The organism is Actinacidiphila polyblastidii (assembly GCF_036353415.1).
Classification (GTDB): Bacteria; Actinomycetota; Actinomycetes; order Streptomycetales; family Streptomycetaceae; genus Actinacidiphila; species Actinacidiphila polyblastidii.
Genome location: NZ_JAZEWV010000005.1, coordinates 115,344 through 343,861, shown reverse-complemented (window position 1 = coordinate 343,861; position 228,518 = coordinate 115,344). Strand labels below are relative to the sequence as shown.

General features: G+C 73.6%; 177 protein-coding genes, 5 tRNA genes, 1 other RNA gene and 7 pseudogenes (1 of these 190 only partly in view). 102 read left to right on the top strand and 88 right to left on the bottom strand.

Annotated features, from left to right (window positions below; translation table 11 throughout):
- Positions 1-92: 92 nt before the first annotated feature.
- A complete protein-coding gene (locus V2S66_RS09820) occupies positions 93-1,532 on the bottom strand; it encodes a glycerophosphoryl diester phosphodiesterase membrane domain-containing protein (RefSeq protein WP_330794159.1) in 1,440 nt (479 codons plus the stop codon).
- A gap of 102 nt (positions 1,533-1,634) precedes the next feature.
- On the opposite strand from V2S66_RS09820, the gene mtnA reads away from it, so the two are divergent.
- The 7 genes from mtnA (at position 1,635) to V2S66_RS09785 (ending at position 10,189) form a co-directional block, all read left to right on the top strand.
- Positions 1,635-2,699: an S-methyl-5-thioribose-1-phosphate isomerase gene (gene mtnA, locus V2S66_RS09815; RefSeq protein WP_330794158.1), complete on the top strand. Its 1,065-nt coding sequence runs from the start codon at positions 1,635-1,637 to the stop codon at positions 2,697-2,699.
- Positions 2,700-2,936: 237 nt separating this feature from the next.
- On the top strand, positions 2,937-3,626 hold the full coding sequence (mtrA, locus tag V2S66_RS09810) for an MtrAB system response regulator MtrA (RefSeq protein ID WP_330794157.1): 690 nt from the start codon (positions 2,937-2,939) through the stop codon (positions 3,624-3,626).
- Positions 3,627-5,609, top strand: coding sequence for an MtrAB system histidine kinase MtrB (mtrB, locus tag V2S66_RS09805; protein ID WP_330794156.1), 1,983 nt, complete (start codon positions 3,627-3,629; stop codon positions 5,607-5,609).
- Positions 5,609-7,471, top strand: coding sequence for an LpqB family beta-propeller domain-containing protein (locus V2S66_RS09800; RefSeq protein WP_330794155.1), 1,863 nt, complete (start codon positions 5,609-5,611; stop codon positions 7,469-7,471). The genes mtrB and V2S66_RS09800 overlap by 1 nt, the downstream gene beginning before the upstream one ends.
- A gap of 149 nt (positions 7,472-7,620) precedes the next feature.
- Positions 7,621-8,310, top strand: a complete 690-nt coding sequence (locus tag V2S66_RS09795; RefSeq protein WP_330794154.1) for a ComF family protein — start codon at positions 7,621-7,623, stop codon at positions 8,308-8,310.
- 307 nt (positions 8,311-8,617) lie between these two features.
- Positions 8,618-9,307 (top strand): ribosome hibernation-promoting factor, HPF/YfiA family, encoded by a 690-nt coding sequence (gene hpf, locus V2S66_RS09790; RefSeq protein ID WP_330794153.1) that lies wholly within the window; start codon positions 8,618-8,620, stop codon positions 9,305-9,307.
- 183 nt (positions 9,308-9,490) lie between these two features.
- Positions 9,491-10,189 (top strand): response regulator transcription factor, encoded by a 699-nt coding sequence (locus V2S66_RS09785; protein WP_330794192.1) that lies wholly within the window; start codon positions 9,491-9,493, stop codon positions 10,187-10,189.
- Positions 10,190-10,228: 39 nt separating this feature from the next.
- Here V2S66_RS09785 and V2S66_RS09780 read toward each other — a convergent pair whose 3' ends face one another.
- Positions 10,229-11,401 (bottom strand): winged helix-turn-helix domain-containing protein, encoded by a 1,173-nt coding sequence (locus V2S66_RS09780; RefSeq protein ID WP_330794152.1) that lies wholly within the window; start codon positions 11,399-11,401, stop codon positions 10,229-10,231.
- Between the two features lie 55 nt (positions 11,402-11,456).
- Positions 11,457-12,044, bottom strand: coding sequence for a GNAT family N-acetyltransferase (locus V2S66_RS09775; protein WP_330794151.1), 588 nt, complete (start codon positions 12,042-12,044; stop codon positions 11,457-11,459).
- Between the two features lie 178 nt (positions 12,045-12,222).
- On the opposite strand from V2S66_RS09775, the gene secA reads away from it, so the two are divergent.
- Positions 12,223-15,021, top strand: coding sequence for a preprotein translocase subunit SecA (secA, locus tag V2S66_RS09770; protein WP_330794150.1), 2,799 nt, complete (start codon positions 12,223-12,225; stop codon positions 15,019-15,021).
- 130 nt (positions 15,022-15,151) lie between these two features.
- Here the strand turns inward: secA and V2S66_RS09765 are convergent, their stop codons facing one another.
- Positions 15,152-15,622, bottom strand: coding sequence for an Rv3235 family protein (locus V2S66_RS09765; protein WP_330794149.1), 471 nt, complete (start codon positions 15,620-15,622; stop codon positions 15,152-15,154).
- 140 nt (positions 15,623-15,762) lie between these two features.
- Between V2S66_RS09765 and V2S66_RS09760 the strand changes: the two genes are divergently transcribed.
- The 3 genes from V2S66_RS09760 (at position 15,763) to V2S66_RS09750 (ending at position 22,272) form a co-directional block, all read left to right on the top strand.
- Complete coding sequence (locus V2S66_RS09760; RefSeq protein ID WP_330794148.1) at positions 15,763-16,269, top strand: DUF6912 family protein; 507 nt, start codon at positions 15,763-15,765, stop codon at positions 16,267-16,269.
- A 121-nt stretch (positions 16,270-16,390) separates the two neighbouring features.
- The gene (locus V2S66_RS09755) at positions 16,391-17,044 is read left to right on the top strand and encodes an HAD family hydrolase (RefSeq protein WP_330794147.1); all 654 of its coding nucleotides are present in this window, start codon (positions 16,391-16,393) and stop codon (positions 17,042-17,044) included.
- A 263-nt stretch (positions 17,045-17,307) separates the two neighbouring features.
- Positions 17,308-22,272 carry an NAD-glutamate dehydrogenase gene (locus V2S66_RS09750; RefSeq protein WP_330794146.1) on the top strand — a complete coding sequence of 1,655 codons (4,965 nt, stop codon included), beginning with the start codon at positions 17,308-17,310 and terminating at the stop codon, positions 22,270-22,272.
- Between the two features lie 42 nt (positions 22,273-22,314).
- On the opposite strand, the gene V2S66_RS09745 is transcribed toward V2S66_RS09750, so the two are convergent.
- The 7 genes from V2S66_RS09745 to V2S66_RS09715 form a co-directional block, all read right to left on the bottom strand.
- A complete protein-coding gene (locus tag V2S66_RS09745; protein ID WP_330794145.1) occupies positions 22,315-24,303 on the bottom strand; it encodes a serine/threonine-protein kinase in 1,989 nt (662 codons plus the stop codon).
- A 48-nt stretch (positions 24,304-24,351) separates the two neighbouring features.
- Entirely contained in the window at positions 24,352-25,947 is a 1,596-nt protein-coding gene (locus tag V2S66_RS09740) for a hypothetical protein (RefSeq protein WP_330794144.1), read from the bottom strand.
- Complete coding sequence (locus V2S66_RS09735) at positions 25,944-27,803, bottom strand: hypothetical protein (RefSeq protein ID WP_330794143.1); 1,860 nt, start codon at positions 27,801-27,803, stop codon at positions 25,944-25,946. The genes V2S66_RS09740 and V2S66_RS09735 overlap by 4 nt, the downstream gene beginning before the upstream one ends.
- A gap of 210 nt (positions 27,804-28,013) precedes the next feature.
- Positions 28,014-28,979: a carbohydrate ABC transporter permease gene (locus V2S66_RS09730; protein WP_330794142.1), complete on the bottom strand. Its 966-nt coding sequence runs from the start codon at positions 28,977-28,979 to the stop codon at positions 28,014-28,016.
- On the bottom strand, positions 28,976-30,361 hold the full coding sequence (locus V2S66_RS09725; RefSeq protein WP_413966343.1) for a carbohydrate ABC transporter permease: 1,386 nt from the start codon (positions 30,359-30,361) through the stop codon (positions 28,976-28,978). Before V2S66_RS09725 ends, V2S66_RS09730 begins: the two co-directional genes overlap by 4 nt.
- Before the next feature lie 6 nt (positions 30,362-30,367).
- Complete coding sequence (locus tag V2S66_RS09720) at positions 30,368-31,786, bottom strand: ABC transporter substrate-binding protein (RefSeq protein WP_330794141.1); 1,419 nt, start codon at positions 31,784-31,786, stop codon at positions 30,368-30,370.
- Positions 31,787-32,132: 346 nt separating this feature from the next.
- Positions 32,133-35,459: an FtsK/SpoIIIE domain-containing protein gene (locus V2S66_RS09715; RefSeq protein WP_330794140.1), complete on the bottom strand. Its 3,327-nt coding sequence runs from the start codon at positions 35,457-35,459 to the stop codon at positions 32,133-32,135.
- A 710-nt stretch (positions 35,460-36,169) separates the two neighbouring features.
- Here V2S66_RS09715 and V2S66_RS09710 point away from each other — a divergent pair.
- The 4 genes and pseudogenes from V2S66_RS09710 (at position 36,170) to V2S66_RS09695 (ending at position 43,456) form a co-directional block, all read left to right on the top strand.
- Positions 36,170-37,945: a serine/threonine-protein kinase gene (locus V2S66_RS09710; protein ID WP_330794139.1), complete on the top strand. Its 1,776-nt coding sequence runs from the start codon at positions 36,170-36,172 to the stop codon at positions 37,943-37,945.
- Positions 37,946-38,319: 374 nt separating this feature from the next.
- Positions 38,320-39,621 (top strand): annotated as a pseudogene (locus V2S66_RS09705) (serine/threonine-protein kinase); the annotation flags it as partial.
- A gap of 1,768 nt (positions 39,622-41,389) precedes the next feature.
- On the top strand, positions 41,390-42,508 hold the full coding sequence (gene prfB, locus V2S66_RS09700; protein ID WP_330794138.1) for a peptide chain release factor 2: 1,119 nt from the start codon (positions 41,390-41,392) through the stop codon (positions 42,506-42,508).
- A gap of 276 nt (positions 42,509-42,784) precedes the next feature.
- Positions 42,785-43,456, top strand: a complete 672-nt coding sequence (locus V2S66_RS09695) for a hypothetical protein (protein ID WP_330794137.1) — start codon at positions 42,785-42,787, stop codon at positions 43,454-43,456.
- Between the two features lie 120 nt (positions 43,457-43,576).
- On the opposite strand, the gene V2S66_RS09690 is transcribed toward V2S66_RS09695, so the two are convergent.
- On the bottom strand, positions 43,577-43,768 hold the full coding sequence (locus V2S66_RS09690) for a hypothetical protein (protein WP_330794136.1): 192 nt from the start codon (positions 43,766-43,768) through the stop codon (positions 43,577-43,579).
- A 271-nt stretch (positions 43,769-44,039) separates the two neighbouring features.
- Between V2S66_RS09690 and ftsE the strand changes: the two genes are divergently transcribed.
- The 5 genes from ftsE (at position 44,040) to ssrA (ending at position 48,180) form a co-directional block, all read left to right on the top strand.
- Positions 44,040-44,729: a cell division ATP-binding protein FtsE gene (ftsE, locus tag V2S66_RS09685; protein WP_330794135.1), complete on the top strand. Its 690-nt coding sequence runs from the start codon at positions 44,040-44,042 to the stop codon at positions 44,727-44,729.
- A 61-nt stretch (positions 44,730-44,790) separates the two neighbouring features.
- Positions 44,791-45,708, top strand: coding sequence for a permease-like cell division protein FtsX (ftsX, locus tag V2S66_RS09680; RefSeq protein WP_330794134.1), 918 nt, complete (start codon positions 44,791-44,793; stop codon positions 45,706-45,708).
- A 117-nt stretch (positions 45,709-45,825) separates the two neighbouring features.
- Complete coding sequence (locus V2S66_RS09675; RefSeq protein WP_413966342.1) at positions 45,826-47,154, top strand: S41 family peptidase; 1,329 nt, start codon at positions 45,826-45,828, stop codon at positions 47,152-47,154.
- Between the two features lie 18 nt (positions 47,155-47,172).
- Positions 47,173-47,652 (top strand): SsrA-binding protein SmpB, encoded by a 480-nt coding sequence (gene smpB / locus V2S66_RS09670; protein ID WP_330794132.1) that lies wholly within the window; start codon positions 47,173-47,175, stop codon positions 47,650-47,652.
- A 139-nt stretch (positions 47,653-47,791) separates the two neighbouring features.
- Positions 47,792-48,180: a transfer-messenger RNA gene (ssrA, locus tag V2S66_RS09665) on the top strand.
- 74 nt (positions 48,181-48,254) lie between these two features.
- On the opposite strand, the gene V2S66_RS09660 is transcribed toward ssrA, so the two are convergent.
- From V2S66_RS09660 to V2S66_RS09645, 4 genes are all read right to left on the bottom strand, one after another.
- Positions 48,255-51,656, bottom strand: coding sequence for a leucine-rich repeat domain-containing protein (locus V2S66_RS09660; RefSeq protein ID WP_330794131.1), 3,402 nt, complete (start codon positions 51,654-51,656; stop codon positions 48,255-48,257).
- Between the two features lie 173 nt (positions 51,657-51,829).
- On the bottom strand, positions 51,830-52,999 hold the full coding sequence (locus V2S66_RS09655) for a uroporphyrinogen-III synthase (protein ID WP_330794130.1): 1,170 nt from the start codon (positions 52,997-52,999) through the stop codon (positions 51,830-51,832).
- 163 nt (positions 53,000-53,162) lie between these two features.
- The gene (locus tag V2S66_RS09650) at positions 53,163-54,551 is read right to left on the bottom strand and encodes a nitrate/nitrite transporter (protein WP_330794129.1); all 1,389 of its coding nucleotides are present in this window, start codon (positions 54,549-54,551) and stop codon (positions 53,163-53,165) included.
- A gap of 269 nt (positions 54,552-54,820) precedes the next feature.
- Positions 54,821-55,318: an ATP-binding protein gene (locus V2S66_RS09645; RefSeq protein ID WP_330794128.1), complete on the bottom strand. Its 498-nt coding sequence runs from the start codon at positions 55,316-55,318 to the stop codon at positions 54,821-54,823.
- 198 nt (positions 55,319-55,516) lie between these two features.
- Here V2S66_RS09645 and V2S66_RS09640 point away from each other — a divergent pair, with 198 nt between their 5' ends.
- The 6 genes from V2S66_RS09640 (at position 55,517) to V2S66_RS09615 (ending at position 62,637) form a co-directional block, all read left to right on the top strand.
- Positions 55,517-56,365 (top strand): helix-turn-helix domain-containing protein, encoded by an 849-nt coding sequence (locus tag V2S66_RS09640; RefSeq protein WP_330794127.1) that lies wholly within the window; start codon positions 55,517-55,519, stop codon positions 56,363-56,365.
- On the top strand, positions 56,344-56,733 hold the full coding sequence (locus tag V2S66_RS09635; protein ID WP_330794126.1) for a DUF397 domain-containing protein: 390 nt from the start codon (positions 56,344-56,346) through the stop codon (positions 56,731-56,733). Before V2S66_RS09640 ends, V2S66_RS09635 begins: the two co-directional genes overlap by 22 nt.
- Positions 56,734-56,746: 13 nt before the next feature.
- On the top strand, positions 56,747-57,298 hold the full coding sequence (locus V2S66_RS09630) for a CGNR zinc finger domain-containing protein (RefSeq protein ID WP_330794125.1): 552 nt from the start codon (positions 56,747-56,749) through the stop codon (positions 57,296-57,298).
- Positions 57,299-57,910: 612 nt separating this feature from the next.
- The gene (locus tag V2S66_RS09625; protein WP_330794124.1) at positions 57,911-60,169 is read left to right on the top strand and encodes a HelD family protein; all 2,259 of its coding nucleotides are present in this window, start codon (positions 57,911-57,913) and stop codon (positions 60,167-60,169) included.
- A 449-nt stretch (positions 60,170-60,618) separates the two neighbouring features.
- The gene (locus V2S66_RS09620; RefSeq protein ID WP_330794123.1) at positions 60,619-62,073 is read left to right on the top strand and encodes an NAD-dependent malic enzyme; all 1,455 of its coding nucleotides are present in this window, start codon (positions 60,619-60,621) and stop codon (positions 62,071-62,073) included.
- A 282-nt stretch (positions 62,074-62,355) separates the two neighbouring features.
- The gene (locus V2S66_RS09615) at positions 62,356-62,637 is read left to right on the top strand and encodes an HU family DNA-binding protein (protein WP_033176253.1); all 282 of its coding nucleotides are present in this window, start codon (positions 62,356-62,358) and stop codon (positions 62,635-62,637) included.
- Between the two features lie 125 nt (positions 62,638-62,762).
- Here V2S66_RS09615 and murA read toward each other — a convergent pair whose 3' ends face one another.
- A complete protein-coding gene (gene murA, locus V2S66_RS09610) occupies positions 62,763-64,112 on the bottom strand; it encodes a UDP-N-acetylglucosamine 1-carboxyvinyltransferase (protein ID WP_330794122.1) in 1,350 nt (449 codons plus the stop codon).
- Positions 64,113-64,281: 169 nt separating this feature from the next.
- On the opposite strand from murA, the gene V2S66_RS09605 reads away from it, so the two are divergent.
- The 7 genes from V2S66_RS09605 to V2S66_RS09575 all read left to right on the top strand — a co-directional run bounded on the left by V2S66_RS09605 (position 64,282) and on the right by V2S66_RS09575 (position 73,559).
- Entirely contained in the window at positions 64,282-64,860 is a 579-nt protein-coding gene (locus V2S66_RS09605; protein WP_330794121.1) for a YqgE/AlgH family protein, read from the top strand.
- Between the two features lie 11 nt (positions 64,861-64,871).
- Positions 64,872-65,171, top strand: coding sequence for a DUF3039 domain-containing protein (locus V2S66_RS09600; protein ID WP_330794120.1), 300 nt, complete (start codon positions 64,872-64,874; stop codon positions 65,169-65,171).
- A gap of 34 nt (positions 65,172-65,205) precedes the next feature.
- Positions 65,206-66,474, top strand: coding sequence for a tetratricopeptide repeat protein (locus V2S66_RS09595; protein WP_330794119.1), 1,269 nt, complete (start codon positions 65,206-65,208; stop codon positions 66,472-66,474).
- 106 nt (positions 66,475-66,580) lie between these two features.
- Entirely contained in the window at positions 66,581-68,221 is a 1,641-nt protein-coding gene (locus V2S66_RS09590; protein WP_330794118.1) for a beta-N-acetylhexosaminidase, read from the top strand.
- 265 nt (positions 68,222-68,486) lie between these two features.
- A complete protein-coding gene (locus tag V2S66_RS09585) occupies positions 68,487-69,359 on the top strand; it encodes an FAD binding domain-containing protein (protein WP_330794117.1) in 873 nt (290 codons plus the stop codon).
- Positions 69,356-71,164, top strand: coding sequence for a 2Fe-2S iron-sulfur cluster-binding protein (locus V2S66_RS09580; protein ID WP_330794116.1), 1,809 nt, complete (start codon positions 69,356-69,358; stop codon positions 71,162-71,164). The genes V2S66_RS09585 and V2S66_RS09580 overlap by 4 nt, the downstream gene beginning before the upstream one ends.
- A gap of 88 nt (positions 71,165-71,252) precedes the next feature.
- Positions 71,253-73,559, top strand: coding sequence for a xanthine dehydrogenase family protein molybdopterin-binding subunit (locus V2S66_RS09575; RefSeq protein ID WP_330794115.1), 2,307 nt, complete (start codon positions 71,253-71,255; stop codon positions 73,557-73,559).
- Between the two features lie 451 nt (positions 73,560-74,010).
- Here V2S66_RS09575 and V2S66_RS09570 read toward each other — a convergent pair whose 3' ends face one another.
- From V2S66_RS09570 to V2S66_RS09560, 3 genes are all read right to left on the bottom strand, one after another.
- Positions 74,011-74,781 (bottom strand): isocitrate lyase/PEP mutase family protein, encoded by a 771-nt coding sequence (locus tag V2S66_RS09570; RefSeq protein WP_330794114.1) that lies wholly within the window; start codon positions 74,779-74,781, stop codon positions 74,011-74,013.
- A 108-nt stretch (positions 74,782-74,889) separates the two neighbouring features.
- Positions 74,890-75,438 (bottom strand): AAA family ATPase, encoded by a 549-nt coding sequence (locus V2S66_RS09565; RefSeq protein WP_330794113.1) that lies wholly within the window; start codon positions 75,436-75,438, stop codon positions 74,890-74,892.
- Positions 75,439-76,921: 1,483 nt separating this feature from the next.
- Positions 76,922-77,428 (bottom strand): nucleoside deaminase, encoded by a 507-nt coding sequence (locus V2S66_RS09560; protein ID WP_330794112.1) that lies wholly within the window; start codon positions 77,426-77,428, stop codon positions 76,922-76,924.
- 89 nt (positions 77,429-77,517) lie between these two features.
- On the opposite strand from V2S66_RS09560, the pseudogene V2S66_RS09555 reads away from it, so the two are divergent.
- The 3 pseudogenes from V2S66_RS09555 to V2S66_RS09545 form a co-directional block, all read left to right on the top strand.
- A pseudogene (locus V2S66_RS09555) lies at positions 77,518-77,948 on the top strand (DUF3987 domain-containing protein); the annotation flags it as partial.
- A gap of 312 nt (positions 77,949-78,260) precedes the next feature.
- Positions 78,261-78,516 (top strand): annotated as a pseudogene (locus V2S66_RS09550) (excisionase family DNA-binding protein).
- Between the two features lie 85 nt (positions 78,517-78,601).
- Positions 78,602-79,877, top strand: a pseudogene (locus V2S66_RS09545) (tyrosine-type recombinase/integrase).
- A 78-nt stretch (positions 79,878-79,955) separates the two neighbouring features.
- Here V2S66_RS09545 and V2S66_RS09540 read toward each other — a convergent pair.
- Positions 79,956-80,030, bottom strand: a tRNA-Cys gene (locus tag V2S66_RS09540).
- A gap of 275 nt (positions 80,031-80,305) precedes the next feature.
- Here V2S66_RS09540 and V2S66_RS09535 point away from each other — a divergent pair.
- The 4 genes from V2S66_RS09535 to V2S66_RS09520 all read left to right on the top strand — a co-directional run bounded on the left by V2S66_RS09535 (position 80,306) and on the right by V2S66_RS09520 (position 85,829).
- Positions 80,306-81,769 carry an MFS transporter gene (locus tag V2S66_RS09535; RefSeq protein ID WP_330794190.1) on the top strand — a complete coding sequence of 488 codons (1,464 nt, stop codon included), beginning with the start codon at positions 80,306-80,308 and terminating at the stop codon, positions 81,767-81,769.
- Positions 81,770-81,925: 156 nt separating this feature from the next.
- A complete protein-coding gene (locus tag V2S66_RS09530) occupies positions 81,926-83,719 on the top strand; it encodes a DEAD/DEAH box helicase (RefSeq protein WP_330794110.1) in 1,794 nt (597 codons plus the stop codon).
- A gap of 368 nt (positions 83,720-84,087) precedes the next feature.
- On the top strand, positions 84,088-84,957 hold the full coding sequence (locus V2S66_RS09525) for an IclR family transcriptional regulator (RefSeq protein ID WP_330794109.1): 870 nt from the start codon (positions 84,088-84,090) through the stop codon (positions 84,955-84,957).
- A gap of 56 nt (positions 84,958-85,013) precedes the next feature.
- Entirely contained in the window at positions 85,014-85,829 is an 816-nt protein-coding gene (locus tag V2S66_RS09520) for a S16 family serine protease (RefSeq protein WP_330794108.1), read from the top strand.
- A gap of 543 nt (positions 85,830-86,372) precedes the next feature.
- On the opposite strand, the gene V2S66_RS09515 is transcribed toward V2S66_RS09520, so the two are convergent.
- From V2S66_RS09515 to V2S66_RS09505, 3 genes are all read right to left on the bottom strand, one after another.
- Positions 86,373-87,719, bottom strand: coding sequence for an MFS transporter (locus tag V2S66_RS09515; RefSeq protein ID WP_330794107.1), 1,347 nt, complete (start codon positions 87,717-87,719; stop codon positions 86,373-86,375).
- 78 nt (positions 87,720-87,797) lie between these two features.
- The gene (locus tag V2S66_RS09510) at positions 87,798-88,454 is read right to left on the bottom strand and encodes an ArsR/SmtB family transcription factor (protein WP_330794106.1); all 657 of its coding nucleotides are present in this window, start codon (positions 88,452-88,454) and stop codon (positions 87,798-87,800) included.
- Between the two features lie 140 nt (positions 88,455-88,594).
- The gene (locus V2S66_RS09505; protein WP_330794105.1) at positions 88,595-89,065 is read right to left on the bottom strand and encodes an Lrp/AsnC family transcriptional regulator; all 471 of its coding nucleotides are present in this window, start codon (positions 89,063-89,065) and stop codon (positions 88,595-88,597) included.
- A gap of 123 nt (positions 89,066-89,188) precedes the next feature.
- Between V2S66_RS09505 and hppD the strand changes: the two genes are divergently transcribed.
- Both hppD and V2S66_RS09495 read left to right on the top strand, forming a co-directional pair.
- Positions 89,189-90,322, top strand: a complete 1,134-nt coding sequence (gene hppD / locus V2S66_RS09500; RefSeq protein WP_330794104.1) for a 4-hydroxyphenylpyruvate dioxygenase — start codon at positions 89,189-89,191, stop codon at positions 90,320-90,322.
- 70 nt (positions 90,323-90,392) lie between these two features.
- Positions 90,393-91,766: an FAD-binding oxidoreductase gene (locus V2S66_RS09495; RefSeq protein WP_330794103.1), complete on the top strand. Its 1,374-nt coding sequence runs from the start codon at positions 90,393-90,395 to the stop codon at positions 91,764-91,766.
- Between the two features lie 60 nt (positions 91,767-91,826).
- Here the strand turns inward: V2S66_RS09495 and V2S66_RS09490 are convergent, their stop codons facing one another.
- Positions 91,827-92,315 carry an SsgA family sporulation/cell division regulator gene (locus V2S66_RS09490; RefSeq protein ID WP_330794102.1) on the bottom strand — a complete coding sequence of 163 codons (489 nt, stop codon included), beginning with the start codon at positions 92,313-92,315 and terminating at the stop codon, positions 91,827-91,829.
- Positions 92,316-92,583: 268 nt separating this feature from the next.
- On the opposite strand from V2S66_RS09490, the gene V2S66_RS09485 reads away from it, so the two are divergent.
- From V2S66_RS09485 to V2S66_RS09475, 3 genes are all read left to right on the top strand, one after another.
- On the top strand, positions 92,584-93,837 hold the full coding sequence (locus V2S66_RS09485; protein WP_330794101.1) for an RDD family protein: 1,254 nt from the start codon (positions 92,584-92,586) through the stop codon (positions 93,835-93,837).
- A gap of 75 nt (positions 93,838-93,912) precedes the next feature.
- The gene (locus V2S66_RS09480) at positions 93,913-94,716 is read left to right on the top strand and encodes an RDD family protein (protein WP_330794100.1); all 804 of its coding nucleotides are present in this window, start codon (positions 93,913-93,915) and stop codon (positions 94,714-94,716) included.
- A 75-nt stretch (positions 94,717-94,791) separates the two neighbouring features.
- Positions 94,792-95,265 carry an RDD family protein gene (locus tag V2S66_RS09475; protein WP_330794099.1) on the top strand — a complete coding sequence of 158 codons (474 nt, stop codon included), beginning with the start codon at positions 94,792-94,794 and terminating at the stop codon, positions 95,263-95,265.
- 1 nt (position 95,266) lies between these two features.
- Here the strand turns inward: V2S66_RS09475 and V2S66_RS09470 are convergent, their stop codons facing one another.
- Complete coding sequence (locus V2S66_RS09470) at positions 95,267-95,545, bottom strand: hypothetical protein (protein WP_330794098.1); 279 nt, start codon at positions 95,543-95,545, stop codon at positions 95,267-95,269.
- 360 nt (positions 95,546-95,905) lie between these two features.
- Here V2S66_RS09470 and V2S66_RS09465 point away from each other — a divergent pair, with 360 nt between their 5' ends.
- Together V2S66_RS09465 and V2S66_RS09460 are read left to right on the top strand one after the other, a co-directional pair.
- Positions 95,906-98,320: an immune inhibitor A domain-containing protein gene (locus V2S66_RS09465; protein ID WP_330794097.1), complete on the top strand. Its 2,415-nt coding sequence runs from the start codon at positions 95,906-95,908 to the stop codon at positions 98,318-98,320.
- A 115-nt stretch (positions 98,321-98,435) separates the two neighbouring features.
- Positions 98,436-98,768: a hypothetical protein gene (locus tag V2S66_RS09460; protein ID WP_330794096.1), complete on the top strand. Its 333-nt coding sequence runs from the start codon at positions 98,436-98,438 to the stop codon at positions 98,766-98,768.
- A 19-nt stretch (positions 98,769-98,787) separates the two neighbouring features.
- Here the strand turns inward: V2S66_RS09460 and V2S66_RS09455 are convergent, their stop codons facing one another.
- The gene (locus tag V2S66_RS09455) at positions 98,788-99,381 is read right to left on the bottom strand and encodes an isochorismatase family protein (RefSeq protein ID WP_330794095.1); all 594 of its coding nucleotides are present in this window, start codon (positions 99,379-99,381) and stop codon (positions 98,788-98,790) included.
- Positions 99,382-99,524: 143 nt separating this feature from the next.
- The gene (locus tag V2S66_RS09450) at positions 99,525-100,859 is read right to left on the bottom strand and encodes a nicotinate phosphoribosyltransferase (protein WP_330794094.1); all 1,335 of its coding nucleotides are present in this window, start codon (positions 100,857-100,859) and stop codon (positions 99,525-99,527) included.
- A gap of 89 nt (positions 100,860-100,948) precedes the next feature.
- Between V2S66_RS09450 and clpS the strand changes: the two genes are divergently transcribed.
- The 8 genes from clpS (at position 100,949) to V2S66_RS09410 (ending at position 106,356) form a co-directional block, all read left to right on the top strand.
- Positions 100,949-101,260 (top strand): ATP-dependent Clp protease adapter ClpS, encoded by a 312-nt coding sequence (clpS, locus tag V2S66_RS09445; protein WP_330794093.1) that lies wholly within the window; start codon positions 100,949-100,951, stop codon positions 101,258-101,260.
- Entirely contained in the window at positions 101,260-101,823 is a 564-nt protein-coding gene (locus V2S66_RS09440) for a DUF2017 domain-containing protein (RefSeq protein WP_330794092.1), read from the top strand. The genes clpS and V2S66_RS09440 overlap by 1 nt, the downstream gene beginning before the upstream one ends.
- 87 nt (positions 101,824-101,910) lie before the next feature.
- On the top strand, positions 101,911-103,443 hold the full coding sequence (locus V2S66_RS09435) for an amino acid permease (RefSeq protein WP_413966341.1): 1,533 nt from the start codon (positions 101,911-101,913) through the stop codon (positions 103,441-103,443).
- A gap of 27 nt (positions 103,444-103,470) precedes the next feature.
- Positions 103,471-103,881, top strand: a complete 411-nt coding sequence (locus tag V2S66_RS09430; protein ID WP_330794091.1) for a M67 family metallopeptidase — start codon at positions 103,471-103,473, stop codon at positions 103,879-103,881.
- A 59-nt stretch (positions 103,882-103,940) separates the two neighbouring features.
- Positions 103,941-104,045 carry a putative leader peptide gene (locus tag V2S66_RS09425; RefSeq protein WP_330794090.1) on the top strand — a complete coding sequence of 35 codons (105 nt, stop codon included), beginning with the start codon at positions 103,941-103,943 and terminating at the stop codon, positions 104,043-104,045.
- A gap of 110 nt (positions 104,046-104,155) precedes the next feature.
- Positions 104,156-104,434: a MoaD/ThiS family protein gene (locus V2S66_RS09420; protein WP_330794089.1), complete on the top strand. Its 279-nt coding sequence runs from the start codon at positions 104,156-104,158 to the stop codon at positions 104,432-104,434.
- On the top strand, positions 104,434-105,384 hold the full coding sequence (locus V2S66_RS09415) for a PLP-dependent cysteine synthase family protein (protein ID WP_330794088.1): 951 nt from the start codon (positions 104,434-104,436) through the stop codon (positions 105,382-105,384). The genes V2S66_RS09420 and V2S66_RS09415 overlap by 1 nt, the downstream gene beginning before the upstream one ends.
- Before the next feature lie 219 nt (positions 105,385-105,603).
- Complete coding sequence (locus V2S66_RS09410) at positions 105,604-106,356, top strand: MBL fold metallo-hydrolase (RefSeq protein WP_330794087.1); 753 nt, start codon at positions 105,604-105,606, stop codon at positions 106,354-106,356.
- Between the two features lie 36 nt (positions 106,357-106,392).
- Here V2S66_RS09410 and V2S66_RS09405 read toward each other — a convergent pair whose 3' ends face one another.
- Both V2S66_RS09405 and V2S66_RS09400 read right to left on the bottom strand, forming a co-directional pair.
- Positions 106,393-107,703, bottom strand: a complete 1,311-nt coding sequence (locus V2S66_RS09405; protein ID WP_330794086.1) for a PTS transporter subunit EIIC — start codon at positions 107,701-107,703, stop codon at positions 106,393-106,395.
- A gap of 115 nt (positions 107,704-107,818) precedes the next feature.
- A complete protein-coding gene (locus V2S66_RS09400) occupies positions 107,819-109,135 on the bottom strand; it encodes a PTS transporter subunit EIIC (protein ID WP_330794085.1) in 1,317 nt (438 codons plus the stop codon).
- A 182-nt stretch (positions 109,136-109,317) separates the two neighbouring features.
- Here V2S66_RS09400 and V2S66_RS09395 point away from each other — a divergent pair, with 182 nt between their 5' ends.
- Positions 109,318-109,578, top strand: coding sequence for a PTS glucose/sucrose transporter subunit IIB (locus V2S66_RS09395; RefSeq protein WP_330794084.1), 261 nt, complete (start codon positions 109,318-109,320; stop codon positions 109,576-109,578).
- A gap of 98 nt (positions 109,579-109,676) precedes the next feature.
- Entirely contained in the window at positions 109,677-110,399 is a 723-nt protein-coding gene (gene rph / locus V2S66_RS09390) for a ribonuclease PH (protein ID WP_330794083.1), read from the top strand.
- 28 nt (positions 110,400-110,427) lie between these two features.
- On the opposite strand, the gene V2S66_RS09385 is transcribed toward rph, so the two are convergent.
- Genes V2S66_RS09385 through V2S66_RS09375 form a run of 3 tightly spaced genes read right to left on the bottom strand, consistent with a single transcriptional unit; the run spans position 110,428 to position 113,077 of the window.
- Positions 110,428-111,390 carry an ABC transporter ATP-binding protein gene (locus V2S66_RS09385; RefSeq protein ID WP_330794082.1) on the bottom strand — a complete coding sequence of 321 codons (963 nt, stop codon included), beginning with the start codon at positions 111,388-111,390 and terminating at the stop codon, positions 110,428-110,430.
- A gap of 3 nt (positions 111,391-111,393) precedes the next feature.
- Entirely contained in the window at positions 111,394-112,281 is an 888-nt protein-coding gene (locus V2S66_RS09380) for an ABC transporter permease (RefSeq protein WP_413966340.1), read from the bottom strand.
- Positions 112,274-113,077, bottom strand: a complete 804-nt coding sequence (locus tag V2S66_RS09375) for an ABC transporter permease (RefSeq protein WP_330794081.1) — start codon at positions 113,075-113,077, stop codon at positions 112,274-112,276. The genes V2S66_RS09380 and V2S66_RS09375 overlap by 8 nt, the downstream gene beginning before the upstream one ends.
- 301 nt (positions 113,078-113,378) lie before the next feature.
- Between V2S66_RS09375 and V2S66_RS09370 the strand changes: the two genes are divergently transcribed.
- Positions 113,379-115,649 (top strand): transglycosylase domain-containing protein, encoded by a 2,271-nt coding sequence (locus tag V2S66_RS09370; protein WP_330794080.1) that lies wholly within the window; start codon positions 113,379-113,381, stop codon positions 115,647-115,649.
- Positions 115,650-115,682: 33 nt separating this feature from the next.
- On the opposite strand, the gene V2S66_RS09365 is transcribed toward V2S66_RS09370, so the two are convergent.
- Together V2S66_RS09365 and V2S66_RS09360 are read right to left on the bottom strand one after the other, a co-directional pair.
- Positions 115,683-116,537: a fumarylacetoacetate hydrolase family protein gene (locus V2S66_RS09365; protein WP_330794079.1), complete on the bottom strand. Its 855-nt coding sequence runs from the start codon at positions 116,535-116,537 to the stop codon at positions 115,683-115,685.
- 218 nt (positions 116,538-116,755) lie between these two features.
- Complete coding sequence (locus V2S66_RS09360; RefSeq protein ID WP_330794078.1) at positions 116,756-118,138, bottom strand: DUF445 domain-containing protein; 1,383 nt, start codon at positions 118,136-118,138, stop codon at positions 116,756-116,758.
- 93 nt (positions 118,139-118,231) lie between these two features.
- Between V2S66_RS09360 and V2S66_RS09355 the strand changes: the two genes are divergently transcribed.
- The gene (locus tag V2S66_RS09355; protein ID WP_330794077.1) at positions 118,232-119,365 is read left to right on the top strand and encodes an aminotransferase class V-fold PLP-dependent enzyme; all 1,134 of its coding nucleotides are present in this window, start codon (positions 118,232-118,234) and stop codon (positions 119,363-119,365) included.
- Between the two features lie 58 nt (positions 119,366-119,423).
- On the top strand, positions 119,424-120,044 hold the full coding sequence (rdgB, locus tag V2S66_RS09350) for an RdgB/HAM1 family non-canonical purine NTP pyrophosphatase (RefSeq protein WP_330794076.1): 621 nt from the start codon (positions 119,424-119,426) through the stop codon (positions 120,042-120,044).
- 58 nt (positions 120,045-120,102) lie between these two features.
- Here rdgB and V2S66_RS09345 read toward each other — a convergent pair.
- The 3 genes from V2S66_RS09345 to bcp form a co-directional block, all read right to left on the bottom strand.
- Positions 120,103-120,186, bottom strand: a tRNA-Leu gene (locus V2S66_RS09345).
- Positions 120,163-120,939, bottom strand: coding sequence for an HNH endonuclease (locus V2S66_RS09340; protein WP_330794075.1), 777 nt, complete (start codon positions 120,937-120,939; stop codon positions 120,163-120,165). The genes V2S66_RS09345 and V2S66_RS09340 overlap by 24 nt, the downstream gene beginning before the upstream one ends.
- A gap of 56 nt (positions 120,940-120,995) precedes the next feature.
- Positions 120,996-121,463, bottom strand: coding sequence for a thioredoxin-dependent thiol peroxidase (gene bcp, locus V2S66_RS09335; RefSeq protein ID WP_330794074.1), 468 nt, complete (start codon positions 121,461-121,463; stop codon positions 120,996-120,998).
- Between the two features lie 100 nt (positions 121,464-121,563).
- Between bcp and V2S66_RS09330 the strand changes: the two genes are divergently transcribed.
- Positions 121,564-121,890 (top strand): DUF3618 domain-containing protein, encoded by a 327-nt coding sequence (locus V2S66_RS09330; RefSeq protein WP_330794073.1) that lies wholly within the window; start codon positions 121,564-121,566, stop codon positions 121,888-121,890.
- Between the two features lie 49 nt (positions 121,891-121,939).
- A complete protein-coding gene (locus tag V2S66_RS09325) occupies positions 121,940-122,242 on the top strand; it encodes a GroES family chaperonin (RefSeq protein ID WP_330794187.1) in 303 nt (100 codons plus the stop codon).
- A gap of 89 nt (positions 122,243-122,331) precedes the next feature.
- Here the strand turns inward: V2S66_RS09325 and V2S66_RS09320 are convergent, their stop codons facing one another.
- A complete protein-coding gene (locus V2S66_RS09320; protein WP_330794186.1) occupies positions 122,332-122,805 on the bottom strand; it encodes a heme-degrading domain-containing protein in 474 nt (157 codons plus the stop codon).
- Between the two features lie 107 nt (positions 122,806-122,912).
- Positions 122,913-124,013 carry a Gfo/Idh/MocA family oxidoreductase gene (locus V2S66_RS09315; protein WP_330794072.1) on the bottom strand — a complete coding sequence of 367 codons (1,101 nt, stop codon included), beginning with the start codon at positions 124,011-124,013 and terminating at the stop codon, positions 122,913-122,915.
- A gap of 55 nt (positions 124,014-124,068) precedes the next feature.
- Here V2S66_RS09315 and V2S66_RS09310 point away from each other — a divergent pair, with 55 nt between their 5' ends.
- From V2S66_RS09310 to V2S66_RS09285, 6 genes are all read left to right on the top strand, one after another.
- Positions 124,069-125,232: an ROK family transcriptional regulator gene (locus tag V2S66_RS09310; protein WP_330794071.1), complete on the top strand. Its 1,164-nt coding sequence runs from the start codon at positions 124,069-124,071 to the stop codon at positions 125,230-125,232.
- A 94-nt stretch (positions 125,233-125,326) separates the two neighbouring features.
- Complete coding sequence (locus V2S66_RS09305) at positions 125,327-126,106, top strand: HAD-IIA family hydrolase (protein ID WP_330794070.1); 780 nt, start codon at positions 125,327-125,329, stop codon at positions 126,104-126,106.
- Positions 126,107-126,251: 145 nt separating this feature from the next.
- Positions 126,252-127,103 (top strand): hypothetical protein, encoded by an 852-nt coding sequence (locus tag V2S66_RS09300; protein WP_330794069.1) that lies wholly within the window; start codon positions 126,252-126,254, stop codon positions 127,101-127,103.
- A 5-nt stretch (positions 127,104-127,108) separates the two neighbouring features.
- Positions 127,109-127,780, top strand: coding sequence for a class F sortase (locus V2S66_RS09295; protein ID WP_330794068.1), 672 nt, complete (start codon positions 127,109-127,111; stop codon positions 127,778-127,780).
- A 66-nt stretch (positions 127,781-127,846) separates the two neighbouring features.
- Complete coding sequence (locus V2S66_RS09290) at positions 127,847-128,434, top strand: Uma2 family endonuclease (RefSeq protein WP_413966339.1); 588 nt, start codon at positions 127,847-127,849, stop codon at positions 128,432-128,434.
- 98 nt (positions 128,435-128,532) lie between these two features.
- Positions 128,533-131,523, top strand: coding sequence for an FAD-binding and (Fe-S)-binding domain-containing protein (locus tag V2S66_RS09285; protein ID WP_330794067.1), 2,991 nt, complete (start codon positions 128,533-128,535; stop codon positions 131,521-131,523).
- 33 nt (positions 131,524-131,556) lie between these two features.
- On the opposite strand, the gene V2S66_RS09280 is transcribed toward V2S66_RS09285, so the two are convergent.
- Complete coding sequence (locus V2S66_RS09280; protein WP_330794066.1) at positions 131,557-132,693, bottom strand: PP2C family protein-serine/threonine phosphatase; 1,137 nt, start codon at positions 132,691-132,693, stop codon at positions 131,557-131,559.
- A 232-nt stretch (positions 132,694-132,925) separates the two neighbouring features.
- Here V2S66_RS09280 and V2S66_RS09275 point away from each other — a divergent pair, with 232 nt between their 5' ends.
- The 3 genes from V2S66_RS09275 (at position 132,926) to V2S66_RS09265 (ending at position 135,463) form a co-directional block, all read left to right on the top strand.
- Positions 132,926-134,335, top strand: a complete 1,410-nt coding sequence (locus V2S66_RS09275; protein ID WP_330794065.1) for a M1 family metallopeptidase — start codon at positions 132,926-132,928, stop codon at positions 134,333-134,335.
- Positions 134,336-134,517: 182 nt separating this feature from the next.
- The gene (locus V2S66_RS09270) at positions 134,518-135,354 is read left to right on the top strand and encodes a pentapeptide repeat-containing protein (protein WP_330794184.1); all 837 of its coding nucleotides are present in this window, start codon (positions 134,518-134,520) and stop codon (positions 135,352-135,354) included.
- A gap of 35 nt (positions 135,355-135,389) precedes the next feature.
- Positions 135,390-135,463 (top strand) — tRNA-Lys (locus tag V2S66_RS09265).
- A 76-nt stretch (positions 135,464-135,539) separates the two neighbouring features.
- Here V2S66_RS09265 and V2S66_RS09260 read toward each other — a convergent pair.
- Complete coding sequence (locus V2S66_RS09260; RefSeq protein ID WP_330794064.1) at positions 135,540-136,295, bottom strand: IclR family transcriptional regulator; 756 nt, start codon at positions 136,293-136,295, stop codon at positions 135,540-135,542.
- Positions 136,296-136,671: 376 nt separating this feature from the next.
- On the opposite strand from V2S66_RS09260, the gene V2S66_RS09255 reads away from it, so the two are divergent.
- Both V2S66_RS09255 and V2S66_RS09250 read left to right on the top strand, forming a co-directional pair.
- A complete protein-coding gene (locus V2S66_RS09255) occupies positions 136,672-137,814 on the top strand; it encodes an LLM class flavin-dependent oxidoreductase (protein ID WP_330794063.1) in 1,143 nt (380 codons plus the stop codon).
- A gap of 274 nt (positions 137,815-138,088) precedes the next feature.
- Positions 138,089-139,912: a glycosyl hydrolase family 18 protein gene (locus V2S66_RS09250; protein WP_330794062.1), complete on the top strand. Its 1,824-nt coding sequence runs from the start codon at positions 138,089-138,091 to the stop codon at positions 139,910-139,912.
- A 90-nt stretch (positions 139,913-140,002) separates the two neighbouring features.
- Here the strand turns inward: V2S66_RS09250 and V2S66_RS09245 are convergent, their stop codons facing one another.
- Entirely contained in the window at positions 140,003-141,787 is a 1,785-nt protein-coding gene (locus V2S66_RS09245; protein ID WP_330794061.1) for a putative bifunctional diguanylate cyclase/phosphodiesterase, read from the bottom strand.
- A 309-nt stretch (positions 141,788-142,096) separates the two neighbouring features.
- On the opposite strand from V2S66_RS09245, the gene V2S66_RS09240 reads away from it, so the two are divergent.
- Together V2S66_RS09240 and V2S66_RS09235 are read left to right on the top strand one after the other, a co-directional pair.
- A complete protein-coding gene (locus V2S66_RS09240; protein ID WP_413966338.1) occupies positions 142,097-143,368 on the top strand; it encodes a M6 family metalloprotease domain-containing protein in 1,272 nt (423 codons plus the stop codon).
- A gap of 5 nt (positions 143,369-143,373) precedes the next feature.
- The gene (locus V2S66_RS09235; protein WP_330794060.1) at positions 143,374-144,612 is read left to right on the top strand and encodes a M6 family metalloprotease domain-containing protein; all 1,239 of its coding nucleotides are present in this window, start codon (positions 143,374-143,376) and stop codon (positions 144,610-144,612) included.
- Between the two features lie 31 nt (positions 144,613-144,643).
- Here the strand turns inward: V2S66_RS09235 and V2S66_RS09230 are convergent, their stop codons facing one another.
- The 9 genes and pseudogenes from V2S66_RS09230 to V2S66_RS09190 form a co-directional block, all read right to left on the bottom strand.
- Positions 144,644-145,072 (bottom strand): OsmC family peroxiredoxin, encoded by a 429-nt coding sequence (locus V2S66_RS09230; RefSeq protein WP_330794059.1) that lies wholly within the window; start codon positions 145,070-145,072, stop codon positions 144,644-144,646.
- A 107-nt stretch (positions 145,073-145,179) separates the two neighbouring features.
- On the bottom strand, positions 145,180-147,570 hold the full coding sequence (locus V2S66_RS09225; protein WP_330794058.1) for a phosphatidylglycerol lysyltransferase domain-containing protein: 2,391 nt from the start codon (positions 147,568-147,570) through the stop codon (positions 145,180-145,182).
- 86 nt (positions 147,571-147,656) lie between these two features.
- Positions 147,657-147,730, bottom strand: a tRNA-Lys gene (locus V2S66_RS09220).
- A 55-nt stretch (positions 147,731-147,785) separates the two neighbouring features.
- A complete protein-coding gene (locus V2S66_RS09215; RefSeq protein WP_330794057.1) occupies positions 147,786-148,370 on the bottom strand; it encodes a bifunctional DNA primase/polymerase in 585 nt (194 codons plus the stop codon).
- Positions 148,371-148,479: 109 nt separating this feature from the next.
- Positions 148,480-148,857 carry a hypothetical protein gene (locus V2S66_RS09210; protein WP_330794056.1) on the bottom strand — a complete coding sequence of 126 codons (378 nt, stop codon included), beginning with the start codon at positions 148,855-148,857 and terminating at the stop codon, positions 148,480-148,482.
- A 149-nt stretch (positions 148,858-149,006) separates the two neighbouring features.
- Positions 149,007-150,380 carry an AAA family ATPase gene (locus V2S66_RS09205; RefSeq protein ID WP_413966348.1) on the bottom strand — a complete coding sequence of 458 codons (1,374 nt, stop codon included), beginning with the start codon at positions 150,378-150,380 and terminating at the stop codon, positions 149,007-149,009.
- Between the two features lie 8 nt (positions 150,381-150,388).
- Positions 150,389-152,083: a hypothetical protein gene (locus tag V2S66_RS09200; RefSeq protein WP_330794054.1), complete on the bottom strand. Its 1,695-nt coding sequence runs from the start codon at positions 152,081-152,083 to the stop codon at positions 150,389-150,391.
- A gap of 317 nt (positions 152,084-152,400) precedes the next feature.
- A pseudogene (locus V2S66_RS09195) lies at positions 152,401-153,489 on the bottom strand (hypothetical protein); the annotation flags it as partial.
- 39 nt (positions 153,490-153,528) lie between these two features.
- A complete protein-coding gene (locus tag V2S66_RS09190; RefSeq protein WP_330794053.1) occupies positions 153,529-154,710 on the bottom strand; it encodes a phosphatase PAP2 family protein in 1,182 nt (393 codons plus the stop codon).
- Between the two features lie 284 nt (positions 154,711-154,994).
- On the opposite strand from V2S66_RS09190, the gene V2S66_RS09185 reads away from it, so the two are divergent.
- From V2S66_RS09185 to V2S66_RS09170, 4 genes are all read left to right on the top strand, one after another.
- Positions 154,995-155,675: a TetR/AcrR family transcriptional regulator gene (locus V2S66_RS09185; RefSeq protein ID WP_330794052.1), complete on the top strand. Its 681-nt coding sequence runs from the start codon at positions 154,995-154,997 to the stop codon at positions 155,673-155,675.
- A 51-nt stretch (positions 155,676-155,726) separates the two neighbouring features.
- Positions 155,727-156,320, top strand: a complete 594-nt coding sequence (locus V2S66_RS09180) for a histidine phosphatase family protein (protein ID WP_330794051.1) — start codon at positions 155,727-155,729, stop codon at positions 156,318-156,320.
- A 223-nt stretch (positions 156,321-156,543) separates the two neighbouring features.
- On the top strand, positions 156,544-156,954 hold the full coding sequence (locus V2S66_RS09175) for a hypothetical protein (protein WP_330794182.1): 411 nt from the start codon (positions 156,544-156,546) through the stop codon (positions 156,952-156,954).
- Positions 156,955-157,011: 57 nt separating this feature from the next.
- Entirely contained in the window at positions 157,012-157,869 is an 858-nt protein-coding gene (locus V2S66_RS09170) for a spermidine synthase (RefSeq protein ID WP_330794050.1), read from the top strand.
- Here the strand turns inward: V2S66_RS09170 and V2S66_RS09165 are convergent.
- Complete coding sequence (locus V2S66_RS09165) at positions 157,866-158,396, bottom strand: RodZ family helix-turn-helix domain-containing protein (RefSeq protein WP_330794049.1); 531 nt, start codon at positions 158,394-158,396, stop codon at positions 157,866-157,868. The two genes, V2S66_RS09170 and V2S66_RS09165, sit on opposite strands and share 4 nt — an antisense overlap.
- Positions 158,397-158,918: 522 nt before the next feature.
- On the opposite strand from V2S66_RS09165, the gene V2S66_RS09160 reads away from it, so the two are divergent.
- The 4 genes from V2S66_RS09160 (at position 158,919) to V2S66_RS09145 (ending at position 163,478) form a co-directional block, all read left to right on the top strand.
- Positions 158,919-159,611: a response regulator transcription factor gene (locus tag V2S66_RS09160; protein WP_330794048.1), complete on the top strand. Its 693-nt coding sequence runs from the start codon at positions 158,919-158,921 to the stop codon at positions 159,609-159,611.
- Between the two features lie 35 nt (positions 159,612-159,646).
- Complete coding sequence (locus V2S66_RS09155) at positions 159,647-160,993, top strand: sensor histidine kinase (protein WP_330794181.1); 1,347 nt, start codon at positions 159,647-159,649, stop codon at positions 160,991-160,993.
- 195 nt (positions 160,994-161,188) lie between these two features.
- Positions 161,189-162,238: a right-handed parallel beta-helix repeat-containing protein gene (locus V2S66_RS09150; RefSeq protein ID WP_330794047.1), complete on the top strand. Its 1,050-nt coding sequence runs from the start codon at positions 161,189-161,191 to the stop codon at positions 162,236-162,238.
- Positions 162,239-162,377: 139 nt separating this feature from the next.
- Positions 162,378-163,478, top strand: a complete 1,101-nt coding sequence (locus V2S66_RS09145; RefSeq protein ID WP_413966337.1) for a methyltransferase — start codon at positions 162,378-162,380, stop codon at positions 163,476-163,478.
- 106 nt (positions 163,479-163,584) lie between these two features.
- Here the strand turns inward: V2S66_RS09145 and V2S66_RS09140 are convergent, their stop codons facing one another.
- The 7 genes from V2S66_RS09140 to V2S66_RS09110 form a co-directional block, all read right to left on the bottom strand.
- Complete coding sequence (locus tag V2S66_RS09140; protein WP_330794046.1) at positions 163,585-163,908, bottom strand: TcmI family type II polyketide cyclase; 324 nt, start codon at positions 163,906-163,908, stop codon at positions 163,585-163,587.
- Between the two features lie 5 nt (positions 163,909-163,913).
- The gene (locus tag V2S66_RS09135; RefSeq protein ID WP_330794045.1) at positions 163,914-164,387 is read right to left on the bottom strand and encodes an SRPBCC family protein; all 474 of its coding nucleotides are present in this window, start codon (positions 164,385-164,387) and stop codon (positions 163,914-163,916) included.
- 33 nt (positions 164,388-164,420) lie between these two features.
- A complete protein-coding gene (locus V2S66_RS09130; protein WP_330794044.1) occupies positions 164,421-164,678 on the bottom strand; it encodes an acyl carrier protein in 258 nt (85 codons plus the stop codon).
- Positions 164,679-164,755: 77 nt separating this feature from the next.
- A complete protein-coding gene (locus tag V2S66_RS09125; protein WP_330794043.1) occupies positions 164,756-166,045 on the bottom strand; it encodes a beta-ketoacyl synthase N-terminal-like domain-containing protein in 1,290 nt (429 codons plus the stop codon).
- Entirely contained in the window at positions 166,042-167,310 is a 1,269-nt protein-coding gene (locus V2S66_RS09120; RefSeq protein WP_330794042.1) for a beta-ketoacyl-[acyl-carrier-protein] synthase family protein, read from the bottom strand. The genes V2S66_RS09125 and V2S66_RS09120 overlap by 4 nt, the downstream gene beginning before the upstream one ends.
- Complete coding sequence (locus V2S66_RS09115; protein ID WP_330794041.1) at positions 167,307-167,756, bottom strand: cupin domain-containing protein; 450 nt, start codon at positions 167,754-167,756, stop codon at positions 167,307-167,309. Before V2S66_RS09115 ends, V2S66_RS09120 begins: the two co-directional genes overlap by 4 nt.
- 59 nt (positions 167,757-167,815) lie before the next feature.
- Positions 167,816-168,886 (bottom strand): SchA/CurD-like domain-containing protein, encoded by a 1,071-nt coding sequence (locus tag V2S66_RS09110; protein ID WP_330794179.1) that lies wholly within the window; start codon positions 168,884-168,886, stop codon positions 167,816-167,818.
- A gap of 261 nt (positions 168,887-169,147) precedes the next feature.
- Here V2S66_RS09110 and V2S66_RS09105 point away from each other — a divergent pair, with 261 nt between their 5' ends.
- Positions 169,148-171,019 (top strand): FAD-dependent oxidoreductase, encoded by a 1,872-nt coding sequence (locus V2S66_RS09105; RefSeq protein WP_330794040.1) that lies wholly within the window; start codon positions 169,148-169,150, stop codon positions 171,017-171,019.
- A gap of 107 nt (positions 171,020-171,126) precedes the next feature.
- Here the strand turns inward: V2S66_RS09105 and V2S66_RS09100 are convergent, their stop codons facing one another.
- The gene (locus V2S66_RS09100; protein ID WP_330794039.1) at positions 171,127-172,359 is read right to left on the bottom strand and encodes a multicopper oxidase domain-containing protein; all 1,233 of its coding nucleotides are present in this window, start codon (positions 172,357-172,359) and stop codon (positions 171,127-171,129) included.
- A 366-nt stretch (positions 172,360-172,725) separates the two neighbouring features.
- Here V2S66_RS09100 and V2S66_RS09095 point away from each other — a divergent pair, with 366 nt between their 5' ends.
- From V2S66_RS09095 to V2S66_RS09085, 3 genes are all read left to right on the top strand, one after another.
- Positions 172,726-173,109: a hypothetical protein gene (locus tag V2S66_RS09095; protein WP_330794038.1), complete on the top strand. Its 384-nt coding sequence runs from the start codon at positions 172,726-172,728 to the stop codon at positions 173,107-173,109.
- 203 nt (positions 173,110-173,312) lie between these two features.
- Positions 173,313-174,035, top strand: coding sequence for a class F sortase (locus V2S66_RS09090; RefSeq protein ID WP_330794037.1), 723 nt, complete (start codon positions 173,313-173,315; stop codon positions 174,033-174,035).
- A 159-nt stretch (positions 174,036-174,194) separates the two neighbouring features.
- Positions 174,195-175,664 carry a glycoside hydrolase family 18 protein gene (locus V2S66_RS09085; protein WP_330794036.1) on the top strand — a complete coding sequence of 490 codons (1,470 nt, stop codon included), beginning with the start codon at positions 174,195-174,197 and terminating at the stop codon, positions 175,662-175,664.
- Between the two features lie 106 nt (positions 175,665-175,770).
- On the opposite strand, the gene V2S66_RS09080 is transcribed toward V2S66_RS09085, so the two are convergent.
- The 4 genes from V2S66_RS09080 to V2S66_RS09065 all read right to left on the bottom strand — a co-directional run bounded on the left by V2S66_RS09080 (position 175,771) and on the right by V2S66_RS09065 (position 180,733).
- Positions 175,771-177,246, bottom strand: a complete 1,476-nt coding sequence (locus tag V2S66_RS09080) for a GH1 family beta-glucosidase (RefSeq protein ID WP_330794035.1) — start codon at positions 177,244-177,246, stop codon at positions 175,771-175,773.
- Between the two features lie 93 nt (positions 177,247-177,339).
- Complete coding sequence (locus tag V2S66_RS09075; RefSeq protein ID WP_330794034.1) at positions 177,340-178,260, bottom strand: carbohydrate ABC transporter permease; 921 nt, start codon at positions 178,258-178,260, stop codon at positions 177,340-177,342.
- Positions 178,261-178,263: 3 nt separating this feature from the next.
- The gene (locus tag V2S66_RS09070; RefSeq protein ID WP_330794033.1) at positions 178,264-179,274 is read right to left on the bottom strand and encodes a carbohydrate ABC transporter permease; all 1,011 of its coding nucleotides are present in this window, start codon (positions 179,272-179,274) and stop codon (positions 178,264-178,266) included.
- 97 nt (positions 179,275-179,371) lie between these two features.
- Entirely contained in the window at positions 179,372-180,733 is a 1,362-nt protein-coding gene (locus V2S66_RS09065) for an ABC transporter substrate-binding protein (protein ID WP_330794032.1), read from the bottom strand.
- A 322-nt stretch (positions 180,734-181,055) separates the two neighbouring features.
- On the opposite strand from V2S66_RS09065, the gene V2S66_RS09060 reads away from it, so the two are divergent.
- From V2S66_RS09060 to V2S66_RS09050, 3 genes are all read left to right on the top strand, one after another.
- The gene (locus tag V2S66_RS09060) at positions 181,056-182,078 is read left to right on the top strand and encodes a LacI family DNA-binding transcriptional regulator (RefSeq protein ID WP_330794178.1); all 1,023 of its coding nucleotides are present in this window, start codon (positions 181,056-181,058) and stop codon (positions 182,076-182,078) included.
- A gap of 149 nt (positions 182,079-182,227) precedes the next feature.
- On the top strand, positions 182,228-182,866 hold the full coding sequence (locus tag V2S66_RS09055; protein ID WP_330794031.1) for a tetratricopeptide repeat protein: 639 nt from the start codon (positions 182,228-182,230) through the stop codon (positions 182,864-182,866).
- Between the two features lie 74 nt (positions 182,867-182,940).
- The gene (locus V2S66_RS09050; RefSeq protein ID WP_330794030.1) at positions 182,941-183,888 is read left to right on the top strand and encodes an acyltransferase domain-containing protein; all 948 of its coding nucleotides are present in this window, start codon (positions 182,941-182,943) and stop codon (positions 183,886-183,888) included.
- Between the two features lie 143 nt (positions 183,889-184,031).
- Here V2S66_RS09050 and V2S66_RS09045 read toward each other — a convergent pair whose 3' ends face one another.
- The 3 genes from V2S66_RS09045 to V2S66_RS09035 all read right to left on the bottom strand — a co-directional run bounded on the left by V2S66_RS09045 (position 184,032) and on the right by V2S66_RS09035 (position 189,735).
- The gene (locus V2S66_RS09045) at positions 184,032-185,849 is read right to left on the bottom strand and encodes a discoidin domain-containing protein (protein WP_330794029.1); all 1,818 of its coding nucleotides are present in this window, start codon (positions 185,847-185,849) and stop codon (positions 184,032-184,034) included.
- A 231-nt stretch (positions 185,850-186,080) separates the two neighbouring features.
- A complete protein-coding gene (locus V2S66_RS09040) occupies positions 186,081-186,593 on the bottom strand; it encodes a DinB family protein (protein WP_330794028.1) in 513 nt (170 codons plus the stop codon).
- A 214-nt stretch (positions 186,594-186,807) separates the two neighbouring features.
- Complete coding sequence (locus V2S66_RS09035; RefSeq protein ID WP_330794027.1) at positions 186,808-189,735, bottom strand: glycoside hydrolase family 48 protein; 2,928 nt, start codon at positions 189,733-189,735, stop codon at positions 186,808-186,810.
- A gap of 275 nt (positions 189,736-190,010) precedes the next feature.
- Here V2S66_RS09035 and V2S66_RS09030 point away from each other — a divergent pair, with 275 nt between their 5' ends.
- Together V2S66_RS09030 and V2S66_RS09025 are read left to right on the top strand one after the other, a co-directional pair.
- Positions 190,011-191,513, top strand: a complete 1,503-nt coding sequence (locus V2S66_RS09030; RefSeq protein WP_413966347.1) for a cellulose binding domain-containing protein — start codon at positions 190,011-190,013, stop codon at positions 191,511-191,513.
- Between the two features lie 153 nt (positions 191,514-191,666).
- Positions 191,667-192,515 (top strand): hypothetical protein, encoded by an 849-nt coding sequence (locus V2S66_RS09025; protein WP_330794025.1) that lies wholly within the window; start codon positions 191,667-191,669, stop codon positions 192,513-192,515.
- A gap of 52 nt (positions 192,516-192,567) precedes the next feature.
- Here V2S66_RS09025 and V2S66_RS09020 read toward each other — a convergent pair.
- From V2S66_RS09020 to V2S66_RS09010, 3 genes are all read right to left on the bottom strand, one after another.
- Positions 192,568-192,643: transfer RNA gene (locus V2S66_RS09020), tRNA-His, on the bottom strand.
- A 143-nt stretch (positions 192,644-192,786) separates the two neighbouring features.
- Complete coding sequence (gene orn, locus V2S66_RS09015) at positions 192,787-193,392, bottom strand: oligoribonuclease (protein ID WP_330794024.1); 606 nt, start codon at positions 193,390-193,392, stop codon at positions 192,787-192,789.
- A 21-nt stretch (positions 193,393-193,413) separates the two neighbouring features.
- Positions 193,414-194,715, bottom strand: coding sequence for a GlxA family transcriptional regulator (locus V2S66_RS09010; protein ID WP_330794177.1), 1,302 nt, complete (start codon positions 194,713-194,715; stop codon positions 193,414-193,416).
- An 803-nt stretch (positions 194,716-195,518) separates the two neighbouring features.
- Here V2S66_RS09010 and V2S66_RS09005 point away from each other — a divergent pair.
- Entirely contained in the window at positions 195,519-196,058 is a 540-nt protein-coding gene (locus V2S66_RS09005) for a universal stress protein (RefSeq protein ID WP_330794023.1), read from the top strand.
- A gap of 108 nt (positions 196,059-196,166) precedes the next feature.
- Here the strand turns inward: V2S66_RS09005 and glmS are convergent, their stop codons facing one another.
- Positions 196,167-197,981, bottom strand: coding sequence for a glutamine--fructose-6-phosphate transaminase (isomerizing) (gene glmS / locus V2S66_RS09000; RefSeq protein WP_330794022.1), 1,815 nt, complete (start codon positions 197,979-197,981; stop codon positions 196,167-196,169).
- A gap of 148 nt (positions 197,982-198,129) precedes the next feature.
- A complete protein-coding gene (locus V2S66_RS08995; RefSeq protein ID WP_330794021.1) occupies positions 198,130-198,405 on the bottom strand; it encodes a hypothetical protein in 276 nt (91 codons plus the stop codon).
- A gap of 247 nt (positions 198,406-198,652) precedes the next feature.
- Between V2S66_RS08995 and V2S66_RS08990 the strand changes: the two genes are divergently transcribed.
- The gene (locus tag V2S66_RS08990) at positions 198,653-200,293 is read left to right on the top strand and encodes a beta-N-acetylhexosaminidase (protein WP_413966346.1); all 1,641 of its coding nucleotides are present in this window, start codon (positions 198,653-198,655) and stop codon (positions 200,291-200,293) included.
- Here V2S66_RS08990 and V2S66_RS08985 read toward each other — a convergent pair.
- The 8 genes from V2S66_RS08985 to V2S66_RS08950 form a co-directional block, all read right to left on the bottom strand.
- Entirely contained in the window at positions 200,257-202,209 is a 1,953-nt protein-coding gene (locus tag V2S66_RS08985; protein ID WP_330794020.1) for an IucA/IucC family protein, read from the bottom strand. The genes V2S66_RS08990 and V2S66_RS08985 overlap by 37 nt on opposite strands.
- Positions 202,206-202,793, bottom strand: coding sequence for a GNAT family N-acetyltransferase (locus V2S66_RS08980; RefSeq protein ID WP_330794019.1), 588 nt, complete (start codon positions 202,791-202,793; stop codon positions 202,206-202,208). Before V2S66_RS08980 ends, V2S66_RS08985 begins: the two co-directional genes overlap by 4 nt.
- Complete coding sequence (locus V2S66_RS08975) at positions 202,790-204,034, bottom strand: lysine N(6)-hydroxylase/L-ornithine N(5)-oxygenase family protein (protein WP_413966345.1); 1,245 nt, start codon at positions 204,032-204,034, stop codon at positions 202,790-202,792. The genes V2S66_RS08980 and V2S66_RS08975 overlap by 4 nt, the downstream gene beginning before the upstream one ends.
- A gap of 106 nt (positions 204,035-204,140) precedes the next feature.
- Positions 204,141-205,667: a pyridoxal phosphate-dependent decarboxylase family protein gene (locus V2S66_RS08970; RefSeq protein ID WP_330794017.1), complete on the bottom strand. Its 1,527-nt coding sequence runs from the start codon at positions 205,665-205,667 to the stop codon at positions 204,141-204,143.
- A 122-nt stretch (positions 205,668-205,789) separates the two neighbouring features.
- Positions 205,790-206,956 (bottom strand): acyl-CoA dehydrogenase family protein, encoded by a 1,167-nt coding sequence (locus V2S66_RS08965; protein WP_330794016.1) that lies wholly within the window; start codon positions 206,954-206,956, stop codon positions 205,790-205,792.
- A 2-nt stretch (positions 206,957-206,958) separates the two neighbouring features.
- Positions 206,959-207,927, bottom strand: a complete 969-nt coding sequence (locus V2S66_RS08960) for a hydroxymethylglutaryl-CoA lyase (RefSeq protein WP_330794175.1) — start codon at positions 207,925-207,927, stop codon at positions 206,959-206,961.
- Between the two features lie 80 nt (positions 207,928-208,007).
- Complete coding sequence (locus tag V2S66_RS08955) at positions 208,008-210,050, bottom strand: acetyl/propionyl/methylcrotonyl-CoA carboxylase subunit alpha (protein ID WP_330794174.1); 2,043 nt, start codon at positions 210,048-210,050, stop codon at positions 208,008-208,010.
- Positions 210,051-210,087: 37 nt separating this feature from the next.
- A complete protein-coding gene (locus tag V2S66_RS08950; RefSeq protein ID WP_330794015.1) occupies positions 210,088-211,716 on the bottom strand; it encodes a carboxyl transferase domain-containing protein in 1,629 nt (542 codons plus the stop codon).
- Positions 211,717-211,800: 84 nt separating this feature from the next.
- On the opposite strand from V2S66_RS08950, the gene V2S66_RS08945 reads away from it, so the two are divergent.
- The 3 genes from V2S66_RS08945 to V2S66_RS08935 all read left to right on the top strand — a co-directional run bounded on the left by V2S66_RS08945 (position 211,801) and on the right by V2S66_RS08935 (position 214,595).
- On the top strand, positions 211,801-212,421 hold the full coding sequence (locus V2S66_RS08945) for an SACE_7040 family transcriptional regulator (RefSeq protein WP_330794014.1): 621 nt from the start codon (positions 211,801-211,803) through the stop codon (positions 212,419-212,421).
- Between the two features lie 51 nt (positions 212,422-212,472).
- The gene (locus V2S66_RS08940; protein WP_330794013.1) at positions 212,473-213,630 is read left to right on the top strand and encodes an acyl-CoA dehydrogenase family protein; all 1,158 of its coding nucleotides are present in this window, start codon (positions 212,473-212,475) and stop codon (positions 213,628-213,630) included.
- A gap of 71 nt (positions 213,631-213,701) precedes the next feature.
- A complete protein-coding gene (locus V2S66_RS08935) occupies positions 213,702-214,595 on the top strand; it encodes an acyl-CoA thioesterase (protein ID WP_330794012.1) in 894 nt (297 codons plus the stop codon).
- A 54-nt stretch (positions 214,596-214,649) separates the two neighbouring features.
- Here the strand turns inward: V2S66_RS08935 and V2S66_RS08930 are convergent, their stop codons facing one another.
- Positions 214,650-215,546 (bottom strand): phosphatase, encoded by an 897-nt coding sequence (locus V2S66_RS08930; RefSeq protein ID WP_330794011.1) that lies wholly within the window; start codon positions 215,544-215,546, stop codon positions 214,650-214,652.
- 158 nt (positions 215,547-215,704) lie between these two features.
- Here V2S66_RS08930 and speB point away from each other — a divergent pair, with 158 nt between their 5' ends.
- Positions 215,705-216,664, top strand: coding sequence for an agmatinase (gene speB / locus V2S66_RS08925; RefSeq protein WP_330794010.1), 960 nt, complete (start codon positions 215,705-215,707; stop codon positions 216,662-216,664).
- Between the two features lie 165 nt (positions 216,665-216,829).
- Entirely contained in the window at positions 216,830-220,648 is a 3,819-nt protein-coding gene (locus V2S66_RS08920) for an ABC transporter ATP-binding protein (RefSeq protein WP_330794009.1), read from the top strand.
- Between the two features lie 54 nt (positions 220,649-220,702).
- On the opposite strand, the gene V2S66_RS08915 is transcribed toward V2S66_RS08920, so the two are convergent.
- The 6 genes and pseudogenes from V2S66_RS08915 to V2S66_RS08890 all read right to left on the bottom strand — a co-directional run bounded on the left by V2S66_RS08915 (position 220,703) and on the right by V2S66_RS08890 (position 225,392).
- Entirely contained in the window at positions 220,703-221,260 is a 558-nt protein-coding gene (locus V2S66_RS08915; protein ID WP_330794008.1) for a hypothetical protein, read from the bottom strand.
- Between the two features lie 64 nt (positions 221,261-221,324).
- Positions 221,325-222,189 (bottom strand): annotated as a pseudogene (locus V2S66_RS08910) (LysR substrate-binding domain-containing protein).
- 73 nt (positions 222,190-222,262) lie between these two features.
- On the bottom strand, positions 222,263-223,060 hold the full coding sequence (locus V2S66_RS08905) for a sugar phosphate isomerase/epimerase family protein (RefSeq protein ID WP_330794007.1): 798 nt from the start codon (positions 223,058-223,060) through the stop codon (positions 222,263-222,265).
- A 43-nt stretch (positions 223,061-223,103) separates the two neighbouring features.
- On the bottom strand, positions 223,104-223,814 hold the full coding sequence (locus V2S66_RS08900) for a vWA domain-containing protein (RefSeq protein ID WP_330794006.1): 711 nt from the start codon (positions 223,812-223,814) through the stop codon (positions 223,104-223,106).
- A gap of 55 nt (positions 223,815-223,869) precedes the next feature.
- Positions 223,870-224,256 (bottom strand): annotated as a pseudogene (locus tag V2S66_RS08895) (GNAT family N-acetyltransferase); the annotation flags it as partial.
- Positions 224,257-224,303: 47 nt separating this feature from the next.
- Positions 224,304-225,392 (bottom strand): LacI family DNA-binding transcriptional regulator, encoded by a 1,089-nt coding sequence (locus V2S66_RS08890; RefSeq protein WP_330794005.1) that lies wholly within the window; start codon positions 225,390-225,392, stop codon positions 224,304-224,306.
- Positions 225,393-225,676: 284 nt separating this feature from the next.
- Here V2S66_RS08890 and V2S66_RS08885 point away from each other — a divergent pair, with 284 nt between their 5' ends.
- The 3 genes in view from V2S66_RS08885 to V2S66_RS08875 are tightly spaced (each overlapping or abutting the next) and all read left to right on the top strand, a layout consistent with a single transcriptional unit that may run on beyond the window.
- Entirely contained in the window at positions 225,677-226,828 is a 1,152-nt protein-coding gene (locus V2S66_RS08885) for a Gfo/Idh/MocA family protein (RefSeq protein ID WP_330794004.1), read from the top strand.
- Positions 226,825-227,979, top strand: coding sequence for a dihydrodipicolinate synthase family protein (locus V2S66_RS08880; RefSeq protein ID WP_330794003.1), 1,155 nt, complete (start codon positions 226,825-226,827; stop codon positions 227,977-227,979). Before V2S66_RS08885 ends, V2S66_RS08880 begins: the two co-directional genes overlap by 4 nt.
- Positions 227,976-228,518, top strand: partial view of a sugar phosphate isomerase/epimerase family protein gene (locus V2S66_RS08875; RefSeq protein ID WP_330794002.1) — the 5' portion only. 303 nt of this gene lie beyond the right edge of the window; 543 of the gene's 846 nt are visible here — the first part of the coding sequence; the start codon lies at positions 227,976-227,978; the stop codon falls past the right edge of the window. Before V2S66_RS08880 ends, V2S66_RS08875 begins: the two co-directional genes overlap by 4 nt.

Here is a 228,518-nt window from a genome sequence, read left to right as displayed (position 1 = left end):
TGAGAGCCCCGGCTCCGAGTTTCGACTCGGAGCCGGGGCTTTTCTGTGTTTCCGTTTACCGCGGTTGCCGTTCCTTCGTCACCGCGCTTCCGTCACTGCGCCCCGGCCTGCGTCGCTGCCGCCTGCGGCTGCTGCTCCTGGGCCGCCCGGATCAGTTCGAGGTCCAGGGACTCACGACGGATGCGCTGGTCCATGTAGAGCAGCGTGGTGACGCCGGCGCTGATCGGCAGGGTGAGGGCCGCACCGATGACGCCGCCGATGGCGACGAAGATGAGATAGCCCCAACTCGTCGCGTTGTCCGTGCTGAAGAGGTTCGTCACGCTGTCGCCGGTGACCGTGGCCCCGACGAGGGTGAACGGCAGCTCGATGATCGAGGACACGATGACTACGAGGATCACCGAGACGATCTGCACGCCGGCGACCCGCCACCACGAGCCCCGTACGAGCTTCATGGACCGCTTCATCGCCGCCACGATGCCCTGCTTCTCCAGCATCAGCGCAGGTGAGGCCAGGCTCCACAGGACTCCGAGCCACAGGGCCACCACGCTGCCGCCGAGCACGCCGAGGGTGGCGAGCGCGAGCCCGCCGTCGTCCGAGCCGGCGAGTGCGACCAGGCCGCCGGGCAGGGCGCAGACGGCGACCACGAGGGCGATCAGCAGCGGGGTGAGGAGCGTCAGGCCGAGCAGGCGCGGGAGTTGGGGCCTGGCCGCGCTCCACGCCTCGGAAGCGCTGACGGCGCGGCCGAGCACCGCACGGCTGACCACGACGGTCAGCATCGACGTCGCGATGATGGTGCCGACCATGGTGACGAGCAGGCTGAGCCCGGAGGCCGCCATGGAGCCGCCGATGGCATGCATGAAGTCGCCGGCGGTCGGGTGGGGGTTGTCCTGCAGGTCGTCCAGGCTGCTGGTGTCGACGAACTGGTGCTGGAAGATCGCGCCGGCCGTCTGCGTGACGAGGCCGACCCCCAGGGTGGTGCCGATGACCGCGCGCCAGTTGCGGCGGAGGTTGGCGATGGCGCCGTCCAGGATCTCGCCGATGCCGAGAGGCCGCAGCGGGATGATGCCCGGCTTGGGCGCGGCCGGCACCTGCCGGCCCCATCCCGCGCCGGTCGGCTGCTGCCATCCGCCGCCTGCCGCGGGACCCCAGCGGGGCCCGCCGTACGGGGGCTGCTGCCCGGTCTCGGGGGAGGGGGGCTGTCCCTGGTGCGGCACCTGGCCACCGGGCGGCTGCGTCCGCGGCGGAGCCCAGCGTCCCCAGCCCTCGACGGGCGGGGGCTGCTGCTGGGCCCAGCCGGCCTGTCCCGCGGCCACGTTCTGCGGGGCTTCGACGGCTGCGGCTTCCTCCGACGGAGTGGCCGCGTCGGAAGAAGGACCGGCAGAAGAGGGACCGGCAGAAGAAGGACCGGCATCGGAGGCGGGACGGGCGTCCTGCGCGGGACCGGCGTCGTGTGCGTCGACGGTGGGGCTGTCGCCGTCGTCCGGCTCGGGCGAGTCGGAGGATCCGGGCGTCGGGCCCGGAATGTTGGTCATGGAAGGCTGCCCCTTCATATGGCTCGTGCTGTCGGTGCGGTACTGGCGGCCCATCGTGTCACGGGCTGCCGTCAACCGGCCCTGGCAGGGCAGACTGAGGGAATGGGTGATCACGACACACGACCGGAGAACACCGTCATCCCCACCGTGCGATGGGAGGAGCCGCCTGACGGGCCCGTCCTCGTCCTGCTGGACCAGACCAGGCTGCCGCACGAAGAGGTCGAGTTGCGCTGCACCGACGTGCAGGCGCTCGTCGGGGCGATACGTTCCCTCGCCGTCCGTGGCGCGCCGGTGCTGGGGGTGGCGGGCGCGTACGGTGTGGCGCTGGCCGCGGCCCGCGGCTATGACGTGGAGGATGCGGTGGACCTCCTCGCCAACGCCCGGCCGACGGCGGTGAATCTGGCCTACGGCGTCGAACGCGCCGCGGCGGCGTACCGCGGGGCCGGGCAGGACGAGGGTCCCGCGGCGGCGCTCGCCGAGGCCCGCGCGGTGCACGCGGAGGACGCGGCGGCGAGCACGGCGATGGCGGCGCACGGGGAGCGGCTGCTCGCCGAGCTGGTCTCGGGCGGCGGCTACCGGATTCTGACGCACTGCAACACCGGCGCCCTGGTGTCGGGTGGTGAGGGCACGGCGCTGGGCGTGGTGCTGGCCACCCATCGTTCGGGTGAACTGCGGCGGTTGTGGGTGGACGAGACGCGACCGCTGTTGCAGGGCTCGCGGTTGACGGCGTATGAGGCTGCGCGCGCGGGAATGCCGTACACACTGCTCGCGGACAGCGCGGCGGGTTCGCTGTTCGCCGCGGGCGAGGTCGACGCGGTGCTCGTCGGCGCGGACCGGATCGCGGCGGACGGCTCGACGGCGAACAAGGTGGGGAGCTATCCGCTGGCGGTGCTGGCGCACCACCACCAGGTGCCGTTCGTGGTCGTCGCGCCGACCACGACGGTGGACCTGGAGACGCCCGACGGCGCGTCCATCGAGATCGAGCAGCGGCCCGGCAGCGAGGTCACCGATCTCGCGCCCACGCCGTTGGGCACCCAGGCGTACAACCCCGCTTTCGACGTCACGCCGGCCGCTCTGATCACGGCGATCGTCACCGAGAACGGCGTGATCTCGCCGGTGACCGCCGATCGGCTGGCGGCGGTGTGCGCGAAGCGTACCGGGGTATGACAGACAGTGACGGAGGGTGACGGCCGCTGTGTCCCGCGGGCCGTACGGGTGCCGTACGGCCGCGGACCAGTCCATACTGGCCGCATGATCTAGGGTCGCGGCCGTACGACAGCGCGACATCGACGCCTGATGTGCGAGGGCGACGGATGCCGCTGGACATCCATGGACAACCATGGACATCGGCCCTGGCCCGTGACCTCCATCACCGTTGGTCACGGGAACCGATACGTAAATGAGATGATGGTCGGTATGAAGGGACGTGTCCTGGTCGTCGACGACGACAACGCGCTGTCAGAGATGCTCGGCATCGTGCTGCGCGGAGAGGGTTTTGAGCCGTCGTTCTGCGCGGACGGTGACAAGGCGCTGGCCGCTTTCCGGGAGACCAAGCCCGATCTGGTGCTCCTGGACCTGATGCTGCCCGGACGGGACGGCATCGACGTGTGCCGCCAGATCCGGGCCGAGTCGGGCGTGCCGATCGTCATGCTCACGGCGAAGAGCGACACGGTGGACGTGGTGGTGGGCCTGGAGTCGGGCGCCGACGACTACGTGATCAAGCCGTTCAAGCCGAAGGAGCTGGTGGCGCGGGTCCGGGCACGGCTGCGCCGCGCCGAGGAGCCGACGCCCGAGCAGCTGACGATCGGCGATCTCGTGATCGACGTCGCCGGCCACTCGGTGAAGCGGGAGGGCCAGCCGATCGCGCTGACTCCGCTGGAGTTCGACCTGCTGGTGGCGCTGGCCCGCAAGCCGTGGCAGGTGTTCACCCGCGAGGTGCTGCTGGAGCAGGTGTGGGGCTACCGCCATGCCGCCGACACCCGCCTGGTCAACGTGCACGTGCAGCGGCTGCGGTCGAAGGTCGAGCAGGACCCGGAGCGTCCCGAGATCGTGGTCACGGTCCGCGGCGTGGGGTACAAGGCAGGACCGGGCTAGATGTGCGCGTCGTACGAGCGGGAACGCCTGGAGAGCCGGCTGGCGGACCCCATGCGGGGGCTGCTTCCGGTGATTCGCTCGTGCGTGCGCTGGGCCAGGCGACCGGTGCAGCCCGCGGTGCGGCTGTGGCGGCGGAACATCCAGCTGCGCGTGGTGGCCTTCACGCTGCTGATGTCCGTGGGCGTCGTGCTGCTGCTGGGCTTCGTCGTCATCGGGCAGGTCAAGAACGGCCTGCTGGACGCGAAGGAGAAGGCGGCGACCAACCAGGCGGCCGGCGGCTTCTCCATCGCCGAGCGGATGGCCGACGAGAGCCAGTCGCGGGACGCGTCGGCCGCCGGCAGCCCGGTGAAGCCGATCAACTCCAGTGAGTGGCTGAACCAGCTGGTCCAGCAACTGGCCAGTGGCGGCAACGGCGTCTACTGGATCGCCACGCTCAGCCCGGCCGGCGGAGAGGACATGCCTCCGCTCGGCCAGGGCACCGGCAGCGCCCGCGGATCGCGTGGTTCCGGCAGCATCCTGCCGGACGAGAGCATCCCCGACTCGCTCAGCGGCACCGTCGAGACGCACGCCGGCGCGTACAAGGAGTACACGCTCGCCAGGACGAACGACGGCAGTCCGCCGCGGCCGTCGCTGGCCGTCGGCAAGCGGATGTACGACGCCAACGGGGACGCGTACGAGCTCTACTACCTCTTCCCGTTCGACCAGGAGGAGAAGACCCTCGGGCTGGTCAAGGGGACGCTGGCCACCGCGGGGATATTCGTCGTGGTGCTGCTCGGCGCGATCGCCTGGCTGGTCACCCGGCAGGTGGTGACGCCGGTGCGGATGGCCGCGGGGATCGCCGAGCGGCTGGCCGCGGGGCGGCTCCAGGAGCGGATGCAGGTCACCGGCGAGGACGACATCGCCCGCCTCGGCGAGTCCTTCAACAAGATGGCGCAGAACCTCCAGGTCAAGATCCAGCAGTTGGAGGACCTGTCGCGGATGCAGCGCAGGTTCGTCTCCGACGTGTCGCACGAGCTGCGCACCCCGCTGACGACGGTGCGGATGGCCGCCGACGTGATCCACGACGCGCGGGTCGACTTCGATCCGATCACCGCGCGGTCGGCGGAGCTGCTGCAGAACCAGCTGGACCGTTTCGAGTCGCTGCTCTCCGATCTGCTGGAGATCAGCAGGTTCGACGCGGGCGCCGCCGATCTGGCCGCCGAGCCGATAGACCTGCGCGACGTCGTGCACCGGGTGGTGGACGCCGCCGAGCCGCTTGCGGAGAACAAGGGCAGCCGGGTGATCGTCCGCGGTGACGCGCAGCCGGTGATAGCCGAGGCCGACGGCCGCCGGGTGGAGCGGGTGCTGCGCAACCTGGTGGTCAACGCGATCGAGCACGGTGAGGGCCGCGACGTGGTGGTGCAGCTGGCGACGGCCGGCGGCGCGGTGGCCGTCGCGGTGCGCGACTACGGCGTCGGGCTCAAGCCGGGCGAGGCCACCCGGGTCTTCAACCGGTTCTGGCGTGCCGACCCGGCGCGGGCGCGCACCACCGGCGGCACCGGCCTGGGTCTGTCCATCGCGGTGGAGGACGCCCGGCTGCACGGCGGCTGGCTGCAGGCGTGGGGCGAGCCGGGCGGCGGTTCGCAGTTCCGGATGACGCTGCCGCGGACCGCGGGCGACGCGCTGCGCGGTTCGCCGATACCGCTGGAGCCTGACGACTCGCGGCGCAACCGCGGGCTGAGGTCCTCCGGGCTGCCGGCCAGGTCCGGCGCCGCCGGGCAGCCCGCGGTGCCGGAGCCGCGCAGCGGCGCGGCCGACGGCGCGGGCCCCGCGGCGGTCGCCGGCCCCAACGGGCACATACGTGAGACGGCGGGACGGACCGGCCGGCTGCCGGCCATACCGCCGATGCCCGCCCGGCCGCCGACGGCGGACCCGGCGGCGCTGCCGGGGAGCGGCGCGCGCGTGGTGGGGCACAGGGAAGCAGCGCGGAAGGACGAGTTCTGATGCGGTGGACGGGGGGCCGTGGGCGGGTGCTGCGCCGGAGCCTGCTGCCGGTGTGCGCGGCGGCGCTGCTGGCCGGCTGCGCGTCCATGCCGAGCAGCGGCGAGGTGCGCAAGGTCGGCGACGGGCAGCGCGCCGACGCCGACACCCAGGTGCGGGTCGTCCCGGTCGCGCCGCACTCCGGCGAGAGCGCCATGGAGATCGTCTACGGCTTCCTGGAGGCGACCACCGGCAGCGAGCCGGACTTCGCCACCGCGAAGAAGTACCTCACCAAGGAGACCGGGAAGAGCTGGGACCCGACCCGGAGCATCGCGGTCTACTCGGTCGACAAGCTGGTCCCCGACCAGGACGACAACACCAGCCGCAAAGACGGCTTCGCCGTGATGACCCTCTCCGGCACGATGACCGCGCGGGTGGACGCCAAGCATGCCTACGAGCCGGACCAGCGCCCCTTCAGCACCACGTTCCGGCTGGTCAGGCAGGGCAGCCAGTGGCGGATCGACGGCCTGGAGAACGGTCTGGTGATGTCCGCCGCGGACTTCCAGCGGGTCTACCACTCGGTCAACATGTACTACTTCGCCAAGCTCGGCCCGAAGGCGCCGGGCCGTTCCGGCGGCGGCGCCGAGGACGCGCTCGTCGCGGACCCGGTGTACCTGCGCAACCAGAACGACTCGCTGGGGTCGACGGTGGCCACCCTGCTGGGCGGCCCCAGCGCCTGGCTGGACGACGTGGTCACCACCGCGGCGCCCTCGGGAGCGGCGCTGGACACCGAGGGCGCCGACCAGGGTGTAAGCCTGGACGACTCGCAGCATCTGAAGGTGCGGCTGGACAAGCGGTCCGCGCAGCGGCTGCACGGCGGCGAGTGCACCCGGCTGGCCGCGCAGCTGTTCGCCACCGTGCAGGCGCAGGCGTCGGCGAAGCTGGCACTGGCCGAGGTGGAGCGCCCGGACGGTACGGCGATCTGCTCGCTGTCCGGCGACAGCCCGCAGGTCCACCAGCCGGGCAACCTGGTCGGATCGGCGCCGCAGCCGTACTTCGTCAGCGCGGACAACCAGCACCGGCTGATGCAGCTGGATCCGGGTGACGGGAAGAGCACGTCGCTGTCGGCGTCGCCGGTGGCGGGACCCTTCGGCGGCAGCAAGGCCGACCTGGACTCGGTGGCCGTCCGGCGGGACGAGTCGATGGCGGCGGGCGTGCGCGACAACGGGCACGACCTGGTCGTGGGTCCGCTCGTCACCGGCGACACCTTCCAGCCGCCGGTGGTCGTCAGCACGGGCGCCGGCCCCGGCGACGGACTGAGCCCGCCGAGCTGGGACGGCCTCGGCGACCTGTGGATCGCGGACCGCAACCCCGTCGCCCCCAAGCTGATGGTCCTGCCCGACGGGCACGGTCCGTACGTGACGGTGGCGACACCCGTCATGGACGGGCGGGTGGAGGCGCTGCGGGTGTCCTCCGACGGTGTGCGGGTGGCACTGCTGGTGCGTCAGGGCGACGACCTGGCGCTGGAGCTGGGCCTGGTCCAGCGCACCGGCAGCCTCGACCACCCGGCCTTCGCCCTGACGGGCCTGCGCCGGCTGAGCGTGCCGGGAGAGAACGTCGCGTCGGTGTCGTGGGCCGGGCCGAGCCGGCTGGTGGCGCTGGACAGCAAGACCGCTGGGGTCCAGAAGACCGAGTACATGAACACCGACGGCTCCGTCATCACGGCGTTGCAGGGCGGCGTCGGCGAGGCGGCGTCGGTGGCCGCGTCGGAGGATTCCGGCCAGCCGCTGCTGGCCTCGTACAAGGACAGCGTCTACGTGCTGTCGGCGGACGGCGACTGGCGGCAGATCAAGCCGAAGGGCGTCAGCCCCGCCTATCCGGGCTGATCCGGCCCGGGTCCGAAGCTGATCCGGCGCGGGTCCCCGGCAGCTCCGGCCGGAGGCTGAACCTGCTCGTCGGTGGCGGGTCCGCGGGTTGTCCACAGACCCGAAGGGCTGACTGGCGGCGGTGGGCCGCGGGCCCGCACAGTGGACTCATGCGGGGCTGGTGGCAGGAGATCACCGGGCTGGTGCTGCCGGTGGACTGCGCGGGCTGCGGGCGTCCGCGGACCGAACTGTGCGAGCGGTGCCGTTGCCGGCTGGGCGGGGCGGCCACCGCGCGGCGGGTGCGGCCGTCGCCCGAGCCGTCCGGGCTGCCCCCGGTCTGGGCGGCGGGGACGTACGAGGACGAGGTGCGGGCCGTGCTGCTGGCGCACAAGGAGCGGGGTGCGCTGGGGCTCGCCGCGCCGCTCGGCGCCGCCCTGGCGGGGGCGGTGCTGGCGGCGGTCCTGAGCGGGGCCGGGGTCAGGCCGGTACTGCTCGTGCCGGTGCCCTCGGCCCGGCGTACGGTCGCGCAGCGCGGGCACGACCCCACCGCGCGGATCGCCCGGGCGGCGGCCAGGGAGCTGCGGCGCCGCGGGCTGCCCGCGAGGACCGTGCCGGCGCTGCGGCAGCGGCGTCCGGTCGCCGACCAGTCCGGGCTGACCGCGGCCCGGCGGCTGGCCAACCTGGCGGGGGCGGTCGCGGCCGCGCCGGGGCAGGCGGCGCTGCTGGCGCTCGCGCCGGTGGTGCTGGTGGACGACCTCATGACCACCGGGGCGTCACTGACCGTGTCGGCTCAGGCCGTGGCTGTCGCCGGAGGGCAGGTGGCGGGGGCGGCGGTGGTGGCCGCGCCACGCGATGCCTGAGTTCTGCCTGAACACGCATTACCGCAGGTAGCACGGGCGTGGATTCACCCGAACAGCGCTAGCGCGCCGTTGGGGATGCCGACTTCCACACTCCGGGACTATGTTCGGGGGAGAGGGAAGCGAACACCTGGGGTGTTGATCTTCCCAGTGGGGCAGAAGGAGGTGAAAGCCGCGGCTTCGTGGCCCCCGGAAGCCCCGGGCGGGCGAAGCGGCAGCCAACGCAGCGCCGGACGGGACTGGCACCCGTCCTGGCCTCAGGAAAGGGATCACCTCTGGTCGAAGAGGTGGTCCGGGAACGGAGTTCTGCGTGGACATCGTCGTCAAGGGCCGCAAGACCGAGGTGCCCGAGCGGTTCCGCAAGCATGTGGCCGAGAAGCTGGACAAGATCCAGAAGCTCGACGGCAAGGTGATCAGCCTCGACGTCGAGGTGTCCAAGGAGCTCAACCCCCGGCAGGCGGACCGTTGCGACCGGGTGGAGATCACGCTGAACACGCGGGGACCGGTGGTGCGTGCCGAAGCCGCAGCCGCCGACCCGTACGCCGCCCTGGACGTGGCGGTCACCAAGCTGGAGGCCCGTCTGCGCAAGGCGGCCAGCAAGCGGCACACCCGCCGCGGGAACGGCAGGACGCCCGCGGCAGAGGTCGGCACGACCGTGCCGGACGCCGCGCGGCTCAACGGCGACGGGGTGCTGATCGCCGACGAGGCCACGGACGGCGTGCCCACCACCAGGTTCGGCCCGCTGGAGGTGCGCGGTGAGGGACCGCTGGTGGTCAGGGAGAAGACGCACGCCGCCTCGCCGATGGCGCTCGACCAGGCGCTCTACGAGATGGAGCTGGTCGGCCACGACTTCTACCTGTTCGTCGACAGCGAGACCAAGCAGCCCAGCGTGGTGTACCGACGGCACGGCTACGACTACGGCGTCATCCATCTGAACGCGGACGAGAGCGGGGCGGGGGCGCCGGCCGGAGCCGGCGGCGCGCTCAACCACGAAGTCTGACCGCGCTCCGCGCCACCGCGCGCCTGCCGCGCGGTGGCGCGCGCACGCAGCAACTCCGGTGCCCCCGGGTCGTCCTGGGGGCACCGGAGTGCTCGGACGTGAAATGCTGGACCGGGGGCCAACTCTGGTCCGAGGGGGAGGGATCTGATGCCGGACTTCGAGCACGGGGGCACCGGCGAGCGCATGGCCGCCTACGGCGAACGGCCCGATCCTGCGGTTGCGGAACCCATCAGGGTGCTGGTGGTCGACGACCACGCGCTGTTCCGCAGGGGTCTGGAGATCGTGCTGGCCACCGAGGAGGACATCGAGGTCGTCGGCGAGGCGGGGGACGGCGCGGAAGCGGTCGAGAAGGCCGCGGACCTGCTGCCCGACATCGTGCTGATGGACGTGCGCATGCCGCGCCGCGGCGGTATCGAGGCGTGCACCTCGATCAAGGAGGTGGCTCCCAGCGCCAAGATCATCATGTTGACGATAAGCGACGAGGAAGCCGACCTCTACGAGGCGATCAAGGCCGGCGCGACGGGATACCTGCTCAAGGAGATCTCCACCGACGAGGTGGCGACCGCGATCCGTGCGGTGGCCGACGGCCAGTCGCAGATCAGCCCGTCGATGGCGTCGAAGCTGCTGACCGAGTTCAAGTCGATGATCCAGCGCACCGACGAGCGACGGCTGCTGCCCGCGCCCAAGCTCACCGACCGGGAGCTGGAGGTGCTGAAGCTCGTCGCCACTGGTCTGAACAACAGGGACATCGCCAAAGAGCTGTTCATCAGCGAGAACACCGTGAAGAACCACGTGCGCAACATCCTGGAGAAGCTTCAGCTGCACTCCAGGATGGAGGCCGTGGTCTACGCGATGCGCGAGAAGATCCTGGAGATCCGCTAGCCGCTGGCCGCCCGGCCGTCGGCCGCCTGCTGCTGGGCGTCAGCGCTTGAGCGCCATGACCAGCGGCTCCCGCAGCGTCTCGGGCAGCACCCGCTCGACGCGGGCCTCCCCGCAGCCGACCCAGCCGGCCGCTTCGGTGATCGCGTCGGCGGCGGGCTGCACCGCCTTGGGGCCGTCCAGCGACACCTGCCGTGCCACCAGGGTGCTTCCCTCGCGCGCCGGGTCCACCCGGCCGACCAGCCTGCCGCCGGCCAGCAGCGGCATGGCGAAGTAGCCGTGGACGCGCTTGGACTTGGGGGTGTACGCCTCCAGCCGGTGGGTGAAGCCGAAGATCCGCTCGGTGCGCGGGCGGTCCCAGACCAGTGAGTCGAAGGGCGACAGCAAAGTGGTGCGGTGCCGCCCGCGCGGCTCGCTCGCCAGCGCCGCCGGGTCCGCCCACGCGGGCTTCGCCCAGCCCTCGACCTCCACCGGGACCAGGCCGGTGCCGTCGATCACCGCGGCGACCTGCTCGCCCTTGAGCCGGTGGTAGTCCGCCAGGTCGGCCCTGGTGGCCACGCCCATGGCGGCGCCCGCCTGGGCGACCAGCCGGCGCATGCACTCGGCGTCCTCGATGTCGTCGTGCAGCAGGGCGTCCGGCACGGCGCGCTCGGCGAGGTCGTACACCCGCTTCCAGCCGCGGCGCTCGGTGCAGACGACCTGGCCGGTGTCCAGCAGCCACTCGACCGCGATCTTGGTCTCGGACCAGTCCCACCACGGTCCGCCGTTCTTCGCGCCGCCCAGCTGGGTGGAGGTCTGCGGTCCCTGCGAGGTGAGCTGGTCGAGGACCGCGGCGCAGGATCTGCCGGCGTCCGCGAGGCGGTGCCAGCGGTGGCCGCGGGCCCGCATGGCGCGCCGCCGGAAGGCGAAGTGCGGCCACTCCTCGACGGGCAGGATGCAGGCGGCGTGCGACCAGTACTCGAAGGCGTGGTTCTCGGTCCAGTAGGCGCGCTCCACCGCGTCCCTGCCGACCGCGCCGAGCCGGGCGTACGGGATCAGCTCGTGCGACCTGGCCAGCACCGAGATGGTGTCGAGCTGCACCGCGCCCAGCGAGCGCAGCACCCCGCGGGTCCCCGCCTGCCGGTCCGGGGCGCCCAGGAAACCCTGGGCGCGCAGGGCGAGCCTGCGGGCCTCGTCGGCGGAGAGCGAGAGCTGGGGCGGCGGCGCGGTCGTCATGGCGCTCAGCCTAGGACCGGCCACTGACAAGCGGCGGCGGTCCTCGGGGAGGGCCTCAGCGCGGGTAGGGGAGGTAGGCGGTCGCCGCGGCGCGGTCCCGGTCCGAGGGCAGCAGCGAGCCGCTCCACGCGTCCCGCCGGGTCCCCTCGTGGACGATCCTGGAGCGGATGGTGCCCTCCATCACGAAGCCGACCTTCAGCGCCACCGCGCGCGAGCCCTCGTTCCCGGCCTCCGCGTACCACTCCAGGCGCTCCACGCCGAGGGAGTCGAAGGCCCAGTCGCACACCGCGCGGGCCGCCTCCGTGGTGTACCCCCTGCCGCGCTGCTCCTTGACCGTCCAGTAGCCGAGTTCGGCCTGGTGGTCGGGGGCGGCCAGGTGCGCCAGGCGGAGCAGGCCCATGGTGCCGGTGAGCGTGCCGCCGGCCCGGGTGAAGACGCCGAAGTTGTAGACGCTGTCGTCGCGCCAGCCCTCGGGGCACGTCCGCGCGACGAACGACTCCGCGTGCTCGCGGCTGTACGGTGACGGGACGCTCGTCCAGCGCGGTATGTCCGGATCCTGACAGGCCGCGTGCACGGCCCCGGCATCCGATGGCCGCAGCGGACGCAGGTGCAGGCGGTCGGTGCTGAGGGTGATCGGCTCCATCTGCCGAGTATCGCGGGGCACCTTGCGCGGTGGAAAACCGTTTTGCTGATGCCGGGCCTCCCGGCCCCCTGGTCTCCTCGCTTACGATGGCCGTTGCAGCCGGGACGAGACAGATCAGGAACCCCGCTGTGCCAGCGCGGGAGCCGCGCAAGGCCCGACCGGCAAGGAGCCAGCCTACGTGTCCGTCATCAGCAAGATCATGCGTGCAGGTGAAGGCAAGATCCTGCGCAAGCTGCACCGCATCGCGGACCAGGTCAATTCCATCGAAGAGGACTTCGTCAGCCTTTCCGATGCCGAGCTGAGGGCCCTCACGGACGAGTACAAGGAGCGGCACGCGGAGGGCGAGTCGCTCGACGACCTGCTGCCCGAGGCGTTCGCCACCGTACGCGAGGCCGCCAAGCGCGTCCTCGGCCAGCGCCACTACGACGTGCAGATCATGGGCGGCGCGGCCCTGCACCTGGGATTCGTCGCCGAGATGCGCACCGGCGAGGGCAAGACCCTGGTCGGCACCCTGCCCGCGTACCTCAACGCGATCTCCGGCAAGGGCGTGCACCTCATCACGGTGAACGACTACCTGGCCGAGCGCGACTCCGAGTGGATGGGCCGGGTGCACCGCTTCCTCGGCCTCGAAGTCGGCTGCATCCTGGCGAACATGTCGCCGGCCGAGCGCCGCGCGCAGTACGCCTGCGACATCACGTACGGCACCAACAACGAGTTCGGCTTCGACTACCTGCGCGACAACATGGCCTGGTCGAAGGACGAACTGGTCCAGCGCGGCCACAACTTCGCGATCGTCGACGAGGTCGACTCGATCCTCGTCGACGAGGCGCGCACCCCGCTGATCATCTCGGGCCCGGCGGACCAGGCCACCAAGTGGTACGGCGACTTCGCCCGGCTGGTGAAGCGGCTCACCCGCGGCGAGGCCAGCAGCCTGGGCAAGGAGGAGACCGGCGACTACGACGTCGACGAGAAGAAGCGCACGGTCGCCATCCACGAGCCCGGCGTCTCCAAGGTCGAGGACTGGCTGGGCATCGACAACCTCTACGAGTCGGTGAACACCCCGCTGGTCGGCTACCTGAACAACGCGATCAAGGCCAAGGAGCTGTACAAGAACGACAAGGACTACGTCGTCATGGACGGCGAAGTCATGATCGTCGACGAGCACACCGGCCGTATCCTCGCCGGCCGCCGCTACAACGAGGGCATGCACCAGGCGATCGAGGCGAAGGAAGGGGTGGACATCAAGGACGAGAACCAGACGCTCGCCACCATCACCCTCCAGAACTTCTTCCGCCTGTACGACAAGCTCTCCGGCATGACCGGTACGGCGATGACCGAGGCCGCGGAGTTCCACCAGATCTACAAGCTCGGCGTGGTGCCGATCCCGACCAACCGGCCGCTGGCCCGGATGGACAAGCCGGACCTGATCTACCGCACCGAGGAGGCGAAGTTCGCGGCCGTGGTCGAGGACATCGTCGAGAAGCACGAGAAGGGCCAGCCGGTCCTGGTCGGCACCGTTTCGGTGGAGAAGTCCGAGTACCTCTCGGCGCAGCTGTCCAAGCGCGGCGTCCCGCACGAGGTGCTCAACGCCAAGCAGCACGACCGTGAGGCGTCGATCGTCGCGCAGGCCGGCCGCAAGGGCGCTGTCACGGTGGCCACCAACATGGCCGGCCGCGGCACCGACATCAAGCTCGGCGGCAACCCCGACGACCTCGCCGAGGCCGAGCTGCGGCAGCGCGGACTCGACCCGCTCGAGCACGTGGAGGAGTGGGCCGCGGCGCTCCCGGAGGCGCTGGAGCGCGCCGAGGCGGCGGTGAAGGCAGAGCACGAGGAGGTCAAGGACCTCGGCGGCCTGTACGTGCTGGGCACCGAGCGCCACGAGTCCCGCCGGATCGACAACCAGCTGCGCGGCCGCTCCGGCCGTCAGGGCGACCCCGGCGAGTCCCGCTTCTACCTCTCCCTCGGCGACGACCTGATGCGGCTGTTCAAGGCGCAGATGGTCGAGCGCGTGATGTCGATGGCCAACGTGCCGGACGACGTCCCGATCGAGAACAAGATGGTCACCCGCGCGATCGCCTCGGCCCAGTCGCAGGTCGAGCAGCAGAACTTCGAGATCCGCAAGAACGTCCTGAAGTACGACGAGGTGCTCAACCGGCAGCGCGAGGTCATCTACGGCGAGCGCCGCCGCGTCCTGGAGGGCGAGGACCTGCAGGAGCAGGTGCAGCACTTCATGAACGACACCATCGACGCGTACATTGACGCCGAGACCCGCGAGGGCTTCGCGGAGGACTGGGACCTGGACCGGCTGTGGGGCGCCTTCAAGCAGCTCTACCCGGTGAAGGTCACCGTCGAGGAGCTGGAGGAGGCGGCGGGCGACCGGGCCGGCATCACCGCCGAGTTCATCGCCGAGTCCGTCAAGGACGACATCCAGGAGCAGTACGCGGCGCGCGAGGAGCAGCTCAGCGAGGAGATCATGCGCGAGCTGGAGCGGCGCGTGGTGCTCTCGGTGCTGGACCGCAAGTGGCGTGAGCACCTCTACGAGATGGACTACCTGCAGGAGGGCATCGGCCTGCGGGCGATGGCGCAGCGCGACCCGCTGGTGGAGTACCAGCGTGAGGGCTACGACATGTTCACCGCCATGATGGACGGCATCAAGGAGGAGTCCGTCGGCTACCTGTTCAACCTGGAGGTCCAGGTCGAGCAGCAGGTCGAGGAGGTCCCGGTGGCGGCGCAGACCGACATCCAGGACGCCCCGCCGTCGCTGGTCAAGCAGCCCGAGATCCGCGCCAAGGGCCTGGAGGCCCCCAAGCGCGCCGACCGGCTGCACTTCTCCGCGCCGACGGTGGACGGCGAGGGCGGCGTCGTCGAGGGCGACTTCGCGGGCGCCGCGGTGGACGGCGGCGGCGCCGACGACGACGGTACGACCCGCGCCGAGCGGCGCAAGGCCGCCAAGGGCGGACGCCGCCGCAAGAAGTAGCCGCGGCAGCGGCGGACGCGCACGATCACCGGCTCGGGGCCGGGCCTTCACGGTCCGGCCCCGAGCCGTCGCGCGTCCCGGGCGCCAGAACCGGTGCACGCGCGGTGGCCGGCGGCGCGCGGCCGCCCGCTCACCGCGCCGCGACCTGGGTGCATCGCCAGCGCTCCCGGCCGTAGCCGGGCCCGGACTCCTCGTCGCCGGGCTCCAGGCGGAAGGCCAGCGCCCGGAACACGTCGTGGTCCAGGGCGACCACGGCGGTCACCTCCAGCGCCCCGCCCGCGGTGCGGAAGTAGCGGCAGCGGTACACGTAAGGGGTACGGCCCCGGGCGCGGGCCCGCCAGTCGGTGCGGGCGGCCTGCAGCTCCCAGAGCCGCTGGTACGCCTCGTCCCTGACCCGGCCGGCCAGGCAGGTCAGCGGCTGCCGGCCGGTGAGCACGTCGAGCAGCCGTCCGGCGAACCAGACGTGCGGCGGCAGCGGGCGCACCGCGGGCCGCAGGGCGGCTCCCGGGCGGGCGGCTGGGCGGCGGGTGTCGCGGCGGCCGGGCGGCGCGGTGCCGCTTCCGGGACGGCGGGCTGAGACGGTCTGCGTCGGTGTCCGCATGAAAACCCCCAAAGATCGTTACCGGTTGGTAAGGCCGGTTGTAGGGGGCTCGGGGCGGCGCGGGCAAGCGGTCGCGCCGCCGTGGCGCGGTCCGCCGGGATTCACCTATCAAGGTGGTCCTACGCCGTATGCTTCACGCCATGCGCGTCTACATCCCCACCACCCTCACCGGGCTCGCCGACGCCCACAAGGCCGGTGAGCTGGGCCCCGTCCCGCCGGACGCCTTCGCGGTGACGCCGGGCCTGCGCGAGTGGTACGTCTCGGACGACATCGAGGAGTTGGAGTACGCGGCGCTGACCCGGGCCGCCCAGGCGTCGCTTCGGCTGCTGGCGGTGGACCCGGACGCGCCGCGCCGCCGCGTCGTCGTCGCCGTCGAGGTGGCCGAGACGGCCGTGCGCTTCGACCCGGACCGCGGTCTCGACCCCTCGGCGCTGGGCGCGGTGCGGCTGACCCGGCCGGTGCCGTTCTCGGAGGCCGCGGCGGTGCACGTCGACGCCGACGACGCGCAGGCCGACGTGAGCGCCGCGGCCGCCGCGCTGGGCGCGGCCGACACCGGCGACGACGACGCGCAGTTCACGGTCGACGGCGCCGAGGACCACGAGCTGCTCTGGTACGCGACGCAGGAGATCCCCAACCTGATCGGCTGACCGGCCCACGGGTCGGCCGTCCGGCCCGCTGACCAACCCCGCTGACCGGCGGGTTGGCGGACGGCGGAGTTTTCCACAGGCCGCAATCGCCCTGTCGCCGTCCGCCGGTACCGTTCCTGATGTGAACGCGCATCTGGTGTGGGACTGGAACGGCACCCTCTTCCACGACATCGACGCGGTGATCGAGGCCACGAACGCCTCGTTCGCCGAACTCGGGCTGCCCCCGATCACTCTCGACCGGTACCGCGAGCTGTACTGCGTGCCGGTGCCCCGCTTCTACGAGCGGCTCATCGGCCGGCTGCCCACCGGCGCCGAGTGGGAGGTCATGGACGCCACCTTCCACCGGCACTACTGGACGCTTGCCGAGCGCTGCGGCCTGGCGGAAGGCGCCGCCGAACTGCTGGCCGCGCGTAGCTCCGCCGGACTCGGCCAGTCGCTGTGCTCGCTCGCGCCGCACGACCAGCTCGTCGGAATCGTCGGCGTCCACGGCATCACCCGCCACTTCCAGCGGGTGGACGGCCGCGTCGACTCCTCGACCGAGGGCAAGGCCCACCAGATGGCCCGGCACCTCGACGCCCTCGGCATCGCCGACCGCAGCCGCGTCGTGGTGATCGGGGACGCGCTGGACGACGCCGCGGCGGCCACCCACGTGGGTGCTCATGCCGTGCTGTACACCGGAGGTTCGCACAGTCGTGCGGTACTCGCCGCCGCGGGGGTGCCGGTCGCTGAGACCCTGGCGGAGGCCGTTGAACAGGCAGAACGCATAGCCGGCTGAGACCGGGGGCCGGTTTCTGTCCAATCGGGCCAAACCTGAGTGGTGCATTTGTACGAAGGCGGCGCATGACAGGCACCCGGGCATCAGCGATAGCCTTGCTTGCGTGATCACCACTGATCCGCACAGCGGGGGCCGATTCGCGCTTATGGGCTCGAGCGACCCCTTTTCCGGCATAGCGTCGTCCCGTAGCGGAAACCCCGCGTCACGGTACGTCGTGCCATCACCCGACGTCACGCAATGGCGCGCGACAGGAGTCAGAGAAGATGCAGACCAAGCTGGACGAAGCCAAGGCCGAGCTGCTGGAACGGGCAGCCCGGGTCGGTGAGAACAGCCCGGCGGGGGGACTACCCGGTCAGGGCCTCGACGCAGAGGCGCTGACGGCGTTTCTCCAGCGTTACTACCTGCACAGCGCACCCGAGGACCTGGTGGACCGCGACCCGGTCGACGTCTTCGGCTCCGCACTCTCGCACTACCGGCTGGCGGAGTCCCGCCCGCAGGGCACGGCCAACGTCCGGGTGCACACCCCGACCGTCGAGGAGAACGGGTGGCAGTGCAGCCACACCGTGGTGGAGGTCGTCACCGACGACATGCCCTTCCTCGTGGACTCGGTCACCAACGCCCTCACCCAGGCGAACCGCGCGATCCACGTCGTCGTCCACCCGCAGTTCCGGGCGCGCAGGGACGTGACGGGCAAGCTGCTCGAGGTCGTCGGCCCGGCGTCCGGCGGCACCGAGGACGAGCCCCCGGCGCACGAGGTGCTCGTCGAGTCCTGGATCCACGTCGAGATCGACCGGGAGAGCGACCGCGCCGACCTCAAGGAGATCGCCGCCGACCTGCGCCGGGTGCTCTCCGACGTCCGGGAGTCCGTCGAGGACTGGACGAAGATGCGGCAGGCCGCGCTCTCCATCGCCGACGAACTGACCGCCACCCCGCCGCCGGTCCCCCAGCAGGAGTCCGTCGAGGCCGTCGAGCTGATGCGCTGGCTGGCCGGCGACCACTTCACCTTCCTCGGGTACCGCGAGTACGAGCTCACCACCGAGAGCGCCGCCGAGGGCGAGGAGGACGTGCTGGTCGCGATCCCGGGCACCGGCCTCGGCATCCTGCGCTCCGACCCGGTGCACCCGCAGGCCGACAGCACCCACCCCGGGCACCACGGCAACCCCAACTCCCCGTCGTTCAGCCGCCTTCCGGCCGACGCCAGGGCCAAGGCGCGCGAGCACAAGCTGCTCATCCTCACCAAGGCCAACAGCCGCTCGACCGTGCACCGCCCCTCGTACCTGGACTACGTCGGCGTCAAGAAGTTCGACGCCGAGGGCAACGTGATCGGCGAGCGCCGCATCCTGGGGCTCTTCTCCTCCGCCGCGTACACCGAGTCGATCCGCCGGGTGCCGGTGATCCGCCGCAAGGTCGAGGAGGTGCTGGACGGCGCCGGGTTCTCACCCGACAGCCACGACGGCCGCGACCTGATGCAGATCCTGGAGACCTACCCGCGCGACGAGCTCTTCCAGACGCCCACCGACGAGCTGCGGTCCATCGTCACCAGCGTGCTGTACCTGCAGGAGCGCCGCAGGCTGCGGCTGTTCCTGCGGCAGGACGAGTACGGCCGGTACTACTCCGCGCTGGTCTACCTGCCGCGCGACCGCTACACCACCGCGGTGCGGCTGCGGCTGACGCACATCCTCCAGGAGGAACTCGGCGGCCTCAACGCCGACTTCACCGCGTGGAACACCGAGTCGGTGCTCTCCAGGCTGCACTTCGTGATCCGGGTCGACTCCGGCACCCGGCTGCCGCAGCTCACCGACGCCGACGTCGAGCGGATCGAGAACCGGCTCGCCGAGGCCACCCGGTCCTGGGCCGACGGCTTCGCCGAGGCGCTCACCTTCGAATGCGGCGAGGAGCGGGCGGCCGAGCTGGCCCGCCGCTACGCCCAGGCGTTCCCCGACGGGTACCGCGCGGACTTCTCCCCGCGGGCGGCGGTCGCCGACCTCCAGCACATCGAGAGCCTCGGCCCGGACGACTTCACCCTCAGCCTGTACGAGCCGGTCGGCGCCGCCCCCGAGGAGCGCCGCTTCAAGATCTACCGCACCGGCGCGCCCGTCTCGCTGTCCGCGGTGCTGCCGGTGCTCCAGCGGCTCGGCGTCGAGGTCGTCGACGAGCGCCCGTACGAGCTGCGCCGCACCGACAACTCCCGGGCCTGGGTCTACGACTTCGGGCTGCGGCTGGACCCGGCGCTCGGCGATCTCGGGGACGACGCCCGCGAGCGCTTCCAGGATGCCTTCGCCGCGACGTGGACCGACCGGGCGGAGAACGACGGCTTCAACTCCCTGGTGCTGAGGGCCGGCCTGGACTGGCGGCAGGCGATGGTGCTGCGCGCCTACGCCAAGTACCTGCGGCAGGCGGGCTCGACCTTCAGCCAGGACTACATGGAGGACACCCTCCGCACCAACGTCCACACCACCCGGCTGCTGGTCAACCTCTTCCAGGCGCGGCTCTCCCCCGACCACCAGAAGGCCGGCAGCGAACTGACCGACGGCCTCATGGAGGAGCTGGACGGCGCCCTCGACCAGGTCGCCAGCCTCGACGAGGACCGCATCCTCAGGTCGTTCCTCACCCTGATCAAGGCGACCCTGCGCACCAACTTCTTCCAGCGCGACTCCGCAGGCGAACCGCACACCTACCTGTCGATGAAGTTCGACCCGCAGGCCATCCCGGACCTGCCGGCGCCGCGCCCGGCGTTCGAGATCTGGGTGTACTCGCCTCGGGTCGAGGGCGTGCACCTGCGCTTCGGCAAGGTGGCCCGCGGCGGTCTGCGCTGGTCCGACCGCCGGGAGGACTTCCGCACCGAGGTGCTCGGCCTGGTCAAGGCGCAGATGGTGAAGAACACCGTCATCGTGCCGGTCGGCGCCAAGGGCGGCTTCGTCGGCAAGCGGCTGCCCGACCCGGCCGCGGACCGCGACGCCTGGCTGGCCGAGGGCATCGCCTCGTACAAGACCTTCATCTCCGGTCTGCTCGACATCACCGACAACCTGGTGGCCGGTGAGGTGGTGCCGCCCAAGGGTGTCGTCCGGCACGACGAGGACGACACGTACCTGGTGGTGGCGGCCGACAAGGGCACCGCGTCCTTCTCCGACATCGCCAACGAGGTCGCGGTCTCCTACGGCTTCTGGCTGGGCGACGCCTTCGCCTCCGGCGGCTCGGTGGGCTACGACCACAAGAAGATGGCCATCACCTCCTCCGGCGCCTGGGAGTCGGTGAAGCGGCACTTCCGGGAGATGGGCCACAACACCCAGGAAGAGGACTTCACCGTCGTCGGCATCGGCGACATGTCCGGTGACGTGTTCGGCAACGGCATGCTGCTGTCCGAGCACATCCGGCTGGTCGCGGCCTTCGACCACCGGCACATCTTCATCGACCCCAAGCCCGACGCGGCGACCTCCTACGCCGAGCGGCGCCGGGTCTTCGAGCTGCCGCGCTCCTCCTGGGCGGACTACGACACCTCGGCGATCTCGTCGGGCGGCGGCGTCTTCCCGCGCACCGCCAAGGCCATCCCGCTCAACCAGCAGATCCGCAGCGTGCTCGGCATCGAGACCACCGCGCCGAAGATCACCCCCGCCGAGCTGATGAAGGCGATCCTGCAGGCCCCCGTCGACCTGCTGTGGAACGGCGGCATCGGCACCTACGTCAAGGCGTCGACCGAGTCGCACGCCGACGTCGGCGACAAGGCCAACGACGCGATCCGGATCGACGGTGCGCACCTGCGCGTCAAGGTCGTCGGCGAGGGCGGCAACCTGGGCTTCACCCAGCTCGGCCGGATCGAGTTCGCCCGCTCGGGCGGCCCCGAGGGCGAGGGCGGCCACATCAACACCGACGCCATCGACAACAGCGCCGGCGTGGACGCCTCCGACCACGAGGTCAACATCAAGATCCTGCTCAACAGCGTGGTGGCCGAGGGCGACCTGACGGTCAAGCAGCGCAACACCCTGCTGGCCGGCATGACCCACGAGGTCGGCGACCTGGTGCTGCGCAACAACTACGCGCAGAACGTCGCCCTGGCCAACAGCATGGCCCAGAGCGACAGCCTGCTCCACGCCCACCAGCGCTTCATCCGGCGCCTGGTGCGCGACGGCAGGCTGGACCGGCAGCTGGAGTTCCTGCCCTCGGACCGGCAGATCCGGGAGCGCGCCGCGGCGGGACAGGGCCTGACCCAGCCGGAGATGGCGGTGATCCTCGCCTACGCCAAGATCACCGTCGCCGACGAGCTGATCGCCACCGACCTGCCCGACGACCTGTATCTGCGCGGGCTGCTGCACGCGTACTTCCCGGTCCCCCTGCGCGAGCGGTTCGCCCCGCAGATCGACGCGCACGCGCTGCGCCGCGAGATCATCACCACCGTGCTGGTCAACGACACCGTCAACAGCGGCGGCACCACCTTCCTGCACCGCTTCCGGGAGGAGATCGGCGCGACCACCGAGGAGATCGTCCGGGCGCACACCGCGGCCCGTGCGATCTTCCACCTGGGGACGCTCTGGGACGAGGTGGAGTCGCTCGACAACATCGTCGCCGCCGACGTGCAGACCCGCATCCGGCTGCACGCACGGCGGCTGGTGGAGCGCGGCACCCGCTGGCTGCTCAACAACCGGCTGCAGCCGCTGCAGATCGCCGAGACCATCGACTTCTTCGCCGACGGGGTCGCGACGGTCTGGGCCCAGCTGCCGAAGCTGCTGCGCGGCGCCGATCTGGAGTGGTACGAGACCCTGCACACCGAGCTGACCGGCGCGGGAGTGCCCGAGGAGCTGGCCGTGCGCGTCGCGGGCTTCTCCTCGGCCTTCCCGGCGCTGGACATCGTCGAGGTGGCCGACCGGACGAAGAAGACGCCGCTGGAGGTCGCCGAGGTCTACTTCGACCTGGCCGACCGGCTGCAGATCACCCAGCTGCTCGACCGGATCATCCTGCTGCCGCGCGACGACCGCTGGCAGTCGATGGCGCGCGCGGCGATCCGCGAGGACCTCTTCGCGGCGCACGCCGCCCTCACCGCCGACGTGCTGGGCGCCGGAGCTGAGGAGGCCACGCCGGAGGAGCGGTACCAGGCGTGGGAGGAGCAGAACGCCGGGCTGATCGGCCGGGCCCGCACCACGCTGGAGGAGATCCAGGGCGCGGAGGAGTTCGACCTCGCGAGCCTGTCGGTGGCGATGCGGACCTTCCGCACGCTGCTGCGCCAGCACCGCTGAGCACCCGGCCCTGGGTCCCTGCGGGCCCAGGGCCGGTCCGCGTCAGCCGGAGCCCGGCGACCGGGACTGCCCGTCGGGCATCTTCCACACCGTCAGCAGGGTGGTGTAGCCGGGCATGGTGTCGGTGGTCCCGGAGTCGTCCGAGGGGGTCTCGTCGGTGATCTGCAGCATGGCGAGGTTGCCGTCGGAGGTCACCGTGCACAGCACCGAGCCCTTGGTGAAGTACGTGTCGGCGTCCAGGTCCTTCTTCGAGATATCGCTGGGCAGCGCGTCGGCGCCGACGCCGTCGCGGCACTGCTGGTAGGTCGGGCCGGCCGACTTCCCGAAGGTGGTCAGGAAGCGCATGCCGCCGTCGGCCCAGGTCTGGTACTCGATCTCGAAGTGCTCGGTGTCGCCGATGGTTCCGTTGGGGTCGACGGTGGCCTGGTCCAGATCGACGTGCGTCCCGGTGCTGTAGGCGGGGGAGCGGATCACGAACCGGCGGCTGTCGACGAGCAGTTGCGGCTGCTGGACGGCGGGCTGCGTGGTGGGTTCGCCGGTCGGCCCCTGGCTCCCGACGCCCGACGCCGCCGCGGAGGCGGAGGTCGTGCCGGTACCCGGTGCGCCGGTGTGCGTGCCGGGGCTGCCGCCGTCGGCGGCCTGGTCGCCGCCGCGCTGCCGGGCGAAGGCGTACGTCAGCGTCACCGCCAGCACGAGCGCGATCACCATGCCGCCGACGGTCAGCACCTTGCGGGTCCGCCCGCCGCCCGGCCCGCCGGGGGCGCCGGGGCCGCCCGGCCCGTCCTGCGCAGGGAACCCGCTCCCGTATCCGCCGGTCCCGGCGCCCGCGCCGCCCGGCATTCCGAACCCCGCGCCGGCGGCGGCGGCCGGGCCCGCAGGGCCGGTCCCGCCCCCGTACCCGTGCGCGCCGGTGTAGGCGCTGCCGCCGTACGCGCTCGGGGGCGCGGCCGGCCGCTGCGGGACACCGGGCGGCGCGCCCGCCGGCGGGTCCGGAACGGTCACCGGCGCCATCGCGTCCGGCGGACGCTGCGCGGCGGCCTCGCGCCGTACGATCTCCGCCGCCACGGGCTCGGGCAGCCACCCCGCGAAGTCGCGCAGCGGCCGCCCGGCGGCGCTCTCGCACAGCTGGGCCAGTTCGGCGGGCGCGGGACGGGCCGCGGGGTCCGCGACCAGGCAGCGTTCCAGCAGCGGGCGGAGCGCGTCCGGGTAGCCGGACAGGTCGGGCGGCCTGATCGCGGTGTTGGCGATCTTCGCGGCGAGCGTGATCGCGCCCGCCTCCCCGTACGGGTGGCGTCCGGTGGCGGCCACCGCGGCTATCAGGCCGAGCGAGAAGACGTCGGTGGCGGGCGTCAGGTCGAGGCCGTTGGCGTGCTCGGGCGACATGAACTGGGGGGTGCCGATCAGGCCGCCGCTGCGGGTGATCTGGGTGGACTCGGCGGCGCGCGCGATGCCGAAGTCGATCACCCAGGGGCCGTGGGCGGAGAGCAGCACGTTGCTCGGCTTGAGGTCGCGGTGGATCACCCCGGCGGCGTGCACCGAGCGCAGCGCCTCGGCCGCGCAGCCCACCAGTTGCAGCACGGCGGGCAGCGGCAGGACGCCGTGGCGCGCCAGCGTCTCGTCGAGCGGCAGCCCCGGCACGTACGTGGTGGCGAGCCACGGCTGGTCGCCGGTGGTGTCGTGGTCGACGACGGGCACCACGTGGTAGCCCTGGACCCGCCGCGCCGCGACGACCTCCTGCTGGAACCGCCGCCGGAACTCCTCGTCCCGGGCGAACTCCCGCCGGATCACCTTCAGCGCGACCGGCTGGCCGCCGCGGGTGTGCGACAGGTAGACGGTGCCCATGCCGCCCTCGCCGATCCGGGCGAGCAGCCGGTAGCCGGCCTGCTCGCGCGGGTCCTGCACCTCCAGCGGCTGCAGCGGACCGGACGCGTCGTGGCTGGCGTACTGGCTGGCGATGTCGGCACCCCCCGGTAGACGAACGGGCCACGATGCTACCCGCCGGCCGTGGACCGCCGCCGGTACGGTCTCCAACTCGGCACGCAATCAGGCCGGTTCCGTGACAGACCCGCCGCCGGTGCGTCAGCCGCCCCCACTGCCGCCGCCGTCGGCGGCGTCGAGCCGGATCAGCCGCTCGTGCGACGGCACGTCCCAGGCGACGAGCGTGCCCTGGTACGGGATGTGCTCGTCCTGGCCGAGCAGCAGCCAGCGGGCGCCCCAGCGGTGGGCGATGTCGCGGCGCACCGGGTCGGGCGTGGCGGAGTCCAGGTACGCGAAGAGGTCGCCGAAGCGTCGGTCGCGCTCGGCGGGCGGGGTCGAGGGGTCGGGCCAGGTGGGGGCGACCAGCCGGATGCCGTAGGCGGGCAGCACGTGGCTCGCCTGGTAGCTGTCGGTCAGCACCACGTCGCCCTGGTGGGTGCGCGCGACCACCCACCGGTAGTCGTGCCAGCGCACCGGATGGCCCAGGTCGACCGGCAGCAGCCGGCGCGGCACCACCGCGCCGATCTGGGCGGCCAGCCCGCAGCACAGCGCGGCCGCGGCCAGCGGCGCCAGCACCCGGCGCAGCCGCGTCCACCGGGGGAGTTCGGCCAGCTCGACGGCGAGTGCGAACTGCGGCGGCACCAGCAGCAGCGCGAACACCCGGCCGTAGGTGTAGTGCCCGCTCAGCCAGCCGTAGCCGGCGATCGCGCAGTCCGCGGCGAACATCAGCACCAGCGGGTCGCGCGCGCCCCACCGCCCGCCGGCCCGCGCCCGCCACACCAGCGCGGGCAGCCCCACGGCGGCCAGCCCGTACCACCGCAGCGGCTGCTGGTAGAGGGTGCGGTGCACCGCGTCCAGGGTGGCGTCGCCGGCCAGCGTCCAGACGTCGAAGTAGGGCCAGGCGGCCGCCGCGCCGGCCGCGGCCGCGGCGGTCACCGCCCACCCCGCGCCGATGTGCCACGACCACGTCCGCTGCCGCGCCGCCACCGTGGCCAGCGCGCCGACGGCTGCCGCGAGCGCGGTGATCGGGTGGATCAGCAGCAGCACCCCGCCGGCCGCGCCGAGCGCGGCGTGCGCCCCCCACCGCCGGGCGGCGCGCGGCCCGGCAGGCGTCGTCACGAGCCGGTCGGTCCACGCCCACAGCAGGAACGTCAGTCCCACCGCGAAGGCGCTCGGGTAGGACGCGCCGCGGGTCAGCGACCACACCCCGCAGAAGCCGCTCCACTCCGTGCCGCGCACGCCCCACAGCAGCGAGAAGGCCGCCAGCGCGTAGACCGGCGCGAGCGCCCGCGCGCTCAGCGTCCTCGCGTACGCGCCCACCCCGGCCACCAGCACCGCCACGTTCAGGGCTCCGCACCAGCGCAGCGCCACCCACCCGGCCACCCCGCTCGCCTTCGCGAGCAGCCCGAGCCCCACGATGTACGGCGAGTAGTACGGGCTGCCCGTCCCCGGCGCGGCCAGCAGCGGGTTCGCGGGATGCCGCCAGTCCTCCCTGACCTGCTCGACGGCCGCGGCGTGCTGCCCGAAGTCGGAGGCGGGCGGGGTGTGCCGCAGGACCACCGAGAGCACCAGCCAGTAGGCGGCGCCGACCAGCAGGTACGGGCCCGGCCGCCGTGCACGCGCGGCGGCCGCGCGCCCGAGACCGGCGGCGGAGCCCGCGGGACCCGCGGTGCGCGCCGGTGGCCCGGTGGCGGTCACCGCCCGCACAGCACCCGCTCGGCCCGCAGGGGGTCGTCGGGATAGCGGAAGGCGGTGCGGGACCAGGCGCCGGCCAGGTTGTGCCAGAACCGCGCCGGGGTCAGCGGGGCCCGCACGGAGGACTGCAGGTCGGCGAGCGGACCGCAGTTCAGGGCGGCGCGGGCGGCGCGGACCCGGGCGGCGTCGAGACCGGCAGGGACGGGCGTGCCGGGGTCGGTGTAGTCGGCGACGATCCACGCGGGGTCGATCGGCTTCTCGTGGCCGGCGCGCGCGTCGGTGCGCGCGGCCGCCCTGGCCTGGTGGGCGACGAGCGGGTAGGCCAGGCCCAGCGGGTCGACGGAGTCGCCGTCCAGCGGGGTGACGATGCCGTTGTAGCCGAGCAGGTCGTAGGAGCCGGCGACGGTCGCGCCGAACCGGTGGGCCAGCGGCAGCCGGACGAACCGGCCGCCGCCGGCCGGGGTCGGCAGCAGCAGCACCGGCGGGCCCGCGGCGAGCGCGGCGCGCACCGCGGCCCGCAGCGGTTTGGCGCGCAGCGCGTGCACCTCCTGGGAGTCGGGGTGCGAGGAGCGCGTGTAGACCTGGTAGTCGGTCTGCTCGTCCAGGATCAGGTACGGGTTGCCGCTGGAGGCCGGGGGCCGCCACAGCAGCGCGCACGCCACGCTCCACACCGCGAGCGCGACGACCGCGGCGAGCGCCACCGGGGCCGCGGGCCTCGCGCGGGCCGCGCGCCGCGCGCGATCCGGGACGGTCAGCGGCACCGCGCACAGCGGCAGCACGAGCAGGAACAGTCCGGGCAGCAGCAGCCGGCCGTGCATGAAGTCGCCGCCCACCCGGCACACGTACAGCCACGACAGCAGCCCGGCGACCGGCGGGGCGAGCAGTTCCGGGCGCAGCGCCCGGCGCAGGGCCCGCCGCGGCGCGCAGGCGGCGAGCGCGGCCACCGCCAGCAGCGGCAGCCACAGCCGGTAGGGGCCGGCGAAGTTGCCGAAGTACGCCAGGCCGCGGGTCCACACCGCGTCCGACGCCTCCTTGGTCAGCGCGGGCAGCGGTACGAGCACGCCGTAGTAGCCGGCCCGGAAGACCTCGTACGCGGCGGGCAGCGCGACCGCCGTGCCGAGCAGCGCGAGCGAGCGGGCCGCACCGGGCCGCAGCATCCACCACAGCGCGCCGAGGAAGACCGCGCCGACCACCGCGAGATCCGGCCGCACCAGCGGCCCGAGCCCCAGGACGAACGCGGTGGCGTACACCCTGCGCGGCCGGTCCGCGGCGTCACGCGCGGCGACCAGGCACCACCACGACAGGCCGATCCACCCGGTGGACAGGCCGTTCTCCAGCCCGGAGGACGCGTAGTCCCAGTCGGCCTTGACCGCGAGCAGCACGAGCATGCCGAGCGGCAGCAGCGGGGCGCCGGTCAGCGGGCGGACGGCCCGGCGGGCGGCGGCCACGGCGAGCGCGTACCCGGCGCCGGTGAGCAGCACGCCGAGCACCACCGCGACGAGCGCCGGGTCCCGGCCGGTGGCGTACGTGGTGGCCGCGACCAGCCACTGCCACAGCGTGCCGGTGGAGGCCTCGGCGCGTTCGCCGACGTTGAAGAGGGGGCCGTGGCCGGCCAGGATCTGCCGGACGGTGCGGGTGTAGATCATGCCGTCGTCGCCGACCCACCGGTGCTGCCAGCCCATCGCCACGGCGATCAGCGCGGGCACGCCCGCGATGCCGGCCTCGCGGGCCCGCCGGCCCGTCAGCGCCGAGCGGAGGCGGTCCGTCCGCCCGGTCCTGCCGGACCCGCCCGTCCCGCCGGTCGCCCGCGGTGGCGGCCGCCGGGCCCCCGGGGCCGGAGCCAGCTCGTGCGAGGTCATGGCGGAACTCCCGACTCCCGGCGGCACACATCGGTCCATCAGGATCAGCGTGCCAAAAGGTCATCGCATGATCGGGCCGCCACGCGGAGTCCGGCCCCCGGCCGCCACCCGTCCGGGCCCCGCGCCGCCCCGCGCCGGCGGCCCGGGGCCCGCGCTCGCACGCGTGAGCGCGGGCCCCGGGCCGCGGGGGAGCGAACCCGGACGGGCGGGCTACTTGACCGCGCCCGCCATCACGCCCGAGACGAACTGCCGCTGGAAGGCGAAGAAGACCGCCAGCGGGATCACCATCGACACGAACGCGCCGGGCGCGAGGATGTCGATGTTGTCGCCGAACTGCCTGACCTGCTGCTGCAGCGCCACCGTGATCGGCTGCGAGTCGCTGTTCGCGAAGATCAGCGCGACCAGCATGTCGTTCCACACCCACAGGAACTGGAAGATGCCCAGCGAGGCGATGGCCGGGCCGCCGAGCGGCATCACCACGCGCAGGAACAGCCGCAGCTCGCCCGCGCCGTCCAGGCGCGCCGCCTCCAGCAGCTCGCGGGGGATCTCCGCGAAGAAGTTCCGCAGCAGGAAGATCGCGAAGGGCAGGCCGAAGGCGGTGTGGAAGAGCACCACTCCGGAGATGTCGCCGAAGATGCCGATGTCGCCGAAGAGCTTCGCCACCGGCACCAGGGCCACCTGCACCGGCACGACCAGCATCGCGACCACCGCGAGGAACCACCAGTCGCGGCCGGGGAAGTCCATCCACGCGAAGGCGTAGCCGGCCAGCGAACCGATGACCACGACCAGCAGCGTGGCCGGCACGGTGATCAGCGCGGTGTTCCACAGCGAGTCCGTGACGGCGTGGTTGTCCAGCAGGGTGCGGTAGTTGGCGACGGTCAGCTGGGACGGCGAGGTGAAGACCTTCCACCAGCCGCTCGCCGAGATGTCGCTGGGGGTGCGCAGGCTGGACAGCAGCAGGCCGATCGTCGGCAGCAGCCAGAACAGCGCCACCACCAGCAGGAAGATCCGCAGCACGCCGCCGCCGGCGCGCGCGGCGAGCCGGGCGCCGAGTCCGGGCCGCGGCCGCGCCCCGCTGCCGGCGACCGGACCCGGTCCCGTGCCCGTCCGCGGTCCCGTGCCCGTCTGCGGTCCGCTGACCGCCGCACCGCCCGTGGCGGTCGCGTCCGCGCTCATCGCCGCTCCTCCCTGCGCAGCCGCCGGATGTTGAAGATCATGACGGGCAGCACCAGCAGTAGCAGGATCACGCCGATCGCGCTGCCGACGCCCTGGTCGTTGCCGCCGCCGAAGGACGACAGGTACAGCTGGAGCGCCAGCACGTTGGCGTCGGACTGGGTGTTGCTCGGCGCGATGATGTACACGAGGTCGAAGATCTTCAGCACGTTGATCATCAGCGTCACCATGACCACGACCAGCACCGGCGCGAGCAGCGGCACGGTGATCCGGCGGAACACCTGCCACTCGCCGGCGCCGTCCACCCGGGCCTGCTCCAGCAGTTCGCGCGGCACCCCGGCCAGCCCCGCGGCGATCAGCACCATCGCGAAGCCCGCCCACATCCACACCCAGGAGGCGATGATCGACGGGGTGACCAGGCTCGGGCCGAGCCAGTTGACGCCGTTGTACTTGCCGGTGAAGTTGGACGAGGGCAGCCGCAGCCGGGCGCCGGCGGCCTTCGCGGGCAGCCGGTAGGTGCCGTCCTTGCCCGAGGTGGCCGAGGCGACCACCTCGCCGTCCTTGACCGCCTGCACCTTCACCCCGGACAGCGCCTTCTCGCCGGGGTCGATCGCGCCCGCCGTGCCGGTGCCGCCCGGCCTGAAGTCCAGCCACACGGTGCCGGTGACGGCGTCGGCGGCGGGCGCGGCCGGTTTCGCCTGCTGCGCCCCGGCCGGCAGCTTGTTCTGCGGGATGCCGATCAGCGGCAGGTCCGCGGAGGCGCCGATCCGCGCGGCCGACGCGGAGGTGTACGAGCCGCCGGGGGTCGGCTTGAGGTCGCTGTTCGGCCGCGGACGCGCCCCGGGATACGCCGAGTTGCTGGTGAACGTGTCGTGCACCGCCACCACCACGGCGTTGGCGACGCCCTGGGACGGGTCCTGGTCGTAGACCAGCCGGAAGATGATGCCGGCCGCGAGCATCGAGATCGCCATCGGCATGAAGACGAGCAGCTTGAACGCGGTTCCCCAGCTGACCCGTTCGGTGAGCACCGCGAAGACCAGGCCGAGAGCGGTCGCCACGGTCGGCGCGACCGCCACCCAGATCGCGTTGTTGCGCACCGCGGTGAGGATGTCGTGGTCGCTGAAGACCGTGCCGAAGTTCTTCAGCCCGACGAAGCCGCTGCCGTCTGCGTCGAACAGGCTGCGCCAGACGGTGTACCCGATGGGGTAGGCCACCAGCGCGCCCAGCAGGACCAGTGCGGGCAGCAGGAAGAGCGCGGCCACCCACGGGCGGGTGCCCATGAGGCCGCGGCGGGGCGCGGCGCCGGGCCCCTGGGCGGGACCCGGCGCCGACGGGACGGCGGCGGCCGCGCCGCCCCCCGCCTCGGGAAGCGAGGCGTCAGCCATCCGCCCTCAGCTCCCGTACGCCTTGGCGGCGTCCGCTTCGAGCTTGGCCTGCGCGCCCGCCACGTCGGAGGGCTTGGCGAGGAAGTCCTGGAGGTCCTTCCACTCGCCCTCGCCCTTGGTGCCGCCGAAGGCCGCCGGGGCCTGGTCCGACATGTCGAACCGGAAGTCGTCGCCCGAGGCGATCAGCGACTTGGCGATGTTGCGCTGCACGTCGGTCGGGTACGCCGAGAAGTCCAGCGACTTGTTCGGCGAGAGGTAGCCGCCGCCGCCCGCCCAGATCCTCGCCGCGTCCGTCGACCCGATGAAGGTCAGCAGCGCCTGCGCGGCCTTGCCGTCCTTCAGCGCGACGGCCACGTCGCCGCCGCTGACCACGGGGGCCTTGCCGCTGCCCACCGCGGGGAACGGGAACTCCTTGGCGTCGGTGCCGACCTTCGCCTTGGTGTTCGACGTGATGAACGGCGCGACGAAGTCCGCCTCGTAGACCATCGCGGCCGGGGTGCTGCCGGTGAAGACCTGCGTGACCGACTTGGGGAAGTCGGCGGCCAGGGCGCCCTTGGTGCCGCCCGCGACCAGGTCCTTGTTGCCGAACAGCTGGGCCAGGGTGGTCAGCGCGGCCTTGACCGACGGGTCGGTCCACTTGATCTGGTGCGCGGCCAGCTGGTCGTACTTGTCCGGGCCGGCCTGCGAGAGGTAGACGTTCTCGAACCAGTCGGTGAGCGTCCAGCCGTCCGCGCCGCCGATCGAGACCGGCGGGGTGCCCGACTCGAAGACGGTCTCCGCGGTCTTCAGGAGGTCCGCCCACGTCTTCGGCTCGCTCACCCCCGCGTTGGCGAACGCCGCGGCGTTGTACCAGATCAGCGACTTGTTCGCGACCTTCGCGTAGATGCCGTACTGCTTGCCCTTCCAGGCGCCGAGCTTCTGCCAGCCGGGCGAGAAGTTGGCGCTCGACTGCGCCTGCGCCTGCGGGCCGAGCGGCTTGAGCCAGCCCTTGTCGGCGAACTGGTGCAGTACGCCGTTCTGCGCGAGGAACGCCACGTCCGGCGGCGCGCCGCCCTCGATCTTCGTGCCGAGGAAGGTGGACTGGCTGTCGCCGGTCGGCACGTACGTGCTCTTCGCGCCGGTCCGCTTGTCGAACTCGTCGAGGACCTTCTGGAAGTTGGCCTGTTCCGGACCCGTCCAGACCGCCGCGACCTCCAGCTTCTGGCCGTGCAGGTCGGGAAGTTGGACACCGGGGCCGCTTCCGGTGCCGGTTCCGGTGCCGGTCGCCGACGGTGAGGCGGTGTTCTTCCCGTCGTCCTTCTTGTCGCTCCCGCCGCACGCCGCGGCGGTCAGCGCCAGGGCGGACGCCGTGAATGCGGCGAGCGCTATGCGCGTAGTGCGATGCGTCAGGCGATCGGTGCCTGGAGTCTTCCTTGACGTCAGCATCTGGCCATCCCCTCAGTCCCGTTGGCGTACTGTCCTACGCCCCCGCGAAAGCGGCCCGCAAGGGCGCGCACAGCTGGGTGACAGTGATCGTGACCATGCCGTGATCTTGGGGTCAAGCATGCAGGTGGGCTTGGAGTTGTCCGTGAGATCACGGGCATGCTCCCGTGTTGACCCCCCGTCAGCCGCCGTGGTCCCGGGCACGCCGAGGCCGCCGGCGTCGGGCCGCGGGGTGCGGGCACGGGGGCGTACGGAGGCCGCGTACGGGGGCTGCGGGCGCGGGGTGCGCGTACGGGGGCGTGAGGCCGGCCGGGGCGGCCGCCGCCTGCCGGGCGGGGCCCGACAGGCGTCAGCGTGAGGTGCGTTCGGGGTCGCCGGCCTCGGCGGCGCGCTGGAGCGCGCTGGCCAGGAGCGCCAGGTCGGTCGGCCCGTTGCCCAGCTCGCGGACCTGGCGGCGGGCCGGCGGATCACCCATGCGGTCCCACTCCAGCGCCACCACGGTGGGCCGCAATGTCGCCGTCCGCGGAATCCGCGCACTGACCCGCCCGGTCTGGAAGACCGTCACCGCCCCACCGGGCCGCCGCAGGTAGCCGCGTCCCGGCAGCGCGTCGTCGAGCCCCGCCGGGTCCTCGACGTGCACCATCAGCGCCGCCGACTCCGGGTCCGCCATCCGCAGCGCGATCCGTATCCGCGCCCGCTCGTCCGCCTCGCCGCCCGCGGTGCGCTCAGGCCGCCCGGTCGCGGCGACCAGGTGCACGCCGAGCCGCTCACCGTCCCGCGCCACCGCCTCCAGCGCCCGCACCACGCTCCCCGCCGAAGGCCGCCCGGGCGCGCCGAGCGCGGGCGCGACCAGCGCGTCGAGGTCGTCCACGACGATGACCAGACGAGGCAGCGGCGCGCTGCCGGGGTCGCCGGCGGAGCCCGCCGGGCGGCCGTAGCGCCGCGAACCGGCGTCGCCGGGGCGGGGGTTGGCCGCGTCGCCGGCCGCCCGTGCGCCGGGCCCGCCGGCGGAGCCGGCCTGGCGGGGGACGGTCGGGGCGGCCAGGCTCTCGGCGTGCCAGGCGCCGAACTCCTGGTCGCCGAGGAGTTCCGCGCGCTGCCTCAGCTCGGCGGTCAGCGCCTGGGCGAACTCCCGCATGCGCACCGGGTCGGAGGCCACCAGGTGGGCGGAGACGTGGGGCAGGTCGGCGCAGGCGGTGAGGCCCTCGCCGCGCTCCTGGCCCGCGCCGTCGACGAGGATCAGCGCGAGCCGCTCGGGGCGTTCCGCAGCGGCCAGGGCGGCCGCGAAGGAGCGCAGCAGCTCGGTCTTGCCCGACCCCTGCGCGCCGCCGATCAGCGCGTGCGGGCCCTCCGTGACGAGGTCGACGGCGATCCGGCCCTGCGGGCCCACGCCGAGGACCGCGGTGGCCGCAGGCGCGGCAGGGGGCGCCTCCGCCCAGCGGGCGCCGATCTTCGCCGGGGTGGCGAGCGCGAGGTCCAGCTCGTCCAGCAGCCGCACCGTGCCGGGCAGGGCGTACCGGGAGCGCGTGCCGCGCGCCTCCGCGTCCGCCTCGCGCAAGGGCGCGAGCGCCCGCGCGAAGTGCTCCGCCCAGTCCGCGGACACCGCGTCCAGCACGATCTCGTCGTCCGGCTCCACGACGTGCCCGGCGGTCTCGATGCTCAGCGTCGTGGCGACGTCGCCGGACAGCCGGGCGACCACGCCGTGCGCGATCGCCGGCCGCTCGCCCGCCTCGGCCAGGCACAGCACGTGCACCCCGGCGGAGGGTCCGGTCTCCGCGACCCGCGCCACCGTCTCGCGCAGCGCCGCGGAGCCGGGGTCGCCGTCGACGACGAGCAGCGTGTACGTGCCGTGGTGCGCCGCCGCGGCCGCCGCGACCGCGGCCTGCGGGGCGGCCGCCCAGGAGGGGCCGAGCGGGCCGTCCTCCAGGCGCCGCACCACCTCCGCGGTGCGCGCCTCGGCCTGCTCGCGGTCGAAGGCCAGCAGCAGCCGGCAGTCCTGGCCGTGCGCGGGGCGCAGATGCGGCAGCCAGTTGAGCCAGGACCACTCCTCGGCGCGGCTCTCCGCCGCCCGGGTGCGGTCCGCGCTCAGCAGCACGACCTCCAGCGTGGCGGGGGAGTGCAGCGCGCACAGCTGGGCGAGCACCGCGCGGGCCAGCCCGGACAGGCGCGGCCGTGGCCCCGCGAGGGTCAGCGCGGCCGAGCCCGGCGCGCGCAGGTCCACGGTGAACGGCACCGCCGCCAGCCGCCGGGTGCCGTCCTCCGACGGCAGGTCGGCCGTGCCGAGCCGGACGGTCAGCGCGTCGGGGTGCGCGGGGCCGCGCTCCCACAGCCGGCGGCCGGGGCCCAGCGCGGTCAGCAGCACGGCCGCCGGGTCGGGCCAGCGCTCACGCAGCGCCTCGGACTCGCCGGCGTCGCCCTCCTGCGGGCCGCCGCGGGCCCCGGTGAACCTGCGCCGCGCCCACGCGCCTATAGCGCCGACCCCGCGGGCCCGCCCGGCCTCCGCACCCGGCCTGGCCCGCTCGCCGGTCTCGCGCCGCCCGTCGGCCCCGGCGCCGCCCCCGGTCCCGTCGCCCGTCCCGTGATCGCGGCCCCGGGGAGGCGCGACGCCCTGCTGCGGGGTGGCCGCGCGCCGGCCCGCCCGGTCCGCCTGCTGCGAGGCGTACGGGTCCGGCGGGTCGTACGGGTCCGCCGCGGGTCCTTCGTGCGGGGACCAGCGGCCGCCGCTTCCGTGGGTGCCCGCGGCGCCGGTCGCGGCCTGCGCCGGGACGGCCCCGGGGGCCGCGGCGCCGGGCTCCCGCCCGGCCACCGTCACCGTCCCCGAACCCGTCGCCGTACTGCCGCCGCCGCGCGGCCCCGCCGGCTGCCCGGGGATCATGCCCGCGGCGGCCGCTCCGCTCGCGTCCGCCGCGGGCATCGCGTCCGCCGTGCCCGGCTCCGCACCGGGCCCCGGGCCCGGCGTCCACCGCACCGCCCCGCCCGGGTCGTCGCGCAGGGCGACGCGCAGGTGGCCGTCCCCGTCGGGGACGGAGGCGAGCGGCGAGGGCGCGGGGGCGTGCGGGGGGTCGAGGCGGAGCGTGGACTCGCCGATCTGCAGCAGCGCGCCCGCGGTGAACGGCACCGGGCGCGGGCCGACCGCCCGGCCGGCCAGGGCGGTGCCGTTGGTCGACTCCAGGTCGGCGACCGTGATCTGCCCGTCCGCGCCGACCGCGATCTCGCAGTGCAGCCGGGACACGTCCGGGTCGTCGAGCGGCACGTCGGCGTCCGCCGAACGGCCGATCCTGGCCTGGCCGCCCTGCAGCAGGTGCACCCCGCCGGCGTCCGGGCCGCCCACCACGCGCAGCCTGGCCAGCTCGGCCGGGGGTCTGCCGTACTGCCCGAAGCGGCCGTACGGCCCGTGCTCGCCGTGCTGTTCCGCGGGGGCGTGCAGGGACAGCAGCGCGCCGTCCACGAGCGGCGGCGCGCCGAGGACCGCGGTGGGCGGGAGCCGCTCGGCGCCGGCGTAGAGCACCACGGCGGCCGAGGCGGACCGGCCGCCCGGCTGCCCGGTCCCGGCCGCGGAGGCCAGCGCGCCGGCCACCTTGCCCAGGGGCGTGCCCTCGGGCGCCGTGACCAGCACGTCGCAGCCGCGCGCGGCACGGCCGCCGCGCGGCCCGAGGACGGTCAGCCGGATCTGCATCTCGTCCGCGGTCCCTTCTCCCCGGGCCCGCGCACGCCTACGGGAATCCCTCCCCGGGGCGCCCGCGGGCGCAGGCCGTCCGGCGCGAACCGGCACGACCACTCGAACTCGAACACTCGCTCACCCGTACGGCCGGGCCGTACGAACCGCCACACCAACTGCCACGCCAACCGTCGTGCCCCACGCGCCACTTCGGGCCCGCGCGCACCACTCAAGCACGAATCCCGCTGACGCACCGCAGGGCCCCCACCGCTGCCGGACAGCCATACGGGTGCATCCTCCCACCCGCCACCGACAGCCCGTCGCCGGTACCGCCCTGCGGCGATCTTGACCGACCGGCGGACGATCATCCTGGAGTGCATCGCGGCCGGAGTCCACCCGTCGGCGACCGAAAACGTCCGTCGGGTGACCGAAAACGCCCGTCAAGGGTGACGTTCCGCACGCCCGGCTGACGCCACGGCCCCGCGGCGCCTCCGCGCACCGCCGCGGCAGCCGCGCCGAACAGGCAACCATCCGCCCCCGTACGGCGTCCTACCGGGGAATCCGGCCGCTGGGTCGCACCCGGCACTACGCTGGTCGGCAATCACCACGAACCCCATCGTGGACGATCACCACGGACCACCACCGCGAACGACCACCACCGATCACCGCGATCAGACGCCGGACCAGGGCGGAGCGGGGCAGCGGAGCGACGCAAGGGAGCAGAAGACGTGCGGCCGGTAGGCAGCAAGTACCTCTTGGAGGAGCCGCTCGGACGCGGCGCCACAGGCACCGTCTGGCGCGGCCATGTGCGGGGCGAAGAGGGCACCGCGGTCGCCGTCAAGGTCCTCAAGGAGGAGCTGGCGAGCGACCCGGACGTCGTGATGCGCTTCCTGCGCGAGCGCTCCGCGCTGGTCAGGCTGCGCCACCCGCACATCGTCCGGGTCCGCGACCTGGTCGTCGAGGGCGATCTGCTGGCCCTGGTGATGGACCTGATCGACGGCCCCGACCTGCACCGCTACCTGCGCGACAACGGCCCCTTCAGCCCGATCGGCGCGTCCCTGCTGACCGCGGCGGTCGCCGACGCGCTCGCCGCCAGCCACGCCGACGGCATCGTCCACCGCGACCTGAAGCCCGCCAACGTGCTGATCGCCACCGTCGTCGGCGACGACGGCACCGAGACGATGCACCCGATGCTCACCGACTTCGGCATCGCCCGGCTGGCCGACTCCCCGGGCGTGACCCGCACCCACGAGTTCGTCGGCACCCCGGCGTACGTCGCGCCGGAGTCCGCGCAGGGCCGCCCGCAGACCTCGGCGGTCGACGTGTACGGCGCCGGCATCCTGCTGTACGAGCTGGTCACGGGCGCGGCGCCGTTCCGCGGCGACAGCGCGATCGAGGTGCTGCACGCGCACCTGAACCAGGAGCCGAGCCGCCCGTCGGGCGTGCCGGAGCCGCTGTGGACGGTCATCGAGCGCTGCCTGCGCAAGGACCCGGACCGCAGGCCCTCGGCGGAGGGCCTGGCCCGGGCGCTGCGCGTGGTCGCGGCGGGCATCGGAGCGCGGGCCACCCCCGACCAGGCGGAGGCCGCGCTCGGCGTCGCCGCGCTGCTCGGCCCCGACACCGAGCCGACGCCGGTGCCCGGCACGTCGGAGGCGGACCCGACGCAGGTGCTCCCGTCCGGATCGGGTTCCGGTCCCGGTCCTGGTCTCGGTTCCGGCTCCGCGGGTCAGGGCGGGTCCGGCTACGACCCGAACGCCGTGACCCGGATGCTGCCCTCCGACGGCGGACCGGCCTCAGGTGGCTTCGGCGGCTCCAGCGGCTCGGGCGGGGATTCCGGCGGGGATTCCGGCGGGGACAGCACCCGGGTGCTGCCGCCGGTGCCGGGCGGCGCTCCGCAGCCGGCCCAGGCGCAGGGCCCGCACCCGTGGGAGTCGCAGCTCAGGGCGGCCCGGCACCGCAACGAGCAGACCGACGTGCAGTACCTCCCGCCCGGGAGCCCCGAGGGCCAGGGGCAGGACCCGCTGCGCCGCGCCCCGCGGCGCCGGCCGCAGGCCCCCGCGCCGCAGCAGCCGCCACCGTACGGCGGGCAGCAGTACCCGCCCCAGCAGTCGCGGCCGCAGCAGCCGCCGTCGCATCAGGGCGGCGGTTACGGGTACCCGCCGCAGCGGCCCGCCCAGCCGCAGGGGTACCGGCCCCGGCCGTACGAGCCGCAGCCGCAACGGTACGAGCCGCAGCGCCCGGCCGCCCCGGAGCCGCGGGCGCCCCGCGAGCCGAGGCGCAGCGCCAACCCGGTGAAGATCCCCGGCCTCGGGTGCCTCAAGGGCTGCCTGACGGTGATCCTCGTGCTAGTCGTGATCTTCGTGGTCGTCTGGTACACCACGCCGCTGCCCGACTGGGTGGACAGCACCCGCAACCTCTGGGACGCGACGTCGAACTGGGTCCACACGGCGTGGGACAAGGTGTCCGCGATCACCGGTGACTCCGGCGGCGGCTCCGGCAACTGACCGCTCGCGCAGCTGACGGGCCGGGCGGCTGACGGCTCGGCGGCTCCGCCGCGGACCCGCTCGTGCCGCGAACGCACGCGCCGCGGACCGGCCGCGAGGTCGACCGCTCGCGCCGCGGACCGCTCGCGCCGCGACGCGTGGCGGCCGCCGCACGCGCCGCCGGACCTCCCGCCGGCCGCCCTGACCCGCGACACCACCGCCCGGGGTGCCCCTGCCCTGCCCCTCCGTACGCCCTGGTGTGGATATTTGTCGACTTCCGGAGGGTGATTTCTCCGGCAGAACCCCTCCTCACCGCCTCCGCGTGCCCCGAACGGCCGCTGTTCCGCGTAGCTTTGTCGCCAACGCGACGGACCTTCGGAGGAGTCGGAGCAGCCTTGGCCAGGAAGATCGGCAGCCGGTACACCGCACACCAGGTGCTCGGGCGGGGATCCGCGGGCACGGTGTGGCTCGGCGACGGCCCCGAAGGCCCGGTCGCCATCAAGCTGCTGCGCGAGGACCTCGCCTCCGACCAGGACCTCGTCGGCCGCTTCGTGCAGGAGCGCACCGCGCTGCTGTCGCTCGGCCACCCGCACATCGTCGGCATCCGCGACCTCGTGGTGGACGGCGCCGACCTCGCCCTGGTGATGGACCTGGTCCGCGGCACCGACCTGCGCTCCCGGCTGGAGCGCGAACGCCGCCTGACCCCCGAGGCGGCCGTCGCGATCGCCGCGGACGTGGCCGACGGGCTCGCCGCCGCGCACGCCGGGGGCGTGGTGCACCGCGACGTCAAGCCGGAGAACGTGCTGCTCGACTCCGCCGCCCCGCCAGGACCCGGCGGCGCGCCGCCCGCGCTGCTCACCGACTTCGGCATCGCCCGGCTCGTCGACTCCCCGCGCCGCACCCGCGCCACTCGGATCATCGGCACCCCCGACTACCTCGCGCCGGAGATCATCGAGGGGCTGCCGCCGCGCGCGTCGGTCGACATCTACGCGCTGGCCACCGTGCTGTACGAACTGGTCGCCGGGTTCACGCCGTTCGGCGGCGGCCACCCGGGCGCGGTGCTGCGGCGGCACGTCACGGAGACCGTGCAGCCGCTGCCCGGCCTGCCCGACGAGCTGTGGCAGCTCCTCGCGCAGTGCCTGGCCAAGGCGCCCGCCTCCCGGCTGACCGCGGGCGAGCTGGGCGCGCGGCTGCGCGAGCTGCTGCCGCACCTGGCCGGGGCGCCCGCGCTGGACGTGGCGCCGCCCGGCGCCGACGGGGCCGCCGCGGAGACCGCCTACGGCGACGAGGACGGCACGGAGGGCGCGGACGCCGAGGGCCGGTCGCGGCCGCAGGCCCCGCCCGCACCCGGGTCGTCCTTCGCCGACCGGCGGCGCGGCGCCGTACCGCTGGTGCGCGGGGCCGCGCCGGACTCCAGCCGGGACACCCACACCAGCATCAAGCTGCCCTCCGCGGAGGAGCTGGCCGGCTTCGGGGCGGCGTCCCGCGCGGGCCGTACGAACGGCAAGAACGCGGGCGCGGCCCGCGGCCGGGCCTCGGCGGCGGGACGCCCCGCCAGCCCGCGGCACCGCGCGGTGTCCGACGCGATCCGGCAGCGCCGCATCAAGTTCGCCGCGGCGGCCGCGGCGGCGCTGGCGGTCGCCGGGCTCGGCGGCTGGGGCATCGCCTCGGCGGGCTCGTCCGGCTCCGAGCACCCCGGCGGCGCGAAGGACACCGGCACCTCGCGCGACGACCGGTCCGTCTCGCCCGGCACCTCGCCCGGCGCCGCGGCCACGCACACCGCGGGCCAGGGCACCCCGACCGCGCCCACCGCCGGCGTGCCCTCCCCGCAGGGCCGCACCGGTCCGCCGGTCACCCTTCCGCGCTGGACCGCGCCGCACGCCGTGCCGGCGGCCGGCGTGCGGCTCACCGGCGGCCCGCGCGCGGTCGCCCTCGGCTCCGCCACGTACGTCTTCGCGCGCGGCGCGGACAAGAACGTCTGGTACGTGGTGCGGGACGCCTCCGGGTACGGCACCTGGCACCGGCTGACCGGCATAAGCACCGAGGGCGACCCGGCGGTGGTCTCGGCCCGCGCCGGGCGGATCGACCTGTTCTCACTGGGCACCGACGGGCTGCTCTACCGGCGTACGTACGCGTCCGGCTCCTGGAACGCCTGGTCGCAGGTCGACGAGCGGACCCGCTTCGACGCGGCGCCGGCCGCCGCGTCCTCGGCGCCGGGCCGGATCGACCTGGTCGGGCGGGTCGGCGGCGACCTGGTCACCGCGTCGCTGGTCGGCGGCCGGTGGAACGCCTGGGCGCTCGTGCCGACCGCGGGCCGGATCACGTCGGCGCCCGCGCTGGTCTCGCGGGGCGCCGGGAGCCTCGACGCGTTCGTCGTCCGCAAGGCCGACGGAGCGGTGCTGTGGCTGCCGTTCTCCGGCGGGGCGTGGCGGCCGTCCGCCCTGGTCGACGGCCTGGACGCGGGCGAACGCCGCCCCGAGGCGCTCGCCGCCGGCTCCCGCCTCTACGTCTTCGCCGGCGGCGAAGCCGCCACCGTCCAGGGCGGCGCGGCCCCCCTCCCCCCCGGCCTCACCGGCCCCCTCGGAGCCGCCACCGGCCCCGGCACCCTCGAACTCTTCGCCCCCACCCCCCACGGAACCCTCACCCGCACCACCGCCTAGCCCTCCCCGAGGGCGCACCACCCCGGCTCCGTGCCGCCGCCTAGCGGCTGGGCCCGCCACCGCCCCCCGCTCCGGCGGACGGCCCCTGCGGCGTCCGTCCCGGCGGCTGCGCCGCATACCCGGCCCGCCACCTCCGCGCCGCCCGGCCCCGCGGCTGCCCCGCGAATGCGACCCCGGGCCCGCGCCCCGGTGCCTTGCGGCCCGTGCCCCCGTGACGTCCGCCTCGGGCACGCCCCCGGCGGCCGCGCCGCCAAGGCGGCCCGCCACCTCGGCGCCGCCACCGGCCCCGCGGCTGCCCCGCGGCTCTCCCCGCATCCCCGCGCCGGGACGCGCTGCCGCCCGCGGAGACCCGTAGCCGTCCGGCGGCAGCCGGACTCCCGTACGGTCCAGGACCCGACATCCTCGGTCTGGATCTGCCTCCAGCCCGCCCCTGGGGCGACCCGGCCTCCCGACGGGCCGGCTGTCAGCCGCCACGGCAGCCCGGGCCTGGGTCTCGTCGGCCTGCTGGCCGGGCCCGCCATGGCATCCACCCCGGGCCGGCTCGGCGGGCGCGCCGCGAACCCGGCCCGCCACCTGCGCGCCCCGCGGGCCGGTCTCGCGCGTCCACCCCTCGGCGGCCTCCGCCCCGGGCGGGCTTCGCGCCGCCCGCCCCCGCGGCTGCGCCGCGAAGGCAGCCGCGGGGGTGCCCCGATCCGCGCCCGGGTCCCCCCCGAAGACCCCGCCCCCCCGGGGCGGCAAGGCCCTCGCCGGTGGCAGCCGCACGCGCCCGGGGTGGGTCCGGGCAACCAGCCGGTAGGCTGGACGCGTGGCGATCGTCGATGTATCCGAAGAACTGAAGTCCCTGTCCTCGACCATGGGGTCGATCGAGAGCGTCCTCGACCTCGACCGGATGCGGGCTGACATCGCCGCGCTCGAAGAGCAGGCCGCGGCACCGTCCCTGTGGGACGACCCGGACAACGCGCAGAAGATCACCAGCCGGCTGTCGCACCTGCAGGCCGAGCTGCGGAAGGTCGAGACGCTGCGCGGCCGGATCGACGACCTGTCGGTGCTCTTCGAGCTGGCCGAGGCCGAGGACGACGCGGACACGCGCACCGAGGCCGAGTCGGAGCTGAACGAGGTCCGCAAGGCGCTGGACGAGATGGAGGTCCGCACCCTGCTGTCCGGCGAGTACGACGCCCGGGAGGCGCTGGTCAACATCCGCGCCGAGGCGGGCGGCGTGGACGCCGCCGACTTCGCCGAGCAGCTGCAGCGGATGTACCTGCGGTGGGCCGAGCGCCACGGCTACTCCACCGAGGTCTACGAGACCTCGTACGCGGAGGAGGCCGGCATCAAGTCGACCACTTTCGTGGTCAAGGCGCCGTACGCCTACGGCACGCTCTCGGTCGAGCAGGGCACCCACCGCCTGGTGCGCATCTCGCCGTTCGACAACCAGGGCCGCCGCCAGACCTCCTTCGCGGGCGTCGAGGTGCTGCCGGTCGTGGAGCAGTCCGACCACGTCGAGATCGACGAGTCCGAGCTGCGCGTCGACGTGTACCGCGCCTCCGGCCCCGGCGGCCAGGGCGTCAACACCACGGACTCCGCGGTCCGCATCACCCACCTGCCGACCGGCATCGTCGTCTCCTGCCAGAACGAGCGCTCGCAGATCCAGAACAAGGCCAGCGCGATGAACGTGCTGCAGGCCAAGCTGCTGGAGCGGCGCCGCCAGGAGGAGCAGGCCCTGATGGACTCGCTCGGCAAGAGCGACGGCGGCAACTCCTGGGGCAACCAGATGCGTTCGTACGTCCTGCACCCGTACCAGATGGTCAAGGATCTGCGCACCGACCACGAGGTCGGCAACCCGCAGTCGGTGCTCGACGGCGACATCGACGGCTTCATCGAGGCGGGCATCCGCTGGCGCAAGTCCCGCGAGAAGACCGCGGCCTAGGCGGAGTTGAGGGGGGATCGGCGCGCGACGCGCCACCCCGCGGCGGCGTCGGTCTTGTCACAGTGGTGTGGAGAACTGCCGGGCACACGCGGGCAATCCGCCTATTGCGTGCTTAATGACCTTGACGGTCCAGGGGAAAGCCGCGAGGGTGTTGCGCGGCATGCGCATGATTGAGGCGTGAGCGCACGGGGTGAGCGCATCCGGCCCCTGCGGCGGCACCGTACGTTTCCATGTCTGCGCGGCCCCAAGCAGTCTTCTACTGGGGGTTCTTCACACATGAGCAAGCGCAACACGCGCGTACGGGTCACGCGCATAGCGGCCGCCGCCGTGATCGCGGCCGGCGCCTCCCTGACCGCGGTCGGCGCCGCGCAGGCCGTCACCAACGACGGCAACGGCGTCCGCGCGGGTGTGCAGCTGGGTCTGGACGACCCGGCGCCGACCGACACGACGCCCGGCGGCACGCTGCCCACCGACCCGACGGACACGCCCACCGACAGCCCGACCGACTCGCCGACGGACTCGCCGACGGACAGCCCGACGGACTCGCCGACGGACTCGCCCACCGACAGCCCCACGGACTCGCCGACGGACACCCCGACGGACACGCCCACCACGCAGCCCACGACTCCCGGCGGCGGCAGCACCACGGCTCCCGGTACGAGCGCGGGCACCACGGGCGGTTCCAGCGCGGGCTCCACCGGCGGTTCGTCCACCACCGGCGGCAACGACAACACCTGCACCCTGACCGGGGACAGCGTCGACTGCGGGAACAACAACCCGGGGACCGACAACACCCAGCAGGTCCCGCAGGGCCAGACCACCACGCAGCTGGCCGAGACCGGCTCCAGCGGCACCACGTTCCTGCTGATCGGCGCGGCGACGCTGATCGCCGGCGGCGTCGGCTTCCGCCTGACCCCGCGCCTGGCGCGCCGCGGCGGCGCCGCCTGACGACGGCCGGCGCGGATCGTATACGGCGGAAGGGCCCGGAACGCACCGCGTTCCGGGCCCTTCGGTGTCTGTGAGCGCCCTCAGCGCCTCCCTGGCGGCCTCGCGGGCCCGCCGGCGGTGTCAGGCCGTGGCGTGCTCCACCACGAGGACGACGGCGAGGAGGGCCACCAGCAGGGCTATCAGGGTCGCGGGGGTGATCGCGGACCAGGGATTCTCCTGCTGGAGGCGGGCGCGGTTCGCGCGGCACACCGCACAGCGGCCCTCACTCACCGGACCGGAACAGTTGGCGCACACCAGTCGGTCGACCGTCATGGTGATCTCCTCCTCCGTCCGGTGAACGCTCCCGGTGCGGAAATCGTTCCCGAGCAGGTGCGCTCCCACTCCCGCGCACGCGCCTGTGCGCACCCTTCCACTGTGCCAGGTTCCGCGGCAAAGGGCTGCCGCTGGCGCAATGACGGGCTTGCCCCGGTATGCCGTGTGGGCCGGGCCACCAACCCCCGACGGCGACTGCGCGGCGCCTGCCCCTTCGCGTAGTGTCGCCCCCATCCCCTGTCCGCTCACCCCGCAAACCCCTGGTGCGAACGTGATCCGATTCGACAGCGTCACCAAGACCTACCCCAAGCAGAACCGTCCCGCGCTCCGGGACGTCACGCTGGAGATCGAGAAGGGGGAGTTCGTCTTCCTGGTGGGCTCGTCCGGCTCGGGGAAGTCGACCTTCCTGCGTCTGATCCTGCGCGAGGAGCGCACCGACACCGGTCTGGTGCACGTGCTCGGCAAGGACCTGGCCCGGCTGTCCAACTGGAAGGTCCCGCACATGCGGCGCCAGCTCGGCACCGTCTTCCAGGACTTCCGCCTGCTGCCCAACAAGACCGTCGCCGAGAACGTGGCGTTCGCGCTCGAGGTCATCGGCAAGCCGCGCGGCACCATCAGGAAGACCGTGCCCGAAGTCCTCGACCTGGTCGGCCTGGCCGGCAAGGAGGACCGCATGCCCGGCGAGCTGTCCGGCGGTGAGCAGCAGCGCGTGGCGATCGCGCGGGCCTTCGTCAACCGCCCGATGCTGCTGATCGCGGACGAGCCCACCGGAAACCTCGACCCGCAGACCTCCGTCGGCATCATGCGCCTGCTCGACCGGATCAACCGGACGGGCACCACCGTGGTGATGGCCACCCACGACCAGAACATCGTCGACCAGATGCGCAAGCGCGTCATCGAACTGGAGAAGGGGCGACTGGTCCGCGACCAGTCGCGCGGTGTGTACGGCTACCAGCACTGACCCCCTGGCCGCCCCGGCCGCAGCCGCACGCCCGAAGCCCCTCTGAAAGGAACCAGACACCATGCGCGCCCACTTCGTCCTGTCGGAGATCGGCGTCGGCCTCCGCCGCAACCTGACGATGACCTTCGCGGTCATCATCTCCGTCGCCCTGTCGCTGGCCCTCACCGGTGGGGCCCTGCTGGTCAACAAGCAGGTCGACGCGATGAAGGGCTACTGGTACGACAAGGTCGAAGTCACCATCTACATGTGCAACAAGAGCGACGCGGCGTCGACTCCCAACTGCGCGCGCGGTGCGGTCACCGACGACCAGAAGGCCAGCATCCTCAAGGACCTCAGGGCGCAGCCGATCGTCGAGAAGGTCTACTTCGAGAACTCCGAGCAGGCGTACAAGCACTACCAGGAGCAGTTCAAGAGCTCCTCGCTCGCCAGCACCATCACCCCGGACCAGATGCAGGAGAACTACCGGGTCAAGCTGAAGGACCCGACGAAGTTCGCCATCGTCGCCAGCCTCTTCGAGGGACACCCGGGCGTGCAGTCGGTGGTCGACCAACGGGACACGTTGAAGAACCTGTTCGGTCTGCTCAACGGCATGACCACGGTCGCGTGGGTGGTCCTCGCCTTCATGCTGACCGTCGCCATGCTGCTGATCGTCAACACCGTGCGCGTCTCGGCCTTCAGCCGCCGCCGCGAGACCGGCATCATGCGGCTGGTGGGCGCGTCCAGCTTCTACATCCAGATGCCGTTCATCATGGAGGCGGCCTTCGCCGGCCTGGTGGGCGCCGGCCTGGCCTGCGTGATGCTGCTCGGCGGCCGCTACTTCATGATCGACGCGGGTCTGCGGCTCCAGGAGAAGATCCCGCTGGTCTCCTTCCTCGGCTGGGGCCCGGTGGTGCGCGAACTGCCCCTGGTACTGGGCATCGGGCTCGTGATGCCGGCCGTCGCGGCCTTCGTCGCGCTGCGCCGCTACCTGAAGGTGTGACCCGCACCGCACGGTCCGCACGTCCCCGCAGGCAGCGGCATCCGGACGCGTGCCGCGGCCGCGCGCGGCGGCGGCAACCTCCCGTACCGCGCCCGTTTCTGGCCTAGACTTCCGGCCATGTCCGGCCCGTGGTTGTTCGGGACGCCCCGCCGCTTGCGCCGCGGGGTGACCCTGACGTTGGTCTTCGGGACCATGCTCGCCACCGGCGCCGCGGCCGGCAGCCTCACCGATCCGGCCTCGCGGCGGCCCGGCGCCCGCATCGCGGCCGCGCCGGTCGCCGACGCCGGCCGGCCGGCCTCCCGCTCCTCCGCCGCCGCGTCCGGGAGCGCACCGGCGCCCGGCGGGTCGCCGGCCAGGGGCGCGAGCGGCGCCGACGGGCGCGACGGCCAGGCGCGCGGAGCCGACGCCACCGGCGGCGACGGGCCCGCGGACGACGGCCTCGACAGCGACCACGCCCCGCTGGACACCGGGCGCATCGCCCAGGAGATCGAGACCGGCCAGGTCGGCCCGCAGGCCGCGCAGAGGCTGGTCAGCCGCAGCGGCGACCGCTGGTCGTCCTTCTACACCGCGCAGGAGTACGCCGGACTCCAGCAGGCGCTGGACGGCCGCTACGTCGGCGTGGGCCTGTGGGTGCGGCGGATCGACGGCGGCCGCATCCAGGTCGCCCGGGTGCAGGGCGGCAGCCCGGCGGGACGCGCGGGCCTGCGGGTCGGCGACGTGCTCGCCGCGATCGGCGGCGTCCGCTGCGCCGGGCTGGCCGTCACCGAGGTCGTCGCGGACCTGCGCGGCGACAACGTGCCGGGCAGCCGGGTCGCCCTCGCCGTGCAGCGCGCCGGGCGCAGCTGGACGGTCACCGTGCGGCGCGCCACCCTCGCCACCGAGGCGGTCACCGTCACCCGGCCCGCGGACAGCCCCGTGATCGTGACGGTCGACGCCTTCAGCGCGGGCGTCGGCAGGCAGGTCGCGGCCGCGGTGCGGAACGCCCCGCGCGGGGTGCTGCTGGACCTGCGCGGCAACTCCGGCGGCCTGGTCACCGAGGCCGTCGCGGTCGCCTCCTCCTTCCTCGACGGCGGCCTGGTCGCCACCTACGACGTGCACGGCACCCAGCAGGCGCTCTACGCGGCGCCCGGCGGCGACACGCGGGTGCCGCTGGTGGTCCTGGTCGACGGCGGCACCATGAGCGCGGCCGAGATGCTCGCCGGTGCCCTGCAGGACCGCGGCCGGGCCGTGGTCATGGGCTCGCGGACCTTCGGCAAGGGCTCGGTGCAGCTGCCCAGCCCGCTGCCGGACGGATCGGTCGCCGAGCTGACCGTCGGCCACTACCGGCTGCCCGACGGCCGTACCGTCGACGGCAGGGGCATCGTCCCGGACGTCACCGTCCCGGACGGCCAGGACCCGGTCGCCGACAGCCGCGAGGTATTCGCTGGCCTGGGAGCCCCCTCGTAGTGGGAGAATGGCCGGGCTATGGCTAAAGAGACCGGTCGCAAGATGATCGCGCAGAACAAGAAGGCGCGGCACGACTACCACATCCTCGACACCTACGAGGCGGGCCTGGTGCTCACCGGCACCGAGGTCAAGTCCCTGCGCATGGGCCGCGCGTCGCTCGTCGACGGCTTCGCTCAGCTCGAGGGCGACGAGGCGTGGCTGTACAACGTGCACATCCCCGAGTACACCCAGGGGACCTGGACCAACCACGCGGCGCGCAGGAAGCGGAAGATGCTGCTGCACCGCGCCGAGATCGACAAGCTGGACCAGAAGTCGCAGGAGTCGGGCCACACGGTGATCCCGCTCGCCCTGTACTTCAAGGACGGCCGGGTCAAGGTCGAGATCGCCCTGGCGAAGGGCAAGAAGGAGTACGACAAACGCCAGACACTGCGGGAGAAGCAGGACCGGCGCGAGACCGACCGCGCGGTCTCGGCGGCCCGCCGCCGCCAGCGCGCCTGACGCGCCCGCGCGGCCCCGGGGGACGCGCGGGGGCCCTCCGGGGCCTGCCCGGGGGAATACGGTCGCCCCGCCGGGCGCTGATCCCGTACGATGGGACGTGAGCCGCCCGCGAGGGCGGTGCACCTTGAAAACACCACATGGGGATGATCGGTTTCGACTGGGGATGTCGAAGCAGGGGAAGCGAGCCGAGGAAGCGGCAATGATCTCGTAAACCATATGCCGAAACCAATAATCGCCAATTCCAAGCGCGATTCCTCCGCCTTCGCCCTCGCTGCCTAATTAGCAGCTAAGCGAAGACTCTGCGGAGTGTCAGCCCGGGGGCTGTTCCCGACCCGGATCCTGGCATCATCAAGGGAACTAAACTTCTGGACCCGGTCACGGGGACCTGAAGGAAACCAAACAGTGACTGAGCCCGTCGGCACCTTGTCCGCGTGACTGCCGGGGCTGAGAAAAGCACAGCGGACTGCGCTCGGAGAAGCCCTGGTTCCGCACCACAGGACGCGGGTTCGATTCCCGCCATCTCCACTCATCCCATGCGCCGAACGGCGCCTCCCGTCACGGGGGGCGCCGTTCGGCGTTTCAGGGGGCCGGGGCCGGCGGCTCTACTGGCTGGGCTGGCCGGGCTGGGCGGGTTCGGCCGGCGGTGGGATGACGGGGAGCGGGGGCTGGTACTCGGAGACGAACCGTTCGTGGACCCACAGAAAGCGTCCCTGCTGGTCGCGGACGCGGCGCAGGTCGGCGAAGGTCACGTCCTGCTCGCGCAGCGTCGCGTGCAGTGTGCGCATGAGGCCGCCCTCCGCGCGGATGGGCGCCGCCTCCGCGTTCGCCTGGGCGGCGAGGGCGGAGTCGCCGTCAGCCGGGGGGAGTTCGCCGGCGAGATCGGCGGAGGAGCCGAGGATCTCCTTGCCCAGGTTGAGCTGCCGGCTGACGGCGGTCCACTGCCCGTCGCTGAGCGCGAGTTCGAAGGCGGCGAGGCCGACGGGCAGCGCCGCCTTCAGCAGGAGGGACGTCGCCCTGACGAACGGCTCCGCCTTGACCCACCAGTCGCGGGGGACGTCGATCTCGTACACGCCCGCGTCGGGCCTGTCGGCTTCGAGGACGGACACCGGAAGGCGGCTGTGCTCGCACCACAGGGTGAGCCGCATCCGCTGGCTCGTGACCCCCGGCCGGCGCAGACTCCGCTCCAGCGGCTGGAGGCTGAACAGCCGGGGGCCGTCCGCCGCGTCGTCGTCCAGGGAGCGCAGCAGCCCGGTGATCTGTTCGTCCACCCGGCTGAACGCCGCCCGCGTCCCGTCGTCGAGCTGGTCGATCCGGCTGAGCACCTGCTCCTTGGCGCTGTCCTGCGCGGCGAGGATTCTGGCGAAGTGCGTGTCCATCACCCCGTCCACAGCGGCGCGAACGGTCGTGAGCAGCACTCCCTCCCGATCCGCGCTCCGGTTCAGGCCGCGCAGCAGGGCTTCCGCGTCGATGTCGTCGTCGCAGGCGTCCGGGCAGGTGTACGTCGTCTGCCCTTTCTCCAGCCGGCGGTAGAGCTTGTCGAGGTCGAACCGCGCGTGTCCTGGCGGGGTGAGCCGGCACACCACGTCGCACGGCACGACGACGCGCGTCGCCAGGCCCTTCCAGAACCCTTCGACGTACTCGCGCACCTCCTGGATCAAGTGGTCGAGGAACGCCTGCGGGTTGAGGCCGCGTACGCGTACGGTCAGCTCGCTCCCGGCCGCGGTGATCAGCGCCCTGTCGCCGTACCGGTCCTGCAGGACGATGCCGGTGGACCAGTGCAGCGCCTTGGTGACGTCGTCGCGGCCGAGGGAGTGCCGGTGGAACAGCACGATCAGGCGGTGCATGAGCCCGTCGGGCTGCACCAGGCGGCGGCCGTCCCGTTCGTGGACGTGGCAGATCTGCACCAGTTCGCGCCGGCCGGGGCGGTAGTCGGTCCACGCGGCCGTCAGCTCGGGCCGATTGTTCGGCAGCAGCTGCGCCACCAGGCTCAGCGGCTCGCCGCCGGTCAGTTCCGGCACCCGGTAGCTCAGCTCGAAGCGCTCCATCATGCGCAGGAACATCTGCTGGAGGTGGTGCGGGTAGCGGTGGGCGTCGTCCCGGTCCGGGTTGTCCCAGATGCCCGCGAGGCGGCGGTGGGGGAGGAGGCCTCCGCCGCTGACGGTCGCGCCGTCCTCCAGGACGAGCCCGATGGCCACGCTGAGCCAGTCGGCTTTCAGGATGAGGAGCTCCGCCAGGCCCGGATCGTCCGCGTAGTGGACCCAGTGCCCGAGCGCGTGGGCGTTCATCGCGAGGGAGCGGGCGCTCGTCGCCGAGAGCCCGTGCTCGGCCGCGATCGCCTCGTAGGCGCGGTATTCGAGGTACGGGGCGTCGCTGCCGGTGAGCGTCCGCCGCAGGCTGCTCCAGGTCTGCGGGTACCAGCGGGTCACGTGGGGCAGTCCCGACGCGGTGGCGGCGACGGCCTCCTTCAGAGCGGCGATCCCCGGGTCCGCGCTGTTCCTGCTGTCGACGTGGTGGAAGCCCGCGATCATGTCCCCGTAGCGTTCGCGCAGCGCCGCCTCGTCGATGTGCGCGTAGCGCTGGCCCGGTCCGCCATGGGTGGCGACGACGTGGATTCTCGCCGCGCTTCCGGCCCGGTTGCGGATCAGGGAGATCCACTCGTCCACCAGTCCGAGCTCCGGGCCTTCCCTGGGCTTCCACACCACCAGGTACACGGCGGGGTCGGTGAAGAAGAACTGATGGGTCGGCCGGTAGATCTGCTGGCCGCCGAAGTCCCACCCGTTGAGGGAGATCGGTCCCTCGTCGTCCGCCACGGTCACCTGCTTGATCTCTATACCGTGGGTCGTGTCCCGGTCCTCGACCCACTCCTCGCGGCGCAGCGCCGCCAGCAGGCTGGACTTTCCCACCGCGCCCTCGCCCACGAGCACGAGCTTCGCCTCGCGCAACTGCTCGCCCTCGGTGTGAAGAAGCCGGAAGAACTCGATCAGCTCCGTCGTTCCCTCGGCGCCGGCCGCGATGATCTCCGGCGGGAGGGGATTGTCGTGCACGTTCAGTGAGTTGAGGTCGGGAAGCGAACCCAGTGACGGCGGGAGGCTGTGCAGGCGGTTTCTTTGCAGATAGAGATACTCCAATTTGGCGAGACGGCCGATCGCTTGGGGCACTTCGACCAGCCGGTTCCTTCGCAGGTCGAGGTGCGTCAAGGAGGTCAGGCCCAGGATCGCGGAGGGGAAGTCCGTCAGGTCGTTCCCGTCGAGATCGAGGGTCTCCAGGTTGTGCAGCTCTCCACAGGCGGCCGGCAGGCCGGGCAGCCTGCAGTTCATCAGTTCAAGACGCCGTAGGCGGGACAGCCGGCCGATCGAGTCCGGGAGGGAAACGAGCGGATTGTTGGTCAGCCCGAGTGTGGTGAGCTGGGTGAGGTCGCCGATCCAGTCCGGCAGATGTCGAAGCGCGTTGTTCTCCAGCCCGAGTGTGGTGAGCTGAGTGAGATTGGCGATCGAGTCCGGCGCCGTCTCCAGTCTGGTGCCGCTGATGCTGAGTTCGGTGAGCTGGGTGAGGTTGCCGATCCAGTCCGGTGCCGTCTCCAGTCTGGTGGCGCTGATGCTGAGTTCGGTGAGCTGGGTGAGGTTGCCGATCCAGTCCGGTGCCGTCTCCAGCGCGGTTCTGTCGAGGTCGAGTCGGGTGAGCCCGGTGAGTCCGCCGATGGAGTCCGGCAGGTCCGTCAACGTGGTGTCGCTGAGGTCGAGGGTCCGGAGCCGTGTGAGGTCACCGATCGAGTCCGGTAAGCGGTGGAGCAGGTTGTTGGCCAGCTTGAGCTGGGTGAGCTGGGTGAGCCGGCCGATGGAGTCCGGCAGCTCCGTCAACGGGTTGTCGCTGAGGTCGAGGGTCGTGAGCTGGGTGAGATCCCCGATCCACTCCGGCATCTGCTCTAGCCCGGTATACGCCAGATCAAGCTCGCGCAGCGCCGACAGGCCGGTGATCTCCCGTTCGAAGTGGTCCAGGTCCTCCACCGTGAGGGAAATTCCACTCAGGGTCAGAGATCGGCCCCCTTCCAGCCTGGCGCTCGCCAGAATGTCCCGTACTGCGTCCCGCTCCGCGTTTCCCATGGTCCGAGGCTAGGGCGTTTGCGAGAACCGCCGGTCGCGGTTCGCACAATCGCCTCGGCCCGCCCCGCGCCGCGGAACTACGCGCCCGGGGCGGCGTACTTGTGGTCGGCGTGCGGGTCGAGGGCGAGGCGGTAGCCGCGCTTGACCACCGTCTGGATCAGCTTCGGCGCGCCCAGCGCGGTGCGCAGCCGGGCCATCGCGGTCTCCACGGCGTGCTCGTCGCGGCCCGCGCCGGGCAGCGTGCGGAGCAGGTCGGAGCGGGCGACGACCCAGCCGGGGCGGCGGGCCAGCGCCCGCAGCAGCGCCATGCCGGCCGGCGGCACCGGCCGCAGCAGGCCGTCGACGACCGCGGCGTGCCCGCGGATCTCCACCCGGTGCCCGGCCACCGGCAACGGGCGCACCCGGCCGGGCAGTTCAGCCGCAATCAGCTGGACGAGCGGGCCGAGCCTGAAGCGTTCCGGCGCCCGCGTGGGCACCTCCCTGGCCTGCAACGGCAGTGCGGTGACCGGGCCCACGCACGCGGCCAGCACGTCGGTGCGCAGGGCGTCGAGGAGTTCGCCGATCCGGCCGCGCTGCTCCGCGCGGTCCAGCAGCGAGGCCGCGGCCGGCGCGGAGGTGAAGCTGACCGCGTCCACCGACCGCGCGAACACCGCGTCGAGCAGCCGGTCCACCGGCGCGAGGTCGTCCGGCGGCATCCACCGGTAGACCGGCACGCCGACCACCGTCGCGCCGGCCGCCCGCAGCGACTCGCTGAAGCCGGGCAGCGGCTCGCCGTGCAACTGCACGGCCACGCACCGCCCTTCGACGCCCTCCTCCAGCAGCCGTTCGAGCACCTCGGCCATCGACTCCGAGGCGGGCGACCAGGTCTCGGTGAGCCCGGCCGCGCGGACCGCGCCGCGCACCTTGGGTCCGCGGGCGAGGATCTGCACGCCGCTGAGCCGGGCGAGCAGCGCGTCGCCGAGGCCCCAGCCGCCGGCCGCCTCGATCCAGCCGCGGAAGCCGATCGCGGTGGTGGCGACCACGATGTCCGGCGCCTGGTCCAGCAGCCGCTTGGTGGTCTCCAGCAGGGCCGCGTCGTCGGACAGCGGCACGATGCGCAGCACCGGGGCGCGCATCACCACCGCGCCCCGGCGCTCCAGCAGCGCCGCCAGCTCGTCGGCGCGGCGCGCCGCCGTCACGCCGACGGTGAACCCCGCCAGCGGCGGCACCGATCCCGGTTCGCCGGCTCTGCTGCTGTGTCCGTGCATACGGTTCTTTCCACCTTGCCTGAGGGTGCTGGTGCCCGGCGGGCGGGGTCGCACACCACCCCGCCCTGCGCCCGGCCACCCCGCCGGGGCCGTCATCGTCCCAACGCGGGGTGACGGGTTCGGTTCACCGGGATTTCCCCGGTGTTACGGAGGTCTCCGCGGCTCACACCTCGGCGTACGCGGCGGGCCGGGGCTGGGCGTCGTGCGCGGCGCCGGCCGGGGCGGCGGCCGGGCGGCGGAGGTATACGGCCCAGGTGAGGCAGAAGCACACCCCGTAGTAGGCGAGGAAGGCCACGAAGGCGGGGGTGCCGCTGTGGCCGCTGAGGAAGGACTCGCGGAAGGCCAGGTTGATGCCGACGCCGCCGAGCGCGCCGACCGCGCCGATCAGTCCCATCGACGCGCCGGACAGCCGGCGTCCCCAGGCGACCGCGTCCTGCCCGGTGAGGCCCCGCGCCTCGGCCTTGCGGTGGAAGATGCCGGGGATCATCTTGTACGCCGAGCCGTTGCCGATGCCGCTGAGCGCGAAGAGGGCGATGAAGCCGACCAGGAAGAGCGCGAGGGAGCGCTGCCGGGACGCCCCGATCACGACGCCGGTGGCGGCCGCCATGGCGAGGAAGTTCCACCAGGTGATGCGCGCGCCGCCGAAGCGGTCGGCGAGGCGGCCGCCCAGCGGCCGTACCACCGAGCCGAGCAGCGGCCCGATGAAGGTCAGGTAGGCGGCGTGCAGCGGGGTGCGGCCGAACTGGTTCTGCAGCACCAGCCCGAAGGCGAAGCTGTAGCCGATGAAGGAGCCGAAGGTGCCGACGTACAGCAGTGACATCACCCAGGTGTGGCCCTGGCGGGCGGCGGCGATCGCGGCGCCGGTGTCGTTGCGCACCGGCGCGAGGTTGTCCATGAAGAGGGCGGACAGCGTCGCGGCGACGACGATCAGCGGGATGTAGACGGCGAGCACCGTACGGGGGTGCGTGGCCCCCGCGGTGGCGATCACCAGCAGGCCGACCAGCTGGATGGCCGCCACGCCGATGTTGCCGCCGCCCGCGTTCAGGCCGAGCGCCCAGCCCTTCTCCCTGAGCGGGTAGAAGGCGTTGATGTTCGTCATCGACGAGGCGAAGTTGCCGCCGCCCACGCCGGTGAGCGCGGCGACCAGCATGAGGGTGCTGTAGGAGACGCCGGGCTTCATCACCACGGCCGCGGTGATCGTCGGCACGAGCAGCAGCAGGGCGCTGACCACCGTCCAGTTGCGGCCGCCGAAGACCGCCACGGCGAAGGTGTACGGGACCCGGAGCAGGCCGCCGACCAGCGTCGGCATCGCCACCAGGAAGAACTTGCCGGCCGGGTCCACGCCGTAGGCCGGGCCCATGAACAGCACCATCACCGACCACAGGCTCCAGACCGAGAAGCCGATGTGCTCGGAGAGCACCGAGAAGAAGAGGTTGCGGGCCGCGGTCCTGCGGCCGCCGCCCTCGTTCCAGAAGGTCTCGTCCTCGGGGTCCCACTGCTCGATCCAGCGGCCTCTCAGACCGCCCGCCACGCCGCCCGCCACGTCGCCCATCGCGTCTCCCTCGTCGAAGTGTGCCGCCGACCCTAGGAATCGCGGGTTTCGGCCCGATGGTCCGCGACGTGACGCGGGCGCAACCTTGGACTCACCCGGAGCAGGGGGGCGGTGTGAGCCCCGTACCCGGCGGTGGTGCGCCGCGTGCGCCGCCCGCGCCTTCTCCGTCAGGTCTCGGTGCCGCTGCCGAGCGTGTCCGCGTCTGCGTCTGCGTCTGCGTGTGCGCCCGCGCCTGGTGGGTGGTACGCCGCCCAGTTCGACGCGAGCGGTCACCGGCCGCTGACCGGCGGTGGCAGGGGTGGCAGCGGTGGCGGCTTCGGCAGCCGGCACGCGAACCAGACGGTCTTCCCGATGCCGTGCGGGCGCGGCAGGACGCCCCAGTCCGCGGCCAGCGCCGCCACCAGGGCGAGCCCCCGCCCGGACTCGTCGTCCGCCCCGGCCGCGCGCACCGCCGGCACGCCGTCCCCCGCGTCGGACACCTCCACGCGCAGCGCGCCCTCGCGCAGTTCGCAGCGGATCTCGATCCGCCGGCCGCGCACCCGGGAGTGCCGTACCGCGTTCGTGACGAGTTCGCTGACCAGCAGCACGGCGGTCTCGGCGGTGTCCTCCGGCAACCCCCACGCCGCGGCCTGCGCGCGCAGGGCGGCGCGGCCGCGGCCCACGCTGCGCCCGTGGCGCGGCAGGTGCCAGACGGCCTCGCCGGCCGGGGGATCGAGGGCGGGGTTCCCCGGCTGCGGGGACGGGCAGGGCCTGGCGGAGGAGTGCATGCCGCCATCGTCGCGGCGCAGCGACAACACCCCAAGGGGTCCGGCGTCCCGCCGGACGGCCGGGCACAAGGCCGCTTCCGGCCATCCTGCCGGGCCCCGCGCCGCGGCCATCGCCGCTTGTCCCACGGTGAGTTGTGGGACAAGCGGACTCACGTTCCGTGTCCCTCCGGTCGCCCAGCGAGACTACGCTGCGCGGGCATGGCACCCACTCCACGTGAACTCAAACCGTCCAACTCCGCGCGGGAGTTGTTCGGCGCGGAGCAGCGACGGCTGCGCAGCGCGGCCGGCTTGTCCCTGGACCGCATGGCGGAGATCGTCAACTACAGCAAGTCGCACCTGCACGGCGTCGAGGTGGGGGAGCGGCTGCCGTTACCCCCGCTGCCGGAGAAGCTGGACGCGACCTTCGGTACCGGGCAGCTCTTCGCCGGGCTCTGGGAGATCGTCCAACGCGAGCGGGTGCCGCGGCGCTTCGACCACTGCCTTGCGCTGGAGGGTCGCGCGACGCGGATTCAGGTGTACGGAGCCAGTATCGTCCCTGGCCTGCTCCAGACTGAGGCGTACATGCGGGCGCAGTTCGTCGCCGCTCACGCTGAGTGGAGTGAGAAGGAGGTCAACCACGAGGTGGAGAAGCGCCTGAGTCGTCAGGAACGCCTGCGCGGCGACAACACGCCGGATTTCTGGGCGATCGTGGACGAGTCGGCGTTGAGGCGCACCACTGGCGGACCCACCGCCATGCGCGAGCAACTCACCGCGCTGCTGACCTTCGTGGACACTGCGCACACCACGGTGCAGGTCATGCCGTTCTCGCATTACAGCTACCCGCTTTTCAACGGCACCTTCATCTTGCTGACCCTGCCGGACAGTTCGACGGCGGCCTACGCCGAGAGCAGTACCGCAGGGGAGATGCTCGACGACCGAGCCACCATCGCACGCAGCATCCGCGACTACGATCGGATGAAAGCGTGCGCCCTGTCCCCAGGAGCGTCCGCGAGATTCATCGAGGCCGTCCTGGAGGATCACAAGCGATGCGAGTCACCCCCGAGCTGAACGGCATTCAGTGGCGCAAGTCCAGCTACAGCGGCGGCGAACAGGGCGACGCCTGCGTCGAGGTGGGGGTCGGGACCCCGGGCGTCGTGCCGGTGCGCGACAGCAAGGACCCGCACGGTCCGGTCCTCAGCTTCACGCCCGCGGCGTGGACCGCCTTCGTCGCCGAGGTGCGCGACGTCAGTTGGCGCAAGTCCAGCTATAGCGGCGGCGACCAAGGGTCCGAGTGCGTCGAGGTGGGGGTCGGGACCCCCGGCGTCGTGCCGGTGCGCGACAGCAAGGACCCGCACGGTCCGGTCCTCGCGTTCGCCCCGGCCGAGTGGGCCGCCTTCCTCTCCACCCTGCGCGACGGCGGGCTTCCCGCCCGCTGAGGAGGTGCGGCGGATGCGGTTCGACGGGGGAAGACCCTGCCTGGACCTGGTGGCCACGTGGTCGGCGCGCACGCCGTACGAGCGGCTCGTGACGCCGGAGGACCTCAGGACGTGGCTCGTAGGGGCCGGCGTGCTGCCGGCTCCGGCCGCCCGGCGGCTCGACGTCGCGCAGTGCCTCGGGCCCTTCCGGGCGCTGCGCGCCACGCTCACCGTGCTGGTCGAGGCGGCGATGAGCGGGGCGGCCGCCGATCCGGCGGACGTCGCCGCCCTCAACGCGGCGGCGCGCGCCGCGCCCGCTCCCGTACCGCAGGCCGTGCGGCGCGATGACGGCACGCTGGTGTTGGCGGCTGGCGCCGCGCCCACCCGGGAGTCGCTCCTCGCCGCCGTTGCCCGCGACGGCGTCGCGCTCCTCACGGACGCCCCGGCCTGCGGCCTGCTCCGCTCCTGCGAGGCGGCCGACTGCGCGACCGTGTACCTCGACACCTCTCGCGGGCGCCGCCGCCGCTGGTGCAGCAGCGAAGTCTGCGGCAACCGCGAGCGCGTCGCTCGCCACCGTCGCCGTTAGCTCGCAGGCGCGCTTGGCCTCCGGCCCGGTGGGGTGCTTGCTGTCGCTGCCGGGCCACCGGCCGGTGGGTGGTTGCTCGCGCAGTTCCCCGCGCCCCTGTTCGGGCGCGGCCCGTGGTTGTGAGCCGCCGTGAGGGCTGTGCGTCGTCACCGGCCCGGTGGGGTGCTTGCTGTCGCTGCCGGGCCACCGGCCGGTGGGTGGTTGCTCGCGCAGTTCCTCGCGCCCCTGTTCGGGCGCAACGCCCAGCTCATTCCGGGCGCAGCCCGGGTTTTTAAGGGGCGCGGGGAACTGCGCGGCCAGCCGCCGCGAGGGGTGCAGGTCGCCACCGGGCGATGGGGCAATTGCTGTCGCAGACCAGGCCACCGGCCGGTGGTGGGTTGCTCGCGCAGTTCCTCGCGCCCCTGGTGGGGCGCAGCGCCCGGCGCGGTCCGGGCGCAGCCCGGGGGGAGGGGTGGACGTGCGGCGTCGAGGGAGCCGGGGAAGGGCGGACGCGGAGCGTCCAGCGCGCCGCAGGCGATGAGGTGGGCAGAAGCCCGCAGGTCGCGTACGGTTGACGGCTGTCCCTGGCGCGGTCGTGCCAGGGACACCGCACGAACGCGAAGGGGGCCCTGCGTGGCCGCGCAGACCGCAGCACCAGGAGTCCGGGACCAGGAGATCGCCGCCGAGCAGGCGCATCTCGACCGGGTGTACCGCCGGCTGGAGGAGAAGATCCACGAGGCGGAGTTCCTGATGAGCGACGCCGCGCAGCGCGGCCAGGTCGGCACGCCGGGCGCGCTGGCCGAGCGCGACGCGCAGGTCTTCCGCGCCGGCGTCCACCTGAACCGGCTGAACAGCGAGTTCGAGGACTTCCTGTTCGGCCGGGTCGACCTGCTGGCCGGCAAGGACGGGAAGAAGGGCGCCGACGGCGCCTTCACCTCCGTCGACCCGGCGGACGACGCGATCCGCGAGGACGCCACCGCGGACATCGCGGAGACGCTGCACATCGGCCGGATCGGCGTGCTCGACACGGACTACGCCCCGCTGGTGATCGACTGGCGGGCGCCGGCCGCCGCGCCGTTCTACCGTTCGACGCCGGTCGCGCCGGGCCGGGTGGTGCGCCGCCGGGTGATCCGCTCCAAGGGCCGCAAGGTCCTCGGCGTCGAGGACGACCTGCTCAGGCCGGAGCTGACCACGGGGCTGCCGGTGGTGGGCGACGGCGCGCTGATGGCGGCGCTCGGCCAGGCCCGTACGCACAGCATGCGGGACATCGTCTCCAGCATCCAGGCCGAGCAGGACCTGGTGATCCGCGCGCCCGCCGCGTCCGTCACCGAGGTGACCGGCGGCCCCGGCACCGGCAAGACCGCGGTGGCGCTGCACCGGGCCGCGTACCTGCTCTACCAGGACCGGCGGCGCTACGCCGGCGGCATCCTGTGCGTCAGCCCGACGCCGCTGCTCGTCGCGTACACCGAGGGCGTGCTGCCCTCGCTCGGCGAGGAGGGCCAGGTGGCGATCCGCGCGGTCGGCTCGCTGGTCGACGGGGTGAGCGCGGAGCTGTACGACGAGCCTGCGGTGGCCAGGATCAAGGGCTCGCTGCGGATGCAGAAGGTGCTGCGCAACGCCGCGCGCGGCTGCCTGGACCTGCCGGACGGCGGCCCCGGGCTGCTGCGGGTGGTGGCCTTCGGCCGCCGCCTCGAACTGGACGCCCAGGAGCTGTCCTCGGTGCGCCAGCAGGTGCTGGCCGGCACCGCGCCGGTGAACCTGCTGCGGCCGCGCGCCCGCCGGCTGCTGCTGGACGCGCTGTGGCGCAGGACCGGCCGCCGCTTCGACGACACGGAGCTGGCCGCGGAGGAGCGCCAGGGGTTCGACGAGGACGTCAGCACCGAGCCGGAGTTCACCGACTTCCTCGACGCGTGGTGGCCGGTGCTGGCGCCGGCCAGGGTGCTGGCCGCGCTCGCCGACGAGCGGCGGCTGTCGCGCTGGGCCCGGCGGGTGCTGACCCCGCCGGAGGTCCGCCGGGTGGCCCGCTCGCTGCGTCGCGACGGCTTCTCGGTGCACGACGTGGCGCTGCTCGACGAGCTGGAGACGCTGCTGGGGTCGCCGCCGCGGGAGAAGAAGCGCGAGCTGGACCCGATGGACCAGCTCACCGGCCTGGAGGAGCTGATGCCGCAGGCCCGCGGCGAGAGCCGCCGGGAGCGCGCCGACCGGCTGGCCCGCGAGCGCGTCGAGTACGCGCACGTCATCGTGGACGAGGCGCAGGACCTCACGCCGATGCAGTGGCGGATGGTGGGGCGCCGCGGGCGCACCGCGACGTGGACGATCGTCGGCGACCCCGCGCAGAGTTCCTGGTCGGACGTGGACGAGGCGGCCCGCGCCCGCGACGAGGCGCTCGGCAACCGGCCGCGCCGCCGCTTCACCCTCACCGTCAACTACCGCAACCCGGCGGAGATCGCCGAGGTCGCCTCGACGGTCCTCGCGCTGGCGATGCCGGGCAGCCCGTCGCCCCGCGCGGTGCGCTCCACCGGAGTGCTGCCCCGCTACGAGGTCGCCGGGCCGGACCTGGCCGCGTCCGTCCGGGACGCCGCGGCGCGGCTGCTGGAGGAGGTCGACGGCACGGTCGGCGTGGTCGTCGCGATGAACCGGCGTGCGCAGGCGCGCCAGTGGCTGCGCGGCCTCGGCGACCGGGTGGTCGCGCTCGGCAGCCTGGAGGCGAAGGGGCTGGAGTACGACGCGACGGTCGTCGTGTCGCCCGCCGAGATCGCCGAGGAGTCCCCTGCCGGGCTGCGGGTGCTGTACGTGGCGCTGACGCGGGCCACGCAGCGGCTGACGGTGCTCGCCCGGGAGGCCGACCTCCCCGACGCCGCCGGAGTCCCGGACCTGCTCCGGGCGGACTGACCCGGTCGGCCGCGGCGCGGGCGGCCTCCCGCCGCGGGGGGTCGCGCGCGTCCGCCGGGCGCGGCCTGCCGGCGGGCCGGTCGCGCGTTCCCTCCGCCCGTGGCCGGGCGTCCCGGGCGGAGCACGCCGAACATGCCGGAGGCCCCTCCTGAGGAGGGGCCTCCGTGGTCTGCGACACCGACCCGCCATGCTCGCCTCGCGGCAAGTGGGCGCTCGAAGCGCCTAAGGTTGGGCCCGGGGGCTTGGATCGAGCCGGTGCCGTACCCAGGCTAACAAACCGATCCCGGAACCTCTTCCCGCCGGGCGGAAATCCCACGGGCGTTGCCTGAGCTTCACATCGTGGAAGTAGTCTTCCACCATCGCGGTGCGTTTATCTGTACCCGCAGGTAGGTGCAACGATCGATGCGCGCAACGAACCACCCTCAGGCAGGAACCGGAAGAAGGTCGTCATGGCAACGGCGCCAAGCGTCTCGTACTCGATCACGGTGCGGCTGGAGGTCCCCGCCAGCGGGACCGCCGTCGGCCGGCTCACCACCGCGGTGGAGTCCTCCGGCGGCTCGGTCACCGGCCTGGACGTCACCGCGTCGGGACACGAGAAGCTGCGCATCGACGTCACCATCGCGGCCACCTCGACCGAGCACGCCGACGAGATCGTCGGCAAGCTGCGGTCCATCGAGGGCGTCGCGATCGGCAAGGTCTCCGACCGTACCTTCCTGATGCACCTCGGCGGCAAGATCGAGATGCAGTCCAAGCACCCGATCCGCAACCGCGACGACCTGTCCATGATCTACACGCCGGGCGTCGCCCGGGTCTGCATGGCCATCGCGGAGAACCCCGAGGACGCCCGCCGGCTGACCATCAAGAGGAACTCGGTGGCGGTGGTCACCGACGGCTCCGCGGTGCTGGGCCTGGGCAACATCGGGCCGAAGGCCGCGCTGCCGGTGATGGAGGGCAAGGCGGCGCTGTTCAAGCGGTTCGCCGGCATCGACGCCTGGCCGCTGTGCCTGGACACCCAGGACACCGACCAGATCGTGGAGATCGTCAAGGCGATCGCCCCCGGCTTCGCGGGCATCAACCTCGAGGACATCTCCGCGCCGCGCTGCTTCGAGATCGAGGCGCGGCTGCGCGAGGCGCTGGACATCCCGGTCTTCCACGACGACCAGCACGGCACCGCCATCGTGGTGCTCGCCGCGCTCACCAACGCGCTGCGCTGCGTCGGCAAGGAGATCGGCGCCGTGCGGGTCGTCATGTCCGGTGCGGGCGCGGCCGGCACGGCCATCCTGAAGCTGCTGACCGCGGCCGGCGTCAAGCACGCGGTGGTCGCCGACATCCACGGCGTGGTGCACGCCGAGCGCGACGACATCAAGGCCGACGGCGACGCGCCGAGCGGCAGCGCGCTGCGCTGGATCGCCGACAACACCAACCCCGAGGGCGTCACCGGCACCCTGAAGGAGGCCGTGGTCGGCGCCGACGTCTTCATCGGCGTCTCCGCGCCCAACGTGCTGGACGGCTCGGACATCGCCCGGATGGCCGACGGCTCGATCGTCTTCGCGCTGGCCAACCCGGACCCCGAGGTCGACCCGGGCGCGGCCACCGAGCACGCCGCGGTGGTCGCCACCGGACGCAGCGACTTCCCCAACCAGATCAACAACGTGCTGGTCTTCCCCGGCGTGTTCCGCGGCCTGCTGGACGCGCAGTCCCGCACGGTGAACACCGAGATGATGCTCGCCGCGGCGCGGGCGCTGGCGAGCGTGGTCGGGGACGGCGAGCTGAACCCCAACTACATCATTCCCAGCGTCTTCAACGACAAGGTGGCCGGCGCCGTGGCCGGCGCGGTGCGGGACGCCGCGAAGGCGCAGGGGCCGGCCGTCGCCCCCGCCGGACGCGGCCCGATGCCCGCCTAGGGACGGTTGTTCGGTTCTGTGCGCGACGGGTCCGCGCGGCGTCTTCCGCGGCGCCGCGCGGACCCGTCGCGCTCCGGCGCACACAAACGGAACCGGAGCGTCGACCCCCCGGCGACAATGCGTCATCACGGCCCGTCCGCAGGGCTTTTTCCGCGACTCGCGCGGACAGGCGATTGGCTTTCCCCCCATATATGGGGGCAGGATGCACACCTGGGCAGTGAGGCACACAGCAACAGCTTCGAGCTCGCGCCCCCATGGCAGAAAGAACACGGGAGTACAGATATGAACCGCAGTGAGCTGGTGGCAGCGCTGGCCGACCGCGCCGAGGTGACCCGCAAGGACGCCGACGCCGTTCTGGCCGCCTTCGCCGAGACCGTCGGTGAGATCGTGGCCAAGGGCGACGAGAAGGTCACCATCCCCGGCTTCCTGACCTTCGAGCGCACCCACCGTGCCGCCCGCACCGCCCGCAACCCGCAGACCGGTGAGCCGATCAACATCCCGGCCGGGTACAGCGTCAAGGTCTCCGCGGGTTCCAAGCTCAAGGAATCCGCCAAGGGCAAGTGAGCCCCGGGCCGCACGGCCTGTAGCGGCGCGCAGCACGACGAAGGGCGGCCGCCCCCGGGAGGGGGCGGCCGCCCTTCGTCGTGCCGGCCGGGGCGCGTTGCGCGCCGCCGCCGGCCGACGGCCGGTCAGGCCACCGCGGCGGCGGCCCGGTCGGGCAGTTCGATGTGCGCGCCGAGGCCCTCCAGCTTGGCGAGGAAGTTCTCGTAGCCGCGGTTGATCAGGTCGATGCCGTGCACCCGCGAGGTGCCCTGCGCGGCCAGCGCCGCGATCAGGTAGGAGAATCCGCCGCGCAGGTCGGGGATGACCAGGTCCGCGCCCTGCAGCTTGGTCGGGCCCGACACCACCGCCGAGTGCAGGAAGTTGCGCTGCCCGAAGCGGCAGGCGCTGCCGCCCAGGCACTCCCGGTAGAGCTGGATGTGGGCGCCCATCTGGTTGAGCGCGGAGGTGAAGCCGAGCCGGGACTCGTAGACCGTCTCGTGCACGATGGACAGCCCCGACGCCTGGGTGAGCGCGACGACCAGCGGCTGCTGCCAGTCGGTCTGGAAGCCCGGGTGCACGTCGGTCTCCAGCGCGATGGCGTTCAGCGGGCCGCCGGGGTGCCAGAAGCGGATGCCCTCGTCGCCGATCTCGAAGGCGCCGCCGACCCGGCGGTAGGTGTTGAGGAAGGTCATCATCGAGCGCTGCTGCGCGCCGCGGACGTAGATGTCGCCCTCGGTGGCCAGCGCCGCGCTCGCCCAGGAGGCCGCCTCCAGGCGGTCGGGGATGGCCCGGTGGGTGTAGCCGCCGAGCTTGTCCACGCCGGTGATCCGGATGGTCCTGTCGGTGTCCAGCGAGATGATCGCGCCCATCTTCTGCAGGACGCAGATCAGGTCCTCGATCTCCGGCTCGACCGCCGCGTTCGTGAGTTCCGTCACGCCCTCGGCGAGCACCGCGGTCAGCAGCACCTGCTCGGTGGAGCCGACCGACGGGTAGGGCAGCCGGATCTTGCAGCCGCGCAGCCGCTGCGGGGCCTCCAGGTACTGGCCGTCGGCCCGCTTGTCGATGGTCGCGCCGAACTTGCGCAGCACGTCGAAGTGGAAGTCGATCGGCCGGCCGCCGATGTCGCAGCCGCCGAGGCCGGGGATGAAGGCGTGCCCCAGCCGGTGCAGCAGCGGGCCGCAGAACAGGATCGGAATCCGCGAGGAGCCGGCGTGCGCGTCGATGTCCGCGACGTTCGCGCTCTCCACCCGCGTCGGGTCGAGGACCAGCTCACCCGGCTCGTCGCCGCTGTCCACCGTGACGCCGTGCAGTTGCAGCAGGCCGCGCACCACGCGCACGTCCCTGATGTCCGGCACGTTGCGCAGCCGGCTTGGCTCGCTGCCCAGCAGCGCGGCCACCATGGCCTTGGGCACGAGGTTCTTCGCGCCTCTGACACGGATCTCGCCCTCCAGCGGGGTGCCGCCATGGACAAGCAGAACATCGGCGATGTCGGTCATGGAACTCGCGATCTTCGGGAGCGGTCATACGGGCAGGGGTGGAACGGGCGCGGCGACAGCGCGGCCGTCGGTCACGCGGCAGCGCGGGAACCAGGAACGAATGGTAGTGCGCTCGGCGGCCATGCCGTTGACCCTCCGTCTTGCCGCCGGTTGGGGGATCATGTGGACCATGACCGAGGTTTCCTCGCTCACCGGCCGGCTGCTGGTGGCCACGCCGAAGCTGGCGGACCCCAACTTCGACCGCGCCGTGGTCCTGCTGCTGGACCACGACGCGAAGGGCACGCTGGGCGTCGTGCTGAACCGGCCCACCCCGGTCGGCGTCGGTGACGTGCTGGAACCGTGGGCGGCGCTGGCCGGCGCGCCGCCGGTGGTCTTCCAGGGCGGCCCGGTCTCGCTGGACTCCGCGCTGGGCCTGGCCGTGGTGCCGGGGGAGCCGCCCGAGGACGGCGAGGAGCCGACCCTCGGCTGGCGCCGGGTGCACGGCGCGATCGGCCTGGTCGACCTGGAGGCGCCGCCGGAACTGCTCGCCGCCGAGCTGGGCTCGCTGCGCATCTTCGCCGGGTACTCCGGCTGGGGGCCGGGCCAGCTGGAGCGCGAGCTGGTCGACGGCGCCTGGTACGTGGTGGAGTCCGAGCCGGGGGACGTGTCCGCGCCGGACCCCGAGCGGCTGTGGCGCTCGGTGCTGCGCCGGCAGCGCAACGAGCTGGCGATGGTGGCCACGTATCCCGACGATCCGAGTCTCAATTAGGCTTGAGGGTTATGAGCACTCTTGAGCCCGAGCGCGGGACGGGCACCGGCACCCTGGTCGAGCCCACTCCGCAGCTCTCCCACGGTGACGGCGACCACGAGCGCTACGCGCACTATGTCCAGAAGGACAAGATCATGGCGAGCGCGCTGGAAGGCACGCCCGTCGTCGCGCTGTGCGGAAAGGTCTGGGTCCCCGGGCGGGACCCGAAGAAGTACCCGGTCTGCCCGATGTGCAAGGAGATCTACGAGGGCATGCCGGTCGGTGGCGGCGGCGGGGACAAGAACTCCTCGGGCCAGGGCGCGAACGGCTGACGGCGGGCGGTCAGGCACGGACGGCACGGACCGCATGTCCGACGACGACCTCCCGGGCGACGCCTGGCCGGACGGGATCGCACCCGACGACGCGAGCAGCGGCGAGCGGGTGCACGCGCTGGTCGGCCAGGGCCGGTTCGCCGAGGCGCACGCGCTGGTCAGTGACGCCTTCGTGGAGCGCAACGGCAGTGCGGGCTATCTGCTGCGCGCCTGGGTGCTCACCCAGGAGCGGCGGCCCGCGCAGGCCCGCGAGGCGGTCGACTGGGCGCTGGCGCTCGCCGGGCCCGGTGAGACCGCGGACGTCTTCGTGCTGGCCGGGGTGGTCCTGCTGTCCCTGGACGAGCCGCACGCCGCGCTGACGGTGGCGCTGCGCGCCGCGGGGGCCGACCCGGACGGCTGGGAGCCGTCGGTGCTGCTCTCCGACGTCTACCGGCGGCTCGGCCGGCTGCCGGACGCCGTGGCGGCCGCCCGCAGGGCCGTCGCACTGGCGCCGCACGAGGCCGAGGCCCAGGTGGCGCTGGCCCGCTCGCTGTCCGCGGGCCGCGGCCCGCTGGGCCGGCTGCCCAGGCGGCACCGCACCGAGCACGACTCGGCCGTCGAGCGGGCGCTGACGCTGGGTGCGGAGCCCGGCCAGCTGGTCGCCCCGCGCGGCGGGGTCCTCCTCGGCGGCATCGGCCTCGCGCTGTTCTGGGGCGTCGAGCTCTACGGGATCGAGTCCGGCGGCACCTGGCAGCTCGTCTCCGCGGGCGCGGCGCTGCTCGCCACGTTCGCGCTGGCCGCCCTGGTGGTCAGGGCCGGCGCGCGCCGCTCGGGGATCAGCGCCCGCAGCCGGCTGCGCGGCATCCGGGCCACCACCCGCACCGAGATGGTCGGCGACGACTGGCTGTGGCGGATCGCCGCGGTCCGGCTGGCGGCGCTGCTGCCGATGCCGGTGCTGCTCACCACCGGCCTGGCCGCCGACCGCGGCTGGCGGTCCGGCGGCTGGCCGGTCTGGGCGGTCGCGCCGCTCGCCGCCGCGGGCCTGGCCGCGGTGGCCTCGCTGCTGGCAGCCGCCCGCTGGTGGTACGGCGACATGTACGCGCGCAGGATGCTGCGCTACGGCTGGCTGGTGCGGCTCCAGCTGGCGGCGGTGGGCCCGCTGGCGGGGGTCACGCTGGCGCTGGCCGCGCGCGGCCGCGGAGCGGTCTCCGGGCGCACCTGGGCCGAACTGACGGTCGCCCACGCCGGCTGGACGGTGGCCGGCTGCGGCGCCGCCATGCTGCTCACCGGCCGGCTGCACGCGCAGCGCCGGCACGCGCTCTGACCCCGGCCGGGCGGTCCCGGGGGGACGTCGTCGAGGGTCGGGGGGAGCCCGCACAGGACGCCGAATTGGTCTATGCCAATCGGCGTTTATGGAGCAGGATTGACCCATGGATCTCATCCCCACCCCCAGTCACACCGCTGTGTACTCCGCAGACGCCAGCTTCACGCTCGGCCCCCGCACCGTCCTGGTGACCGGGCCCGGCACCGAAGAGGTCGCGCAGTGGCTCCGGGCGACCGTCGGCGCGGCGACCGGACTGCCGTTCGCGCCGGGGGACCTGCCCACCGCCGCCGGCGCCGACGGCGTGGTGCGGCTGGCCGTGGACGAGACGGTCCCCGGCGGGCCCGAGGGCTACCGCGTCACCGTCGACCCGGCCTCCGGGGTGCGGATCACCGGCGCGAGCCCGGCCGGCGTCTTCTGGGGCGCGCAGACCTTCCGCCAGCTCCTCGGCGCCGACGCCTTCCGCCGCGCGCCCGCCGCCCCCGGCCGCGCGTGGCAGGTGCCGGCCTGCCACCTCACCGACGCCCCGCGCTTCGGCTGGCGCGGCTTCATGCTCGACGTGGCCCGCCACTTCATGCCCAAGGACGTGGTCTTCCGCTACCTGGACCTGATGGCCGCCCACAAGCTGAACGTGCTGCACCTGCACCTGACCGACGACCAGGGCTGGCGGGTGGAGATCCGGCGCTACCCCCGGCTCACCGAGGTCGGCGCCTGGCGCGAGCGCACCAAGGTCGGGCTGCGCGAGTCGCCGCTGTGGGACGAGCGCCCGCACGGCGGCTACTACACCCAGGCCGACATCCGCGAGATCGTCGCCTACGCGGCCCGGCTGCACATCACCGTCGTCCCCGAGGTCGACATCCCCGGCCACTCCCAGGCCGCCATCGCCGCCTACCCCGAACTGGGCAACGCCGACGTCGTCGACACCACCGAGCTGAAGGTGCTGACCAGTTGGGGGGTCAACCCCAACGTGCTGGCCCCCACCGACCACGTACTGCGCTTCTACGAGGGCGTGTTCACCGAACTCCTCGACCTGTTCCCCGGCACGTTCTTCCACATCGGCGGCGACGAGTGCCCCAAGGAGCAGTGGCGGCAGTCGGCCACCGCCACGTCGCGGATCGCCGAACTCGGCCTGAAGGACGAGGACGAGCTGCAGAGCTGGATCATCCGCCACTTCGACCGCTGGCTCGCCGAGCGCGGCCGCCGGCTGATCGGCTGGGACGAGATCCTGGAAGGCGGCCTCGCGCCGGGCGCCGCGGTCTCCTCCTGGCAGGGCTACGCGGGCGGCATCGCCGCCGCCCAGGCGGGGCACGACGTGGTGATGTGCCCGCAGACCCATGTCTACCTGGACTGGCGGCAGTCGGAGTCGCCCGACGAGCCGGTGCCGATCGCGCACGCCCGCACCCTGGAGGACGTCTACCGGTTCGAGCCGGTTCCCCCGCAGCTGACGCCGGACCAGGCCCGGCACGTCATCGGCACCCAGGCGAACATCTGGACCGAGGTGATGGACTCGGTGCGGGTGCTGGACTACATGGCCTTCCCGCGGCTCGCCGCCTTCGCCGAGGTCGCCTGGTCCGACCTGCCCGCCTCCGACGAGCGCGACTGGGCCGACTTCGAACGGCGGATGGGCGCGCACTACGCCCGGCTCGACGCCCTCGGCGTGGAGTACCGCCCGGCCGGCGGGCCGCTGCCCTGGCAGCGCCGCCCCGGCGTCACCGGACGCCCGAAGGACGGCCCGCCCCCGATCGTGTGACCCGCGGGCGGAACGCCCGCACCGGCCGCCCGCCACCTGGCACCGTGGTCCCGTACCGCCCCAACAGCACAGAAGAAAGGCAATTCCGGCACAGGCGACCGAGCGGGGCGCAGTCGTACGATCACTCCCGGGAAGGGCGGATCGGTACTTCGTGGACCCTCGCGCCGACCGTCGGCGAACATGTGCCAGAGTTGCCACGTCCGGCCTGTCAGCACGTACGGTACGGCTACCGCGTGACGGAGGAAGGCCGGGAAGGGGCAGCTGCGTGAGCACGTATGCACAGCAGGCGGCGGAGAACGTCACGCTGCCGTCCTCGCTCGACGAGGCGGTGGCGGCGCTCGCCGCCATGCCCAGCGCGGTGCCCGTGGCGGGCGGCACCGACCTGATGGCCGCGGTCAACTCCGGGCTGCTGCGCCCCGCCGCGCTCGTCGGCCTCGGCCGGATCAGCGAGATCCGCGGCTGGCAGTACGCGGACGGCGCGGCGCTCCTCGGCGCCGGCCTCACCCACGCCCGCATGGGCCGCCCGGACTTCGCCGCGCTCATCCCGTCGCTGGCCGCCGCGGCCCGCTCCGCGGGACCCCCGCAGATCCGCAACGCCGGCACCCTCGGCGGCAACATCGTCTCGGCCGCGCCCACCGGCGACGCCCTGCCGGTGCTCGCCGCGCTGGAGGCCGGGGTGATCCTCGCCGGGCCCGAAGGCGACCGGGAGATCCCGGTCAGCCACCTGCTCACCGGCATGGACCCGCTGCGCCCCGGCGAACTCCTCGCCTTCGTGCGCATTCCGCTGCTGCACGCCCCGCAGACCTTCCTCAAGGCCACCGGACGCACCGGCCCCGGCCGCGCGATCGCCTCGGTGGCCCTGGTCGTCGACCCGGCGCGCCGCCAGGTGCGCTGTGCGGTCGGCGCCGTCGCCCCGGTGCCGCTGCGCCCGCTGGAGGCCGAGCAGTGGGTGGCCGGCCTGATCGACTGGGACGGCGACCGCACCCTCGCCGACGAGGCGTGCACCGCCTTCGGGGAGTACGTGGCCGCCGCGTGCATCCCGGACCAGCCGGGGACCGAGCTGCCGCCGGCCGCCCTCCAGCTGCGGCGTACCGTGGCCGCACTGTCCCGCCGAGCGCTCGGGAGGGCCCTGGCATGACCGACCAGCCGCACTCTGGCTCCCACCCCGGCAGCCACGGCAACTCCGGTGCCTGGCAGCCGGTGCCGGGCGGCGGGGACTACGACCCCGACCAGACCATGCACGTGTCCTTCGCCGCGCAGCTGCCGCCCGAGCCGCTGCCCGGCGAGGACCCGCTGAGCGCGCACGGCCCGGCGGGACCGCCGCCCGGCGCCCCCACCGAGGCCGACCCGGCCACCACGTGGTCGATCCCGGTGATACGGGACGACGGCGACGGCGACTCCGGCGAGTACTCGATGGGCGCCTTCCCGTCCTCGTGGGACCAGGCGCCGTCGCCTGCCGCGCCCACCCAGGGCTTCGCCGCCGGGATGTTCGGCCAGGGCGCCGCCGCCGCGCAGGCCGCCAGGGCGCAGGGCAGGACCGCCCCCGCGGACACCGGACACGAGACGGGCCGCGACCCGGGCCACGACGCCGGTCAGGACGGCGGCGGCGACGGCCTGCCGCCCGGCGCCGGACCGCAGGACGCGTACGCCGGCGCCTGGAACTCCACCTACGGCGGCCCGCAGGGCGGCGATGCGGCGCCGTGGCTGCCGTCCTCCGCCCCGGCGGCGGACGCCGCGTGGTCCTCCGTGGTCGACGACCCGGAGCACCGGCAGAGCGCCGGCCCCGGCGAACAGCCGCCCAGGCAGCAGGAGTTCGCATACGACGCCTTCACGCGGCCGGACGGCTACGGCGGCCGCGCCGAGGACCGGGACCCGTACGCCCCGGACGTGCACGCCCTCCAGGACCCGCACGCGCTGCCCGACCCGGGCGGCCTCCACGACCCGCACGCCCTGAACGACCCGCACGGCCTCGACGGCGACGGGCACGACGCCTCCGGCCGGGACGCCTCCCACGGGGACACGTACGACCGCGACCAGGGCGACCGCGACGCCTACGACCGCGACCAGGGCGACCGCGACGCGTATGACCGCGACCAGGGCGACCGCGACGCCTACGACCGGGGCGGGGACGGCCCGCACGCCGAGGACTCGCGGGAGCCCGGCGCGCACGTGCCCGACGCCGACGGTCCGGACGCCGACGGTCCGGACGGCGACCGTCCGGACCCCGACGGTCTTGACCCCGACGGCTTGGAGGCCGCCGGCCAGGAGCCTGACGGCCTGGACGCCGGCGGCCGGGACCTTGACGGCCGGGAGCTTGACGGCCGGGACGACCCCGGCCCGGACGCCGACGTGCGGGAGCCCGTCGCCGCGCCCGTGCCGGAGACCCGCAGCGAGCACCCGCTCGCCTCGTACACGCTCCGCGTGAACGGCGCCGAGCGCCCCGTCACCGACGCCTGGCTCGGCGAGTCGCTGCTGTACGTGCTGCGCGAGCGGCTCGGTCTGGCGGGCGCCAAGGACGGCTGCGAGCAGGGCGAGTGCGGCGCCTGCTCGGTGCAGGTCGACGGCCGGCTGGTCGCGTCCTGCCTGGTGCCCGCGGCCACCGCCGCCGGCAGCGAGGTGCGGACCGTCGAGGGCCTGAGCGCGGAGGGCCGCCCCTCCGACGTCCAGCAGGCGCTGGCCGCGTGCGGCGCCGTGCAGTGCGGCTTCTGCATCCCCGGCATGGCGATGACCGTCCACGACCTGCTCGAAGGCAATCACCGGCCGACCGACCTGGACGTCCGCCACGCGCTGTCCGGCAACCTGTGCCGCTGCTCCGGCTACCGCGGCGTGCTCGACGCGGTGCGCCAGGTCGTCGCCGACCGCGGCGCGGACGACACCGCGGACGACCCGCCCTCCCGCGTCCCCCACCAGGGCGGACCCGCCACCCCGGAGGCCGACCAGTGACCCCCCGCGCTCCCCGCGCCCCGCGCGCGGCCACCTCCCGCCCGCACCGGCCCGCCGCGGGCGCGCCGTTGACCGCGGACGGCAGCCGATGAGCGTCGTCGACGGCCCCGGCGCCGTCACCGAGACCCTGGCCGAGGGCCCCTCCCCGCACGGCATCGGCATGTCCGTGCCGTCCACCGAGGCGCTCGCCAAGACGCAGGGCACCTACCCGTACGCGGCCGACCTGTGGGCCGAGGGGCTGCTCTGGGCGGCCGTGCTGCGCTCCCCGCACCCGCACGCCCGGATCACCCGGATCGACACCGCGGAGGCCGCCGCGATGCCCGGCGTGCGCGCGGTCCTCACCCACGAGGACGTCCCCGGCGACGCGATGCACGGACGCGGCGTCGCCGACCGCCCGGTCTTCGCCGGCGACCTGGTACGCCACCACGGCGAGCCGATCGCCGCGGTCGCCGCCGACCACCCCGACACCGCACGGCTGGCCGCCGCCGCGATCCTCGTCGAGTACGAGGTGCTGGAGCCGGTCACCGACCCGGAGAAGGCGTTCGCCGCGCAGCCGCTGCACCCCGACGGCAACCTGATCCGGCACATCCCGCTGCGCTTCGGCGACCCGGAGGCGGTCGGCGAGATCGTGGTGGAGGGCCTGTACCGGGTCGGCCGCCAGGACCCCGCGCCGATCGGCGCCGAGGCGGGTCTCGCGGTGCCGCGCCCCGACGGCGGCGTGGAGCTGTACGTCGCCTCCACCGACCCGCACGCCGACCGTGACGTCGCCGCCGCCTGTTTCGGCCTGGAGCCCGACCGGGTCAAGGTCGTCGTCACCGGCGTGCCCGGCGCGATGGGCGACCGCGAGGACGCCGGCGTGCAGGTGCCGCTCGGCCTGCTGGCGCTCAGGACCGGCTGCCCGGTGAAGTTCGTGGCCACCCGCGAGGAGTCCTTCCTCGGCCACGCCCACCGCCACCCCACCCTGCTGCGCTACCGCCACCACGCCGACGCCGAGGGCCGGCTGGTCAAGGTCGAGGCGCAGATCCTGCTCGACGCCGGCGCCTACGCCGACGCGTCCTCCGACGCGCTCGCCGCCGCGGTGGCCTTCGCGGCCGGCCCCTACGTGGTGCCGCACGTCTTCGTCGAGGGCTGGGCGGTGCGCACCAACAACCCGCCGTCCGGCCACGTCCGCGGCGAGGGCGCCCTCCAGGTGTGCGCGGCGTACGAGGGGCAGATGGACAAGCTCGCCACCCGCCTCGGCCTGGAACCGGCCGAACTGCGCATGCGCAACGTGCTGTCCACCGGCGACCTGCTGCCCACCGGGCAGACCGTGACCTGCCCCGCGCCGGTGGGCGAACTCCTCAAGGCGGTCCGCGACGCCGACCTGCCGCCGCTGCCCGACGGCGACGACGAGTCGCAGTGGCTGCTGCCCGGCGGTGTCTGCGGCGCGGGCGAGCCCGGCGCGGTGCGCCGCGGTGTCGGCTACGCGCTCGGCATGATCCACGTGCTCGGCGCCGAGGGCGCGGACGAGGTGTCCACCGCCACGGTGCGCGTCCACGACGGCCGCGCCACCGTGATCTGCGCGGCCGTCGAGGCCGGCCAGGGCTTCACCACCCTCGCCCGGCAGATCGTCCAGGAGGTGCTGGGCGTCGAGGACGTACGGGTGCTGCCGTCCGACACCGACCAGCCGCCGGCCGGGCCCGCCGCCCGCAGCCGCCACACCTGGGTCTCCGGCGGCGCGGTGGAACGCGCCGCGAAGATGGTCCGCACCCAGCTGCTGCAGCCGCTGGCCGCGAAGTTCGGCATGTCGGTCGAGCTGCTCACCATCGCCGACGGGAAGATCACCTCGTACGACGGGGTGCTGTCCACGACGGTCGCCGAGACGCTGGACGGCAAGGAGCTGTGGGCGACCGCGCAGTGCCGCCCGCACCCCACCGACCGGCTCGACGAGAACGGGCAGGGCGACGCGTTCGTCGGCCTCACCTTCTGCGCGGTGCGCGCGGTCGTCGACGTCGACATCGAGCTGGGCGCGGTGCGCGTGGTGGAGCTGGCGGTGGCCCAGGACGTCGGCCGGGTGCTGAACCCGCGCCAGGTCGCCGCCCGGATCGAGGCGGGCGTCACCCAGGGCGTCGGCATGGCGCTCATGGAGGACCTGCGCGCGCCGCGCGGCATCGTCAAGCGGCCCAACCTCACCGGGTATCCGCTGCCGACGGCGCTCGACGCGCCGGACGTCCGCATCGTCCGGCTGGTCGAGGAGCGCGACGTCCTCGCGCCCTTCGGGGCGAAGGCGGTCAGCGCGGTGCCGGTCGTGACCTCCCCGGCCGCCGTCGCCGCCGCGGTCCGCGCCGCCACCGGCCGCCCCGTCAACCGCCTCCCCATCCGCCCCCAGGCCGCCATCGTCAAACCCCCCACCTGACGCTCGGCGCTGAGCCGTTTGTGGGGCGCGGCAGCCACCGCACGGGCTGTACGTGGTCACCGGCCCGGTGGGGCTGTTGCGGTCGTTGCCGGGCCGCCGGTGGGTGGTGGGTTGCTCGCGCCGTTCCCCGCGCCCCTGGTCGGGCGCAGCGCCCAGCGTGTTCCGGGAGCGGCCCGGGGTTTTTGAGGGGCGCGGGGAACTGCGCGACAAGCCACGGCGAGGGCTGTACGTGGTCACCGGCCCGGTGGGGCTGTTGCTGTCGTTGCCGGGCCACCGGCCGGTGGTGGGTTGCTCGCGCCGTTCCCCGCGCCCCTGGTGGGGCGTGACGCCCGGCGCGTTCCGGGCGCGGCCCGGGGTTTTTGAGGGGCGCGGGGAACTGCGCGACAAGCCACGACGAGGGGCGAGGCGGGCCACCGGCCCGGAGGGGCGGCCACCTTCGCAGGCCGAAGGCCTACCGCGGCGGCAGAAACCCCTCAGCCATGAGCCGCACCGCGTCGAGCGCCTGCGCCTGCATCCCCCCACCGAAGGTGACCCGCGCGGCCCCGAGCACGCCGAGCTCGCGCGGCGCCAACCCGCCGGGCCTGCACAGCGCGTTGAGCGGCGCCCCGACCCGCTCCGCAAGGTCCGGCAGGACCTCCGGCGGGCACCCGATCGGGTAGACGCAGTCCGCGCCCGCGGCCACGTACAGCTCGGCCCTGGCGGCGACCGCCGCCGTCGTCCGGTCCGCGCCACCGCGCAGGTACGAGTCGACGCGCGCGTTCACGACGAGGGCGTCACCCGCCGCCGCGCGCACCGCCGCGAGCCGGTCCGCCTGCTCCTGCGGCTCCTTGAGCCGCCTGTCGCGCGGGTCGGAGTCCTCCAGGTTGCAGCCGCACGCCCCGGCCTCCAGCAGCCGCTCGACCAACTCCGCGGCGGGCAGCCCGTATCCGGCCTCGACGTCCGCGGTGACCGGCACGTCGACCGCGCGGGCGATGCGCCGGATCGCGGCGAACATCTCGTCGGGCGGCGTGCTGCCGTCCTCGTAGCCGAGGGAGGCCGCCACACCGGCGCTGGGCGTGGCGAGCGCCGTGAACCCCGCGTCGGCGAAGACGCGGGCGCTGGCGGCGTCCCAGGGCCCGGGAAGGACCAACGGCTCACCGTGCGGCCGGTCGTGGTGCGAGGACCGCAGCAGGGCGGCGTGGGCGGTGTCGCGGCGGCTGGTGCGCCCGGTGTCTTCCGTCATGGCGACGACGCTACGGTGTCGGCGCGGTGGCGCGGTGGACCACTCGGCGCCCCGGTTCCTGGGCCACTTGGCGCCGGGTACGCCGCCGGTGCCCGGCGCGTACGCCGGTCAGTCCCTGATGCGCGCCTCGTCCAGCCGGCCGAGCAGCGCGTCGACGGTCTGGTCCGGCGTCTGGTCGCTGCTGTCCAGCCAGAGGCCGAGCCGCGGCGTCTCGTCGCGCAGCACGTGGTCGAGACCGCCGACGGTCCAGGACCCGTAGCCCGACTTGGCGCGGGCCGCCTCGCGGGTGGCCACCGCCTCGCGGGAGGGGGCTAGGACCACCAGGTAGAGCGGGCGGGTGGCGATCGCGTCCAGGTACGGCTCCAGGTGCTCGCCGAGCACCACGTCCTGCACCACCGCGGTCCACCCGGCGGACGCGTACAGATCGGCGGTGTGCGCCGACACCCGGTAGCGCAGCCGCAGTTGCTCGACCGCTTCGTCGTCGCCCTCCGGCACCAGCTCGCGCCGCCCGGACACCACCATGCGGCGGAACACGTCGCCGCGCACGTGGACCGCCCGCGGCAGCCGCTCGGCCAGCAGTTGCGCGACCGTGGACTTGCCCGAGGCCATCACTCCCGTGATGACCAGCACGGCGCGTTCCAGCGCCACGTCACCCATCCGTTCGCCCCCTTCCGGTGGACGCCCCCGTCCGGCGACGAGCATCCCAGCCCGGCCGTCCGCACTCAACCGTCCTGCCCGACTGCCTCCACGCGCCGGGGTGGCAGTCGGACGGAACAACGGAACAGTACGACGAGAACACCGGCGCCTCGGGGCCTCCGGGGAGGGTGGGGCGGGTGGGCCGCGAAAGGCGTGCAGTGCCGCGAGGGGCCTTCCCAGGGGCTCGGCGGGCACCCATGGCGCCTCGGCGCCGCGCACGGCGCGTGGACGCCCGCCAGCCGTCCGCGAGGACATCGGCAACCCCGACGCGACCCCGGCGGGCACCGCGAAGGGCGGCGCCCCCTGCCGGGGTGCCGCCCTTCGTCGTGCCAACTCAAGGCGCCGTAGGCGCCGGAGGCCGTGACCGGAATCGAACCGGCGTAACTCGCTTTGCAGGTAGGTCCGCGCTGGTCAGCGCATGATCCGGCACCGTTCAGCGCCATCCATACCCGTCCGCAGGCAGGGACGACGACGGCCGGCCGTTCGGACCCGAACGGCTCTGTACGGCCATGAACGAGACGGAAACTGAGACTGTCCTAGATCTGCTGACCAGGCGATGGCCCCGAAGCGTTGGAGTAGAAGCATTGAAACGGGACTACGTGCTGCACGGCCGCTAGGCGCCATAGGCGCTTGCTCATATCCTGAAGTAGGCCAGCAGTCGCTTTGCTCCGTAGGGTGTAGGCGGTACGAGGTTGCCAGGCTCGGGCCGAGTTGCGGTACGATGACTTGTCATATGCCCAGAGCCGCTTCCCCTGCGTGAAGCACGCGACGCCCACCGAGGTTGACATGACTAGAGACCCCAATTCTGATCCTCCCAAGTGGTCTTGGTGGGTCATTGGGATATTAGTCCCAATTCTTGGCATCTTAATACCTGTCATTGTTCAGAGCGCTCAGTCAGATTCTTCAGACGCTAAAAGCGCTGACGCCGCAGAAAGTGCATCGGGCTCTGACTCAACGAGTTCCGGCTCTGTCAACACGAAAGCACCGAGCCCGACCGAAACGTCCGGTTCTGAAACTGAGCCGCCAAATACCGTCTCAGCTGCTCCTGTGTACGGTGAATGGCGTGGTTCTGTCTACTCACCGCAATCCCCTGTGGCGCAGCCCGTCATTTTTATTTTTGCACAGGGTGGCATTGGTGACGTAATTGCCAATGTCAATTACCCCGAAACGGATTGCTCTACTAAATTTACTCTGACTGCCTACTTGGCCCCGGGGGAAATCCAAGTACACGAGAAGCGAGTGTCGCAACATTGTGGCGACAACGACGACGATTTGAATATCACGTTTGAGGGAAAGTCAATGAAGTTTTATTCGGTGCACTCGCGAGGCGGCGGAAGAGCGCCTCGGGATTATGGTAATGCAATAATGGTAAAAGCGGCTAGATGAAATCTCCTGTTGTCTGGTATGTTGATCACGCTAATGCGCGAAATTAAAAAGGGCTATTTTACAGCTTGGGTACCACTGGTTCCGGTAGTGAAGCAGCCCAGGAACGAAGCACGTCCGATGCCTTCTCGCTCAGGTGGCCTGTAGCAACGTCCTCCCTCATGGAGCGGCGCTCTGCCGGGTATGCAAGCTGGCGGTAGAGCTGCAAGTCCTCGAATCCGTTCATGGCGACGTCGTGGCTCGTAGCGCCGAAGACGATGCGAGGTAGCCGCGCCCAGTAGCAGGCGACAAGGCACATGGGGCACGGCTCACTGCTGGCGTACATGACGCCATCCTCGAACAGGTGGCGGCCGAGGCTTTTGCCGGCGTTGCGGAGTGCCATCACCTCCGCGTGTGCGGTCGGGTCGGCAAGTTCAACGACGCTGCTCGTACCCTCACTTACGATGTCTCCGCCGATCATGACGATCGCTCCGAAGGGTGTCTTTCCTTCGTTTTCGAGCGCGTGGCGAGACAGATCGATTGCGCGAGCGAGGAATCCCTGATCGGCTTCCGATGGTGCAGTCTTCACGAGGTTGCCTCCGTCTGCTTCAGGACTTGGAGCTTGTCTTCTTCCGCCAGGGCTTGAGCGGGGTCACGAAGCGCAGTTCGGTGCGATCGGCCGGGAAGCTGGCCGGGGCGACCGCCTGCATGGCCGCGCTGCTGCACCTGGCCGAACACGGCGGCAACGGCTACGCCCACCCCGTCACCGAGGCCACCATGCGCGCCGCGATCGAGCTGGGCGACTACTACACCGCCCACGCCCTGGCCGTGTTCGACGTCATGGGGGCCGACCCGGTCCTGTCCCGCGCCCGCAGCGTCCTGGAAGCGCTGCGCGACAACGGATGGCAAGACGTCAGCCGACGGGACGTCTTCAGCGTCCTGTCCCGCAGCGAGGTCCCCACCATCGCCGACCTCGAACCCGCCCTCGCGCTGCTGGAAGACCACGGATACCTGCGCTCCTACCAACCCGAGCGCACCGGACGGCGCGGACGCCCCCCCCGGCACCCCGTCTCACCGCCCACCCGTCCCTGCACCACGGCGGCCGGTGACCCGGCCGACCCGCACAACCCCTCCCGCACAAACCGCAAAATCCGCAGAAATACCCGGCCACCACGCTGACCTGCGACGTGACCCCACGCCCACCCCGGCCGGGGCCGCGTCGCACAATCCCGCAATATTCTGCAAAAAAGCCGAGGTGCCACCCCGCGCGCGGCCCGCCGTCGGCCGCCCCTGATTTTTGCGGAATTTCGCGGGTTTCTGCGGAGCACCAACCGCCACCAACCGCGCACCACATCACCGCAGCTCAAGCAGCCGCACCGTTAATTCTGCGGATTTTGCGGTTTGTGCGGCGGCACTTGGCCATGAACTCACCCTCACAGGAGCGAGCCGTGGACGAACCCACCACCCTCACCACACCCGCCGACGAAGACCCGACCCTCGTCTTCCTCAAGGTCGAAGAGGCCGCCCGACGCCTCCGCATCGGCCGCACCACCTGCTTCGCACTCATCCGCACCGGAGAGCTGGAATCCGTCATGGTCGGCGGACTGCGCCGAATCCCGGTCGACGGAGCCGGCCGCCTACGCGGCCCTGCTCCGCACCGCCCACCAAGCAGCTTGACCACCCCGGGGCGGCGGCACTCCCGGACAGGACAGCCCGCCGCCCCGGCTCCATCCCGACACGCACGAAATACAGGAGCCTGCCCATGGCAGAGGACGAGAAGAAGCGCACACGACAGCCCAACGGCCGCAGCTCGATCTACTTCGGCAAGGACGGCATATGGCACGGCCGCGTCACCGTTGGCGTCCGCGACGACGGCACCCCAGACCGCCGCCACGTCGAGCGGAAAACCCGCGCGGAAGCGACCCTCGCCGTACGCGAGTTGGAGGAGCAACGCGAGGCCAAGACCGTACGGATGCCCGGCAAGGCGTGGACGGTCAAAGCGTGGCTGACCCACTGGATTGAGAATGTGGCGCCCCTCGCCGTCAACGACAACACGATGGTCGGATACGGCGTCGCGGTACGGAAACACCTCATCCCCGGGTTGGGGGCACATCGGCTCGACAGGCTCAAGCCCGAGCACATCGAGGTGTTCTACGCCAAGATGCAGGCCGCCGGCAGCAAGCCCGCGACCGCACATCAGGAACACCGCACCTTCCGCGCCGCGCTCAATGAGGCCGTACGGCGCGGACACCTCGGTAAGAACCCCGTTCTGCTGGCCAAGGCACCGAAAACGGGGGAGTACGACGTCGAGCCCTACAGCGTCCACGAGGTGCAACGCCTGCTCAAGGCGGCTGGCCGACACCGTAATTCCGCGCGTTGGGCCGTCGCCCTCGCGCTCGGGCTGCGACAGGGAGAAGTGCTCGGAATGACGTGGGAGGATGTGGACCTTGAGGGCCCTCGTCGTCCGCCGAAGCCGCCACCGTCCGCAATACGCCCACGGGTGCGTGGAACCCTGCGGGCGCAAAGCGGCCGGGCATTGCCCGCAGCGACGGCGGACCAACCCCGAGACGTCCACCACCAAATCCCGCGCAGGCCGCCGCGCGGTCGGTCTCCCCGAACAACTCGTTGACCTACTCCGAGCGCACCTCAAATCGCAGGAAGCCGAACGACAGGCGGCCGGGAAGCTGTGGCAGGACAACGGCTTGGTCTTTCCCGACGAACGCGGTCACAGTCCCTCCCACCGTCGGGACTGGACGGAGTGGAAGGCGCTCCTGAAAGAGGCCAAGGTGCGAGACGGCCGCCTGCACGACGCCCGCCACACCGCCGCGACAGTCCTGCTCATCCTCGGCGTCCCTGAGCGGGCCGTCATGGGACTCATGGGGTGGTCGACCACCGCCATGACCGCCCGCTATCAGCACATGGTGGACGCCGTGCGGACGGACATCGCGCGGCAGGTCGACGGTCTGATCTGGAAACCCGGGACGGACCGGCCGGACGATGACGACGGCGCGGCCGGCGCCCTCGTACCGGCCAACTGAGACGGCAACTGAGACGGACAGCTAAAAGGGCGGCACCCTCATCGGATGCCGCCCTTTTGTTTTGCCTGGTCAGGCGACTGGAGGCCGTGACCGGAATCGAACCGGCGTAACTCGCTTTGCAGGCGAGTCCCTCAACCACTCGGGCACACGGCCGTGTGCGGGTGCGTGCTTCGACGATGGCGGGCCGCGGCGGTCAGGTCAACGGGGCCGGGGGGTGTGCAACGCGACTGCCACACCGCGTTCACGAAGGGCGGGACGGCCGGGCCGGCGGGACGCGGCGCGGGGAGAGGTGGCCGAGGACGCGCGACCGAGGACTTCCGGCGGAGCCGGGATCGGCCGGAAGGGCAGGGGCAAAAAGCAGGTTCGCCCCTTACCCTGGGCAGGTGAACGACGTGCGGAACCGCGGCGCCCAGGCCGTTGACCAGGCCATATCCGAGGCGGACGGGCAGGACGCCGGCGGCCTGCTGAGCGCACGCCATCGCGCCCTGACCCTCGGCATCGTGTCCGTCGTGCTGATGATCGCCTTCGAGGCGACCGCCGTCGGCACCGCGATGCCGGTCGCCGCGCGGGAGCTGGACGGCCTCGGGCTCTACGCCTTCGCGTTCTCCGGCTACTTCACGACCTCGCTGCTCGCCATGGTGGTCAGCGGCCAGTGGTGCGACCGCAGCGGCCCGCTGCCGCCGCTCGCCGCGGGCATCGGCGGCTTCGCCGCCGGGCTGGTGATCAGCGGCACCGCGCAGTCGATGGCGCCGTTCGTGCTCGGCCGGGCCGTCCAGGGCCTCGGCGGCGGCCTGGTCATCGTCGCGCTGTACGTGGTGGTGGGCCGCGCCTACCCGGAGCGGCTGCGGCCCGCGGTGATGGCCGCGTTCGCGGCGTCGTGGGTGGTGCCCTCGATCGTCGGGCCGCTGGTCTCCGGCACGGTGACGGAACAGCTCGGCTGGCGCTGGGTGTTCCTGGCGATCCCGGTGCTCGTGGTGCTGCCGCTGGCGATCATGCTGCCCGCGCTGCGGCGCACCGCGCACGCCCCCGCGCCCGGCGAGGCGGGCGTGATGGACGGGCGGCGCATCTGGCTCGCGGGGGCGCTGGCCACCGGGTCGGTGCTGCTGCAGTACGCGGGGCAGGACCTGCGGCCGCTGTCCGCGGTGCCCGCGGTGCTCGGCGCCGCCCTGCTGGTGCCGGCCGCGCTGCGGCTGCTGCCGCGCGGCACCTTCCGGGCCGCGCGGGGGCTGCCCACGGTGATCCTCATGCGCGGGATCGCGGCCGGCACGTTCATGGCCGCGGAGACCTTCATCCCGCTGATGCTGGTCACCCAGCGCGGGATGTCGGTGACGCTGGCCGGCCTCTCGCTGGCCGGCGGCGGCCTCACCTGGGCGCTGGGCTCCTACGTGCAGGCGCGGCCGGGGCTGGAGCCGCGGCGCGAACGCCTGGTGGAGGTGGGCATGGTGCTCACCGCGGTGGCCATCGCGGCGGTGCCGCTGGCGCTCGACCGCTCGGTGCCCACAGCGGTGGTCGCGGCCGCGTGGGTGGTCGGCGGCTTCGGCATGGGCCTGTCCATCTCCTCGCTCAGCGTCCTGCTGCTGAAGGTCTCCGCGCCCTCCGACGCCGGCGCCAACTCCGCCGCCCTCCAGGTCAGCGACGCGCTCGCGAACGTCCTGCTGGTCGCCGCGGCCGGCACCGTCTTCACCGCCCTCGGCGGCGGCTCGGTCGCGCCCACCGCCACCGCCGCGGCCCCGGCCGCCACCCACCACCCGGCCGCCTTCGCCGCCGTCTTCCTGCCCGCCGCCGTCCTCGCCCTGGCCGGCGCCGCCGTGGCCACCCGGCTCCGCCCGAAGCGGCGGCAGGACCGGCGGGCTCGGCCCCGGCGGCAGCCCCGCCCGCAGCCGCAGCACTGACCGTCGGGGCCGCGTGGCGCGGCGTGTGAAGTGGGTCGCACCGCGGCGCGGTCGGGCGTCGTTCGGCGGGGCGCCGGGCGGGGGCCGGTACGCTGAGGCGGTTGTCGTACGGGCGGCGCCCGTACGCGTCCGTGCCGCCGACCCTCCACGGAGACCGTGACTACCACCGCCTCGCACTCGCCGAACCACCATCTGTCCCCCGCCTTCCCCGGCCGCGCGCCGTGGGGCACGGCGAACAAGCTGCGGGCCTGGCAGCAGGGCGCCATCGACGCGTATGTGGCCCGGCAGCCGCGGGACTTCCTCGCGGTGGCCACCCCCGGCGCGGGCAAGACGACCTTCGCGCTCAGCCTGGCCTCGTACCTGCTGCACAACCACCTCGTGCAGCAGATCACCGTCGTCGCGCCGACCGAGCACCTCAAGACGCAGTGGGCGGACGCCGCCGCGCGGATAGGGATCAGGCTCGACCCGCAGTACAGCGCGGGACCGGTCGGCCGTGACTACCACGGGGTCGCGGTGACGTACGCCGGTGTCGGGGTGCGGCCGATGCTGCACCGCAACCGCTGCGAGCAGCGCAAGACGCTGGTGATCCTCGACGAGATCCACCACGCGGGCGACAGCAAGTCGTGGGGCGAGGCGTGCCTGGAGGCGTTCGACCCGGCGGCCCGCCGGCTGGCGCTGACCGGCACGCCGTTCCGCTCGGACACCAACCCGATCCCGTTCGTGACGTACGAGGAGGGCAACGACGGCATCCGCCGTTCCGCTGCCGACTACACGTACGGATACGGCAACGCGCTCGCCGACGGTGTGGTCCGCCCGGTGATCTTCCTGAGCTACAGCGGCACCATGCGCTGGCGCACCAAGGCCGGCGACGAGCTGTCCGCGCGGCTGGGCGAGCCGATGACCAAGGACGCCACCGGGCAGGCGTGGCGCACCGCGCTCGCGCCGACCGGCGAGTGGATCCCGAACGTGCTGCGCGCCGCCGACCAGCGGCTCACCGAGGTCCGCAAGGGCATCCCGGACGCCGGCGGCCTGGTGATCGCCGCCGACCAGGACGCCGCCCGCGCCTACGCCAAGCTGATCCGGGAGATCACCGGCCACAAGGCCACCGTGGTGCTCTCCGACGACACCGGCTCCTCCAAGCGCATCGAGGAGTTCAGCGCCTCGGAGGACCGCTGGATGGTCGCGGTCCGGATGGTCTCCGAGGGCGTCGACGTGCCCCGGCTGGCCGTCGGCGTCTACGCCACCACCATCTCCACGCCGCTCTTCTTCGCCCAGGCGGTGGGCCGTTTCGTACGGTCCAGGCGGCGCGGCGAGACCGCGTCGGTCTTCGTGCCGACCATCCCGATGCTGCTGGAGTTCGCACACGAGATGGAGGTCGAGCGCGACCACGTGCTCGACAAGCCGAAGAAGCAGGGCGAGGAGGACCCGTTCGCCGAGGAGGACAAGCTCCTCGCGGAGGCCGAGCGGGCCGAGGACGAGGCGACCGACGACGACATGCTGCCCTTCGAGGCGCTGGAGTCCGACGCGGTCTTCGACCGGGTGCTCTACGACGGCGCCGAGTTCGGCATGCAGGCCCACCCGGGCAGCGAGGAGGAGCAGGACTACCTCGGCATCCCCGGGCTGCTGGAGCCCGACCAGGTGCAGATACTGCTGCAGAAGCGGCAGGCGCGGCAGATCGCGCACAGCAGGAAGAAGCCGGACGAAGAGGCCGATCTGATCGAACTGCCCGCCGACCGCAGGCCGGTGGTCAGCCACCGGCAGCTGCTGGAGCTGCGCAAGCAGCTGAACACCATGGTCGCCGCCTACAACCACCAGAGCGGCAAGCCGCACGGCGTGATCCACAACGAGCTGCGCCGGGTGTGCGGCGGCCCGCCGAGCGCGGAGGCGACCGCGGGCCAACTCGGCGAGCGGATCAAGAAGGTGCAGGAGTGGGCGACCCGGATGCGGTGACGCGTCCGCGGGGTGGCGGCGGCGGTGGCGGCCGACTGTCACCCCGGCGCGTGGTGTCACTCGGCGCAGTGACACCCGGCGCGGAAATCCTCGCCCGCGGCTTCGCCGTATTGCGGTGATCTCGGCCGGAATGGCCGGTGATCTCACCCCAAGACCAGGTCAAAGCCGCGCCCGGATTGTGGACGACCCCTTCCGCTGAGCGGTACTCCCTCGCTACGGTGCCGGTCACGCACACGCCGTGGCAGTGCTGCCGCGGAGCGCAGCCGGTATGCCGACACCAACCCGGCGGCCTCTCCGCGCACTGCCGCGGGACCGGCAGTGCGTTCCGTCCGTGAGATGCGCCGCCGATTTCACGAGGAGGGGGCGTCGTGACCGCGGAGACGTCTCAAACGCTCGACCGTGGCCTTCGGGTCCTTAAGCTGCTCGCCGACACCGACCACGGGCTGACCGTGACCGAGCTGGCGGCCAAACTGGGTGTGAACCGCACGGTGGTGTACCGCCTGCTGGCCACGCTGGAGCAGCATTCGCTGGTCCGCCGCGACCTGGGCGGCCGGGCCAGGGTCGGGCTCGGCGTGCTGGGCCTGGCACACCAGGTGCACCCGCTGCTGCGCGAGGCCGCGCTGCCCGCGCTGCGCGCGCTCGCCGAGGACATCGGGGCGACCGCCCATCTCACCCTGGTCGACGGCACGGAGGCGCTGGCCGTCGCCGTGGTCGAGCCGACCTGGACCGACTACCACGTGGCCTATCGCACCGGCTTCCGGCACCCGCTGGACCGCGGCGCCGCCGGCCGGGCGATCCTGGCCGGCCGCGGGCTGCAGCCCAGCCCCGGCGGCGGCTGGGAGCGATGTCCCGACGACGTCTACGCCGAACTGGCCGCGGCGGTCCCCGCCGTCGGCCTGGTCGACGGATACGGGGACGGCTTCGCGGAGAGCTTCGCCGACGGCCCCGCCGACGGCCCGCTCGACGCGGGCGCAGGCGGCGGGAGCGGCCTCCACGGGGCCAACGGCGCCCGGGACGGCGGCGAGCGGGCGATCGGCGCGCTGCCGCTGCCCGCCATGCGCTACGTCATCACCAGCGGCGAGCTGGAGGCCGGCGCGAGCGGCGCCGCCGCCCCGCTGCTCGGCGTGCCGGGAGTCGAGGGCAGCGTCGGCGTGGTGATGCTCGCGGACTCCGTGCCCGAGCGGGTCGGCGCGCGCGTCGTGGAGGCCGCGGTCGAGGTCGCGGACGCCCTCAGGTGACCTCCGCGACCAGGGCCGGGCGGGAGCCGGGCGGCGGGTGAAATAGGGTCGGGCGCATGTCTGACTCCTTGCGCCGGGGCTTCCGGCTCCGGTCGTCGCGCCGGACGGTGACGCTGGCCGCCTGCGCGGCGGTGATCGCCGCCCTGCTGGCGGTGGCGGCGCTCGCGCCGCTGCCGGTGGTCATCGTCGCACCCGGCCTGACCGCCGACGTGCTCGGCGCGGACAAGGGCACCCCGGTCATCACGGTGACCGGCGCCCCTGTCCGCCGCACCAGCGGGCAGTTGCGGCTGGTCACCATCGAGGCGACCTCGCCGCAGGCGTCCGTCCACTTCGGCGACGTGTGGCACGCGTGGTTCGACAAGGGCCAGGCGGCGATGCCGCGCGACGCGGTCTACCCCAGCGGCGGCTCGGTGCAGGAGATCGAGAAGGTCAACCAGCGGGAGATGGCCGACTCGCAGACCGCCGCGACCGCGGCGGCGCTCAAGGAGATGGGGCTGTCCCCGGCGAAGGTCAAGGTCACCCTGCGGCTGGCCGACGTGGGCGGTCCGAGCGCCGGGCTGCTCTTCACCCTCGGCATCATCGACAAGGTCGACGGCGACGGCCACGGCGGCGACCTCACCGGCGGCCGGGCGATCGCCGGCACCGGCACGATCGACGCCTCGGGCAGGGTCGGGGCGGTCGGCGGCGTGCCGCTGAAGGAGCAGGCCGCCCGCCGCGACGGCGCCACCGTCTTCCTGGTCCCGCGCGCCGAATGCGCCGACGCCAAGGCCCAGCTCCCCAGCGGCCTCAAGCTGATCCCCGTCACGACCCTCGACAACGCCCTCTCCGCCCTCTCCGCCCTCCGCACCGCCCACCCCACGCCCACCTGCTGACCCCCGGCGCGCAGCCGGGACTCAGCCTCAGCCCGTTCGCGGGCCGCAACCCGCCTTCCGGCGGACCCCGGGGGCACCCGCGCGTCACCCGCCCGGCCACCGGCCGGGGTTCCGGGGCCGGCGAGTGCACCCGCCGGGCGGGGGCGTCCGCGCGTCACGCCCCCGGCCACCGGAGCGGGCTCCGCGTCCTGGCGCGGGTGCACCCGCCGGGCGCGGGCGTCCGCGCGTCGCGGACCTCGGCCCGGTCGCCAGACCGACCCGCGGCACGGTCACGGGCCCGGCCGTCGAACCGCCCTGGCCGCCCGGCCACCGGCCGGGGTTCGCCCTGCGGCCGGCCCCGGGCGCCCGTGCGTCGCCCGGCCTTCGGGCCGGTCGCGGGCCCGGCCACCGGAGCGGGCTCCGCGTCCTGGCGCGGGTGCACCCGCCGGGCGCGGGCGTCCGCGCGTCACGCCCCGGCCGCCGGAGCGGGCTCCGGTCGTGGCGCGGGGGCAGCCGCCGGGCGGGGGCTCGGTGGTCGGGCGGCCCCCACGGCCGCCCCCCGGTTCACGCCGAGGGGTTGGCGTCGGCCAGGGGGAGCGCGTCGGCCCTGGCCGACAGCTCGGGGTGGGGGGTGGCGGCCGCGCTGTCCCACTGCCGGAAGGCGGGGAGGACCAGCGGGCTGAGGGTGGTCAGCAGGTAGAGCGCGCTGACGGACGCCATCCCGGCGGTGAGCCCCGCGTACTGGACCACGTAGCCGCCGATCAGGCCGCCCAGCGGTACGGCGATCAGGACGCCGGAGGTCACCGCGCCGAACACCCGGCTGCGCAGCCGCTCGGGGACGAGGCGGACCATCTCGGTGCCGATGATCGGGTTGAGCACGCCGGCCGCGAGGCCGCACACCGCGCAGGAGACGACGAGCGGCGTCAGCCCCGGCACGAAGGCACCGACCGCCGAGCGCGGGAAGCCGCAGACCAGGAACGCCCCGATGAACAGCCCCCGCTGGGGCAGCCGGTGGCCGATCGCGCCGTAGACCAGCGATCCGCAGAGCGCGGCCGCGGCGAAGGTGCCGGAGACCACGCCGATGCTCACCGAGCCGCCCAGCCGGGTGCGGGCGTCGACCGGCAGCAGCACCGCCGACCACGCCTGGTCGAGCGCGTTGGTGACCATCACCATGGCCACCACCGCGAACAGCAGCCGGGCCCTGACCAGGTACGCGTACCCCTCCATCAGCTCCGCCCGGTAGCCGGCGAGGCCGCCGCGCGCCTTGCGCCCGCCGCCGGGCCGCCCGGCGGCGTCCCGCACGCACAGCCCGATCAGCAGCGCCGAGACCGCGAAGGTGGCCGCGTCCAGCAGCAGGACGTCGGCCGCGCCGATCGCGGCGATGAGCACGCCGGCCAGCGGCGCGCCGAGCATGCGGGCGCCGCGCGAGGCGCTCTCGTACGCGCTGCTGGCCCGCGCCATGGTGGTCCCGGCGCGCTCGGCCAGCCGGGGCAGCATCACCTCGCGCGCGGTCTCGCCGGGCGCGTGGAAGAGCCCGGCGATGCCGACGAGGACGAGCAGCCATCCGTAGCCGAGCCGGCCCGCCATGTGCAGCGCCGGCACCCCGGCGACCGCGACCGCGCACACCGCGTCGGAGACGACGCTGCTGACCCGGAGGCCGAGCCGGTCGATCAGCGGGCCGCCCAGCAGCGCGGCGAGCACCACCGGAAGGGTCGAGGCGAAGGCCACCAGGCCGGCTCGCGCGGCGCTGCCGGTGGTCTCCAGCACGAACCAGGGCACGGCCACGACGGTGAGCATGCTGCCGGCGATGGAGACGACGTTGGCGGTCAGCACCAGGGCGAGCGGCCGCCGGTCGCGGCCGCCCGGTCGCGCGGGCGTCGGCAGGGGCGCGGGCATGGCGGACGTACTCATCTGGGTCCCCCCGTGGGAGTCGGTGCGTGCGGCGCGCGCGGCGCGGCGAGCGGAAGGCGGGCGGCGGCCCGCGGCGCGTCAGTCGGCCTGGCGCGGGAAGGCGTGGAAGTGCAGCCGGACGGTCGCCGAGCCGTCCGCCGCGGGGCTGCGCGGATGCTCGCCGGCCGGCGGCTCGGGCAGCAGCCCGCGGTACGACTCGATCAACGCGTGGACCTTCGCGCCGAGTTCGGCGGCGAGTTCGGGCGTCAGCCGCAGCGTGAAGCTGCTCAGGTCGCCGCTCTCGCGCCAGGCGTCCGGCCAGTCCTGGAGGGTGCCGAGCCAGGTGCCCAGCTGCGCGGCGTGGTCGGTGGCCACCTCGTGCAGGTAGGTGTCGAGCGCGCCGCGCACCTCGGGGTCGGGGTGGTCGAGGAAGTTCCGCGCGGTGTCCAGCGAGGTGCCGCGGTGCACCGCACGCCACCAGCGCTCGCGGCCGTTGCCGCGGTCCGGGTCGTCCTCGACGAAGCCGTGGGCGGCGAGCTGCCGCAGGTGGTAGCTGGTGGCGCCGCTGGACTCGCCGAGCCGCGCGGCCAGGCTGGACGCGGTGGCGGGGCCGTGGTCGCGCAGGGCGGACAGCAGCCGCATGCGCAGCGGATGGGCCAGCGCGCGCAGCGAGCGCGGGTCGAGCGGGAGGACGTCGCCGCCGGTGGCGTCGACGGCGGCGCCGGCGGCCGGGGGAGTGGGGTCTGATGCGGTCACAAGGAGCAGCGTAGGACCGCAAAGGTTCTTTGCAAAGACCTTTTGCAAAGAACCTTTGCGGTCGCCCGCTGCCCCTCGACCGCCGTACCGCCCCGACTGCCCACCGCCGTACCGCCCCGCCCGCGCGAACGCCGCGCGGCCTAAGCGTCCCGCGCCGCCTGCTGGACCAGTGGGATGATCCGCAGCGGCACCGGGTTCTCCATCACGATCGCGGTGGCCGCGCGGACGATGCCCTCGAAGCCGACCACGCGGTCGATCACCCGCTGGAGATCGGCGTTGGACCGGGCCACCAGGCGGCACAGCATGTCGCCCTCACCGGTCGTGGTGTGCAGCTCCAGCACCTCCGGCACCCCCGCCAGGTGCGTGCGCACGTCGGGCCCCTGCCCCTGCTTGATCTCCAGCGTCGCGAACGCGGTCACCGGGTAGCCCAGCGCCGCCGGGTCCACCTGCGGCCCGAAGCCGCGGATCACGCCGGTGGCCCGCAGCCGGTCCAGCCGGGCCTGCACGGTGCCCCGGGCCACGCCGAGCCGCCTGGACGCCTCCAGCACCCCGATCCGCGGCTCCCGGTCCAGCAGTGTGATCAGCCGGCCGTCCAGCTCGTCGATCCCCATCCCGGCTCCCTCCTCTAGTCATCCTGCGCAGATTGACCGTACGATCCTGACTTCGGCTGTGCAGCCTGTCCAGCGAAATCGGGAACTATTGCGCACCCTGACCGCTGGGGAGACGCTCTTCCCATGACTGGACTCACCGCAAGCACCGGGACCGAGGACACCTTCCCCGTCAAGGGCATGGACGCCGTCGTCTTCGCCGTGGGCAACGCGAAGCAGGCCGCGCACTACTACTCGACCGCCTTCGGCATGCGCCGCGTCGCCTACCGCGGGCCGGAGAACGGAAGCCGCGAGACCGCCTCCTACGTCCTGGAGTCCGGGAGCGCCCGTTTCGTCTTCACCTCCGTCGTCAAAGCAGCCACCGAGCACGGCCGCTTCCTCGCCGAGCACGTGGCCGAGCACGGCGACGGCGTGGTCGACCTCGCCATCGAGGTCCCGGATGCCCGCGCGGCGTACGCCTACGCCGTCGAGCACGGCGCCACCGGCCTGGAGGAGCCGTACGAGCTGAAGGACGAGTACGGCACCGTGGTGCTGGCCGCCATCGCCACCTACGGCCGGACCCGGCACACCCTGGTCGACCGCTCCGGCTACGACGGCCCCTACCTGCCCGGGTACGCCCCCGCGCAGCCGATCGTCGAGCCGCCCGCCAAGCGCTGCTTCCAGGCCGTCGACCACTGCGTGGGCAACGTCGAACTCGGCCGGATGAACGAGTGGGTGACCTTCTACAACCGGGTCATGGGCTTCACCAACATGAAGGAGTTCGTCGGCGACGACATCGCCACCGAGTACTCCGCGCTGATGTCCAAGGTCGTCGCCGACGGCTCCCGCAAGGTCAAGTTCCCGCTCAACGAGCCGGCGGTGGCCAAGAAGAAGTCCCAGATCGACGAGTACCTGGAGTTCTACGGCGGCCCCGGCGTCCAGCACATCGCGCTGGCCACCAACGACATCGTCGCCTCGGTGCGGGCGATGCGCGCGGCCGGCATGGAGTTCCTGGACACCCCGGACTCGTACTACGACACCCTCGGCGAGTGGGTCGGCGACACCCGGGTGCCGCTGGACACCCTGCGCGAGCTGAAGATCCTCGCCGACCGCGACGAGGACGGCTACCTGCTGCAGATCTTCACCAAGCCGGTCCAGGACCGCCCGACCGTCTTCTTCGAGATGATCGAGCGGCACGGCTCGATGGGCTTCGGCAAGGGCAACTTCAAGGCGCTCTTCGAGGCGATCGAGCGCGAGCAGGAGCGCCGCGGCAATCTGTGAGCCCGGCCGGGGCCGCCCCGCGGCATGGCGGCTCTTCTCATCGCGCACCCCGCGGTGGAAAGCTGGTGCCATGCCGCACCACGAGCTCGTCGCCGAGCTGACCGCCGGACTGCCGTCCGGTTCCGTCCTTGCCGACCCGGAGGTCACCGCCTCCTACCGCCACGACATGGCGAGCTTCTCGGAGGCGGGCACGCCCGCGGTGGTGGTGCTGCCGCGCACCGTCGAGGAAGTGCAGCACGTGATGCGCACCGCGACCGCGCTGCGGGTGCCGGTGGTGCCGCAGGGCGCGCGCACCGGCCTGTCCGGCGGCGCCAACGCCACCGACGACTGCATCGTGCTCTCCACCGCCAGGATGGACCGCATCCTCGACATCGACCCGGTCGAGCGGATCGCGGTCGTGGAACCCGGCGTCGTCAACGCCGTGCTGTCCCGCGCGGTCGGCGAACGCGGCCTGTGCTACCCGCCGGACCCGTCCAGCTGGGAGATGTGCACCATCGGCGGCAACATCGGCACCGGCGCGGGCGGCCTGTGCTGCGTGAAGTACGGCGTCACCGCCGAGTACGTGCTCGGCCTGGAGGTGGTGCTCGCCGACGGGCGGCTGCTGAGCACCGGCCGGCGCACCGCCAAGGGGGTCGCCGGATACGACCTGACCCGGCTCTTCGTCGGCTCCGAGGGCACGCTGGGGATCGTCGTCAAGGCGGTGCTCGCGCTGCGGCCGGCGCCGCCCCCGCAGCTCGCCCTCGCCGCGGAGTTCCCGTCCACCGCGGCCGCCTGCGCGGCGGTCTGCTCGATCATGGAGAGCGGCCATGTGCCGTCCCTGCTGGAGCTGATGGACGGCACCACCATCCGCGCGGTCAACGCGATGGCGAACATGGGCCTGCCGGAGACCACCGAGGCGCTGCTGCTGGCCGCCTTCGACACCCCGGAGCCGGCCGCCGACCTCGCCGCGGTCGGCGCCCTGTGCTCCGCCGCTGGGGCCACCGAGGTGGTGCCGGCCGAGGACGCCGCGGAGTCCGAAATGCTGTTGCAGGCACGCCGGTTGTCGCTGACCGCGCTGGAACGGCTGTCCACCGCCACGATGATCGACGACGTGTGCGTGCCGCGCGCCCGGCTCGGCGACATGCTCGAAGGCGTGGCCGCGGTGGCCCGCACGTACGACCTGACGATCGGGGTGTGCGCGCACGCGGGCGACGGCAACACCCATCCCGTGGTCTGCTTCGACGCCCGCGACCCGGACGAGTCCCGGCGGGCCCGCGAGTCCTTCGACGCGATCATGGCGCTCGGCCTGGGACTGGGCGGCACGATCACCGGCGAGCACGGGGTGGGCGTGCTGAAGAAGGAGTGGCTGGCGCGGGAGCTCGGACCGACCGGGACGGAGCTGCAGCGCGGCGTGAAGGCGGTCTTCGACCCGCTCGGACTGCTCAACCCCGGCAAGCTCTTCTGACCCGGCGTCCGGCCCCGGCTGGGACCCGGCGGCCGGAGGGGACCCGGCGGCCGGAGGGGCTCAGACACCGGGGTCGGGCGTGTCGTCCCTCCCCGACGGCCGGGGGGAGGGGTCGTGCAGCCACGCCTCGTCGCCGGCCGCCGGCGCGAGCAGCGCGCTGAGCCCGTCGTCCATGCTCAGCTGCTCGTTCTCGGTGCCCGGCGGGACCGCGCGCAGGGTCCGCTCCAGCCACGCCGCGACCGCGGAGGACGGCGCCTCCAGCAGCGCGTCGCCGTCCGGGGAGCTGAGCGCCAGGCAGATCACGCTGCGCCCGTTGACCTTGGTCGGCCAGATCCGGACGTCGCCGTGACCGCACGGCCTGAACACCCCCTCGACGATCAGCTCGCGGGCGAAGGTCCAGTTCACCGGCGCGTCGGAGCCCACGTGGAAGGTGATGTGCACCGCGTAGGGGTCGCCCGAGCGGTAGGCCAGCCTGGCCGGTACCGGAATGCTGCGTTCCGGCGACAGGACGAGCTGCATTTCGAGTTCGCGTTCCACCACGGTCTGCATCTGTCGACGTCCTTTCCTTGGCGCGGTGGCCCCTCGGCGATCTGCGCGGCGGGGCCCTGCACCTGGAAGAGAGCGCGTGCCTCTCCCACCATTACGCGGGTTCCCCGAATTTTGTTCACATTTCCAGAACTCGTGGCGCGGAGCGGTCCGGGAGAGTAGGGACGAAGCAACGCGGGGTGGTGTGCGGTAGGGCGGGCCCGAGGGGTCCGCCGGTCTGGTAGATGTGGACGTACACTCCCCGGCCGAGCAGATACGGAATCCGTGAACCATGAGCGCACCCACGTCTGGCTCCTCCGGTTCTTCCTCCGCCTCGCCGGTCCCCGGCTACTACCCGGACCCGTCGATCCCGAACTACATCCGCTACTGGAACGGTTCGGCCTGGGTGCCGGGCACGAGCCGGCCTGCCCCGGTCGGTGCCGCCGCGGGCGGCGAGGGTGGCGGCGACGGGAGTGAGGGCCGCGACTCCGGCCCGGAGCAGGGCCGCACGCCGGCGGCGGACGAGTCCGGGCCGGTGTACCTGGACGAGGACCCGGCCGCGCCGCGCGCCCACGTCCCGCAGCAGGCGGCGCATCACCTGCCCGAGCGCCGGCTTCCGCAGTGGCAGGCCCCGCAGGCCCCGCAGCCCCCGGAGCATCCGCTTCCGCAGCAGGGCGGCCCGCACCAACTGCCGCCGGCCGCCGAGGACTCCGGCGCCGCGCGGCCCGCGTCCGGTGAGGTCCCGGCCTGGCCCCGCGTCCCCCCGCCGTCGACCGAACGCCCCGCCATCTCCTGGGGCGCCGAGGCGCAGCCCCAGCCCGCGCACCCCCAACCCGCGCAGCCCCAACCGCCCGCGCAGCCGGAGCCCCAGCCGCTGCCCACCGCGCAGCCGTCCGCGGCGGCGGCCCCGCAGGCTCCGGCCCGGACTCCGGCCCGGACACCGGCGCAGGCCCCCGCGCAGGACCCCGGACAGGGATGGGCCGCACAGGTGCAGGGGCTGGCCCGGGAGGGCGGCGGCTGGCATCCTCCGGCGGCCGACCCGTTCGGGCTGGACCGCGCGCTCGACCGCCCCGGCGGCCTGCTGCGCCGGTTCGCCGCGCGGGTGATCGACGGCGTGCTGGCGGGGGCCGTGACCGCGGCGGCGGCGGTGCCGCTGGGCGCGGCGGCGTACCACCACGCCAAGGACAAGGTGGACCAGGCCAAGCAGACCGGCGAGACGGTCAAGGTGTGGCTGCTCGACGGCACGACCGGCGCCGAACTCGGCGCGGTGGTCGTGGTCTTCCTGCTGGCCGGTGTGCTGCTGGAGGTGTGGCCCACCGCCCGGTGGGGCCGCACGGCGGGCAAGAGGCTGGTCGGGCTGCGCGTGCTGGACATCGAGGCGCAGCTGCCTCCCGCGTTCGGCGCGAGCCTGCGCCGCTGGCTGACCAGGACCGTGCTGAACCTCCTGCTGGTCGGGGTGGTGGGCGTCGCCTGGTGCCTGTTCGACCGGCCGTGGAAGCAGTGCTGGCACGACAAGGCCGCCCGTACCTTCGTCGCCGCGGTCTGAGCGCGGGCCGGCGGCGCCTCCCCCGAACGGATCGCGCGGCGCGCGGGCCGGCCGCCGCCGCGTTTGACTCGGTGCATGAGTACCGACGAGCCGACGCCGGGGTCCCCTGACGACCCGTTTGCCAAACGGCCGCAGGACGGCGGCTCCGGCGGCCCCTCCGGCCCGCCGCCGCAGGACCCCCCACCGCGGCAGCCGCCGCCCGGCCGGCCCCCGCCGAGCGGCCCGTACGGCGCCGGCCCGTACGGCGCCCCGCCGCCCGGCGGCCCGTACGACCGGAACCCGAACGACCAGGACCCGTACGGCCAGGACCCCCAGGGCGGCCAGGGCGGCCAGGGCGGCCAGGGTGGCCAGAACCCCTACGGCCAGAACCCCTACGGCCAGAACCCCTACGGCCAGAACCCGTACGACCAGAATCCGCAGGGCGGCGGGCCCGATCCGCTGGCCGGGATGCCGCCGCTCGCCCCCTCGGGCAGCCGGCTGATGGCCCGGATCATCGACATCGTCATCGTGCTGATCCCGGCCTTCCTGCTGGACTGGGCCTCGGTCGGGCTCCAGGACAGCGACTTCACCGCGGGCCGCTCGGCGGTCGGCGGCGTGTTCACCGCGGGCGTCGGCTTCCTCTACGAGTTCTTCATGACGAAGAGCGGCGGGCAGACCGTCGGCAAGAAGGTGATGCGGCTGCGGGCCGCGATGCTCGACAACGGCAGCGTGCCCACCCCGCAGGCCGCCGCGGTGCGCGCGGCGATCCTGTGGCTGCCCGCGTTCTGCTGCAGCTGCGTCTGGTTCGTGATCATCGGCATCACGGTGGTGTTCGACAAGCCGTACCGGCAGGGCCTGCACGAGAAGGCGTCCAAGACCGTCGTCGTCGAGGCGCGCTGAGCCGCGCGGGCGGGGGTGCGGGGCGCGTGCGCGCGCCCTGTACCGGCCCGCGGGCTGCTGCTTTACTCGATCACCATGACCGCTGCGCAACCCGCCGGGATGGCCCCGCTCGCCACTGTCGGACAACGTTTCCTCGCCCGGGTGATCGACTCCGCGGTCCTGGTCGCACTCGACTTCCTGATGAGCGCCGCGGTGCTCGGCGGCGACCTGTCCCGGCCCGGCGACGTGCCGCAGAGCCGGCAGGTGGTGGTCGGGGTGCTCACCTTCGTCCTGTACTTCGCGTACGAGGGCGCGATGACCGCGGCGCGCGGCCAGACGCTGGGCAAGGTGCTGCTGCGGATACGGGCCGCGCGGCTCAGCGACGGCGGCGTGCCGGGACCCGCGGGCTGGACCCGGGCGGCGGTCTACGCGCTGCCCGGCGTCCTCACCGCGATCCTGATCGGCCCGCTGTTCTGGCTGCTGAACTCGCTGTGGTGCCTGTGGGACCGGCCGTACCGGCAGTGCCTGCACGACAGGGCGGCGCGGACGGTGGTCGTCTCGGCCGTGTAGGTCAGCGCCGCAGCGAGGGCTCGCTCACCCGCGTCTCGGCGGCGCCGCCCACCCGGGCGCGCGGCACCGGTGCGGGCGCGGGGGCCGGAGCCGGGGCGGCCGGGCGGCGGGCCTGCACGGACAGCACCGCGGCGACGGCCACACCGAGGGCGAGGCCGACCGCGGCCACCGCGAGGACCGCGGCGCCGGAGTGCGCGTCGGTGACCAGCAACAGCACGAGGGTGGTCAGGACGACGGTCAGTGAGCCGTAGAAGACTTGCGCGGTCGTGGGACGCGGCATGGCGGTTTCCGTCCTCGGGTACGTCGATGCGGGGGCACATGACGGGAGCTCAAGGGCTGGCTCGGGTACGGCGGTACGGGTGAACGACGCGCGGGGGACGCGATGTTCACGGAAACTCTACGTTTCGGCATGCCCGGACGCGATGCCGGGTAAGCGTCGCCTTACCTCCGGTGCGGAGCACAGGGGGGCGCACGGGGTCGCACGGGTGGCCGCATATGACGAGATCTCATGCCGTCCGCTGAGCGGACCGGTTGACCCGGAAACCGGTCACCGTACTGGCACCGCCATGTCAAGTCAAGGTCTGTTTTTTCTCCCGTCACTCCGGTCCAATGGCCTTCCTCAAGGGGAGGTCAAAGAATCTTGAAGAGACAGCGACGGATCACCCAACCCGCGGCCTTGGCTCTCGCGATAGCCGTCCTCGCGGTGCCCGCGGTCACCGCGGCGGGCGCCTACGCGGCGGCCCCGGGCCAGGGCGCGGCCGGCACGCCCGCCGCGGCCGGACACGACCCGGCGGCCAGCGAATCGCACGACCTGCCGGGGCCGTTCAGCAAGCAGCAGGCCGCCGAGCACGCCGCCGCGCTCCAGCAGGTGGTCTCCGGAGACGCCACGGTCCAGCAGCGCGGCGGCTCCCGGGTCGTCCAACTCGGCCACGGCAAGGGCCAGAAGAGCAAGTACGTCGAACTCGGGCGGGAGAAGACCGACAAGATCTTCACCATCCTCGCCGAGTTCGGCGACAAGGTGGACAGCACCACCACCTACGACCCGGACGGCCCGGACGGACCCAAGCCGCCGGTGGTGAAGTACGGCGGCGACCCGGGCCCGGCCCACAACACCATCGCCGCCCCCGACCGGGCGAACGACAACTCGACGGCCTGGCAGGCCGATTACAACCAGCAGCACTTCCAGGACCTGTACTTCTCGCACGACAAGGACAAGGAGTCGCTGGCGAAGTACTACGAGAAGCAGTCCTCCGGCCGCTACTCCGTCGACGGCGAGGTCTCCGCCTGGGTCAAGGTGCCCTGGAACGAGGCCCGTTACGGCTCCAACTACTGCGGCGCCTCCACCTGCTCCAGCGCCTGGGACCTGATCCGCGACGCCACCACCGCCTTCGTCGCCGACCAGAAGGCGCAGGGCCGCACCGACGCGCAGATCAAGTCGGACCTGTCGGCGTACGACCAGTGGGACCGCTACGACTACGACGGCGACGGCATCTTCAACGAGCCGGACGGCTACATCGACCACTTCCAGATCGTGCACGCCGGCGAGGACGAGTCCGCGGGCGGCGGCGTCCAGGGCGAGGACGCCCTGTGGGCGCACCGCTGGTACGCCTACGGCTCCGACGCGGGCAGGACCGGCCCGGCCGGCAACAGGGCCGGCGGCACCCAGATCGGCGACACCGGCATCTGGATCGGCGACTACACCCTGCAGCCGGAGAACGGCGGCCTGGGCGTCTTCGCCCACGAGTACGGCCACGACCTCGGCCTGCCCGACGAGTACGACACCACCTACGCGGGCGAGTCCAGCGTCGGCTTCTGGTCGCTGATGTCCTCCGGTTCCTGGATGGGCACCGGCAAGAACGCCATCGGCGACCTGCCGGACGACATGAGCGCCTGGGACAAGCTGCAGCTCGGCTGGCTCAACTACGCCTCGGCCAAGGCCGCGACCCGCTCCACCGCGAAGCTCGGCGTCGCCGAGTACAACACCGCCGACAAGCAGGCGCTGGTCGTCCAGCTGCCCGACAAGGCGGTCACCACCAGCGTCGCGACGCCCCCCGAGGGCGCCAAGCAGTGGTGGAGCGGCATGGGCGACAACCTCGCCAACACGCTCACCCGCACCGTCGACCTCACCGGCAAGACCACGGCGTCCCTGAACCTCAAGGCATGGTGGGACATCGAGGAGAACTACGACTACCTCTACACCGAGGTCTCCACCGACGGCGGCGCGAACTGGACCGCGCTGGACGGCACCGCCGACGGCAAGTCGATCCCGCGCGACGGCAGCGACGCGCCCGCGCTCACCGGCACCTCCGGCGCGTACGAGGACCTGTCCTTCCCGCTCGACGCCTACGCGGGCAAGACGGTCCAGCTGCGCTTCCGCTACCTCACCGACGGCGGCGTGGCCCAGAAGGGCTTCGCGGCCGACGCGATCACCGTGACCGCCGACGGCGCGACGGTGCTCAGCGACGGCGCCGAGACCGACGACAACGGCTGGACCGCCAAGGGCTTCTCGCGGATCGGGGCGTCGTTCACCAACGACTACCCGGAGTTCTACATCGCGGAGAACCGGCAGTACGTCAGCTACGACAAGACGCTGGCCACCGGCCCGTACAACTTCGGCTGGACCAGCACGCGGCCCGACTGGGTGGAGCACTACCCGTACCAGAACGGCCTGGTCGTCTGGCTGTGGGACACCTCCCAGGCGGACAACAACGTCGGCATCCACCCCGGCTCCGGCCAGATCCTGCCGGTCGACGCGCACGCCAAGCCGCTGAAGTGGTCCAACGGCACGATCATGCGCAACCGCATCCAGGCGTACGACTCGCCGTTCAGCTGGTACCCGTCCGACGGCTTCACGCTGCACGCGGACGGCGTCGCCGCCCGGGTCCCGGCCCACCTCGGCAGCCCGGTCTTCGACGACCACTACGGCACGTACTGGTACGACACCAACCCGACCGGCGGGGTGCAGGTGCCCGACACCAACACCCGGCTCACCATCCTCGGTGAGGCGCTGGACGGCGGCACCATGACCGTGCAGGTCGGCCCGGCGCACCGCTGACCGCACCTGCGCGGCGCACCGCGCAAGAACCGGAGAAAGGCGCCTGAGCTGCGCCGACGCGGCATCCGGCCGTCGTCCCCTGGTGGGCGGCGGCCGGAGGCCCCAGGATGTGACCATGGCCGTCGGCGGATTCACCAGGCTCCCCAGCGGCACGGTCGTCGTCGCCCTGGCGCTGCCGCACCCCGGCTACGCCGAGCACACCGTGCGCGTGGTCGTGCACGCCCAGAACCGGCAGCGGGCGCTCACCCGGCTGAGCAACCTGGGCTTCCGCGGCGCCCGCCTCAGCGGCAACGCGGAGCCGCCCACGCCGGACGAGATCACCGCCGTGCTGCACCACCCGGACGGCCTGATCTGGCGCGACTACCACGCGCGGACCGCGGACCCCTGGCACCCGATCACCGCGCTCAACCGGGTCAGCGGCCCGGTGCCCCCGCCGCTCCTGCCGTAGCCTGCGGCCTCGGCCGGCCTCAGCCCAGCACGACCGGCGCGCCGGTCAGCTCCACGCCGGCCGCGCGCAGCTCGGTCAGCGCCCGCTCGGTGGTGGCCGGCGCGACCGCCGCGGTCAGCTCCAGCAGCACCCGGGTGGTGAAGCCCTCGCGGGCCGCGTCCAGCGCGGTGGCCCGCACGCAGTGGTCGGTGGCGATGCCCACCACGTCCACCTCGGTCACCTCGCGCTCGCGCAGCCAGCCGGCGAGCGTCCCGCCGTTCTCGTCCTGGCCCTCGAAGCCGCTGTACGCCGCGGCGTACGCCCCCTTGTCGAAGACGGCGTCCACCGCCCCGGAGGCGACCGCGGGGGCGAAGTTCGGGTGGAAGCCGACGCCCTCGGTGCCGGCCACGCAGTGCGGCGGCCAGGAGTCCGCGAAGTCCGGCTCGGCGGAGAAGTGCGGGCCGGGGTCGATGTGGTGGTCGCGGGTGGCCACCACGTGCCGGTACGCGGACCCGGCGGACTCGCCGATCAGGTCCGTGATCGCGGCGGCGACGTCCGCCCCGCCGGTGACGGCGAGGCTGCCGCCCTCGCAGAAGTCGTTCTGCACGTCGACGACGATCAGTGCGCGGTGCATCGTGGCCTCTTCGCTCTTCGGCGTGTGGGGTGTGGGGTGTGTGTGAGGTGTGGCGCGGTCGCCCCCGAGCGTAGGCCCCCGCCCGCGCCCGCGCACCCGTCCGGCCCCGGCCCGCGCCCCTGGGGAACCCGGGCCGCGCCCGGCTACCCGAGGGCGTACTCGGTGGGGAGGACCGGCTCGCCGCGGGAGAGCTGGGCGGCGGACAGGGGCAGGCCCGCGCGGGCCTCGATGTGGCGGGTGCGGGCCGCGTCGAGCGGCTCGCGGCCGACGATCTCCCCGCCGCGCACCAGCGGCACGAGCAGCAGCCGCTCGGCGAGCTCCGGCGGGACCGGCCCGCTGCCGACCACCTCCGCCTCGGCGACGCCGTCCCCGTCCAGCCGCCGGGCGGCCCACTTGCGGCCGCCGACGCTGGTCTTCCCGCCCATCGACTTCTTCGCCACCGGCACCAGCGGCGCGTCCGCCGCGTCGGACCCGGCCCTGGCCACCAGCTTGTAGACCATCGAGCACGTCGGGTGCCCGCTGCCGGTGACGACGGAGGTGCCGACCCCGTACGCGTCGACCGGCGCGGCGGCCATCGACGCGATCGCGTACTCGTCCAGGTCGGAGGTCACCACGATCCTGGTGTCCTTCGCGCCGAGGTCGTCGAGCTGCTGGCGCACCCGGTGCGCGAGCAGCAGCAGGTCGCCGGAGTCGATCCGCACCGCGCCCAGCTCGGGCCCGGCGATCTCCACCGCGGCCCGCACCGCGCTCGCCACGTCGTAGGTGTCGACGAGCAGCGTGGTGCCGCGGCCGAGGGACTCGACCTGGGCGGTGAAGGCGTCCCGCTCGGTGTCGTGCAGCAGGGTGAAGGCGTGCGCGCTGGTGCCGATGGTGGGCAGGCCGTAGCGGAAGCCCGCGGCGAGGTTGGAGGAGGACCGGAAGCCGCCCACGTAGGCGGCGCGGGAGGCGGCCACCGCGGCCAGCTCGTGGGAGCGGCGGGCGCCCATCTCCATCAGCGGCCGGCCGGCCGCGGCCACCGCCATCCGGGAGGCGGCGGCGGCGATCGCCGAGTCGTGGTTGAGGATCGACAGCACCACCGTCTCCAGCAGCACCGCCTCGGCGAAGGTGCCCTCGACCCGCAGGACCGGGGAGCCGGGGAAGTACACCTCGCCCTCGGGGTACCCCCAGACGTCGCCGCTGAAGCGGTAGCCGGCCAGCCACTCCAGGGTGGGCCCGTCGACGACGCCCTCGCGTTCGAGGAAGTCCAGCACGGGCGCGTCGAAGCGGAAGTTCTCGATCGCGTCCAGGACGCGGCCGGTGCCGGCCACCACGCCGTAGCGGCGCCCGGAGGGGAGCCTGCGGGTGAACGCCTCGAAGACCGAGCGGCGGTGCGCGGCGCCGCTGCTCAGGGCGGCCTGCAGCATCGTCAGCTCGTACCGGTCGGTGAACAGGGCGGTGGACGGCACGTCCACCGGCAGCCCCAGGTCTGCTGTGCTCATGGCGACGATGCTACCCCGCATTTCGTCAGACTGACGAGATCTAGCGCCGCGCCGCGGCCATTTGTGCGACACGCCACAGGAGCGGCAGCATGGGAGACGTGACTGTCGCGCCCACCGAGATCGAGCGTCCCGAGTCGAGCGAAGCGCCCTTCGAGGTGCCCGAGCCGGACGTTCCGTGGGTGACTCTCGTCCACAACGACCCCGTCAACCTGATGAGCTACGTCACGTACGTCTTCCAGGCGTACTTCGGCTACTCGAAGAGCAAGGCCACCAAACTGATGAAGGACGTCCACTACAAGGGCCGGGCCGTGGTCTCCAGCGGCAGCCGCGAGGAGATGGAGCGCGACGTGCAGGCGATGCACGGCTACGGACTGTGGGCGACCCTGTCGCAGGACCGCTGATGGCGCGCCGACGCGCCCGCGCCGGCTCCTTCGAGCCGGTGCGCGGTGGCGGCGCCGCCATCGCGCTCGACGAGGTGGAGATCTCCATCCTGCGCAGCCTCACCGTGCAGCTGATGGAGCTGATCGGCCCCGGCGAGCAGCCCGCGGACGCCGACCAGGACCCGCTCGCGCAGCTCTTCGCGGAGGGGCCGAGCAAGCCGCCGGACGACCCGGCGCTGGCCCGGCTGTTCCCCGACGCCTACGAGGGGAGCGCCGACGCCTCGGAGTTCCGCCGCTTCACCGAGAACGACCTGCGGGCCCGCAAGCGCGAGGACGCGCTGGCGGTGGTCCGGGGGCTGGACGCCGGCGGCCCGGTCCTGAAGCTGACCCCCGACGAGGCCAGGCAGTGGCTGGGCACCCTCAACGACCTGCGGCTGACCCTGGGCACCCGGCTGGAGGTCACCGAGGACGACGGCGACGGCCTCTACCGGCTGCCCGACAGCGACCCGCGCAAGCCGCTGGTGATGGCGTACCTGTGGCTCGGCGGCCTGCAGGAGTCGCTGGTCGAGACGCTGCTGGGCTGACGCCCGCGGGACCCGCGAGCTGGGCCTTTCCGGTGTCTGTGGCCGCCGCGACGACGCGGGCGCGGCCCCGGCGGGTACGGATGCGCCATGACGGACTCGGCCATGCAGGACCCGCCCGCGCACGATCCGGCCACCACGGACGGTGCCGGCCGGGACCCGGCCGGGCAGCGGGCCGGGGGACAGACCGGGGAGCAGGCCGGGGGACAGACCGGGGAGCAGGCCGACGAGGGGTACGCGCGCGGCCTCGGGAGCCGGCAGGTCCAGATGATCGCCATCGGCGGCGCCATCGGCACCGGCCTCTTCCTCGGCGCGGGCCGCGCCATCCACCAGGCGGGCCCCGGCCTGATCCTGATGTACGCGACGGCCGGCGCGGTGGTCTTCTGCATCATGCGGGCGCTCGGCGAGCTGCTCGCCTACCGCCCGGTCTCCGGCTCCTTCGCCGACTACGCCCGCGAGTTCCTGGGCCCCTTCGCCGGGTTCGCGACCGGCTGGACGTACTGGCTGATGTGGGTGGTGACGGGGATGGCCGAGGTGACCGCGGCCGCGACCTACCTGGCGTACTGGTGGCCGGCGGTCCCGCAGTGGCTCGCCGCGCTCGGCTTCCTCCTGGTGCTCTTCGCCGCCAACCTGATCTCGGTGCGGCTCTTCGGCGAGGTCGAGTTCTGGCTGTCGATGATCAAGGTGACGGCGATCCTCGGCATGATCCTGATCGGCCTCGGCGTGCTCACGCTGGGCCTGGGCGCGGCCGGCGACACCGCCTCGGTGGGCCACCTGTGGCGCGACGGCGGCTTCTTCCCGAACGGCGTCGGCCGCTCCCTGCTGACCCTGCAGATCGTGATGTTCGCGTACGTGGCGGTGGAGCTGGTCGGCGTCACCGCGGGGGAGGCGCAGGACCCGCGCAGGACCCTGCCGCGGGCCATCAACACGCTGCCGTGGCGGATCGTGCTCTTCTACGTCGGCGCGCTGACCGTCATCCTGTGCATCGTGCCGTGGACCGAGTTCCAGCCGGGCGTCAGCCCGTTCGTGGCCGCCTTCGCCAGGACCGGCATCCCCTTCGGCGCCGGCGTGGTCAACTTCGTGGTGCTCTCCGCGGCGCTGTCCTCCTGCAACTCCGGGATGTACTCCACCGGCCGGATGCTGCGCGACCTGGCCGCCAACGGGCAGGGCCCGAAGGTCTTCACCCGGCTCACCGCCCGGCGCACCCCCGCGCCCGGCATCCTCGCCTCGGTGGCCGTGATGAGCACCGGGGTGTGGCTCAACTACGTCGATCCGCATGGGGCGTTCACCTACATCACCGCGATGGCCACCGTCGCCGGGGTGTGGACCTGGGGCGTCATCCTGGCCGCGCACATCCGCTACCGGGCCGCCGTGCGCGCCGGACGGGCCGCCCCCGCGTGGTTCCGGGCGCCCGGCGGGGCCGCCGCCAGCTGGTGCGCGCTGGTGTTCCTGGCCGTGGTCGTGGTGCTGATCGGCGCCGACGCGCAGGCCAGGGTCTCGCTGTACGGCGTCCCGGTGTGGGCGCTCGCGCTGTGCACCGGGTACGCGTTCCTGCGCCGGCGCGATCCCGCCGCCTTCGGCCGCCGCCCGGACCGTCCGGCGTCCGACGCCGCCGCCAGGTGAGCCGGCGGCCCCTGTTACTTTTCCCGCATGCTGACCATCACCCAGGACGTGTACGACGCGATCGTGGCGCACGCCCGCGCCGACCACCCCGACGAGGCGTGCGGGATCGTGGCGGGCCCTGAGGGCAGCGGCCGCCCCGAGCGGTTCGTCCCGATGCTGAACGCGGCCCGCTCGCCCACCTTCTACGAGTTCGACTCCACCGACCTGCTGAAGCTCTACCGCGACCTGGACGACCGCGACGAGGAGCCGGTGGTCGTGTACCACTCGCACACCGCGACCGAGGCGTACCCCTCGCGCACCGACGTCTCCTACGCCAACGAGCCGGGTGCGCACTACGTGCTGGTGTCGACCGCGGAGGAGTTCCAGTTCCGCTCGTTCCGCATCGTGGACGGACAGGTCACGGAAGAACCGGTCGAAGTGGTCGCCTCGTACACCTGACGTCCCGGATGGTGGGACGCGCTCCTCGGGCCGCGGGCGGGAATCGATACGATGACCCCATGGTTCTCCTCGACGTGCGCGACACGGCGCCGGGCTCGCTGCTCGTGGCGCGGCTGCACGTCGACCTGTGCCGCCGTACGAGTGCGGCCTGTCCGCGCGCCTGACCCGCCCGCACCGCCACGCGCCCGGGGCGACCGCCCCTGAAGCGCCCGCACCCGAAGCGCCCGCACCACCCCTCCCGCAGCACGCCGACCGCACTCACAGGAGCGCAGCCATGGCCATCGAGGTCCGCATCCCGACCATCCTCCGCACCTACACCGACGGCAGCAAGGCCGTGGAGGGCGCCGGGAGCACGCTCGACGAGCTGTTCACCGACCTCGACAGCCGGCACGCGGGCCTGCGCGAGCGGATCGTGGACGGCGGCGAGCTGCGCCGCTTCGTCAACGTCTACCTCAACGACGAGGACGTCCGCTTCCTCGACGGCATCTCCACCAAGGTCGCCGACGGCGACAGCGTCACGATCCTGCCGGCCGTCGCCGGGGGATCGCGCTGATGCGCTACGACAGCCCGCTGGCAGCGGTCGGCAACACCCCGCTGGTCCGCCTGCCGCGCCTGTCACCGTCCGACAGCGTGAGCGTCTGGGCGAAGCTGGAGGACCGCAACCCCACCGGCTCGGTCAAGGACCGGCCCGCGCTGCACATGATCGAGCGGGCCGAGGCGGACGGGGTGCTCACCCCCGGCTGCACCATCCTGGAGCCCACCTCGGGCAACACCGGCATCTCGCTGGCGATGGCCGCCCGGCTCAAGGGCTACCGGATCGTCTGCGTGATGCCGGAGAACACCTCCGCCGAGCGGCGCGAGCTGCTGGCCATGTGGGGCGCGGAGATCATCTCCTCGCCCGCGGCCGGCGGCTCCAACACCGCCGTCCGGGTCGCCAAGGAGCTGGCCGCGGAGCACCCCGACTGGGTGATGCTCTACCAGTACGGCAACGCCGCGAACCCCGGCGCGCACTACGCCGGCACCGGCCCCGAGATCCTCGCCGACCTGCCCACCATCACCCACTTCGTGGCGGGCCTGGGCACCACCGGCACGCTGATGGGCGTCGGGCGCTTCCTGCGCGAGAAGGTCCCGGGCGTCTCGATCGTGGCCGCCGAGCCGCGCTACGACGACGTGGTCTACGGGCTGCGCAACCTCGACGAGGGCTTCGTGCCCGAGCTGTACGACGAGTCGGTGCTCACCACCCGGTTCTCGGTCGGCTCGCAGGACGCGGTCCGCCGCACCCGTGAACTCCTCGCGCAGGAGGGCATCTTCGCCGGGGTGTCCACCGGCGCCGCGCTGCACGCGGCGCTCGGGGTGGCGAACAAGGCGCTGCGCGCGGGGGAGCGCGCCGACGTGGTCTTCGTGGTCGCCGACGGTGGCTGGAAGTACCTGTCGACCGGGATCTACACCGCGCCCTCCACCGAGGCCGCGGTGGCCGCGCTGCACGGCCAGCTCTGGGCCTGACCGCCGGGGCGGCACCGGGTCCCGGCGGGGACCGCGGCCGTGGGGCGGGCGGGTGTTCTGGCGCCCGCCCGTCCTGGTGATTCCGCCCACAACGGAGCGCCGTGGAGGAGCGGCGGCCGCAGCGGACGCTTACCCTTCCAGGACAGGCGGACGGTCCCGCCCGCCCCCACCCCAGCCGGAATGGGGGGATGCGGCGCGCCCACGGAGGTGTTTCCCGGCATGAAGCTCACCGTCGTCGGCTGCTCGGGCTCGTTCCCGTCCGCGGACTCGGCCTGCTCGAGCTACCTCGTCGAGGCCGACGGCTTCCGGCTGCTGGTCGACATGGGCAACGGGGCGCTGGGCGAACTCCAGCGGCACTGCGGCCTGTACGACCTCGACGCGGTGGTACTCAGCCATCTGCACGCCGACCACTGCATCGACATGTGCGGCTATTTCGTGGCCCGTTACTACCGCCACGACGGCGGCCCGGCGTCCGCCATCCCCGTCTACGGCCCGGCCGGCACCGAGCGCCGGCTGAACATCGCCTACGGCGACGTGCCGGACGAGAAGTGCATGAGCGAGGTCTTCGACTTCCGCACGCTGACGCCGGGCAGCTTCCGGCTGGGGCCCTTCACCGTCACCGCGGACGCGGTCAGCCATCCGGTGGAGGCGTACGGCTTCCGGATCGAGCACGAGGGCCGCACCCTGGCGTACTCCGGCGACACCGGCCCGTGCGCGGCGCTGCAGGGCCTGGCCGCCGACGCGGACCTCTTCCTGTGCGAGGCGTCCTTCACGCACGGCAAGGAGGACATCCCCGAACTGCACCTCAACGGCCGCGAGGCCGGGCAGGTCGCGACCCGGGCCGGCGCCGGCCGGCTGGTGCTCACCCACATCCCGCCGTGGACCAACCCCGCGGTCAGCCTCCGGGACGCGCAGACCGCCTTCGCCGGTCCGGTGGACCTGGCGAAGGCGGGCGCGGTCTACGAGGTCTGACGTCCACGAGGCCCGACGGTCCCCGAGATCCGGCGGTCAGCGGGTGACGTCCTCGACCTCCTCCTCGGGCTCACGGCCCGGGGTCTTGAGGTCGAACCGCACGATGGCGAACCGGAAGACGACGTAGTAGACCGCCGCGAAGCACAGCCCGATCGGGATGATCAGATACGGCTTGGTGGCCAGGTTCCAGTTCATCGCGTAGTCGATGAAGCCCGCGGAGAAGGTGAAGCCCGCGTGCACGCCCAGCGCCCAGGTGACCGCCATCGACACCGCGGTCAGCACGGCGTGGATCACGTACAGCAGCGGCGCGATGAACATGAACGAGAACTCGATCGGCTCGGTCACGCCGGTGACGAACGAGGTCAGCGCGAGCGAGATCATCATGCCGGTCACGGCCTTGCGGCGCTCGGGCCGCGCGGTGTGCGCGATGGCCAGGGCGGCGGCCGGCAGGCCGAACATCATGATCGGGAAGAAGCCGGACATGAACTGGCCCGCGGTCGGGTCGTGTGCGAAGAACCGGTTCAGGTCGCCGTGCGCCACCACGTGGTGGACCTTGTCGTTGTAGTCGCCGATCTGGAACCAGGCCACCGCGTTCACGAACTGGTGCATGCCGATGGGCAGCAGCCCCCGGTTGATCAGGCCGAACAGCGCGGCGCCGACCCAGCCGAGGCCGGTCATCCAGGTGCCGAAGTGGGTGATCTGGTCGCCGATCGGCTTCCAGCCGGCCACCACCAGGACGCCGAGCGCGGTGCCGGTGAACGCCATCAGGATCGGCACCAGCCGGCGGCCGTTGAAGAAGCCGAGCCAGTCGACCAGCCGGGTGCGGTGGAAGCGCTGCCACAGCACCGCGGTCAGCAGGCCCAGGATGATGCCGCCGAGCACCCCCGGGTTCTGGAAGCTCGCGACGACGGTGGTGTCGCCCTTCTGCCATATGCCGCCGCCGAGCCCGGTCCCGGTGTAGGTCATGCCGGGCGTGCCGGGGTCGATCGGGAACTGGTGGATCACCGCGTAGTACGTCAGGAAGCCGACGATCGCGGCGAGCGCGGTGGAGCCGTCCGCCTTCTTGGCGAAGCCGATCGCCACGCCGACGCAGAACAGCAGCGGCAGGCCGAACGAGGAGTCCAGCAGGGCGCCGCCGGCGCCGGCGAAGATCCGCGTGACGTCGGTCGGCAGGTGGAACTTGTCGTGGATGTCCGCCTGGCCGAGCCGGAGCAGGATGCCCGCGGCCGGGAGCACGGCAATCGGCAGCTGCAGGCTGCGGCCGACCTTCTGCAGGCCCTGGAACAGGCCGGAACCCCGCTTCTTCGCGGGTGCCGCCCCGGGGGCGGAGGCCGTAGCCGTCGTCATCGGATTCCCTCACGTCATACGAAAGCAGGTCTATACCAGTCAGTGGTGTAGACCTGTTTCTAACATGTAGGGACGGAATAACGGAATCCTTCATTCCGTATGGCGTCCGACACACCTACCTCACGTTGTCGCGCTCCATCTCCTCGCCCAGCTCCTCCGGCTCGCGTCCTGGCGTCTTGAGGTCGAAGCGGGCGATCACGAAGCGGAAGAGCACGTAGTACACGACGGCGAAGCACGGCCCGATGATGAGGATCAGCCAGGGTTTGCTGGCCAGGTTCCAGTCGAGCCCGTAGTCGATGACGCCCGCCGAGAAGCTGAACCCGTCCTTGACCCCCAGCGCCCAGCACACCGCCATGGACGCGCCGGTGAGCAGCGCGTGGAGGGCGTAGAGCGCGGGCGCGATGAACAGGAACGAGTACTCGATCGGCTCGGTGATGCCGGTCACGAACGAGGTCAGCGCGACCGAGAGCATCAGGCCGGAGACCTCCTTGCGGCGGCTCGGCCGCGCGCTGTGCGCCATCGCCAGCGCGGCCGCGGGCAGCGCGAACATCATGATCGGGAAGAAGCCGGTCTGGAACTGCCCGCCGTCGGGATCGCCGGCCAGGAACCGCGGGATGTCGCCGTGCACCACCGTGCCGTCCGGCTTGGTGAAGTCGCCGAACTGGAACCAGACGAAGGTGTTCAGGAACTGGTGCAGGCCCACCGTGAGCAGCGCCCGGTTGGCCACGCCGAAGATGCCGGCGCCGATCGCGCCGCGGTCCGCCAGCCACTTGCTGAAGCTGGTCAGGCCGTCGCCGACCGGCGGCCAGACCCACAGGCAGACGACCGCGAAGAGGATCGCGACGCCCGACATGATGATCGGCACCAGCCGGCGGCCGTTGAAGAAGCCGAGCCACGCCACCAGCTTGGTGCGGTGGTAGCGCTGCCAGAGGAAGGCGGTGAACAGGCCCATCACGATGCCGCCGAAGACCCCGGGGGTGTTGTAGCTGGCGAGCGTCGCGGTGCCGTCCTTGAGCGTGCACGCACCCGCCAGCTGCCCGAGCTGGGTGTAGTGGCTGCCCTGCGGGCAGGTCTTGGGGAATCGGGTGAGGATGCCGAAGTAGACCAGGAAGCCGGCCACCGCGGCGAGCGCGGTCGAGCCGTCGGACTTCCTGGCCATGCCGATGGCGACGCCCACGCAGAAGAGCAGCGGCAGGCCGAAGCTGCCGTCGAGCAGCGCGCCGCCCGCGCCGACGAAGACCTTCGCCAGCCGGTCCCAGTGCAGTCCGGCGCTGCCGAAGACGTCGTCCTGGCCGAGCCGGGTCATGATGCCCGCCGCGGGCAGCACCGCGATCGGCAGCTGCAGGCTGCGCCCCATCTTCTGCAGGCCCTGGAAGAAGCGGCTCGCCCAGGTCTTCGAGGGCGGGGCGGCGGCTGCGGCGTCCGTGCTCATCGCTGTCCTCCGTGACGGCGGCCCGGGCGACGGTCGCGTACAGTGGTCTAAACCAATTGCCGCACGGGGGAGCGCACGCCCGCAGGCGGGGACGCCCGTGATCGCCATGGTCGCCGCCGGTGGAGGCGACCGCCCGTGAAGTTGGGCCAACCGTGGGTTACCGTGACATAACGGACCCGCCGGTGGGTCAGGGAGATCAGGAGACACAGATGCCCACGAAGGCAGAGAAGATCGTCGCCGGACTCGGCGGACTCGACAACATCGAAGAGGTCGAGGGCTGCATCACCCGGCTGCGCACCGAGGTCAAGGACCCCGGCCTGGTCGACGAGGCGGCGCTCAAGGCGGCCGGCGCGCACGGCGTGGTGAAGATGGGCAACGCCATCCAGGTCGTCATCGGCACCGACGCGGACCCGATCGCCGCGGACATCGAGGACATGATGTGACCCGCGGCCGGCGCCGCGCGCCGCGCTGAACCGCGGCGCCGGACCGGCACGGTGAACCGGCGCCGCGGGGCGCCCGCTCACCCGGATAGGCTCAGCGCATGTCACGATTCGACGGCCGCACCCCCGACCAGCTCCGCCCCGTCACCATCGAGCGGAGCTGGAGCAAGCACGCGGAAGGGTCCGTCCTGGTCTCCTTCGGCGACACCCGCGTCCTGTGCACGGCGAGCGCCACCCAGGGCGTCCCGCGCTGGCGCAAGGGCAGCGGCGAGGGCTGGGTCACCGCCGAGTACTCGATGCTGCCGCGCGCGACCAACACCCGCGGCGACCGCGAGTCGGTGCGCGGCCGGATCGGCGGCCGCACCCACGAGATCTCCCGGCTGATCGGCCGCTCGCTGCGCGCGGTCATCGACTACAAGGCGCTCGGCGAGAACACCGTCGTGCTGGACTGCGACGTCCTCCAGGCCGACGGCGGCACCCGCACCGCGGCGATCACCGGCGCGTACGTCGCCCTGGTCGACGCGGTGGACTGGATGCGCGAGAACCACCTCATCCGCGCCAAGGCGACGCCGATCACCGGCTCGGTCGCCGCGGTCAGCGTGGGCATCGTCGGCGGCGTCCCGCTCCTCGACCTCGCCTACGAGGAGGACGTCAAGGCCGAGACCGACATGAACGTCGTCTGCACCGGCGACGGCCGCTTCGTCGAGGTCCAGGGCACCGCCGAGGGGCAGCCCTTCGACCGCTCCGAGCTGGACGCCCTGCTCGCCCTCGCCGCCGCCGGCTGCACCGACCTCACCGCGGCCCAGAAGGCCGCGCTCCTCTGACGCCGCCGGCCCGGCGGCCACCGGGCCGTCAGGCCCGGTCCGCTCCGTACATGCGGGCGATCACGTCCTCGATGGCCGGCTCGCGGATCGACAGATCCACCAGCGGGTAGCCGGCGGCGAGCGCGGAGACCAGCGGGGCGGCGCTCGCCGCGGCGGGGAAGGCCAGCCACTGGCGGGGGCCCTCGACGCGTACGCAGCGGGCGCCGTCGACCTCGGCCGGCGGCAGCTCCTGCGCGAAGTCGACCACCAGCGTCCGCTCGCTCTCGCCGACCGCGTGCAGCCCGGCCAGCCCGCCGTCGTACATCAGCCGGCCCTGGTCGATCACCATCACCCGCCGGCACAGCGTCTCGATGTCGGTCAGGTCGTGGGTGGTCAGCAGCACCGTGGTGCCGCGCTCGGAGTTGACCGTGCGCAGGAAGTCCCGCACCCGCGCCTTGCTGATCACGTCCAGGCCGATGGTCGGCTCGTCCAGGTAGAGCACCTCGGGGTCGTGCAGCAGCGCCGCCGCGATGTCGCCGCGCATCCGCTGCCCGAGGGAGAGCTGCCGGACCGGCACGTCGAGCAGCGGCCCCAGCTCCAGCAGCTCCACGCACGCGTCGAGGTTCGCCGCGTACCGGGCGTCCGCGATCCGGTACATCCGCCGCACCAGCTGGTACGAGTCGCGCAAGGGCAGGTCCCACCACAAGGTGGTGCGCTGCCCGAAGACCACGCCGATCCGCCGCGCCAGCCGGGTGCGCTCCCGGGTCGGGTCGATGCCGCAGATCCTGATCCGGCCGGCGCTCGGGTTGAGGATGCCGGTCAGCATCTTGATCGTGGTGGACTTGCCCGCGCCGTTCGGCCCGATGTACCCCACCATCTCGCCGCGCGGCACGGTGAAGGTCAGGCCGTCCACCGCCCGCACCTCCTGGCGCTCGCGGCGCATCCTGCCGACCTTGCGCCGTACGTCGAAGACCTTCTCGACACCGTCGAGCGCGATCACCGGGTCGTCCATCGCTCAGCTCCCTGTGCTGCGGTAGGACCGCAGGCCGGCCCGCCACGCCACGCCGGCCAGCGCGCAGCACAGCAGGGCGACCAGCGGCGAGGTGAAGTCCACCCAGCGCGGCAGACCCAGCGGATCGGGCTCGCCCAGGACGTCCAGGGCGGGCAGCCAGTTGACGAAGGCCAGCGGCACCACGAAGGTCACGCCGCGCACCAGCTCGTGCGCGAACACCGTCGGCGGGTACTGCAGCATCGTGTTGCCCCCGTACGTCACGGAGTTCTGCACCTCCGAGGCGTCGCCCGCGCGGAACTGGAAGGCGCCGCCGGCCACGAAGACCGCGCCGAAGATCACCGCGCCCGACGCCAGCATCACCGGCAGCAGCAGCACCCTGGCCGGCGTCCACGCCACGTCCACCCGGGCCAGCGCCCAGCCCAGCACCAGCAGGCCCTGCGTGACCCGGCCGAGGCGGCGCAGCGCGAACCGGTCCGCGGCCACCTGCACCAGCACCGGCGCCGGCCGCAGCAGCAGCGCGTCCAGCGTGCCGTCGCGCACCCGCCGGCCGAGCCGGTCCATCGACCCCATCACCAGGTCGGCGACGCCGAAGGCGGTGCTCGTCGTCCCGTACAGGAACGCCACCTCCGGCAGCGTGAAGCCGCCCAGCACGGTGATCCGGGAGAACATCAGCAGGATCGTCACGAAGTCCAGGGCGGTGCCGGTGAAGTTGCCGAGCGCCGTCAGCAGGAACGACGCCCGGTACGCCATAGTGGACCGCACCCACATCGCGACGATCAGCCCGTACACGCGCAAGCTCTCGCGCACCCCGCCGGCCTCGTCCGCCGGCCGCCGCTCGCCGGCCGGCGCGGCCGGGCCGTCCTCCCACGCGTCGCAGCCCAGCTCAGCCACCCTGGACCACCACCCGGCGGGTCGCCACCGACTGCAGGGCGCGGCCCGCGGCCAGCAGCGCCAGCGCCCACCCCGCCTGGAAGGCGAGCGCGCCGGCCGCGCCCGCGCCCTGGTGGCGGCCCATCAGCACGTCGGCCGGCACCTGGAGCACCGCGGACCACGGCAGCGCCCTGGACACCGTGCCGAGCGCGCCGGGGAAGACGTTCAGCGGCAGCAGCATGCCGGAGAAGAACAGCCCGGCCAGCCACGCCATCTGGTTCACGCCCGCGCCGTCCAGCAGCCAGAACGCGGTCAGCGCCACCAGGAACCGGATCGCGAAGCTGACCAGCGCGCCCAGCGTCACCGAGACCAGGAAGAGCGCCCACGCCGCCGCCGAGACGGGCAGCGCCAGGTCGAAGACCAGCGCGCCGCACACCATCGGCAGCACCCCGCGCCCCAGCAGGTGGAAGGCGGCCCTGCCGAGGTCCGCCGAGAGCCACCAGCCCTGCAGGTCGGCCGGCCGGTAGAGGTCGACCGCGATGTCGCCCGACCTGATCCGCTCGATCAGCTCGTCCTCGAAGCCGCCGCCCATCAGCGCCATCGTCATCAGCAGCGCCTGCCCGACCCACACGAAGGTCAGCGCCTGCGGCTCGGTGTAGCCGCCCAGGTGCGGGCGCTGCTCCCACAGCGCGATGTAGGTGTAGGAGACGATCAGCCCGAAGACCGTGTTGGTGAACACCCCTGCCGCCGTCGCCGTGCGGTACGTCGCGTAGCGCCGGAAACCGCGCACCGCGACCGCCGCGTAGAAGCCGCCCATCGTCCCCGCAGCACCTCCTGGAACCCCGCCGGGGCCGGCCCGACCGCCCGGCACACAAGCCCGCGAGCCTAGTGCGGCCCGCCCGGCCGGTGCCACGGGTTTTCCGCCGGACGGCTGACCCATGGCGGCCTTCGGCCTGTCACAGCCCTGTCACGGATGCGTGCCGCTGATCCGCGGCGGGCAGATGATGCGACAGTGTGGAGCGGACGCCTACGTGGGTGTACGGGAGCGTACGTAACGATTCGTCCATCATGTGCCGGCGCGGGCCAACCACGGCGGCGGCCGAGGAGTCCCAGTAGACATGAGTGAAGCGTCGAGCCGGCGGGGCCGGACCGGGTGGCGGCGGCTGCTGCCGTCCTGGCGGCTCCTCACCGGCGGCATCCTGACCGTCCTGGCGCTGCTCGTCGGCGCCTTCTTCGTCGGCTACGCCCTGGTCTCCATCCCCGACGCGAACGCGGCCGCGGTCGCCCAGAACAACGTCTACCTCTACGCCGACGGCAAGACCGAGATCACCCGCGACGGCGCGGTCAACCGGCAGAACGTGCCGCTCAGCGGGGTCGCCAGGACCACCAGGTACGCGGTGCTCTCCGCGGAGGACCGGAACTTCTACCACGAGTCGGCGGTCAGCCCCAAGGGCATGGTCCGCGCCGCCTGGAACACCGCCACCGGCAAGGGCCGCCAGTCCGGCTCGACGATCACCCAGCAGTACGTGAAGAACTACTACCTGAACCAGAACCAGACCGCGAAGCGGAAGGTCAAGGAGTTCTTCATCTCGATCAAGCTGGACCGCAACGAGACCAAGGACGAGATCCTCGAGGGCTACCTCAACACCAGCTACTACGGCCGCAACGCCTACGGCATCCAGGCCGCCTCCCAGGCGTACTTCGGCAAGGACGCCGCCGACCTGACCACCGCGCAGGGCGCCTACCTGGCCACGCTGCTGAACGCGCCGAGCGAGTACGACCTGGCCGCCCACCCGGAGAGCGCCGCGGCGGCCCGGGGGCGCTGGAACTACGTGCTCGACGGCATGGTCAAGGAGGGCTGGCTCAGCGCGTCGGAACGCGCCGCCACCCGGTTCCCGGCGATCGGCAAGCCCCGGCCCAGCGCCAGCAAGGCAGGGCAGCGCGGCTACCTCGTCGAGGCCGTCAACCAGTACCTGACCGACCACGACATCGTCGACAGCGACGCGCTGGCCGCCGGCGGCTACCGGATCGTCACCACCATCCAGAAGCCCAAGGAGGACGCCCTCGCCAGGGCAGCCCAGCAGCAGGTCTACGACCGGCGCAGCGACAACAAGGCCGGCCGCGCCGTGCACGCCGGCGGCGTCTCCATCGACCCCGCGACCGGGAACGTGGTCGCCCTCTACGGCGGTGTCGACTACACCAAGCAGTACGTCAGCACCGCCACCAACGAGACCTACCAGCCCGGCTCGACCTTCAAGCCGGTGCTCTTCGCCGCCGCGCTCCAGCACGCCTCCCAGACCCAGGACGGCGACACGATCACCCCGAGCACCCGCTACAGCGGCCGCAACCGCCGCCAGGTGCAGGGCCCCGACGGCCCGGTCGGCTACGCCCCGCCCAACGAGGACGACCACACCTACGGGAACATCACCGTCACCGAGGCCATGGACAAGTCCGTCAACGCGGTCTTCGCCCAGATGGCGCAGGACATCGGCACCTCCCGGGTCATCGACACCGCGCACGACCTCGGGATGCCCGACAAGGTCGACATCCCGCAGACCCCCGCGATGGCGCTCGGCGCCTTCGGGCAGCACAGCGCCAGCCCGCTCGACATGGCCCAGGTCTACGCGACGCTGGCCGCCCACGGCCGGGTGACCCCGTACACGCTGGTGCTCAAGGTCAGCAAGGACGGCGACGACGTCAAGCTGCCGCACCGCGCCTCAGTGCAGTCGGTGCCGCGCACCGCGGTGGACACCACCACCGCGATGCTGCGCACCGTCGTGGACAGCCCGAAGGGCACCGCCGCGGTCGCGCGGAACTCCGGCCGGCCGTCCGCCGCCAAGACCGGCACCGCCGACAGCGACAAGGCCGCCTGGTTCGCCGGCTACACGCCGAAGCTCGCCACCGTGGTCGCGGTCATGGGCATCGACCCGGACAACGGGCACCAGGTGGCCCTGACCGGCGGCATCGGCCCCGGCCGGGTCAACGGCGGCGGCCCGCCGGGACGGGTGTGGGCGCAGTACACCGCCGACGCCCTCAGGGGCACCCCGCCGCACGACTTCGACCTGCGACTGCAGCCCGGCGCGAGCCCGCCCGCGGACACCGAGGAGCCGCCGGACCCGCAGTCCCCGACGACCACCGAGCCGTCCACCACCACCGCCGAGCCGCCGGCCACGACGACCCCGCCGCCCAGCTCCGAGCCGCCGACCTCGCAGCCGCCGGACTCCGAGCCCCCGACGACCCCGCCGCCGACCGGGACGCTCGACCCGCTCGGCGGGCTCACCGGTGGAGGCGACGGCGGCGCGGGCGGCGACGGAGGCACCGGCGGTGGTGGTGGCGGCGACGGGTCGGGCGGGCAGGGCGGCGGCCAGCCCCCGGCGCCCTCGGGCTGAGCCGGTCCGGGGGCCGGCCTGGTCAGGCGGCGGTCAGGCGGACTTCAGCTCCTGGCGCTGCGTGCCGAGCCCCTCGATGCTCAGCTCGACGACGTCGCCGGGACGCAGATACGGCTTCGGGTCCGGCTGCCCGAGCGCGACACCCGCGGGCGTCCCGGTGTTGATCACGTCGCCCGGGTAGAGCGTCATGAACTGGCTGAGGTAGCGCACGACTTCGGCCACCGGGAAGATCTGGTCGGCGGTCGAGCCGTCCTGCTTCAGCTCGCCGTTCACCCACAGCCGCAGCGGCAGCGCCTGCGGGTCGCGGATCTCGTCGGCGGTCACCAGCCAGGGGCCCAGCGGGTTGAACGTCTCGCAGTTCTTGCCCTTGTCCCACTGGCCGCCGCGCTCGATCTGGAAGGCCCGCTCGGAGACGTCGTGCGCGACCGCATAGCCCGCGACGGCGGCCAGCGCCTCATCGTGCGAGGCGGCGTAGCGCAGCTCCCGTCCGATGACCACGGCGAGTTCGACCTCCCAGTCGGTCTTCTCGCTGCCGCGCGGCACCAGCACGGTGTCGTCGGGGCCCACCACCGTGTCGGGGGCCTTCATGAAGACCACCGGCTCGGACGGCGGCTGCGCGCCGGTCTCCGCCGCGTGGTCGTGGTAGTTCAGGCCGATGCAGACGATCTTGCCGATCCTGGCCAGCGGCGGCCCGACCCGCAGCGCCGGGTCCAGCGCGGGCAGCGAGCCGTCCGCCGCGGCCGCGGCGATCCGCTCCAGCCCGGCGGTGTCGGCGAGCAGCGCCCCGTCGATGTCGGCGACGAGACCGCTCAGGTCCCGCAGTACGCCCTCACGGTCCAGCAGGGCCGGGCGCTCCGCCCCGGCGGGTCCGACTCGCAGCAGCTTCACGATGACTCTCCGTCAGGTCTCGATGGTCGTCGATCGTCGTCGATCGTCGTCGATGGGTGCATCCGACGCGGAACGGTCATCGGATGTCTTGTCCGATCCTCCAAGTCCCGGCGTCCGCACGCAACCCCCTGCCCACGCCTCGGACGTACGGCACCGCGCCCGGACCAGGCGCGGGGCCGCACCCGGTCCGTCCCCCGCCGGCGGCCGGCGAGCGGGCCTCAGCCGGTCGCCAGCCGGGACAGCGCGTAGATCACCAGCCCCGCCAGCGCTCCGACCACCGTGCCGTTGATCCGGATGAACTGCAGGTCCCGGCCGACATGCGCCTCGACCTTCCGCGACGTCTGCTCCGCGTCCCAGCCCGCCACCGTCTCGCTGATCAGCGAGGTGATCTCGTCCCGGTACGTCGTCACCAGATACGTCGCCGCCTCCTCCAGCCAGCCGTCCACCTTCTCCTGCAGCCGCCCGTCCGTCGCCAGCCGGCCGCCCAGCGACAGCAGCGACGACCGGGTGCGCAGCCGCAGTTCGCTCTGCTCGTCCTGCGCCGCCGACACCACCATGCCGCGCACCGCGCCCCACGCCGACGCGATCAGCTCCTGCACCTCGCCGCGCGCCAGCAGATCCTTCTTCAGCCGCTCGACCCGGGCCCGGGTGTCAGGATCGGACTGCAACTCCACCGCGAAGTCGCCAAGGAAGCGGTCCACCGCGCCCCGCGCCGGATGCCCCGGCGAGTCCCGCATCTCGGTGACGAAGCGCAGCAGCTCCTTGTAGACCCGCTCGCCGACCTTCCGGTCCACGAACCGCGGCGTCCACCCCGGCGCGCCGCCCTGCACCGCGTCCATCACCGAATCGCCGTGCTCCACCAGCCAGTCGTGCGCCCGCACGCACACCAGGTCCACCATCCGGTGGTGCCCGCCGTCGTCCACCACCCGCTCCAGCAGCCTGCCGAGCCCGGGGCCGACCTCCTGCGCGTCCGCCCGCCGGGTGATCGCCTCGCTCACCACCGCCTGCACGTCGGAGTCCCGCAGCACCGTCAGCACCCCGCGCAGCGCCGCCGCGGCCTGCTCGGTCACCCGGTCGGCGTTGGCCGGCTCACCCAGCCAGCCGCCCAGCCGCGACCCGATGCCCACCGAGCGCAGCCGGGCCCGCACCACCTCGGCGGACAGGAAGTTCTCGCCGACGAAGTCCCCCAGGCTCGCGCCCAGGGCGTCCTTCTTCGTCGGGATGATCGCGGTGTGCGGGATCGGCAGCCCCAGCGGCCGCCGGAACAGCGCGGTGACCGCGAACCAGTCCGCGAGGGCGCCCACCATGCCCGCCTCGGCCGCCGCCGCCACATACCCCGACCAGCCGCCCGCGCCCTCCGCCTGCGCCCACCGGGCGAGCGCGTACACCACCGTCGCGACCAGCAGGAAGCCGGTCGCGATCAGCTTCATCCGCCGCACCCCGCGCTGCCGCTCGGCGTCCGGATCGACCCCGGCCGGGCCGATCGCCGGGCCCACCCCGCCGCCTGCCCCCGCACCGCCCGCGTCGATGCCGCCCGCACTCATGCCGGCCGCGCCCGCGCCGTACCCGCGCGCCGGTCCGCTCGCTCTGCCCGTAGCCATCCGCTCCACCCGCGTATCCTCACCGCCACTGCCACTCTGGGAACGTACGACAGGTTCCCGGCGCCTCCCGGCGCCACACCACCGAGGAGCACGATGACGGCCCAGGACAGCGACGGCGGCCTGCCGGGATACGCCGAGGAGTTCGACGCGCCCGAGGGATACCTGGACTTCGCACGGTACGGACCCCCCTCCCGCGAGGTGCTCGCCGTCACCGCCGCCGCGCTCGCCCGCTCCGCGCGCGCCGACCACGACACCGTCAACGACCTCATGCGCGCCGAGACCCGCGCCCGCGACAGCGCCGCCCGGCTGGCCGGCGCCGACCCCGAGCGGACCGTCCTGCTGCCCAACGCCTCCACCGGCCTCTTCCACGCCGCCTTCGGGATCCCCCGCGGCACCGTGCTGGTCCCCGCGGGCGAGTTCCCCGCCAACCACTACCCCTGGCGGCGCACCGCCGCCCTCGGCCGGGCCCGCGCCCGCAGCCTGCAACCCGACGCCTTCGGCCGGATCACCCCCGACCTGGTCCGCGCCGCACTCACCGACGACGTCGTCGCCCTGTCGCTGAGCGCCGTCGACTTCCGCACCGGCTTCCGCGCCGACCTCGCCGCACTGCGCGAGGTCCTCGGCCCCGACCGGCTCCTCGTCGTCGACGCCATCCAGGGCTTCGGCGTCGCCGACCTGCCCTGGCAGGCCGCCGACGTCCTGGTCACCGGCGGCCAGAAATGGCTGCGCGCCAGCTGGTCCACCGGCTTCGCCGTCCTCAGCGCACGCGCCCTCGACCGCCTCGAACCCGTCCTCACCGGCTGGACCGGCGTCGAGGACGTCGCGCTCTTCGACGACCGCGAACACCCGCCCGCGACCGGCGCGCAGCGCTGGAGCATCACCAACCTCAGCCCGGTGACCGCCGCCGCGCTCGCCGCCGCCCTCGAACTCGTCGAGCGCACCACCGTCACCGCGATCCAGGCGCACATCGCCACCCGGGTGGACCAGCTCGTCGACACCGTGCGCGGCTGCGGCGGCGAGATCCTCTCCCCGACCTCGCATGCCGAGCGCGCCGGCATCGTCTCCTTCACGCTGCCCGGCACCGACCCCGCCACCGTCGCCAAGGCGCTGCACGCCCACGACGTCACGCCGACCGTGCGCGCCACGTCGCTGCGGCTGTCCGCACACGCCTCCACGCCGCTCGCCGCCGTCGACCGCGTCCAGGCCGCCCTGACCTCGCTGCGCTGACCCTTCCCCGCCGACACCGCCCGGCCGCCGCCGGGCCGCCGCCGGAGATAATCGGCCCATGACCCGACGCCTCGTCCTCGCCACCCGCAACGCCCACAAGGTCGGAGAACTGCACGCGATCCTCACCGCTTCAGGACTCGACGTCGAGCTGGTCGGCGCCGACGCCTACCCCGAGATCCCCGACGTCAAGGAGACCGGCGTCACCTTCGCCGAGAACGCGCTGCTCAAGGCGAGGACCCTGGCCGACGCCACCGGACTGCCCGCCGTCGCCGACGACTCCGGCCTCTGCGTCGACGTGCTCGGCGGCGCCCCCGGCATCTTCTCCGCCCGCTGGGCGGGACGCCACGGCGACGACCCCGCCAACCTGCGGCTGCTGCTCGCCCAGATCGCCGACATCGACGACCCCCACCGCGGCGCCCACTTCGCCTGCGCCGCCGCCCTCGCGCTCCCCGGCGGCACCACCCGCGTCACCGAGGGCCGCCTCACCGGAACCCTCCGCCACACCCCCGCCGGCGCGGGCGGCTTCGGCTACGACCCGATCCTGCAGCCCGACACCGACCCCGCCATGGTCCGCGGCCGCACCTGCGCCGAACTCACCGCCGACGAGAAGAACGCGATCAGCCACCGCGGCAAGGCGTTCCGCGCCCTGACCCCGCACATCGCCGAACTCCTCGGCTGAACACCCCCGCACGCCCCACGTGAAAGGCCCGCTCCCCTCGGGGGACGGGCCCGCACGGTGCGGCCGGTGGGACTCGAACCCACATGGGATTTCTCCCACGACATCCTAAGTGTCGCGCTTATGCCAATTCAGCAACGGCCGCAGAACTCACGCCATCGTATCCGCCGCGGCCCCGCCCGTGGGGCCGCCGCCCGACTCCTCGGCGCCCCAGTGCGCGGGACCGCCGCCTCGGCACCACGTCCGCGTCACCGCATGGCAGTTGGGGCAGCGCAGCCGCAGATTCACCAGGCGGTCGTCGCTCCGGTCGCCCGTTGACATGGTCGACCTCCAGCGGCGGCGGGCGGCCGCGCCACGCGGGCGGGGTTCCGCAGGAGGCGCAGACGTCGGCGACGCCCCGCGCGGCCAAAGCCCGTTTGAGCCGGTCGCTCGGTACCCTCCTGGCCGCTTGCGGGTCCTGCCGTACCAGGAGGTCGGCGCGGCTCCCGGTGCGGCGCCCCCGCCGGGCCGCGTCGGCCGCCGCACGCGGAGTGAAGTGCGAGGTGTCGATCCCGAGCCCCCGGACCCGGCGGCTTATGTGGGTGTGGTGGCCGCCGACGACGTCGAGCCCGAGCCGGCGCAGCACCTCGTTCATGCTCGCCGCGCCGGCGACCGCCCGGGTCAGGGCGTCGCGTGTCCAGCGGGTGGCCTCGCGCTCGAAGTGCGACGTGTCGACTCCCAGCAGCCGCATGCGGTCGCGCAGGTACCGCCGCGCGCCCGGGGGCGACACGTCTCCGAGCCTCTCCATCGCCTCGGCGAAGGTCCTGGACGCGTGCGCGGCGGCGGCGAGCCGCTCGCGCGGGTAGGCGCCGGTGGCCACCGCTCCTCCGCTCCCGGTCTGCCGTTCGAGCCCTCGCACGGATCAACGGGCGGCGCCCCGAGCGGTCACGGCGCCCGGCCCGGGGCGGGCGCGGGTCAGACCTTGAGGTCGCGGAGGAGTTTGGCGACGTGGCCGGTGGCGCGGACGTTGTAGAAGGCGTGGGCGACGCGGCCGTCGGGGTCGACGACGAAGGTGGAGCGGATGACGCCGGTGACGGTCTTGCCGTACATCGTCTTCTCGCCGAAGGCGCCGTACGCGGTGAGGACGGAGCGGTCGGGGTCGGAGGCGAGGGTGACCTGGAGGGACTCCTTCTCGCGGAACTTCGCGAGCTTCTCCGGCTTGTCGGGGGAGATCCCGATGACGTCGTAGCCGGCCGCGGCCAGCACGTCGAGGTTGTCGGTGAAGTCGCAGGCCTCCTTGGTGCAGCCGGGGGTGAGGGCGGCCGGGTAGAAGTACACGATGGTGCTGCGGCCGCGGTGGTCGGCCAGGGAGACCGGCTTGCCGTCGGCGTCCTGCAGGGTGAAGTCGGGGGCGGTGTCGCCGGTTGCGAGTCGCTCGGACATGGGAAGGCTCCTGGGGCAAACGGGGTGCCGACGAGGCACGTACCCTGTCATGCTGACAGACTGTCCGAACGCTACCGAATCAGGCGATGGAGGCAGTGCGGTGTCGGAAGGTGCGAGGACGCCCGCTCAGATCGAGGCGGAGATTGCCCGCAGGCGGGAGGATCTCGCGGCGACGCTCGACGAGATCGCGGTACGGGTGCATCCGGTGACGATCGCCCGGGACACCAAGGCCAAGGCCGTCTCCGCGCTGGACCGGACCGTCGGTCAGGCGTATGTCGCGGCGAACCGCGCGGTCAGCCGCGCGCGGGCGCAGTTCGTGACGGAGGACGGCAGACCGCGGCCGGAGCGGATCGTGCCGGCGGCGGTGGCCGTGGCGGTGCTGATCGGTGCGGTGGTCGGTCTCTCGGTGCACCGCCGCCGCCGGTAACGTCGTGGCCGTGAGTTCGAACAGTGAGCACGACAAGCTGCCCATCCGGATGCTGCACGACCGCGTGCTCGTGCGGCAGGACGGCGGCGAGGGGGAGCGCCGCAGCGGCGGCGGCATCCTGATCCCGGCGACCGCCGCCGTCGGGAAGCGGCTGGCCTGGGCCGAGGTCGTCGCGGTCGGCCAGAACGTCCGCACGGTGGAGGTCGGGGACCGGGTGCTGTACGACCCGGAGGACCGCGCGGAGGTCGAGGTGCGGGGGGTGGCGTACGTGCTGATGCGCGAGCGCGACCTGCACGCGGTGGCCGCCGAGCGGTTGCAGGGCACGGACGACTCCACGGGGCTGTACCTGTAGCCCCGCCGGCCCGCCGCCGTGCGCCGCCCGGTCGTCCTTCGGCCGGCGCACGGCCCCGGGCCGCGACGGGCCCCGGGCCGGGCCATGCCTCACGCCGACCAGGACGTGCGGACCTCCTCCAGGAATCGGGTGAGCGCCGCCACGACCAGCGCGTGGTCCTCGGCCTGCGGCAGCCCGGAGACGCCGGCCACGCCGACCACGCCGACCCCGGTGACCCGCAGCGGGAACGCCCCGCCGTGTGCGGCGTACCGGTCCTGGTCGAGCCGGGAGGACGCCTCGAAGGTCGTGCCCTTGGCCCGGAACCGCTCGCCGACCAGCAGCGAGGCGGCGGCGTACCGTTCGACGACGCGCGCCTTGCGCTCCAGCCAGACGTCGTTGTCAGGGGTGGTGCCCTCCATCGCGTAGTGGAAGAGGCACTGGCCGCCGCGCCGGATGTCCACGGTGACCGCGGCCTCCCGTTCGCGCGCGAGGGTGACGAGCAGGCAGCCGAGCCGCCACGCGTCGTCGTGGGTGAACCGGGGCAGGACCAGGGCCTGTTCCTGCGCCGCGAGTTCGTCGAGCAGGGAGCCGCCGCCCGTTGCGGCGCCCTGGGCGCCTTGGGCGGCCGGGCTGCCGGTCGCCGGCGCGGCGTCCCCGGTACGGCCGTCGCCCGCGGCCGGCTGCGCGGCGCTCACAGCGTCACCGCCTGTCCGGTGGCGGCCGAGCGCCGGGCGGCCTCGATGACCTCCAGGGTGGCCGCCGCCTCCAGCGCGGTCACCGGCGGCGCGGTCCCCTCGCGCAGCGCGGACGCCACCGCGGCGTAGAAGGCGGGGTAGTCGCCGGGAAGCGACGGCACCGGCCGTACGGACTCCTCGGCGCCGAGGGTCCCCCACGCGGACTCGGGTTCGACGCCCCACGCGGTGCCGTCGCCCGGCCGCCGTCCCTCGCGCAGTGCGGCCTCCTGCGGGTCGAGGCCGTGCGTGACGTAGCCGGCGGCGCTGCCGAGCACCCGGAAGCGCGGGCCGAGCCGGGCGGTGGTGGCGCTCATCCACAGGTGGGAACGGACCCCGGAGGTGTGGGTGATCGCGACGAAGGAGTCGTCGTCGGCGGCCGCGCCGGGGCGGAGCACGTCGGACTCGGCGTAGACGCCGCGGGCCGGGCCGAAGAGGGTCAGCGCCTGGTCGACGAGGTGGCTGCCGAGGTCGTAGAGCAGGCCGCCGATCTCCGCGGGGTCGCCGGACTCCCGCCAGCCGCCCTTGAGGTGCGGGCGCCAGCGTTCGAAGCGGGACTCGAAGCGGTGCACGTCGCCGAGCGCACCGTCGGCGAGCAGCGCCCGCAGGGTGAGGAAGTCGCTGTCCCAGCGGCGGTTCTGGAAGACCGTCAGCAGCAGCCCGCGGGAGTCGGCGAGCGCGGCCAGCTTGCGGGCCTCCTCCGCGGTCCCGGCCAGCGGCTTGTCGACGACGACGGGCAGGCCCGCCTCCAGTGCGGCGGTGGCCAGCGGCACATGGGTGCGGTTGGGGGAGGCCAGCACGACGAGGTCCGGTGCGGCGCCGGTCCACAGCTCCTCGGCGGTGTCCGCGAAGCGCACCTCGGGGTGTTCGGCGCGGGCCTGGGCGCGCCGCTCCTGGCTGCCGGTGACGATCGTGTCGAGGACCAGGCCGGGCGTGGCCGCGATCAGCGGGGCGTGGAAGAAGGAGCCGGCCGGGCCGTAGCCGACCAGGGCGACGCGCAGAGGCGCGGCGCCGGCCGCGCCGGGTACGGGGGCGGCGGGGGTGTCCGGGGCAGTGCTCATGGCTCCACTTTTGCAACAGTGTTGCCAAAGTGCAAGCGCGCGCGACAATGGCAGCGTGCATCCGTCAGCCTCAGGGGCGAACCTGCCCGTTCTGCGCGGCCACAACGCCGCCCTCGTGCTCGATCTGCTGCGCGCCGCCGCCCGCGCCGACGGCGGCCTCAGCCGCGCCGACCTGGCCGAGCGCACCGGGCTGACCCCGCAGGCGGTCAGCAAGATCACCGCGCGGCTGCGCACCCGGGGCCTGATCGAGGAGTCGGGTCACCGCGCGCCGACCGGCGGCAAGCCCCGCACCGGGCTGCGGCTCGCGGCGGGCGCCCGGCACGCGGTCGGCGTGCACCTCGACGGCGAGCGGCTCACCGCGGTGCTCACCGACCTCGCCGGCCGGCAGGTCGGCGAGCGCACCGCGCCGCTCGACCTGGGCCGGCCGGTCGACGAGGCGCTCGGCGCGGTGGCGGCGGAGATCCGCGCGACCGCCGCGACCGCCTCCGGGCCGGTGATCGGGGCCGGCGTCGGGATACGCGGCCCGCTCGACCACCGCACCGGCGTGCTGCACCGCGTCACCGGCTTCCCGCACTGGGAGGGCTGCCGGCTGCGCGACGAACTCGCCCGCCGGCTGGGTCTGCCGGTCGCCGTCGACAAGAACACGAACGCCGCGGCGCTCGCCGTGCTGGCGGCGGGCCCGGTCCCGGCGGCCGGCCCGGCGGCCGGGACCGGGGTCGAGGCCGGTGCCGGGACCGGGGTCGCGATCGGGGCCCGCGGGGGCGGCGCGACCGTCGGGTCCTTCGCGTACCTGCACCTGGGCACCGGCCTCGGCGCCGGCCTCGTGCTGGACGGGGCGCTGCACCGGGGCGGGCGCACCGGGGCGGGGGAGTTCGGGCACCAGGCGGTCCAGCTGGACGGCCCGCCGTGCAAGTGCGGCAACCGCGGCTGCCTGGAGGCGCTCTGCCTGGCCGCGGTGGCCCGCGGCGACCTGCGGGGCGCGGCCGCGCTGCTCGGCGTCGGCGCCGCGAACCTCGTCGCGCTGCTGGACATCGACCGGGTGGTGCTCGGCGGCCGTACCGTCCAGGCCGACCCCGGCGGCTTCCGCGCCGGCGTCGCCGAGGTGCTCGCCGCACGCGGGCGCCGGGTGCCGGTCGCGGTCGCCCCGCCGCTCGCGGTGGCCGAGGGCGCGGCCCTGCTGGTGCTCGCGCCCTTCTTCACCGCGGCGGCGCTCGGCTGACCGGCCCGCAAGACGCCAGGACCTGCCGCGGTCCGCCCCGGCTACGCTGGGGCAGCGCAGACCGTCCGGCGGCACCAGGAACAGGAGAACGTCCGTGTCGACACGCAAGCCCATCGAGTCGTGGCTCACCGACATGGACGGGGTGCTGATCCACGAAGGCACACCCATCCCCGGCGCCGACGCCTTCCTGAAGGGCCTCAAGGAGTCGGGCAAGCCGTTCCTGGTGCTCACCAACAACTCCATCTACACCCCGCGCGACCTGCACGCCCGGCTGACCCGGATGGGCCTGGACGTACCGGTCGCCAACATCTGGACCTCGGCGCTCGCCACCGCGAAGTTCCTGGACGACCAGCGGCCCGGCGGCACCGCGTACGTGATCGGCGAGGCCGGCCTGACCACCGCGCTGCACGACGTGGGCTACGTCCTCACCGACCACGCCCCGGACTACGTGGTGCTCGGCGAGACCCGCACGTACAGCTTCGAGGCGCTGACCAAGGCGATCCGGCTGATCAACGGCGGCGCCCGGTTCATCTGCACCAACCCCGACGAGACCGGGCCGTCCCCCGAGGGCGTGCTGCCCGCCGCGGGGTCGGTCGCCGCGCTGATCACCAAGGCCACCGGCCGGGCCCCGTACTTCGTCGGCAAGCCCAACCCGCTGATGATGCGCGCCGGGCTGAACGCGATCGGCGCGCACTCCGAGAGCAGCGCGATGATCGGCGACCGGATGGACACCGACGTGCTGGCCGGACTGGAGTCGGGCATGGAGACGTTCCTGGTGCTGACCGGGCTGACCACGGTGCCGGACATCGACCGCTACCCGTTCAAGCCGTCGCGGGTCGTGGACTCCATCGCGGACCTGGTCGCCGAGATCTGACCGGCCGCGCCGTCACGCTGCGTCGACGGCCGCTCACCTGGATGGGCCAGTGAACCGCCGCCCGGGGTGCGGGCGGCGGCGGGCACGGGGATGTTCGGAGGACCGGGAGCGGATCGACGCCCCCGGACGAGCGGAGGTCCTCCTGATGACCCGTCTCACACTGCCCGTCGTCGCCGCCGCGTTCGTGGCCGTGACCGCCGTCGGCGGCGTGTCCGCCCCCTGGGCGGTCGCCGACGCGGGGGACACGGGAACGAGCAGTCTGCCGGCCGACCCCTTCGCGGGCGACCCGTCGGGCGCGGCCGGCGCGTCGGACGCGGCCGGCACGCCGGCGGACGGCCTGACCGATTCCGGCACCGGTACGGACGCCGGCACGGGCATCGGCACGGACCCGGCAGCCGGCGGGGCCGCCGACGGCGGCGCGGTCACCGACGGCGGTGCGGCCGTGGACGGCGGCGCGGGCGCGGACACGGCCACCGACCCCGGCGCCACCGCCGCCGGTGGCGGTGGCGGTGGCGGTGCGATGGACGTCAGCCCCACCACGGTCGCCCCCGGCGGCATGGTCAGCCTGCACCTGCAGGCGTCCTGCTCGGCCGGGCACAAGGCGAAGGCCAGCGCGAGCGTCTTCGTGTCCAGCGTGACCCTCGCCCCGGCGAGCGGCGCCACCGGGCTGGAGGGCAGTGCCTTCATCCGGTCCGACGCGGTCGACGGCTCCTACACCGTCTCGGTGCAGTGCGACGGCGAGAGTTCGTCCGCCAGCGCCACCGTCACCGTCACCACCTCGTCGGCGCCGCTCACCCCGACCACGCCGACCTCGCCGCTGAAGCCGGTCCGGCCGGTGCCCGCGGGCGGCGGCGGCACCGCGCAGCTCGCCGCCGGGCCCGTCGCGGCCGGTTCGAGCACCGGCGCGCTGGTGGCCACCGGAGGCTTCGCCGCGATCGCCCTCACCACCGCGGTGGTCCGCCGCCGCAACGCCGCCCGCACCTGCGCCCGCGGCTGAGCCGCGTGCTCGACGGCGCGGCCCCGACACCCCCTGTCCCCTCGCCCCGCGGGCGGGCCTGGGCGGCCGGGGCGGCGGCGCTGCTCCTGCTGACGGCCTGGCTGTCCGGCTCGGGACACGGCTCAGGCGCCGCCCCCGGGCCCGGCGCCGGGCCGCCCGCCGTGTCCGAGGCGGGCGCCGCGCCCGCGCCCGGCACCGGCCGGCCGCCGCTGGCCGCCGCGGCCCCGGTCCGGCTGGACATCGCCTCGCTCGGCATCCACGCGCCGCTCGTGCCGCGCGGCCTGACCGACGGCGCCGTCGACCCGCCGCCGTACAGCACCCCAGGCACCGCCGGCTGGTACCGCGGCGGGCCGTCCCCGGGCGCCGCCGGCACCGCGCTGATCGTGGGCCACGTCGACACCGAGACCGGCCCGGCCGTTTTCTACCCGCTCAGCACCGTGCGGCCCGGCGCCCGGGTCGAGGTGACCCGCGCGGACGGCACGGTCGCCGAGTTCGCCGTCCTGGCGGTCGACACCGTCGAGAAGGCGCACTTCGACCCCGCCCGCGTCTACGGCTCCCCGACCGGCCCCCCCGAACTGCGCCTCGTCACCTGCGGCGGCGTCTTCGACCGCACCACCCGCGCCTACACCGCCAACATCGTCGTGCGCGCCGCCCTCACCGGCAGCCACCGGGCCTGACGGCACCCGCCGGTAGGGTGTGGAGTGTCGGTTCCGCCTGTGCTGCCACAAGGACGGAGCGGTTCCGTGACGGTCATCGAGGACCGGCCTCAGATGGAGGCCGAGGGTTTCGAGCGGATCGCCGCTGCCGCCGAACGAGAAGACGTACGCCTGGAGTTCATCCACGGAGAACTCGGGGTCAAGGCAGTGCCGGACGGGGACCACGACGAGATCATCATCTGGGTCATGGAGCACTGCATGCAGCAGCGACCCGATCTGCGGCTGTATTCGGAGCGGGGCCTGGAGGTCGAGACGTACCGGACCGGGCACGCCAGGCCGGACGGGACGCTCGCACCCAGGCACACGTTCTCCGCGCAGGGCGAATGGGCGTCGGCCGACCAGGTGCTGATGGTCGTCGAGGTGACCTCGTACGACTTCGACACCGACACCGACAAGCGGGACCGTGACGAGAAGCCGCGGGCCTACGCCGAGACGGGCATTCCGGTGTACCTGCTGGTCGACCGCACCCTGGGCGAGGTCGTGGTGCACAGCTCGCCGGAGAGCCGCGGCGTGTACGCCCACCTGGACCGGTACGCCTTCGGTGCGGAGGTCCGGGTGCCGGAGCCCGTCGGCGTCGTGCTCGACACGGAGCCGCTCAAGGGCTGGGTGCGCTGAACCGCGCGGTGGGCTGACGGGTTTCCCGTCGGCGCGCGGCGGAGGTGGAGGCGGCTTATGTTGGCTGCGCCATGTGATCGCCGTCTGCGGAGGTCCGGATGCCCGTGCACAAGCCGAAGAAGGGGAACCGGGGGCGGGAGGCGCTGCGGCCGCGGGCCGTGGGGCGGCGCGCGGCGGTGGACCGGGTGGAGGAGGCGCGGGCCGGCGGGACGCCCGCCGGGCTGCGGGCCGGGCTCGCCGCGGCGCTGGGCGACCGGAAGGTGCTCGGCCGGACGGCCGACCTGGTGGCGTACGCCTCGGACGCGAGCCCGTACCGCTTCGTGCCGCAGGCCGTGGTCGTGCCGGACAGCGTCCAGGACGTCGTCACGCTCATGGCGTACGCCCGCGCGGAGCGGCGCACCCTGGTCTTCCGGGCCGCCGGGACCAGCCTGAACGGCCAGGCGCAGGGCGAGGACATCCTGGTGGACGTGCGCCGCCACTTCAGCGGCGCCGAGGTCGAGGCGGACGGCGCACGGCTGCGGGTGCTGCCCGGCACCGTACTGGCCAGGGCCAACGCCGCGCTGACCCGGTACGGCCGCAGGCTCGGCCCCGACCCGGCCAGCGCGGCCGCGGCCACGATCGGCGGCGTGCTGGCCGGCAACGCCACGGGGACGACCGCGGGCACCGCCCGCGACTCCTACCGGACCGTCGCCTCGCTGACCGTGGTGCTGCCCTCGGGCACCGTCGTGGACACCGGCGACCCGGAGGCGGACGCCGCACTCGCCGCGTCGGAGCCCGAACTCCACCAGGGCCTGCTCGACCTGCGCGACGAGATCGAGGCCGACGCCGAGCTGACCGCGCGCATCCGGGCCAAGCACGCCGTCAAGAACACCAGCGGCTACCGGCTGGACGCCTTCCTCGACGGGGAGACGCCCGCGCAGATCCTGCGCGGGCTGATGATCGGCTCGCAGGGCACCCTCGGCTTCGTCGCCGAGGCGGTCTACGAGACGCTGCCGATACGCCCGGCGGCCAGCGCCGCCCTGCTCTGCTTCCCCTCGCTGCCCGCCGCCGCGGCCGCCGTGCCGCTGTTCGCGCAGGCCGGGGCGGAGGCCGTGGAGCTGATGGACCACCAGGCGCTCACCGTCTGCGCCGGCGTCCCGGGAGCGCCCCGGGAGTGGGCCGCGCTGCCCGCGGACTGCGCCGCGCTGCTGGTGGAGTTCCGCGCCGCGGACGACACCGAGCTGGCCGCGTACGAACGCGCCGCCCGGCGGATCTGCGACGACCTCGGCCTGATCGACCCGGCCCCCGCCGGCGCCGGAGCCGTCGCGGTGCCCGGGCACAACGACTTCACCCGCGACCCCGACCGTGTCGCCGCGCTGTGGCGGGCCCGCGCCTCCTTCGTCGCCGCGGTGGCCGGCGCCCGTCCGCCCGGCACCACGCTGATCACCGAGGACTTCGCGGTGCCGCCCGAGCACCTCGCCGAGGCGTGCGGGGAGCTGCTCGCGCTCCAGCGCCGGCACGGGTTCGACGCCGCGGTGGCCGGCCACGCCGCCCACGGCAGCCTGCACTTCCTGCTCGCCTTCGACGCCGCGCTCCCCGCCGACGTGCAGCGCTACGCCGCCTTCACGGACGAGTTCTGCCACCTCGTCACCGAGCGGTTCGGCGGCTCGCTGAAGGCCGAGCACGGCACCGGCCGCAACCTCGCGCCGTACCTGGAGCTGGAGTGGGGTCCGCGCGCCACGGCCCTGATGTGGCAGGTCAAGCGGCTGCTCGACCCGGACGGCATCCTCGCCCCGCGGGTCGTCCTCGACCAGGACCCGCGCGGGCACCTGCGCGGCCTCAAGACGGTGCCGGTCACCGGGACCGCCGCCGACCCGTGCACCGAGTGCGGGCTGTGCGAACCGGTCTGCCCCAGCCGGGACCTGACCACCACACCGCGTCAGCGGATCGTGCTGCGCCGCGAGATGCTGCGCCAGCCGGACGGCTCCCCGGTGCTGGCGGAGCTGCTCGGCGCCTACGGCCACGACGCCGTCGACACCTGCGTCGGCGACTCGCTGTGCGGGCCCGCGTGCCCGGTCGGCATCGACACCGGCGCGCTGATGAAGGACTTCCGGCGGGCCCGGCACTCGCGCGCCGAGCAGCGGGCGGCCGCGTCGCTGGCCGCGCACGGGCGGGTGGTGGAGCGCGCCGCCCGCACCGCCCTCGCGGCCGCCCGCGCGGTGCGCGGCGCCGCCGGCGACCGGCCGCTGACCGCCGCCGGACCGCTCCGCGGGGCGGCGGGGCCCGAGCCGATACCCGGCCGGCCGCCGGAGGCCCCCGCCGCCGCCCCGCGGCTGCCGCGCACCGGCCGCCAGGGCGCGGCCGCCGTGTACTACCCCTCGTGCGTCAACCGGATCCTCGGTCCCTCCGCGCGCACCGGCGCCGACGGCTGGACGCCCCGCGCCCTGGTGGTCCTCGCCGACCGCGCCGGATCGCCGCTGTGGATCCCGCCGGACGTCAGCGGCACCTGCTGCGCCACCGTGTGGCACTCCAAGGGCTACGACGAGGCCGCCGCGCTGATGGCCAACCGCGTCGTCGAGCACGCCTGGGCGTGGACCGGCGGCGGCCGGCTCCCGCTGGTCGTCGACACCGGGTCCTGCGCGCTGGGGCTCGGCCGGGACGTCGTGCCGTGTCTGACCGGGCCCAACCGGGAACTGCACGCCGAGCTGACCGTGGTGGACGCGCTGGTCTGGGCCGCGGAGCAGCTGCTGCCGAAGCTCGCGGTGAGCCGGCGGGTCGGCTCCGCGGTGCTCCACCCCACGTGCGCCATGGGGGTGGCGGGCGGGCGGCTGCCGGGCGTGCGCGAGGCGTTCGCGGCGCTCGCCGCGGCCTGCGCGGAGGAGGTCGTGGTGCCGGTCGACGCCGGCTGCTGCGGCTTCGCCGGGGACCGCGGCACGCTCCACGAGGAGCTGACGGCCGCGGCGACCCGCCGGGAGGCGGAGGAGGTCGCCGCGCGCGGCTACGAGGCCCACCTCTCGGCGAACCGCATGTGCGAGAGGGGGATGGAGCAGGCCACCGGCGAGGCGTACGAGTCCGTCTTCGCCGCCCTCGAACGCTCCACCCGCCCCTAGAGCGTTCTCGTTCGGCTGCCCGCGGGCGCCGGGCTACGCGGGGTCGGGGGGGTGGGCGGGGAGGATCGGGGCGGCGGAGATGAGGAGCAGGACGACGTCGTCGGCGAGGGCGCCGCCCGCGTGCCGCAGGAGATCGGCGTAGACGCGCTCGACCGCCGCGTCGAGGTCGCGCCCGCATCCGGCGACCAGCGGGCCGACCCGCTCGGCCAGCGGGTAGAAGGAGTTGTCGCGGTGGCCGCGCGCCTCGATCACGCCGTCGGTGCACAGCACGAGCACGTCTCCCGGCCGCAGCCGCACCCGCCACGGCGTGGGCCCGCCGTCGACCATGTCGCCGAGCCCGAGCGGCACCCACGGCTCGGCGGGGTCGAGGGTCTCGACGTCGCCGTCGCGGGAGACCCGCAGCGGCGCCACATGCCCGTAGTGCAGCAGCTCCACGCTGTCGGGCCGGTCGAACTGCGCGAACAGCGCGGTGATGAAGTCGCCCGTGGTGACGTGGCGCCGCACGCTGACCTCCACCCGGGCGGCGACCCGGTCCAGGCCGCCCTCGTCGAAGGCGGCCTCGCGGAAGGCGCCGAGCACCACCGCGGAGGTCTGCACCGCGGCCAGCCCCTTGCCGCGGACGTCGCCGATCAGCCCGCGTACGCCGTAAGGGGTCTCCAGCACCGCGTAGAGGTCGCCGCCGATCTGCGCGGCGTCGGCGGCCGAGACGTAGCGGGCGGCCAGCCGGACCTGGCCGACCCGCGGCGCCGGCGGGTGCATCAGGGCGTGCTGGGCGGCCTCGGCGACCGAGGAGATCGCGGTGTACGCCTTGGCGCCGGTCTCCCGCCGCCAGGCGATGTAGACGCTGAAGAGGCAGACCACGCCGTAGGCGAAGAGCTGGCCGAAGAGGACGTCGTGGTCGGGGATGTCGGTGACGCCGTCGTAGGGCGACAGGGCGGCCTGCGCGGCGGCGCCCAGCAGGCTGACGAAGAGGGTGCGCTGCCAGTTCACGGTGATGGAGGCCAGCGCGGGTGCGGCGACGATGCCCGGGGTGAGGAAGTGGTCCTGGCCGGCGGCAAGGTCGGCCGCGATGACGACGACCAGGGCGGCCAGCGGGAGCGACAACCCCATCCGGGAGAGGTACTCGCTCTCCAGCCGGGCCACCGCCCGGGTGAACCAGACACTCTTCACATGGTGAACCTATCTGCCCTTGTCCCCCACGTCCGGTGGGCCGGATCTCCATCTGAAGCGCGGAGCGCCGTCCGTGCAACTCTACGGACCCGTCCTGAGCTTTCCGGCCGTTTGTGTTGCGCCCGGTGAAGACTCTGCGACAGCAGGGGTCCCCGGGGTGGCCGGGACGCGCGTGACTTCCTAGGGTCAGCGTGTACCTGCCACCCACGGCTCACCGCGCTGGAGGACCCCTGTGCGCAAGAGAGTGATCGCATCGGCCACCGCCGTCCTGGGACTGCTGCTGGCGATCCCGGCGTCCGCGGCCGGCGCCGGGCCGGGCGCGCCCGGCATCGGCGACCCGTACTACCCGACCTACGGCAACGGCGGCTACGACGTCTCGCACTACGACCTCGACCTCGCCTACCAGCCCGCCACCGACACGCTGACCGGCACCACCACCCTCACCGCCACCGCCACCCAGGGCCTGACCAGCTTCGACCTGGACTTCGCGCTGGACGTGAGCAAGGTCACGGTGGACGGCAGGCCGGCCCGGTTCGCGAGCAGCGGGGAGCAGGAGCTGGTCGTCACCCCGGCGCGCCCCGTCGCCCGCGGCCACCGGATCACCGTCGCCGTCACGTACTCCGGCGTGCCCTCGAAGGTGCAGCGCTACGGCTTCACCTCCTGGCAGCGCACCCCGGACGGCGGAGTGGCCGCCAACGAACCCGAGTCGGCCTGGTGGTGGTTCCCCAGCAACGACCATCCGGCGGACAAGGCCACGTACGACGTGACGGTCCGGGTGCCCGCGGGCGACCAGGCGATCAGCAACGGCCTGCTGGTCTCGCAGCGGACCGAGGACGGCTGGACCGGCTTCCACTGGCGGCAGGACGACCCGCAGGCCACCTATCTGGCCACGCTGGCGGTCGGGCACTTCGCCCTCACGCACAGCGCCACCCGCGCCGGCGTGCCGGTGATCAACGCCTACAGCACCGATCTGCCCGCGGCCACCGCCGCCAACGCCCGCGCCAGCGTCGAGCGGACCGGCGAGATCATCGACTTCCTCAGCACCTGGTTCGGCCCCTACCCCTTCGACGCGGCCGGCGGCTATGTGCCGAACGTCACCTCCGGTTTCTCCCTCGAAGCGCAGACCCGGGTCTTCTACAGCCCGCGCTTCTACGCCACCGCCCCGAACACCGGCGTCGTCGCGCACGAGCTGGCCCACCAGTGGTGGGGTGACGACGTCTCGCTGGAGCGCTGGTCGGACATCTGGCTGAACGAGGGGTTCGCCAGCTACGCCGAATGGCTGTGGGCCGAGCACGAGCACACCGGCACCCCGCAGCAGCTCGCCCAGCAGGTCTACGACGCGCACCCGGCCGACGACCCGTTCTGGACGGTGAAGCCTGGCGACCCGGGGCCGCAGAACCAGTTCGACGACGCCGTCTACGACCGGGGCGCGGTGGCCATCCAGGCGCTGCGCGACACCATCGGCGACCGCGACTTCCGCGCCCTGCTGAAGGCGTGGCCGGCCGCGCACCGCTACGGCAACGGCACCATCGCGCAGTTCGAGGGGCTCGCCGAGCGGCTGTCCGGCCGGGACCTGGACGGGTTCTTCCAGACCTGGCTGTACACCGCCGCCAAGCCCGCGAGCTTCCCCGCGGGGTCCTGAGCGCGGCGGGATACGGCACCATGGACCGCGGGCGGGCCGACCGACGGCCTGCCCGCGGCACTCTGGGAGCGTACGGGCACGTGGGCACGGTGGATACGGCGGACACGGGAACCGGCGACCCGGCCGCTGCCGGCGCGCCCGGCGCGACGCCCGGGGGGACCTCCGGGGCGGCGTCCGGCGATGTGACCGGCGCGACGAGCGCCGCGCTGCGCGCGGACTGCGCGGCCTGCACCGGGCTGTGCTGCGTGGCGCTCGCCTTCACCCGCTCCGCGGACTTCGCCCGCGACAAGCGCGCCGGCGAGCCCTGCACCCACCTGGGCCCGGCCCACCGCTGCGGCATCCACACCCGGCTGCGCGACAGCGGCTACTCCGGCTGCTCGGTCTACGACTGCTTCGGCGCCGGCCAGCACCTCTCCCAGGTCACCTTCGGCGGCCGCGACTGGCGCGGCGCCGCGGACGGCGGCGCCGCGATGTTCGCGGCGCTGCCGCTGATGCGCCAGCTGCACGAGCTGCTCTGGTACCTCACCGAGGTGCTCGCGCTGGACGCCGCCGCGGAGCTGCACCCGCAGGCCGCGCGGGCCGCCGAGCGGATCGGCGGCCTCACCCGGTCGCCCGCCGTCGATCTGCCCGCGCTGGACCCGGCCGCCGAGCGCGCCGCGGTCAACGGCCTGCTGCTGCGGGCGAGCGAGCTGGTCAGGGCGCAGGCGCCGGGCCGGCGCAGGAACCGCAGGGGCGCCGACCTGGTCGGCGCCCGGCTGCGCGGCGCGGACCTGCGCGGGGCGGACCTGCGCGGCGCGTATCTGATCGGCGCCGACCTGCGCGGCGCCGACCTGCGGCTGGCCGACCTGATCGGCGCCGACCTGCGGGACGCCGACCTGCGCGGCGCGGACCTGACCGGCGCGCTCTTCGTCACCCAGACCCAGCTGAACGCCGCCCGCGGCGACGCCGGGACCCGCATCCCCGGCCGGCCGCTGCGGCCCGCGCACTGGGCCGGGAGCGCCGCGCCGGGGTGGTCATGAGCACTCCCGCAGATCACGTATAGTTGTTCCCGCAGGCGCCGCTAGCTCAGTTGGTTAGAGCAGCTGACTCTTAATCAGCGGGTCCGGGGTTCGAGTCCCTGGCGGCGCACCGCAGGAAGGCCCTCCGCTTCGGCGGGGGGCCTTCCTCGTGCCCGGCCGGGCGGGGCGTCCCGGGCTCGCGGGCGTCACAGGCTCATCGACAGCAGCATCGGCGCGGCGCGCTCGTGCAGGGTGTCCACGGCCGGTCGCAGCCGGTGCGCCTGGGCGTACGGCATGGACAGCGCCAGGCAGGCCACGGTCTTGCCGATGGTCACCGGGACCGCCGCGCAGACCGTGCCCACCGCGTACTCCTGCAGGTCCAGGGTGGGGACGGTGGCGGGCTGCCGCTCCAGCTTGGTGAGCAGCACCCGGTCGTCGACCTCGGTGCGGGAGGTGAGCCGGGCCGGGCGGTGCCGGGACAGGTGCTCCAGCCGGCCGTTGTGGTCCAGCTGGGAGAGCAGGCACTTGCCGACGGCGCTGGCGTGGGCGGCCGAGCGGAAGTCGACCCACTCGTTGACCTTCGGCGTGTTCGGGCCGTCGGCGAAGTCGATGATGTTGACCTCGCCGTCGTCGTAGCGGCTGAAGTAGACCGCCGCGCCGACCTCGTCGCGCAGTTCGGACAGGATCGTCCTGAGCCTCTCGGCCAGCGCCAGGTCGCGGTGGGCGGCGCCGAGCAGGACCAGCGACTCGCCGACGACGTAGCCGCCGCCCGGCAGGAAGCCGAGATAGCGCTCGCGGCGCAGCATCGTCAGCAGCTCTTCGAGATATCCCAGCGGCACACCGATCTCCCGCGCCAGCTGTTCCGCGGTGACGCCGTGCCGGTGGGTGTCGACGGACTCCAGCACGCGCAGCGCGTGCTGGACCGCGTGAACCGGCCCGATCTGTCGGTGTTCCAGCGCCACGGTAGCCCCCTGCAGGTAAGACCGTCTGCGACCCGTCCTCGCGCCTGGTCGCGGGTCAGGAGCGAGGGCCTGGCGCGGCGTGTGGCCGGACCTTCACGATAGCCCCAATGCCTCTGCGCGTAGAGGAGGTTGACGACGCGAGCGGGCGCCCGCAGGCGTATACGCAGGAAGGGGGCACTCTGGCATATGCCGGAGACATTGCCCTCTTTTTCGGTCTCCTGCCCCTTCCCCCATTTCCGGCGTCGCGATGGCTGAAAACCGCGGGTTCCCGCGCCGGGGAACAACCGGACGCCGTCTCCGGTTGCGCGACAGGGGGGTGTGCGAGCCCGCACACCGGAACCGAGTACGACCGAGTACGACCTAGGAGGCGCCCGCCGTGGGTGACGAACGACTGGGCATCCGCGGAACGGTCCGCGGGACCGCGCCCGTACCGCTGTCGGTGCTCGACCTGGCCGGCGTCGGCAAGGGGCTGACCGCCACCGACGCGCTGCGCACCAGCGTCGAGATCGCCAGGATCGCGGAGACCCGCGGCTACCACCGGATGTGGGTGGCCGAGCACCACTCGATGCCCGGTGTCGCCAGCTCCTCGCCCGCGGTGATCCTCGCCCACCTCGCGGCCTTCACGCGCACCCTGCGCCTCGGGTCCGGCGGGGTGATGCTGCCCAACCACGCGCCGCTGGTGATCGCCGAGCAGTTCGGCACGCTGGAGGCGCTCGCGCCCGGCCGGATCGACCTGGGCCTGGGCCGCGCGCCCGGCACCGACGGGGCGACCGCGTCCGCGCTGCGCCGCGGCGACTCGGCTCACGAGGGCGCCGACGAGTTCCCGCGCCAGCTCGCCGAGCTGACCCGCTTCCTCGACGACGACTTCCCCGACGGGCACCCGTACTCCCGTATCCACGCCATCCCCGGACCGGTGCAGGGCAGCGCCGAGGGCGGCGTGCAGTCCGCGGACCGGCCCAGCGTCTGGCTGCTCGGCTCCTCCGGGTTCAGCGCCCAGCTGGCCGGCGCGCTCGGGCTGCCGTTCTCCTTCGCGCACCACTTCTCGGCCGCCAACACGGTGCCGGCGCTCGCCCTGTACCGCGAGTCCTTCCGCCCCTCGGCGGTGCTGGACCGTCCGTACGCCTCGATCGGGGTGTCCGCGCTGGCCGCCGACGACCCCGAGCAGGCCCGCCGCCAGGTGCTCACCGGAGCGCTGTCCATGCTGCGGCTGCGCACCGGCCGTCCCGGCCTGGTGCCGACCCCGGACGAGGCGGCGGCCTACCGGTTCAGCCCGATGGAGCGGGAGTTCACCGACTCCTGGGTGGCGAACGTGATCCACGGCGAGCCGGGGACCGTGCGGGCCGGGCTCGACGCGCTGGTCGAGCGGACCGGCGCGGACGAGCTGGTGATCACCGCCAACGCGCACACCCCGGCGGCCCGGCTGCGGTCGTACGAACTGATCGCGGACGCCTACGGCTTCCCCGAGGACGCTTCCCTGGCGCCGGCCGCGCGGGCCGCGACAGGAGCGTCGGCTGGTTAAAGACTGGTTTCCGGGTCGCCTGTGGTCCAAGGCCGTACCGACCAGGGGCCCTGACTTAACCCAGGGTTAAAGCCGCTCGTCACCCGACTGACGAGCGGCTTTGCCGTTGGCGCGCGGAGGGCGCCGGCCGGCCGGTGCGGCCGAATTGGTCTAGACCCAACCTTGGTTCAGACCATTGACGTGCACTTGACGAGGGCCTATCAATTTCCCCAGCCCCCTGTTGTTCCTCCCTCTCCCCCCGGAGGTTCTCGTGCAGTCCAGAAGGAAAGCGTTCGTGGCCGCCGCCACGAGCGCCGCGCTGGGTGCCGGTGCGCTCGTCGCACTCGCGTTCGGCGGAGGCACCGCCCAGGCGGACACCACGTCCGCAGCCAAGCCCGCGGCCGCCGCCGCGGCGAGCACCGGCGGCGTGAAGATCGCCTACTACGACCAGTGGAGCGTGTACGGCAACGCCTTCTACCCCAAGAACCTCGACACCGAGGGGATCGCGGGCAAGCTGAACGTCCTCAACTACTCGTTCGAGAACATCGATCCGGTCAACCACACGTGTTTCGAGGCCACCAAGGCGTCGGACTCGACCAACGAGAGCGACCCCAACGCCGGTGACGGCGCGGGCGACGCCTTCGCGGACTACCAGAAGTCCTTCGGCGCCGACATCAGCGTCAACGGCACCGCCGACGTGTGGAACCAGCCGATCGTGGGCAACTTCAACCAGCTCAAGGAGCTGAAGGCGAAGTACCCGAACCTGAAGATCGTCGCCTCGCTCGGCGGCTGGACGTACTCCAAGTACTTCTCGGACGCCGCGGCGACCGACGCCAGCCGCAAGAAGCTGGTCAGCTCCTGCATCGACATGTTCATCAAGGGCAACCTGCCCTCGCAGGGCGGCTACGGCGGCGCCGGCAGCGCGGCCGGCATCTTCGACGGCTTCGACATCGACTGGGAGTACCCCGGCTCGCCCGGCGGCCACACCGGCAACCACTACAGCGCGGCCGACAAGGCCAACTACACCGCGCTGCTCGCCGAGTTCCGCACCGAGCTGGACGCGTACGGCTCGGCCAACGGCGGCAAGCACATGCTGCTCACCGCGGCCCTGCCGGCCGGCCAGGACAAGATCGCGAACATCGAGACCAACAAGGTCGGCTCGTACCTCGACTACGCGAACATCATGACGTACGACATGCACGGCGCCTTCGAGACGACCGGTCCGACCAACCACCAGGACCCGACGTACCAGTCGCCGAGCGACCCGTCCTCGCCGATCAGCCCCGGGACCGAGAAGTACAGCTCGGACGCGGCGATCAAGGCGTGGACCACCGGGGATCCGGCCTACGGCATCCCCGGCGGGTTCCCGGCCAACAAGATCACCATGGGCTACCCGATGTACTACCGCGGCTGGACCGGGGTGTCCGCGGGCAGCAACCACGGCCTGTACCAGCCGGCCACCGGCCCGGCCGCGGCACGCGGCATCAGCCAGGTCGCGGGCACCGCGTACTACAAGGAGCTGACCGGGCTCGTCGACAACCCGTCGACGACCTTCTGGGACGCGGCCTCGCAGTCCAACTACTTCTACAACGGCAGCGAGTTCTGGACCGGCCTGGGCAGCCAGGGCATCCAGGCCAAGGCGGACTACGCGCACTGCCACGGCCTGGCCGGCTCGATGATGTACTCGCTGCTCGACCTCGACCCGGCGGCCACGCTCTTCAACAAGATCGTGACCGCGACCAACGGCTCGGCGTCCAGCTGCTCCGGCGGCGGCACGACGACCGGCGGCACCACCACGGGCGGGACCACGACCGGCGGCACCACCACCGGCGGGACCACCACGGGCGGGACCACCACGGGTGGCACGACCACCGGCGGGACCACCACCGGTGGCACGACCACCGGCGGGACCACCACCGGCGGCACGACGACCGGCGGCACCACCACCGGTGGCGGCGGCACCTGCACGCTGCCCTCGTGGAGCGCGAGCGCGATCTACGTCGGCGGCAACCAGGTCTCCTGGAAGGGCCACAAGTGGAACGCCAAGTGGTGGACCACCAACGAGGAGCCCGGCACGACCGGCGAGTGGGGCGTCTGGCAGGACCTCGGCGCCTGCTAGAGCGCGACTGACACACCCGCGCGGCCCCAGGCCCGGCCTCCGTCCTCACTCCCCCCGAGGACGGGGGCCCGGCCGCCCGCGAACGGCGGATCAGGCCAGCAGCCCCGAGATCACGTCCGCCCCCACGGGACGTGAGTAGTGCCAGCCCTGGCCGGTGTCACAACCGATCCGCCGCAGGCGTTCCGCCTGCTCCGCGTTCTCCACGCACTCGGCGGTCACCGTCAGACCCAGCCGGTGGGCGAGATCGACCAGCGCCTCGACGATGGTCTCGTCCGCCGGATTGGGGTGCTCCGCGGAGCGGAAGCCCTGCACGAAGGAGCCGTCCAGCTTCAGCGCGGACACCGGCAGCCGGCTCATGTAGGCGAGGTTGGAGTAGCCGGTGCCGAAGTCGTCGATGGCGATCCGCACCCCCATCTCGTGCAGGGCGTGCAGCGCCTGCAGCGGCCGCCCGGCCGACCCCATCACCGCGGACTCGGTCAGCTCCAACTGCAGCAGCCGCGGCGGCAGTCCGGTCTCGCGCAGGATCGCCGCCACGTCGGCGACCAGGTCGGAGTCCCACACCTGCCGCACCGCCACGTTCACACTGACCACCAGCGGCGCGTCCGGGAACGCCTGCTGCCAGGCGCGGGCCTGCCGGCAGGACTCGGCCAGCACCCAGCGGCCCAGCTGCACGATCGAGCCGTCCTCCTCGGCGAGCCCGATGAAGCGGTTCGGCGCCAGCCGGCCGAAGTGCGGGTGCTCCCAGCGCACCAGCGCCTCCACACCGCGCAGTTCGCCGGAGTCCAGCGCCACCAGCGGCTGGTAGTCCAGGACGAACTCGCCGCGCTCCACGGCCTGTCGCAGGGTGCGGGACAGCGCCTGGCGGGTCATCCGGTGCTCGTTGCGCTCCGGGTCGAAGAGCGTCCAGCGGGCCTTGCCGTCGGCCTTCGCCCAGTACAGCGTGGTGTCCGCGGTCTGCATCAGCAGGGTCGCCGAGGTGCCGGCCGCCTCGCGCTCGACCACCCCGATGCTCGCCGAGACCGCCAGCCGGTGCCCGGCCACGTCGAACGGCTCCTGGAGCGCCTCCAGCACCCCGGCGGCCAGGCCGGTCGCCTGCCCGGTGCCGGTGGACTCGCGCAGCAGCACCGCGAACTCGTCGCCGCCGAGGCGCGCGACGAGGTGCCCGCCGGGCTCCGCGCAGGCCAGCAGCCGGCCGGCCACCGCGGCCAGCAGTTCGTCGCCGACCCGGTGGCCGAGGGTGTCGTTGACCGCCTTGAAGCCGTCCAGGTCCAGGTAGCACAGGCCGATCCGGCCGGTGCCGGGGTGACCCCGCCCGGCGTCGCCGCGGCCCGGCGCCTGCTCGCAGGCCGCGGCGAGCCGCTCGAAGAACAGCGCCCTGTTGGGCAGCCTGGTCACCGGGTCGTGCATCCGCAGATGCCGCAACTCCTCGCGCAAGCCGTCGCGTTCGCCGACGTCCTGGACGGTCAGCAGCAGCGGCAGCGCCTCGGTGCGCGACAGCGTGATCTCGGCGCGCACCGCGCCGCCGTCAGGACGGGACAGCCGGCGCGTGCAGCGCAGCCGGGGACGGCGGCCGGTCAGCACCTCGTGGAAGGCGGCGTGCGCGTGCGGGTCGCCGCCGAGCCCGAGCAGCGCCGCCGCGCCGACCGACCTCATTCCCTCGGGCGAGGTGCCCAGCAGGTCGCCGAGCGCGCCGTTGGCGGCGAGCACCGCGCCGTCCGGGCCGAGCAGCGCCATCGCGGCGCCCGCGACGGCGAAGGCCGCGCGGTAGTCGCGCAGCTCGGCGTCGGGGGAGCGCCACAAGGGCGGGTGACTCTGGGTGATGACGTGTGCCGTGCTCTCGGGCTCGGCGCCGGGGCTGCCCGAGGGTCCGCCCATGGCCTGCTCCCTGTTAGCGGTTCCGTCACCGCGATCATATGGGCTGGCGGAGTTGGTGTTCCAGCGGCGCTCTGGTGATTTCCCGCACGAGCGCTGACGGAATGACCGTTTCCGCTCGTTTGGGTCGAGCACCTGATCGCCCTCCGTACGCCATGACGGAGCGTAGTCGTCCGGACGGGTGGGCGTCCGAACATCAGCGCCATGGCGGCCGACACCCGCTCGGCGCAGCCGAATGCCGCATAACACCCCAATCCATAGCAATGTGAAGGAGGTCTCCCGAACGGGCTCTGCCAGACTCCGGAGGTTCTCGTGCGGCGCTCTCCCAGCGCGTCCGTCAGCGGCGGCGCCCACCGCAGGCTGCTGCGCTCCGCCGCCGCCTCGGTGGCCGGATTCGCCGGACTGGTCGCGTGGACCCTGATGACCGGTCCCGCCGCGCACGGCGCCGACGGCGCGGCATGCCTGCTGCCGCGCACCGACGTCCACCACTCCGAGGGCGTGGACGGCTGGGAAGGCGACTACGCGCGGCCGGCGGGCGACGTGAAAGCCCTGATGATCTTCCTGTCCTTCCCCGACGCCGCGCCGCAGCTCACCCCGGCCGAGGTCGCCGCCGACCACTTCCCGCACACCGCGCACTTCTACGACCGCGCCTCCTACGGGCAGTTCCGGCTGCACGTGCACCCCGAGACCCGCTGGCTCCAGATGCCGCGCCCGTCCACCGCGTACGCGATCAACCGCGACTGGGACGCCGCCGACCGCACCCGCTACCTGCGCGACGCCCTCGCGGTGGCCGACCCGCGGATCGACTTCCGGGGCTACGGCGTGGTGTACCTGGTCGCCGACCCCGACGCGCCCGGGGTGGACTCCGACGCCACCAAGGTCGTCAACCTCTCCCAGCCGATCGACGTCGACGGCACCGCGCTGCGCCGGCTGGTCACCGTCTTCGAGCACCACCCGCCGGACCGCAACGTGCTGGCCCACGAGACCGGCCACGTCTTCGACCTGCCCGACCTCTACTACCGGCCGCCGGCCGGCAGCAACGCCGACTGGGACACCCATGTCGGCGACTGGGACCTGATGGGCAGCCAGTTCGGCCTGGCCCCCGAGCCCTTCGCCTGGCACAAGTGGAAGCTCGGCTGGCTGCGCCGGAGCCAGGTCGGCTGCATCGCCCGCACCGGCACCACCTACCACGACCTGAGCCCGCTGGAGACGCCCGGCGGCACCAAGCTGCTGGTGGTCCGCACCGGCGCGGACAGCGCGCTGGCCGTCGAGGCGCGCACCGCGGCCGGCAACGACCGCACCACCTGCCGCCAGGGGGTGCTGCTCTACAAGGTGCGCTCCGACCGGGAGTCGGGCGACGGGCCGATCGACGTGGTCGACGGCCACCCCGGCACCTCCGCGTGCCCCGCCACCTCCGTCTACCCGCCGCTGGCCGACGCGCCCCTGGGGGTCGGCGAGAGCTACACGCTGCCCGACGGCACCACCCAGGTGAGCGTCCTGGGGCGGCAGGACGACGGCACCTTCACCGTGCGGATCACCGAGAACGCACCGAAGAGCGCCGCCTACCACGGCCTCGGGAGCTGACCGCCGTGCCGCCGGCACGGGTCTGGCTGCGGATCGCCGCACTGACCGTCCTCGGGCTGCTCGTCGTCAGCTCCACCGTCTCCGCAGGCGGGCACTCCACGGTGCTCAACGGCCCGCCGCCGTCCGGCCGGCCCTGCGCCCTGCGCGCGGTGCCCGGCGTCGCGATGTCCGAGGGCTTCCCCGACCACGTGAGCACCGGCCCCGACGGCGAGTTCGCCCGCTCCACCGGCGCCGTACGCGCGCTGACGCTGCTCGTCGACTTCCCCGACGCCCCGGCCCCCTACAGCGCCGCCGAGCGCTACGGCGAGTTCTTCCCGGCCGTCAAGCAGTGGTACGCCGCCGCGTCCTACGGCCGGCTCGACTACGAGTCCACCCCGGTGCTGCGCTGGATACGCATGCCGCGGCCGTTCTCCGCGTACGGGATCGGCCGGGGCTACGGCTGGGACGAGCACACCGCGATGATGCGCGACCTGCTCCAGGTCGCCGACAAGGACATCGACTTCCGCGGCTACGACCTGGTCAACATCCTGGTCACGCCCAACGCCGGCCCGCCCGCCGACGAGGCGGTGCTCTCCGTCACCTGGACCGGGGCGTCCGCGGTGACCACCGACGAGGGCGCCCGGCTGAACAAGGTCTCGCTCATCTACGGCCACGACCAGTCGGGTTCACGCGTGCTCAGCCACGAGAACGGACACGCCCTCGGGCTGCCCGACCTCTACGCCGTCGACGACTTCCAGCGCACCGACACCCTCGCCGGGCAGTGGGACACCATGTCGCTGGACTGGGGGCTGCAGGGCGACCTGTTCGCCTGGCACAAGTGGCGGCTCGGCTGGCTGAGCGACCGCCAGATCGACTGCGACACCCGGCACGGCGGCGCGACCTACCGAATAACCCCGCTGGAGACCCCCGGCGGCAGCAAGGCGGTCATCATCCCGTACTCCGACACCCGCGCGTACGTGCTGGAGGCGCGCGCCCGCAGCGGCGACGACAAGGACGCGTGCCGCACCGGGGTGCTCGCCTACCGGGTGCGCACCGACGTCGACTCCGGGCAGGGGCCGATCACCGTGACCGACGCCCACCCGCTCACCTCCGCCTGCGACTTCAGCAGCGGCGCCTTCAACTCGCTGAACGACGCGCCCTTCACCGTCGGCGAGGGCTGGACCGACCGGGAGGCCGGGCTGAGCTTCTCGGTGCGGGCGCACACCGCGGCGGGCGCGTGGGACATCCACGTCACCCGCCGCTGAGCGGCCCCGCGGGCGGGGCGGGGGAGCTGCGTCAGGACAGCAGTTCGGCGTCGAGCGTGATGTTCACGCCGGTCAGCGCCTTGCTCACCGGGCAGTTGGCCTTGGCTTCCTGCGCGGCCGCCTCGAACGCCTCTGCGGTCAGCCCCGGCACCCGGGCCTTGACCGTCAAGGTGATGCCGGTGATGCCCTCGCCGGGCTGGAACGTCACGTTCGCGACCGTCTGCACGCTCTCCGGCGGGGTGCCCGCGCCGGCCAGGCCGTGCGACAGCGCCATCGAGTAGCAGGAGGAGTGGGCCGCGGCGATCAGCTCCTCGGGGGAGGTCTTGCCGTTCGCCTCCTCGGCGCGCGAGGCCCACGTCACGTCATAGGTGCCGACGCCGGACGTGTCCAGCGAGACGGTGCCGGAGCCGCTGAGCAGCGGGCCCTTCCACTGAGTCGTCGCGGTGCGGGTGGTTGCCATGGTGAAGCCTCCAAGAGGTGCCTGCGGTCGTCGGCTTGCGCCGTCTCCCGAACGCTACCCCGCCCGGCGCGGCGACGGCGGCAGGGGCGGGTGGAGCGTCAGGGGCGTCAGGAGCGGCGGAAGTGCGGAACCGGCTCGGCGAAGGCGGCCGCGGCCAGCACCCGGGGGAGTTCGGTGCGGCGCTCGCACATCAGATGGCGTGCGACCACGGTGACCGTGCCCCGGTCCATGCCCAGGTTCAGCGACACCCGGGCGGCGCCGCCCGGCGCCGCGCCGCCGGCCGCGTCCCGCCGCAGCACCTCCGCGAGCAGGAAGTCCACCGGGGCGCGGCCCGACTCGCGGTCCCAGCGCAGCACGTCCAGCGTCAGCCCGTCCGCGCCCCACGGCACGAAGACCAGCAGCGCGCACACCCTGCCGTGCCGGTCCCGGCACTCCGCGAGCAGGCAGTCGCCGTCCGAGGCGTCACCGAGCCGGCCGAGCCCCGGGCCGCGCCCCCGCAGCCCGCGCAGCAGGCTGCCGCGCCGCCGCCAGGCGTCGGCCAACTGCCCCAGCCGCAGCCACTCCTGCGGGTCCACCTCCCGCTGGCGGCGCAGCACCGCCCGGTACCCCGCGTCCGCCATCACCCGCCGCAGCACGGCCTGCGCCGGCGGCAGCCCGCCCGCGGTCAGCACCGCCTCCTCGCGCGAGGCCACCGCGTGCAGCCCAGCCGCCCGGTAGCCGGCCGCGCCCTCGGCGCTCGCGTACGCCACCGCCGGCGCCCAGGCGTGCCGCCGCGCGGTCTCCAGCCAGCGCGCCACCGCCGAAGGCCAGGCGGCGGCGGGACCCACCGGATCGCCCGAGGCCAGCGCCACGCCGTTGACCACCCGGTACACCACCGCCGCGTCCCGGTTCCCGCTCCAGCACACCGACTTGTCGCGGCGCAGCGCGAAGTAGCCGAAGGAGTCGCCGCGCCCGTACGCGCGCAGCAGGGCACGCAGCCGCCGCTCGTCCGCGGGCTGCAACCGGGTCCTGGCGCGCGGCGCGCGGAAGAACAGCAGCAGGACCACCAGCATCAGGGCGACGCTCAGCACGTTGATCGCCAGGTCGGTCCAGCCGGGCACGTCCACCCCCGGCAGGTCGAACAGGCCGGACACGGTCAGCACCCGCACCCCCGCGTACCGGGCGCTGGCCCCCCACTCGCTCGGCGGCTGCCGGTCGGTGGCGTGCACCAGCAGGGTGCTCAGGCCCACCCCGCCCACCGCGCCGGCGACCAGCCCGATCAGCGCCAGCGAGGTGTTGCCGCGCTCGCCGTGCACGTTGAAGGCGGTGCGCGAGACCAGCAACGCGGCGAGCAGCAGCACGGTCAGCGCGAGCGACACCCAGTTGAACGGATGCCGGTGCGCCCGCGGCACCACCGCCACGGTCACCGTGATCAGCACCAGGTACGCGGCGGTCAGCACCGTCGTCAGCAGCCACGCCGCGCGTTTGCGCCGCCGCAGGCTCACCGACAGCACGAAGGCCAGCACCGCCCCGGTGAAGCCTGGACTGACCAGGAACGCCGTCACGTACTCGCCGTCGGTCGCGGCCCGCACCCGCTCGCGGAACGGCGCGACCAGACCGGTCACCGCGTCCAGCGCGGTGGCCGCCCGCAGGTACCAGACCGCCACCGCGGCGCCCGGGTCGCGCAGCGGGCGCAGCCCGCGGGCCAGCAGCACCTCCAGCCGCGACGGCGGCACCTCGACGACGGTGGGCCGGGACGGCTCCGGCTTGGCCAGCGACACCGGAGTCGGCGCGCCCGCGACCGCGTCCATCAGCCGGGTCTTCACCCGCGCCACCCGCCGGTGGATGCGCTCCTCGCGCCGCTCCGCGCGCGCCATCCGGCGCGGCCGCGGCGCGTACCGCCAACGCGCCCACGGGCTGGCCGGGCGGGCCAGCCGCAGCGCGCCCACCACCGCGAGCAGCGGCAGCATCACGCCGAGCAGGCCGGTCCACACCTTGCCCTTGAACAGGCACACCACCACGAAGCCCAGCAGCGCGGCGGCGATCAGATAGGGCGCGGACGAGCGGCCGCCGACGTAGCCGCCCAGCGGGGCCTGGCCGGCGAGCAGCAGCCCGATCACCGCGACCGCGAGGATGACCGCGTCGACGGACTGCCGGCCCTCCTCCTTCCAGTACACGTCCTCCAGGTGCAGCACCAGCGCGAACTCGTCCAGCACCAGACCGCAGCCCACCCCGAAGACCGCCGCGAGCACGTCGTAGGCCACCGGCCCGCCGCGCACCGAGAACGCGCCGATCCCGCCGATCAGCATCATCGCCTGGCCGAACACCACGTGGTGGATGTGGACGCCGCCGGGCTGGACGTTCCCCGGCCACCACGACACGCCGCGGCGGATCATGCGGGTGCTGAACCGGATGAACAGGAAGGAGCCGATCAGCCCGGCCAGCAGCAGGAGCAGCGGCAGCCGGCCGCTCTCCGCGATCCGGACGCGGTACGGGTCGTCCGCCAGCCAGTGCCCCATGGCTCCAGGTTGGCCGGACGACGACCGCCCCGGGAACGCCAACACGCCGAAGGCCCCCCGCTTCCGCGAGGGGCCTTCGGATCAGGTGCGCCGCCAGGGACTCGAACCCCGGACCCGCTGATTAAGAGTCAGCTGCTCTAACCAACTGAGCTAGCGGCGCCTGCTGACGTCGTAGACATTAGCATCCGGTCCTGGCGAGTGGAAATCGATAGCGCTCACCCCGTCCCAGGGGCACTGACCTGGGACGGGACCTGCTTTCGCGCGGCGTCGCGGGCGGCCCGCACGCACGCCCACAGCAGCACGTCCACGCCCGGCAGCCAGGGGTGGCGGGTGTCCGGCGCGACCACCCAGCGCGACGCGGTCTCGCAGTCGCCGTCCGGCGCGGCGCCGTAGAGCGGCGGCACGGTCACCGCGTCGCCCGCGCCGTGGCAGAGCAGCGGCGGCACCGCCGCCGCCCACTCCTCCCAGGCCAGCAGCGAGGGCAGCCGGTGGGCGGCGCCGGGGGCGACGAAGAGCAGCACCCGGCCGCGGTGCACGGCCACCGGGCCACTGCCGGGACCCGACCCCCAGAGCCGCTCCAGCACCCTGCGGCCGAACAGGGCGGGCGCGTTGACCACGTCGAAGGCGGTGCCGCAGGGCAGCACCCCGGGCGCGGTGGGGCGGGCCGACCACAGGGCCTCCACGCTGCGCGGGAACGCGCTGGCGGAGGCGAGCCAGGCGGCGCCCTCGGGGGTGACGTACGCGGTGTGCTGCCGTCGGAGGGCCTCGGTGACGATGTCCACGGCGTGCCATTCGTCCATGGCGTCTACATGTACCCGGTGACGTGGTTGCCCCGGTGGGAATCGGCGGAACCCGGGACGCGAGCGCGGGGCGGGGAGTACCTTGCCTCCCGGTAGCCGCGTGGTGACGCTAAGGCGTCGTACCGCCGCCCTTGATGAGGCTCTCGCCGTACTCGACCATCTTCCGCGCGTAGTCCTCGGTCCACCCGGCCTGCTCGGCGAGCCGCTCGTAGGTGAGCCGGTCGAACCGCCGCGGATCGGCCAGCTGGGCGGCCGCGATCGCCTGGAACTCGGTGGCGCGGTCGGCCGCCGCGCGGAAGGCGAGGGCCAGTTCGGTGGCCCGCGTGAGCATCTCCCGCGGGTCCTCCATCGACTCCAGGTCGAAGAAGCGGTTCTCGTCCTGCGCGGCGGGCGCTCCTGGCTCGAACAGCAGCGGCACGGGGCGCCGCGGCCTGGCCCGGTCCTCGCGTCCGGGCTGCGGGGGTTGAGCCGGTTGCGGCTCTGACATGCGGATACCTCCGGTGGACTCGGTCGACCCGTCCATTGTCCCGCGCTCGCGCAAGCCTGCCCGCGCGAGCCCGCACGAGCCCGCACGAGCCCGTGCGCTCACGCCTGCGCCGGGCCGGGCGCTCGGGCCGGGCGTTTCGGGCCCGGCGCTCAGGCCGGGCGCCAGACGGTGCGGTGCTCCGCGAGGTGCGCGAGGACCGCGTGGTTCGCCTCCCAGCCGTCGGGGAACTTGACCGTGACGCCCAGCTGGACCGGCTCCGACGACGGGTGCTCGTCCAGCAGGGAGGCGACGCCCGCCCGGCACACGACGATGCAGGCGTGCCGGTGCCGGGAGGCGAGCACGCACAACCGGCCGGTCTCCAGGTGGAAGGCCGTCGCGTCCGGCCGCCCCGACAGCGGGTGCAGCACCACCGTGACGTCGAACTCCCGTCCCTGCAGCCGGTTCGCGGTGTCCACCGCGACGCCGCCCACCCCCGAGGCGACGCCCAGCGCGGCGAGTGCGCCGCGCACCGCCGCCGCCTGGTCGCGGTGCGCGGTGCCGACCGCGATCCGGTCGGCGGTCAGCGGCGCCGGATCGGGGTCCGGCGCGCTGTACGTCACACCGCCGCGGTCCAGCAGCCGCCGCACCACCAGCGCCACCGCCCGTACCGCCTCAGGGTCGGTCCGCGGGGTGTGCCGGGCCGGCAGCTCCAGCAGCCCCCACCCGGACTCCGCGGCCTCGTCCAGCACCCGGTCGGGCCCCTCGCCGTCACCGGGCACGCCGAAGACCAGCCGCCGGTCGCCCGGCCCGGTGCCGCTGCGGAACGGCGTGTACGGGTAGAACGCCCGCGACACCAGTGGCGCCGCGCTCGCCGGCAGCCGCCAGGACACCGGCAACCGGTGCTGCGGCAGCCCGGGATTGTGCGCCAGCAGCGTCACCACCGCGCTCGCCGACGGGTCGTAGCTCAGCCCGGCCCACTGCTCCGCGCCCACCACGCTGAACGGGTCGAGCTGCCCCGGGTCGCCGACGAACAGCGCCCGCTCGAAGAGCCCGGCCACCTGCAGCAGCGCGTCCGAGCGCATCTGGTACGCCTCGTCCACGATGGCGTGCCGCCACGGCTCGACGTCCTTGACGTACGCCCACTTCGCAGCGGTCGCGATCACCACCGCGCGGTCCCTGAGGTCCGCCACCGCGCTGGACCTGGCCAGCATCGGATGCCGGTCGAGGGCGGCGTCCGGCGGCGAGTCGGCGCCGTGCAGCCGGCCGACCGGCAGCTCGGGGTCGGCGGTCGCCAGCCGGTCCGCGAGGTCGTCGACCTGTGCGTTGGTCTGCGCGACGATCATCAACTGCTCGCCTGCGGCCACCAGTTCCCGGGCGGCGCGGACCACGAGGGTCGACTTGCCCGCGCCGGGCGGCGAGTCCACGACCACGCCGCGGGCCGCGCCGTGCAGCGTGCTGTGCAGGATCGCGGCGGTGGCCTCGGCGGCCGCGCCGCCCGGGTCGAACGGCTCGCCCCCGGGCGGGGCCGTGCCGTCGGTCCGCACGGGGTGCGTCACAGGAAGTCCTCCGCGGTGACGGGGTCGGGGGGATCGGCCGGGGCGGCCCGGCGCGCGCCGTCGCCCCGGCCGCCGTCGACGCCGGTGCCGGCAGCGCCGTCGGTGCGGGGCGGACCGCCGTGCGTCCAGGGCGTCTGCTCGGGGTCGGGCAGGGCGGGGCCGCCGCGCGCGTCGTGCTCGAAGCAGGTGAACACCGCCTCGTCGCCCGGTTCCGGCACCGAACCCTCCTTCGGCGTGCGGCCGTTGCCCATCCCGCCGGTGAGGCGGACGGTGACCGCCCAGCGGTCCGGCGGCCGGGCGTCGGCGCCCGGCCCGGTGCCTGAATCGGTGTCCGGCCCGGGGTCGAGAGGTTCCAGCGCGACGAACTGCGCGCTCTGCGCGGACCTCGCGCCGGGCAGCGCGCGGAAGCACCTGGCGCCGGGCTCGGCCTGCGGGCGGTCGGCGGTGACCAGGGTGACCAGCGGGCGCGGCATCGGACGCCGCCCCTCGGAGTACGCCATCTCCACCGCCGTGACCTCGCCGGCGAACGCCTCACCGGCGAGCCGCCGTTCCGCCATCACCAGCGGATCGTCCAGCGCCTCCTGGGCGGACAGCCGGGCCTGCGCGGTCTCCCGCGTCGCGAGTTTCTGCGCCGCCGTGACCGCGTCGTCCCGCCGCGGCTGCGGCGGCTCGCCGGCCCGCACCCGGTCCCGGTGGCCGGTGAAGGACCACCGGTCCCGCTTCCAGCGCTCCTCGGTGTGCGCGCCGGGCGGCAGCGTCCGCAGCAGGTCCAGGCCGTGCCACACGTCGTCCCAGGTGGGCCGCAGCTGGGAGGCGACCAGGTCGCGCAGCTCGGCCTCCGCGGCGGTCAGCGCGGCGGCGGCCGCGGCCCGCGCGTCGGCCTCCGCCTCGCCGGCCGCGTGCAGCGCCTTGCGGGCGGCGTCGTAGCGGGCCATCGCGGGCGCGAGCACCCGGTTGTCGAAGACCGGGTCGGTGGCGGGCCCGGCCGGCGGGCTGAACAGCAGGCCGTCCCGGCCGCGCGCGGTCTCCGCGCGGGCGGCGGCCGCCGGGCCGTCCAGCCCCGGCGGCGGATCGATCCAGCCGAGCAGCGCGCCCAGGTGCTGGTCCTCCATCGCGCTCTGCCCGGTCGTCCAGTGCCGGGTGAGCAGCTCGGTCATCGCGGGCAGCAGCGCGCTGCCCGGGGTCCGGGCGCGCTCGGCGTAGTGCGTGAGCCAGCGGCCCAGCAGCGGCAGCGGCGCGGGCACCGGGTACGGCGCGTCCGGGTCCTGCGCGGTCCGCAGGAAGCGGGTCGAGCGGCCGAGCAGCCGTACGTACTCCAGGGCCGCGAAGTTCGGCACGACGATCTGGAGCGCGTCGGCGCACACCTCGGTCTCCTCGCGGTTGCGGGTGGCCGGTTCCACCTCCACCGCCTCGCCGCAGGAGTCGAGCAGCGGCATCAGCACGTCCGCGAGGCCGGCGAGGAAGGCGAACCGCAGCTCGCGGTCGAGCGGCTGCGGCACGACCAGCAGCCGCGGGGCCTCGCGGTCGGTGCCCACCATCGCGCCGAGCGGCGCGGCCGCCTCGCCCGCCGTGGTCAGCGGCACGAACACCACCGGCCGCCCGGACAGATGCCGGTGCAGCACGGTGGCCGCGGGCACCGCCCGCCGCCCGGCCACCGCCTCGGCCCTGGCCAGCGTCTGCAACACGCTCACCCGTCCGCCCTCCCGCCGGGCCGCTCGCCCGCGGCGTGCTCGGCGGCCGGACCCGGCCGCGTCTGGGCCGGGTGCGCGTCCGGAGCGGGCTGGGCCTCCGCGGCGGGGCGGGCCGCCGGGAGTGGCGGGGGCTTCGCGCCCGGGTGGGCGTCCGCGGCGTGCTCGGCGGCCGGACCCGGCCGCGTCGGGGCCGGGTGCGCGTCCGGAGCGGGCCGCGGGTCCGCGGGCGGGGGGAGTTCGGGCGCCGGGCCGGTCGGGGTGGCCGTCGCGGCGGGGCGGGCGGCCCCGGTCGGCTTGGGCTCGGGGGCCGGGAGGGGGGCGGCGGCCCGGGTGAGGGCCTCGGTGCGCAGGGAGGCGGCGCGGCGCAGGGCCGCGACGGCGGGGTCGGAGGGGTCGCCGCCGGAGGCGGCCGAGGCGAGGACGGCGGCGACCGTGGTGATGCCGCCGAGTTCGGCCCGCAGGGAGCGGCCGAGCGCCTCCACGCGGTCGGCCTCGCGGGCCCGCTCCCGGCAGTGGAAGGCGAGTTCGCAGGTGGAGAGGCACTCGGGTGCGTAGGCGGCCGGGACCGTGTCGACCGCGGCGGCCAGGTCGGCCGGCGGCCGGGTGGGCGCGCCGTCGGCGGCCGGGGCCAGGTCGAAGGTGGTGCCGGCGGGCAGCGCCGCGGTGATCTCCTCGATCCGGGTCAGCCGGGCGAGCTGCCGCCGGGTGACGGCGAGCTGCTTGCGGACGTCGACCCACTGCGCGGTCGGCTGGTTGGAGAAGTCCCGCGGGCAGACCAGCAGGAAGGAGCTGCGGGCCCGGCCCGGCTCGATCGCGTCCAGCGCCAGCGCGTACACCGCGCTCTGCCGGGCCGCCGCGCCCACCTTCACCGCGTCGGCGCCGCCGTCCAGGATCGGGAAGGACTTGATCTCGATGACCGTCCACGCGCCGTCCGGGCCGACCGCGATGGCGTCCGGCTCCAGGTAGGCGGTGGAGCCCGCGACCTCCAGCGCGACCATCGGGTGGTCGAGCAGCGTCCAGCTGCCGGGCGCGGCCTCGGCGAGGGCGATCCGGGTGCGGGCCGCCCGGCTCTGCGGCCCCGCGGCCGACAGGTCGGGGACCGCGGCCCGGACCGGCGCGCCGTCCCCGTCCGCGGCGGACGCGCCGAGCAGCGCCAGCAGCTGCGCGCAGCCGTCCGCCATGATCCGGGACTCGAAGGCGTGGCCGCGTGAGAAGGCGAAGCGCGACTGGCCGAACGGGGCCGGCGTGCCCAGCCGTCCGGCCAGGGCGCCCTTGTCGACGCCGGCCGCGTCCAGCACCGCCCGGCGGCGGCAGCCGGGATTGGCGGCGAGCGCGGCCAGGGCCCGCGCGTCCAGCGGGCGGGGCGGGGTGGCGGGGCCGCGCAGCGCGGCCAGCCGCTCCCGCAGGGGGTGCACAGTGCTCACGCGGGAGAGTGTGGCACCGCGTTACGACAGTCCGCTGCGCGCGGGGGCGTCCAGCGCGCCCGGATCGCCGCCGGCCGCGCCCTCGGAGTCGTCCTCGCGCGCGGCGTCGTGCCGCGCGTTCGCCGGCCGCGGCACGAAGGTCCGGCCTCCGGAGCCGTCCTTGCCGGCGGCGTCGGGACCGTCGTGCACGTCCCGTCCGTCCAGGTCCTCGAATCCGTCCAGGTCGTCCAGGTCGTCCAGGTCGTCCAGGGTGCCCAGCTCGTCCAGGCCGTCCGGTGCGTTCGGCGCGTCGGGGTGCGCCGTGCCGCCGTCGCCGTCCGCCTCCGCCGCGTCGCGCGCGGGCGCGTGGCCGTCCACCACGGTCCTGTCCCCCTCGGCGCCCGCGGCGGTGGCCGCGCCGTCCGCCGCCGCCTCGCCCTGGCCCATCGCCCCCGCCGCCCTGGCCCGCAGCGCGTCGACCATCCGGAGCGCCGGCCTGGCCGCCAGGAAGCCGATGCCCATCACGGCCACGCCGGCCGCCGCGTCGAGCAGGTAGTGGTTGGCGGTGCCCATCACCACGAACGCGGTCGTCAGCGGGTAGAGCACGCCGAGCGTGCGGACCGTCCAGTGGCGGCCGTAGCGGAAGAGCATGATGCCGCACCACAGCGACCAGCCCACGTGCAGGCTGGGCATCGCCGCGTACTGGTTGGTGAGGTGCCCCATGCCGCGCGGCGCGCTCGCGTCGGTGCCCCACCAGCCGTACGACCCGTACTGCGCCATCGTGTCGATGAAGCCGTGGTGGCCGGTGAGCAGCCGGGGCGGCGCGGTCGGCAGCAAGGTGAAGCCGACCAGGCCGATCAGCGTGGAGATCATCAGCCAGGTGCGCGCGACCCGGTAGTGGGTCGGCCGGCGGCGCCACAGCCAGACCAGGATCGAGGGGGTCACGATGTAGTGCAGCGACGCGTACGCGAAGTCGGCCGGCACGCCGAGGAAGGCGTGCTCGGTGAACAGCCGGTTGAAGAACCGCTCCGGGTCCAGGTGCGTCAGCTGCTCGAAGTGCAGGATGTCGGCGCCGTGTCCGACCGCGTCGTCGACGTCACCGCGGACCAGCAGCCGGGCACCCGAGTACAGCGCGTAGACCACGGCGATGAGCGGCAGCTCGGTCCACCAGCGGAGCCGGCCGCGGTAGGCGGCGGCTCGCGGCGCGGCGGCGGTGATCGTCATGCGGAGGTCTCTCCAGGTTCTCCGAGGCCGCGTCGGCGGTCATGGACTTGTGGCGTACGCTCTACCGTACGACGTACGTTAAACCCTCGGCGCACCACCCCGGAAATTCCCCGGACCATCAGGGCTCGTACGGTGTTCGACCTCCGGTGACGGGGTATGCACGCACAAGGACGCCCGGTCCGCTGCCCGGGTTGCCCGCCGCGCGATACCACGCGTGACGGAGGGTCCGCGAGACTTCCCAGAACCGCAGGTCCCGATCCGCAGGACGAGAACAAGGCAACCCGATGTCCGTCACCCAGCCGGTCCGCTCCCCACGGCGCCGTGCGCCGCGCAACACGCTCAACCCGGATCGTATCCTCGACGCCGCCATCGGTCTGCTCGATCGGGACGGCGCCGAGGCGTTCACCATGCGCGCGCTCGCCGAGCAGCTCGGCGTCGGCACCATGGCGGTCTACTCGCACTTCCGCGGCAAGGACGAGATCAGCGACGCGGTCGCGCAGCGGCTGCTGGACACCATCGAGATGCCGCCGGCCGGCTGCGGCGAGCCGCGCGCGGAGCTGCGTGAGGTGTGCCGCGGCCTCTACCGGCTCTTCACCGAGCACCCCTCCGCCCTCCAGCTGCTCACCGCGCGCCCGCAGCGCGGCGACGACGCCATCGCCGTCATCGACCGGATGCTCGGGCTGCTCCACCGCGCCGGGCTCTCGCGCGCCGACGCCGCCTACGCGCACGTCGCCCTGATGCAGTACACCGTCGGCTCCGCGCTGTGGAACACCCGCAGGGCCCGCGCCCTGTGCCGCGAGGAGGTCCGCGAGCGGGTCCGCGCCAAGCTGGAGGCGCTGCCGCCCGACCGGTACCCGGCGCTGGTCTCGCTGGCGCCCGAACTCCTGTGCGCCCAGGACGACGCGGGACGGCAGTACGAGCACGGGCTCGACGCCATGCTGCAGGGGCTGCTCGGCGCGTCGTGAACGGGTGGGCCATCATGGTGGACTCCCCTCCGCGCCGATGAAAGGCCCTGCATGGCTCCGCGAATCCACCTGGTCAGGCACGGGCAGACCGAGTGGTCCCGGCTCGGCCGGCACACCGGCCGCACCGACATCCCGCTCACCGAGGAGGGCCGGCGCACCGCGCTGCTGCTCGGCGACCGGCTCGCCGCGGCGCCCTGGAACGGCCTGCCGGACGTCGAGATCCGCACCAGCCCGCTGCTGCGGGCCGCCGACACCGCGCAGCTGGCCGGGTTCGGGCCGCGGGCCAAGGAGTGGGACGCACTGCTGGAGTGGGACTACGGCGACTACGAGGGCCTGACCCCGGCGCAGCTGCAGGAGCGCGCCCCCGGCTTCCACATCTGGCGCGACGGCGTGCCCGGCGGCGAGCCGCTCGCCGAGGTGGCCGCGCGCGCCGACGAGGTGGTGGGATGGGCCAGGTCCGCCGAGCGCGACGTGCTGGTCTTCGCGCACGGCCACTTCCTGCGCACCCTCGGGGCGCGCTGGCTCGGCCTCGACCCGGCCTTCGCCGCCGCGCTGCGGCTCGACCCGGCGTCCCTGTCGGTGCTGGGCTGGGCGTACGGGCAGCCCGCGGTCGAGCGCTGGAACGACACCGCGCACCTGGAGTGACCGCGGTGGCGCGGCGCCCGCCGGTTCGCGCGGCAATTCGCCAGGAAACGCCACCCCTTGAGGGGTGAAGGACGCGTAGCCGCTGACTCGTGAAGGCGTTGTAAAGGATGTGACGCCGGACACACCAGAGGCGCACGCATCCTGCGAGGAGGCTTTTGCCGTGGCGAACAGCATCAGCGAGACACCCCCGGCCGACGGCGGGAGCCCGGTGGGCCGGGACCTTCTGAGCGGGGATCTTCCGGGTGGGGGAGCGGCCGGCGGGGGGGCGGCGGGTCCGCACGCGTGTCGCGGCACGGCGGCGGCCGACTGTGAGGAACCCGACATCGTCACCGTGCCCGCGCGGCAGGGACTGGAGGCCGTGGACATCCTGCGGCTGGGCAGCGGCGTCGGCCCGGTGCTGCACAACCGGGCGGGCGACAGCCTCGCCTTCCTCGTGCCGCCGGGAACCGCGGACTGCTGGGACGTCCCCGGCAGTTCGTGCCGGCAGGCGGCGGGGGAGCCGCAGCCGCTCGGGTCCGGCTGGCTGGTCCCCCCGCGCACCGGCACCGCGGTCACCGACCCGGCGGTGCTGCGCGCCGCGCTGGGCGAAGCCGCGCGCAACGTCGAGCTTGCGGAGCGCCTCGACGGCGCCTGAGCGGGCCCGGCGGTGTCCGGGGCGGCCGGGGGCCGCCGCCGGCCGGATAATCGGGGGATGGCCAGGAACCGACGGGACGAGCCGTCCCGCACCGCGGAGGTGGGCGGCGGCGTCGCGGAGCTGCGCGCGGACCGCGAGCGCCCGCAGGCGTGGACGCTGCTCGTCGACGGCGCCCCGCAGTCGCATGTCGACCTCGCCGACCCCTCCCACCTCGACTTCTCCTACCAGCGCAGGCTGGGACACGCGGTGGACCTGCTCGCGACCCCCGGGCGGCCCGTGCACGCGCTGCACCTCGGCGGTGGCGCCCTCACCCTGGCGCGCTACACCGCGCACACCCGGCCCCGCTCGACCCAGCAGGTCGTCGAGGCGGACACCGCCCTCACCGAACTCGTCCGCGCGGAACTCCCCTGGGACCGCGGCTGGCGGATCAAGGTCCGCGGCGGCGACGCGCGGGCCGGCCTCGGCCGGCTCCCCGCGGACTGGGCGGACCTGGTGATCGCCGACGTCTTCGCGGGCGCCCGCACGCCCGCGCACCTGACCAGCGCGGAGTTCCTCGACGAGGTGCGCCGCGTGCTGCGGCCCGGCGGCTGGTACGCGGCGAACCTCACCGACGGCGGCGCGCTGGCGTTCGCACGCGGCCAGATCGCCACCGTGCGTGGCGCGTTCGGGCATGCGGCGCTCGCCGCGGACCCCGCGGTGCTGCGCGGGCGGCGGTTCGGGAACCTCGTGCTGCTCGCCGCCGACGGGCCGCTGCCCGTCGCCGAGCTGACCCGCCGGGTGGCCACCGACCCGCACCCGGGCCGCGTCGAACACGGCCGCGCCCTGGCGGACTTCGCCGCCGGCGCGGCCCCCGTCACCGACGCGACGGCCGTCGCCTCCCCGGCCCCACCGCCGGACGCCTTCGGCGCGGCCTAGTTCTCGTACGCCTGCACGGTCGGCGGGTGGCCGTTCCAGGTGCAGGACACGGTGGACGCCTCGGCCCCCGACGCCGAGGTGAACGTCACCCGCAGCCAGCCGTCGCCGGTGGGCGTCCACACGCTCATCTGCCAGCCGGGGTTGGGCGTCGCCGACACCAGCGACGCGGAGGTCGCCCCGAGGTCGAGCACCACCCGGCCGCCCTTCAGGCTGTACGGACGGACGCTGCCGGTGGCGGGCGGCCGGGTCCGGCCGGGCGCCGGGCTCGTCGCGGTCCGCCGCGGGGTCGCGCTCGGGCTCGCGCTGGTGCGTGCGCTGGTGCGTGCGCTGATGGGCGCGCTGGGCCGCGGACTCGGCCGCTGCGTCGCGGAGATCTCCGCCGGCTGCGTCGCCGACGGGATCGGCAGCGCCCGCGGCGGATCGTACGCGGTGCTGCGCAGCACGGAGCGGACGCCGAACCACGAGAGCGTCACCGCCGCTGACGTGGCCAGCGCCCAGGCCCCCACATGCATCAATGCGCGCCCCACCGCGCCATACTCCCACCTCCCCGCCGCGGCCGGCGGCCCGTCCCACCACCCCACCCCCCTCCGCGCAGGCAACGCCGCCCAGCCCCCCCGCGGACCCCCGGGCTGCGCCCGGACCCGGTGGGGGTTGCGCCCTGCGGGGGGCGCGGGGAGTGGCGCGGGCAACCGGCCGGCTGCCGGTGGTCCGGTCTGCGACAGCAATTGCCCCTTCGGGCCGGTGGCGACCTGCACCCCTCGCGGTGGCTTGTCGCGCAGTTCCTCGCGCCCCTGGAAGCCCCGGGCTGCGCCCGGACCCGGTGGGGGTTGCGCCCTGGCGGGGGCGCGGGGAGCGGTGCGGGCAACCGGCCGGCGGCCTGTGGTCCGGTCTGCGACAGCAATTGCCCCTTCGGGCCGGTGGCGACCTGCACCCCTCGCGGTGGCTTGTCGCGCAGTTCCTCGCGCCCCTGGAAGCCCCGGGCTGCGCCCGGACCCGGTGGGGGTTGCGGTCGTGGTCGGGTTCCTCGCCGCAGGCGGTAGGTTGCGGCCATGCCAAGCGTGCTCGTCGTCGAGGACGACCAATTCGTCCGCTCCGCCCTGATCCGGCACCTGACGGACGCCGCGCACACCGTGCGCAGCGTCGGCACCGCGCTCGAAGCACTGCGCGAGGTCGCGCAGTTCGGCTTCGACGTGGTGATCCTCGACCTCGGCCTGCCCGACCTGGACGGCGCGGAGGCGCTGAAGATGCTGCGAGGCCTGAGCGATGTGCCGGTGATCATCGCCACCGCGCGGGACGACGAGGCGGAGATCGTCCGGCTGCTCAACGACGGCGCGGACGACTACCTGGTGAAACCGTTCTCCGTGGAGCACCTGTCGGCCCGGCTGGCGGCCGTGCTGCGCCGGGCCAAGGGCCGTACCGCCGACCGCGCGGAGGCCGAGTCGCTGATCCGGGTGGGCGGCCTGCAGATCGACGCGCGCCGCCGGCAGGCCGCCCTGGACGGGGCGCCGCTGGACCTGACGCGGCGCGAGTTCGACCTGCTGACCTTCCTCGCGGCGCGTCCCGGCGTGGTGGTGGCGCGGCGCGAGCTGCTCGCCGAGGTGTGGCAGCAGTCGTACGGCGACGACCAGACGATCGACGTGCACCTGTCCTGGCTGCGCCGCAAGCTGGGGGAGACCGCGGCCAGGCCCCGCTACCTGCACACGCTGCGCGGTGTCGGGGTGAAGCTGGAGCCCCCGGCGTGACCCGCCGGGCACACGACGGCGGCCACCGCTGGGGGATGCGCTGGTCGCTGATACGGGTCTCGCTGGCGGTCACCGCGATGGTGGTGATCGCGTTCGCGGTGCCGCTCGGCCTGGTCGTCAGGGAGCTGGCCAGGGACCGGGCGCTGACCAACGCCGAGCGGCAGGCCGCCGCCATCGCGCCCGCGCTGGTCATCACCACCGACCGCCAGGAGCTGGACCGGGCGGTCGCCACCACGCAGGCCGGCGCGGAGGACCGCATCGCGGTGCGGGTGCCGGCCCACGCCGGGTCGCCCGCCGTGGACCTGGGCACGCACCGCGCGACGCGGGCGGACCTCGACCGTGCCGCGTCGTACGGCGAGGCGTCCACCGTGCGGGTGCCCGGCGGGTACGCGCTGCTGCGGCCGACGGCGGTCAGCTCGGGCACCGCGGTGGTCGAGGTGTTCGTGCCGGAGGCCGACGTGACCCGGGGGGTCGCCACCGCCTGGGTGGTGCTCGCCGGGGTGGGGCTGGCGCTGATCGTCGGCTCGGTGGCCATCGCGGACCGGCTCGGCGCCCGGATGATCCGCCCGGCGGTGCGGCTGGCGAGCGCCGCGCAGCAACTGGGCGAGGGCGACCTGGGGGTGCGAGTGCAGGAGGACGGCCCGGGGGAGCTGCGGGCGGCCGCCGCGGCGTTCAACGCGATGGCCGACCAGGTCGTAGGGCTGCTGGCGAACGAGCGGGAGCTGGCCGCGGACCTCTCGCACCGGCTGCGCACCCCGCTGACGGTGCTGCGGCTCAACACGGCCTCGCTCGGCGACGGCCCCGCCGCGGACCAGACCCGTGCGGCGGTCGCGCAGCTGGAGCGGGAGGTCGACCAGATCATCAGGACCGCGCGCGAGCAGCGCGCGCCCGCGCCGGGCGCCGCCGGGTGCGACGCGGCGGAGGTGATCAGGGACCGGATGGCGTTCTGGTCGGCGCTCGCCGAGGACGAGGACCGGGCGGTGTCGACGGCCGGCGCGGACCGGCCGGTACGGGTGCCGGTGGCGCGCGCCGAACTGGCCGCCGCGCTGGACGCGATGCTCGGCAACGTCTTCCGGCACACCCCGGAGGGCACCGCCTTCGCGGTGGACGTGCACAGCTCGGCGGACTCGGTGATCGTGCTCGTCTCGGACGCGGGCCCCGGCGTCGCGGACCCGGCAGCGGCGGTCCGCCGCGGCCACGGCGACGGCGGGCAGGGCTCCACCGGGCTCGGCCTGGACATCGTGCGGCGGGTCGCGGAGTCCACCGGCGGCGACATCGCGGTCGGCCGCGGTGTCCTGGGCGGCGCGGAGATCCGCCTGTACCTCTCACGCGGCGTCAGCGTCCGCCCGGTCGCGGCCTCCCGCCGCCGCCGTCACCTGTAGGCGGCGGGCCCGTGCTCGCCCCCCGCCCGCGCCCCCGTGCGTTGGGCCGTCAGGGGCGTAGCGGGGGCGGCCGCCGCACGGGCGGGGGAACAGCTGTGGCGGGGGGCGGGCGCCGCTTTTAGCGTCGAGGGGGCGGGCCGGTGTGGCGCGTCCTTCGTGCACGGAAAGCGGGATGCGCTGATGAGAATGGGACAGATGACGCCCCGGTCGCGGTGGCTGGCCGGCCTCGCCGCGGCCGGTTCCGCCGCCGCCGCGGTGCTCGTGGCGCCGCAGGCGGGCGCCGCCACCGCGGCCGCCACGCACCGGGTCGCCCCCGGCCAGTCCGTGCAGGCGGCGGTGGACGCCGCGCACCCGGGCGACACCGTCGAACTGCGGCCCGGCACCTACCACCAGACCGTGCGGATCACCGTCGCCCACCTGACGCTGCGCGGCGCCGGCGCCGGCGCCCACGACGTGAGGCTGCTGCCGCCGGCCGGTGCGGCGCCCGCGGCCGTCGGCATCTCGGTCAGCGGCGCCCCCGGCGTGCGCGTCGAGGACCTGACGGTCTCCGGCTTCGCGCAGTACGGGATCTTCGGCACGCACGCCGACGGCATGACGGTCGCCGGCGTGGTCGCCGCCGACAACGCGCAGTACGGCATCGGCCAGGAGAAGTCGGTGCACGCCCTCTTCGCCGGCAACGTCGCCCGCGGCAACGGCGAGGCCGGCATCCTGCTGGCCAACGCGGTCAGCGAGGAGGGCGGCGCGCTGGACACGCTGGGCGCGCGGATCACCGGCAACGCCCTGTCGGGCAACAAGATGGGCGTCGTGCTGCGCCGGGTGCGCGACATGACGGTCGCGGCCAACGCCGCCACCGGCAACTGCGCCGGCGTGTTCGTCGTCGGCGACGAGGGCCTCCCCCGGGCGGGCGACCTGACGGTCCGCGGCAACGTCGTCTCCGGCAACACCAGGTTCTGCGCGGCGACCAGCCGGCTGCCGTACGTCCAGGGCTCCGGCATCGTGCTGACCGGCGTGGAGAACACCGTCATCGAGGGCAACACGGTGACCGGCAACTCCGGCGACGCGCCGATGTCCGGCGGCGTCGTGCTCTTCCACAGCTTCGTGGGCGTCCCCAACACGGGCAACGCGATCCACGACAACCTGCTGACGGGCAACGGCCCGGCGGACATCGCCGACCGCGACACCGGCACCGGCAACACCTTCAGCGGCAACACGTGCGCCGTGTCGCTGCCCGCCGGCCACTGCTGACCCCGCGCGCCCCCGATCCCGTACGCCCCCCGATCCCGTACGCCATCCGCCGGAACCCCTCCGCGCCACCCCGTTCCCACCGCACCACCCGCCGTACCCGGCACGACCCCCCATCCCCCCGCAGCAGAAAGGCGGCGCCATGACCACCGCGCCACCCACCACCTCCGACGACCGCACCCCGGCCCCCGACCGCGCCCGCGTCCGCGCCGGCGCCGCGCAGGGCGCACCCGACCCGCAGACCTCGATGCGGCTGCGCGAGATCGTGTTCGGCGCGGCCGTGGCCGCCGCCGTGCGCGCCGCCGCCTCGCTGGGCCTGGCCGACGCCCTCGGCGACGCCCCCGCCACTGCCGACGACCTGGCCCGCGCGACCGGCGCCCAGCCGCGCGCGCTGCGCCGCCTGCTCACCGCGCTGGCCAGCCACGGGCTCTTCACCGAGACCGAGGACGGCCGGTTCGCGCACACCGACATGTCGCGGCTGCTGCGCGAGGACGCGCCGGGCAGCCTGAAGCACATCGCCCTGTGGTGCACCGAGCCGTGGACCTGGCAGGCGTGGCCGCGCCTGGACGACGCGGTGCGCACCGGCAGGGAGGTCTTCCCCGACGTCTTCGGCAAGGGCTTCTTCGACTACCTGCACACCGAAGGCGGCGACTCCGCCCGGGTGTTCGACCGGGCGATGACCGCCTCCAGCCGGCAGGCCGCGGCCGACCTGGCGGAGTACGTCGACATGACCGGGATCGCCCGGGTCGCCGACATCGGCGGCGGTCAGGGGCACGTGCTCGCCGGCCTGCTGGAGAAGCACCCCGGCCTGCACGGCACGCTGCTCGACCTGCCCGCGGTCGTGGCGGGCTGCGACCCCCGGCTGCGCGACGGCGGCGCGCTCGCCTCCCGTGCCACGCTGGTGCCGGGCGACTGCCGGCAGGCGATCCCGGTCCAGGCCGACCTGTACATCATCAAGAACATCCTGGAGTGGGACGACGACAGCACCCGGGCGACGCTGGCCAACGTGATGGCGGCGGCCGAGCCCGGCGCCCGCGTGCTGGTCATCGAGAACCTGGTGGACGACAGCCCGTCCATGCGGTTCACCACCGCGATGGACCTCCTGCTGCTCATGAACGTCGGCGGCGCCAAGCACACCCGCGCGAGCATGAGCGCCCTGATGACGCAGGCCGGTCTGACGCTGGGCGAGATCCGCCCGGTCAACCCGTACCTGCACGCTTTCGAGGCGGTCGTCGCGGGCTAGCGCTCCGACCGGACTCCGACCGGACTCCGACCGGCAAGGACATCGGCCCGTACCTCCCGATCGGGAGGTACGGGCCGATGTCCTGCGCGGCCTGCCCCGCGGACCGTCAGGTCCGCTCCCAGCGGTAGAACTCCCTGGCCATCGCGTCCTTCGGCTCCCGCCAGGTCAGCGGGTCGTAGGCGGTGACGTACGCGGACAGCGCGTCGCTGACCGAGCGGAACTGCGGGTGGTCCTTCATCCGGGCCACCTCGGGGCCGGGCGGCCGCTCGGCCTCGATCAGGTGCAGGTACAGCTCGCCGAACTGGAACAGGCTGCGGCCGGTGACCCCGATCAGGCCGGGCAGTTCGCCGCGGTCGGACTCCGCGAAGGCGTCCGCGATGCCGTCCGCGGAGTCCGGCTTCATCCGGGCCACGATCAGGCTGCGGTGCATCGCGCTCACACCCTTCCCGCGTCGGCCGCGGCCTTCTCGACCTGGTCGCGGATGCGCTCCATCTGGATGACGGAGTTGCGGTTGATGTGGTCGGTCATGCCGGCGTCGTCGACCGGCGCGGTGGGCTTCATCGCGAAGTCCTGGACCCAGCGCATCGCGGTGCCCTCCGGCACCGGCTCGTACTCCCAGCGGATGTCCATGTGGTCGAACGGGCCGGTCTCCACCCGCCGGGCCTGGACCGTCCAGCTGCCGCGGTCGGCGGTGCGCTCGGAGACCCAGCTCCACACCGTGCCGTTCTCGTCGGGGTGCATGGTGAGGCGGAAGGTGACCCGGTCGCCGTCCCGCTCCATGACCTCGACCGAGGCGTACTCGCTGAACAGCGTCGGCCAGCGCTCCAGGTCGTTGGTCATCTCCCAGGTCAGGTCGAGCGGGGCGGCGATGACGATGCGGTTGTCGGTGTGTCCGGTGGTGCTGGTCATGTGGTTCTCCTCCGTGCGGCTCGGGCGGACGGCTCAGACCGCGGCGGCGAGCGTGCCGTTGACGGTGTCCAGGAAGGCGCGGGGCGTCTTGCAGCCCTCGGCGTCCGCGCCCATCGGCTGGCCGTAGCGCTTCTCCAGCTCGGCGACGATGCCCAGCAGGCCGAGGGAGTCCAGCTCGAAGTCCGCGAAGGTGGCGTCAGGGCGGCTCTTCATCTCCTGCGGGTCGACGGAGAGTCCGGCCCGTGCGTTCATCAGCTCGGCGAGCTCGTCGAAGGTGACAGTTCCGATCATGGTGGTTCTCCTTCGTTCTTTCGGGGATGCGCGGCGCCCGCCGGACCGGGGTCCGAGCGGGGCGGGCGGCCGCGGGTTCAGAGTTCGCCGTCGGGGACGCGGCGCAGCACCAGGGCGGCGTTGCCGCCCATCAGGCCGCGGCTGAGCACCAGAGCGGTGTCGAGCGCCGCGGTGCGCGCCTCGCCCGTGACGACGTCGAGGTCGTGCCGGACCTCGGTGACGTTCGGGGTCGGCGGCACCACGCCGTGCTCCAGGGCGAGGACGGCCGCGGCGACGTCCAGCGCGGAGGAGGCGGAGTAGGCCCGGCCGAAGCCGGTCTTGGGCGCCGTGACGGGGACGTTCGCGGCGTGCGGGCCGAGCGCGTCGGCGAGCGCCAGCGCCTCGGCCTGGTCGGCGGCGGGCACGCCGAGCGCGTCGGCGAAGACCACGTCGACCTCGCGGGCCGAGCAGCCCGCCTCGTCCAGCGCGCCCCTGATCGCGCGGGCCAGGCCCTGCCGGGAGTCCTCCCAGCCGTCGCCGCCGGTGAAGGTCGCGCAGTGCCCGGCCACTTCGGCCCTGGCCCGCACGCCCCGCCGCCGCGCGGCGTCGGCGTCCTCCAGCACGAACATCGCGCCGCCCTCGGCCGGCGAGAAGCCGCGGGCGTCGACGGTGAACGGCAGGTAGGCGCGGTGCGGCTCCTCCTCCAGGCTCAGTTCCGGGTAGCCGAGCTGGCAGACCACCGAGTACGGGGCGAGCGGCGCCTCGGTGGCGCCGACCACCACCGCGTCGGTGCCGCGCCTGATGGTGCGCCGGGCGTGCGCGAAGGCGTCGAGGCCGCCGGCCTCGTCGTCGGCGAGCACCCCGCAGGGACCGCGGAAGCCGCCGCGGATGGAGATCTGGCCGGTGCTGGCCGCGTAGAACCAGGCGATCGACTGGTAGGGCCCGACGAACGACGGTCCCTTGCCCCACAGTTGCTGCAGCTCGCTCTGGCCGAACTCGCCGCCGCCGCTGCCGGCCGCGGTGACCACGCCGATGCCGAACGGGTCGTCCGGGTCGGCCGCCAGCCGGGCGTCGTCCAGGGCGAGTTCGGCGGCGGCCATGGCGAAGTGGCTGAACCGGTCGGTCTGCACCAGGAACTTGCTGTCGACGAGTGCGGCCGGGTCGAAGTCGCGGACCTCGCCGGCCACCCGCAGCGGCAGGTGGGCGCAGCCCTCCCGGGTGACCGGGCCGAGCACCGAGGCGCCCCCCACGACGGCCTTCCAGAAGGGCTCGGCGCCGATGCCGTTGGGGGCGATCACGCCGAGGCCGGTGATGACCGTCCGCCGGGCGGAGGACTCGCCCGGCGCGGCGTCGTGCGTGCTCCGGTCCCTCGTGCTCTGGTCCCTCATCGGGTGCTCCTCTCGGCGTGCGCGAGCACGACCGCGGACTGGAAGCCGCCGAAGCCGCTGCCGACCGACAGCACCGAGCGCAGCTGCGTCTGCCGGGCGGTGCGCGGCACGTAGTCCAGGTCGCAGTCCGGGTCCGGGGTGTCGTAGTTGGCGGTCGGCGGGACCACGTCGTTCTTCAGCGCCAGTGCGCAGGCGGCGAGTTCGATCGCGCCGATCGCGCCCAGCGAGTGGCCGACCATCGACTTGATCGAGCTCATCGGCACCTTGCGGGCGTGCTCGCCCAGCGACCGCTTGACCGCCGCGGTCTCGTGCCGGTCGTTCTGCTTGGTGCCGGAGCCGTGCGCGTTGACGTAGTCGACGCCGGTGCGGTCGATCCGCGCCTCGGCGAGCGCCTGGTCGATCGCGTGCGACATCTCCAGGCCCTCCGCGGTCAGCCCGGTCATGTGGTAGGCGTTGCCGAAGGTGGCGAAGCCGCGCAGTTCGCAGTGGATGCGGGCGCCGCGCCTGCGGGCGTGCTCCCACTCCTCCAGCAGCAGCACCGCCGCGCCCTCGCCGAGCACGAAGCCGTCGCGGTCCGCGTCGAACGGCCGGGAGGCGTGCGCCGGGTCGTCGTTGCGGGTCGAGGTGGCCTTGATGGCGTCGAAGCAGGCCACCGTGATCGGGGAGATCGGCGAGTCCGCGGCGCCGGCCACGATGACGTCCGCCCGGCCCTCCTGCACCAGGTGGAAGGCGTGGCCGACGGCGTCGAGCCCGGAGGTGCAGCCGGTGGAGACGGTCTGCACCGGGCCGTGCGCACCGAGGTCCGCCGCCACGTCCGCGGCCAGCGCGCTCGGCTGGAACGCCCGGTGCAGGTGCCGCCCGGCCGGCTCGTGCGCCACGTCCCAGCGGGAGCCCTTCCCGCTGACCGCCACGTAGTCGTGCTCGAGGCGGGTGGTGCCGCCGACCGCCGAGCCGAGCGACGCGCCGATCCGCCACGGGTCCTCCGCGCCCATGTCGAGACCGCTGTCGCGCACCGCCTCGCGGGCCGCGGTGAGGGCGAACTGCACGTACCGGTCCGAGCGTTCGGCCTGCTCGGGGGTGAGCCCCGCGGCGGCCGGGTCGAAGTCGCACTCGGCGGCGATCCGCGACCTGAAGCCCTCCGGGTCGAAGAGGGTGATGCCGCGGGTCGCGGTCCTGCCCGCGGTGAGCAGGTCCCAGAACGCCGGCACGCCTATCCCGCCGGGGGCGACCACCCCGAGTCCGGTGACCGCCACACGGCGGCTCATGCCCGCGCCCCAGCCGGGTCGGGGGGCACGGCAGGCGCGGCGGCGGTCTCGCCGGCGGCGTCGGCGCCCTCGGTGTCGACGTGGCCCAGCTCGGGGCGCGGCGCGAGCGGACCCAGGTGGAACACCATCCGGGCCTCGGTGTCGCCGACGTTGCGGAACCGGTGGCGCACGTCGATCGGGATCATCAGGCCCTGGTCGGGCCGCAGCGTGTGGGTGGCGCCGTCGAGGTCCACCTCCAGCGCGCCGCTGACGACGTAGACGAACTCCTCGGAGTACGGGTGGTAGTGCTCGCCGATGCGCTCACCCGGGCCGACGATGGCCAGGCCCATGAAGCCGCTGGTGCAGCCGGTGGTGGTGGGGGTGAGGACGGCGCGCAGGTCGCCGCCGCGGCGGCGGTTGGGGCTGGTGTCGTCGAGGTGGACGATGCGGGCTTGGCTCTGGGTCATTCCGGCTCCTTGGTGGGTGGTCCGGCCGCCGCGGCTGCGCCGCCGCCGCGGCCCGGGGGTCAGGCGGGCTGCGCCGAGCGGTCGGTGACGAGGTTCATCTGCCGTCCGCCGCGGGCCAGTTGGCCGGCGTCGGCGGGGCCCCGCAGGTCCAGCACCCGGACCAGCACGTCGCCGCGCTGGAATACGGTGGCCGCCACCACCGGGCGGCCGGGGTCGGCGCAGTCCGCCGCGTCGAGGTCGGAGAGCGTGCGGGCCTGCGACGGGCCGTCCCGGCCGGGGATCTGGTGCACGAAGGCCAGCCGGGTCAGCCCGGCGGCCGCGGCGGCCCGCGGGTCGGACGCCACGTGCCGGACCGCGGGCAGCGCGGCGCGGGCGAAGAAGGCCCGCGCCGAGGAGGAGTCGGTGAGGTCGCGCTCCTCCTCCAGGTACGGGTTGATCGCCTCCTCCACCGCGCGCACTTCGGGCTGCCGGGCCACGTGGCGCAGGGCGTTGCCGAGGTCGCCCTCGACCTCGACGGCGCGCACCACCCGGTTGCCGTACATGTACAGCGAGGTGCGCAGCAGCCGGGTGGTGTCGTCGACCCTGGACTCCGGCGACTCGTAGTCGGCGAGCAGCTTGCCGACCGCCTCCTCGCTGCCCGGGCGGACGGTGAAGGTGATCGCGTGCCGGACGACACCGCCGGAGCACAGCGGCGGCTCGGGCAGCGGGTCGAGCCCGGCCGCGGGGGCGGCGGCCGGCTTGCCGCGGCGCACCGCGGCCCGCACCGCCTCGCCCGGCTCAGGCGTCTCGCGGTTGACGACGTAGCGCAGGCTGGTGGTGTCGCGCACGGTGTCGTGCAGCGGCTCGACCATCTTGCGGTGGGCGGCGCTCTCCACCCACTCCAGGAAGGGCTCGCTGCTCTCCCACTCGCTGGTGATCAGCCACTGGGAGGAGTTGCCGAGCGACTGGCAGAGCTGGTCGCTGATGTGGCCGGGCACGGCCGCCACCTGGTGCCGGATCTGCTCGTACGCGGCGAGGAAGTCCTGCTGCTTGCCGTCGAGGACGTCCAGCAGCAGCACGACGCGAAGGCGGGTGGTCGGAGGGGCGTCGCCGAGGGCGGCGGGGGACGGCGGAGTGCGCCGGTCGTCCAGGGTGGTCACGGGATCTCGGTCCTCTCGCAGGTGCGGAAAAGCCGCTTGCCGTACGCATATGCGATCGGCGAGGCCGGCTAACGTAATGCTCACGTAAAGCTCCGGATCGCGCACGACGCGTGAGGCGGGCGGGTGAAGACCCGGGCAACCGGCTCGCGGCGGGGGACCGGCAGGGAAGGGAGCAACGCAGCCGGTGGACCGCGGCCCGCGTTCCGCACCCGCCGCACACCGGCTCCGCACCGTCCCGCACTGGAGAGACCCATGACGCGTCAACCCGACCGGGGCCCCGCAGGCCCCGGCCCCGCCTCCGCCCCCGCCCGTGCCTCCGCCCCCGCCCGTGCCTCCGCCTCCCGACCGACCGCCGTCCCGGCCCCGTCCGTCCCGGCCCCGTCCGCCCCGGCCGGGCACGGCCACGACGAGCGGGTGCCCGTGCTCATCGTGGGCGGCTCCCTGGTGGGCCTGTCCGCCTCGCTCTTCCTCGGCCGTCTCGGCGTCCCCCACCTGCTGGTCGAGCGGCACGCCCGCACCTCGCACCACCCGCGCGGCCGCGGCAACAACGTCCGCACCATGGAGCTGTTCCGCACCGCCGGTGTGGAGGACGCGATCCGCGACGCCGCGTCGGTGCTGGCCGGCAACCACGGCATCCTCCAGGCCGACACCCTCACCGGCGCCGACCAGGAGTGGCTGTTCAAGCAGATCGACCCGGGAAACCGGATGGCCGCCATCAGCCCGTCCGGGTGGTGCCTGTGCAGCCAGAACGACCTGGAGCCGGTCCTGCTCGACGAGGCCCGCGGCCTCGGCGGCGACATCCGCTTCCACACCGAGCTGGTCGACTGCGTCCAGGACGACGAGGGCGTCACCGCGGTCGTCAGGGACCGGGAGAGCGGCACGGAACGCACCGTGCGGGCCGACTACCTGATCGCCGCCGACGGGCCGCGCAGCCCGGTCCGCGAACGCCTCGGCATCCCCATGACCGGGCCCGGCGACCTCTTCCACAACGTGAGCATCACCTTCCGCGCCAAGGGCCTGGCGGACGTGGTCGGCGACCGGCGGTTCATCGTCTGCTACCTGACCACCCCGGCCAGCCCCGGCGCCCTGCTGCCGGTCGACAACGCGCAGGAGTGGGTCTTCCACGCGCCGTGGCGGCCCGACGACGGCGAGACCCTGGAGGACTTCACCCAGGAGCACTGCGCCGACCTGATCCGCACCGCCACCGGGGTGCAGGACCTGGAGGTGGAGATCACCGGCAAGGCCCCCTGGCACGCAGCCGAGCGGACCGCCGCGGCCTACCGCGGCGGCCGCGTCCTGCTGGCCGGCGACTCCGCCCACGAGATGTCGCCGACCGGCGCGTTCGGCTCCAACACCGGCATCCAGGACGCCCACAACCTGGCCTGGAAGCTCGCCGCGGTGCTGGCCGGCTGGGCCGGGCCCGGCCTGCTCGACACCTACGACGCCGAGCGGCGGCCGCTCGCCCTCGCCACCGGCGCGCGCGCCTCCGCCCGCTCCGCCGAGCACAGCCACCCCGGCTACGACGTCGCGCCCGCCGCCGGCCGCCAGGCCGGGATGCTCGCGGTGGTCCTCGGCTACCGGTACCGCGAGGGCGCCCTGGAGGACCCCGCCGCCGAGCCCGGCGCCGCGCCCGACGCGTCCGTCATCCCCGCGGACTTCAGCCCGCTCGCCGCCGTCGGCGGCCGGGCCCCGCACATGTGGCTGCGCCGCGGCGCGGAGCGGCTGTCCACGCTCGACCTCTACGAGAGCGCGCCGGTGCTGCTGTGCGGGCCGCGGGCCGCCGCCTGGCAGGACGCGGCACGGCTCGCCGCCGAGCGCACCGGCGTCCCGCTCCAGGCGTACGGGATCGGCCGGGACGTGGTGCCCGAGCCGCCGGCTCCCGCCGCCGGCGGCGAGCGCCCTGGCGCGGGCCCGCCGGCCGGCCGCCCGGCGGGACCGCCGTCGGGACCTCCGGCCGGACCGCCCGCGGGACCGCCGGACTTCGGGCGGCTGCACGGCGTCGGCGACGACGGCTGCGTGCTGGTGCGGCCCGACGGGATCGTCGCCTGGCGTGCGCAGGGGGCCGACCCCGACCCGCAGGCCGCGCTCGAAGGCGTGCTCCGCCGGGTCTTCCGGCTGACCTGAGCCGGCCGGCGGGAGGCCGCCGTCAGGCAGCCGCCCGCGGGTGGCGGCCGGGACCGGTCACCGGCCCCGGCCGCCGCGCCCGGCGCCGCCCTGCGCCGCGCGGCGGGTCAGCGGGTGACGCGGTAGCGGCCCGCCATGCCGCGCATCATGTGGCCGGGCACGTGGCAGTGGTAGATCCAGTCGCCCGGGTTGTCCTCGCGGTACTCGACCGTGAGGGTCGTCGCGGGGCCGAGCACCTGCGAGTCCACCCAGCCGTCTGCGGTGCGCCAGCGGTGGCCGTGCACGTGGAAGACGTGGAAGCTGTTGCCCAGGGTGCCCACCCGCCAGCGCACCCGGTCGCCCGGCCGGGCGGTGAAGGTGGGCGCGTTGTCCACGAACGCGCCCCCGTTGCAGAGCGACACGTCCTGCTTGAGCGACGGCGCGTCGGCGGACGCCAGGTCGTGGAAGAAGAGCACGAACTCCCGGTCCACCGGCGGGGTGTCCTTGTCGGTGATCGCGATCATCCCGAACAGGCCCAGCTCCGCGCCGATCTCCATCACCGGCCCGCCCGCCGAGAACGCGTCCGCCTGCGCCCCGCCGGACGGCGGCGGGCTGTCGCCCGGCTTCCCCGACATCCCCTGCATCCCCGCCGAGGGGGGCGCCGAGGGCGCCGCGGATGACGCGGCCGCGTGCGCCACCGCCTGGGGCGCCGCGTGGTCGTGGTACGGCCAACTGCCCACCGACCCCTCGGTGCACGTCCACTCGTAGGTGTAACTCCCGCCGTACGCCACGGCGGTGCCCGGCCGCCTGGGGTCGTCGGACATCCAGCCGCCGTCGTTGTCCTGGTCGTAGCGGACGCCGTGCGGGTGGATGCTGTGCGGCCACTTGTAGTGCGCGTCGTTGTTCCTGAAGTGCACCCGGATCACGTCGCCGACCTCGGCGCGCAGCACGGGCCCGGGGACGCCGCTGTTGGCGCCGATGCCCTCGGGCCCGTGGTCGGCGGGCAGCGGGCTGCCCCACTTCGGGGTGTACGCGCGGTACCCGATGGCCTGGTACGTGGTCTGGTCGGCGGTGAACTTCATGCCGGTCATGCCGTCTTTGCCGTTCGGCGCGACGTTGTGCGCGTAGGAGTCGGCCTGCAGCCAGTACTCGCGGACCCGGCCGGAGGGCCGGAACCGGTCGGTGGCGAAGGGATCAAGCGCGCCGGCCGCCGCGCCCGGCGCCGCCTGGGCGGCCTGGGCGGTGGAGAGGGTGAGCGCCGCCGCGGCGCCCCCGCCAGTCAGCGCCCGCAGCAGCGAGCGGCGGCCCTGGGAGGTGCGGGCGGCGACGGGTGCGGGGGATGCGGGGTCATCCGTTGGCATGGCGTCCTCTCGGCGGAGTTGCGGTGGGGGTACGGCGCGAGCGCGGGCGGCACGGCGCGCCCCGCCGGGTCGGGGCCGCGGGTGGCCGCCGTCACCACTGTGCGTGGACACCGGGCGCTCGCGCCGTTCCGGCCGGGCCGAGCGGGTGACCGGGACGGCCGGGACGGGGGAACGGGGACGGGGATCGGGAAGGGGACGGAATCCCGTCGTGCGCCCGGGAACCACCCGAAGAGGCGAAGCGGCCACCCTCGTGGATCATCCCGGTGGCAGCGAGCCGGTGAGTGACTGACGGTGAGGGTGTCGCCACTGCGCTTTCCAGGGCCGGCACGAAGCCGACCGGCGCACGGTGCGACGGAAGGACGTCCCATGCGTACTGCCCGCTCCCTCCTGGCCGGCGCCGCACTCACCGCCTGCCTCGCCATCGCGGCCCCGGCCGCCCACGCCACCGGCGCGGTCGACGCCTACGACCCCAGCAGCCCGAAGTCCTCGTCCGACAACTCCGGTTGGACGGGCGAGCAGGGCGGCGCCGGCGCCGACAGCAGCAGCGGCTGGCAGAAGAGCGAGGACAGCGGCAGCGGTTGGAACGGCGAGAAGCCGCACGGCGGCATGCACACCGGTGGCGGCGGCATGTCGCTGGCCGGCGGCAGCGGTCTGGCGGCCGGCTCGGTCCTGCTGCTCGGCGGCCTCGGCGCCGGTGCGTACGTGCTGCGCCGCCGCCGTGGCGCGTCCGGCGCCGCTGTGGCCGCCTGACCTTCCGCAGCCACCTCCCACCTCCTCACCCTCGGCATCCGCGCGCTTCCGGGCGTTCCTCCCGTTCCGGTGTGGCCGCCGTCCCCGTGGCGGCGGCCGCACCGGCCCGTTCCCGGTGTTCCCCGCCGGATGTGAAGTCCCCGTAAGCACCAGCGACGCAGCGACGCAGCAGGTCAGCAGGTCCGCGAAGAAAGGCAGCGCCCATGTCCGTGCAGCCCCCGCACCCCGGCGCCTCCCAGGGGGGCGGCGCCTCCGGGCGCGATCCGCGCACCCGCGTCCTGCGCTGGGCGGCGGGCGCGGCCCTGCTCGGCGGGCTGCTGGTCTACAACTCCTTCAACCCGACCGGCTCCCAGCCCGCGGTCGGCGCGCCCGCCGCCCCCGCCCCGGCCACCGCCGGAGCCTCCGCGCAGGCGTCGGCGTCGGCCGCCGCCTCGGCGCGCGCCGCGCAGGGCCCGGTGCTCTCGCGGGCGGTGCCGGTCCGGCTGTCGATCCCGTCGATCGGCGTCAACGCCCCGTTCACGCCGCTCTCGCTGGGCTCCGACGGCCGGCTGCAGCCGCCGCCGGAGGACGACGTGAACCTCGCCGGCTACTACGCGGACGGCCCGATGCCGGGCGAGCGCGGCAGCGCGATCGTGGCCGGGCACGTCGACACCAAGACCGGGCCCGCGGTGTTCCTGCTGCTCTCGCTGCTCAAGAAGGGCGCGACCGCGGACATCACCCGCGTGGACGGCGTCACCGCGACCTTCCGGGTCGACTCGGTGGAGACCTTCGCCAAGAACGACTTCCCCGACGACCGCGTCTACGGCGACACCCCGGACGCCGAACTGCGCATCATCACCTGCGGCGGCACCTTCGACCACGCCAAGCAGGACTACAAGGACAACGTCGTGGTCTTCGCCCACCTGGAGTCCTCCCGGCAGGACTGACGCCGCGTGACGCGGCGAAGCGTTAAGCCCTTCCTTCCCCCTCCTTAAGCCCGCCATAAGAACCGGGCCCGCCGCCCTCAACTGGGCTTTTGTCCGTTCCCTGCCCGCTAGCGTGCGCCTTCAGTCCCTCACTGACACCGCGTACGAGGCAGGCAGCACATGGCATCCACTCACCGTCGCCGTCCCAGTGGCACGGTCAAGGCGATCGGCGCGCTCGTCGCCGCAGCGGCCGTGGCGGGCGGGGCCTTCGTCCTCGCCGGGTCCGCGAGCGCCGCGACCGTCGGGGCGGCGTACTCCAAGACCAGCGACTGGACGACCGGTTACACCGGCCAGTACCGGATCACCAACTCCACCGGCAGCACCCTGAACGGCTGGACGCTCAGCTTCGACCTGCCGGCGGGCACCTCCATCAGCTCGCTGTGGAACGGCGACCACACCGTCTCCGGGCAGACCGTCACGGTGAGGCCGGCCGGCTGGAACGCGACGATCGCGCCGGGCGCCTCCGTCGAGGTGGGCTTCGTGGCCAAGGCCGGGACGAAGGCCGCCGACCCGGTCAACTGCATGATCGACAACGCCAGGTGCTCGGTCGCGGACGGCCCGGCGCCCACCCCGACCGGGCACCCCACGCAGGCCACGACCCCGCCGCCCGGCACCCCGCCGCCCAGCAGCCCCGCGCAGCCGCCGGCGCAGACCCCCACCGCGACGCCCACCCCGACGTCGACCGGCTCCACCGCAACCGGCGGCTTCGCGCCCTACGTCGACACCTCGCTGTACCCGGCGTACGACCTGACGGCCGCGATGAAGGCCGACGGCGTCAAGCAGTTCAACCTGGCCTTCGTGGTCTCCGGCGGCGGCTGCGTGCCCAAGTGGGGCGGCGTCAGCGACCTCGGCGGCGACCCGGTCGCGGCGCAGATCGGCGCGGTCCGCGCGGCGGGCGGCGACGTGCGGGTGTCCTTCGGCGGCGCCAGCGGCACCGAACTGGCCGCCGCCTGCTCCTCGGCCTCCGAGCTGGCGGCCGCCTACGGCGAGGTCGTCGACCAGTACAAGCTCACCAAGGTGGACTTCGACGTGGAGGGCGGCGCGCTGCCCGACACCGCCGCCAACACCCGCCGCGCGCAGGCCATCGCCCAGCTGCAGAAGAGCCACGGCGGCCTGGAGGTCTCCTACACGCTGCCCGCGATGCCCACCGGCCTCACCCAGGACGGCATCAACCTGCTGGGCGACGCCAGGAGCAACGGCGTGGACGTGCACGCGGTCGACATCATGGCGATGGACTACGGCGCCTCGTTCGGAGGCGACATGGGCCAGTACGCGATCGACGGCGCCACCGCCACCCAGGCGCAGGTCAAGAGCGTGCTCGGGCTCTCCGACGCGGCCGCCTGGCAGAAGATCGCGGTCACCCCGATGATCGGCGTCAACGACGTCGGCAGCGAGACCTTCACCGTCGCCGACGCCACCCGGCTGGCGAACTTCGCGCGGACCAAGGGCCTCGCGTGGCTGTCGATGTGGTCGGCGACCCGCGACAAGCAGTGCGCGGGCGGCGCGCAGGGCTGGGCCGACCCGAGCTGCAGCTCCGTCGCGCAGAGCGCCGGCGCCTTCTCGAAGGCGTTCGCCGGCTACAGCGGCTGACACCGCGCCGGCGCAGGGCTGTTCCTCTCCCACCCCCACGGGAGAGGAGCAAGGAGCGGTACGGCAGCACCCTCGAACTGCCGCACCGCTCCTTTTCTTCGTCCCCTCAGGACTCCCCGTCCTCCTCCGGGAGGTCCGGAAGGACGTTGTCGCGCGCCACCGCCGCGTACCAGTGGGCGCTCTGCTTGGGAATCCGGCGCTGCGTGGAGAAGTCCACGTAGACCGCGCCGAACCGCTTGCTGTAGCCGTAGGCCCACTCGAAGTTGTCCATCAGCGACCACAGGAAGTAGCCGCGCACGTCCGCGCCGTCGGCCAGCGCGCGGTGCACCGCCGACAGGTGGCCGTGCAGGTAGGCGATCCGCTGCGGGTCGTTGACGGTGCCCTCGGGGGAGAGGTAGTCGTCGTAGGCGGCGCCGTTCTCGGTGACCATGAGCGGCAGCCCCGGGTGCTCCCGGTGCACCCGCATCAGCAGGTCGTACAGTCCGCTCGCGTCCACCGCCCAGCGCATCGCGGTGGTCTCGCCCGGCGGCAGGTGGAAGGCCACGTGCTCGGAGCCGGGCCACGGCGAGTGGTCGCTGGCGCCGTGGCCGTCGTTGCGCGGCACCTCGGGGTCCCCGGTGTGCGCGGTGCTGTCGGAGACGAGCGTCGGCGTGTAGTAGTTGATGCCCAGCAGGTCGATCGGCCGGGAGATCTCGGCGAGGTCGCCGTCGCGGACCAGCGCCTCCCAGTCGACCAGGTGCGCGGTGTCGGCCAGCAGGTCGGCCGGGTAGTCGCCGCTGAGGATCGGGCCGAGGAACACCCGGTTGCCGACCGCGTCGATCCTGCGGGCCGCGTCGAGGTCGGCGGGCGAGGAGCTGAGCGGGCGGATCTGGTGCAGGTTGAGGGTGATCGAGGTCTGCGCGGCGGCGGGGAGCACCGAGCGCAGCGCCCCGATCGCCTTGCCGTGGGCGAGGTTGAGGTGGTGCACGGCCTTGAGCGCCGAGTCCGGCTCGGTGCGGCCGGGTGCGTGCACGCCCGAGCCGTAGCCGAGGAACGCCGAGCACCAGGGCTCGTTGAGCGTGGTCCAGAACGGCACCCGGTCGCCGAGCGCGCCGGCCATGATCGCCGCGTACTCGGCGAACCGCTCGGTGGTGTCGCGGACCGTCCAGCCGCCGACGTCCTCCAGGTCCTGCGGCAGGTCCCAGTGGTAGAGCGTGGCGACCGGGGTGATGCCCTTGGCGAGCAGCTCGTCGACGAGCTGGCGGTAGAAGTCGAGACCGCGCTGCACGGCGGGGCCGCGGCCGGTGGGCTGCACCCGCGACCACGACACGGAGAAGCGGTAGGCGCCCAGCCGCAGGTCCGACATGAGCGCGACGTCGTCACGGAAGCGGTGGTAGTGGTCGGCCGCGATGTCCCCCGTGTCCCCGTTGAGGACGCGGCCGGGCGTGTGGCTGAAGGTGTCCCAGATCGAGGGGGTGCGGCCGTCCTCGGCCGCGGCGCCCTCGATCTGGTAGGCGGCGGTGGCCGCCCCCCAGACGAAGCCGGGGGGAAAGCGGAGCGAGGCGGTGGTGGCCTCGGCACTCTCTGAACGGACAGCTGTCATGCGGGGACTCCAGGGGAATCAGGGGTAGTCGGGGGGTCGGGGGCCGGGTGGGATCGGGACCGGTGGGTTGCGGGTGGGACCGGTGCCGGGGGCTCAGCTCTTGACGGCGCCCGCGGTGATGCCGCTGACGATCTGCCGGCCGAGCACGGCGAAGACCAGCAGCAGCGGCAGCGTCGACACGAGCGCGGCGCACACCACCACGGCGTGGTCGATCGAGTGGTTGCCGGCGCCGACGCCGGCCAGGGCGACCTGGACCGTCGGGTTCTGCTGGCTCAGCGCGATGAACGGCCAGAAGAAGTCGTTCCAGGACTGCACGAAGACGAGCATGCCCAGCACCGCCATGGCCGGCCGGGCGACCGGGAAGACCACGTGCCAGATGATCCGCAGCGAGTGCGCGCCGTCCACCCGGGCCGCCTCGACCAGCTCGATCGGCAGCGCCTCGGCGAGGAACTGCCGCATGAAGAAGACGCCGAACGCCGCGACGAGCGAGGGCAGGATCACCGACTGCAGGTGGCCGACCCAGCCGGCCTTGGTGATGATCTGGTACAGCGGGATCACGGTGAGCTGCGGCGGCACCGTCATGGTGGCGACCACGACGGTCAGCAGCGCGTTGCGGCCGCGGAACTCCAGCTTGGCGAAGGCGAACCCGGCCAGGGTGGCGAAGAGCACCGTGCTGAAGGCGACGCAGCCCGCCACGATCGTCGAGTTGATCAGGGCCGTGGTCATGTCGACCTGGGTCCAGACGATCTTCAGGTTGTCGATCAGATGGCTGCCCGGCAGCAGCGGGGTGGGCGGGGTGACGATGTCGGTGTCGGTGTGCGACGCGGCGACGACCGTCCAGTACAGCGGGAAGAGCGAGACCAGCGTGGCGAGGATGATGAACGCGTAGGCGATCGGGCCGCCGTTGTGCTGCTTGCCCGCGCCTCCCGCCCGCAGCCGGCGCCTGCCCTGCTTCAGGGGGAGCGAGGAGTGCCGGGGCCCGGCGGGCCGGACCGGCTCGGTGAGTTGTGCCATGGGTCAGCTCCCCAGTTTCCGGCGGCTGCGGCGGATGACGAGCAGCTGGACGGCGCCGATGAGCAGCAGGATCAGCAGCATCACCCAGGCGACCGCGGACGCCTGCCCGAGCTGCCCGACCTGCCAGCCCTTGTCGTACATGTAGAGGCTCAGCGTCTGGTACTGGTGGTCGGTGCCGCCGGTCGGGCCGACGCCGCCGCCGTAGATCAGCGGCTCACCGAAGAGCTGGGTCGCGCCGATGGTCGAGACGATGATGGTGAAGAAGATGGTGGGACGGATCGAGGGGATCGTCACGCTGATGAACTGCCGCCAGCGCGAGGCGCCGTCCAGCGCCGCCGCCTCGTAGAGGTCGGACGGCACCGCCTGCATCGCGGCCAGGTAGATCAGCGCGTTGTAGCCGGTCCACCGCCAGGTCACGATGGAGGAGATGGCGATCTGCGCGGGCCACTTGGAGGAGTCCCAGCGGATGCCGTCCACCCCGAAGTGCCCGAGCAGCTGGTTGATCATCCCGTAGTCCGGGTTGAACAGCTGCACGAAGACCAGCGCCGCCGCCGCGATCGAGGTGGCGTACGGGGCCAGGATCGCGACCCGGAAGAAGCCGCGCGCCCGGAGCTTGTAGTTGAGCAGGTGGGCCAGGCCCAGGGCCATCATGAGCTGCGGCACCGTGGAGATCACCCCGAGGGTGAAGGTGTTGCGCAGCGCCTTCCAGAAGAACTGGTTGTCCCACAGGTTGGTGTAGTTGTCGAAGCCCACCCAGCTGCCCGAGCCGCTCTCGCCCAGCTCCACGTGGTGGAGGGAGAGCCAGCCGGTGTAGATCAGCGGGAAGAGCCCGAAGGCCGCGAAGACGAGGAAGAAGGGGGCGATGTACGCATAGGGCGACGCCTTGGTGTCCAGCCGGTAGAGCTTGGCACGCCAGTTGCCCGGTGCGCCGGGGTCACCGCGGCGGGATGTGCTGGGGGCGGGCCGGGACGACGGAGGGCTGCCGTCGGACGTCGCCCTGACGGAGGTGGCCACGAATGGCGTCCTTCCCGTAGGGATTCAGCGGGGGAGAGCAAAAGGGAGGCGGGCCGCCCGGCAGGTGGGAGTCACTGCCGGGCGGCCCCGAGGGGGGCTACTCGCCGAGCTTGTCCTTCACCTGGGCCTTGACGTTGGACCAGGCCTTCTCGGAGGAGGTGCCGCGCTGTTCCATGTCCAGCAGGCCGTTCTTGGTGATGATGTCCTTGACCGTGCCGTCGTCCGGGCCGATCGGCGCGGGCTGGATGCTCTGCGCGGTGGTGGCGAAGATCTTCCCGGTCGGCGCCGGCTTGCCGGCGGGGCCGAAGTAGTCGTTCGTCGTGTTCTGCACCGCGGGGTCGCTCAGACCGCCCTTGTTCGACGGGATGTTGCCGAACTTCTGGAAGATCTTGACCTCCTGCGCGGCGGCGGTCAGCCACTGCGCCAGGGCCGCGGCCTCGGCCTGGTGCTTGCTGGCCTTGGTCACCGCCAGGAAGGAGCCGCCCCAGTTGCCCGCCTGCGGCGGCTGGGCGATGTCCCACTTGCCCTTGTTCGCCGGTCCTGAGTTGGTCGACACCAGGCCGGTCATCCAGCTCGGGCAGGCCACGGTGGCGAACTTGCCGGTCTTGAACGCCGCCGACCAGGTGTTGTTCGAGTCGAACTGCTGGAGCTTGGCGGTCAGGCCCTCCTTGACCGCCTTGGCCGACAGGTCCCAGGCGGTCTTGACGCCAGGGCTGGAGTCGTAGACCAGCTTGCCGGTCTGGTCGGAGAACTGCGTCGGCTGGCTGGAGAGCACCGCGTTGAACAGGCCGCCGGCCGAGTCGGTGAACGCCACGCCGCTGGGCGCCTTGGCCTTGAACTGCTCGCCGACCTGGACGAACTTCGCCCAGTCGCCGTTCCAGAGCGCGGCGACCTGCTGCGGGTCGGTGGGCAGGCCGGCCTGCTGGAAGAAGTCGGTCCGGTAGCAGATCGCCGTCGGGCCGATGTCCGTGCCGACGCCGATGACCTGGCCGTCCGCGGTGGTGGCCTGCTTCTCCTTGTAGCTCACCCAGTCGTCGGCGCTGAAGCCCTTGATGGACTTGAAGTCCACGAACTTCGAGGCCAGCTGCGGCTGGATCGCCTCGGCGATGTAGCCGACCTCGATCGCCTGGATGTCGTCGAGCCCGCTGCCCTGCTGCAGGTGCAGCTTCAGGGAGTCCCAGTACTGCTGGCCGTCGGTGACGTTGTCCTCGACGATCTTGATGTTCGGGTGCAGGGCCTCGTACTCCGAGAAGAGCTTCGCCCCCGTCTTGTCGTTGTAGCCGAACTCGTTGAAGTCACCGATGTGCAGCGTGATCTGCTCCGAGGACGACGACTTCCCGTCACTGCCCTTGGAGCCGTTGTCGTCGCTGCTGCTGCAGCCGGTGATCAGGGTCGCGCAGGTCGCGAGACCCGCGACCGCGATGACAGCGGCCTTGCGGGTTCTGCCTGAAGTGCGCATTCCACTCTCCTTGTCAGGGTGGGTCGGCGTGCGGGTGGTGCGGTCCCCGGGTACGTGCTCGTGACCGCCCGTGTGAGGGGCGCGTGTGGGAGCGCTCCCACGTAGGCTTTCCGGAACATTCACGCCTGGGAGGGGTCAGTGTCAAGATGTGAAGTCCATTTCGTTGCCGGAACGTGTCCGGAGCTGAGTGGCGGTCACTTCTTGAACGGACGGGCTCGCCTGCGGCTTGTACGGTGGGAGCGCTCTCAGCCACCTCTCGGTGGTGGCCGAGCCGAGCGCTATGGTGGCGCGGAGCAGGAAGCAGCAGGAGGCGGAAGTGGCCATGAACGGGCGGCACAGCGGACGGCCCACCCTGGAAGAGGTGGCCGTGCGGGCCGGGGTGGGACGCGGCACGGTCTCACGCGTGATCAACGGGTCGCCGCGGGTCAGCGACCGGGCGAAGGCCGCCGTCGAGGCGGCCATCGCCGAGCTGGGCTACGTGCCGAACCGGGCGGCCCGCGCGCTGGCCGGAAACCGCACGGACGCCATCGCCCTGGTCATCCCCGAGCCGGAGACCAGGCTCTTCGCCGAGCCGTACTTCTCCGACATCATCCGCGGCATCGGCGCCGAGCTGGCCGACACCGACATGCAGCTGCTGCTCACGCTGATCCGCACCCCCAAGGAGCGGGCCCGCTTCGCCCAGTACCTCGCCGCCCACCGGGTCGACGGCGTGCTCCTGGTGTCCGTGCACGAGGACGACCCGCTGCCCGACCTGCTGGAGCAGCTGGACATGCCCGCGGTGCTCAACGGCCGGCGCAGCGACCTGGAGTCGGTCTCCTACGTGGACGCCGACAACGTGGGCGGCGCCCGCGCCGCCGTCGCCCACCTGCTCGCCCGCGGCCGCCGCCAGATCGCGACCATCACCGGCCCCCCGGACATGTACGTGGCGCGCTGCCGCCTCGACGGCTACCGGCAGGCCGTGCAGGAGTCCGGCGCGGGCGTCGACGAGGCGCTGGTGGCCCGCGGCGACTTCACCGAGGAGGGCGGCCGCCGCGCCATGCGCGAGCTGCTCGCGCGCCGCCCCGACATCGACGGCGTCTTCGCCGCCTCCGACCTGATGGCGGCCGGCGCCCGCGCGGTGCTGCGCGAGTCCGGCCGGCGCGTCCCCCAGGACGTCGCCCTGATCGGCTTCGAGGACTCCGCGATCGCCCGCCACATGGACCCCGCGCTCACCAGCGTCCGGCAGCCGACCGAGGAGATGGGCCGCACGATGGCCCGCGTCCTGCTGGAGGAGATCGCCGAGCGCGAGTCGGTGCGGCGGCATGTGGTGCTGGCGACCGAGCTGGTGCAGCGCGACTCGGTGTAGCCGCGGCCCTCCGCGGACACGGGCTGCGGCTGCGCTCCGGCTGCCGGTTTCCCTGCGGCGTCGGGGAGTTGGGCTACCGTCGGACCCGGCCGCGGTCGGCGCGGCGCACGGGACGGCCGCCCGGGGGCGGCGCGACGGGGGGATCGGCCATGGGCGAGGACCGGATACGGCACGCGGACGCGCTGTACGAGCAGGCGGTCTTCGGCGGCGACCGGGACGCCCCGGCGCTGGCAGAGCGCGCACTGGACGCCGTGGAGGCGGACCTCGCCCTGGCCCGCGGCCGCATCCTGCACGCCAGGTTCCTGGCCGACCGGCGGCCCGACCCGCGCGAGCTCGCCCTGTTCCGGCAGGCGGCCGACCTCTACCGCCGGCTCGGCGACGGACGCGGCGAGGGCGAGGCGCTGTTCTGGACCGGCACCTACCACCAGGTCGTCGCCGAGGAGTACGCCGAGGCGGTACCGCTCTTCCGGCGCTCCTACGCGCTGGCGGAGGCCGTAGGAGACCGTCTGACGCTCTCCTACGCCACCCGCCACCTCGCCTTCGCCGCGGAGGCGGAGGGCCGCCCGCAGGAGGCCAGGGAGCGCTTCGAGGAGTCGATCGCGCTGCGCGAGGAGCTGGACTTCCGGCCCGGCGTCGCCGCGGGCAAGCTCGCGCTGGCCGAGCTGCTGCGCGGCCAGGGCGACCGCGCGGCCGCGGACCGGCTGCTGGACGAGGCGGCCGAGCTGGCCGCGGGCTGCGGCGCGCACGGCGTCCTCGGCTGGATCGAGGCGGCCCGCGCGGCGCGCTGAGCGGCCGCAGCGCCGCCGCGGCGCCGCCGCGGCGCGCGGCCCGGCCGGCGGCGGCGGGACGGTAGCGTCGCGGCATGGACATCGTGGTGGAGGCGCCCGCGGGCGCGGCCCTGGCCGACACGCTGGTGGACCTGGCGGTCCCGTACCAGGACGTCAACGCGGTGGTCGCGGCCCGCGCCGCGCTCGACCGCGAGCCGGACCTCGCCGAGCTGCTCGCGTCGCACGTGCGGGAGCTGGTGCGGGACATGGGCGTGGTGGGCGGTGGTCCCGGCGGCGGTCCCGGCGGCGGGACGCTGCTCGGCCCGCCGATGGAGCCGCTGCCCGGCCGCGGGCCCGCCGGGCACTGGCTGCCGCTGCTGGTCTTCACCGCGGTCCGCCCGCACACCCTGGCCTACCACCGGGCGCACGGCGTGCCCGCCGAGGTCTCCCGCCGCACCCTCGCCGACACCGGCCGCCATGTGGCGGCCCACCGCCGCAGGCACGGGACCGCGGGTCTGGCCGACGTCAGCTGGCTGGCCCGGCACTTCCGCGGAGTGATCTACCAGCTGGGCAGGCTGCAGTACGAGCGCACCCGGCTCGGCGGCAGGACCGGCCGGGCGGCGGCCGCCGCGGGGCTCGCGCTCGGCCCCGGCGACCCCGCGCTCGGCGTGCACGTCCCGGACTTCAGCGGACCGCTGGACCCGGGGGCCTGCGACGAGTCGGTGGCGCTGGCACGGGAGTTCTTCGCGCGGCACTTCCCCGACGAGTCGTACACGATCGCGACCTGCCACTCCTGGCTGCTCGACCCGCAGCTCGCGGCGTATCTGCCCGCCGGGTCCAACATCATCCGCTTCCAGCGTCGCTTCCGCCCCGCCTACCCCACCGGCGCGCCGGACGACCGGACCACGATCGGCTTCGTCTTCGGCGACCCCGAGCTGCCGCCGGACGCGCTGCCGGCCCGCACCGCGCTGGAGCGCGCGGTCCGCGACCACCTCGCCTCCGGCGGCCACTGGCGCTCCGGCAACGGCTGGTTCACCCTCTGAGCCGCCGCCCGCCGCCCGCCGCCCGCCGCCCGGACGTGCCGCCGGGTGCGGGCGCAAAGGTGCGCCGGGGACGGCCGGCGCGCACGGAGTGTGTGCGGCGGCCGCCCCCGGCGCTGTGGGGGGACAGGAGAGTCCAGGGGCGGTCAGTAGCCGACCGCTACCTCCATCCACTGCGGGTTCTGCTGGGAGGCGTACGCGGCCTGCCCCGCCACGTCGTCGTACGGGAAGCCGTACGCGAGGTGGTTGATGCCGTGGTCGTGCCAGAACTTGGCGTACCAGTTGGCCGGGTCGCCGCCGGTGTAGAACTTCGTCGGGTCCTGCTGCTGGGCGGCCGGCAGGTTCGCGGTGTGCCGGTTGAGCGCCGCGCACATCGACGGGTTGGCGCCCAGCGAGCCGGCGCAGCCGAAGATGTTCGAGGTGGGCTCGTTCACGCCGACCGAGTTGGCGTACGCCGTGAAGTAGTTGGCGTTGACGCCGCCGTCCCGGAAGCTCGGGTCACTGCCGGGGGCGATGATCCGGTACGGGGCCTGGGTCTGCGCCAGCACCTTGAACTGCGACGGCACCGAGCTCTGGAACTGCGCGAAGACCTGGTCGCGGGTCTCGTTGAACAGGTCCTGGGTGTCGCCGAGCTGGATGTCCTGGCCGTCGTGCGAGTGCAGCCTGATGGCCAGCGGCAGCCCCCACGCGTCGACCCGGGTGGTGTTCCCGTTGAAGACGTTCGGGCCGATGGTGAACTCGATGAAGTCGTAGTACTGGCTGGTGGGCGAGCCGAGGTAGAAGTACATCCGGCCCGAGGAGTTCGCCGGCATGTCGAAGTACGGCTGGTCGGCGATGGAGTGCACCTGGCCGTTGAAGCTCCAGTAGACCTGGCTGTCCGGGTACTGGCCGTTGGTGCGGTTGAGGATCTTCAGCTCCATCACGTTGTGCGCGGCCGGGATGTCGTCCGTGGTGCCCCAGAAGGCGTCCGGCGGGGTGGTGGTGCCGCCGGTGCCGCCGCCGGTGGTCCCGCCGGTGGTGGTCCCGGTGGTGAACACCTGGAACTCCCACAGCGAGTCGCCGTACTGCGTGGCGCGGGCGGTGGCGTAGACCCGGACGTAGCGGCCGGTGCCGGTCACGTTGAGCTTCTGCACCCCGCCCGCGGAGGTGGTGGTGGAGTAGATCGTGGTCCAGGCGCCGCTCGGGTTGTCGGTCACCTGGATCTGGTAGGCGCTCGCGTAGGCGGCCTCCCAGTTGAGGCCGACGCCGCAGACCGACTGCGAGGAGCCCAGGTCGACCTGGAGCCACTGCGGGTCGGAGAAGGCGCTGGACCAGCGGGTGCCGGTGTTGCCGTCGACCGCGGCGGAGGCGGCGGTCCCGGCGTTCTCCGCGGAGGACGCGGTGGCGGTCTTGCCCTGCGCGGCGTTGGCCGTTCCGCAGGAGGGCGGCGGGGTGGTGGTGCCGCCGCCGCCGTACACCTGGAACTCCCACAGCGAGTAGCCGTAGGCGGTGGCGCGCGCCGTGCCGTAGAACCGGACATAGCGCCCGGAACCGTTTACGGTCAGGTTCTGCACGCCGCCGGCGCCGGTCGTGGTGGAGTAGACGTCGGTCCACGTCGTCGCGTCGTTCGAGACCTGAATCTTGAACGACTTCGCATAGGCGGTCTCCCAGTTGAGGGTGACCTGGCTGATCGGCTGCGCGATGCCGAGGTCGACCTGGAGCCACTGCGGGTCGCTGAAGGCGCTCGACCAGCGGGTGCCGGTGTTGCCGTCGGTGGCCAGCGAGGCCGCGGTGCCGGCGTTCTCGGCGGAGGACGCGGTGGTGGGCTTGCCCTGCGACAGCAGCGTGCCGGCCGCGCGGGCGGGGGACTGCGAGGTGACGACGAGCGCGATGCCCGCCAGCAGGGCGCAGAACAGAGCGAGGATCAGGATCGGCCGGGATCTGTCGCGCCCGTGCCGTCGGCGCACCAGCGTGCTGCCTGACATGTGTTCTCCTCAACCGGGTGGGGGTCCGTGACGGAGGCCCGGAGAGGGGTGAGAGCGCTCTCTCCGGCGTCCAGATGTTTACAAGCCGCGCACAGCCCCGTCAATAAGTTGTTCCATACTGGCCGGTTGGGCCGGTGAACTATTTCGACTCCCGAACGCCTCGTCCAGGATGCGGACATGGCGGCGGCGGCGCCCGGCGGGCGCCGGGACCGGGCCCTCGCCGCGGCCCGGCTACTCGCCGACCTGGCCGTCCACCGCCTCGCGCAGCAGGTCGGCGTGGCCGTTGTGCCGGGCGTACTCGTCGATCAGGTGCTGGAGCACCCAGCGGTGCGAATGGTCCTGGCCGCGCCCGGGGTTGGCGCCCACCGCGTCCAGCGGGTGGGCGGCGGTGATCCGCCGCGAGTGCGCCAGCTGGGCGCGCCACAGCGCGAAGGTGGCCTCGCCGGTGGCCGCCCCGATGTCGCGCAGGTCCGCCTCCGGGTCGCCGCCCCCGCCGAACAGCTCGGGCGGCTGCTCGCCCGCGATGATCACCTGGAGGTACCACCGCTCGACCGCGGCCAGGTGCCGCATCAGCCCGATCAGCGTCAGCTCGCTGGCCGGCACCGCGCGCCGCCGCAGCTGCTCGTCGCTCAGCCCCGCGCACTTGCGCGCCAGGGTCTCGCGGTGGAAGTCCAGGAAGGTGGTCAGCGTGGTCCGCTCGTCCGCGTCGGCGGACAGGGCGAACCGGATGTCGGAGTCGATCATGCGGCGGAGCGTAGCCGCGGGCTGTGACAGCCCCCGCCGCGCGGGACCGCGCACACGCGGGGCCCGTCCCGCGCACTCTCCGCGAGGGACGGGCCCCGGTGCCCGGGGCGGGCGGCGCGGCGGGCCGGAGGACGGTCAGGTCGTCCGGGTCATCTCCCGCCGCGCCGCCCGGCCTCCCGGGATCGGCACGCCATGGCCGCCGCCGGATGCGGCGTCAGGCGTTGAAGAGCAGGGCGTACGACCCCATCGCCATCGCGATGTCGGCCTCCGCCCAGAACCGGTGGTACGTGAACGACGGCGCCGCTCCTCCGCTCAGATAGGTCTGCACCTTGGACCAGTTGGGGTCGTTCTTGTACCAGGACCGCAGCTCCAGGAAGGTCGAGGCGGAGCTGATCTTGTCGCCGTTCGGCATGGTGCCGGTCCAGCCGGAGGGCACGTACACCGGGTCGTTGAACCGCGAGAAGTCCTTGCGGGTCTCCGGCGTCGCGATGCCCAGCGGGTCCTGGTAGTTGGTCCACATGCCGTCGATGAGCGCCTTCGACATGGTCTTCGCCGCGGTGTTGCCGGACTTGGCGGCGTAGTAGGCCAGCGTCTTGGCGTAGGCCGCCGTGACGCCCAGGTCGTTCCCGTAGGCCGACACGGTGACGTGCAGGCCCGTGTTGGCGCCGGGGCTCGACGCGTTCCAGGTGTCCGGCTGCCCGGTCCACTGCAGGTCGGACGGGATCAGGAAGGTCCCGTCGGCCTTCACCGTGGTCTGCGACATCGCCCAGCTCACCCACTTGTCGAGGATGGTCTTCGCCTGGGCGTTGCCGGTCTGCTGGTAGTACTCCGCGACGCGCTCCATCGACCACGCCTGCATGCCGAACCACTGGTTCGACGGCGGGTCGTGGTAGACGGGCTCCCAGTCGTACGCCATCCCGTAGAAGGTCGACGTGCCGGCCGGGGGCTGCGCGTAGGCGCCGTCCCAGCTGTTGGTCGCGCCGCCCGCGATGGCGCCCTCGTCCGACTGCAGCCAGCGGTAGAACTCCAGCTGCCGGCCGAGGCTGGTGCTCCAGTCCGTCTTGCCGGTCGCCGACTTGGGCGCCATGTTGGCGTCCGTGGTCAGCGCGTAGGCGGCCAGCGGGTTCTGGTAGCCGAAGTGCGAGGCGCCGTCGCCGATGCGCCACGCCCAGCCGCCGCCGGAGCCCTCCGAGCCGCCCCAGGCGTAGTACCAGGACAGCAGGTAGTGCTCGCTGGTCTTGCCGCTGCCCGCCGCGCAGCCGGTCGGGCTGGTGCAGTTGCCGATCTTCTTGAAGTACTTGTCGAAGAACGAGTACCGCAGGTAGTCGCCCATCTCGCCGGCCTTGGCGACGGTCGCCTTGACGTCCGCCCCCTTGCCCTGCGCCTGCGCCCAGGTGTCCGCCCAGTAGGCGGCCTGGATCGCCCGCGCGTCGGCGTCCGGCGCGTCGGTGTACTTCCACTGCTGGGAGTAGCTGGAGTCGCCGGTGAACAGGTCCAGGTACCCGTTCTTGCCGCCGTACTTGAAGGTGTCGCAGGTCGGCTGCGGAATGGTCTCCCACACCGACTCCTGCGCGCCGCGCTGGAAGGTGTTGATGTACGACGGGCCGTCCGCCGTCGGCCCCAGCTCGCAGCCGCCGCCGGGGGTGTCGCCGTAGCCGTAGATGTTGTCCACGTCCTGCAGCCAGTGCATGCCGTAGATGTCGTCGGTGCCGTACGCCGTCTTCAGCTCACCGGCGATCGGGTCCTGCCCCACCGGCACGTTCTTGTCGAGCACCGACGGGTAGCCGGACGGCAGGTCGTGCTCCGGCGCGTAGGTGGCCGGCGCGCTCGGGTTGTAGTAGCTGTTCGTCGGCTGGTCGGCGTGGGTGGGGATCATGTACTTCTCCATGGTCGCCCAGGCCGCGTTGAACTTGCTCCAGTCCTGGGTGACCTCGCCGTACATCGCCTGCAGCCAGATCATGTACGAGTACGCCTCGGAGGTGGTCTCGTGACCGTAGTCCGGGGCCTCCACGATGAGCGTCTCCACCGAGTGGTAGGGGATGCCCTCGGGCGAGAAGTAGCCGTTCGCCGGGTCGGTGATCTTCCCGTAGAGCGACAGGAACCGCGCGTTGTAGTCGCTGGTCGCGCCGACCTCGGTGACCGTGACGTCGGCCTTGGCGTAGCCGGTTGCGGTCGCCGAGAAGGTCGCCGCGCCGGTGCCGGTGGCGGCGGCCGCCACGGTGACGTTCTGCGCGGTGCTCCAGTTGGCCGGCGTGAAGGTCAGGCTCGCGCCGGACTGCACGCTCAGCCCGGTGTTGCCCGAGGTGCGGGCCACCGCGACCGTCACGTTCGACGACGGCGCGCCGGACAGCTTCACCCCGAACGTCCCGGTCTTGCCCTGCTGGACGCTCACCTGCGTGGGCGTCGCCACGATCGACGGCCCGGCGGCCACGTGCACGCCCACCGGGGTCGACTCGCCGGAGGCGCCCAGACTGTCGTACGCCTTCGCGTAGACCGAGTAGTCGCCGGACGGCACCGCGGCCCAGTCGAAGGAGTACGGCGCAGAGGTGTCGGTCGCCAGCAGCGTGGTGTTCTCGTAGAACTCCACCTTGGTGACGGTCGCGCCGTCGGCCGCCACCGCGGTCGCGGCCAGCGGGATCGTGGCGCCGGCGGCGTAGGTGGCGCCGGCCGCCGGACTGGTCAGCACCGGCAGCGGCGGCTGGTGCGCGCCGCCGCAGACGGTGCCGTTGACGGCGAAGCTCGTCGGAGCCGCGTTGGCGCCGCTGTAGTTGAAGTTGGCGCTGGTCGTCACGTTGCCGTTGGCGGGGATGGTGGCGTTCCAGTCGAGCGACTTGACGGTGACGTTCTTGCCCGACTGCGACCAGGTGCCGTTCCAGCCGCTCTGCAGCGTCTGGTTGCCCGCGTACGCGTAGGTCAGGGTCCAGCCGCTGATCGCCGCGGCGCCGAGGTTGGTGATCTTGGCGTTGGCGGTGAAGCCGGAACCCCAGTCATTGGCCGAGTAGTCGACGCTGCACTGGACGCCGGCCGCGTGCGCGACGGTCCCGCCGCCGGCCGCGGTCATGGCGACCGGGATGGCCAGCGCGGCCGCCAGGGCCGTCACCAGCCGTCGCAGCCGCTTCCTGAACGGTCTTCCTCTGGGCATGCGAGAGGTCCTCCTCGCGGTTCTTGTGGGGGGATGAGAGCTGAACCAGTGGGAGCGCTCCCACCATCGAGCCGCCGTGATGCAGTGTCAAGAGGTGAAGCCGAACGGCGTGTTCGCGGCGATGCTGTGGGCACCGTCGTCGAAGTCTTTACCTTCCCCCTACCGACCAGGCCGAGGAGCCGCTAGGGTCTTGCGCCGGACCAGTGGGAGCGCGTCCACGGCTTCACCTCCCCCCACCACCCCCCACTCACCAGGAGTCGCTCATGCGACGACCCATGCGACGCCCCACGCGCGCCGCGGTGTTCTCGATCGCCGCGGTGGCCACCGCGGCGGCCGCCGCCGCCGCACTGCCCGCGCTGGGCGCCACCGCCTCCGGCGCCGCACCCGCCTGCGCGGTCTCCTACTCCGTCACCAACCAGTGGGACGCGGGCTTCCAGGGCGGCATCACCATCACCAACAACGCCGCGCCCACCTCCGCCTGGAACCTCGCCTTCGACTTCACCGGCGGCCAGAAGGTCACCCAGGGCTGGAACGGCACCTGGACGCAGTCCGGGACGAGCGTCAACGTGGCATCGATGTCGTACAACGGCACAATCGCCACCGGGGCGAGCGTCAGCGTCGGCTTCCTCGGCAGCTGGTCGGGCGCCAACCCCGACCCGGCGAGCTTCCGGCTCAACGGCGTGGCCTGCAACGGGACCGGCACCACCACCCCGCCCACGACGCCGCCGACCACCCCGCCCACCACGCCTCCCGGAGGCGACACCGCCCCGCCCAAGCTGCACGTCGCGGGCAACCAGCTGGTCGACTCCACCGGCAGGCAGGTCGTGCTGCACGGCGTCAACCGCTCCGGCACCGAGTTCGCCTGCGCCCAGGGCAACGGCATCTTCGACGGGCCCGTCGACGACGCGGCGATCAACGCGATCAAGAGCTGGAAGGGCGTCACCGCGGTCCGCGTGCCGCTCAACGAGGACTGCTGGGAAGGGCTGTCGTACGTCCCGGCCGCCGACGGCGGGGCGAACTACATCGCGGCGATCACCGGCTGGGTCAACCGCCTGGTCGCGCACGGCATCACGCCGATCGTCGAACTGCACTGGACGCACGGCACCTACACCGGCAACTCGGCGGGCTGCTCCGACGTCAACGCCACCTGCCAGAAGCCGATGCCGGACGCGCAGTACGCGATCCCGTTCTGGACCAGCGTCGCCAACACCTTCAAGTCGAACACCTCCATCGTGTTCGACCTGTTCAACGAGCCCTACCCGGACCGCGCCACCTCCACCTCCGAGCAGGCGTGGAGCTGCTGGCGGGACGGCGGCACCTGCCCGGGCATCGGTTACCAGGTGGCCGGCATGCAGGACATGCTCGACGCGGTGCGCGGCGCCGGCGCGCAGAACGTCGTCATGATGGGCGGCCTGGCCTACTCCAACGACCTCACCGGCTGGCTGTCCCACGAGCCCACCGACCCGACCGGCAACCTGGCCGCGGCCGTCCACGTGTACAACTTCAACAGCTGCGCGTCGGCGTCCTGCTGGGACTCCCAGCTGGCCCCGGTCGCGGCGAAGGTCCCGCTGGTGGCCGGTGAGACGGGCGAGAACACCTGCGCGCACTCCTTCGTCGACACCTTCATGAACTGGCTCGACGCGCACAAGCTGTCCTACCTCGGCTGGACCTGGAACACCTGGGACTGCTCCTCCGGGCCCTCGCTGATCTCCTCCTACGACGGCACCCCGACGAACTACGGGCTCGGCCTGAAGAACCACCTGGCCTCGCTCGGCTGACCGCCGGACGCCCCGGAACGGGGCGGTCCCGTGCGTGGATGGCGCGCACGGGACCGCCCCTCCGGCGTATGCCCGCCTCCTGTACAACCTTCCGGCTGCGGGAGCGGTCGTAGGCGGGGCCAGCACGTCCAGGATCCGGAGGCCCGCACACCCGTGAAGCACACCACCGCCGTCGCCGTCCTCGTCACGGCCCTCTCCGCCGCCGCGCTCGCCGCCCTCACGGGCTGCGGCGGCGCGGCGGGCGGCGACGCGAAGCCCAGGGCGTCGGACGGCGCCGGCGCCACGCCCGTCCAGGCCCTGCCGTCCGCCCCCGACCCGAGGTCGATCAAGGTGCCCAGCGCCGCCGCCCCGGCAGGCGCCTCCGCCGGTCCGGCGCCGACCGGGCCGACCGCCGACCTCAGCCCGGTGGACGCCTGGACCCGGGCCGCGGCCACGATGGCCGGCCAGAAGTCGGCGTCCCTCACCCTCGACATCCGGAACCAGGACGGCGGCAGCGTGCACGCCGTGTCGTCCGTGGCGGACGACGGGGACTGCGTCGGGCACTTCACCGAGGGCGGCGGCCGGGGCGAGGTGATCCACGTCGGGCAGAAGGAGTACCTGAGGGGCGACGCGCGGCTCTGGGCCTGGGAGGACCGGCAGGAAGGGCTGCCGGGGAGCGACACCGCGCTCTTCGTCGGGAGGTGGGTCGCAGGCCCGCTCGCGCAGCTCGGCGCCTTCGACGTCGATGCGATGTGCTCCCTGCCGGAGGCCGTCGGCAACGTCACCGCGGACTTCAGCGGCCTCAAGCAGGTGCGCGGCCCGTTCACGGTGGCCGGGAGGCAGGCGGTCTCCCTGACCCAGACCGGCTCCACCGACAGCATCACGCTCTACATCCCGATGACCGGACCTGCCGTCGTGCTCAAGGCCGTGCAGCGGGGCGACGCCACCGTCACCACCACCTTCGCGGACCTGGGCCGGCCGGTCCGCGCCAAGGCCCCCGCGAACGCGCTGGGCGGCAGCTGAGGCCGTGAAAAAGGGGAGCCCCGCCGCGTTCCCGCGGCGGGGCTCCCCTTGCTGGGGTGAGTGACGGGACTTGAACCCGCGGCCACCTGGACCACAACCAGGTGCTCTACCAACTGAGCTACACCCACCATCAGCGGCGCGTTCACCGGGTTTCCCGGGGGATTCCCTGGTGGAGCGGCGCCGCCTCGAAAAGTGTACAGGGTGGCGAGGGGTGGTCGCGCCCTGCTTTTGCGAGCGGCCCGACCGCGGCCCCCGCCGATGCCCCGGAGGGTCAGTGCGCGGCCGGCAGGACGTGCTTGGCGGCGATGCTGCGGGCCGTGTCGGTGTCCGGCCCGGGAGCCGGGACGAAGACCGCCTCGCGGTAGTAGCGCAGCTCGGCGATGGACTCGCGGATGTCCGCCAGCGCCCGGTGGTTGCCGTTCTTCTCCGGGCTGTTGAAGTAGGCCCGCGGGTACCAGCGGCGGGCCAGCTCCTTGACCGAGGAGACGTCCACGATCCGGTAGTGCAGGTGCTGCTCCAGGGTGGGCATGTCGCGGGCGAGGAAGCCGCGGTCGGTGGAGACCGAGTTCCCGCACAGCGGGGCCTTGCGCGGCTCGGCGACGTGCTCGCGGACGTAGTCCAGTACCAGCTTCTCCGCCTCGGCCATGCTGACCCCGCCGGCCAGCTCGTCCAGCAGCCCGGAGGTGGTGTGCATCTGCCGGACGATCTCCGGCATCGACTCCAGCGACTCGGCGGGCGGACGGATGACGATGTCCACCCCCTCGCCGAGGATGTTCAGCTCGGAGTCGGTGACGAGCGCGGCCACCTCGATCAGCGCGTCGTGCGCCAGCGACAGGCCCGTCATCTCACAGTCGATCCACACCATCCGGTCGTTCATGCCCCTCACCCTACGTGCCCCTCACCCGACGGGGCGATCCCGCGGCCCGGGCAGGGCCGCGCCCAGTCCCCGGCCGGCCCGCAGCCTGTTGCGGCCGGGGACCTCGGCCGGGTCGCCGCCGCGGCCCGGCTGCTCGGGCACCCGGGGGCTGTAGGCGTCGGGGTCGTTCTTGCCCGGCATGGTGAGGACCTGGGAGACGGGCCCGCCCTGCGCGCGGCGCAGCGGCGGCGGCTCCGGCGGCGGGGTGCGGTCCGGCTCGTCCTGCGGCCGCCGCGCGCGGTAGGCGGCGCGGTAGGACGCGGGGGAGGACCCCAGCTGGCGCCTGAAGTGCCCGCGCAGCGCCACCGGCGAGCGGAAGCCGCAGCGGCCCGCGACCTCGTCCACGGAGTAGTCGGAGGTCTCCAGCAGCCGCTGGGCCTGGAGCACCCGCTGGGTGATCAGCCACTGCAGCGGGGCGCTCCCGGTCAGCGACCGGAACCGCCGGTCGAAGGTGCGCCGGCTCATGTACGCGCGCGCGGCCAGCGCCTCCACGTCGAACTGCTCGTGGAGGTGCTCCAGCGCCCAGGCGACGACCTCGGCCAGCGGGTCGGCGCCGATCTCCTCCGGTAAAGACCTGTCGAGGTGGCGCTGCCCGGTCTGCCAGTCGGCGCGCCGCGGCGGCACCACCAGCCGGCGGGCGAGCGCGGCCGCCGCCTCGGCGCCGTGGTCGGTGCGCACCACGTGCAGGCACAGGTCGATGCCGGCGGCCGTGCCGGCCGAGGTCAGCACGTCCCCGTCGTCGACGAACAGCTCACGCGGGTCCACGTGGACCGACGGGTAGCGCTTGGCGAGGGTGGGCGCGTACATCCAGTGCGTGGTCGCCGGGCGGCCGTCCAGCAGTCCGGCCGCGGCGAGCACGAAGGCGCCCGTGCACAGCCCGATGATCCGGGCGCCCTCCTCGTGGGCGCGCCTGATCGCGTCGAGGGCCTCGGGCGGCGGCGCCTGGGAGATCGACCGCCAGGTCGGCACCACCACGGTGCCGGCCCGCGACAGCGCCTCCAGGCCGTACGGGGCGGTCAACTCCAGGCCGCCCGTGGTGCGCAGCGGGCCGTCCTCGCCGGCGCAGACCAGCAGCCGGTAGCGGGGCACGCCGGCGTCCTGGCGGTCGATCCCGAAGACCGACAGGGGTATGGAGCTTTCGAAGATCGGGCCACCACTGAACAGCAGCACCGCGACGACTTCAGGTCGGCGCCGTGCGGAGAGCTTGCGGATGGCGCGAGGCGATGCCGATGGTGCTTGCGACGAAGTGTCCGTCGCCGTACCGGAACTGGACTCCTGGCTCATGGAGCTCAAGCCCCCCTCGTATCGACGCGTCGTCCCCTCGGTCCTGCACGTGCTCCCCCGTTGATCCGGCGCAGCCACCTCATGATCAAATCTACTGTGTCAGGTGGGGCGTTAGTGACAAGTTCACCATCTGACGCTAAGTCGACAAGACAACGTGGCGTAAAGCATTCGATCACGAAGCGTTTCACTCGTGGAGCCCGCTGGGAAGTACGCCTCACGTCACTCGGACCCCGGAAACACCCTCCCGCGTCTTGCCGCATCGTAGAACCGCAGGTGGCAGAGGTGTTAGCCCGCGACGCGCCCAACGGAAGTGCCGGGGTGCGAAGTTGGCCGAAAACCATCCCTGTCGCGGTGGTGGTGCGCGGCGAGCGCCGGGTGGTGCGCCGGAGGCGCGGAATCCTGGTGTCGACGGTGAATCCGCTGGGAATCCCCCCTGCGGGAACCCGCCCGCCACCCGCGCACGCCGGGGCGCCGCGACCGCTCTGACCTCGCAGGGTCCGCTTCCGGATGATCCGTGCGGATGCGCCCCGTCGGTGCGCCCGTGCGCCCGTCCGTGCCACGGGTTGGCGGGATGGCGTTGCGCTCCGGGCCCGGCTCCGGCATTCTCCTGGGAACTCCGGGTACGGGAGACCGTGCGGAGGCCCGTCGAGCCTGTGCAGGCGGACTTCGCAGCCGTACGCTGGAGTCAGTGGGACGGGAAGTGGCGAACTGGCCGAAACCGGTTGCTGCGGCGGACCGTCCCGCACGCACCGTCCTGTCCGCTGCTCGGCGCGTCAGCGCCGCCCTCGCCGAGAATCCGCATCATGGCCGGTCATGAGATTCCCGAGCCCGCCGACCGCAGGCCGCCCCCCGACCGCGGGCCGGTCGCCGAGTCCGCGGCGCTGCCCGAGCGCGCCACCGAACTGCGCCACCCCTGCGACCCGGCCTTCCGGCACGGTGTCGTGGTGGGTTTCGACGGTTCCCTCTCCAGTGAACGTGCGCTGTCGTACGCCGTGGGCATGGCCCGCAGAACGCACTCCGCGCTGATCATCGTGCACGTGGCGAACCGGCTGCCCGCCACCGTGTGGGCCGGCTGCGAGCCACCGGTCTTCGTCGACGTCCCCGACCACCGCACCGAGGTGCTCGGACTGGAGCTGGCCTGCGCCGAGCACCTGTCCGAGATCTCCTGGGTGCTGGTCGAGCGCGGCGGGGACATCTGCCACGAGCTGGAGGAGGTCGGCCGCGAGTACGAGGCCGACGCCATCGTGGTGGGCGGCACGCACGGCCTGGTCGGCCGGATGTTCGGCTCGGTCGCGGGCCGCCTGGCGCGGCGCGCGCAGCGGCCGGTCGTCGTCATCCCCTGAGCGGGGGGCGCGCCGGCGCGCGCCGCCCCCGGGCGCACGGGGCTCACGAGGCGTACGAGAGCCCCCGCCGGGCTGGCGGGGGCTCTCGCTGTTTGCGCGACGGTCCGGCTACTCGACCGTCACGGACTTCGCCAGGTTACGCGGCTTGTCGATGTCCCGGCCCAGCGCCAGCGCCGTGTGGTAGGCGAAGAGCTGCAGCGGGATGCCCATCAGGATCGGGTCCAGCTCGTCCTCGTTCTTCGGCACCACGATGGTGTGGTCGGCCTTCTCCTGCACCTGGTGGGCGACGGCGAGGATGCGCCCGCTGCGGGCCTTGATCTCCTCCAGCGCCGCCCGGTTCTTCTCCAGCAGGTCGTCGTCGGGCACGATCGCGACCGTCGGCATGGCCGGCTCGATCAGCGCCAGCGGGCCGTGCTTCAGCTCGGAGGCCGGGTACGCCTCCGCGTGGATGTAGCTGACCTCCTTGAGCTTCAGCGACGCCTCACGCGCGACCGGATAGCCCCGGACCCGGCCGATGAACAGCATCGACTTGGCGTCCGCGTACTCCCGGGCGAGCTTCTTGATCTCCGGCTCGGTCTTGAGGATCTCGTCGATCTGGCCGGGCAGCCGCCGCAGGCCCTCGATGATCCGCTTGCCGTCGGAGACCGACAGGTCGCGGATCCGGCCGAGGTGCAGGGCCAGCAGCGCGAAGGCCACCACCGTGTTGGTGAAGCACTTGGTGGACACCACGCAGACCTCGGGCCCCGCGTGCACGTAGGTGCCGCCGTCCGCCTCACGGGCGATCGCCGAGCCCACCACGTTGACCACGCCGAGCACCCGGGCGCCCTTGCGCTTCAGCTCCTGCACGGCGGCCAGCACGTCGTACGTCTCGCCGGACTGCGAGACCGCCACGTACAGCGTGTCCGGGTCCACCACCGGGTTGCGGTAGCGGAACTCCGAGGCCGGCTCGGCGTCGGAGGGGATGCGCGCCAGCTCCTCGATCAGCTGGGCGCCGATCTGGCCCGCGTGGTAGCTGGTGCCGCAGCCGAGGATCTTGATCCGGCGCACCCGGCGGGCCTCGCCCGGCTCCAGGTTCAGCCCGCCCAGGTGCACGGTCGCGAACCGGTCGTCGATCCGCCCCCGCAGCACCCGGTCCACCGCCTCCGCCTGCTCGGCGATCTCCTTGTGCATGTACGTGTCGTGGCCGCCCATGTCGTACGACTCCGCCTCCCACTCCACGGTGGTCGGCGTCGCCGTCGTCCGGGAGCCCTCCGTGGTGTAGGTGCGGAAGTCGTCGGCCTTCAGGGTCGCCATCTCGCCGTCCCCGAGGGTGACCACCTGGCGGGTGTGGGCGACCAGCGCGGCGACGTCGGAGGCGACGAACATCTCCTTCTCGCCGATGCCCAGCACCACCGGCGAGCCGTTGCGCGCCACCACGATCCGGTCGGGGAAGTCGCGGTGCATCACGGCGATGCCGTACGTGCCCTCGACCGCCCGCAGCGCCTCGCTGACCTTCTTCTCCAGCGTCTCGGCCTGAGCGCGGCCGATGAGGTGGGCGAGCACCTCGGTGTCGGTCTCGGAGGCGAAGACGGTGCCGTCGGCGGTCAGCTTGGCGCGCAGCTCGGAGGCGTTGTCGATGATCCCGTTGTGGACCACCGCGACCTTGTTGTCGGCGTCCAGGTGCGGGTGGGCGTTCTCGTCGCTCGGGGCGCCGTGGGTGGCCCAGCGGGTGTGGGCGATGCCGGTGGTGCCGGCGAACCGCTTGGGGATGCGCGCCTCCAGCTCGCGCACCCGGCCCTTGGCCTTGACGGTCTTCAGCTCACCGGACTTGCCGGTGATCACGATGCCCGCCGAGTCGTAGCCGCGGTACTCCAGCCGCTGCAAACCTTCCAGCAGCAGCGGCGCCACGTCACGCCTGCCGATGTAACCGACGATTCCGCACATGTGCCGTCCCTCTCCGTCGTCCTGCGCCGTCTTGCGCCGTCGCTTCGTGCCGCGCCCGCTGCCCTGTGCCGGGCGCCTCTTCGCCTTGCTTTCCTGCCGTGCCCGCTGTGTTTGCCGTGCCTGCCGTTCGCGCCGGTGTCCCGGTGGCTCAGCCGTAGACGATGCGGCGGAGCTGGCGCGCGGAGAGCGGGGCGGGCGCCACCGCCCGGTGCGGCAGCTCCTCGCCGATCCGCTCGAAGATCTCCGCGTTGACCAGGCCCTTGGCCTGCAGCTCGCGGTGTCTGCGGCGGACGAACTCCTCGGCCGTCTCGTCGAAGTACGCCAGTACGTCCAGCACCACCCGCCCGGCCTCGCCGCGGTGCAGCGGCGTGGTCCGCACCAGGTGGTCGATCAGGTCTTCATAGGACGTCCGGCGTTCGAGCACTCGACGAATACTGCTGGGGCCCTCGTGGCTTTGCAAGAATCCTGCCCGAATCCGGGCAGGATTGCCGGACAAGGGCGGCCAAAGGAGTGAGACGGGCCCCGCAGGCGGGTGGTATCGCGGCGCAGTGCGGCCGAGTCGCCTTGACCGCACGGGAGGCCCCCTGTACTCGTGAGGCGTGAAGCCACTGAGCGCCCGGAGCACGGGCCCCGCCGCCGCCGGGCCGCACCCCGCGCCCGCGCCGCGCCGCCTGCGCGCCACCCTGCCACGGGTGCTGTGCGCCCTGCTGCTGGCCGCGGGCGCCACCGCGGCCGGCGCCCGCGCCGCCTCCTCGACGCCCTCGGCGGCCGCCGAGGTCACCTCCCGGGTCATCCCGGTCCCCGCCTCGGTCCAGGCAGGCGGCGGCGCCTTCCGCCTCACCTCCGGCACCGCCATCGAGGTCGACGGCGGCCCCGACGCCCCGGACAGCGGCTCCCAGGCCGCCCGGGACGTCGCCGACTACGCGGCCGGGCTGCTGCGGCCCGCCACCGGCTACGCCCTGCCCGTCGTCCAGACCCTCGCCGCCCTCGGCGAGGGCGGCGGCCGTGCCGACGGGCCCGCGGGCATCGTGCTGGCCCTCGGCGACACCGACCAGGGCCTCGGCGACGAGGGCTACCGGCTCCACACCACCCCCACGTCCGTCACCGTCAGCGCCCGCACCCCGGCCGGCCTCTTCCACGGCGTGCAGACGCTGCGCCAGCTGCTGCCCGCCGCCGTCGAGAGCCGCACCGCCGTGCCGGACACCGCCTGGACGGTGCCGGACGCCGACATCCGCGACGTGCCGCGCTACGCCTACCGCGGCGCCATGCTCGACGTCGCCCGGCACTTCCTGACCGTCGCCCAGGTCGAGCGCTCCATCGACCAGCTCGCCCTGTACAAGATCAACACGCTGCATCTGCACCTCACCGACGACCAGGGCTGGCGGATCGCGGTCAGCTCCTGGCCGCGGCTGGCGACCTACGGCGGCAGCACCGAGGTCGGCGGCGGCTCCGGCGGCTGGTACTCGCAGCAGGACTACCAGGAGATCGTCGGCTACGCCGCCTCACGCTTCCTCACCGTCGTCCCCGAGATCGACGGCCCCGGCCACACCAACGCCGCGCTGGCCTCCTATGCCGAGCTGAACTGCGACGGCAAGGCGCCCGCCCTCTACACCGGTACCTCGGTGGGCTTCAGCTCGCTGTGCGTGGGCCACGACAACACCTACACCTTCCTCGACGACGTGATCCGCGAGGTCGCCGCACTGACCCCCGGGCCCTACCTCCACATCGGCGGCGACGAGGCGCACTCCACCAGCGCCGCCGACTACGTCACCTTCGTCGACCACGTCCAGCAGATCGTCGCCGCCCACGGCAAGACGGTGATCGGCTGGCACCAGATCGACTCCGCGCACCCCGCGCCGGGCGCGATCGCCCAGTACTGGGGCACCGCGGGCGACGAGACCGACGTCGCCGCGGCCGCCCAGGCCGGCACCCGGCTGATCATGTCCCCGGCCAACCGCGCCTATCTCGACATGAAGTACACCTCCTCCACCTCTCTCGGCCTGAACTGGGCCGGCTACGTCGAGGTCAAGACCTCCTACGACTGGGACCCGGCCACCTTCGTCAAGAACGTCCCCGCCTCCGCGGTCTTCGGGGTCGAGGCGCCCCTGTGGACGGAGACCCTCAAGAGCAACGCCGACCTCGACTTCATGGCCTTCCCCCGGCTGCCGGGGATCGCCGAGCTCGGCTGGTCCCCGGCCGCGACCCACGACTGGGACGCCTACCGGGTGCGGCTGGCAGCCCAGGCCCCCCGCTGGACCGCCCTGGGCATCACCTTCTACCGCTCGCCGCAGGTCGACTGGCCCGCCGCCTGACCTCCGGCTGCCGCCTCCGCCCCGGCGGACGCGGCGGCCAGCGGGTTGGCGAGCGTCCCCGCGAACTGCAGCGCCGCCGCCGGGTCCGCCAGGTCCACCATCTGGCGGTTGTCCCGCAGCTGCAGCCGGTTCAGGCAGGAGAGCGCGAACTCCCGCGCGAACAGGTCGTAGCGTGCGAACTTCTCCGCCAGCTCGGGGTGCGCCTCCTGGTAGCCGGCGACGCACTCCGCCGCCGTCCGCCAGAACACGCCCTCGTCCAGGACGCCCCGGGTGTGCAGGATCGCCGACAGGAACCGCAGGAAGCAGTCGACGACGTCGGTGAGGACGGCCAGCGCCCGCTGGTCCTCGGGCACGTCCGCGCGGATCCTGGCCACCTCCGGCGGCAGTGGCGCCGCCGGGTCCATGACGACGATCTCCTCGGCGATGTCCTTGAAGATCACCCGCTCGACGGTCCCGCCGTCCTCGCCCAGCACGAGGATGACGTTCTCGCCGTGCGGCATGTACGCCAGGTCGTAGGCGAACAGGCTGTGCAGCACGGGCACCAGGTAGGCGTCGAGGTAGCCGCGCAGCCAGCGTGCCGGGGTCAGGCCGGAGCGGGTGACGAGCTCGGCCGCGAAGGAGTCGCCGCTGCCGTCGACGTGCAGCAGCGACGCCATGGTCGCCAGGGACCGGCCCGCTTCCAGCCCCTTCACCGGGCTCTCCCGCCACAGTGCCGCGAGCATCTTGCGGTAGGGGGAGCCCTTCGCGGTCGCCGCTTCGTAACCGCGGTGGTGATAGCCGATCGCGGCCCGCTCGCGGATGATCGAGAAGCGTGCGGCGGCGAAGGTCGGATCGGCTGCGATCAGCCCGGCCAGCCAGTCGTTGATGGCCGGGGTGGCCTCCATGTACGCGGCGGACAGTCCGCGCAGGAAGCCCATGTTGAGGACGGACAGGGCGGTCTTGACGTAGTGACGGGTGGGTCGGGACGTGTTGGAGAAGGTACGGATGGACTGCTGGGCGGAGTGCTCGTCGTCTCCGGGGCCCAGATGCACGAGGTGGTGGCGGGCCACCTCACCGGCGAACGTGACGGCAATCCGGTGCTCCCACTGCCAGGGGTGCACGGGGAGCAGGTAGTAATCGGCTGGATCGAGCTGGCGTTCGACGAGCCGTTGATCAAACCTTATCCGGGTGTGCGGCGCCAGTTCATCGGCCAAAAGGGTGAAGTAGTCCAGGCCCTCGCCCGCCGTGAAGGTGGCCAGGTCGCGCCGCGCGGCGAGCCAGGTCAGCCGCACCGGGGCGGCGGCCTCCGGTGCGTACCGGGCGAAGTCCCCCGCGCCGAAGCCGATCCGGCCGCTGTTCGCCACGAAGCACGGGTGGCCCTCGGTCATCGCCGCCTCGATCGCCTGGAAGCCCGCGCCGGCCAGGGCGGCGACGCCCAGCCGCGGCTTCGCGTACTTGAAGGCGAGCGAGGAGAGCGTGGCGGTGACCTCCTCCAGGTACAGGGGCAGCACGTGGTCGCTCAGCTGGAGCGCGTCGCGCAGCTCGGTGAAGAACGCGAGCGCGTCGAGCGGCGCGGGCGCCCCGCCGGTGGTGCGGGTGAGGGAGTCCGGGTCGACCTGCCAGTGGTCGAGGGCGAGACGGGCCGCGGTGAAGCGGTAGGCGGTCGACCGGTCGTCGCTGTGGACGATGTAGGCCGCGGACGCGTCCTGGCCTCCCGCGGGGCGGAGCGCGGGGTCCGGGTCGGGGGCCGGCTCGGGGGCCGGGTCCGGTTCCGGGGCCAGCAGGCGCTCGTGGGCGAACTCGGCCAGGGCCTTGCCCAGCAGGTGCCGGGTGGCGCGCTCCCAGTGCTCCGGCGTCAGGTGGGCGGTGGTCCCCTCGACTCCCGGTGCGGGTGCGGGTGCGGGTGCGGGGGCCGCTGTCGCGGCGGCGTCGGTCATCGGGTGCACAGGGCGGCCTCGAACCGTGCGCGGGTGCAGATGCTGAGCAAGGCTTCCTTCTCCGGTTTCGTGACGGTGCCGACGACCTCGAAGCCGACCGTGGCGTTGAGCGCGTGGACCGCGGTGTTGCGCACGTCCGGCTCGACGACGACCCTGCGGACGCGGGGGTCGGCGAATATCTCCGCCATGACGGCGGCGATCACCGCACGGGTGAAGCCGTGCACGGGCGTTTCCGCGGGCGCGACCAGGAAGTGCATGCCGGCGTCGCCCGGTTCGGCGTCGTAGAGGCCGTCGAGTTCGACGTGCGCGGGGTCGTAGCGCTCCATCAGGACGGCGGGCGTCCCGTGGTACGAGCCGATGAACGCGTCCTGGTGGGGCGCCTGCGCGATGTCGGCGTAGACGTGCTCGACGTCGGCCCGGCTCGCGTCGCCCATCAGCCAGAACGTCGCCTTCGGGGCGGTGACCCAGGAGTGCAGCATGGCGGCGTCGGCGGCCGGGTCGACCGGGCGGAAGGCGAAGCCGCCGGTCGGGTGGACGCCGGCTGGGCGGGCGCCGGCCGGGCCGGTGGCGGAGTGGGCGCTCATGCGGCGAACTCCTGGAAGGCGATGGCCGTCTCGACCCGGTACGGCTCCTCGCCGCCGAGCAGTTGCCGGATGATCCGGGCGTTGCGGTAGGCGGCCATCCCGAGGTCGGGGGTGGCGAAGCCGTGCGTGTGCAGCTCGGCGTTCTGCACGAAGACGCCCTGTCCGGTGACGTCGATCGCGTAGTCCCGGCCGACGTCGTAGCGCCCCTGGGCGTCCCAGCGGATGCGGTGGCGGACCGGCGCGAGGAACTCCGGCGTCCGGTAGCGGTAGCCGGTGGCGAGGACCAGGCCCTCGGTGCTCAGGGTGTGGTCGCGGCCCTGCTCGTGCTGGCGCAGTCCCAGGACGTACCGGCCGGCCGGGGCGTCGTGACGGGCGGTTTCCAGCGCGGTGTTGGTGAGCAGCCGGGTGCGGAGCCCGCCGCGCCGGCTCTTGACGTAGAGCAGGTCGAAGATCGCGTTGATCAGGTCCGCGTTGATGCCCTTGTAGAGGTTCTTCTGCGCCAGGTTGAGGGAGTCGCGCACCGGCGCGGGCAGCGCGTGGAAGTAGTCGACGTACTCCGGGGAGGTCATCTCCAGGGTGAGCTTGGTGTATTCGAGCGGGAAGAAGCGCGCCGAACGTGTCACCCAGTTCAGCTCGTAGCCGTGCGTGTCGATGTCCTGGAGCAGGTCGTGGTAGATCTCGGCGGCGCTCTGGCCGCTGCCGACCACGGTGATGCTGCGTTTGGACCGCAGCGCCTCCTTGGCCCGCAGATAGCGGGAGTTGTGCACGACGTCGCCGCCCAGGCCCTCGCAGGCGGGCGGCACGTACGGCGGGGTGCCGGTGCCCAGCACCAGCCGCGGCGCCCGGAACGTCTCGCCGGTGCCGGTCCGCACGCGGTACGCGCCGGCCGCCTCGTCGTACGTCACCTCGGTGACGGTGCGCCCGAACCGGACGCCGGGGATGCGGGCGGCGGCCCAGCGGCAGTAGTCGTTGAACTCCTCGCGCAGCGGATAGAAGCTCTCGCGGATGTAGAAGGAGTACAGCCGTCCGGACTCCTTGAGGTAGTTGAGGAAGCTGAAGGGCGAGGTCGGGTCGGCGAGGGTGACCAGGTCGGACAGGAACGGCGTCTGGAGGGTGCTGCCCTCCAGGAACATGCCCGAGTGCCAGTCGAAGTCCGGCTTGCTCTCCAGGAAGGCCCCGCGCAGGCCCTCCAGCGGCTCGGTGAGGCAGGCGAGGCCCAGGTTGAACGGCCCGAGGCCGATCGCGACGAAGTCGAAGTCGCCGTCCCGGCCGCTCCCGGCGGCGCCGTCTGGGGGACCGCCGGATGGGCTGCCGGATGGGCCGCCTGAGGGTGCGGCGGTGCGGGCGTCAGACGTGGACAAGGGTCTCTCCCAGGTGCGCGTGGGCCTCGGCGTGCCCGGCCAGCAGGTCCAGTACGGCGGCGATGTCGGCGGCGGTGGTCTGCGGGTTGAGCAGGGTGAACTTGAGGTAGTGGCGGCCGTGCACGGTGGTGCCGGCGACGACGGCCCGGCCGGAGGCGAAGAGTGCTTTGCGGGCGTGCAGATTGGCCGCATCGAGGGCGCTGACGTGGCCCGAGCGGGTGTCTGAGCCCGAGCCGATGCCGGGGGCGGGGACGGGGACGGAAGCGGCGGCGGTGCCGCCGGGGCGGTGGCCGGGCGGGACCCAGCGGAAGACCAGGGTGGACAGCGCCGGCCGGGTGACGACCTCGAACCGCGGATCGGCGTCGAGGATCCGCCAGCCCGCCTCGGCCAGGTCCAGCACCTCGTCGAAGAGTGTCCCGACGCCGTCCGCGCCCATCACCCGCAGCGTCATCCACAGCTTGAGCGCGTCGAACCGCCGCGTCGTCTGGAGGGACTTGTCCACCTGGTTGGGGATGCGCTCCGCCACGGCGCGGCGCGGGTTGAGATAGTCCGAGTGGTGCGTGGCGTGCCGCAGAACCGCCTGGTCGCGGACCACGAGCGCGCTCGAACTCACCGGCTGGAAGAAGGACTTGTGGTAGTCGACGGTCACCGAGTCGGCGTGCTCGATGCCGTCGAGGAGGTGGCGGCGGGTGGGGGAGACCAGCAGCCCGCAGCCGTAGGCGGCGTCCACGTGCAGCCAGACGCCGTGCCGCGCGGCGAGGTCGGCGACCGCGGGCAGCGGGTCGATCGAGCCGAAGTCGGTGGTCCCGGCGGTGGCGACGACGGCCATCGGGGTCCTGCCCTCGCGCGCGCAGCGGGTCAGGGCGTCGGCGAGGGCGTCCGGGCGCATCCGCCTGGAGGCGTCGCAGGCGACGGTGACGACCGCGTCGGCGGGCAGCCCGAGCAGCCCGGCGGACTTCTGCACGCTGAAGTGGCCGCACTCGGAGGCCAGGACGCACAGCCGCGCCGGGTCGGCGCCACGGGCGAGGGCCTCCTCGCGCGCCAGCAGCAGCGCCTGGAGGTTGGACTGGGTGCCGCCGCTGGTGAAGACCCCGTCGGCCGCCGGGCCGAGGCCGATCCTCGCCGCCGTCCAGTCGATCAGGCGGCGCTCGATCAGGGTGGCGCCGGCGCTCTGGTCCCAGGTGTCGAGGGAGGAGTTGACGGCGCTGAGCACGGCCTCCGCGGTGACCGCGGGGATGACGACGGGGCAGTTGAGGTGGGCGAGGTAGCGGGGATGGTGGAAGTAGACGGCGTCGCGGAGGTAGACGGACTCCAGTTCCTCCAGCGCGGACGCGGTGTCGCCGAGCGGGCGGTCGAGGTCGACCGCGTCGATGCTGGGGGCCAGCGCGTCCGGGGTGACCCCGGTGAAGGGGCGTTCGGTCGCGGCGAGGGTGGCCGCCACCCGCTCGACTCCCTGGATGACCGAGCGCCGGTAGTGCTCCGTCGTGGTGTCGTTGAGCAGGTGTGAGCGCATGGGCGGACCTCTCGTCGAGTCGGTCGAGTTAGGTTAGCCTAACCTAACTGGCCGACCCGTCGAGCCCAGCCGCCACACCCGGCCGAACGGCCCCTCCCGTTCCGGGGTTCGGCGCCGCGCCGTCAGCCGGCCATCCCCAACTCCCGTGCGATCAGCATCCGCTGGACCTCGCTGGTGCCCTCGCCGATCTCCAGGATCTTGGAGTCACGCCACATCCGGGCCACCGGGTACTCGTTCATGAAGCCGTAGCCGCCGTGGATCTGGGTGGCCTCCCGCGCGTTGGTCACCGCGATCTCCGAGGAGTACAGCTTCGCCAGCGCCGCCTCCTTCTTGAACGGCTCGCCGTGCACCAGTCGCGACGCGGCGTCCCGCCACGCCAGCCGGGCGGTGTGCGCCCGCATCTCCATGTCGGCGATCTTGAACTGGATGGCCTGGTTCGCACCGATCGGCCGGCCGAACGCCTCGCGCTCCCGCGCGTACGCCAGCGACTCGTCGACGCAGCCCTGCGCCAGCCCGGTGGCGAGCGCCGAGATCGCGATCCGCCCCTCGTCGAGGATCCGCAGGAACTGCGCGTAGCCGCGGCTCTCCTCGCCCAGCAGGTTCGCGGCCGGGACGCGGCAGTCGGCGAAGGACAGCTCACGGGTGTCCGAGGCGTTCCAGCCGACCTTGCTGTACTTCTTCGACACGGTGAACCCGGGGGTCCCCGACGGCACGATGATGGACGAGATCAGCGGCCTGCCGTCGTCCTTGCGGCCGGTCACGGCGGTCACGGTGACCAGTCCGGTGATGTCCGTGCCGGAGTTGGTGATGAAGCACTTGGTGCCGTTGATCACCCACTCGCCGGTCGCCTCGTCCAGCCGCGCGGTGGTGCGGGTGCCGCCGGCGTCGGAGCCGCACTCCGGCTCGGTCAGCCCGAACGCCCCCAGCATCTCGCCCGAGCACATCTTCGGCAGCCAGGTGCGCTTCTGCTCCTCGGTGCCGAACCTGAACACCGGCATCGCCCCCAGCGACACCCCGGCCTCCAGGGTGATCGCCACCGAGGAGTCCACCCGCGCCAGCTCCTCCAGCGCGATCCCGAGCGCCAGGTAGTCACCGCCCATGCCGCCGTACTCCTCGGGGAAGGGCAGCGCGAACAGCCCCATCCGGCCCATCTCCCGCACGATCTCGTACGGGAACTCCTCCTGCTCGTAGAACTCGCCGATCTTGGGGGCGATCACGTCCTGGGCGAACCGCGCGACGGTCGCGCGCAGTTCCTCGTGCTCCTCGGAGAGGCGGTGGTCGATCGACATGGCTACTGCTCCTGGTGGGTCAGGGCGCGGACGGTACGGGACGGGCTGGGCCGTCCCAGCTGCTCCGCCATCCAGACGCTTGTGGCGCTGAGGCGGTCGAGGTCGACCCCGGTGCGGACGCCCAGGCCGTGCAGCATCCAGACGAGGTCTTCCGTGGCGAGGTTGCCGGTGGCGCTCCTGGCGTACGGGCAGCCGCCGAGGCCGCCCGCGGAGGCGTCCACGACGGAGACGCCGCGCTGGAGCGCGGCCAGTGTGTTGGACAGGGCCTGGCCGTAGGTGTCGTGGAAGTGCACGGCCAGATGCTCGACCGGGATGCCCGAGCCGGCCCCGGAGCCGGCGCCCGGGTCCGGACCGGCGGTCAGCGCGTCGAGCAGGGCGGTCACGTGGCCGGGGGTGGCCACCCCGATGGTGTCGCCGAGGCTCAGCTCGGTGCAGCCCAGCGCGTACAGCCGGCGGGCCGCCGCGGCGACCTGCGCGACCGGCACCGGGCCCTCCCAGGGGTCGCCGAAGCACATCGACAGATAGCCGCGGACGCTCGCGCCCGCGGCCCGCGCCCGCGCGACGACCGGTTCGAACATCGCCAGCGACTCGTCCACGGTGCGGTTGAGGTTGGCCCGGGCGAAGGACTCGGTGGCGCTGCCGAACACCGCGATCTCGCGCACGCCCCTCTCCAGGGCGCGCTCCAGCCCGCGTTCGTTCGGCACCAGCACCGGCAGCCGCACCGCGGGGGTGCGCTCGGCGAGGTCGGCGAGCAGCGGCATCAGCTCGGCGGCGTCGGCCAGTTGGGGCACCCACGTGGGGTGCACGAAGCTGGTCGCCTCGATGGTGGTCAGCCCGGCGTCGGCGAGCCGGTGCACGAACTCGGCCTTGACCGCGGTCGGCACCGTCGCCTTCTCGTTCTGCAGGCCGTCGCGCGCCCCGACCTCGTGGATGCGGACCGACGCCGGCAGCCCGGGGTGGCGGACGGCCATCGGCAGCCCGAGGGCGAGCGGCCCGGCGGCGTCGGAGGCGGCAGGAGCGGTGGTGTCCGCGTCGCGGGTCCCGGGGGCGGTCATGAGCCTTCCCCGGGCGTCGCGCCGGACGGGTCCGCCGCCCGCGGGTCCCCGGCGCCGGCCTCGTCGTCCGCGGCGGCAGGTATCACCACGGCGAGGATCTGGTCCATGGCGACCGTGGCGCCCGCGGTGACGTCGATCTCGGCCACCGTCCCGTCGTGCGGGGCGGTGATCACGTGCTCCATCTTCATCGCCTCCACCACCAGCAGGCTCTGGCCCGCGGTGACCTCGTCGCCCTTGGAGACCTTCACCACCGTCACCGTGCCGGGCATCGGGGCGGTCAGCGCGTCGCCGCCCGCGCCCGCCGCGGCCCTGCGCAGCGCGGCCGCCACCGGGTCGTGCGGCTGCACCCGCCAGCTGTCGCCGTCGCGGCCGAGCCACTCGCCCGCGTGGTCGAAGGCGGTCACCGTGCCCTCGTGGTGGAGCAGCGCGCGCGGCCCGTCCACCGTCAGCCGCGCCTCGAACGGCGGGGCGTCGCCGATCCGCACCCGGCCGTCGCGGACCCGCACGGTCACCGGGTCCTGGCCCGGGGCCTTGAGGTGGTGCACCGTCCAGGCGCTCTCGCCGCCGAGCCGCCAGCCGGTGGGCGCCGAGAACGGGTCGGTCCAGCCGCCGGGGTCCGGCCGCGGCGCGAGGGCGTCCTGCCGCAGCAGCGCCGCCGCCGCGTACACCTCGTCGGGCACGCCGGGCGGCAGCAGCCCGGCGGCGTCGCGGTCGATCAGTCCGGTGTCCAGGTCGCCCGCCACCACAGCGGGGTGGGCCAGCAGCCGCCGCAGGAAGCCGGTGTTGGTGTCGACGCCCAGCACCACGGTGTCGGCGAGCGCCGCGCGCAGCCTACGCAGCGCGGTGGCCCGGTCCGGGCCGTGCGCGATCACCTTGGCCAGCATCGGGTCGTACGCGGTGCCGACCTCGGTGCCGGGTGCGAGCCCCGAGTCCACGCGCACCCCCGGGCCCGCCGGGTCGTGCAGCCGCAGCACGGTGCCCGCGGAGGGCAGGAAGTCGACCCGCCCGTCGCCGGCCCGGGCGGTCTCCGCGCAGATCCGCGCCTCGACGGCGTGACCGCTCAACGTCACGTCCTGCTGGGCGAAGTCCAGCGGCTCGCCGGCCGCGACGCGCAGCTGCCAGGCCACCAGGTCGAGGCCGGTGACCAGCTCGGTCACCGGGTGCTCCACCTGGAGGCGGGTGTTCATCTCCATGAAGAAGTAGGCGCCCGGGTCGTCGCCGGGGACGATGAACTCCACGGTCCCGGCGCCGGTGTAGCCGCAGGAGCGGGCGGCCTGCACCGCGGCCTCGCCCATCGCTGCCCGCGTGGCCGGGTCGAGCAGCACCGAGGGGGCCTCCTCGATGACCTTCTGGTGACGCCGCTGCAGCGAGCACTCGCGCTCCCCGAGGTGGACCACGCCGCCGTGGCCGTCGGCGAGCACCTGGATCTCGATGTGCCGGGGCCGGTCGACCCACCGCTCCACCAGCAGGGTGTCGTCGCCGAAGGAGCCGCGGGCCTCGCGGCGGGCCGCCGCGATCTCCTCGGCGAGCAGCGCCTCCTCCCGCACCAGGCGCATACCCTTGCCGCCGCCGCCCGCGGACGGCTTCAGCAGCACCGGCACGCCGATCCGCCGGGCCGCGTCGGCCAGTTCGGCGTCGGACAGGCCGCTGCCGCTGCTGCCGGGCACCACCGGCACCCCGGCGGCCTGCACCCTCTCCTTGGCGCGGATCTTGTCGCCCATCAGCTCGATGGCGTCGGCCGGCGGGCCGATGAAGACGAGCCCGGCCGCGGCGCAGGCCCGCGCGAAGGCGGCGTTCTCGGCGAGGAAGCCGTATCCCGGGTGCACGGCCTGCGCTCCGGCGACGGCCCCCGCCCTCACCAGCTCGGCGGCCGACAGGTAGTCGGCGACGCGGACCGCGGTGTCGGCCTCCCTGACGTGCCGGGCCTCGGCGTCGGCCTCGGTGAACACCGCGGCCGAGCGCACCCCCAGCTCGCGCAGGGTGCGCATGACGCGGACGGCGATCTCGCCGCGGTTGGCGACCAGCACGGTGTCGAACATGACGGGCGTCCCAGCGTTCTTCGTGGTCATCGCGGCCTCACATCCGGAAGACGCCGTAGCCCGGCGCGGTGGGGTCGGGCGTGGGCAGCGGTGCGTTGGCGCAGGCGGTGAGGGCCAGGCCCAGCACGGTCCTGGTCTCCAGCGGGTCGATCACGCCGTCGTCCCACAGCCGGGCGGTGGCGTAGTAGGCGTTGCCCTGGGTCTCGTACTGCTCGCGGACCGGCGCCTTGAACGCCTCCTCGGCGTCCTCGCCCCATTTCTCGCCGGCCGCGGCGAGCTGGTCGCGCTTGACGGTGGCCAGCACCGAGGCCGCCTGCTCGCCACCCATCACGGAGATCTTCGCGTTCGGCCACATCCACAGGAAGCGGGGGCTGTAGGCGCGCCCGCACATCGAGTAGTTGCCCGCGCCGTAGGACCCGCCGATGACGACGGTCAGCTTGGGCACCCGGGCGCAGGCCACGGCGGTGACCATCTTCGCGCCGTGCTTGGCGATGCCGCCCGCCTCGTACTGGCGGCCCACCATGAAGCCCGAGATGTTCTGCAGGAACAGCAGCGGGATGCCGCGCTGGTCGCACAGCTCGATGAAGTGGGCGCCCTTCAGCGCCGACTCGGCGAACAGGATGCCGTTGTTGGCGACGATGCCGACCGGGTGGCCCTGCACGTGCGCGAAGCCGGTGACCAGGGTGGTGCCGTACTCGGCCTTGAACTCGGCGAACCGGCTGCCGTCGACGACGCGGGCGATGACCTCCCGCACGTCGTACGGGGTGCGCGGGTCGACCGGAACCGCGCCGTACAGGCCCGCGGGGTCGACCGCGGGCGGCTGCGCGGGCCGCACCGTCCAGGGCGGGGCGCCGCGGGCGGGCAGCGTGGAGACGATGTCGCGGACGATGCTCAGGGCGTGCGCGTCGTCCTCGGCGAGATGGTCGGTGACGCCCGAGGTCCGCGCGTGCACCTCGCCGCCGCCCAGCTCCTCCGCGGTGACGACCTCGCCGGTGGCCGCCTTCACCAGCGGCGGGCCGCCCAGGAAGATCGTGCCCTGGTTCCGGACGATCACCGCCTCGTCGCTCATCGCCGGCACGTAGGCGCCGCCGGCGGTGCAGGAGCCCAGCACGGCGGCGATCTGCGGGATCCCGCGGGCCGACATGGTCGCCTGGTTGTAGAAGATCCGGCCGAAGTGGTCCCGGTCGGGGAAGACCTCGTCCTGCCGGGGGAGGAAGGCGCCGCCGGAGTCGACGAGGTAGACGCACGGCAGCCGGTTGTCGAGCGCCACCTCCTGGGCGCGCAGGTGCTTCTTGACCGTCATGGGGTAGTAGGTGCCGCCCTTGACCGTGGCGTCGTTGGCCACCACGACGACCTCACGGCCCGCCACCCGGCCGATCCCGGCGATCACGCCCGCCGCGGGAGCCTGCCCCTCGTACATCCCGTCGGCGGCCAGCGGCGCCAGCTCCAGGAAGGGGGAACCGGGGTCGAGCAGCCCGTCCACCCGGTCGCGCGGCAGCAGCTTGCCTCGTGCGACGTGGCGGGCGCGCGCCTTCTCACCCCCGCCCAGGCGCGCGGCGGCCAGCTTGTCGCGCAGCGCGGAGCTGAGTTCGGTGTGCGCCTCGGTGTTGGCGCGGTACGCCTCCGACGCCGGATCTGCGGCGCTGGACAGGGCGGGTGCTGCCATGGTTCGGCCCCCCGGATGTTAGCGAGCGTTAACGTGATGACTCCACGTTAACGCTCGCTAACTCGATTGTCTAGACTCGATCCCATGAACCCGACGAAGACTGTGGAAAACCGTCGCGAACAGATCCTGCGGGAGGCCGCGCGGCTCTTCGCCGAGCGCGGCTTCCACGGTGTCGGTGTCGACGAGATAGGCGCCGCGGTCGGCATCAGCGGCCCCGGCCTGTACCGCCACTTCGCGGGCAAGGACGCGATGCTGGCCGAGCTGCTGGTCGGGATCAGCGGCCGGCTGCTGTCGGCGGGCCGGATGCGGGTGGCGGAGACCGCCGACCCCGCGCAGGCGCTGGACGCGCTGATCCGCGGCCACATCGACTTCGCCATCGACGACCGGCCGCTGATCACGCTGCACGACCGCGAGCTGGACCGGCTGCGCGACTCCGACCGCAAGCTGGTCCGCCAGCTCCAGCGGCAGTACGTGGAGGAGTGGGTCGGCGTGGTCCGCCGGGTCTACCCCGACGCCACCGAACTCGAGGCCCGCGCGGCGGTGCACGCCGTCTTCGGGCTGCTGAACTCCACCCCGCACCTGGGCGCGGGCGGCCGCGCGCCGGACCGCACGGCCATGGCCGCCCTGCTGCACCGCCTCGCGCTGGGCGCCCTGGAGGCCCTCGACCCGGGCCGTCCCTGGACAGCCGTACGGACCGACGGGTAACTTACTGAGCGCTTGCTTATTACCTGCCGACGGGCCGATGGGAGGCGCGCTGTGCGTCGTACGGTGTTCAACGAGGACCACGAGGCGTTCCGCGAGACGATACGCGCCTTCATCGAAGCCGAGGTCGTACCCGTCTACGACGAGTGGCTGCAGGCGGGGCAGGCTCCCCGCGCGTTCTACCACAAGCTCGGCGAGCTGGGCGTCTTCGGCATCGAGGTGCCCGAGGAGTTCGGCGGCGCCGGCGAGGAGAGCTTCAAGTTCCAGGCCGTCCTCAGCGAGGAGTGCGCCCGCGCCGGCGTCAGCTTCGGCGGCAGCGGCGTGCACACCGGCCTGTGCCTGCCCTACCTGGCGGCGTACGCCACCGACGAGCAGAAGAAGCGCTGGCTGCCCGGCTTCGTCAGCGGCGAGACGATGTTCGCCATCGCCATGACCGAACCCGGCACCGGCTCCGACCTGGCCGGCATGAAGACCTCCGCCAAGCGCTCCGCCGACGGCAGCCACTACGTGCTCAACGGCGCCAAGACCTTCATCACCGGCGGCGTCCACGCCGACCGCGTCATCGTCTGCGCCCGCACCTCCCCGGCCACCCCCGAGGACCGCAGGGCCGGCATCTCCCTCTTCGTCGTCGACACCGCGTCCGAGGGCTACGTGGTCGGCCGCAAGCTCGACAAGCTCGGCCTGAGGACGTCCGACACCGCCGAGCTGTCCTTCTCCGACGTCCGGGTGCCCGCGGAGGACCTGCTCGGCGAGGAGGGCAAAGGTTTCTCCTACCTCGGCCAGAACCTGCCGCAGGAGCGCCTGGCCATCGCGGTCGGCGCCTACGCGCAGGCGGCCGCCGCGATCCGGTTCGCCCAGGAGTACGTCCAGGACCGCACGGTCTTCGGCAAGACCGTCGCGTCCTTCCAGAACACGAAGTTCGAGCTCGCCGCCTGCAAGGCCGAGGTGGACGCCGCGGAAGCCGTGGTCGACCGGGCCCTGGAGGCCCACGACCGGCGCGAGCTGACCGCCGCCGACGCCGCGTCCGCCAAGCTCTTCTGCACCGAGGTCGCCGCCCGCGTCATCGACCGCTGCCTCCAGCTGCACGGCGGCTACGGCTACATGAACGAGTACCCGATAGCGCGGCTGTACGCTGACAACCGCGTCAACCGGATCTACGGCGGCACCAGCGAGGTCATGAAGTCGATCATCGCCAAGTCGATGGGTCTGTGAACGACGCCTCGATGACCGTTCCGCCGAACGACTCCGCGGCCGCCCGTGCGGCCGCACCCGTGGAAGAGGCCGTGCCCGAGAATCCCAAAGCCCTGCGGGCCCTGCTCGAACTGCTCGACCTGGAGCGGATCGAGCAGGACATCTTCCGTGGGTGCAGCCGTTCGGCGGTGGTGCCCCGGGTCTTCGGCGGGCAGGTCGCCGCCCAGGCGCTGGTCGCCGCGGGCCGCACCGTGCCGGAGGAGCGCGCCGCGCACTCCCTGCACGCGTACTTCCTGCGCCCCGGCGACCCCGGCGCCCCCATCGTCTACGAGGTCGACCGCATCCGCGACGGCCGCTCCTTCACCACCCGGCGGGTCGTCGCCATCCAGCACGGCCAGCCGATCTTCCACCTCTCGGCGTCCTTCCAGGTCCACGAGGAGGGCCTGGAACACCAGGAGCCGATGCCCCACGCGCCCGACCCGGAGACGCTGCCCAGCGCCGAGGAGCTGCTGCCCGCGCACGCCGACAAGTTCCCCGACCCCGGCGTCGTCGACCGCCTCCTGGAGGCACGCGCGGCCGTCGACCTGCGCTACGTGGAGGACCCGCCGTTCCTCACCGCCGGCGTGGCCAGGGAGCCCCGCTCGCAGGTGTGGTTCCGGGCCCGCGGCCGGCTCGCCGACGACCCCATGCTGCACGTCTGCCTGGCCACCTACGTGTCCGACATGACGCTGCTGGACTCCGTGCTCCTCGCGCACGGCCGCGGCGGCTGGGCCGTCGGCGACGTCGTGGGCGCCAGCCTCGACCACGCCATGTGGTTCCACCGGCCGCTGCGCGCCGACGAGTGGCTGCTGTACGACCAGCAGAGCCCCTCCGCCTCCGGCGGCCGCGGCCTGGGCACCGCCCGCATCTACACCCGCGACGGCCGGCTGGCCGTGTCGGTCATCCAGGAAGGGCTGGTCAGGGTCCCGCGCACCCTGGACGCCTGAGAACCGAGTCCGGCCCGCCCACCGGCCCGGTGTCCCCGACCGCCCGCCGCCGCCTCAGCTGCTGCGCCCGCGGCGCCCCGTCTGGCGGGTCCTGCCCGTCCGCCCGGCCTTGTGCGCGCCCCCGGTGCGGCCGGTTCGGCCGCTGTGGCCGGTGCGGCCGTCCAGCCCGGCCGCGGCCAGCAGATACGCGGTCATCGGCGCGTAGAAGTGCGGCGCGACATTGTCGTCCAGCGGCACGGTCACCTTGATGCTGCCCTCGGCCTCGCCCACGAACAGCGCCGGGTCGTTGCAGTCCGCGAACCCCACCGTCTCGATGCCGCGGCCGCCCGCGTGGCCCGCCCAGCCGTGGTCGGCGACCACCAGGTCGGGCAGCGGCCGGCCCTCCCGCTCCAGCGCGTCCAGGATCTCCCGCATCGGGTCGGGGGAGTGGGTGTGCACCAGCCCGCCGCCCCTGTGCAGCATGAACACGTCCGCCAGATGGCGTACCTCGCCGCCGTCCGCGTACAGGTGCTCCGCGGGCTCCGCCAGGACGCAGCCGGCCGCGCGCAGCGCCGCCGCCAGGGCCTGGTGGACCGCGAACAGCCCGGCCGGGTGACCGGTGGCCAGCAGCACCCGCGAGCCGTCCCGCGCCGCCCTGGCCAGCACGTCGGCCATCCGATCCAGCGCGTCGACGGTCAGCTCGGGGTCGATCGTGTCCTGCCCCTCCCGGTGCGCCGGATCGGCCACCACCCCGCAGCGCTCCGCCATCAGCTCGAGCACCGCCGCCGGGTCCTTCCAGCGGTCGCCCAGATCGAGCCCGAACCAGTAGTAGCGGGTGCCCTCGGCCAGCGCCCGGTAGTGGTCGAGGTTGTTCTCCCGGCCGGTGGCGACGTCCCCGGCTATCCGGGTGCGTATCAGATGGCCGGTGAGGGCTCGGCGGGTCGGAGCTGCGGGCGCGGGATCCAGGGGCATGCGCACATTGTCGCGCTCCGGCGGCCACCCGTGCGACGGACGGCGGATCGACGCGGAGGCGCAATGGACGCCGCCGATTCGAGGAAACGTACATTCCGGCCCGCCGAGCGGGACACGTAGGGTCGCCGCATCCCCAGCGAAGAAAAGAGGCCACCTCCATGAGCAGCGCCCCGCCGCGCGGCCCCGTCGACTCCTCCCGCATCCCGCGCTACGCGGGGCCCGCGACCTTCGCCCGGCTGCCGCGGCTCGACGAGGTCGGCGCCGCGGACGTCGCCGTCGTCGGCGTGCCCTTCGACTCCGGGGTCTCCTACCGTCCCGGGGCGCGCTTCGGCGGCAACGCCGTCCGCGAGGCGTCGCGGCTGCTGCGCCCGTACAACCCGGCGCAGGACGCCTCGCCCTTCGCGCTCGCCCAGGTCGCCGACGCCGGGGACATCGCCGCCAACCCCTTCGACATCAACGAGGCCGTCGAGACCATCGAGGGCGCGGCGGACGACCTGCTCGGCACCGGCGCCCGCCTCATGACGCTGGGCGGCGACCACACCATCGCGCTGCCGCTGCTGCGCGCCGTCGCCCGCCGGCACGGTCCCGTCGCGCTGCTGCACTTCGACGCGCACCTCGACACCTGGGACACGTACTTCGGCGCCGCCTACACGCACGGCACGCCCTTCCGGCGCGCCGTCGAGGAAGGCATCCTCGACACCTCCGCCCTGTCCCACGTCGGCACCCGCGGCCCGCTGTACGGCCGCAAGGACCTCGACGACGACGAGAAGATGGGCTTCGGCATCGTCACCTCGGCCGACGTCATGCGGCGCGGCGTCGACGAGGTCGTCGAGCAGCTGCGCGAGCGGATCGGCGACCGCCCCCTGTACGTCTCCGTCGACATCGACGTCCTCGACCCCGCGCACGCCCCCGGCACCGGCACCCCCGAAGCGGGCGGCCTCACCTCCCGCGAGCTGCTGGAGATCCTGCGCGGCCTCGCCTCCTGCCGGCTGGTCTCCGCCGACGTCGTCGAGGTCGCCCCCGCCTACGACCACGCCGAGATCACCTCGGTGGCCGCCTCGCACACCGCCTACGAACTGACGACGATCATGGCCCGCCAGATCGCTGCCGCCCGCTGAATCACCCGAAAGGACCACGACCAATGTCGCACTACTGTGCGACCTTGGTCGTTGAAGTGTTGCGGGAGGATGAAATGGGCCGCTCAGCGTGTTCCCAGACTCGATGAGGGACAGCGGTGACAGGGGCGTGGACGACACACGCCCGATGACGGGTGGGAGGACCGCGTGACGACGGCGAGGCCGAGGACGGCGACGAAGGACGACCCGGAGCAGGGATGGCTCCGGCGCCTGCTCGCCTACTGCTGGCTCTACAAGCGCAACGTCCTGCTGTCCCTGGGCGCCTCGCTCGGCGGCATGGCCGTCACCGCGCTGGTGCCGCTCGTGCCCAAGCTGATCATCGACGACGTGATCGTCAAGCACGACAAGCCCCTGATGCCCTGGGCCGTCGCGCTGATCGCCGCGGCCGCCGTCGTGTACGTGCTCACCTACGTACGCCGCTACTACGGCGGCCGGCTCGCGCTCGACGTCCAGCACGACATGCGCAACGAGATGTTCCGCACGATCATGCGGCTCGACGGCCGCAAGCAGGACGAGCTGAGCACCGGCCAGGTCGTCGGCCGCGCCACCAGCGACCTGCAGCTGATCCAGGGGCTGCTCTTCATGACGCCGATGATGATCGGCAACCTGCTGCTGTTCCTGCTCTCCCTCGTCGTCATGCTGACGCTGTCGCCGCTGCTCACCCTCGTCGCGCTGGCCGTCGCGCCCGCCCTGTGGTTCATCGCCGACCGCTCCCGCAAACGCCTGTTCCCGGCCACCTGGTACGCGCAGGGCCAGGCCGCCGCCGTCGCCGGCATCGTCGACGGATCGGTCACCGGCGTCCGCGTCGTCAAGGGGTTCGGCCAGGAACAGCAGGAGATGGAGAAGCTGGAGACGGTCAGCCGCAGGCTGTTCGCCGGCCGGCTCCGCACCATCAGGCTCAGCGCCCGCTACACCCCCGCCCTGCAGGCCGTGCCGTCCCTCGGCCAGATCGGCATGCTCGCCCTCGGCGGCTGGATGGCCGCCCGCGGCCAGATCACCCTCGGCACCTTCGTCGCCTTCTCCACCTACCTGGCGCAGCTCACCGGGCCCGTCCGGATGCTCACCATGATGCTCACCGTCGGCCAGCAGGCCCGCGCCGGCGTCGAACGCGTCCTGGAGCTCATCGACACCCGCCCCACCCTCGAGGAGGGCACCGGCGCCCTGCCCTCCGACGCACCCGCCACCGTCGAGTTCGACCACGTCTCCTTCGGCTACACCAAGGAACGACCGGTCCTCGACGGCTTCTCCCTCACCGTCGCGCCCGGCGAGACCGTCGCCGTCGTCGGCGCCTCGGGCTCCGGCAAGTCCACCGTCTCCCTGCTGCTGCCCCGGCTCTACGACGTCACCGGCGGCGCGGTCAGGATCGGCGGCACCGACGTCCGCGACCTGACCTTCGACTCGCTGCGCGGCGCGATAGGCATGGTTCCCGAGGACAGCTTCCTGTTCTCCGACAGCGTCCGCGCCAACATCGCCTACGGCAACCCCGACGCCACCGACGAACAGGTCCGCTCCGCGGCCCGCGCGGCCCAGGCCGACGGTTTCATCAGCGCACTGCCCGACGGATACGCCACCGTCGTCGGCGAACAGGGCCTCACCCTGTCCGGCGGCCAGCGCCAGCGCGTGGCCCTCGCCAGGGCCATCCTCACCGATCCCCGGCTGCTGCTCCTCGACGACGCCACCTCCGCCGTCGACGCCCGCGTCGAAGCCGAGATCTTCGACGCGCTGCGCGAGGTCATGCAGGGCCGCACCACCCTGCTCATCGCCCACCGCCGCTCCACCCTCGCCCTCGCCGACCGCATCGCCGTCCTCGACGGCGGCAGGCTCTCCGACGTCGGCACCCACGAGGAACTCGAAGAACGCAGCCCGCTGTACCGGGCGCTGCTCACCGACCCCGAAGCCCTCGGTGCCGACGTCGTGTCCATCGACCCGGCCGCGGCAGCCGCCCGAGCCGCCTCCGCACCGGCGGCCAGCAGCCTCCCGAAGGACGCCGGCACCGCCATCACGCCCGAACTGTGGCCCGCGGACCGGCGCGCCGCCGCCGACGCCCGGTCCGCACCCGCGGGCGGCGCCGCGCCGGCTGCTTCCGGCGCGGGCGGACGCGGCGGCATGGCCGGCGCGCTGGCCGGCATGCCCGCCACCCCCGACCTGCTCGCCAAGGTCGACGCACTGCCGCCCGCAGACGACACCCCCGACGTCGACGAACACGCGGCAAGCGCCGCCGACCAGCACTTCGGACTCGGCAGCCTCCTGCGCGGCTTCCGCGCACCGCTGGTGATCAGCCTGCTGCTCGTCGCCGTCGACGCCTTCGCCGGACTGCTGCTGCCGGTCCTCATCCGGCACGGCATCGACGCCGGCGTCCGCCGGCAGGCACTCGGCGCGGTCTGGGCCGCCTCCCTGATCGGCCTCGGCCTCGTCATCGCCCAGTGGCTCGCCGAATGGGGCTCCACGCTGCTCACCGGCCGCACCGGCGAACGCGTCCTCTACGCACTGCGCGTGAAGATCTTCGCCCACCTCCACCGGCTCGGACTCGACTTCTACGAACGCGAGCTGACCGGCCGCATCATGACCCGGATGACCACCGACGTGGACGCGCTGTCCACCTTCCTGCAGACCGGTCTGGTCACCGCGCTCGTCAGCGTCCTCACCTTCGGCGGCATCCTCGTCGCCCTGCTCGCCCTCGACGTGGAACTCGCCCTGCTCGTCTTCGCCACCCTGCCGCTGCTGATCGCCGCCACCTGGATCTTCCGCCGCAAGTCCGTGAAGGCGTACGAACTCGCCCGCGAACGCGTCGCCGTCGTCAACGCCGACCTCCAGGAGCACGTCGCGGGTCTGCGCGTCGTCCAGGCGTTCCGCGGCCAGCAGCACGGAGCGGAACGCTTCAGCCGCCGCAGCGACGACTACCGCACCGCGCGCGTGCGCGGGCAGTTCCTCATCTCCGTGTACTTCCCGTTCGTGCAACTGCTGTCCAGCGCCGCCGCCGCACTCGTCCTCATCGTCGGCGCCCACCGGGTCAGCGCCGGCACCCTCACCGCCGGCGCCCTCGTCGCGTACCTGCTCTACATCGACCTGTTCTTCTCACCCGTCCAGCAGCTCTCCCAGGTCTTCGACGGCTACCAGCAGGCCAGCGTCTCCCTCGGCCGCATCCGCGAACTCCTCCACGAGACCACCGCCACCCCCGCCGCCCCGTCGCCGCGACCCGTCACCGCCCTCGAAGGCGACGTCGAGTTCCGCAACGTGCACTTCCGCTACGGCGGCGCCGACGCCGAAGGCGCCGAAGCCCTCGCCGGCATCTCGCTGCGCATCCCCGCAGGCCAGACCGTCGCCTTCGTCGGTGAGACCGGAGCGGGCAAGTCCACCCTGGTCAAGATGGTCGCCCGGTACTACGACCCGACCGGCGGCGCCGTCCTCGTCGACGGCTCCGACATCCGCGACCTCGACCTCGCTGCCTACCGGCAGCGCCTCGGCGTCGTTCCGCAGGAGCCGTACCTCTTCCCCGGCACCGTGCGCGACGCCATCGCCTACGGCCGGATGGACGCCGACGACGCCGAAGTCGAGGCCGCCGCCCGCGCCGTCGGAGCCGACGCGATGATCGCCACCCTCGAAGGCGGCTACCTCCACCAGGTCGCCGAACGCGGCCGCAACCTGTCCGCCGGCCAGCGCCAGCTCATCGCACTGGCCCGCGCCCAACTCGTCGACCCCGCTGTGCTGCTGCTGGACGAAGCCACCGCCGCCCTCGACCTCGCCACCGAAGCACTCGTCAACCGGGCAGCGGACCGGCTGGCCGTCCGCCGCACCACCCTCGTCGTCGCCCACCGGCTCAGCACCGCCGCCCGCGCGGACCGCGTCATCGTCCTCGACCACGGCCAGGTCGTCGAGGACGGCACCCACGAGGCGCTGCTCGCCCGCGACGGCCACTACGCCGCACTGTGGCGCACCTTCACCGGGGAGGTCCGCGCCGCCGCCTGACACCAGGGAGCGAACGAACGGACGACGGAGCGGCAGCGCGCGCAGACTGCCCCGCTACCCGAACACCGGGCGGGCGGGCAGCCGTTCGCTGGGCACCTCGAACACCACGGTCACCCGGAACGACGCGAAACACTCCGGCGGCGCCTCCGGCTGCACCACGTGCAGCGCCAACCGCTCGCCCAGCACCTGAAGGGCCGCCGACGTCGCCGCGCTGCACCCCGTCGCGTCCGTCCAGCCCACCAGCGCCGACCGGGAGAAATCCGTGGCCTGCCCGGCGGCCCTGATCCCCGCCGCCGCCTTCGTGTCCCGCGCCGCGTACCGGCCCGCGAACCGCGCCAGTGCGCTCCGGTCGCGCAGCACCTCGTGCGCGCCCGGCGTCGTCGCCGCAGTGGACGAGAAGAACACCACCCGCGTCCCCGGCCCCTGCCGAGGCGTGCCGCCGTCTTCCGGCGAGGACGCCGGGCCCCCGGCAGGGGACGAGGCCACCGTCGCGCCGGTCGCCGGCCGGCCCCGCGGGGTGCCGTCGTCCGCCGTGCCCTGACCGCAGGCCACCGCCAAGGGAGTCAGCAAAGCCCCGAGGACACCGGCCGCGAACACGCTGCGCCATCTCACCGTCACCATGGTGATGGGACGGCCGCCCTGCCCACCCGGTTCCCTGCCGCATGCCCGGCTCGCTTCAGCAGGCCGTCAGCGCCCGGTGCGCCCGCAACGCCTCCACCGCCGCCACGATCGACGGCCTCCGCGACGCACCCCGCCGCCACAGGGCGTACAGCCGCCGGCACCGGGCCGCGCCCCAGCCGCGGCACCAACGCGATCCCCAACCCGGCCGCCACCAGAGCGATCTGCGTGCGGTACTCCCCGGCCTGGAACGCCAGATCGGGCTCCGTCCCCGACTCCCTCAACGTCCGCACCAGCCACTCATGGCACACCGAGCCCGGCGGCTGGCAGATCCAGCGCTCGCGCGCCACATCCGCCCGCACCAGGGACTCGCGGGCCGCCAGCCGATGCCCCGCCGGGACCAGCACATCACAGCGGTCCTCGCCGAGCACCGCCCGCTCCAGCCCCTCGGGGCAGGGCAGCGGCGCGATGTCCCAGTCGTGCGCCACCGCCAGATCCACCGCCCCGCGCGCCACCAGATCCACCGACAGATGGGCGTCCACCTCGGTCAGCCTGACCTCCAGCGACGGATACGCCGCCGAGAGCCGCGCCAGCACCGGCGGCAGCAAGCCGGCCGCGGCCGTCGGGAACGCCGCCACCGTCAACCGCCCGCCGGGCCGCCCCCGCTGCTCCTCAAGCGCCACCTCTGCGGACTCCACGATCGCCATCAACTGCTGCGCCGTCGCCACCAGCAGATGCGCCGCGTCGGTGAGGGCGACCCCGCGCCCCTGCCGCTCCAGCAGCACCGCCCCGGCCTCACGCTCCAGCTTCGAGATCTGCTGGGACACCGCCGAAGGCGTGTAGCCCAGCGCGAGAGCGGCGGCCGCCACCGTGCCGTGCGTGTGCACCGCGTGCAGCGCCTTCAGCCGTCCGAGGTCGAGCATGGGTCGTCCTCCGTTCCTCGCACCCCTCCCGGGGGCCCTCCCCCCCCGCCCCCCACCCCCCGTTGTGCGTCCGTCAGGCCGAGTCCGACAGCAGCCTGGTCAGGTGCTCCCTGGCCGGGCCCAGCAGCCCGGGCAGGTCCGCGGCGCCGGGGTGCCAGCGCTTCTCGTACTCCCAGCACAGCCAGCCGTCCCAGTCCGCGCGGCTGAGGACCTCCACGGTCTCGGCGAGCGGCAGCACGCCCGCACCGAGCGGCAGCGGTGTGGTGTCCGCGGCGGAGGCGATGTCCTTCACCTGCACGTAGCCGAGGTAGGGGGCCAGCACCGGGTAGGTCACCGACGGCTGTTCGCCGGCCAGCCAGGTGTGCATCAGGTCCCAGATCGCCCCGACGGCGTGGTGCCCGACGCGGCCGAGCACGCGGGCGGCGTCGGCGCCACCGCGGTGGGAGTCGTGGGTCTCCAGCAGGACGCGCACCCCGAGGTCCTGCGCCACCTCGGCGGCTGCCGCGAGCCGACGGGCGGCGAGCGCGTCGGCCTCGTCGGACGGCAGGTCCCGTCCGCCGGGGAAGACCCGGACGTTGGCCGCGCCCAGGTCGGCGGCGAGCCGCAGGGCGGCGGCGATCTCGTCGAGCACCGGGGCGTCTTCCCCGGCGGCGGCCACCTTGGCGTAGGCGGCGACGGTGAGGATCTCGATGCCCGCTTTCTGGAACTGTTCGGCGACGCGGGCGCGTTCGTCGGCCGACAGCCCGGTGTGGACGGGTTCCTCGGGGCTCGCCCGCAGTTCGACGCCGTGGTAGCCGTGGTCGGTGGCGAGCCCGATCACCTGGGCGACGGGCATGGCCGGGACTCCGAGGGTGGAGAAGGCGAGTCTCATTCGCCGGACACTAGGCACCCGGTTCGGGCCGGGTCAACCGGGATCAGCGGCTGACGATGCCCTGTGCGCGCGCTGCCGTGAGCCACTGCGGGAACTCCTGCATGAGCCGGTCGTACAGCTCTTCGTCGGGTATCGCGCGCGGGTCCTTGCCCGCGGGGAAGAATCCGGCGTTGTCCACCACCCGTTTGGCCGGTACCGGAAGGTCGTCCAGCCGGTGCAGGAACCGGAACTCGTCCTGGCCGAATCCGATGAACTGCCAGAACAGCGGGAGTTTCGCCGCGCGGCACAGGACGTCGACCGCGGCGGTCCTGCTGCTGGGCCCTCCGTCGGTCTGGAAGACCACGAAGGCGGGGGCGGTGGAGCCGGACCGCCGGTAGTGGTCGATGACCGCCGTCATGGCCGCGGCGTAGTCGGTGCGGCCCATGTGGCCGTATGCGTCGTTGAGCTTGTTGATCCGGCCGCCGTACTGGTCGAGTGTCACCTCGTCGATGCCGTCGACTCCGGTGGAGAAGAAGACCAGCGGCACGGTTCCGTCGTCGTCGAAGTGGGCGGCGAGCGCGAGGACCTGCTCGGCGAGGTGCTGCACGGTGCCGTCGCGGTAGAACTCCCGCATGCTGCCGGACCGGTCGAGCACCAGGTAGACCGCGGCGCGTTCGCCGTGCAGCCGGTGCTTGCGCAGGCCGGCGTCGGCCTGCTTGTAGAGGCTGACCAGATTGGGTGCGGTCTGCTCCACCTTCTCCAGCGACACGGGCATGGTCGTCCCTCCTCGATGGTCGTTCCGGGTTCGGCGCGGCCTCGGCGGCCGCGTTTCACAGCACCAGACGCCAGTCCTGGCCGACGAGGTGCTGTCCGAAGCTGAAGTGCGGCAGTTCCCGCACGAGTGCGAAGCCGGCGTTCTGGTAGAGGCGCCGGGCGCCGGCCAGTATGTCATCGGTCCACAGGACGAGTTCGGTGTAGCCGGCGCCGCGGGCGAAGGCGACGCACTCGTCCACCAGGCGTCCGCCGACGCCGTGGCCGCGGGCGGCGGGGTCGACCAGGAGCAGGCGCAGTCGGGCGGCGCCGGGTTGCTGGTCGCGGACGCAGAGGACGCAGCCGGCCCGTTCGCCGTCGAGTTCGGCCATCCAGGCGGACTCGGTCAGCGGGTCCCGGGTGGCGGCGAAGTCCGCGACGATGCCGGCGACGAGGGTCTCGTACTCGAGGGCGAGGGCCGGCGGAAGTCCCTTCCACCGGCCTGTGGACAACTTCAGGCGCGGTCGGCTGCGGGCGGTGCGGTGGAGGCGCGGACCATCAGCTCGGTGGGGATCGAGGCGAGCCCGCCGGGCGGCGGCTGCTGCCGGCCCATCACCACCCGGCCGGCCCGCGCGCCGGCTTCCTGCAAGGGGATGCGGACGGTGGTCAGCGCGGGTGAGGCGTCGACGCTGAAGGGCAGGTCGTCGAAGCCGGCCACCGACACGTCGCCGGGGACGTCGAGCCCGCGGTCGCGCAGCGCGGCGCAGACCCCCAGCGCCACCGTGTCGTTGGCGGCGACGACCGCGGTGAGGCCCGGGTCCCTGCGCAGGAGTTCCAGGGTGGCGTCGTATCCCGAGGCGCGGTCGTAGCCGCCGTGCACGGTCAGCCGCTCGGCGGCGATGCCGCCCGGGGTGCCGGGGCCCATGCCGTGCGCGGCGAGCGCCGCCTGGTGTCCTTCCAGGCGGTGGCGGGTGGTGCTGCGCCCCACCGGCCCGGTGACGCAGCCGATCCTGCGGTGGCCGAGCGACAGCAGGTGCTCGGTGAGGCGGCGGGCGCCGCCGCGGTTGTCGAAGGCGAGCGTCGTGACGGACCCGGCGTCGCCGGGCAGGGACAGGGGCGGTCGGCCGCACAGCACGATCCGGGTGCCCGACGCCGCGAGCCGGGCCAGCCGGGCGGCCACCGCGCCGGTGTGCTGGTCGTTCTCCACCGCCCCGCCGGTGAGCACCACGCCGGCCGCGCGCTGGCGCTCCAGCAGCGTCAGGTAGGTGAGTTCGGCTTCCGGCGACCCGCCGGTGTTGCAGACGACGGCGAGCTTTCCGCCGCCCGGCTCCGCACCGCCGGCGCCGATCTCGCCCTGAAGGGCGCTGGCGATGACGCCGAAGAACGGGTCGGCCACGTCGTTGACGAGCACGCCGACCAGGTCGGAGGTGGCCGCGGCCAGCGCGCGGGCCTGGCCGTTGACGACGTAGTCCAGCTCCTCGACGGCCCGCTGCACGCGCTCCCTGGTGCTGCCCGCGACCGGGTAGTTGCCGTTGAGCACGCGCGAGACGGTCGCCGAGGACACCCCGGCGCGTGCTGCGACATCGGCCAGCGTGACTGCCATCTGCTTCTGGTCCTCCTCGGCGGCGGTGACGTGCGGGGGCGGGACGGCGCGGCGGGCGGTTCACGGTCCGCGCCGGGGCTCATGCTCTCATTGCGCGGCGGCGAGCGGCAGCGGAGGTCCGCAGCGCTCCCTGGGAGGTCGGAATTCGGCCGATCAGCAAGCGCTTGCTTGAGTTGTTCGGCACTCTTGCGGACGGTTGACCCGCAGGCTAGCGTGATCCGAAAGAAAGCGCTTGCTCCCGGATTCCACCGCCGCTGCGCGGCGCACCCGAGAAGAGGGAATCGATGACACGCAGGACCGTGCGGATCGCCATGAACGGCGTCACCGGTCGCATGGGCTACCGGCAGCACCTTGTCCGCTCCCTGCTCGCCCTGCGCGAGCAGGGCGGACTCGACCTGGGCGACGGCGACGTGCTCTGGCCGGAGCCGGTGCTGGTCGGCAGGCGCGAGCACGCGTTGCGGGCCATCGCGGAGCAGCACGGCCTCGAGCACTGGACGACCGACCTCGACGCGGTCCTCGCCGACCCCTCCGTCGAGATCTACTTCGACGCGCAGGTGACCTCGGCGCGGGTGCCCGCCGTGCGGCAGGCCATCGCCGCCGGCAAGCACATCTACTGCGAGAAGCCGACCGGCACCACCCTGGAAGGCGCGCTGGAGCTCGCCCGGCTGGCCACCGCGGCCGGGGTCAAGCACGGCGTGGTGCAGGACAAGCTCTTCCTGCCCGGCCTGCTCAAGCTGCGGCGCCTGGTGGAGGGCGGCTTCTTCGGCCGGATCCTCTCCGTGCGCGGCGAGTTCGGGTACTGGGTCTTCGAGGGCGACTGGCAGAGCGCGCAGCGCCCCTCCTGGAACTACCGGTCCGAGGACGGCGGGGGCATCGTCGTCGACATGTTCCCGCACTGGGAGTACGTGCTGCACGAGATCTTCGCGCCGGTCCGCAGCGTCCAGGCGCTCACCGCGACCCATGTGCCGCAGCGCTGGGACGAGCAGGGCAAGCCGTACGACGCGACCGCCGACGACGCCGCGTACGGCATCTTCGAGCTGGAGGGCGGGGCGGTCGCGCAGATCAACTCCTCCTGGGCGGTGCGCGTCAACCGCGACGAACTGGTCGAGTTCCAGGTGGACGGGGTGCACGGCTCGGCCGTCGCGGGGCTGCGCGACTGCCGGGTGCAGCACCGCTCGGCGACGCCCAAGCCGGTGTGGAACCCGGACCTGCCGGCCACCGAGTCCTTCCGCGACCAGTGGCAGGAGGTGCCGGACAACGGCGAGTTCGCCAACGGCTTCAAGGCGCAGTGGGAGCTGTTCCTGCGCCATGTGGTGCTCGACGAGCCGTGGACCTGGGACCTGCTGGCGGGTGCGCGCGGCGTGCAGCTGGCGGAGCTGGGCCTGCGCTCCGCCGAGCTGGGGCGCCGCCTCGATGTTCCGGAGCTGTCGCTGTGACGATCCTGCTGCCGGACGCCTCCGGTGCGAAGCGCCCCTATGCGCCCCGCACGGAATCGGCCTCCTACGGGGCGTGTCTGCCGCTGCGCAGCCGCGTCGTGTACTCCGCCGCCCATGTCGTGGCGGACCCGCTGCACGCCGCCGCGGACGGGCCCGCGGTGGTCGACTGGGACGCGACGCTCGCCTTCCGCCGCCACCTGTGGGAGCACGGGCTCGGTGTCGCCGAGGCCATGGACACCGCGCAGCGCGGCATGGGCCTGGACTGGCCGCAGGCCGCCGAGTTGATCCGCAGGTCGGCGGCCGAGGCGCGGTCGGTCGGCGGCCGCCTTGTCTGCGGTGTCGGCACCGACCAGCTGACCGGTCCCGAACCGACCCTGAAGGACGTCACGGCCGCCTACGAGGAGCAGCTCGCGGTGGCCGAGGCGGCAGGATCGCAGGCGGTGCTGATGGCCTCGCGCGCGCTGGCCGCGGCCGCCAAGGGCCCCGACGACTACCTGGAGGTGTACGGGCACCTGCTGCGGCAGGCGGCGGAGCCGGTGATCCTGCACTGGCTCGGCCCCATGTTCGACCCGGCGCTCGCGGGCTACTGGGGCAGCGACGACCTCGACGCCGCGACCGGCACCCTCCTCGATGTCATCGCCGCCCATCCCGACAAGGTCGACGGGGTGAAGATCTCGCTGCTCGACGCGGAGCGCGAGGTCGGCCTGCGCCGGCGGCTGCCCCGGAGCGTGCGCTGCTACACCGGCGACGACTTCCACTACCCCGAGCTGATCGAGGGCGACGAGCGCGGCTTCAGCCACGCCCTGCTCGGCGTCTTCGACCCGCTGGCCCCGCTCGCGGCGGCCGCGGTCAGCGCCCTCGACACCGGCGACACCGCGGGCTTCCGGCGCGTCCTCGACCCGACGGTGGAGCTGTCCCGGCACCTGTTCCGCGCGCCGACCCGCTTCTACAAGACCGGTGTCGTCCTGCTCGCCTGGCTGGCGGGCCACCAGACGCATTTCACCATGGTGGGCGGCCTGCACTCGGCGCGCTCGCTGCCGCACCTGGCGCGGGCGTACGAACTCGCCGACGGCATCGGGCTGTTCCCCGACCCGGCGCTCGCCGAGGCGCGGATGCGCGCCCTGCTCGCCGTGCACGGGGTGGAGGCATGATCCAGAACCCCGGCGCCGCGCCGGCGCGGCTCAGCATCAACCAGGAGACGATCAGGCAGTGGTCGCTGCCGGACCTCGCGGCGGGATGCACCGCGGCCGCGGTCACCTCTGTGGGCCTGTGGCGGGCGCAGGTCCAGGAGTACGGCGTGCAGCGGGCCGCACGGCTCTTCCGGGACAGCGGGCTCACCGTCACCTCACTGTGCCGCGGCGGGTTCTTCACCGCCCGGGACCCCAGGGAGCGTGCCGCGGCGCTCGACGACAACCGTGCGGCTCTGGACGAGGCCGCGGCCCTCGGCACCGGCACCCTGGTCCTGGTCTCGGGCGGTCTGCCGGAGGGGGACCGGGACATCGCGGCGGCCAGGCGGCGGGTCGCGGAGGCGGTCGCCGAACTGGCGCCCTATGCCGCCGAGCGGGGGGTGCGGCTGGCGATCGAGCCGCTGCACCCGATGTACGCGTCGGACCGCTGCGTGGTCTCCACGCTGGGCCAGGCGCTGGACATCGCCGAGCAGTTCCCCGCCGAGCAGGTCGGAGTCGTCGTC

Coding starts and splice junctions, on each gene's coding strand:
- V2S66_RS09780 (WP_330794152.1), bottom strand. CDS start 11,401: ATGACGACCGCGCCGCCGCCCCAGCTCTCGCTCTCCGCCGACGAGGCC.
- V2S66_RS09640 (WP_330794127.1), top strand. CDS start 55,517: ATGGCACCCACTCCACGTGAACTCAAACCGTCCAACTCCGCGCGGGAG.
- V2S66_RS09410 (WP_330794087.1), top strand. CDS start 105,604: ATGAAGCTCACCGTCGTCGGCTGCTCGGGCTCGTTCCCGTCCGCGGAC.
- V2S66_RS08905 (WP_330794007.1), bottom strand. CDS start 223,060: ATGAGACTCGCCTTCTCCACCCTCGGAGTCCCGGCCATGCCCGTCGCC.
- rdgB (WP_330794076.1), top strand. CDS start 119,424: ATGACCCGACGCCTCGTCCTCGCCACCCGCAACGCCCACAAGGTCGGA.
- V2S66_RS08950 (WP_330794015.1), bottom strand. CDS start 211,716: ATGGCAGCACCCGCCCTGTCCAGCGCCGCAGATCCGGCGTCGGAGGCG.
- V2S66_RS08985 (WP_330794020.1), bottom strand. CDS start 202,209: ATGACCGACGCCGCCGCGACAGCGGCCCCCGCACCCGCACCCGCACCC.
- V2S66_RS09355 (WP_330794077.1), top strand. CDS start 118,232: ATGACGGCCCAGGACAGCGACGGCGGCCTGCCGGGATACGCCGAGGAG.
- V2S66_RS09765 (WP_330794149.1), bottom strand. CDS start 15,622: ATGCGGACACCGACGCAGACCGTCTCAGCCCGCCGTCCCGGAAGCGGC.
- V2S66_RS09045 (WP_330794029.1), bottom strand. CDS start 185,849: ATGTCAGGCAGCACGCTGGTGCGCCGACGGCACGGGCGCGACAGATCC.
- V2S66_RS09140 (WP_330794046.1), bottom strand. CDS start 163,908: ATGCACCGCAGCCTGATCGTGGCCCGGATGAAGCCGGACTCCGCGGAC.
- V2S66_RS09120 (WP_330794042.1), bottom strand. CDS start 167,310: ATGAGCCGCCGTGTGGCGGTCACCGGACTCGGGGTGGTCGCCCCCGGC.
- V2S66_RS09400 (WP_330794085.1), bottom strand. CDS start 109,135: ATGAGCACGGACGCCGCAGCCGCCGCCCCGCCCTCGAAGACCTGGGCG.
- V2S66_RS09090 (WP_330794037.1), top strand. CDS start 173,313: ATGTCCGTGCAGCCCCCGCACCCCGGCGCCTCCCAGGGGGGCGGCGCC.
- V2S66_RS08965 (WP_330794016.1), bottom strand. CDS start 206,956: ATGTCGATCGACCACCGCCTCTCCGAGGAGCACGAGGAACTGCGCGCG.
- V2S66_RS09010 (WP_330794177.1), bottom strand. CDS start 194,715: ATGAGCCAGGAGTCCAGTTCCGGTACGGCGACGGACACTTCGTCGCAA.
- V2S66_RS09435 (WP_413966341.1), top strand. CDS start 101,911: ATGACGGACTCGGCCATGCAGGACCCGCCCGCGCACGATCCGGCCACC.
- V2S66_RS09425 (WP_330794090.1), top strand. CDS start 103,941: ATGGTTCTCCTCGACGTGCGCGACACGGCGCCGGGCTCGCTGCTCGTG.
- V2S66_RS09520 (WP_330794108.1), top strand. CDS start 85,014: ATGTCTGACTCCTTGCGCCGGGGCTTCCGGCTCCGGTCGTCGCGCCGG.
- V2S66_RS09065 (WP_330794032.1), bottom strand. CDS start 180,733: ATGCGCACTTCAGGCAGAACCCGCAAGGCCGCTGTCATCGCGGTCGCG.
- murA (WP_330794122.1), bottom strand. CDS start 64,112: ATGACCGACATCGCCGATGTTCTGCTTGTCCATGGCGGCACCCCGCTG.
- V2S66_RS09040 (WP_330794028.1), bottom strand. CDS start 186,593: ATGATCGACTCCGACATCCGGTTCGCCCTGTCCGCCGACGCGGACGAG.
- V2S66_RS09285 (WP_330794067.1), top strand. CDS start 128,533: ATGCCCGTGCACAAGCCGAAGAAGGGGAACCGGGGGCGGGAGGCGCTG.
- V2S66_RS09600 (WP_330794120.1), top strand. CDS start 64,872: ATGAGCACTCTTGAGCCCGAGCGCGGGACGGGCACCGGCACCCTGGTC.
- V2S66_RS09580 (WP_330794116.1), top strand. CDS start 69,356: ATGACCGACCAGCCGCACTCTGGCTCCCACCCCGGCAGCCACGGCAAC.
- V2S66_RS09415 (WP_330794088.1), top strand. CDS start 104,434: ATGCGCTACGACAGCCCGCTGGCAGCGGTCGGCAACACCCCGCTGGTC.
- V2S66_RS09675 (WP_413966342.1), top strand. CDS start 45,826: ATGTCCGGCCCGTGGTTGTTCGGGACGCCCCGCCGCTTGCGCCGCGGG.
- V2S66_RS09455 (WP_330794095.1), bottom strand. CDS start 99,381: ATGCACCGCGCACTGATCGTCGTCGACGTGCAGAACGACTTCTGCGAG.
- V2S66_RS09245 (WP_330794061.1), bottom strand. CDS start 141,787: ATGGGCGGACCCTCGGGCAGCCCCGGCGCCGAGCCCGAGAGCACGGCA.
- V2S66_RS09085 (WP_330794036.1), top strand. CDS start 174,195: ATGGCATCCACTCACCGTCGCCGTCCCAGTGGCACGGTCAAGGCGATC.
- V2S66_RS09130 (WP_330794044.1), bottom strand. CDS start 164,678: ATGATCGGAACTGTCACCTTCGACGAGCTCGCCGAGCTGATGAACGCA.
- V2S66_RS09035 (WP_330794027.1), bottom strand. CDS start 189,735: ATGCCCAGAGGAAGACCGTTCAGGAAGCGGCTGCGACGGCTGGTGACG.
- V2S66_RS09215 (WP_330794057.1), bottom strand. CDS start 148,370: ATGGACGAATGGCACGCCGTGGACATCGTCACCGAGGCCCTCCGACGG.
- V2S66_RS09075 (WP_330794034.1), bottom strand. CDS start 178,260: ATGGCACAACTCACCGAGCCGGTCCGGCCCGCCGGGCCCCGGCACTCC.
- V2S66_RS09385 (WP_330794082.1), bottom strand. CDS start 111,390: ATGGACGACCCGGTGATCGCGCTCGACGGTGTCGAGAAGGTCTTCGAC.
- V2S66_RS09150 (WP_330794047.1), top strand. CDS start 161,189: ATGACGCCCCGGTCGCGGTGGCTGGCCGGCCTCGCCGCGGCCGGTTCC.
- V2S66_RS09230 (WP_330794059.1), bottom strand. CDS start 145,072: ATGGCAACCACCCGCACCGCGACGACTCAGTGGAAGGGCCCGCTGCTC.
- V2S66_RS09650 (WP_330794129.1), bottom strand. CDS start 54,551: ATGGGCGACGTGGCGGGCGGCGTGGCGGGCGGTCTGAGAGGCCGCTGG.
- V2S66_RS09575 (WP_330794115.1), top strand. CDS start 71,253: ATGAGCGTCGTCGACGGCCCCGGCGCCGTCACCGAGACCCTGGCCGAG.
- V2S66_RS09645 (WP_330794128.1), bottom strand. CDS start 55,318: ATGCACTCCTCCGCCAGGCCCTGCCCGTCCCCGCAGCCGGGGAACCCC.
- V2S66_RS09210 (WP_330794056.1), bottom strand. CDS start 148,857: ATGTCAGAGCCGCAACCGGCTCAACCCCCGCAGCCCGGACGCGAGGAC.
- V2S66_RS09080 (WP_330794035.1), bottom strand. CDS start 177,246: ATGACAGCTGTCCGTTCAGAGAGTGCCGAGGCCACCACCGCCTCGCTC.
- V2S66_RS09135 (WP_330794045.1), bottom strand. CDS start 164,387: ATGACCAGCACCACCGGACACACCGACAACCGCATCGTCATCGCCGCC.
- V2S66_RS09570 (WP_330794114.1), bottom strand. CDS start 74,781: ATGACGGAAGACACCGGGCGCACCAGCCGCCGCGACACCGCCCACGCC.
- V2S66_RS09615 (WP_033176253.1), top strand. CDS start 62,356: ATGAACCGCAGTGAGCTGGTGGCAGCGCTGGCCGACCGCGCCGAGGTG.
- V2S66_RS09325 (WP_330794187.1), top strand. CDS start 121,940: ATGCTGCACGACCGCGTGCTCGTGCGGCAGGACGGCGGCGAGGGGGAG.
- V2S66_RS09405 (WP_330794086.1), bottom strand. CDS start 107,703: ATGACGACGGCTACGGCCTCCGCCCCCGGGGCGGCACCCGCGAAGAAG.
- V2S66_RS09715 (WP_330794140.1), bottom strand. CDS start 35,459: ATGCAGATCCGGCTGACCGTCCTCGGGCCGCGCGGCGGCCGTGCCGCG.
- V2S66_RS09115 (WP_330794041.1), bottom strand. CDS start 167,756: ATGACCCAGAGCCAAGCCCGCATCGTCCACCTCGACGACACCAGCCCC.
- V2S66_RS09050 (WP_330794030.1), top strand. CDS start 182,941: ATGGACATCGTGGTGGAGGCGCCCGCGGGCGCGGCCCTGGCCGACACG.
- V2S66_RS09515 (WP_330794107.1), bottom strand. CDS start 87,719: ATGAGTACGTCCGCCATGCCCGCGCCCCTGCCGACGCCCGCGCGACCG.
- V2S66_RS09490 (WP_330794102.1), bottom strand. CDS start 92,315: ATGCAGACCGTGGTGGAACGCGAACTCGAAATGCAGCTCGTCCTGTCG.
- V2S66_RS09190 (WP_330794053.1), bottom strand. CDS start 154,710: ATGACGATCACCGCCGCCGCGCCGCGAGCCGCCGCCTACCGCGGCCGG.
- smpB (WP_330794132.1), top strand. CDS start 47,173: ATGGCTAAAGAGACCGGTCGCAAGATGATCGCGCAGAACAAGAAGGCG.
- V2S66_RS09505 (WP_330794105.1), bottom strand. CDS start 89,065: ATGGGGATCGACGAGCTGGACGGCCGGCTGATCACACTGCTGGACCGG.
- V2S66_RS09430 (WP_330794091.1), top strand. CDS start 103,471: ATGCTGACCATCACCCAGGACGTGTACGACGCGATCGTGGCGCACGCC.
- V2S66_RS09495 (WP_330794103.1), top strand. CDS start 90,393: ATGCCGCACCACGAGCTCGTCGCCGAGCTGACCGCCGGACTGCCGTCC.
- rph (WP_330794083.1), top strand. CDS start 109,677: ATGTCACGATTCGACGGCCGCACCCCCGACCAGCTCCGCCCCGTCACC.
- V2S66_RS09605 (WP_330794121.1), top strand. CDS start 64,282: ATGACCGAGGTTTCCTCGCTCACCGGCCGGCTGCTGGTGGCCACGCCG.
- V2S66_RS09375 (WP_330794081.1), bottom strand. CDS start 113,077: ATGGGCGGCTTCTACGCGGCGGTCGCGGTGCGCGGTTTCCGGCGCTAC.
- V2S66_RS09300 (WP_330794069.1), top strand. CDS start 126,252: ATGACCCGTCTCACACTGCCCGTCGTCGCCGCCGCGTTCGTGGCCGTG.
- mtrB (WP_330794156.1), top strand. CDS start 3,627: ATGTGCGCGTCGTACGAGCGGGAACGCCTGGAGAGCCGGCTGGCGGAC.
- V2S66_RS09170 (WP_330794050.1), top strand. CDS start 157,012: ATGGCCAGGAACCGACGGGACGAGCCGTCCCGCACCGCGGAGGTGGGC.
- bcp (WP_330794074.1), bottom strand. CDS start 121,463: ATGTCCGAGCGACTCGCAACCGGCGACACCGCCCCCGACTTCACCCTG.
- V2S66_RS08930 (WP_330794011.1), bottom strand. CDS start 215,546: ATGCCCCTGGATCCCGCGCCCGCAGCTCCGACCCGCCGAGCCCTCACC.
- V2S66_RS09720 (WP_330794141.1), bottom strand. CDS start 31,786: ATGCTGACGTCAAGGAAGACTCCAGGCACCGATCGCCTGACGCATCGC.
- V2S66_RS09775 (WP_330794151.1), bottom strand. CDS start 12,044: ATGGAGCCGATCACCCTCAGCACCGACCGCCTGCACCTGCGTCCGCTG.
- V2S66_RS09005 (WP_330794023.1), top strand. CDS start 195,519: ATGGCCGGTCATGAGATTCCCGAGCCCGCCGACCGCAGGCCGCCCCCC.
- V2S66_RS09730 (WP_330794142.1), bottom strand. CDS start 28,979: ATGAGCGCGGACGCGACCGCCACGGGCGGTGCGGCGGTCAGCGGACCG.
- glmS (WP_330794022.1), bottom strand. CDS start 197,981: ATGTGCGGAATCGTCGGTTACATCGGCAGGCGTGACGTGGCGCCGCTG.
- V2S66_RS09105 (WP_330794040.1), top strand. CDS start 169,148: ATGACGCGTCAACCCGACCGGGGCCCCGCAGGCCCCGGCCCCGCCTCC.
- V2S66_RS09800 (WP_330794155.1), top strand. CDS start 5,609: ATGCGGTGGACGGGGGGCCGTGGGCGGGTGCTGCGCCGGAGCCTGCTG.
- V2S66_RS09155 (WP_330794181.1), top strand. CDS start 159,647: ATGCGCTGGTCGCTGATACGGGTCTCGCTGGCGGTCACCGCGATGGTG.
- V2S66_RS09225 (WP_330794058.1), bottom strand. CDS start 147,570: ATGGGGCACTGGCTGGCGGACGACCCGTACCGCGTCCGGATCGCGGAG.
- V2S66_RS09440 (WP_330794092.1), top strand. CDS start 101,260: ATGGCGCGCCGACGCGCCCGCGCCGGCTCCTTCGAGCCGGTGCGCGGT.
- V2S66_RS09180 (WP_330794051.1), top strand. CDS start 155,727: ATGGCTCCGCGAATCCACCTGGTCAGGCACGGGCAGACCGAGTGGTCC.
- V2S66_RS09655 (WP_330794130.1), bottom strand. CDS start 52,999: ATGCACGGACACAGCAGCAGAGCCGGCGAACCGGGATCGGTGCCGCCG.
- V2S66_RS09060 (WP_330794178.1), top strand. CDS start 181,056: ATGAACGGGCGGCACAGCGGACGGCCCACCCTGGAAGAGGTGGCCGTG.
- V2S66_RS09565 (WP_330794113.1), bottom strand. CDS start 75,438: ATGGGTGACGTGGCGCTGGAACGCGCCGTGCTGGTCATCACGGGAGTG.
- hppD (WP_330794104.1), top strand. CDS start 89,189: ATGACTGGACTCACCGCAAGCACCGGGACCGAGGACACCTTCCCCGTC.
- V2S66_RS09695 (WP_330794137.1), top strand. CDS start 42,785: ATGAGCAAGCGCAACACGCGCGTACGGGTCACGCGCATAGCGGCCGCC.
- V2S66_RS09160 (WP_330794048.1), top strand. CDS start 158,919: ATGCCAAGCGTGCTCGTCGTCGAGGACGACCAATTCGTCCGCTCCGCC.
- V2S66_RS08945 (WP_330794014.1), top strand. CDS start 211,801: ATGAACCCGACGAAGACTGTGGAAAACCGTCGCGAACAGATCCTGCGG.
- V2S66_RS09030 (WP_413966347.1), top strand. CDS start 190,011: ATGCGACGCCCCACGCGCGCCGCGGTGTTCTCGATCGCCGCGGTGGCC.
- V2S66_RS08960 (WP_330794175.1), bottom strand. CDS start 207,927: ATGGCCGTCCGCCACCCCGGGCTGCCGGCGTCGGTCCGCATCCACGAG.
- V2S66_RS09470 (WP_330794098.1), bottom strand. CDS start 95,545: ATGCCGCGTCCCACGACCGCGCAAGTCTTCTACGGCTCACTGACCGTC.
- V2S66_RS09315 (WP_330794072.1), bottom strand. CDS start 124,013: ATGAGCACTGCCCCGGACACCCCCGCCGCCCCCGTACCCGGCGCGGCC.
- V2S66_RS08955 (WP_330794174.1), bottom strand. CDS start 210,050: ATGTTCGACACCGTGCTGGTCGCCAACCGCGGCGAGATCGCCGTCCGC.
- V2S66_RS09420 (WP_330794089.1), top strand. CDS start 104,156: ATGGCCATCGAGGTCCGCATCCCGACCATCCTCCGCACCTACACCGAC.
- V2S66_RS09820 (WP_330794159.1), bottom strand. CDS start 1,532: ATGACCAACATTCCGGGCCCGACGCCCGGATCCTCCGACTCGCCCGAG.
- V2S66_RS09635 (WP_330794126.1), top strand. CDS start 56,344: ATGCGAGTCACCCCCGAGCTGAACGGCATTCAGTGGCGCAAGTCCAGC.
- V2S66_RS09735 (WP_330794143.1), bottom strand. CDS start 27,803: ATGACCTCGCACGAGCTGGCTCCGGCCCCGGGGGCCCGGCGGCCGCCA.
- clpS (WP_330794093.1), top strand. CDS start 100,949: ATGGGAGACGTGACTGTCGCGCCCACCGAGATCGAGCGTCCCGAGTCG.
- orn (WP_330794024.1), bottom strand. CDS start 193,392: ATGAACGACCGGATGGTGTGGATCGACTGTGAGATGACGGGCCTGTCG.
- V2S66_RS08890 (WP_330794005.1), bottom strand. CDS start 225,392: ATGGCAGTCACGCTGGCCGATGTCGCAGCACGCGCCGGGGTGTCCTCG.
- V2S66_RS09595 (WP_330794119.1), top strand. CDS start 65,206: ATGTCCGACGACGACCTCCCGGGCGACGCCTGGCCGGACGGGATCGCA.
- V2S66_RS09620 (WP_330794123.1), top strand. CDS start 60,619: ATGGCAACGGCGCCAAGCGTCTCGTACTCGATCACGGTGCGGCTGGAG.
- V2S66_RS08900 (WP_330794006.1), bottom strand. CDS start 223,814: ATGCCCGTGTCGCTGGAGAAGGTGGAGCAGACCGCACCCAATCTGGTC.
- V2S66_RS09785 (WP_330794192.1), top strand. CDS start 9,491: ATGGCCGCCTACGGCGAACGGCCCGATCCTGCGGTTGCGGAACCCATC.
- mtrA (WP_330794157.1), top strand. CDS start 2,937: ATGATGGTCGGTATGAAGGGACGTGTCCTGGTCGTCGACGACGACAAC.
- V2S66_RS09370 (WP_330794080.1), top strand. CDS start 113,379: ATGAGTGAAGCGTCGAGCCGGCGGGGCCGGACCGGGTGGCGGCGGCTG.
- V2S66_RS09475 (WP_330794099.1), top strand. CDS start 94,792: ATGACCGCTGCGCAACCCGCCGGGATGGCCCCGCTCGCCACTGTCGGA.
- mtnA (WP_330794158.1), top strand. CDS start 1,635: ATGGGTGATCACGACACACGACCGGAGAACACCGTCATCCCCACCGTG.
- V2S66_RS08980 (WP_330794019.1), bottom strand. CDS start 202,793: ATGAGCGCCCACTCCGCCACCGGCCCGGCCGGCGCCCGCCCAGCCGGC.
- V2S66_RS09690 (WP_330794136.1), bottom strand. CDS start 43,768: ATGACGGTCGACCGACTGGTGTGCGCCAACTGTTCCGGTCCGGTGAGT.
- V2S66_RS09590 (WP_330794118.1), top strand. CDS start 66,581: ATGGATCTCATCCCCACCCCCAGTCACACCGCTGTGTACTCCGCAGAC.
- V2S66_RS09750 (WP_330794146.1), top strand. CDS start 17,308: ATGCAGACCAAGCTGGACGAAGCCAAGGCCGAGCTGCTGGAACGGGCA.
- V2S66_RS09055 (WP_330794031.1), top strand. CDS start 182,228: ATGGGCGAGGACCGGATACGGCACGCGGACGCGCTGTACGAGCAGGCG.
- V2S66_RS09185 (WP_330794052.1), top strand. CDS start 154,995: ATGTCCGTCACCCAGCCGGTCCGCTCCCCACGGCGCCGTGCGCCGCGC.
- V2S66_RS09795 (WP_330794154.1), top strand. CDS start 7,621: ATGCGGGGCTGGTGGCAGGAGATCACCGGGCTGGTGCTGCCGGTGGAC.
- V2S66_RS08885 (WP_330794004.1), top strand. CDS start 225,677: ATGACACGCAGGACCGTGCGGATCGCCATGAACGGCGTCACCGGTCGC.
- V2S66_RS09725 (WP_413966343.1), bottom strand. CDS start 30,361: ATGGCTGACGCCTCGCTTCCCGAGGCGGGGGGCGGCGCGGCCGCCGCC.
- V2S66_RS09760 (WP_330794148.1), top strand. CDS start 15,763: ATGCGCGTCTACATCCCCACCACCCTCACCGGGCTCGCCGACGCCCAC.
- V2S66_RS08970 (WP_330794017.1), bottom strand. CDS start 205,667: ATGCGCTCACACCTGCTCAACGACACCACGACGGAGCACTACCGGCGC.
- ftsX (WP_330794134.1), top strand. CDS start 44,791: ATGCGCGCCCACTTCGTCCTGTCGGAGATCGGCGTCGGCCTCCGCCGC.
- V2S66_RS09360 (WP_330794078.1), bottom strand. CDS start 118,138: ATGGCTACGGGCAGAGCGAGCGGACCGGCGCGCGGGTACGGCGCGGGC.
- V2S66_RS09630 (WP_330794125.1), top strand. CDS start 56,747: ATGCGGTTCGACGGGGGAAGACCCTGCCTGGACCTGGTGGCCACGTGG.
- V2S66_RS09100 (WP_330794039.1), bottom strand. CDS start 172,359: ATGCCAACGGATGACCCCGCATCCCCCGCACCCGTCGCCGCCCGCACC.
- speB (WP_330794010.1), top strand. CDS start 215,705: ATGAGCAGCGCCCCGCCGCGCGGCCCCGTCGACTCCTCCCGCATCCCG.
- V2S66_RS09460 (WP_330794096.1), top strand. CDS start 98,436: ATGGCCGTCGGCGGATTCACCAGGCTCCCCAGCGGCACGGTCGTCGTC.
- V2S66_RS09450 (WP_330794094.1), bottom strand. CDS start 100,859: ATGAGCACAGCAGACCTGGGGCTGCCGGTGGACGTGCCGTCCACCGCC.
- V2S66_RS09095 (WP_330794038.1), top strand. CDS start 172,726: ATGCGTACTGCCCGCTCCCTCCTGGCCGGCGCCGCACTCACCGCCTGC.
- V2S66_RS09145 (WP_413966337.1), top strand. CDS start 162,378: ATGACCACCGCGCCACCCACCACCTCCGACGACCGCACCCCGGCCCCC.
- V2S66_RS09125 (WP_330794043.1), bottom strand. CDS start 166,045: ATGAGGGACCAGAGCACGAGGGACCGGAGCACGCACGACGCCGCGCCG.
- V2S66_RS09480 (WP_330794100.1), top strand. CDS start 93,913: ATGAGTACCGACGAGCCGACGCCGGGGTCCCCTGACGACCCGTTTGCC.
- V2S66_RS09485 (WP_330794101.1), top strand. CDS start 92,584: ATGAGCGCACCCACGTCTGGCTCCTCCGGTTCTTCCTCCGCCTCGCCG.